This is a genomic window from Pseudomonas sp. C8002 (assembly GCF_013385765.1).
GTDB lineage: Bacteria > Pseudomonadota > Gammaproteobacteria > Pseudomonadales > Pseudomonadaceae > Aquipseudomonas.
Map to the genome: position 1 here is coordinate 57,672 of NZ_JACAPJ010000004.1, position 205,213 is coordinate 262,884.

Here is a 205,213-nt window from a genome sequence, read left to right on the forward strand (position 1 = left end):
AACCTTCCCCTGGGCGGGATCACGCCGCTCCATTCGCAGGACTCCTGTTTCCAGTTCCTTCAAGGTAATGGCTGAAATATACATCCGTGGCGCGATGACACTTTTGGCCCAGGCGACGACCTTGGCATCGGCCTGGGGTTTGCGCAGTTCAGAGATGACATTGGTGTCGAGTAGATACATCAAGTGAAGTCCACGGGTCGATGAGTGATCACGGCGCGTTCGGTTTCGAACTCGATATCTGCCGCTTCTGGCATCACCAACAGCTCAACGATGTCGGCATTGAGGCCTGTCAGTTTTTGGTAGTCCTCAATGCTTAGCAGTACATGGGCAGGCTTGCCCCGGTCAGTGATAAAAACCGGGCCTTGGCGGGCGGCTTTTTTGGCACCGCTTGTGTCTTGATTGAATTCACGGCTGGAAATGGTGGTGATAGTCATGGGGGCTAACCTCCGTATGGAGTACGAATGTAGTCACGTTACTACCTGCGGTTTTCTTGATCAATCTCAAATGTAGATGCGTTGCTGGCGGTGACGACTTTTTCGACTTGAAAACAAAACGGCCCCGCCAATCTCCACTGGCGGGGCCGTTTTTTTCATCGTTTTTCCTCACACGGCGTCTGGCGGCTTGTTCCCATGGGACAGTCCGAAACATACGCCGCCAGCAAGTGCACCTTGCCGTTTCCCTTGCGACTTCCTGGTGGTGAGTAAGTAAATCAGGAGAGGTCTACGGGCCGGTGTGGTGGCGTTTTTATAACTGCTTTTTGCGCTGTTAAATAACCTACAACGATTGGTTAGGAAGCTGACGCTTCTGCGATATCAGTTCTTAGGCCCAAACGAGCCTTTGTTTACACAGAATGAAACGTTTGTTGTAGGAACGCTGATCGCGTTATTGCCACGCAGGAAATGCCGACGTTGAGATCAAGTCTGGATCAGTGTTCGGCAATGTTTTGTAGCAGCGCGCAGCGTTACCACGATGAAACCTTTGATGAGCAATTGTTGAACGTTATGCCTAGGTCTCTTGCGCGCCGATAAATTTATTTTGTTTTGACGTTATTCAAATCGAGGAAACCAATGACCATTCAACGTGCTAATGACACGCATAATGTTGGAGCCGTTCCACCATCGGCTTCGACGCTGCCAGTATCCTCTGGCATCAGCGTAGAGCAATTCAGTAGTTGGAATGATTATCGGGTGGCCGACCGTCTACTCAGAAACTTTGATAAGTATGCCGACCCTGCGCAACCAGACTACATCACCCGCGACTCTCTACGACAGGTTGCGTATGCCTCTGCGCAGAGTGGCTACAGCAGTGACGACATGAATTTTGCCCGTTCGCTGCTGGAAAATCCTGTACTCATGGAGAAACTCGATGGGTACGGAAAGCATAAGCACGATGGCAAAATCGATCGTGAAAGTATCATAACCGTGGGTCAGAATATGGGGTTTCCCCTGGCCACGATGAGTGATAAAGAACTGGCGCAAAAGCTCCTGAATGAATATGACACCTATTACCCGGAGCGCGGTTGGGGTGGAATTGATCGCAGGGAGGGTGTGACTTACGCTTCACTGAAGAACATCGCGGATGGGACGCGTCATGATCGCGGCCCAGATGAAGCGATGGTCGCGCGGGAAATCTTGAGTCGTCCTGAGTTAGTGGCACAGTTAGGACTGACGGATTGGTCTAAATCGGCTGATCGGGGGGCGATCAACGCTGCTATTAAAAGAATGGACCAAGTGCATGAAGAACGGTAACGCCTCGTCCTCGGGGTAAGTTGAGTTCCACCAATGCCCCATTACCAAAGCCCCGCGCAGCATTGGCTGCGCGGGGCTTTTTGGTTTTAATGCTTACTGCTCCTCAGCTGCCTTGTCTCCATGGGACAGGCTGTAAACATAGGCCGCCAGCAAGTGCACCTTGTCATTGCCCTGCAACTGCTCCTGCGCAGGCATCTGGCCTTGACGGCCATAACGGATGGTCTGCTGCAGTTGCGCGAAGCTCGAACCGTAGATGAACGCGCCAGGGTGGGCCAGGTCAGGCGCGCCCATGGCGGGTGTACCTTTACCGGCGGGACCGTGGCACGCCACGCAGTTGGCGGCGAAGAGTTTCTCGCCGTTGGCCACGTCTGCCTTCGCGCCTTCCGGCAGTTTGCGGCCATCGAGGTTGGTCACCACGAAGCCGGCTACATCGGCCACGCCTTGCTCGCCAATGACTTCGGCCCACGCCGGCATCACCGCGTGGCGGCCCTTCATGATGGTTTCCTTGATGGTGGCCGGGTCGCCGCCCCAGCGCCAGTCGGCGTCGGTCAGGTTGGGGAAGCCGTAGGCACCCTTGGCGTCGGAACCGTGGCACACCGAGCAGTTGGAGGCGAACAGGCGGCCACCCATCTTCAAGGCTTGCGGGTCCTTGGCCACTTCTTCGATCGGCATGGCGGCGAACTTGGCGAAGATCGGCCCGAACCGGGCGTCCGACTTGGCCATTTCCTTTTCCCATTCGTGCACGCCGGTCCAGCCGGTCTGGCCATTGGCAAATGGGGTTTGCTTGTCGTTGTCGAGGTAGTTGTAGCCCGGCAGCAGGCCTTTCCAGTTGCCCAGGCCAGGGTACAGCGCCAGGTAACCGAGGGCGAAGATGATGGTGCCGACGAACAGCATGAACCACCATTTGGGCAGCGGGTTGTCGTACTCCTCGATGCCGTCGAACGAGTGGCCGACGGTTTCATCGGTTTGCTCGGCGCGCTGGCCCTTGCGGGTCGACAGCAGCAGCCAGGTCAGGGCGAAAATGGTACCCAGACTGAGGACTGTGACGTACAGACTCCAGAACGTAGTCATTCTTTGTTACTCCTAGACGCTTCCACGACGTGCTTGATGGCTTCGGGATCATCCGCGAAGGGCAGCAACGTCGCGTCTTCAAACTCCGACTTGCGCTTGGGGCTGAACACCCACAAGGCCAGGCCGATAAAGGCCACCATCACGACAACGGTGCCCAGGCCTCGAATCATCCCGATATCCATCCAGATCACCGTTTGCTTTTGATGATGGTGCCAAGGCCTTGCAAGTAGGCCACCAGTGCGTCCATTTCGGTCTTGCCCTTCACGGCCGCTGCCGCGCCGGCGATGTCTTCGTCGGTGTAGGGCACGCCCAGGGTGCGCAAGACTTCCATCTTCTTGGCGGTGTCCTTGCCGTCGAGTTTGTTTTCGACCAGGAACGGGTACGCCGGCATTTTCGATTCGGGCACCACGTTGCGCGGGTTGTACAAGTGCGCACGCTGCCAGTCATCGGAGTAACGACCGCCGACCCGGGCCAGGTCCGGGCCGGTACGCTTGGAACCCCACAGGAATGGGTGGTCCCACACGCTTTCACCGGCGACCGAGTAGTGGCCGTAGCGTTCGGTTTCGGCACGGAACGGGCGGATCATCTGCGAGTGGCAGCCGACACAACCGTTGGCGATGTAGACGTCGCGGCCTTCCAGTTCAAGGGCGGTGCGCGGCTTCATGCCTTCCACCGGCTTGTTGGTCACGTCCTGGAAAAACAGCGGAACGATCTGGGTCAGGCCGCCGATACTCACGGCGATGACCATGAAGAAGGCCAGCAGGCCGATATTCTTCTCGACTACTTCATGCTTCATCAGTGAGCTCCCACAACGGCGATCTTGGTAGCGGCTTCGGCTTCTACAGGGTCGGAGGCACGCACGGTGCGCCACACGTTGTAGGCCATGAACAGCATGCCGCTGGCAAAGATCGCACCGCCCAGGGCGCGCACGATGTAACCCGGATGGCTGGCTTGCAGCCCTTCGACGAAGGAGTAGGTGAGGGTGCCGTCATCGTTGATTGCACGCCACATCAGGCCCTGGGTGATGCCGTTGACCCACATCGAGGCGATGTAGAGCACGGTACCGATGGTGGCCAGCCAGAAGTGGGTGTTGATCAGGCTGACGCTGTGCATCTGCGCACGGCCGAACAGTTTCGGGATCATGTGGTACAGCGCGCCGATGGAAATCATCGCTACCCAACCGAGGGCGCCGGCGTGTACGTGGCCGATGGTCCAGTCGGTGTAGTGGGACAGCGAGTTGACCGTCTTGATGGCCATCATCGGGCCTTCGAAGGTCGACATGCCGTAGAACGCCAGGGAGACCACGAGGAACCGCAGGATCGGGTCGGTGCGCAATTTATGCCAGGCGCCCGACAGGGTCATCATGCCGTTGATCATGCCGCCCCAGCTTGGCGCGAGCAGGATGATCGACATCGCCATGCCCAGGGACTGGGCCCAGTCCGGCAATGCGGTGTAGTGCAGGTGGTGCGGACCGGCCCAGATGTACAGGGTGATCAGGGCCCAGAAGTGCACGATGGACAGGCGATAGGAGTAGATCGGACGCTCGGCCTGTTTCGGCACGAAGTAGTACATCATCCCCAGGAAGCCGGTGGTGAGGAAGAAACCTACGGCGTTGTGGCCGTACCACCACTGGATCATTGCGTCCGTCGCACCGGCGTAGGCCGAGTAGGACTTGAAGAAGCTCACCGGCAAGGACGCATGGTTGACGATATGCAGCATCGCCGTCACCAGGATAAATGCCCCGTAGAACCAGTTGCCGACATAGATGTGCTTGGTCTTGCGCTTGACGATGGTGCCGAAGAACACCACTGCGTAGGTCACCCAGACAATCGCCAGCAAAATGGCGATCGGCCATTCCAGCTCGGCGTATTCCTTGGTGGTGGTGTAGCCCAGCGGCAGGGTGACGATCGCGCCCACGATGACCGCTTGCCAACCCCAGAAGGTAAAGGCCGCCAGTGCATCGGAAATCAGTCGCGTTTGGCAGGTTCGCTGCACGACGTAGTAAGAAGTGGCAAACAGTGCACATCCACCGAAGGCGAAAATCACCAGGTTGGTGTGCAACGGGCGCAGGCGTCCAAATGTCGTCCATGGCAGGCCAAAATTCAACTCTGGCCAAACCAGTTGCGAGGCAATGAAAACGCCGAGCCCCATGCCAAGGATCCCCCAGACCACCGTCATGATGGCGAACTGGCGGACTACCTTATAGTTATAAGCAGTCGGACTGATTGCTGTGCTCATTCTAAGGTTCCACGGTTTAGTTTTTTTATAGGGTAAAAATCGGTCGCAAGTATGGAGAAAGCAAGATTCCATTGCAACGCAAGGTGACCTGCGTCAATGCGTTCCAAACCAGATTCTGCGCCCTTTCCATGTTTGGCGTAAGGACAAAATTCAGGGTTAAAAGCTGACGACTTGGACAGGATTTTAAACGGGTCGAAGGTACTTGTAACTGAGTGTGTGTAAACAAGCAGCTCGGGTGACGAATGGCCAGTGGCACGACAGCCGGTAGGTACCAGCCTTTGCGCCTGTCATCGAGCAGAAATGTTTCAACCCATCGAGTGCAAGTCGGCCGTCGACCGGCCAATGCCAGTCCACTGTGCAAACAAGCGTAGACCCGAATGGCAGGAGGGGAAAGTCAGCGATCGGAAGGGTGCGACAATGGGTCGCAAAAAAGCCGCGCCTGAATCAGGCGCGGCTTTTGGGTGGTGCAGGATTACTCGGGTTGGCTGTCAGGCGTTGCGCCATCAGCATTGTGGGACAGGCTGTAAACATAGGCGGCCAGCAGGTGCACCTTGTCATTGCCTTGCAGTACTTCCTGCGCAGGCATCTGGCCCTGGCGGCCGTGGCGAATGGTCTGCTGCAACTGCGCCAGGCTGGTGCCGTAGATAAAGCCGCCTGGCTGCGTCAGGTTCGGCGCGCCCATGGCTTCCACGCCATGGCCTTCCGGCCCGTGGCAGGCGACACAGGTGGTGCTGAATGCCACCTGGCCCGCGGCGACATCCGCACTGCTGTCCGCCGGCAGCGGCAGGCCTGCCAATTCATGGCGCACATAGGCTGCGACGTTCTTCACACCGTCCTCACCCAGCACTTCACCCCAGGCCGGCATCGCGGCATGACGGCCATTCATGATGGTCATCTTGATTGCATCCGCCGAACCGCCCCAGCGCCAGATGTTGTCTGCCAGGTTCGGGAAGCCGTAGGCGCCCTTGGCGTCCGAGCCATGGCACACCGCGCAGTTGGAGGCGAACAGGCGGCCGCCCATTTTCAGCGCCTGCGGGTCCTTGGCAACTTCTTCCACCGGCATGGCCGCGAATTTGGCGAAAATCGGTCCGAATTTGGCGTCGGCCTTGGCCATTTCCTTGTCCCATTCCTTGGTCTGGGTCCAGCCATCTTCATAGCCCGGCAACACGCCTTTCCAGTTGCCCAGGCCCGGGTAGAGGATCAGGTAGCCGACGGCAAACACCAGGGTGCCGGCGAACAGCATGAACCACCATTGTGGCAGCGGGTTGTCGTACTCCTCGATCCCGTCGAAGGCGTGGCCCATGGTCTGGTCCACGCTGCCCTTGGTCTCGCCCTTGCGGGTGCCGATCAACAGCCAGGTCAGGCCGATCAGGCTGCCGAGGGTCAGTACACAGATCCATGTACTCCAGAAGGTAGTCATGGCCGGTTGCTCCTTGTTGCAGGCTCTTCTTGAGCGTCGGGGGTTGGCGGTAGCGGTTCATCGGCAAACGGCAGCAGGCACGCCTCGGCGAACTCTGCGTTGCGCCGGGAGTTGAACACCCACAGCGACAGGCCGATGAAGGCGATGGCAACGACCAGCGTGCCAAGGCCGCGGATGGTTCCAGCATCGAATTCAAATCCCATGGCTCACCTCTTGCTCTTGATGGCAGTGCCGAGCACTTGCAGGTACGAAACCAGCGCGTCCATCTCGGTCTTGCCCTTGAGGGAGGCCACGGCACCGGCGATGTCGTCGTCGGTGTACGGCACGCCGAGGGTGCGCATCACCTTGAGCTTGGTCTCGGTGTGGCTGCTGTCGACCGGGGCGGTGACCAGCCATGGGTACGCCGGCATCTTCGATTCCGGTACCACGTTGCGCGGGTTGTACAAGTGCGCGCGGTGCCAGTCGTCCGAGTAGCGCGCGCCGACGCGGGCCAGGTCCGGCCCGGTACGCTTGGAGCCCCACAGGAACGGGTGATCCCACACGCTTTCACCGGCCACCGAGTAGTGGCCATAACGCTCGGTTTCGGCGCGGAACGGGCGGATCATCTGCGAATGGCACTGTACGCAGCCTTCGCGGATATAGATGTCGCGACCTTCCAGTTGCAGCGCGGTGTAGGGCTTCATGCCTTCCACCGGCTTGTTGGTCACATCCTGGAAGAACAGCGGCACAATCTGGGTCAGGCCGCCGATACTCACGGCGAGCACCATCAGCAGCATCAGCAGGCCGACGTTCTTTTCAATGGTTTCGTGTTTCATCATCGACTCCTCAGGCCATCTGCGCCGCAGCGGCGACTTCGGCGGGTTGTGCCGAACGCACGGTGCGCCAAGTGTTGTAAGCCATCAGGAACATGCCGCTGAGGAAGATCGCCCCGCCCACCAGTCGCACGATGAAGCCTGGGTGGCTGGCCACCAGGGTTTCGACGAAGGAGTAGGTCAAGGTGCCATCTTCGTTGACCGCACGCCACATCAGGCCCTGGGCGATGCCGTTGACCCACATCGAGGCGATGTAGAGCACGGTGCCGATGGTGGCCAGCCAGAAGTGCGCGTTGATCAGGCCGAGGCTGTACATCTGCTCGCGACCGAAGATTTTCGGGATCATGTGATACAGCGCGCCGATGGAGATCATCGCTACCCAACCCAGCGCCCCGGCGTGTACGTGGCCGATGGTCCAGTCGGTGTAGTGGGAGAGGGCGTTGACCGTCTTGATCGCCATCATCGGCCCTTCGAAGGTCGACATGCCGTAGAAGGCCAGGGAAACCACCAGGAATCGCAGGATCGGGTCGCTGCGCAACTTATGCCAGGCGCCCGACAGGGTCATCATCCCGTTGATCATCCCGCCCCAGCTCGGTGCCAGCAGTACCAGCGACATCACCATGCCCAGGGACTGTGCCCAGTCCGGCAGCGCGGTGTAGTGCAAGTGGTGCGGGCCGGCCCAGATGTACAGGGTGATCAGTGCCCAGAAGTGCACGATGGACAGGCGATAGGAATACACCGGACGTTCGGCCTGTTTCGGCACGAAGTAGTACATCATCCCGAGGAAGCCGGCGGTGAGGAAAAAGCCTACCGCGTTATGCCCGTACCACCACTGCACCATGGCATCCGTCGCACCGCCGTACAGCGAGTAGGACTTGGTCAGGCTGACCGGAATTTCCAGGTTGTTGACGATATGCAGGATGGCCACGGTGATGATGAACGCACCGAAGAACCAGTTACCGACGTAAATATGCTTGGTGTTGCGCTTCATCACCGTGCCGAAGAACACGATGGCATAGGCCACCCAGACGATGGTGATCAGGATGTCGATCGGCCATTCCAGCTCGGCGTATTCCTTGGAGCTGGTGTAGCCCAGCGGCAAGGTGATCGCGGCCAGCACAATGACCAGCTGCCAGCCCCAGAAGCAGAACTGCGCGATCTTTGGCGCGAACAATTGGGTCTGGCAGGTGCGTTGCACCGAGTAGAAGGAGCTGGCAAACAGCGCGCAACCGCCAAAGGCAAAGATCACCGCGTTGGTGTGCAGCGGGCGCAAGCGGCCGAAACTGGTCCAGGGCAAATTGAAGTTGAGTTCGGGCCATACCAACTGGGCAGCGAGAAAAACCCCGAGCCCCATGCCGACGATGCCCCACACCACCGTCATAATGGCGAATTGGCGGACCACCTTGTAGTTATAGGCGGTACTTAAAGTAGTGTTCATGGTTCCCCATCCACGGTTCAACCCAAGCAAATGCGGCACTTGGGCTGGAGTTATAGGCAGACTAAAAAGCGAGGCAAGCATGGGCAAAGAGCACAAGGCCAGTATTGACGGGGATCAATGGGCGCAGTGTGTGCGGGAACGTGGCTGGTTGTGGAAGGCCGCGACAGGGTCTATCGCGCGTACGCCCGCGACGCTGATCCTGGCCCACGGCGCGGGCGCGCCAATGGACTCGGGCTTTATGGAAGACATGGCTGCACGCCTTGCGGGGCATGGCGTGAACGTATTGCGCTTCGAGTTTCCGTACATGGCCCAGCGTCGTGTGGATGGCGGTAAACGTCCGCCGAACCCGGCGCCGAAACTGCTGGAATGCTGGCGTGAGGTGTATGCCGAGGTGCGACGTCATGTCGCTGGGAAACTGGCCGTTGGCGGCAAGTCCATGGGCGGGCGGATGGCCAGTTTGTTGGCGGATGAATTGGGTACGGACGCGCTGGTGTGCCTGGGTTATCCGTTCTATGCGGTGGGCAAGCCGGAGAAGCCACGGACCGAGCACCTGGCCGGGCTGAAGACGCCGACGTTGATCGTGCAGGGCGACCGGGATGCTCTGGGCAATCGGGCGGCGGTGGAAGGGTATGTGTTGTCGCCGAGCATCGAGGTGATGTGGCTGGTGGCGGGGGATCATGATCTGAAGCCGTTGAAGGCTTCGGGGTTCAGTCATGAGCAGCATCTGGAGGCTGCGGCGGTGAAGGTGGCCGGGTTTCTCGGCGCCTGATAGGGCCCTTTCGCGAGCAAGCCCGCTCCCACATTTGAAATGCATTCCAAATGTGGGAGCGGGCTTGCTCGCGAAAGCGGTTTACCGGTTAAAGCGTTCTACCAGCGAGTACTGGGTATTGGCGGTATGCGTCAGCTCTTCACTCAACTGCGCCGAATTCAACGCCTGTTCCGACGTCTGGTCCGCCAGCAGCGCAATGGTGCTGATATTACGGCTGATCTCTTCCGCCACCGAGCTCTGCTCTTCGGTCGCCGCCGCAATCTGCGCCGTCATATCAGTGATGTGCGCCACCGCCTCGCTGATCCCGATCAGCGCCTGATCCGCTTCCATCACCCGTGCCACACCTTCTTCCGCCTGGCGATGCCCGGCGTCCATGGTTTGTACGGCCGCGCTGGCGGTCTGTTGCAGCTTGGCGATCAGCGCATGAATCTGCCCGGTGGACTCGCTGGTGCGCTGGGCCAGTTGCCGCACTTCGTCGGCCACCACCGCAAAGCCGCGACCCATCTCCCCGGCACGGGCCGCTTCGATGGCCGCGTTCAGCGCCAGCAGGTTGGTCTGGTCGGCGATGCCTTTGATCACATCCACCACGCCACCGATTTCGTCACTGTCCTTGGCCAGCTGGGTCACGGTCACGCCGGTCTCGCCCACGGCCACCGACAGGCGCTGAATCGCTTCGCGGGTTTCGCCGGCGATATCACGGCCACGCCCGGTCAGGCGATTGGCTTCCTGGGTGGCATCGGCGGTGCGTTGCACATGGCTGGCGACTTCCTGAGTCGTCGCGGCCATCTGGTTGACCGCGGTGGCCACCTGTTCGGTTTCCACGCGCTGGCGTTCAAGACCGCTGGAGCTGTTATGTGCCAGGGTATTGGACTGCGCCGCCTGGGAGTTGAGGTGTTCAGCCGTGTCCTGCAAACGGGTAAGACACGTCTTCAGGCGCGCCTCCTGGCTGAGGATCGACATTTCCAGGCGCGCCTGGGCGCCGCGGCTGTCAGTGTACATCTGTGCAATCAGCGGGTCGGACGTGGTCTGCTCGGCCAGGCGCAGCAAACGCTTGAGCCCGCGCTGTTGCCAGCTCAGGCCCAACAGGCCCAGCGGCACTGACAGTGCGGCGGCCAGGGCAAAGCCCCAATGGGAGTCGAGCCACACACCAATCAGGAAGCTCAACTGGCTGACCAGGATAAACGGCAGCCAATCCTGCAACACCGGCAGCCACTTGTCGCGGCGCGGGATGGCCGGCTTGCCCTGGTTGATGCGCTGGTAAAGCGCTTCGGCACGGCGGATCTGCTCGGTGGTGGGCTTGACCCGCACCGACTCGTAGCCGATCACCTGGTTGCCGTCGAAGACCGGTGTCACATAGGCGTTGACCCAATAGTGATCACCGCTCTTGCAGCGGTTCTTGACGATGCCCATCCATGGCAAGCCTTGTTTGAGCGTGGACCACATGTGTGCGAACACTGCCGCCGGCACATCCGGATGACGAACCAGGTTGTGCGGGGCACGCAGCAGTTCGTCATGGGAAAACCCACTGATCTCGACGAAGGCGTCGTTGCAGTAGGTGATCACGCCTTTGGCATCCGTGGTGGAGATCAACCGTTGCTGAGCGGGGAAGGTACGTTCGCGCTGGGTAACGGGTTGGTTATTACGCATGATTGTTCAATCCGCAAGGCTTTGACAGGTTGTCGACCGTCGCGGGGTTTTATTTAACTTATTTTTTGCAACAATCGGCGCAGCCTCAGCCCGCCAGCATCGGATAGGTAAACAACCCGAAATGCAGCAGGTTCAGCCCGAAGTGCGTAACGATCGCCGCGCCCAATCCGCCAAAGCGATACGCCAGGCCGTAGCCCAGGCCTGCGATGGTCGCCAGCAGGGTCCACTGCCAGCCTGCGCCCAGGTGTACCAGGCCGAACAGCAGGGCGGCCAACAGCAGGGCGAGGTTTTCACCATAGGGCAATTGCTTGAACCGTCGGCTCAGGCCGCCCTGGATATAACCGCGGAACAGCGCTTCCTCCACCAGGGTCACCAGCAGCAGGTTATTCAACACCCACAGCCAGGCCTGCTCCGGCCACTTCGGGGCCCAACTGATGACGCCCAGCAACGCAGCGCCGCCCAGGGCGGCAATCGCCGTCAGTGTCAACGCCAGGGCGGTGGCGTAGATCGACAGGCGCAGGGACCGGCGCGCAACAATCCACGGGCAGGCCAGCAGCAGCCAGAAGCCAATCAGCGGCTTGTCCTGGTTCAGGTACATCGAGAAAGGCACGGCGTCGTCCGTAAAGCGCTGCGGCGCGATCCCGCGACCGTTGTAGAACCCGGGCAGCCAATGCATCGCCAGCCCCAGCGCCAGCACGATAAACAGCCCGTGGCCCAGATAGCGTACCCACGGGTTTCGCTGTTGCCGCACGGCAAACCCGGCCAACAGCAGCATGGCGACAGACAGTGCCGCCATTAACCCCAATTGCCCGTAGCTCAAGGCAAGTACATAGCCGATGGAAAGAAGCGCCAGGTACAGCCATGGCAATGCAAGCATGGGGAATCCTTGTGACAGTCAAAATCTGAGGGCGGCAGTATACCGAGCGTCACCGACGGTAAAAATGAAAACACCGCCAGGGAAGGCGGTGTTTTGGGTAGCGCGTGTCAGTTACGAGGCAATCAACTGCCGCAACACGTAGTGCAGGATCCCGCCGGCCTTGAAGTACTCGACCTCATTGAGGGTGTCGATGCGGCACAGCACTTCGACCTTCTCGCTGCTGCCATCCTCACGGGTGATCACCAGCGTCAGGTTCATGCGTGGCTCGATCTCGGCGTGGGTCAGCCCGAGGATGTCGATCTTCTCCTTGCCGGTCAGCTTGAGTGCCTTGCGGTTCTGGTCCAGCTTGAACTGCAGGGGCAGCACGCCCATGCCCACCAGGTTGGAACGGTGAATCCGCTCGAAACTCTCGGCGATCACCGCCTTGACCCCCAGCAGGTTGGTGCCCTTGGCCGCCCAGTCACGGCTTGAGCCGGTGCCGTATTCCTGGCCGGCGATCACCACCAGCGGGGTGCCCGAGGCCTGGTATTTCATGGCGGCGTCGTAGATCGGCATTTTCTCGCCGGTAGGGATGTAGATCGTGTTGCCGCCTTCCTCGCCGCCGAGCATTTCGTTGCGGATGCGGATGTTGGCGAAGGTGCCGCGCATCATCACTTCATGGTTGCCGCGACGCGAGCCGTAGGAGTTGAAGTCCCGCGGTTCGACGCCTTGCTCGCGCAGGTATTTGCCCGCCGGGCTGTCGGTCTTGATATTGCCGGCAGGGGAGATGTGGTCGGTGGTCACCGAGTCCCCCAGCAGTGCCAGCACATTGGCGCCCTTGACGTCTTCGATCACCGGCAGCGGGCCGCCGATGTCGTCGAAGAACGGTGGGTGCTGGATGTAGGTGGAGTCCTTCTGCCACACGTAGGTCGCAGCCTGCGGCACTTCAATGGCCTGCCACTGTTCATCACCGGCAAACACCTCGGCGTATTCCTTGTGGAACATCTGGGTGCTGACTTGCGCAACGGCGTCGGCGATTTCCTTGCTGCTGGGCCAGATGTCCCGCAGGTACACAGGTTTTCCGTCAGAGCCGGTGCCCAGTGGTTCGCTGCTGATGTCCATGCGCACGGTGCCGGCCAGGGCATAGGCCACCACGAGGGGCGGGGAGGCCAGCCAGTTGGTTTTCACCAGGGGATGCACCCGGCCTTCGAAGTTACGGTTGCCCGAGAGCACCGAGGCCACGGCCAGGTCGGCTTTCTGGATAGCTTTTTCGATCGGCTCGGGCAGCGGCCCGGAGTTGCCGATACAGGTGGTGCAGCCATAACCCACCAGGTCGAAGCCCAGCTTGTCGAGGTATTGGGTCAAGCCTGCCGCTTTGTAGTAATCAGTCACGACTTTGGAGCCCGGCGCCAGGGAGGTTTTCACCCAGGGCTTGCTCTTCAGTCCTTTCTCCACGGCCTTTTTCGCCACCAGGCCCGCCGCCATCATCACGCTCGGGTTGGAGGTGTTGGTGCAGGAGGTAATGGCCGCGATCACCACCGCGCCGTTTTTCAGGCGATAGGTCTGGCCTTCGAAGTCGTAGTCGGCTTCACCGATCAGGTCGGCGTTGCCCACCGCAACACCGCCGCCGCCTTCGCTTTCCAGGCGGCCTTCTTCCTTGTTGGTGGGTTTGAATTGCAGGTCGAGGAAATCGCTGAAGGCCTGGCCGACGTTAGGCAGTGAGACACGGTCTTGCGGACGTTTAGGCCCGGCCAGGCTGGCTTCGACGCTGGCCATGTCCAGCGCCAGGCTGTCGGTAAAGATCGGCTCCTGACCTGCATTGCGCCACAGGCCCTGGGCCTTGGTGTAGGCCTCCACCAGTTTGACGGTTTCTGCAGGACGGCCCGACAGGCGCAGGTAGTCCAGGGTTACTTCATCCACCGGGAAGAAGCCACAGGTGGCGCCGTACTCCGGGGCCATGTTGGCGATGGTGGCGCGGTCTGCCAGGGGCAGGTCAGCCAGGCCATCACCATAGAATTCGACGAATTTCCCGACCACGCCTTTTTTGCGCAACATCTGGGTGACGGTCAGCACCAGGTCAGTGGCGGTGATGCCTTCTTTCAGCTTGCCAGTGAGTTTGAAGCCGATCACTTCCGGGATCAGCATCGACACCGGCTGCCCGAGCATCGCGGCTTCCGCTTCGATCCCGCCCACACCCCAGCCCAATACGCCGAGGCCGTTGATCATGGTGGTGTGGGAGTCGGTGCCGACCAGAGTATCGGGGAAGGCATAGGTGCGGCCGTCTTCATCCTTGGTCCACACGGTGCGGCCGAGGTATTCCAGGTTGACCTGGTGACAGATGCCGGTGCCCGGTGGCACTACGCTGAAGTTGTCGAAGGCGCTCTGGCCCCAGCGCAGGAAGGCGTAGCGTTCGCCGTTGCGCTGCATTTCGATGTCGACGTTTTCCTGGAAGGCGCCGGTGGTGGCGAACTTGTCGACCATCACCGAGTGGTCGATCACCAGGTCCACCGGTGACAGCGGGTTGATGCGTTGCGGGTCACCGCCGGCCTTGGCCACGGCGGCGCGCATGGCGGCCAGGTCGACCACGGCGGGCACGCCGGTAAAGTCTTGCATCAGCACCCGGGCGGGGCGGTATTGGATCTCGCGGTCGGAGCGGCGCTCCTTGAGCCAGGCGGCAATGGCCTTGAGGTCGGCGCCGGTGACGGTCTTTTCGTCTTCCCAGCGCAGCAGGTTTTCCAGCAGCACCTTGAGGGACATCGGCAGCTTGTCCAGATCACCCAGGCTCTTGGCGGCTTCGGGCAGGCTGAAGTAGTGATAGGTCTTGTCGTCGATCTGTAAGGTTTTAAGGGTTCTCAGACTATCAAGGGATGACATTACATGACTCCTTATGGTCCGCACGGCTACGGACCTGACGGGACGAACAGAGCTTACAAATTAGCCCTGTTTTAAGTAGCTGGCTAATTACTGGACTCTATCAATAAGTCCAAGGTTCCGAACTCGGCTATCATGCGCGCGTTTTCATGACAGGCATTGCGCTATAGCAAGCCCGTGATCCAGGAGAGTTGATGAACACCCTTTTTATGCACTGCCGCCCGGGTTTTGAAGGCGAAGTCTGTTCCGAGATCGCGGAACACGCCGCACGCCTGAACGTTTCGGGCTATGCCAAGGCCAAGACCGGCAGCGCTTGCGCCGAATTTGTCTGCACCGAAGAAGACGGCGCCCAGCGCCTGATGCGCGGCCAACGCTTTGCCGAGCTGATCTTCCCGAGGCAGTGGGCGCGCGGGGTGTTCATCGACTTGCCGGAAACCGACCGTATCAGCGTGATCCTCGCGCACCTGCGGGATTTCCCGGCGTGTGGCAGCCTGTGGCTGGAAATGGTCGACACCAACGACGGCAAGGAGCTGTCGAACTTCTGCAAGAAATTCGAAGTTCACTTGCGCAAGGCGCTGATGGCCGCCGGCAAACTGGTGGAAGACGCCAGCAAGCCGCGCCTGCTGTTGACCTTCAAGAGCGGCCGCGAAGTGTTCATGGGCCTGGCCGAGTCGAACAACTCGGCCATGTGGCCGATGGGCATCCCGCGCCTCAAATTCCCGCGGGACGCGCCAAGCCGCTCGACCTTGAAGCTGGAAGAGGCCTGGCACCACTTTATCCCCCGTGATCAGTGGGACGAGCGCCTGCACAGCGACATGACCGGCGTCGACCTCGGCGCAGCGCCTGGCGGCTGGACCTGGCAACTGGTCAACCGCGGCATGCTGGTGACCGCCATCGACAACGGCCCGATGGCCGAAAGCCTGATGGATACCGGGCTGGTGCAGCACTTGATGGCCGACGGCTTTATCTACACCCCCAAGCAGCCGGTGGACTGGATGGTCTGCGACATCGTCGAGAAACCGGCGCGCAATGCGGCCCTGTTGGAAACCTGGATCGGCGAGGGACATTGCCGCGAAGCAGTGGTCAACCTGAAGTTGCCGATGAAGCAGCGTTATGCCGAAGTGAAGCGCCTGCTTGAACGCATCGCGGAAGGCTTCAAGGAACGTGGCATCCGGGTGGAGATCGGCTGCAAGCAGCTGTACCACGACCGTGAAGAAGTGACCTGCCATTTGCGCCGGTTGGATGTGAAGAAGCCAAAGGCCCGGTAAACGCTGCTCAATGTAGGAGCGAGCTTGCTCGCGAAAAAACCGAGGGCGCCGCTGGCTACCTGGCGCCCCGCGTTACCGTTAAAATGCCGGCCTGTTTAGGAGTAAACCATGAGCCTGACCCCTGATTTACCCGTCGATGCCGTCCTCGACGCCACCGGCCTCAACTGTCCGGAACCGGTGATGATGCTGCACCAGCACATCCGCGACCTGGCGCCCGGTGGCTTGCTCAAGGTGATCGCGACCGATCCGTCGACCCGTCGCGACATCCCCAAGTTCTGCGTGTTTCTCGACCATGAACTGGTGGACCAGCAGGAGCAGGCCGGTACCTACCTATACTGGATCCGCAAGAAATCGGCTTAAGCCCGGCGAATCCGCTTGCGTGCGCTGCGCACCAGGCGGATCACCAACATCGCCGCGGCACAGCTCAGGCCCACGATCAGCCCCTGCCACAAGCCGCTCGGGCCGCGGGCGTCGCCCAGCCACTCGGTCAGCCCCAGCGCGTAGCCCACCGGCAAGCCCACGCCCCAATACGCAAACAGCGTCAGCACCATGGTCACCCGAGTATCCTGGTAACCACGTAGTGCGCCGGCGGCCGTGACCTGGATCGCGTCCGAGAACTGAAACAGCGCCGCAAACACAATCAGCATCGCCGCCACCTGGATCACCAGCGGATCCTGGGTGTAGATGGTGGCGATCTGTTCGCGAAACAGCAGCATCAGGCTGCAGGACAGGCAGGCATACACCAACGCGGTGCCCATTCCGACACCTGCGGCAAAGCGCGCCTCACGGGGTTCGCCACGGCCCAGGGCCTGGCCCACGCGCACGGTGACCGCCATGCTCAGGGAGTAGGGGATCATGAACACCAGCGAGCTGAAGTTCAGCGCGATCTGGTGTCCGGCCACCACCGTGGCACCGAGGCTGCCGATCAGCAGCGCGATCACCGCAAAAATGCTCGACTCGGCAAACACCGCGATCCCGATGGGCAAGCCAATGCTCAACACACGCTTGATCACCGACCATTGCGGCCAGTCAAAGCGCTTGAACAGCTCGCTGCTCTGATACACCGGTGCCCAGCGGGTCCAGGCGGCCAGGCCAAGCATCATCACCCACATCACGATCGCCGTGGCCCAGCCGCAACCGATGCCGCCCATGGCCGGCACGCCGAAGTGGCCGTAGATGAACACATAGTTCAGCGGAATATTCAGCGCCAGCCCGCACAGGCCCATGACCATGCTCGGCCGCGTTCGGCCCAGCCCGTCGCTGAAGCAGCGCAGCACGTAATACAACGCAATGGCCGGCATGCCCGAGGCGATGCCGTGCAGGTAGCCCATGCACGGCTTGATCAGCTCGGGATCGACCTTCATCACATGCAGGATCGGTTCGGCACTGATCAGCAACAGCAGCGCGGTAATCCCCACCACCAGCGCCAGCCACATCGACTGGCGCACCAGCGGGCCGATTTCACCGTGGGTGCCGGCGCCGAAGCGCTGGGCGACTTTCGGCGTGGTGGCCAGCAGGGTGCCGGTCATCAGCAGGTACACCGGGATCCAGATGGAGTTGCCCAGGGCGACTGCCGCCAGGTCCCGGGAACTCACACGCCCGGCCATCACGGCATCGACAAAGCCCATGGCGGTGGTCGCCAGTTGCCCGATCATGATCGGCAGGGCCAGGGCCAGCAGATTGCGCACTTCAAGGCTGACGCGGGCGGGGCGGGAGAGGGCGGTGGTGGTTGTGGCAGTGTTCACGTACGGATGTCCGATAGGGGGAGCGCAGGACGGCGCATTCTACGCCTTGACGTGTTGGTCAGGAAAAAACCTGTGTTGTGGATTTGTAAACACATCCCCGCGCATATATAGCGTTTTGTGGTGAGGGCGCTTGCTGTGGTGAGGGAGCTTGCTGTGGCGAGGGAGCTTGCTCCCGCTGGGCTGCGCAGCAGCCCCATAACGGGCAACCGATGTGTACCTGAAAAAACACGGTGCTGCATTTGGGAGCGCTGCGCACTCCAGCGGGAGCAAGCTCCCTCGCCACAAGGAAAACCGCTGTACACTGCTGATCCGCGAAAGGAGCCTGCCATGCTGATTGTTGCCGACGAAAATATCCCGCTGCTCGATGCATTCTTTGAAGGATTCGGCGAGATTCGCCGGGTTCCGGGCCGGTCCATTGACCGCGCGACTATCGAGCAGGCCGATGTGCTGCTGGTGCGTTCAGTGACCAACGTCAACCGGGCCTTGCTCGAAGGCACGCCGGTGCGGTTTGTCGGCACCTGCACCATCGGCACTGATCACCTCGACCTCGATTACTTCCAGCGCGCCGGCATCCAATGGTCCAGCGCCCCCGGCTGCAATGCCCGTGGCGTGGTCGACTATGTACTGGGCAGCCTGCTGACCCTGGCCGAGATCGAAGGCGCCGACCTGGCCCAGCGCACCTACGGTGTGGTGGGTGCCGGTGAAGTCGGCGGGCGTCTGGTCAAGGTGCTCAAGGCGTTGGGCTGGAACGTGCTGGTGTGCGACCCGCCCCGGCAGATCGCCGAGGACGGTGATTACGTCAGCCTGGAGCAGATCGTCGAGCAGTGCGATGTGATCAGCCTGCACACGCCGCTGAACAAATCCGGCAACGGCTCCACCTGGCACTTGTTCGACCGCGAGCGCCTCAACCAGCTCAAGCCCGGTGCCTGGCTGATCAACGCCAGCCGCGGCCCGGTGGTGGACAACGCCGCCCTCAAGGAGGTGCTGCTGGCGCGCGAAGACCTGCAGGCCGTGCTGGATGTGTGGGAAGGCGAGCCCCAGGTGGACGTCGACCTGGCCGACCTGTGTGTGCTGGCCACCCCGCATATCGCCGGCTACAGCCTGGACGGCAAGCAGCGCGGCACGGCGCAGATCTATCAGGCGTTTTGCCGGCATCTTGGTCAGGACCCGACGATTCAATTGAGCGACTTGCTGCCGGAGCCGTGGCTGGCCGAAGTCAGCCTCAATGCCAATACCGATCCGGCCTGGGCCTTGGCGACCCTGTGCCGCAGCGTGTACGACCCGCGCCGTGATGACGCGGATTTCCGCCGCAGCCTGGTAGGCACAGTGGATGAGCAGCGCAAGGCCTTCGACCTATTGCGCAAGCACTACCCCGAGCGGCGTGAGATTGACGGCTTGAAAGTGCGGATCAACGGCGAGTCTGCCGCCTTGTCGAGCATCGTGGCAGCATTGGGCGCACAGGCAATCTGAAGGCATAAAAAACCCGGCCATCAAGGCCGGGTTTAAGAGAGCGTGGGCGAATCAGCCTCGCTTGGCAGGCTTGACCAATTTCTGTTCCAGTTCGGCGCACGCGCTCTGGATCATTTCTTCGGTGATTTGCACTTCGCGGCCCTGAGCGTCGATATACGAGCAAGGCAATTGCTGCGGTTGGCGGATCACTTGAATTTTGGCGTTGCTGCTGTTTTGCAAGGACATGGCCCGTCTCCTCATCAGGTTGTGTACCTACTTTAAAACCCCCGCGTGACCGCGTTGTTACAACTCCTTGCGCGGCCCGCAGATCGAATGCCCAGTCCAGCAGAAACCGATACAAATTTCCAGCCGGTCCTTAGACCGATAGCCTCTAGGGCCTAGGTTCGGTGAGCATAATTAACCTGACTCATTGTGATTCGCTCAAGTTCCCCCCATGTAGCTATGCAGGTTCCCGTCTCCAACCTTCAGGTGAAACCCTCCATGCTCTCAGCCCGTCAACGCCGCGCGATTCGCCTGGCCAGTCGCTTCGTCGCTCCCTACCGCTGGCAGGCCCTGGGCGCCTTGTTGGCGCTGATCGTCACCGCCGGCATTACCTTGTCCATGGGCCAGGGTATTCGCCTGCTGGTGGACCAGGGGTTCATGACCCAGTCGCCGCACCTGCTCAACCAGTCCATCGGTCTGTTCATGATCCTGGTGCTGGGCCTGGCGGTGGGCACCTTTGCGCGGTTTTACCTGGTGTCGTGGATCGGCGAGCGGGTGGTGGCGGACATCCGGCGGCAAGTGTTCAACCACTTGATCTACCTGCATCCGGGCTTCTACGAAAACAACCGCAGCTCGGAAATCCAATCCCGGCTGACCACCGACACCACCTTGCTGCAATCGGTGATCGGCTCCTCGCTGTCGCTGTTCCTGCGCAACGCCTTGATGGTGATCGGCGGGATCGTGCTGCTGTTTGTCACCAACCCCAAGCTCACCAGCATCGTCGTGATAGCGCTGCCACTGGTGCTGGCGCCGATCCTGATCTTCGGCCGCCGGGTGCGCAGCCTGTCGCGCCAGAGCCAGGATCGCATCGCCGATGTCGGCAGCTATGTGTCCGAAACCCTCGGCCAGATCAAGACCGTGCAGGCCTACAACCACCAGGTCCAGGACGAACAGCGCTTCGCGCTGACGGTGGAAGAGGCCTTCACCACCGCCCGCAAACGCATCGTGCAGCGCGCCTGGCTGATTACCCTGGTGATCATGCTGGTGCTGGGCGCCGTGGGCGTGATGCTCTGGGTCGGCGGCATGGACGTGATCGGCGGGCGCATTTCCGGTGGTGAGCTGGCGGCGTTCGTGTTCTACAGCCTGATCGTCGGCAGTGCCGTCGGTACCTTGAGTGAAGTGTTGGGCGAGTTGCAGCGCGCCGCCGGTGCGGCGGAGCGGATTGGCGAATTGCTGCAGTCGAGCAATGAGATCAAGGCGCCCGAAGCCAACGTGATCAAGTTGCCGGAGCGGGTCAGTGGCCGCCTGGAAATCCAGGATTTGCGCTTCTCCTATCCGTCGCGTCCGGATCGTTTTGCCATCGACGGCTTGAGCCTGAGCATCAATGCCGGCGAAACCCTGGCCCTGGTCGGTCCGTCCGGTGCGGGTAAATCGACGATGTTCGATCTGTTGCTGCGTTTCTACGATCCCCAGCAAGGCCGCATCCTGCTTGAAGGCCACCCGCTGACCGAGCTGGATCCGCTGGACCTGCGCCGCTGTTTCGCCCTGGTGTCCCAGAGCCCGGCGCTGTTTTTCGGCAGCGTTGAGGAGAACATCCGCTACGGCAATCCGACGGCCACCTTTGCCCAGGTCGAGGAGGCGGCGCGCATCGCCCACGCCCACGACTTCATTTTGCAAATGCCCGACGGCTACCAGACCCACCTGGGCGACGGCGGCATGGGCCTTTCGGGCGGCCAGCGCCAACGCCTGGCCATCGCCCGGGCCTTGTTGGTGGATGCACCGATCCTGCTGCTGGACGAAGCCACCAGCGCGCTGGACGCCCAGAGCGAACACCTGATCCAGCAGGCGCTGCCGCAGTTGATGGAAGGGCGCACCACCCTGGTCATAGCCCACCGGCTGGCCACCGTGAAGAATGCCGACCGGATTGCCGTGATGGACCAGGGCAAGCTGGTGGCGGTGGGGACGCATCAGCAACTGATCGCCAGCAATCCGCTGTATGCACGGCTGGCGGCGTTGCAGTTCAGTGATGGTGAGTCGACCACCCACTGATTCACCGCCCACAAAAAATGCCCGCATCTCTCAATGCGGGCATTTTTTATGGGACGCGTTACTTACTGATCATCAAAATACCGCTCATGCCAATCCACCAGCGGCTGCGGTGCATTGAGCTTCTGCCCGTAGATCACCGAATAAGACAGCACGTTCTGCACATACTGGCGGGTTTCGTCGAACGGGATGCTTTCCACCCACACATCGAAACTCAGGTGATCGGCGCCGCGCAGCCATTGGCGTACACGGCCCGGGCCGGCGTTGTAGGCGGCGGTGGCGAGCACGCGGTTGCCGTTGAACTGGGCGTGGACCTGGCTCAGGTAGGCGGCGCCGAGCTGGATGTTCTTGTCCGGGTCGAGCACCTGCTGTTGCGAAGCCAGCGGGATGCTGAACTTTCGCGCAGTCTCCTTGGCGGTGCCGGGCATCAGTTGCATCAGGCCGGTGGCGCCGACGCCGGAGCGCGCGTCGTCCATGAAGGCGCTTTCCTGGCGGGTGATCGCAAATACCCAGCTGGAATGCACGCCGCGGACCTTGGCTTCGCGCACCAGGGTGTCGCGGTGGGCCATCGGGAAGCGGATGTCCAGGTCGTCCCAGTACTGCGCCTGGCTGATGGTGCGGATCGCCGGGAAGTACCACTTCATGTCATAGGCCAGCTTGGCCTGGGCGACCATTTCGTCGCGGTTGAAATGCCGGCTGACGTGGTACCACTCGCGGCGGCCATCAACGATCTGGCCACGGGCGTAGAACTCCAGGGCGCGGCGCACGCCCGGTGTGTTGCGTACCTTGTTCATCAGCGCCTGGCTCATCACCAGTGGCTTGTTGTTCAGTTGGTACGGGGACTGGGAGCGATCCGCCGCCAGGAAACCGTAAAAGTCTCGTTCCTTGGCCAGGCCCTTGTACATCACCAGGGCTTGCGGGTTCTTCGGCTCTGCCAGTTCCAGGCTGCGGGCCTGCCAGTAGCGCCAGCGGTTGGTGGTGGCCAAATCCTGGGGCAGCTTGCGGGTCAACTGGTAGGCGTCTTCCCAGCGGGCCAGGCGCAACAGCAGGCGCAGGCGCCATTCGGAAACGGTGTTGTCCCGCAGTTCCGGATCGTACTTGGTCATCACGTCAAGGGCGCGCGGGTCGTAGCGGCGTGCCAGGGTCAAGCCGATTTCCCGGGCGATCGACACTTTTTCGTCACGCGAGAAGTGCATGCTGCTGGCATAACCGTCGAGCAGGGCCATGGCCTTGTCCGGGTCCTGGCGTGCCAGGCGGCGCAGGCCAAGGCCTACGGCGTCGGACATGGCTTCGTTGGCCGGCAGGAAGCGCGATGGGTCGCCGAGCATGTCGGGCTTCTGCGCCACGTCCACCATCAGGCGGCCCTGGGCGCCGAGGGTCGGCAGGGTCTTCACCAGGCTGTTGGCCAACGGATAGTTGCGGGCTTCGGCGGCCAGCTTGGCGCGGTCCCAGATTTTCTGTTCGGTCAGTTGGCCGTCGGCGGCCCACTGGCCAAAGGTGGCATCACAGGCAGCAGGCTGGGATTTACCGGTCAGCCACAGCTTCTCGGTGGTTTTATAGCCTTCGGCTTTTTGGTTGTGGGTCAGCTGGAATTGGCCATGGAGGCAGTCCAGTTCGACGAAATTGAGTTTGGCGTCGTAGTACTTTTCAAAGGTTTGCCAGTCGCCACGGTCGGCCAGCCAGCGCAACCAGCGCAGTTTCATCCAGTTGGCCTGGGGCAGGTCGCCGTTCTTGGCGAGGAATTGTTCGATCTCCTCGTTGCTGGCGGTTTTCAGCCGCGCGGTCAGCTCGTCGTAGGCGAGGTACGGCGTCAACGGGTAGTCGGCCAGGGCCTGGCTGTATTGGAAATACGGGCCGCTGTCGCCTTTGGCGAGGGCTCGTTTGGCTTCATCGTAATATTGACGTTGGGTGGTGAGGTCCACGGCCTGGGCGGATTGAACGGCGGTGGCAGAAAGAAGCAGACAAGATAAAAAGCTGAAAAGGCGACTGCGCATGAGACGTCCGTGCAGAGGAATCTGGACTAGTGCCGACGTCGCCGACACTGATTGCCCCTAGCTTAGCCTTTTGCCCGCAACCGGTGAAAGCTTTGCCGGTCGCTTCGTTCAAGTTCATCTGAAATGTCCAACAGAACGTGTCAGCGGCGAAAATGCCGGCCGCCTCGAGCCCTAAGTCAGGTAGAATGCGCGCCCAGTTTTTGGAGAAGCGTATGACCCTGCTCAAATTCAGCGATGTGTCCCTTGCTTTCGGCGCTATGCCGTTGTTGGACAAGGTGTCCTGGCAGATCGCCCGTGGTGAGCGGGTGTGCATCATCGGCCGCAACGGCACCGGCAAGTCCAGCATGATGAAGCTGGTAAAAGGCGACCAGAAGCCCGATGACGGCTCTGTCTGGCGCGCCCCGGGCCTCAAGATTGGCGAATTGCCGCAAGAATTGCCGGTGGCCGACGGACGGACAGTGTTCGACGTGGTTGCCGAAGGCCTCGACGGCGTGGGCGCACTGCTCGCCGAATACCATCACCTGGCGCAGAACTGCGTCACCGAAGCCGACCTGGACAAGCTGATGCACGTCCAGCAAGACCTCGAAGCCCGCGACGGCTGGCGCTTGCAGCAATTGGTCGACAGCACCCTGAGCCGCCTGCAACTGCCCGCCGACAAGACCCTCGCCGAATTGTCCGGCGGCTGGCGTCGCCGCGTCCTGCTGGCCCAGGCCCTGGTTTCCGAACCGGATCTGTTGCTGCTCGACGAACCGACCAACCACCTGGACATCGGCGCAATCGCCTGGCTTGAAGAAGCCCTCAAGGATTTCCAGGGCGCCGTGCTGTTCATCACGCACGACCGTTCCTTCCTGCAGAACCTGGCAACCCGCATCCTCGAACTGGACCGTGGCGGCCTGATCGACTGGAACGGCGACTACGCCAGTTTCCTGGTGCACAAGGAAGCCGCGCTGTCTGCGGAAGAAACCGCCAATGCCCTGTTCGATAAGAAGCTGGCCCAGGAAGAAGTCTGGATCCGCCAGGGCATCAAGGCCCGCCGCACCCGTAACGAAGGCCGCGTACGTGCCCTGAAAGCCTTGCGCGTTGAGCGCAGCGAGCGTCGCGAGCGCACCGGCAAGGCCAACATTCAACTGGATACCGCCGACAAGTCCGGCAAGCAAGTGATGGTCCTGGAAAACGTCAGCTTCCATCACCCGGACGGCCCGTTCCTGATCAAGGACTTCTCCATGGTCCTGCAGCGCGGCGACCGTATCGGCCTGCTCGGCGCCAACGGTACCGGCAAGACCACCTTGCTCAAGCTGATGCTCAACGGCCTGCAACCCACCAGCGGTACCGTGGAAGAGGGCACGCGCATCGACGTGGCCTACTTCGACCAGTTGCGCCACCAGTTGGACCTGGAAAAAACCGTGATCGACAACGTCGCCGAAGGTCGCGACTTTATCGACATCGACGGCCAGAGCCGCCACGTGCTGAGCTACCTGGGCGACTTCCTGTTCAGCCCGCAGCGTGCACGTACGCCGGTCAAGGCCTTGTCCGGTGGTGAGCGTGCGCGCCTGCTGCTGGCCAAGTTGTTCAGCAAGCCAGCCAACCTGCTGGTACTCGACGAACCGACCAACGACCTCGACGTGGAAACCCTGGAACTGCTGGAAGAGGTCCTGCTGACCTTCAACGGCACCGTGCTGATGGTCAGTCACGACCGGGCATTCCTCGATAACGTGGTCACCAGCACCCTGGTCTTCGAAGGCGAAGGCAAGGTGCGTGAATACGTCGGTGGTTATCAGGACTGGCTGCGCCAGGGCGGCTCGCCGCGCCTGCTGGGCGTGACCGAGAGCAAGTCCGGCAAGGCTGACTTGACCTCGGCCGTGGTTGCTCCAGTGGCTGCTGCTCCGGCACCAGCCCAGGAAGCACCTGCTGCGAAGAAGAAGCTCAGCTACAAGCTGCAACGTGAGCTGGAAGCACTACCGGGTGATATCGACGCCAAGGAACAGCAGATTGCTGCCGTTGAAGCTGAAATGGCTGACGCGGGTTTCTACCTGCGTCCGGCTGCAGAAACCGCCAAGGTGATTGCATCCCTCGAGCGGCTTAACAGCGAGCTTGAAGCCCTGGTTGAACGCTGGGCCGAGCTGGATGCCTGAGTGATTCAAGCGCAATAAAAAACCCGGCGCTCATTTGTATGAGCGCCGGGTTTTTTGTATGAAACGCGGTTCAGATGTGGGAGAGGGCTTGCTCGCGAATGCGGTGTGTCAGTCCATATATTTGTCGACTGATCCACCGCTTTCGCGAGCAAGCCCGCTCCCACACAAGCCCGCTCCCACATTGGATTGCCGTTGGTCTTACGAGCTCTTGACCAGTTTCACGGCCAGCACATCGCAAGGTGCGCCGTGCAGCACGTCATTGGCGGTGGAGCCCAGCAGCAAGGCCAGGCCGTGACGGCCGTGGCTGCCGACCACGATCAGGTCGCAACCTTGCTCCTTGGCCAGGTGGTGGATTTCCTGGCGCGGCTGGCCGTAGGTCAGGTGGCTCTGGTCTTTTTTCAGGGCAGGGTACTTGTTGATCAGCCGGTCAAGGCGTTCCTTGGCCTGGTCGAACTGCTGCTGTTGCAGTTGGGAAAGGTCCATCGGCACATCGCCGCCAAAGGCCATGGCCATCGGTTCGACGATATGCACCAGGGACAGCTTCACCGAGTCGCCTGCAAGGCCTACGGCCCGCTTGATCACGGGGTCGCATTCTTCGGTCAGGTCCACGGCGACCAGAATATGTTCGTAGGGCATGAGGAGTCCTCCAAGGGAAAGCGATAAGTTCAGTATGGCTGGTTTCAAGCGGATGGGGTTGCGTCAGGTCAAATCCGCTCATCAAGAAATTCGGGAGTACACATATGACGGTCTGGATAGTGGTGTCAATCCTTGCGCTGGTTTTAAGCCCCCTGGCGTGGCTGCGTCCTTCGCGCCATTCGAGCGGGCGCATGGCTTTGCGCATGGAGGCGCGGCGCATTGGCCTGGCCATGCAACTGACGCCCCAGGAATGGCCACACTGGCTCAAGCACGAGCCGCCAAGCCCGTGTGCCCAGTATCACCGGCCACGGCGTGGCACCACGCGGGTGACCTGGAGTTACTGGCAGTTGGAGCCAGGGGTTTGGGTCAATCAGTGGCAGGAAACCTGCGTCGATGAAAAGTTGTTGCCACATTTTGCGACGCTGCCGGCGAACGTCTACAAAGTCGAAGCCGACAAGCAAATGATCACCCTGTACTGGGGCGAGAAGGGCGAGTTGAGCGTGTTGCAGGACATTGACGCGGTGCTCAAGGCGCTGGCCTGAGATTCCTGCGGGCATTAAAAAGCCCGAAAGCATCATCGGGCTGGAGTTGGCCAGGCAGGCCGGTAATTCGTTTTACGTGCCGCTAGCCTAGCCGCATATTCGGTTCTGTACAGCCCTTTAAATCAAAATTCACATTATTGATTTCGCGAATGATTAAACATTGGCGGGGCGATGCCGGCTGCCCCGGGTTCTGAAATGACTGAAAAGTCGCGTTTTTGCGGCCCTTTCGAGCGATTGACAATTCTTCGGATTTGGCTGAAGGTGACGTACCCAAATCAAACGGGCGTATGAATTGAGCGTTTGTCTTTCAGACCGTTCGTACAGAATCCCGACTATCGCGTTGGCGGGTGTGCCTGGCAACTTGGCGTTAGCATCGACGGTAACGTCAGTGCCTACGCTGAATCCTGCGTCCGACGTGTACTGTTCAGCTTCCATATCGTGGAGATCAGTTGATGATTTACGAAGGTAAAGCCATCACGGTTAAGGCTCTTGAAAGTGGCATCGTCGAATTGAAATTCGACCTCAAGGGTGAGTCCGTCAACAAGTTCAACCGTCTAACCCTGAATGAATTGCGTCAGGCCGTAGACACCATCAAAGCAGATGCTTCGGTCAAGGGCGTGATCGTCTCCAGCGGCAAGGACGTGTTCATCGTCGGCGCTGACATCACCGAATTCGTCGACAACTTCAAGCTGCCCGATGCCGAGCTTGTGGCTGGCAACCTCGAAGCCAACAAGATTTTCAGCGATTTCGAAGACCTCAACGTGCCGACCGTTGCCGCGATCAATGGCATCGCCCTGGGCGGCGGTCTGGAAATGTGCCTGGCCGCCGACTTCCGCGTGATGTCTGCCACCGCGAAAATCGGCCTGCCGGAAGTCAAGCTGGGCATCTACCCAGGCTTCGGCGGTACCGTGCGCCTGCCGCGCATCATCGGTGCCGACAATGCCATCGAGTGGATTGCCGCCGGCAAGGAAAACCGTGCTGAAGACGCGCTGAAAGTCGGCGCCGTGGATGCTGTGGTGGCTCCCGACAAGCTTGCAGAAGCCGCGCTGAACCTGATCAAGGGCGCCATCAGCGGCGAATTTGACTACAAGGCCAAGCGTCAGCCAAAGCTGGAAAAACTCAAGCTCAACGCCATCGAACAGATGATGTCGTTCGAAACCGCCAAGGGTTTCGTGGCTGGCCAGGCCGGCCCGAACTACCCGGCGCCGGTTGAAGCGATCAAGACCATCCAGAAGGCCGCGAACTTCGGTCGCGACAAAGCCCTGGAAGTCGAAGCTGCCGGTTTCGTCAAACTGGCCAAGACCTCTGCCGCGCAGAGCTTGATCGGTCTGTTCCTGAACGATCAGGAACTGAAGAAAAAGGCCAAGGCCTACGACGAAATCGCTCGCGACGTGAAACAGGCTGCCGTACTCGGCGCCGGTATCATGGGCGGCGGTATCGCCTATCAGTCGGCGTCCAAAGGCACGCCGATCCTGATGAAAGACATCAACGAGCACGGCATCGAGCAGGGTCTGGCAGAAGCCGCGAAGCTGCTGGTAGGCCGCGTTGATAAAGGCCGCATGACTGCAGCGAAAATGGCTGAAGTGCTTAACGGCATTCGTCCGACCCTGTCCTACGGTGATTTCGGCCACGTCGACCTGGTGGTCGAAGCGGTTGTCGAGAACCCGAAGGTCAAGCAGGCGGTACTGGCTGAAGTTGAAGCCCAGGTGAAAGAAGACACGATCCTGGCGTCCAACACCTCGACCATTTCCATCACCTTGCTGGCCAAGGCCCTCAAGCGTCCGGAAAACTTCGTCGGCATGCACTTCTTCAACCCGGTGCACATGATGCCGCTGGTGGAAGTGATCCGTGGCGAGAAGTCCAGCGAGCTGGCCGTTGCCACCACCGTTGCCTACGCCAAGAAAATGGGCAAGAACCCGATCGTCGTCAATGACTGCCCGGGCTTCCTGGTCAACCGCGTACTGTTCCCGTACTTCGGCGGTTTCGCCAAGCTGGTCAGCGCCGGTGTGGACTTCGTGCGCATCGACAAGGTCATGGAAAAATTCGGCTGGCCAATGGGCCCGGCGTACCTGATGGACGTGGTCGGCATCGACACCGGCCACCACGGTCGCGACGTAATGGCTGAAGGCTTCCCGGACCGCATGAAAGACGACCGCCGCTCGGCGATCGACGCGCTCTACGAAGCCAAGCGCCTGGGCCAGAAGAATGGCAAGGGTTTCTACGCCTACGAGACCGACAAGAAGGGCAAGCAGAAGAAAGTGGCCGACCCATCGGTTCACGAAGTACTCGCGCCGGTCATCTACGAACAGCGTGAAGTGTCCGACGAGGACATCGTCAACTGGATGATGATCGCCCTGTGCCTGGAAACCGTGCGCTGCCTGGAAGACGGCATCGTTGAAACCGCAGCCGAGGCCGACATGGGCCTGGTCTACGGTATTGGTTTCCCTCCATTCCGTGGTGGTGCGCTACGTTACATCGATTCCATCGGTGTGGCCGAGTTCGTTGCCCTGGCTGATCAATACGCTGATCTGGGCCCGCTGTACCACCCGACTGCGAAGCTGCGCGAGATGGCCAAGAACGGCCAGAGCTTCTTCGGTTAAGTGCCCAGACGACTAGAGCGAGAATATTTATGAGCTTGAATCCAAGAGACGTCGTGATTGTCGACTTCGGTCGTACTCCGATGGGCCGCTCCAAGGGCGGCATGCACCGCAACACCCGTGCCGAAGACATGTCGGCGCACCTGATCAGCAAATTGCTGGAACGCAACGTCAAGGTCGATCCGAACGAAGTCGAAGACGTGATCTGGGGCTGCGTCAACCAGACCCTGGAGCAGGGCTGGAACATCGCCCGCATGGCTTCCCTGATGACGCAGATCCCGCACACCGCTGCCGGCCAGACCGTCAGCCGCCTGTGTGGCTCGTCCATGAGCGCGCTGCACACCGCTGCCCAAGCGATCATGACCGGTAACGGCGATGTGTTCGTGGTTGGCGGCGTGGAGCACATGGGCCACGTCAGCATGATGCACGGTGTGGATCCGAACCCGCACATGTCCCTGTACGCGGCGAAAGCCTCGGGCATGATGGGCCTCACCGCTGAAATGCTCGGCAAAATGCACGGCATTACCCGCGAAGCCCAGGATGCATTCGGCCTGCGTTCCCACCAGTTGGCCCACAAGGCAACCGTGGAAGGCAAGTTCAAGGATGAAATCATCCCGATGAACGGCTACGACGAGAACGGTTTCCTGAAACTGTTCGACTACGACGAAACCATTCGTCCGGACACCACCCTGGAAAGCCTGGCGGCCCTGAAGCCGGCCTTCAATCCAAAGGGCGGCACCGTGACAGCCGGTACTTCGTCGCAGATCACTGACGGTGCTTCGTGCATGATCGTGATGTCGGCCCAGCGTGCCCAGGACCTGGGCATCCAGCCGATGGCCGTGATTCGTTCGATGGCAGTCGCAGGTGTGGACCCGGCAATCATGGGCTATGGTCCAGTACCGGCCACACAAAAAGCATTGAAGCGCGCAGGCCTGACTATCTCCGACATCGACTTCTTCGAGCTCAACGAAGCTTTCGCCGCACAGGCCCTGCCAGTGCTGAAAGATTTGAAAGTGCTCGACAAGATGAACGAGAAGGTTAACCTGCACGGCGGCGCGATTGCCTTGGGTCACCCGTTTGGGTGTTCCGGCGCTCGTATCTCCGGCACGTTGCTTAACGTGATGAAGCAAAATGGCGGCAACCTTGGGGTTGCAACCATGTGCATTGGCCTCGGCCAAGGCATCTCCACCGTCTTCGAACGTATCTAAACGTTTCGTTGACGGAAGCCGGGGCCCAGTGCCCCGGTTTTTGTTTTTTGGAATTTTTTATATTTTTTTTTAACAAATTTTGTAAGAGGGCCAGAGCATGAAAGTCGAACCAGGGCTCTACCAGCATTATAAAGGTCCGCAGTACCGCGTTTTTAATGTGGCGCGGCATTCCGAGACCGAAGAGGAAGTGGTGTTTTACCAAGCACTGTATGGCGATTACGGCTTTTGGGTGCGTCCCTTGAGCATGTTCCTGGAGACCGTCGAAGTTGACGGCGAACAGGTCCCGCGCTTTGCTTTGATGCAGGCCGAACCCAGCCTTTTTTCCGTGCAATAAAGGCAGGCCGCGCAGAATGCTGCGCTTGACCTCACCTTGTTGCCACTATATATAGCGTTGCCGCGTCAGGCGCCAACCGCCTTTCACTTCTCGAATTCAGGAATTTTCCGATCCATGGGCAAATCGCTGGTCATTGTGGAATCCCCGGCTAAGGCCAAGACCATCAACAAGTACTTGGGTAACGAGTACGTGGTGAAGTCGAGTATCGGCCATATCCGAGACCTGCCCACCAGCGGTTCGGCTAGCGCCAGCAAGGAGCCTGCCGCCAAGCGTGGCAAGGCGGCTGCGGGCGAAGGTCCGGTGCTCACGCCTAAAGAGAAAGCGCGCAAGCAGCTGGTCTCGCGCATGGGTGTCGATCCCGATCATGGCTGGAAAGCCAAGTACGAGATCCTCCCGGGCAAGGAAAAGGTCATCGAAGAGCTGCGCCGGCTCGCCAAGGATGCTGACACCATCTATCTCGCAACCGACTTGGACCGCGAAGGGGAGGCTATTGCCTGGCACCTGCGGGAAGCCATCGGGGGGGACGACAGCCGCTACAAGCGCGTGGTGTTCAACGAAATTACCAAGAAGGCGATCCAGGAAGCCTTCTCCAAGCCGGGCGAACTGGACATTGACCGCGTCAATGCCCAACAGGCCCGTCGCTTCCTCGACCGTGTCGTGGGTTACATGGTCTCGCCGCTGCTGTGGGCGAAAATCGCCCGTGGCCTGTCCGCCGGCCGTGTGCAATCGGTTGCGGTAAAGCTGGTGGTGGAGCGTGAACGCGAGATTCGTGCGTTCAACCCCGAAGAATACTGGGAAGTGCACGCTGACCTGGGCACCGCCAAGGGCAACAACGTGCGCTTTGAAGTGGCCCGCGAGAAAGGCGAGGCCTTCAAGCCGCTCAACGAAGCCCAGGCCATGGCCGCGCTGGAGAAGCTCAAGGCTTCCAGCTACAGCATCATCAAGCGTGAAGACAAGCCCACCAGCAGCAAGCCGTCGGCGCCGTTCATCACCTCCACCCTGCAACAGGCCGCGAGCAACCGCCTGGGCTTCGGGGTGAAGAAGACCATGATGATGGCCCAGCGCCTGTATGAAGCGGGCTACATCACGTATATGCGTACCGACTCCACCAACCTGTCGCAAGACGCGGTGGCGATGGCGCGTACTTATATTGAAAGCGAATTCGGCAAGAAGTACCTGCCGGAGAAGCCGAACGTCTATAGCAGCAAGGAAGGCGCACAAGAGGCTCACGAAGCGATTCGCCCCTCCGACGCCAACACCGAGCCAAGCAAGCTGAGCGGCATGGAGCGCGACGCTGAGCGCCTCTACGAGCTGATCTGGCGCCAGTTCCTGGCTTGCCAGATGCTGCCGGCGCAATACCTGTCGACGACTGTCAGCGTGGGCGCTGGTGACTTCGAGCTGCGTGCCAAGGGCCGTATCCTCAAGTTCGACGGTTACACCCGCGTAATGCCGCAAATCGCCAAGCCGGGCGACGACGATGTGCTGCCTGACATGGCTCAGGGCGATGTGTTGAAGCTGATCAAGCTCGACCCGTCCCAGCACTTCACCAAGCCGCCGGCGCGTTATTCGGAAGCGAGCCTGGTCAAGGAGATGGAAAAACGCGGTATCGGTCGTCCTTCGACCTATGCGGCGATCATCTCCACCATCCAGGACCGCGGCTACGTGGCCTTGCACAACCGTCGTTTCTACTCGGAAAAGATGGGTGACATTGTCACCGAGCGCCTGTCCGAGAGCTTCTCCAACCTGATGGACTACGGCTTCACCGCCGGCATGGAAGAGAACCTCGATGACGTGGCCCAGGGCGAACGCGACTGGAAAAACGTGCTCGACGAGTTCTACGGCGACTTCAAGAAGAAACTCGAAGTGGCTGAAAGTGCCGAGAACGGCATGCGGGCCAACCAGCCGGTGATGACGGACATTCCGTGCCTCACCTGCGGTCGTCCGATGCAGATTCGTACGGCGTCCACTGGTGTGTTCCTCGGTTGCTCGGGTTACAGCCTGCCGCCGAAAGAGCGCTGCAAGGCCACCGTCAACCTGGTGCCGGGCGATGAAATCGCGGCCGATGACGAGGGTGAATCCGAGTCGCTGGTATTGCGTGGCAAGCACCGTTGCCCGATCTGCAGCACGGCAATGGATGCCTACCTGCTGGACGAGAAGCACAAGCTGCACATCTGCGGTAACAACCCGGATTGCAACGGCTACGAGATCGAAGAAGGCACTTACCGCATCAAGGGCTACGAAGGCCCGAGCCTGGAATGCGACAAGTGCGGCAGCGAGATGCAGCTCAAGACCGGCCGTTTCGGCAAGTTCTTCGGTTGCACCAACCCGACGTGCAAGAACACCCGCAAACTGCTGAAAAGCGGTGACGCGGCGCCGCCGAAGATGGACCCGGTGAAGATGCCTGAACTCAAGTGCGAGAAGGTCAACGACACCTACATCCTGCGTGATGGCGCTTCGGGGCTGTTCCTGGCTGCCAGCCAGTTCCCGAAAAACCGTGAGACCCGTGCACCGCTGGTGATGGAGATCGTGCCCCACAAGGACGAGATCGATCCGAAGTACCACTTCCTCTGCGAAGCGCCGAAGAAGGACCCGGACGGTCGCCCGTCCGTAATCCGCTACAGCCGCAAGACCAAGGAGCAGTACGTGCAGACCGAGGTTGAAGGCAAGCCTACCGGCTGGAAAGCGTTCTACGACGGTGGCAAGTGGAAGGTCGAGGACAAGCGCCAGGGCGCTTGATACGATCAGCTACATGCACAAAGGCCGCCTTGATAGGCGGCCTTTTTTTGCGCTTGCAGTGGCCTTGGCTGATCCGTGACACTGTTCAGCCAGCATCACGCTTTATTCGTTGTGGAGACTGCCTTCATGGCCAACGAACTCTATACCCGTACCAACCAGAAAATTTACTTCGCGGGTTTGTCCCTGGAAGCCCTTGGCCGTGCCGAGGAAGGAAAGGAGATGAACGCTATCGCGCTGGTACAGGCCGGGCGTGAAGCCGCGCTGTTCCACCTCTATGGCGCCTTGCTTGGCTTATGCCATGAGATCGCCGGGTTCTACCGTCTGCCGCAGGCCGGCTCGCCGCGTGCGGAAATGATCATCCACCGGGATGTGCTGGAGTCCATGGCCATCCCGGAGTTGGCCGAACTGGTGGAGATGGCGCAAAGCCCGGACAGTTGGCTGGCGCGCTTGCTGGTAGCCCACGCGGAGATGTTCCAACCGCCACGGGTGAAGCACACGCCCAAAGGCGATGTGACCCAGCCGCTGATCGTGGCCGTAAGCCTGGACGAAGAAGGACCCGAGCCGTTGAGCCGGGAAGAGCTGGAAAGCTGGCGGCAGGAGCTGAAGAAGTTGGCCATTCGGTTTCGGGATGGATTGAACGAGTGCTGAAGGCTTTTCGCTGACAACTACCGCTCTTGTGGCGAGGGAGCTTGCTCCCGTTGGGTTGCGAAGCAGCCCCAAGGCTTTTCAGGCCTGGCAGTGTCAGCTGTCGGAGGGCCGCGGCTCAGCCCAATGCGGGCAAGCCCGCTCGCCACAAGACTGATATAATGCCGGCCTTTCGTGGAGAACAGACTTTTATGCCAACGTCCTTTCTGGAAATTGTTGAGTTGCCCGACGGCCGAATCGAGCTGCGCCGGGCTGAGGACGAGGGTTCTCTGGTGATCTTGGATTTTTCCGAGGACGCAAAAGCGTTCCTACAGGGCCAGCACGTGGAAGTGGCAAAAGCCATGTTGAGCGTAGGTGTGCAGATGGCGGGGCGCCTGGCTGAAGGCGAACCGGAAAAGGAAGACGGCCCGCGGATTCTTCACTGAGTCCGTCTGTCGACTTTTTTACAGGCTTCAATTGTGCAGATCGGCTTCTCAATTCTGAAGAAGCCTCGCGTCATGGCGGATCCTGACAGCTGTCAGTTACCCGCGTATCGTTTTATCCCAACCGAATGTTCAAGCTTTGCGCATCACCTGTGCGGGCGGCGCTGATCAGTTGCTGCCTGGCCGCTGTGGTCAGCGGGTTCAGCCAGCTGACCACCGTATGGCTACGGCCCAGGCGCAAGGCTTCGCAGGTCAACTGCTGGGCGCTTTGAGCACCACGGGGTTGCAGCAACAGGATGCGTTCGCGGTTCAGGCCGGCATCCCGCAACCAGGCCTGGGTCAGGCTGGACGGCGGGGCGATCAGCGTCAGCCAGCGGGCGTCCTGTTCCTCGCTCAATTCGCGAAGGATCGGCGCCAACAGGCTCAGGCAGTTCCCGGCAGCACCGCGCAACGACAGTTCACTGAACGCCTCGGGTTCGGCGCTCCAGGGCGCTTCGACCACTTCCTTGAGGATGGGCGCAAGGGGCTGGGCCATAAAGGCCTCAAACAGCGACAGTTGAGTGTGTTGTGGGGTCTGTAGGAACTGCATGATGCCTCCGTTAGCGGCGAATAACGCCGACGCTCAAGCCTTCAATCACCAGGTCCTGATCCTTCAGGTTCACTTCAATCGGCGCGAATTCGGGGTTCTCGGCCAGGAGCCAGACCTTGCTGCCTTCGCGCTTGAAGCGTTTGACCGTCACTTCATCGCCGATACGGGCGACGACGATCTGGCCATTGCGAGCTTCACGTGTGGTGTGGACGGCCAGCAGGTCGCCGTCGAAAATGCCCACGTCCTTCATGCTCATGCCATGGACCCGCAACAGGTAGTCGGCACGGGGATGGAAGAAGGTCGGGTTGATGTTGCAGGATTCCTCGACGTGCTGTTGCGCCAGGATCGGCGCACCGGCTGCGACGCGGCCGATGATCGGCAGTGTCGACTCGTCGGCCTTGGCTTCGAAGCCAGGGATGCGAATACCGCGTGAAGCACCCGGGGTCATCTCGATCGCGCCTTTGCGGGCGAGGGCCTTGAGGTGTTCTTCAGCGGCGTTGGGTGACTTGAATCCCAGTTCCAGCGCAATTTCCGCCCGGGTCGGCGGGTAGCCGTTGTCATCGAGGCAGCGCTTGATAAAAGCCAGAATCTCAGCTTGGCGTGGCGTCAGTTTTAGCATGTTGATCGCTCTGTCTTTTTATACAGTGACTGGGATTATATACAGTGGACTGCGCTTGGCAATCACCGTTTTCAGTCACTCCGCTGGACGGTCATTTATCACCTGTCCTACACACTGGAGACAGCGCTGCCTACAGACCTTGGCGAATGTGATTAAATGGCCATGAAATAGCTGACCGGCCAGCCGCAAACCGACCTGCAGGCTTGACAAGACATAGCTTGAAACGTATGTTTCAAACAAGTGTTTGTCAGGCGGAGTAGCCATGGCCCAGTCGGAAACCGTTGAACGCATTCTCGATGCTGCCGAGCAGTTGTTCGCGGAAAAAGGATTTGCTGAAACTTCATTGCGGCTGATTACCAGCAAGGCCGGGGTCAACCTGGCGGCAGTGAACTACCATTTCGGCTCCAAGAAGGCGCTGATCCAGGCCGTGTTCTCACGTTTCCTGGGGCCTTTCTGCATCAGCCTCGACCGTGAGCTGGAGCGTCGCCAGGCCAAGCCTGAAAACAAGCCAAGCCTGGAAGACCTGCTGGAGATCCTCGTCGAACAAGCCCTGGTGGTTCAGCCACGCAGCGGCAACGACCTGTCGATCTTCATGCGCCTGTTGGGCCTGGCGTTCAGCCAGAGCCAGGGCCACCTGCGCCGCTACCTTGAAGACATGTACGGCAAGGTGTTCCGCCGCTATATGTTGCTGGTCAACGAAGCCGCCCCGCGTATCCCGCCAATCGAACTGTTCTGGCGCGTGCACTTCATGCTCGGTGCCGCGGCATTCAGCATGTCCGGGATCAAGGCACTGCGTGCGATTGCCGAGACCGACTTCGGCGTCAACACCTCCATCGAGCAGGTCATGCGCCTGATGGTGCCGTTTCTCGCCGCCGGCATGCGTGCCGAAACCGGCGTCACCGACCAGGCCATGGCCGCCGCCCAATTGCGCCCGCGCAGCAAGTCAGTACCGGTCCCGGCCAAGGTTTAACCCCTCCCGGGTGTGCGCGGCCGCTTGCATCCGCTAAGCTAGCCGCCCATGCCGATTTCAGCTATTTATCCACAGCCCGTTGCGCTCGCTGAGCGTCCGTCTCCAGATTCAATCCTGGCGATGCGATCTCGCGGGGGCTTCGGGCTGCGTGCGTTATTTAAGGAAGCTATATGACCCAAGCCCTGCAAGGCTCTTTGATGGTGGACGTTGCCGGCACCTGGCTGACGGCTGAGGATCGCCACTTGTTGCGTCAGCCCGAGGTGGGCGGCCTGATCATTTTTGCACGCAATATCGAGCATCCTCGGCAGGTGCGTGAATTGAGCGCGGCGATTCGCGCCGTGCGCCCGGACCTGTTGCTGGCGGTCGATCAGGAAGGCGGCCGAGTGCAACGCTTGCGTCAGGGGTTTGTGCGTCTGCCGGCGATGCGTGCCTTGGCCGACAACCCGAATGCGGAGCAACTGGCCGAGCAGTGCGGTTGGATCATGGCAACCGAAGTGCTGGCGGTTGGCCTGGACCTGAGCTTCGCCCCGGTGCTGGACCTCGATTACCAGCGCAGCGCCGTTGTGGGCACTCGCGCCTTCGAAGGCGACCCCGAGCGCGCCGCCGTGCTCGCGGGCGCCTTCATCCGTGGCATGAACAGCGCCGGTATGGCGGCCACCGGCAAGCACTTCCCCGGCCACGGCTGGGCCGAAGCCGATTCCCACGTCGCCATTCCCAACGACGAGCGCAGCCTGGAACAGATTCGCGCCAATGACCTGGTGCCGTTCGCACGCCTGAGCAAGCAGTTGGCGGCTGTCATGCCAGCCCACGTGATTTATCCACAGGTCGACGCGCAACCGGCCGGGTTCTCCCGGCGCTGGCTGCAGGACATCCTGCGTGGCGAGTTGCAGTTCGACGGGGTGATCTTCAGTGACGACCTGTCGATGGCGGGGGCTCATGTGGTCGGTGATGCTGCCAGTCGTATTGAGGCGGCGTTGACTGCCGGTTGCGACATGGGCCTGGTGTGCAACGACCGCGCCGCCGCCGAGTTGGCCCTGAGTGCTGCCCAGCGCATGAAGGTCACGCCGTCGGCGCGTATCGCGCGGATGCGTGGCCAGGCTGTGGCGTCGACCGAGTACAAGCAGGATCCGCGTTGGTTGGCGGCGTTGGGTGCGCTGCGGGATGCTCAGTTGATCGACTGACAACTGCGGTGCGCCCTTCGCGAGCAAGCCCGCTCCCACATCCGACCGCATTCCTCCAGGGTATATGCGGTCAAATGTGGGAGCGGGCTTGCTCGCGAAGGCGATCTAACAGTCAGCGCTTTTCCTGCTTATGAGGCAACGGCGCAAACAACGCCTCGATATCCTCATTCCCCAACTTCCAATCCCCCGTCGTCCGCCCATCCAGAACGCCCGCCGCCAGATCAGACTTTTCCTGCTGCAAATGCTGGATTTTCTCTTCCACGGTGCCCCGGGCAATCATCTTGTACACAAATACCGGCTTCTCCTGGCCGATGCGATACGCACGGTCGGTGGCCTGGTTCTCCGTGGCCGGGTTCCACCACGGGTCGTAGTGAATCACCGTGTCGGCTTCCGTCAGGTTAAGTCCGACGCCGCCTGCCTTCAGGCTGATCAGGAAGATCTGCAGCTTGCCGCTCTGGAAGTCTTTCACCGGCGTGCGCCGATCCCGCGTCTGACCGGTAAGCAGCGCATAAGCCACGCCACGCTTCTTCAACTCGGCCTCGATCAGGCTCAGCATCGAGGTGAACTGGGAAAACAGCAGAATCCTGCGGCCCTCGGCAAACAGCTCTTCGAGCATCTCCATCAAGCTGTCGAGTTTGCCCGAGCTACTGCCCTTTGCCGGCAGGGTTGCATCATTGACCAGGCGTAAATCACAGCACACCTGGCGCAACTTGAGCAGCGCCTCCAGGATGATGATCTGGCTGCGCGCCACACCCTTGCGGGTAATCTCGTCGCGGACTTTCTTGTCCATCGCCAGGCGCATGGTTTCGTACACGTCGCGTTGGGCTTCGTTGAGGTCGACCCAGTGGATGATCTCGGTCTTGGGCGGCAGCTCGGTCGCCACCTGTTCCTTGGTGCGACGCAGCAGGAACGGCTTGATCCGACCATTGAGGTGCTGCAATCGCACATCGCTGCCGCGCTTTTCGATCGGTACGCGGTAATCGCGGTTGAAGCTCTTCACGTCCCCCAGCCAACCCGGCAGCAGGAAGTGGAACAGCGACCACAGCTCGCCCAAGTGGTTTTCCAGCGGTGTACCGCTGAGGCACAGGCGCTGGCGGGCGTTCAGCTCGCGGGCCGCCTGGGCGGCCTTGCTGTTGGGGTTCTTGATGTACTGCGCTTCGTCAAGGATCAGCACGTGCAAGGGCAGGGCGGCCAGTTGCTCGATGTCCTTGGGCAGCAGGGCGTAGGTGGTCAGCAGCAGGTCGTAGTCCTGCAACTGAGGGAAATGTTTCTTGCGCCCCGCGCCGTACAACGCCATGACTTTGAGCTGCGGCGTGAAGTGCGCCGCTTCGTCGAGCCAGTTCGGGATCAGGCTGGTGGGCATCACCACCATGCACGGGCGGTCCAGGCGTCCGGCGATTTTCTCGCTGAGAATATGCGCCAGGGTTTGCAGGGTTTTGCCCAGGCCCATGTCATCCGCGAGAATCCCGCCGACGTCGAGTTGGCGCAGCGACTGCATCCAGCTCAGGCCTTCCAGTTGATAAGGGCGCAACGTTGCGTTCAAGCCTTCCGGCGCTTCGCAGCTGAAATCCTTGATGTCCCGCAGGCGCTGGGCGAAGTTGCGGATCTTTTCGCCGCCTTCCCATTGCAGCGGCAGGTCTTCCAGCGGGTTCAGGCGAATCGCGTCGGCCTTGGCCAGGCGCAGCGCGGTGGTGCCGGGCTCTTGCAGGTAGAACTCGCCCAGGGTTGCCAGCACCGGTTTCAGCCGGCCATAAGGCAGCGCCACTTGCAGCGGGCCGTGGCCGTTGGGCAGGCCGGGAATGTTCACCAGGATCAGTTCGTCATCACGGCGCCGGGCGAGTTTTTCCGGGTTGAGGATCTCGGTGTGAGAGCGCATCAGGTTCAACAGGATCGGCAGCAAACTCAGGCGTTCGCCGTTGACGATGATCCCCAGCTCCAAGTCGAACCAGTCACGCTCCGGCACTTCGTCGACGCTGGCGTACCAGTCGTCGACGGCGCTCAGGTCAAAACCGAAATCTTCGTCGATCTGTAGTTCCCAACCCTGGGCGCGCAGGTTCGGCGAGGCATTCAGGGTGAAGTTCAGCCACGCGCTGTCATTGACCATCTCGAACAGCTCGCCGGCGCTTTCCGGCAGGGCCTTGCTCTGGCGGGTGGCGATCTTGAAGCCCAGCAGGCGCAGCTGTTCGCGAAACTGCTGCTCCACCTCGGGGTGGCGCTTGATCCGCAGGCTCTGCTGTTCCTGGCGCACGATAATGTCGGCGTTCTTCTGGCCGCTGACGTAGTTGCCCAAATAGTTGAAGGACAACGCCGCGCGATGCTGGATATAACGCTGCATCTTGCCGTTGCGCGGTTCGAAGGCACTGAACTCGATACTCGCCAGCCACAGGCGCGGCACCGGTTGCACGTCTTCCATCACCACTTGCGGCAACACCACGCGGTTATCCAGCACCGCCTGGAGCTTCTCCAGCAACTCGGCATCCTGGGCCGCCGCCGGGTAGGCCAGGGTTTCCTGGACCTTGAGCAGCACGGCGGCGATGTGTTTGCAGTTGGTGTGCACGGGGCACGTGCAGCGGCTGTCCACCAGGATCAACGTGCCCTTGGCGGATTCGCGCAGCGAAATGGTCTGGCGGTAGACATTGCCACCCGAGCCTTCGCAGCTGGCAATGATGGTGCTGTCGCCGGACTCGACGATACGCACACGGTTTTCCAGGGCGTAGCGCCGGCCACGCTCGAGGCTTTGCTCTTTAAAGCGATTGGCCCACGAAGGGGCCAGGGGTTTGGTCAACGACGACGTCAGGGGCATGGTGCTGGATCAGTCCTGGACATCGGGCGGTGGAGCGCTGGGCGGCTTGGCGGTCAGCGAAGTGATCTTGATCAGCAGGGCGAGGTGGCCGCCGTCCAGGTAGTTGAGCTGGTTGTTCTTTGTGCGCACGTCTTGCTGGCTGAGGTGTTCGCTGGCGATGACGCTGCCGTTGGCGTCGAACTGGTTGACCCAGAAGTCTGCGTCGATATCGGTAAAGCGTCCAAGCTGCAGGTTCAGGGTACCTTCGATGGGGAACTGGCCGAACTGTTCCTGGCCATCGCTGATGGCCAGCTTCACCGGTTGCTCACCGAGATTCTGTTCCCAGGACTTGTGCAGCAATACGGTGTAGTCGCTGCTGGCTTGCAGCTTCTCGACAATATTGCCCAATCGTGGCGGGCTCATTTTGTCAGTCCCCAGGCGTGGTGCGCCGGCGTCCCAGTTTTCCGGCGCCGCACGGCTGTTGATCACCGGCTCGGCGTTCTGGCGCACCAGGATCATCTCCACCAGGTACGGGCTGTCGGCGAACGCCGAAGGGGCAACGACCACCAACAACAAGCTCAAAATGCGGAACAGGCGCATTGGGGCGTCCTTCAAGCAGATTTCGGGATGAGGCGCTCAAACAGCGCCTCCAGTGTATTAAAGCGTTCTTCGGCGCGTTCCATCGGCACCATGAATTTGAACAGCGTAGCCCCTTCGAACTTGTAGCGATTGGGCTGGCCCTGAATCAGCTTGATCAGCACCAGTGGGTCCACCGGCGTCTGCGCTTCGAATTCGATACGCCCACCTTGCGGCCCGGCGTCGACCTTCTTGATGCCCAGTTGCTCGGCCTGCAGTTTGAGCAGGGTCAGGCGCACCAGGTTCTTGGTCGGCTCCGGCAACAGGCCGAAGCGATCGATCATCTCCACTTGAAGGTCCTTGAGACCTTCTTCGTCGGTGGCCGAGGCGATGCGCTTGTACAGGATCAGTCGCGCGTGCACATCCGGCAGGTAGTCTTCGGGGATCAGCGCCGGCAGGCGCAGGTTGATCTCCGGGCCGCCACCCAGCGGTTGGTCGAGGTTCGGTTGTTCGCCCTTGCGGATGGACTTCACCGCGCGCTCGAGCATTTCCATATACAGGGTGAAGCCGACGGCCTGGATCTGCCCGCTCTGGCCGTCGCCCAGCAGTTCGCCGGCGCCGCGGATTTCCAGGTCGTTGGTGGCCAGCACAAAGCCGGCGCCGAGGTCCTGGGTGTTGGCGATCGCTTCCAGGCGCTTCTCGGCGTCGGAAGTGATCTGCTGGCGCGGCGGCGTCAGCAGATAGGCATACGCCTGGTGGTGGCTGCGCCCGACCCGGCCGCGCAACTGATGCAGCTGCGCCAGGCCGAACTTGTCGGCGCGCTCGATGATGATGGTGTTGGCGCTCGGCACGTCGATGCCGGTCTCGATGATGGTCGAGGCGATCAGCACGTTGAAGCGCTTGTGATAGAAGTCGCTCATTACCTGTTCGAGTTCGCGCTCGCGCATCTGCCCGTGGCCGATGGCGATCCGTGCTTCCGGCACCAGTTCGGCGAGGTCGGCGGCGCATTTCTCGATGGTTTTTACATCGTTGTGCAGGTAGTACACCTGGCCGCCGCGCAGCAACTCGCGCAGCAGGGCTTCCTTGACCGTGCTTTTGTTCTGCTCCATGACGAAGGTGCGCACCGACAACCGGCGCGCCGGCGGCGTGGCGATGATCGACAGGTCGCGCATGCCCGACACCGCCATGTTCAGCGTGCGCGGAATCGGCGTGGCGGTGAGAGTCAGGATGTCGACTTCACTGCGCAGGGCCTTGAGCTGTTCTTTCTGGCGAACCCCGAAGCGGTGCTCTTCGTCGATGATCACCAGCCCGAGGTTCTTGATCTTCACGTCATCCGACAGCAGCTTGTGAGTGCCGATGACGATGTCGATCTTGCCTTCCGCCAGGTCGGCGATGGCCGCATTCACTTCCTTGGCTGATTTGAAGCGGCTCATCACTTCCACGGTCACTGGCCAGTCGGCAAAGCGGTCGCGGAAGCTGTTGTAGTGCTGCTGGGCGAGCAGGGTGGTGGGGACGAGGATCGCCACTTGGCGGCCGCCGTGCACCGCAATAAACGCTGCGCGCATTGCCACCTCGGTCTTGCCGAAGCCCACGTCGCCGCACACCAGGCGGTCCATCGGCTTGGGCGCCAGCATGTCGGCGCGCACGGCGTCGATGGTGGTTTGCTGGTCCGGGGTTTCTTCGAAGGCGAAGCCGGCGCTGAAGGTGGCGTAGTCGGCTTTTGGGTCGGCAAACGCATAACCTTCGCGGGCGGCGCGGCGGGCATAGATGTCGAGTAACTCGGCGGCCACATCGCGTACCTGTTCGGCGGCCTTGCGCTTGGCTTTCTGCCAGGTCTCGGAGCCCAGGCGGTGCAACGGCGCGAGGGCGTCGTCGCTGCCGGTGTAGCGGGCGATCAGGTGCAGGTTGGCCACGGGCACATAAAGCTTGGCGCCCTCGGCGTATTCCATGGTGAGGAATTCGGCCACCTGGTTGTCGATCTCCAGGGTCTGCAGGCCCAGGTAACGGCCCACGCCGTGGTCGATATGCACCACCGGCGCGCCTTCGCGCAGCTCGGTGAGGTTCTTGATCACCGCATCGTTGTTGGCATCGGCGCGCTTTTCCCGGCGGCGGCGCTGCATCACCCGCTGACCGAACAGCGGGCTCTCGGCAATCAGTGCCAGGGCCGGGTCGTCCAGCAGCAGCCCTTCGTCCAGCGGTGCGATGGTGATCGCCAGGCGATCCTTGCTCGCGACAAAGTCCGGCCAGCTGTCGACGGTTTTCGGCCGCAGCTTCAGGCGTTCCAACAGCTCCAGCAGCACCTCGCGGCGCCCGGCGGACTCGGCGGTAAACAGCACGCGGCCGGGGAAGTCACCGAGGAAATTCGACAGTGCTTCCAGCGGCTGGTTGGCCTTGGCTTCAATCGCCAGGTTCGGCAGCGCTTGCGCCGGGAAGCGCTCGCGGCCGGCGCCTGCATCCACGTCCTGCTGGCTGGCGACTACCCGCGGCCAGTTTTTCAGGCGGGCGAAGCAGTCTTCCACCGGCAGGAACAGCTCGGCCGGTGGCAATAAAGGACGGGACGGATCGACGCGGCGTTCTTCATAACGGTTGCGCACGTCATTCCAGAAATTCTCCGCTGCCTGTTCGATGCCTGGCAGCGAGAACACCTGGGTGTCCTGAGGCAGGTAATCGAAGAGCGTGGAGGTTTCGTCGAAGAACAGCGGCAGGTAATACTCGATACCGGCGGGGGTAATCCCGCTGCTCAAGTCCTGGAAGATCGGGCAGCGACGGAAATCCACGTCGAAGCGCTCGCGGAAACGTGCCTTGAAGCGCGTGACCGCGTCTTTTTGCAGCGGGAACTCCCGGGCCGGCAGCAGCTTGATCGACTGCACCTTGTCGATGGAGCGCTGGTTTTCCGGATCGAAGGTGCGCAGGGTTTCGATTTCGTCGTCGAACAGGTCGATCCGGTAGGGCAGTTTGCTGCCCATCGGGAACAGGTCGATCAACGCGCCACGCACGGCGAACTCACCGTGCTCGTACACCGTGTCGACGCAGCGATAACCGCTGGCCTCAAGCCGGGTGCGCATTTGCTCCACATCGAGCTTCTGGCCGATATCCAGCACCAGGCTGCTGCCCAGCAGGAACTTGGTCGGTGCCAGGCGGTGCAGGGCCGTGGTGATCGGCACCACCAGCACGCCGTGGGCCAGTTCCGGCAAGCGGTACAGGCTGGCGATGCGCTGGGAAATGATGTCCTGGTGCGGCGAGAACAGATCGTAGGGCAGGGTTTCCCAGTCCGGGAAATGCAGTACCGGCAAATCGGGGGCGAAGAAACTCAGCTCCTGTTCCAGCCGCTCGGCACTTTGGCTGTCGGCGGTGAGCAGCAGGGTAAAGCGCTTGGCAGCGCTGGCAGCCTCGGCGATGGCCAGGCTCAGGGCGGCACCGGGCAGATTGCCCCAGTGCTGTTTACCTGCCGCGGCAGGGAGAAGCGGTAGACGCAGAACGGGCACGGAAGGTTGAGCTCCAAGCGTTGCGACAAAGTCGGTAATTGTAACGGCCCGGAGTGCCGCCTGTCAGTTGCTGACTGAGCCTATTACGGTTTGTAGGAAATGTAGTGGCTAAGACAAACAAAGGTGCCTTTTGACTCATTATGTAGTGCCGAAATCGGTGTATGTTTCGGAGGGTTACGGACACTTTGTCACATTGGTCCAACAGGGGGTGCGCTGGAAGCCGCGTATTTACTGGGCTGCAGAGGGGCGATATTTTTTTGCAAGGGGTTTTGTTGCGGGCCGCGCATTGCTCCGAGGGCGGTCGGGCGGCATAATGTAGCCCCTTTTTTCTGCCCCTACATGTGGAAGGTTCCCGTGACTCAGAAGCCCGACCAGTGTCTTGGTGAATGGATCGACCGTGAAGCACTCGCTGAAGCGATGATTCCGCTTATCGGTCAGCTATACCGCAATAACAACGTGGTGAGCTCGATCTATGGCCGCAGCCTGATCAACCAATCAGTCATCGCGATTCTCAAGGCTCATCGCTTTGCTCGCCATCGTTCTGCCGACGATAGCGAACTCTCCGTCCACGAAACATTCCCTCTGCTTAAAGCCATGAGCGAGCTCAAGCTCGGCGCGGCTTCGGTAGACCTGGGCAAGCTGGCCTATAAATTCCGCAAGGAAGGCGCTGGCCGCACCGCCGAGCAGTTCGTACGTGAAGAAATGGCCGACGTGGTTGGCCAGCAAAACGCCGCAGCCCGCAAAGGCACCGACGTTGTGCTGTACGGTTTCGGTCGTATCGGCCGCCTGCTGGCGCGCATCCTGATCGAAAAAACCGGTGGCGGCGACGGCCTGCGCCTGCGTGCCATCGTGGTGCGTAAAGGTGCTGAAAACGACCTGACCAAGCGCGCCAGCCTGCTGCGTCGTGACTCGGTCCACGGTCCGTTCAACGGCACCATCGTCATCGACGAAGAAAACAACACCATCACCGCCAACGGTAACCTGATCCAGGTCATCTACGCGAAGAACCCGTCTGAGGTGGATTACACCCAGTACGGCATCAAGGACGCACTGCTGGTGGACAACACCGGTGTGTGGCGTGACGCCGAGGGCCTCGGCCAGCACCTGGCGTGCCCGGGTATCGACCGCGTTGTCCTGACTGCGCCTGGCAAGGGCAAGCTGAAGAACATCGTGCACGGCATCAACCACGGTGAAATCACCGCTGACGACAAGATCGTGTCCGCCGCTTCCTGCACCACCAACGCCATCGTGCCGGTGCTGAAGGCTGTGAATGACAAGTTCGGCATCGTTAACGGTCACGTTGAAACGGTTCACTCGTACACCAACGACCAGAACCTGATCGACAACTTCCACAAGGGCGATCGCCGTGGCCGTAGCGCCGCGCTGAACATGGTGATCACCGAGACCGGTGCTGCCACCGCTGCTGCCAAGGCCCTGCCTGAGCTGGCCGGCAAGCTGACCGGTAACGCGATCCGTGTTCCGACGCCGAACGTGTCGATGGCCATTCTCAACCTGAACCTTGAGAAAGCCGCCACCCGTGAAGAGATGAACGAGTACCTGCGCTACATGGCGCTGCACTCCGATCTGCACAAGCAAATCGACTTCGTCAATTCGCAGGAAGTGGTTTCCACCGACTTCGTGGGCTCGCGCCACGCCGGTGTGGTGGACGCTGAAGCGACCATCACTCAAGACAACCGCGTTGTTCTGTACGTCTGGTACGACAACGAATTCGGTTACAGCTGCCAGGTGGTTCGCGTGATGGAAGACATGGCCGGGGTTAACCCGCCAGCATTCCCGCGCTAAGCATCAGCGGTAAATGAAAAAGCCCCGACTGGTTCGGGGCTTTTTTATGTCTGTTGTTTTTGCGTTGCTTGTACCGGCCTCATCGCAGGCAAGCCAGCTCCCACATTTTGATTTGTGAATACATTTCAAATGTGGGAGCGGGCTTGCTCGCGAAAGCGGCCTATCAAGCGCCGCCGACTATCGAAGCCTGCGCGGTACGCAGTTCATGCCGGTTGCCCTTGAACAGAATCAATGTGGCGATCAAGCCCAGCACCGCCGCGCCGCTGAGCCAGATGCCCGGTGCGGCCTTGTTGTCCAGCACGTGGATCAGGTAGGTACACGCCGCCGGAGTAAAGCCACCAAAGGTCGCCGTTGCCAGGCTATAGGCCAGGGAGAAGCCGGTGGTGCGCACTTCTACCGGCATGATCTCGGTCAGCGCTACAACCATTGCGCCGTTGTACGAGCCATACAGGAACGACAGCCAGAGCAGCACGATCAGCAGATGGCTGAAGCTCGGGTTGGCCACCAGCCAGGACAGCGCTGGATAAGCGGTGAGGATCGCCAGAATAGTCGCCCCCAGCAGCAGGGGTTTACGCCCGATCTTGTCGGACACCGCCCCCATCACCGGCAGCCAGATGAAGTTCGAGATGCCCACGCACACAGTGACCAGCAGCGCGTCGAAGTCCGACAGGTGCAGTTCGGCCTTGCCGAAGGTCGGGGTGTAGGCGGTGATCAGGTAGAACGACACGGTGGTCATCACCACCAGCGCCATGCCGGCGATGACGATGCCGAAGTTCTGGCCGATCGAACGGACGATTTCCTGCAGGGTAGGGCGGTGTTTGCGCGCCTGGAATTCCGGGGTTTCTTCCAGGGAGCGACGAATCACGAAGATCACCGGCACGATCAGGCAGCCGATCAGGAACGGCACGCGCCAGCCCCAGTCACCCATTTCTTCCGGGCTGAGCCAGTGGTTGAGGCCTACGCCCAGCAGGCCGGCGAATACCACGGCGGCTTGCTGGCTGGCGGACTGCCAACTGACGAAGAAGCCTTTACGGCCTGCAGTGGCGATTTCCGCCAGGTACACCGACACGCCGCCCAGTTCGACACCGGCGGAGAAGCCTTGCAGCAGGCGGCCGAACAGCACCAGCAACGGCGCCGCGACGCCCAGGGTGGCATACCCGGGAACGCAGGCAATCAGGATGGTACCGGCGGCCATCATCGCCAGGGTGATCACCAGGCCCTTTTTACGGCCGTGACGGTCGATGTAGGCACCGAGGAAAATCGCGCCCAGAGGACGCATCAGGAACCCGGCACCAAAGGTCGCCAGGGACAGCATCAGGGACGCGAACGCGCTGTCGGTGGGGAAAAATGTCTTGGCAATGGCCGTGGCGTAGAAGCCGTAGACCATGAAGTCGAACATCTCAAGGAAGTTACCGCTGACAACGCGAAAGATCGCCTTGCCCTTGCCCGTTGTAGTGGACATGTCATGCACTCATTTTGGCTATCTTATTAGTAATCCCTGGTCGCAACCGTCCTTGCTGTTAAAGCCTTGGCACGAGGCTGGCGCTGAACAGTTTTGTAACGATATGTGTATAAGCCACCACAGGCAACAAAAAACCGATAGCAAGCTGGCAAATTGCCGCAGGCCTCCGGGTGATGAAAATCCAATGTGGGGGCGGGCTTGCTCGCGAATGCGGTGTGTCAGTCAGCTTATGAGCCAATGACACACCGCATTCGCGAGCAAGCCCGCTCCCACAGGGTTTTTGCGATCAGTTGAGGAGGGTGCTACGCAGGCTGTCGGACAAGCCTTTTGGTGCCAGCCAGATTCCCAGGTAAGCCTTGGCCAGTTCGTCATTGCGACTGCTGAATACCACGCTGCCGTTGATTTCCAGGTTCAGGCCGCGCTGAGGCTGGAAGTCCAGCGCATAACGGTCGCCGCTGCGGATGTTGCGGAAGCTTTTGTGCAATTGATCCAGTTCAGGCTTCAGGCGGGCGAGGGTGGCGGGTGTTTGCTGACGTTCGAGAGTGGCGGTGGCGGCCTTGATCACATCGTTGCGGTCGATATCGCGAAAGTAATACAGCTCCAGGCGCAGGTCTTTTTGCTGATCCAGGGCTTGTTTGGCGCTCAGGTCAGCCGGGGCGAACAATGCCGCCGCATAGACGTCTGCCCACAGGTAGGTCAGGACGGCCTGGTTTTTCAGCACCAGTTGATGAGATTTCGGCGGAAAATCGGCTTGTTTGAGGCGATCAGCCTCATTCGCCAGAACCGGGACCGAAAACATCAGCAATAAACAAATGACGACATGCTTCATAATGGCCAGTCCTGAAAAGGTGCTTGCCTACAGGTTAATTCAATAACGAGCGCCGTGTAGTAAAGGCAAAACTGGCCTACGACGCGACCAAGGGTTAATGTGCGCGACGTTGAGCGTTCTATAGACTGTGCCCCGGCTCACACACTTGAGCCACATTGATCCTTCATGACCGCTGGCCGCGGCATGATTTAGCCAGGCGTCCAACCGTGCGCCCTGGCCTGTTCTGAGGAGTACGCATGGCTGTCTACAACTACGACGTGGTGGTACTGGGTTCCGGCCCAGCTGGAGAAGGTGCGGCGATGAACGCCGCCAAAGCAGGGCGCAAGGTGGCGATGGTCGATAGCCGTCGCCAGGTCGGCGGTAACTGCACCCACCTGGGTACCATCCCGTCCAAGGCCTTGCGTCACTCGGTGCGCCAGATCATGCAGTTCAACACCAACCCGATGTTCCGGGCCATTGGTGAGCCGCGCTGGTTCTCGTTCCCGGACGTGCTCAAGAGCGCTGAAAAAGTCATTTCCAAACAGGTTGCCTCGCGTACCGGCTTCTATGCCCGTAACCGCGTCGACCTGTTCTTCGGCACCGGCAGCTTCGCCGACGAGCAAACCGTCGAAGTGGTCTGCGCCAACGGCGTGGTCGAGAAGCTGGTAGCCAAGCACATCATCATCGCCACCGGCTCGCGTCCGTATCGCCCGGCGGATATCGATTTCCACCACCCGCGTATCTACGATAGCGACACCATTCTCAGCCTGGGCCACACCCCGCGCAAACTGATCATCTATGGCGCCGGCGTGATCGGCTGTGAATACGCCTCGATCTTCAGCGGCCTGGGTGTATTGGTCGAGCTGGTGGATAACCGCGACCAGTTGCTGAGCTTCCTCGACTCGGAAATTTCCCAGGCGTTGAGTTACCACTTCAGCAACAACAACATCACCGTGCGCCACAACGAAGAGTACGAGCGGGTCGAAGGCCTGGACAACGGTGTGATCCTGCACCTGAAATCCGGCAAGAAGATCAAGGCCGACGCCTTGCTGTGGTGCAACGGCCGAACCGGCAACACCGACAAGCTGGGCATGGAAAACATCGGTGTGAAGGTCAACAGCCGTGGCCAGATCGAAGTCGACGAGAACTACCGCACCTGCGTACCGAACATCTACGGTGCCGGTGACGTGATTGGCTGGCCGAGCCTGGCCAGTGCCGCCCATGACCAGGGCCGCTCGGCCGCTGGCAGCATTGTCGACAACGGCAGCTGGCGCTACGTCAACGACGTGCCGACCGGGATCTACACGATTCCCGAGATCAGCTCGATCGGCAAGAACGAGCACGAACTGACCAAGGCCAAGGTGCCTTATGAAGTCGGCAAGGCGTTCTTCAAGAGCATGGCGCGTGCGCAGATCGCCGGTGAGCCCCAGGGCATGCTGAAGATCCTGTTCCACCGCGAGACCCTGGAAGTGCTCGGCGTGCATTGCTTCGGCTATCAGGCGTCGGAGATCGTGCACATCGGCCAGGCGATCATGAACCAGCCGGGTGAGCTGAATACCCTCAAGTATTTCGTCAACACCACGTTCAACTACCCGACTATGGCTGAAGCCTATCGGGTAGCGGCCTACGACGGCCTCAACCGGCTTTTTTGAGCGGCTCCGGCCGGTGGCCTGAGCCGGCCGGGGAGACCGATTTCAGTAATTCCCGAGGGTGGCAGTGGCCAAACCGGGAAAGTCTGTAATCAGGCTATCTACGCCGAAGTCGGCGAGCCTGCGCATCAGCGCGGGTTCGTTGACGGTCCACACGGACACGTGCAAACCCTGGCGCTGGGCTTTTTCCAGACGCTCAGGGGTGCACAACGTCCAGTTCAACGCCAGAATCTCACAGCCATAGTTGGCCGCGACCTTCAACGGGTCGAGCCAGGCGTATTCGGCTACCAGCCCGCGGGACAGGTCCGGGGTGAGGTCCAGCGCCGCTTTCAACACTTCCCGCGAGCTTGAGGTCACGGTGACCTTGTCCATCAGCCCGAAACGCTGAGCCATTTCCCGGATCGCCAGCACGGTGGTTGCCGCGCGGGTGCGCGATGCGCTTTTGACTTCCAGTTGCCAGTGGTCGAAGTCGCACTGTTCGAACAGCTCTTCCAGGCGCGGGATCGGGCAAGGGTTGACCCAGCCCGGGCCGCCTTTGCGCGCGTCCATCTTCACCAGGTCGGCGGCTGAATACTCGACGACCTTGCCGCGCCGGTCGGTGGTGCGCTTGAGCGTCGGGTCGTGGATGACCATCAGCTCGCCGTCCATGGACAGGTGCAAATCCAATTCGCAGCGGCGCACGCCGTGCTTGAGGCATTCCTGGAAGCTGGTCAGGGTGTTTTCCGGTGCTTCGCCTTTGGCACCGCGGTGGCCATAAATCAGGGTCACAGTTGCTCCTTTACGCCAGGGTTCCTGGCTGGATGGATGACGCGACGCGCCATTCAATGATCGTATTCAGGTGTCGGATTCGTCGCTTTTTTCCCGCGCCAGGCGCCGTTCCTGGGCCTGTTTCTGCAGGATATAGCGTGCCAGCAACTGGCGTTGGGCATCGGTCATGGCTTCGAATTCCGTGCCGATTTCAAAGCCACCGGTCTTGGCATCGCAATGGGTCACCTTGGCTCGCAGCAACAGCCCGAGGGCTTGCGGCATCAGCACCAGCTTGACCGCCAGGTGGCTGTCGGGCTGGATCGCCGTGGGGTTCAGGAACTCGATGCCGCCTTCGGAGATGACCACGGGCTGCGGCGTACCGATCTCGCCCAGCAGGCTTTGCGCCATGATCTGGCTGAGCAAATCCATGCGTTTGTTCTGCACTTTGAGGAAGGCGGCCAGGGTGCGGTCCCGCTCGCCGATCTGGCGCAGCAAGTGCTGGGATTCAAATTCACTCAGGTGCAACTCGCTGAGCAGATTGAACAGCGGCGAATCATCCAGCAACACTTCCTTGCTCAGCGCTTCCGGGCCCGACAGTGGGGTAATTTCCAGTGCGATCATGTCCTCGATACGGTAGTATTCGCGGCGATCTTCTTCATCTAATGTCGACATGGCGAACCCAAGGCAGCGGTGATGGTCTGAGTGTAAAGCTGCTTACCTGACCCCGCCACAAGGACGTCTTCTTTTCCTCCGAACAAGCCCCGACATGTTCAGACCTCTCTTCGTATTTATTGGCACGCGTTATACCCGTGCAAAACGTCGCAATCATTTTGTGTCGTTCATTTCCCTGACCTCGATGATCGGGCTCGCCCTTGGCGTTGTCGTGATGATCGTGGTGCTGTCGGTGATGAACGGCTTCGATCATGAGATGCGTACCCGCGTGCTGGGCATGGTGCCCCACGCGACCATCGAGTCGGGTGAGCCCATCAGCGACTGGCAAAGCCTGGCCGCGAAGGTCAAGCAGAACCCCAAAGTGCTGGCGGTTGCGCCCTTCACCCAGATGCAGGGCCTGTTGACCAACGACGGCAAGGTGCAGAAAGTCCTGCTCAATGCCATCGACCCGGCGCAGGAACGCAATGTCTCGATCATCGATAACTTCATGCAGCAGGGCAAACTGGACGACTTGTCGCCCGGCAGCTTTGGCATCGCTATCGGCGACAAGGCGGCGGCCAAGCTCGGTGTGGGCATCGGCGACAAGCTGACCTTCGTCGCGCCGGAAGTCACCGTGACTCCGGCGGGCATGTTCCCGCGCATGAAGCGCTTTACCGTGGTCGGCATCTTCCATGTCGGCGCCGGTGAGATCGACGGCTACCTGGGCCTGACCAACCTGACCGACCTGGCCCGCCTGCATCGCTGGAAGCCGGACCAGGTCCAGGGCTTGCGCCTGAAATTCAACGACCTGTTCGACGCGCCGCGTACCTCGTGGGAAATCGCCCAGCACCTGGGTGAAAACCAGTACTACGCCCGCGACTGGACCCGCACCCACGGCAACCTGTACCAGGCCATCCGCATGGAAAAAGCCATGATCGGCCTGCTGTTGCTGCTGATCGTCGCCGTCGCCGCCTTCAACATCATCTCCACGCTGGTGATGGTGGTGAACGACAAGAAGGGCGACATCGCGATCCTGCGCACCCTTGGCGCCACGCCGGGGCAGATCATGGCGATCTTCATGGTCCAGGGCACGGTGATCGGCGTCGTCGGCACCTTGATCGGCACCGTGGTGGGGATTCTCGCCGCGCTGAACGTCAGCGCGGCTATCGCCGGGCTGGAAGTGTTGATCGGCCACAAATTCTTGAACTCCGATGTCTACTTCATCGACTACTTGCCGTCCCAGGTGCAGAGCCAGGACGTATTGATGGTCGGCGGCGCCGCGTTGGTCCTGAGTTTCCTTGCCACCCTGTATCCAGCCTGGCGCGCGGCACGTACCCAGCCGGCGCAGGCTTTACGTTATGAGTGAATCGGGCATGAGTGAAAAAGCAATCCTGAGCTGCCGCAACCTGGGCAAATCCTACGAGGAAGGCCCGGAGTCCGTGGTGGTGCTGTCCAACCTGCAGCTGGAACTGCACCCGGGCGAACGCGTGGCGATCGTCGGCAGTTCCGGTTCCGGTAAAAGTACCTTGCTCAACCTGTTGGGCGGCCTTGATACGCCGTCCCAGGGCAGCGTCTGGCTGGCCGGCGAAGAGTTGTCGGCCCTGGGCGAGAAGGCCCGTGGCCAGTTGCGCAACCGTTCGCTGGGTTTTGTGTACCAGTTCCACCACTTGCTGCCCGAGTTCACCGCCCTGGAAAACGTCTGCATGCCGCTGTTGATCGGCAAGACCGCGATCCCGGAAGCACGCCAGCGTGCCCAGGCGTTGCTGGAGCGCGTCGGCCTGGGCCATCGCCTGGAGCACAAGCCGGCTGAATTGTCCGGCGGCGAGCGCCAGCGTGTGGCGATTGCCCGTGCCCTGGTCAACAACCCGGGCCTGGTGATGCTCGACGAGCCGACCGGCAACCTCGACTCCCACACCGCCCAGGGCATCAAGGACTTGATGCTGGAGTTGAGCACCCAGATGCGCACTGCGTTCCTGGTGGTGACCCATGACATGAGCATGGCCCGCCAGATGGACCGTGTGTTGCACCTGCAGGAAGGTCATCTGGTCGCCATCTGACCTGTTTCAAGCCCGGCGCCCGGCGCCGGGTTTTCTATTTTTTCAACGGTGCCCGCGAATGTTCAGACCGTTATCGATTTTCATCGGCACGCGCTATACCCGCGCCAAGCGCCGCAACCGTTTTGTTTCGTTTATCTCGATGACCTCGATGATCGGCCTCGCCCTCGGCGTGCTGGCGATGATCGTGGTGTTGTCGGTAATGAACGGTTTCCAGCGGGAGATGAGCTCACGCATCCTCGGCATGGTGCCCCACGCGACCATCGTTGGCGTGAAGCCGATCAGCGACTGGCAGCCGGTGGCAGATGCCGCGATGAAGAATCCGGAAGTCACTGCTGCCGTACCGTTCACACAGATGGACGGCATGCTCTCCTACAAGGGCGCGATGCAGCCGATCGAGATCAGCGGCGTTGATCCGGCCCAGGAAGGCAAGGTGTCGATTGTGGCCCAGCATATCGTCCAGGGTCATCTTGAAGACCTTAAACCGGGCGAGTTCGGTGTGGTCATCGGCGAAATCACCGCCCGGCGTTTTCGCCTGAATGTCGGTGACAAGCTGACCCTGATCGTACCGGAAATCAGCAGTGCGCCCGGTGGCATCACCCCGCGTATGCAGCGTTTGAACGTGGTGGGTGTGTTCAAGGTGGGCGCGGAGCTGGATGGCTCCATGGCCCTGATCCACATGGCCGACGCCGCCGAGATACAGCATTGGGAGCCGAACCAGGTGCAAAGCGTGCGCCTGGCGGTGAAAGACTTGTATGCCGCACCCAAGGTCTCGGCGGATATCGCCGCCAGCCTCGGTGCCGACTACAAGGCCGACGACTGGACCCACACCCAGGGCAGCCTGTTCAGCGCGATGAAGATGGAAAAAACCATGATCGGCCTGCTGTTGCTGATGATCGTCGCGGTGGCGGCGTTCAACATCATCGCGACCTTGATCATGGTGGTGAACGACAAGGGCGCCGACATTGCGATCCTGCGCACCATTGGCGCCACGCCACGGCAGATCATGGCGATCTTCATGGTGCAGGGGACGGTGATCGGGATCGTCGGTACCTTGATCGGTGGCATCCTCGGCGTGATTGCGGCGCTGAACGTCAGTGAACTGGTCGGTTGGCTGGAGCGGGTCACCGGGCAGCATATCTTCAGTTCGGACGTGTATTTCGTCAGCAACCTGCCTTCGCAGTTGCAGGGTGGGGATGTGTTGTTGATTTGCTCGGCGGGGTTTGTGTTGAGCTTTTTGGCGACCATCTATCCGGCGTATCGGGCGGCGAAGATTGAGCCGGCGCATGCCCTCAGGTATTCGTAATTCTTAAGACCGCCTTCGCGAGCAAGCCCGCTCCCACATTTTGACCGCGTTCTTCCTGAATGCACTCGGTCAAAATGTGGGAGCGGGCTTGCTCGCGAAAGGGCCGCTACAGCTTGCATCAATACCCCTGCGGCAACTCCATCACAAACCTCGCCCATCCCGCCCCCGACTCACAGAAAATCCGCCCCCCATGGGCCCGCACAATCGACTGGGTAATCGCCAAACCCAGCCCCGCATGTTCGCTGCTCCCTTCATGACGCGCCGGATCTGCCCGGTAAAACCGGTCAAACAACCGTGGCAACAATGCCTCGGGAATGCCTTCCCCGGTGTTTTCCACACTCAGCGTCACGCCTTGCATCCCCTCGACAATCCGCACGCTGACTTCGCCACCCGGCGGGGTGAACCGCAACGCGTTATCCAGCAGGTTGGAAATCGCCCGGCGCAACATGCTGCGGTCACCTGAAGTGCTGGCGTTGCCTTCCCGAACCAGCCGCACCTGGACGTCCTCCGCCAGCGGTGCGAAAAACTCCAGCAATGCCTCCACCTCGTCCGCCAGCACCAGGGTTTCGCGCTTGGGCACCAGCAGCCCATGGTCCGCCTTGGCCAGGTACAGCATGTCGTTGACCAACTGCGCCATCCATTGCAGTTCTTCCAGGTTGCTGTGCAGGGCTTCGCGGTAGTCCTCCAGCGCCCGTGGATGCGTGAGGATGACTTGGGTCTGTGTCAGCAAATTCGACAGTGGCGTGCGCAGTTCATGGGCGATGTCGGCAGAAAACGCCGAAAGGCGCTGGAAGGCATCGTCCAGGCGGCCAAGCATCGCGTTGAAGGACTGGGCGAGTTCCGCCAGTTCGGCGGGCATTTGTTCCTGGGGCAGGCGCTGGGTCAGGGAGTGGGCAGACACGCCGCTGGCGACTTCGCTCATGCGCCGCAGTGGCCGCAACCCGCTGCGGGCGGCCCAGGCGCCGAGCAGGGCGGTGGCCAGGGCGGAAAGGCCGACGGTCAGCCAGATCAGATGCTGCATGCGTTGCAGGAAGTGTTGGTGATGGGTGATGTCGAGCATCAGCGTCAGTTGTGGCGATTCAAGATTGCCAGGTACCAGGGGCACGTTATACACGCGGTAATCGGTCCCGGCATTCTGCAAACTGTGCAGGCCAGGCTCCTGCGGCAGGGCGATGCCCGGGGCGCCGTCGAACCAGCGCTGGTCGCCTGCGGTGATGCGCAAGGCCAGGTCAGGCTGGCGATTGAGTTCGTCGCGCAGCTTCACTTCCCGCAAGGCGAATAGCTCGGGCGTGTCCGCACCCTGCAAGGTACTGCGCAGCGCTATCAGCTTGCCGTCGAGCAACTGCTGGTCCAGCTCGATAAAGTGCGCCTCGCTGGCATGGTTGAACAGCACGCCGGCCAGCAATGAAACCACGGCGGTACAGCCAGCAAACAGCAGTGCCAGGCGGCTGGTCAGGGAAATCCGTTTCATCAACTGAACCGCTCCTCAAGCACGTAGCCCATGCCGCGCACGGTGTGGATCAACTTGTTGGGGAAGTTATCGTCGACCTTCAGGCGCAGGCGGCGGATCGCGACTTCGATGATGTTGGTGTCGCTGTCGAAGTTCATGTCCCACACCTGAGAGGCAATCAGCGACTTGGGCAGTACTTCGCCCTGGCGGCGCAGCAGCAGTTCCAGCAGGGAAAACTCCTTGGCCGTCAGGTCGATGCGCTGGCCGTCGCGCTCTACCCGGCGGCGGATCAGGTCCATGCGCAGGTCGGCCAGTTGCAGGCTGGTTTCCTGGGGGGGGCTGCTGCCACGGCGCAACAGGCTGCGCACCCGGGCCAGCAGTTCGGAGAAGGCGAAGGGCTTGACCAGGTAATCGTCGGCGCCCAGTTCCAGGCCATGCACCCGGTCTTCCACGGCATCTCGCGCGGTAAGGAACAGTACCGGCATGTCGAGCCCAGCGTTGCGTACGGCCTGGAGGATCTGCCAGCCATCGCGACCCGGTAGCATCACATCGAGGATCAACAGGTCGTAGTCACCGGTCAGCGCCAGGTGCTGGCCGCTGGTGCCGTCGGCCACCAGCTCGGTGTTGAACCCGGCCTCGGCCAGCCCCTGGCGCAAGTAGTGGCCGGTTTTCGGTTGGTCTTCGACGATCAGCAGTTTCATGGGCGGCTCATGGTTTTACGGGAACACAGACGTTATACCGCGCACATCCGGCAGCCGGCTCAAGCTGACAAAGTTGTAATCTGGCAGTCAGCTGGCTGGCAGCGGCGCGTTCGTAAAGTGTCCCACAGACTGATTCCGAACCTTTGGAGTGTGAGCATGTTTTTACGTAAATCCTGGTTGTTGGCGGGCTGCCTGATGGCGATGAGTCTTCCGGTGCTGGCATCCCCGGCTGAAACCTTCGCCTTCGGTGAGGCTGCACCCGCCGCCAAGGCCACGCGCACCGTGGAAGTGGTACTGCAGGATATTTCCTTTTCGCCCAAGGCTATTGATGTAAAAGCCGGTGAGACCGTGCGCTTTGTGCTGGTCAACAAAGGCCAGTTGCTTCATGAATTCAACCTTGGCGATGCCGCCATGCACGCAGCGCATCAGAAAGAGATGCTGCAGATGCAGGCCAGCGGCATGCTGACGGCGACCGGCATGGGCAAAATGGACCACAGTGCGATGGGGCATGGTGATATGGCAGGCATGAAGCACGACGACCCCAACAGCGTGTTGGTAGAGCCAGGCAAGACCGCCGAGCTGACCTGGACCTTCACCAAGGCCACCGGCTTGGAGTTTGCCTGCAACATTCCGGGGCATTACCAGGCGGGCATGGTCGGCAAGCTGACCGTCAGCCAGTAAGCCATTGACGGGCAAAGGCGGGTAGAATGGCGGCGTTTATTTAGCCAGGTTTCCGCCATGCATCCCGCAGCCGAACATTCGCCGCTGGGCAAGTCCAGTGAATACATCTCCACCTACACCCCGTCGTTGCTGTTCCCGATTCCTCGCGCCGCCAAGTGGGCCGAGCTGGGCCTGAGTGCCGAGACCCTGCCGTATAAAGGCGTGGATTTCTGGAACTGCTTCGAACTGTCCTGGCTGCTGCCATCCGGCAAACCCGTGGTGGCCATCGGTGAATTCAGTATCCCGGCCGACTCGCCGAACATCATCGAGTCGAAGTCGTTCAAGTTGTACCTCAACTCGCTGAACCAAACCGCGTTTGCCGATGTGCAAAGCCTTGAAGCGACGTTGCGCGCCGACCTGAGTGCAGCGGCCGGCAAGCCCGTTGGCGTGCGCATCCGCAGCCTGGGCGAGGTTGAAGCCGAAGGCGTGGTCGCGTTGCCGGGTGTGTGCATTGATGACCTGGACATTACCGTCAGCAACTACGAGCACCCGCGCCCGGAACTGCTGCGTTGCGACGATTCGCGCGTGGTGGAGGAGAGCGTCCACAGTCATCTGCTCAAGTCCAACTGCCCGGTGACCAGCCAGCCTGACTGGGGCAGTGTGGCGGTGGAGTACCGCGGCGCGGCGCTGGATCATGCCAGCCTGCTGGAATACCTGGTGAGCTTCCGCCAGCACTCGGACTTCCATGAACAGTGCGTGGAGCGGATCTTTCTCGACCTGCAGCGCTTGCTCAAGCCGGAGAAACTGACGGTGTATGCGCGCTATGTGCGGCGTGGCGGGCTCGATATCAACCCGTACCGCAGTACTGAAGAGCAGCAGTTCCAGAACCTGCGCCTGGCTCGTCAGTAGCCTTCACACAAAACAAATGTGGGAGCGGGCTTGCTCGCGAAAGCGGTGTATCAGCCAGCTTATGTATCAGCTGACGGACCGCATTCGCGAGCAAGCCCGCTCCCACATTTGATAGGTGTCCGACTATTAGATCCCGATGTTACCCAGGGTCACCACAATATTGCGCAAGGTCCCGGCAATGCCCGGGTGCTCCAGTTCGAAGCGTTCTACGGCCAGGTTCACACCGTCGGCGATGCTTGGATCCTGAATGGCACCTTCCAGTGGCTCCTGAACTTCCAGTTCAGCAATCAAATCTCGCAGCTCTTCGCGCTGTTCGAGGGGCATTTCTGGATTCTGATCCAATTGCTCGCGCAAAATTTTGACCTGTTCTTGCAGTTGTTCGCGGGCAGGCATGGCGTTCTTCCTTTTATCGATAGGCACTGGCATAGACCGCGGCACGCCGGGAAAGGTCTATGGGCTGACCTGTAGATTAATCCACTGGCGCCGACTGTGCATGATCTCGATCAGGGCTTCTCGCCCTTAAGCTGGCGCAGACTGATGTCGGCCAGGCAGGTCTGCAGTTCGCCCAGGTGGTCAATCACCGAATGCACGCCCAGGCCATAGAGCGCGACAGTGGCTTTGGCGCGCTTATGCTCGCGTTCCTTCTCGGTGAGTGCTTGCCATTGCTGCGGCGAAAGCCCGCACAGTGAGCCACAGGACGCCAGGCCGATGGTCCACAGCCCGGCATTGAGCCCCGATTGCAGCAGGCGTGGCTCGCCGCTGACCAGGACGCAGCCTTCCAGGCGTTCGATATTCAGTTCCATCAGGGCCTGCCAGCAGGCGTGAGGCGCCGGCCAGCGGGTGGAGGAGGGCTTGGCAGCCTTGATCCAGCGGGGTAGCCCGGCGGCCAGCGGTGTGGAAACCGACGCCGGCAACTCGTCCAGCCATGCACAAGGGACGCGCTGTTCTTCGAGGCTGCGCAGGATCTTCAGAGCGCCGACAGTGGCATGGGTATCGCTGGAAGGCGCGGAATCGGCGCGGGCCTGGGAACCAAAGTCCACCAGGCAGCCACTAAGCCCGAACAGTACGGCCGTCAAGGACGGGGTGCTGGCACTAACAATCTCGGCGTGTGGCATTTCGACGTCCCTGAAATAGCAGTGACGCTACCGGACTTGGGTGACAAGCAAGTTACACCCGCAGCAATTGTAGGAATTTTGTGCATTTGCTGAATGACATTTCTGCAAGGCTGCCTAATCTGACACTTCCGTCATATACTGACGGCCTCATTCAGGGCATAGCGCCCATGACAGACCATTCAAGGAGTTCAAGCTATGCGCTGGAGCCAATGTCTAGCTCAGCTGTCCGTATGTGCGAGTATTTTGCTGGTTCCTTTCGTAGCCCAGGCGGCCTCGGAAGATGATCCATGGGAAAGCGTCAACCGCCCGATCTTCACCTTCAACGATACCGTTGATACCTATGCCCTCAAGCCATTGGCTCAAGGCTATCAGTTCGTGACCCCGCAGTTCGTGCAGGACGGGATCCACAACTTCTTCCGCAACATCGGCGACGTCGGCAACTTTGCCAACGACGTGCTGCAACTCAAGCCCCACGCTGCAGGCGTCGACACTGCCCGCTTGCTGATGAACACCACGTTCGGCGTGCTGGGTTTCGTTGATGTCGGCACCAAAATGGGGCTGCAACGCAACGACGAAGACTTCGGCCAGACTCTCGGCTACTGGGGCGTCGACAGCGGTCCTTACGTGATGCTGCCACTGCTGGGCCCAAGCACCCTGCGTGACGCGCCGTCCAAATACGTGGACAGCTACACCCAGCCGTACCGCTACATGAACGATATCGGCTGGCGCAACAGCACCTTCGGCCTGAATATCGTCGACACGCGTGCCAGCCTGCTGTCCTCCGAGAAGCTGATCAGCGGCGACAAATACACCTTCATCCGCAACGCCTACTTGCAGAACCGCGAGTTCAAGGTCAAGGATGGCAAGGTTGTAGACGACTTTTAAGCCCCAGGCTTGAAAGAAGAAGGCGGCCCTCGGGTCGCCTTTTTTGTGGGCGGCATTCGAGGTTTATCCGTGGGTTACGTGCTTACTTTAAGTCGCGGTTTTATGCGTTCTTATAACTACTGGTGATTTGCGGTGTAAAGACGTCCGGCGACCATCGCCGTGAGCTTGAAACCCCTGGCGGATGGGAGTACCGTCTGCGCCTTAGAAGGGCACCTCTGCTTTACCTTTGTGCGTCGGCAATAACTCGGCGTTTTGTAGGACAGAGAGGCTAGAAAGCGAATCCAGTAGTAAGCCCGGCCATTGTCGAGCTGCCTACGCCAACCTAATTCTGGCGCCGTTTGCCCACATGCAGAAAACCAGTGCCACGCTGCTGATAATCGATGACGACGAAGTAGTGCGCGCGAGTCTTGCGGCCTATTTGGAAGACAGTGGCTTCAGCGTCCTGCAGGCCAGCAACGGCCTCCAGGGTCTCCAGGTATTCGAGCGCGACAAGCCCGACCTTGTGATCTGCGACCTGCGCATGCCCCAGGTGGGCGGCCTTGAGCTGATCCGCCAGGTGACCGACATCGCCCCGCAGACGCCGGTGATTGTCGTGTCCGGTGCCGGCGTGATGAACGATGCCGTCGAGGCCTTGCGCCTCGGCGCTGCCGACTACCTGATCAAGCCCCTGGAAGACCTGGCTGTGCTGGAGCACTCGGTGCGTCGTGCCCTGGATCGTGCACGGCTGCTGCTGGAAAACCAGCGTTACCGTGAAAAGCTCGAAACCGCCAACCGCGAACTCGAAGCCAGCCTGAACCTGCTCCAGGAAGACCAGAACGCCGGTCGCCAGGTGCAGATGAACATGCTGCCGGTGAGCCCGTGGAGCATCGACGAGTTCAAGTTTGCCCACCAGATCATCCCGTCGCTGTACCTGTCGGGTGATTTCGTCGACTACTTCCGCGTTGATGAGCGGCGTGTCGCGTTCTACCTGGCCGACGTTTCCGGCCACGGCGCCTCCTCCGCATTCGTGACCGTGTTGTTGAAGTTCATGACTACACGGCTGTTGTTCGAATCCAAGCGCAATGGCACCTTGCCGGAGTTCACCCCTTCGCAAGTGCTGGGCCACATCAACCGGGGCCTGATCAGCTGCAAGCTGGGCAAGCACGTGACGATGGTCGGCGGCGTGATTGATGAAGAAACAGGTCTTTTGACCTACAGCATTGGCGGTCACCTGCCATTGCCGGTTTTATACACTCCAGACAGTGTGCGCTACCTGGAAGGGCGTGGTTTGCCGGTTGGCTTGTTCAATGAAGCCACCTACGAAGACCACATCCTGGAATTGCCGCCGACGTTCAGCCTGACGCTGATGTCCGACGGTATCCTGGACCTTTTGCCAGAGCCTACACTCAAAGAGAAAGAAGCCGCCTTGCCCCAACGGGTCAGGTCGGCGGGCGGCAGCCTGGATGGCCTGCGGCAGGTTTTTGGATTGGCCACGCTAGGGGAGATGCCGGATGATATCGCCCTATTGGTGTTGAGCAGGAATCTTTGATGAGTACCGGAAGAATCCAATTCGCCGAGCAAGACGGGACGTTTGTCCTGAAGTTTGTCGGTGAAGTGCGCCTGACCTTGTGTTCGGCGCTGGATGCGACGATTGAGCGGATCTTCACAGCCTTGAATTTCTCGGCGATCGTGATCGATCTGACCGAAACCCGCAGCATCGATAGCACCACCCTTGGGCTGTTGGCCAAGTTGTCCATTCTGTCTCGGCAGAAGGTCGGACTGCTGCCGACCGTCGTCACCACCCACGAAGACATCACCCGTCTGTTGCAGTCCATGGGCTTCGATCAAGTGTTCAACATCGTTGACCGCCCGATCCCGTGCCCGGAATGCCTGACCGACCTGCCGTCCCAGGACCAGTCCGAGGAAGTGGTACGGGTCAAGGTACTGGAAGCCCACAAGATCCTGATGGGCTTGAACGACTCCAACCGCGAGGCGTTCCACGACCTGGTGAATGCGCTGGAGCGGCACTAATTTCCAGCTGAAACACTGTCAAAGTGTGGGAGGGGGCTTGCTCCCGAAAGCGGCGGGTCAGTAGTGAATGTAGCGACTGACGCCTGTATTCGGGAGCAAGCCCCCTCCCACATTTTTAACTGAGTTCGGCTCGAAATCGGCTAATACAAAAAAAGGGCGGCACCCTCACAGGTGCCGCCCTTTTTGTCGCCGCCGTTTTTAGAGCTTGGCGGTCAACAGCGCTTCGAGTTTTTCCTGGTCGCGGGCGAACTGACGAATGCCCTCGGCCAGTTTCTCGGTGGCCATCGCATCTTCGTTGGATTCCCAACGGAACTGCGCTTCGGTCAAGTGCACACGAGCTTCGCCCGCATGGCCTGGCGACAATTTGCGTTCCAGCTTACCGTTGTCGGCTGCGAGTTTTTCCAGCAGGTCCGGGCTGATGGTCAGGCGGTCACAACCAGCCAGCTCTTCGATCTGGCTCAGGTTACGGAAGCTTGCACCCATTACCACGGTCTTGTAGCCATTGGCCTTGTAGTAGTTGTAGATGCGCGTCACCGACTGCACGCCCGGATCCTCGGAGCCGGTGTAATCGTTACCGTTGGCCTTCTTGTACCAGTCGTAGATACGGCCCACGAACGGCGAAATCAGGAACACGCCGGCTTCGGCGCAAGCCACGGCCTGGGCGAAGGAGAACAGCAGCGTCAGGTTGGTCTGGATGCCTTCCTTTTCCAGCTGCTCGGCGGCGCGGATGCCTTCCCAGGTGGAAGCGATCTTGATCAGCACGCGGTCACGGCCAATGCCGGCCTTGTCGTACAGGTCGATCAGGCGATGGGCGCGCTTGAGTACCGCGTCGGTATCGAACGACAAGCGGGCATCCACCTCGGTGGAAATGCGGCCGGGCACCACTTTCAGGATTTCCTGGCCGACGGCTACCGCAAAACGGTCGCTGGCCAGGCCTACATCGCCGTTGCAGTCGGCAACAGCCTCATCCAGCAGCTTGGCATAGCCTGGGATCGACGCGGCCTTGAGCAGCAGGGAAGGGTTGGTAGTGGCGTCTTGCGGCTTGAGCTTGGCGAGGGTAGAAAAATCGCCGGTATCGGCTACTACAGTGGTGAATTGCTTGAGTTGTTCCAGCTTGGAAGTCATGGGCGTGCTCTGTCCTGTGGGTCTGATGACATTACCCGAGCGCTGACAGCCGCTCAAGGGCGCAAATGCATTCGATCGTTTGCGAGGGCAACAACCTGAAAACAGCCGTTTGAATCACCGGCCAATGCTCAATAGGAGGCCAAAACAGCCAGCAGGTTCAACCCAACTGCCCGATGACCACCCCATCTTCCTGACATCCCCCCATCCAAATGTGGGAGCGGGCTTGCTCGCGAAGGCGTCGTGTCAGCCACCCAATAAACCCACTGACACCCAAATCACCGCCCCTCCAACAACTCCCCGGCCTTATCCAGCAACGCCAGCGGATCACTGGCCTTATGAATATCCACCGACAATAACTGCCGAAACTTCCGCGCCCCCGGGAAACCCGTCCCCAGCCCCAGTGCGTGGCGCGTGATGTGATGCATCGCGCCACCTGTCGCCAGGTGTTCGGCTATATAGGGACGCAACTGCGCCAACGCCTCGGCGCGGGTGATCACAGGTGCAGTGCTGCCAAACAGCTGCTGATCCACCTCGGCCAACAGATACGGATTGTGATAAGCCTCGCGGCCCAGCATCACGCCATCGAAGGTCTGCAGATGCTCCTGGCACTGTTCGAGGGTCTTGATGCCGCCGTTGAGGATGATCTCCAGTTCAGGGAAATCCTGCTTCAACTGGGCGGCAACGTCGTAGCGCAATGGCGGGATGTCCCGATTTTCCTTCGGTGACAGCCCTTCCAGAATGGCGATTCGCGCATGCACGGTAAAACTGGTGCAGCCCGCGTCCTTCACCTGGCCAACGAAATCGCACAGCTCGGCGTAACTGTCCCGGCCGTTGATGCCGATGCGGTGCTTAACCGTTACCGGGATCGAGACGGCGTCCTGCATTGCCTTAACGCAATCCGCCACCAAGGCCGGGTGGGCCATCAGGATCGCGCCGATCATGTTGTTTTGCACCCGGTCGCTGGGGCAGCCGACGTTGAGGTTCACCTCGTCGTAACCGGCGTCCTGGGCCATGCGGGCGCAAGCGGCCAGGTCCGCGGGGACGCTACCGCCCAACTGCAAGGCGAGTGGATGCTCGGCCTCGTTGTGGCGCAGGAAGCGTTCATGGTCGCCGTGGAGGATTGCGCCGGTGGTGACCATCTCGGTGTAGAGGAGGGCGTTTTTGGACAGCAGGCGCAGGAAGAAGCGGCAGTGTCTGTCCGTCCAATCCATCATCGGAGCAACGGAGAAGCGACGGGACAGGGCTTGCGGTGGCGCTATGTCTGAGGGCATTGGGATCTGGGATGGAGATTGCGAAGGGTAAGCAGTTTATCAGGAATGGGTTGGAGGGGCTGGGGTTGATCGTGCGAGACTAGATCAATATTAAATAAATCTGTCCCCTTTCCCTCCTTTCCCATGGGTCAACATGAAAATGCTCAGGTGCGTAGGTCTGGCAGACCATTTCAGTTGTATGCAACCGTTATTCCGTCGCTTCCACATGCACGCACGCTCATGCATGCAACCTCAGATTTGGCATTTGTTGATAATGTCGGGTTGGCGCGACAGGTGTAAGAGCACGGCGATCGCCTGGTGATCGGGCATGTGAAATTCTTATATTAGGAAAAGCGAGTGCTATGTGAGATTGGTGTGAAGAAAGTGCCGGTCCGTAGCTACGATGCATTTTCGACCGGCAAGATCTGATGGCGGCGGAGTTTACTGAGCACAAATCTGTGGAGGTTGGGTTTGTCCCTTGAGGTATTGCTTTATGCGCTATCACTCTTTGGTTGTTCGCTTTCTATGTTTTCCTCATTTGGCACAGCGGGAAATTTAACTTGTCCAACAGAAGTTAATATGGCTTTTCGGCACTTTGTTGCATATCGTGAGTCGCGCTTGTCTTTCAAATACTTAGCAATAAGGAACAGGTCAGGCGTGAATACTAGGGCTGTTGAGCTTGTAGTTGCAGCAGAAATGCATTTTGTTGTGAATGGTTCTGGCCTCGTATTAATGGGTTGCAATCTATATGGGTTGCCAAATAATACGGGTTTAGCTGGGTCGTTGACTTCATCTCGCTCAAGATCTTCATGTATATTCATCGCGAGCTGCCGTAGCTTGTCAATATTTACTGGTTTGTTGTCTTTGCCTTCGGCCTCGCCAATTAGTCTACCTTCCTTTGATTCAAAAACGGCATCGAATTCAGATTCGCCGTTATCAAATTGTGATACTTCGAAGCCGATTATTTTTAGGGCGTCTAAAATTGCAAATTCTAATGGCTTGCCTTTCTCGAATAAAAGATTTCTAAGTCTTCCTAGATCTTTTACTTCGTCGATTATTGCTTCTTTTTGAGCTTGAACAATTTCAAGGTTTTTTTCGATTTTTAGGAGCTTTTGAGATGCTGATTTTTCTTGGTTTAATTTGTATTTGAGATCTCTTGCCCAGTCAGGCTCAGGAGTTAATTCGGAGGAAGATCGTAGGGATTTTTCTATTGAAATAATTGATTTTATCATCCTGGATGCAAACTGCTTTGCTTCTGCTGTCCACTCACCTTCATTTTCCTCGTCCTCGTCACCCACTATAAAAGACTCAGCATAGAAATCAATGTCAGGGAGGCAGAGCAACGCACCGTTAGAGTTTTTTGACCTATTAATAGTTCCTACCACTTTGTCCCCATGTCGGGTTAGCAGGCACGGCGTCAGTTCCCCTTCAATAATGGTTTTGTATGAAGATACTTTTGAGAATTCTTGCCAATATGAAGATATGCATTCAAAGTTTTTTTCAGAAGGTTTTATTTCTTTTCCCTTGGAAGTTCTTGGCTTTAGGGTTAATGGTATTGACTGATAGTTGTCGTAGCCTGTCACGATCCTTGTGGTTTTTTGATTTCTACCGGTCCCGGAATACCTCTTTTCCCCTGTTGCAATACTTACTGGAGTCAAATCACTTAAGAATACTAATACTAATTTTCCGTGCTCAATGGCTGCTTTTATTTCTTTTCGCCAGTGCTCAGACTGGGATTTTAATTTAAATGATTGATCATCCGATAAGCACGGTTTTCCTTCGAAAGTGCTCTCGCGCTTATAGATGTAATCCCTGATGTCTGGTTTAAAAAGGATTATGTCCCAGTCCAAAAGAGAAATGTCAGAGTCGAAATCACAAAATTCAGTTTCGTCATCCGCCAGTGAAAGTCCAATGGTCAATATTTTTTTGTTAGCCATGAATTATCCATTTTTAAACAGATACAGAATTTATGGTTAGGCCAATAAGGCCTTCTTTGTCGCTTTTGTATGTCAATCTCAGCGATTCTTTTATTTATTGGGCTTCTCACGACCTCGCGTTGCACATTGATCCGTGTGGAATTTTTCGGTATTTGAGGCAGGCCAGTACGTCAGATATCCTGGTCTGACCCCCGATATTCATACAGAAGTGGTACGGGGGGGTGATCTGGTTAAAATGAATGGAACGATGGCAATAAACATAGATTAAGGGCCCGCGAAATATATCGTAAACCGTAAGGCAGTTCCTTTAGTCGTTAGTTTATCCAAATAGAAAGGCTTGCAAATTCACCGGTTAATCGTTTTATGTTCGCGTGACCGATGGCCATTCCGACGCTTGATAGAGAGAATGAATTAATTTCGCAGTTGGCCCATAGTTCAAATACAGATGCCATATATGGTCTGATCGATACACATTTCTCTCGTATTTCATCATGACTCATTTTTTCTGTTAAAAACAGCTCGCGTATTTTTACTTGGTCATCTTCGCTAATGCTGTGCGTTTTAAAATTCTTATCGAGCATATCAAGATTGTTTGCGCGCACTTGTAGTTTTTTTTGGTCATTTAGACAATTCATGAAGAATCGAGCATCATGTCCAATTGAGATTTTCTTTTTTTCAACTTCGCTACTACCAAAACCTTTTAAAAATAATCCTGGGTAGGTTTGGTCAAGTATGGCTTCAATCGTGATGGTGCCCATAATAGGGGTGCCGCAGCCTGTAAATTGTAAGTGTTGATAACAGGCAGAATTATTGATTAGTTTTGTCGAGAAAGGTAATACATGCTGGTCGAAGTTCTTACCAAGCATTTCATGATTGCCAATCCCCTGGTTTTGTGTGTATCTAAAGAAAAATATCGTTGCCAGCACCGCTAATTGCGAATCGGTAAGTTTTGGTGCCGTTGACAAAGACTCATTTAGAACAATTTGAAGAATGTCTCTCTGTTCTTGCTTGCTTCTATCGACCAGCAGGTCTACTAAAAGGTCTCCGAGATCTTTATCACCGTTTCTCGCGTATTCGCGTTGCACCGTAAAAAGTGCATGCTGAAAGTCCGGGTCCTGACCCTTACCAAAACCGTCAGGATTTTCCTTCTGGAGTTTTTTTAGAAAATCTTCCGTGATTTCTTCAGCGCGAGCTTTTGCAGTTTCCATGGCAGGCCCAGCCAATTGGAAGAAATTTGCTCGAAAAACATCGAGCGCCACATCGCGTACCTCAGAGTAGGAAAGGCCGTTTTGAGTAATATTGACGTCATTCCCCGCCTGAACGGCGACTGAGCCGGTTCCTACGGCCTGCTTTTGGTTGTCTCCAAACATGCCGGACCTCATTTGCTGATATTCACGTCACGGCCAGCTTGGATGCCTTTCGAATTCGCACCAACCCTTTGCGATTGGGTAGCCTCTGGTTTCTTTTCCGTAATGAACGCAGCTAGCAAACTACCAAGCGACACAATGACAGCGGTCACGGAGTCAAAACCAGGCTTCATAAGCGCCCAGATTACACAGGCGACGAAAGCTGCGAATAACACGAGCCTGACAGCGATGCGCATAGAGACGTCCAGTTTTTATCGATTGAGTTCTGGATTCTAGAGGGGGTTAGGATAATGGCAAGGAAGATCTGTGGATGATGGTACAGAATTGGTACGCAGAAACCGATGGATCCCCACAAGCCTTCATTTACAAAGGCTGGGCTTAAGGTAGGTGCAATCCATCATGGGTGCAACGCTGAACCGATGGGACAGGGCTTGCGGTGGCGCTATGTCTGAGGGCATTGGGATCTGGGATGGAGATTGCGAAGGGTAAGCAGTTTATCAAGAATGGGTTGGAGGGGCTGGGGTTGATCGTGCGAGGCTAGATCAATATTAAATAAATCTGTCCCCCTTTTCTTCTTGGCTAAAGTCTACTGACTTAAAAAGTTTCGGGTTGTCTGTAATGCTATTGGAGGAGTTGAAGAAAGTTGTAGATGCTTTTTAATATCGCTTCGCTGGATTTATATTGTTTGGTGTTGTTCTTGTAACTACGTATTTTGATTTGATCGACATTGTTCTTTGAGAAAACTCCTACGCTTTTATCGGCTTGCCCTTCAGACCCCCCATAGCTAACCTCCTCAAGCCGCTACCAATCTAGCGGCCGGATGTGGAAGTCCGACCAAGCTGAAGGCGCTCAATCGCTCATAAACACCTACCGGCGTTTTTTTACGTCTGTATGATTGCTTATGGCGGCTGTGCGCGGGGCACTTCGGTGCGCTGGGTCCTTTAGCCCTGGTCTTCCACACCTGCGTACAGCTGCCACCCTCATGTGGAAGTGAGATCGGCAGTTCCTTAAACGCTAAAGGAGCTTCGCCATGTACAAAATCACACCGAACCCGCCTCATGCCCCAAATGCCGCACCCACTGACGCCAAGCTTCAAGCGGCGGCCCAGCGTGCCATCCATCATTACTTGCCGTCATCCGATAACGACGTACCCGCCGAGCAACCAAGCAGCAATCTATTCCTCGTAAGCCCCAACATAGACACCGAAACCCTTCTAGCCAACGCCGCCGAAAACCTGGAATCCGCCAACCAAATGGCTGCAACCCTGGCTTTCGACCTCGATGAACCCCATCGCGCTATCGTCCTGGGCATCCAGCAGCTAATCGACCTGAGTGGTCTACTCGTTGACCGAGCCTTGGAGCAAGTCGCGCCTTTAGGCAGCACGGCCACCGCCTGACGCCGAACCCTGCCGCCTTACCTCAAGGCGGCAACCTGAACCCATCCTGTCATCCTGCGAAGTTTCATAATTCCCTGCGCTTTTGAGGTCTACGATCCTCCTTAAGAGTGGACCTATACGCCTCCAGCCCAAAGGGAACTGAAAAATGATCTCCAATCTCGTCAAAGTCGTGATGATCGCTGGCACGTTGCTGCTGGCCGCTTGTTCGACGGGGTCGTCGGACGTGAGTAGCGACCCGTGTTTTTCAGGGGGATGCCAGGCGTTTGGCGACCACAGCCCCAGCAAGGCCGCCAAGATGAATTTTGGCGGCAACGCGCTGGGGAGCAGTTACGGGGAGTATGGTTCGGGGTTGATGCATGATGACTGAGTGAGCGGGTGGGGCAGTCATTTACTCAGTGACTGACCCACCGCTTTCGCGAGCAAGCCCGCTCCCACATTGGATCGTGGGAGGGCTTTAGTGACCGCCTTTCATACGTCGGGCGATCAGGTAGATACCCAAGCCTACCAGCGCCGTAGCCGCGCCAATGTAGCCCGTGCTGGTCCACCCATACCCCGCCGTAATCGCCATCCCACCGAACCACGGCCCCAGCGCATTCGCCAGGTTGAACGCCGCGTGGTTGGACGCCGCCACCAGGCTCGGTGCCTCATGCGCAATGTCCATCAAGCGGATTTGCAGCGGCGCGGCCATGGCGATCATGGTGCCGACCAGGCCAATACCCAGCAGTACGCCCCACAGCGAACTCGCGGCGAAGGTGAAGAAAATCAGCACGGCCATCGACCACACCATAATCCAGCCCACTGCGCGAAATTGCAGGCGATCAAACAGCTTGCCGCCGGCGATGTTGCCGATGATGCCGCCTACGCCAAACGCGGCCAGACCGAAGGGAATCCACTGCGGCGAGACTTTCGTCACTTCGAGCATGGTCGGCGCCAGGTAGCTGAACACGCAAAACATCCCGGCAAAACCAATAGCACCAATGGACAGCGCCATCCACACCTGCGGTTTGGTGAAGGCGCGCAGTTCTTTGCGCGGGTCGCTGCGGGGTTCGTCGTGGCGGTCCGGTACGAATTGCCAGACCAGCGCGATGGTGCACAGGGCGATAGCACTGACCAGCGCGAACGCCGAGCGCCAGCCCAAGTGTTGACCGAGGAAGGTCGCGATGGGGTTGCCGAGCAGCATGGCCAGGGTCAAGCCCATCATCACGCGGGCGACGGCGCCAGCACGTTTGTCGTTGGGCACCATGCTGGAGGCGACCACGGCGGCGATGCCGAAGTAGGCGCCGTGGGGCAGGCCGCTGATAAAGCGGAAGGCCACCAGCGAACCGAAGGTCGGGGTAAACGCCGTGGCGAGGTTGCCCAGGGCATAAAGGCCCATCAGCAATAGCAGCATGTGTTTACGCAGCAACTTGGCGCCGAGGATCGCCAGCAGCGGGGCGCCGACCATCACGCCCAGCGCATAGGCGCTGATGGCGTGGCCCACTTGCGGTTCGCTGAGATTGAGGTTGCGGGCGATGTCGGGCATCAGGCCCATGATGGCGAATTCGCCGGTGCCGATAGCGAACGCGCCCACGGCCATGGCCGCTTCCATTTTGGCGGCGCTGCGCGCGGGCAGCACGTGCCCGGGTGTTTGCTGGATAGTCATGGGTAACTCTGTTTGATGAAGTGCACGAAGGACAGCCGCCGATGCTACGCAAGCAGCGACGAAGGTGTCTAGAACAGCGTGTTGCGCGAGAGTTCCATCGGCGCAAGCAGTGCGGGGCTTTGAGATCCGTCTTATTCAACTACCCTCTCGCCACGCTTACTCTTTTGGCGATGAAGCTCAAACATTTCCTGCAACCACTCGACTCTTCTTTTTCGACGCCCAAGGCCGCGCGCAAGTTGTTGCGGCTGTTTGCCCTGGCATTGGTGCTCGGCGTGTATGTGGGTGCCTACAGCTACTTGCGTGCGGCGTTGAATGAGGAAATTTCGCTACGGCGCAGTTATATGAATGAGGCGATTTCCGATGCGCAGAGTTTTTTTGTCAGCCGCCAGACGCTGCTCAAAAGCCTCGGCCTGTCGACGGTTCGTCATGTCACGCCACCCGTGGGCAACCTCAATAATGTGCCGGCCGAAGAGTTGCACATCACCTTGGGCGAGGCGGGCAATATCTGGAGCCTTTGGCTGACTAGGCGCCTGCTTGATTACCTGCAGGTCAACCAGGTCAACCTGATCTACGTCGCGCAGCGCGCCGAGCCGGTGGTGGAGCGCCTGTTTACCGTTGGGGCGGCCCCGGAGAATGTGCCGCAGCCGGTATTGCAGCGGTTGATGGCGGTGGACACCGGCAAGGTCTCGGTCAGCGATGAGTTGTGGCTGACTGAGCAGAGCCGCCTGGATTCACCGCTATACATCTTCACCCGCCTCGATGACCGTAGCCCCACGTCGGGTTGGCTCGGGCTGGAGGTGGACGGCCCGGACCTGATCAACGCCCTGCAGCATGAAAAAGCCGGGGACTTTATGTTGCTTGACGGCGCCGGGCAGCTGATTTTCAGCAGCACGCCTCATCAACCGTCGGCTGCGCAGGTGCTGCGCCAGTATCACGCCACGGCCAGCTTTGGTTGGGAAGGCAGCCGCTGGCTGCCGGATCGCTTGGCCATTCGCAAGCACCTGGGTTACTCCCAGTGGCAGATCGTCTACAGCCTGGAGCTGAGTTCACTGTTGCCCAGCCTGGCCATGCCGTTGCTGCTGTGCCTGCTGTTGTGCGCAGCGGCCAGCTTGTTGATGGTGCGGTTGGTGCGGCGCATCGATCAGCGTTTGATTATCCCGGCAGCCAATCGCATCGAAGCGCTGGTGGAGAGTGAGGCATTCAGCAGTGCGGTGATTCGCATCGCGCCAGTGGCCTTGTGCGTGCTGCGCCGCAGCGACGGCGAGGTAGTGCTGGAAAACCCCCTGTCCCGGCAATGGCTGGGCAACGGCCACGAGCGCCAGCAACTGTGTCACGGCTGGATTCGCCGCGCGTTCGATGAGTCGGAACAAAGCAGCACCGACGAGCTGCAAATGGCCGACGGTCGTCACCTGTACCTGAGTTTCGCGCCAACCCGTTACCAGCGTGAGGAGGTGCTGATCTGCGCCTTCAGCGACATCACCGAACGCAAGCAGGTGGAGTTGGCCCTGCAGCAGGCGCGCACGCTGGCGGACGCGGCGAATGAGGCCAAGACCCTGTTCCTGGCAACCATGAGCCATGAAATCCGCACGCCATTGTATGGCGTGCTGGGCACCCTGGAATTGCTTGCGCGCACCGACCTTAACAGCCAGCAGCGTGGCTACCTGAATGCCATCGAGGGCTCGTCGGCGAACTTGCTGCAAATGATCTGCGATGTGCTGGACGTGTCGAAAATCGAAGCGGGACAACTGTCCCTAGAGTTCAGCACGTTCTCACCGATCGAGTTGGTGCAGGAAGTGATCCAGGGCTACGCAGGCGCCGCCCAAAGCAAGGGCCTGCAGTTGTTCGCCTGCCTCGACCCGCAGTTGCCCGACCACGTGAGCGGGGATGTCACACGCATCCGCCAGATCCTGAATAACCTGCTGAACAACGCGCTGAAATTCACCGAAAGCGGCCGGATTGTCTTGCGTCTGCGCCTGGAAAGCCGTGAAGGCGAGCGCACGATGTTGCAGTGGCAGGTAGTCGACACCGGCAAGGGCATCGCCGAGGAAGACCAGCGGTACCTGTTCGAGCCGTTCTTCCAGGCCAGCGGCAATGCGAATGTAGTCGCCGGCAGCGGCCTGGGTTTGTCGATCTGCAAGCGCCTGATGCACTTGATGAACGGCACCTTGCGGGTGGTCAGCGAGCCAGGCCTGGGCAGCAGCTTTTCCTTCACCTTGCCGCTGGAGCAAGTCAACGACGACCGGGCTCCTTGGGCGCAACCGCTGCTCGGCGAGCGGGTGTATGTGGTGTCGCCGGTGCGTGAGCTGGCAGAAAGTGTCGGCGGCTGGTTGCGCCGCTGGGGCGCGCGGGCGCAGCTCGGTGCGCCGGAGTCTGCCGAGGCCGATCCCGGCGCGGTGCTGGTCGAGCTGTATCCGGGCCCGACCGAGCCCGACCAGTTGCTGCATTGGTCCGGGCCGCGGGTGATGGCCGCGGTCGACGAGCATGGCGCTTATCCCTGGCAGATCGGCCTGAACAACCTGCAGGCGCTCAACCGCGCGGTCAGCCGCGCCCAGGGCAGCGAAGAGTTGTTGTCGCCGAGGATCAGCGAGAAGCCCACCGAGTTCAGCCTCAACCTGCGCCTGCTGGTGGCCGAAGACAACCTGATCAACCAGTTGATCCTGCGCGACCAGTTGGAAGAGCTCGGCTGCAGCGTGGTGCTGGCCGGCGACGGCATTGAAGCGCTGTCATTGTGGGGTGATACCGCGTTCGACATGATTCTCACCGACGTCAACATGCCACGCATGAACGGCTATGAACTCACCGAACAACTGCGTCGCCTGGGTTGCTCACTGCCGATCATCGGGGCCACCGCCAACGCGATGCTCGACGAAGCCGAGCGCTGCCTGAACGCTGGCATGGATCATTGCCTGGTCAAGCCGTTCACCCTGCGCGCCCTCTACCAGTGCCTGCATCGCTATCAGAGGAGGGTGCTTTGAGCGCCTATCGCGTACTCATCGTGGAAGACCATCCTTTCCAGCATGAGTACTTGATCAACGTCTTCCAGGCCATCGGCGGGTTTGACGTCGATGTGGTCTGGGATGGCGCCACCGCGCTGCAACGCCTGGCCCGACAGCGCTACGATCTGCTGCTCAGCGACTTGATGATGCCGGGGATGGACGGTGTGCAACTGATCCAGCACTTGGCCCGCATGCACGCGCCGCCTGCGCTGGCGCTGATGAGCGTGGCGTCGCGGCGCATGTTGGTGGGCGCCGGGCAGGTGGCCGGGAACCTCGGCCTGACCGTCGCCGGGCTAATCTCCAAGCCGGTGCGCGAACGCGAGGTGCGCACCCTGCGCGATTGCCTCGACAAACTCGCCGAGCAGGCGCGCACGCCGTGTTGCCACCGGGGTGTCAGCCATGCCCGGGAGAACCTTGAGCGCGCCTTGGCCAATGGTGAAATCCAGGCGTGGTTCCAGCCGAAAAAATCCCTGCATGACGGGCGCATCGTGGGCGCCGAAGCCCTGGCACGCTGGGTGCACCCGGTGGAAGGGTTATTGATGCCCGGCGCGTTTCTTGACGACATCGAGCGCCTTGACCTGGAAACCCGCTTGCTCACCTGCATTCTCGGCCAAACCCTCATCGCCCAGGCCCAGTGGGCGCAACTCGGTTACCGGCTGCCGGTGTCGATCAACCTGCCCACGCATTTGCTCGACCAGAGCGACCTGGTCGACCGCCTGCTTGCCCAGGTGCAAAGCCGCGACGCCGAACCCCGGCAAATTACCTTCGAATTGATGGAAAGCTCCACCACACGGCTGCCCAGTAACTACTACGCTGGAGCATGTCGCTTGCGCATGATGGGCTTTGGGTTGGCGCAGGATGACTTCGGCAAGGGGTTCAGTTCCTACTTCAACCTGGTGTCGACGCCGTTCAACGAGGTCAAGATCGACCGGTCACTGGTGCATGGCTGTGCCGAGAACGAAAGCCTGGCGTCGGCCTTGCAAAGCATTGTCGAGCTGGGCCGCAAACTCGGGCTGACCACCATCGCCGAGGGCGCCGAGACCCAGGCGGAGCTGGCGATGTTGCGGCGTATCCGCTGCGATCAGGTGCAGGGTTTCCTGATCTCCCATGCCGTGGCGGCGGAAAAATTCAGCGCCCTGTTAATCGAGGATGGCCCTGCGCCAGCACTTATGTGAGTGGCCAGGGTCACACAGTCAAGAAGCCCGAAGGAAGGGTCGCCCGGTCAGCCGGGCGTTATTGGCCAATGCCGGGATCAAGCATAGGCCCCATATCCTGATTCAGGCTTCTGCGGTACTGACGATGAAACATGCAAGTCTGCGCCTGGACAAGCTGGCGCAAAGCTCTCAACGCTTGAACAAAGCCCTGTTATTGCTCACGGGGCTCGCCTTGTTGCTGTCCAGCAGTTGCTATTGGGCGGTGTCGCGGTTGCTCGACGCTGAACAGGAAAAGGTCGAGTTCCACTTCGCCCGCGTGGTGGAGATCATCCATGAGCACGAGGCGTTCCTGCGCAACGTGGCCAGTGGCTACAGCCTCAGCAACGCGCCGCCGCTGCCGGCCGTGCAGTCGACCTCGGTGGTGGAGTTGCAGCACGAAGGCGGGCAGGTGGTGTTGCAGGCCAAGGGGTTTGCGATGTCGCTACCCTTCACCTTGTCCCACGCCGAGACGTTCTCGGCGGATGACACGCGCCGGGCACTGGCGTTTGGCGTGCAACTGACTGACTACTACGGCGGCTACTGGGCCAGCTCGTTTTACGCCTCGCCGCAGCTGTTCGTGTTCACCCCCAATGCCGTCGCCAGCCTGGCCGTGCCCGGCGTGGGCGGCTTGCGCCAGCACCAGCCATTGTTGCGCGAGCAGTACCGCGACGTGGTGAGCCGCTTGCAGCAACTGCAACAGAGCCAAAGCCTCCTGCTGACCGACAGCCGCGTGCGCTGGATGCGTGCGCCGCCGCAGTTGTACCAGAACAGCCGCAGCGTGGTCGCGATGATCGGCCTCGACGCGCCTGCCGCCGTATTGCCGGCCAATCAGCCTCAGGGCCTGCTCACGCTGGCGGCGGTGGTGGACACCTCGCAGGTCGACGAAATCGAGCGAGTACTGCAACTGTCGGTCTACAACCAGTTCACCCTGATCTCGCCCCAGGGCGACGTGTTGCTCGGCAGCCTCGGCGATGAACACATGGCGCCCCTGGGCCTGAGCTTCAACAGCCAGGGTTTGCGCTTCAAGATGCTCAGCGAGGGTGGAGAGCACTGGACCGGCCTGTACGCCATCAGCTATCAGGATTTCCTGCGCTACGCCAAATGGCCGCTGCTGGGCCTTGGCCTGACGTTTCTGGCGGCCGTGCTGCTGGGCTGGTGGATCAACCATTGGTACAAGACCCGCATCGTCAGCCCGGCGCAACGCGCGCAGGAGCGTCTGTTCGAGAGCGAGGCATTCAACCGCATCATGCTGCACAACGCCCCGGTGGGATTGTGCGTAGTGCGCCGCAGCGATCACCAGTTACTCCTGGAAAACCAGCGCGCGCTGCAATTGCAGGGCACCGCACCGCTGCTCGACGTGCTCAAGGCCAACGATGGCCCGGATACCCCCGGCGAGATGTGCCTGGCGGTGGAGGGGCGGTACTTGCAGGTCGTGGTGGTGGCGGCGCGGTACGAAGGTGAGGACGTGTTCCTCTGCGGCTGCAACGACATCACCCGACACGTGGACGAGGCCCAGTTGCTGACCCAGGCGCGCCAGGAAGCCACCGAAGCCAACGAGGCCAAAACCGTGTTCCTGGCAACCATGAGCCATGAAATCCGCACCCCGCTGTACGGCGTGCTCGGCAATCTGGAACTGATGGCCCTGACCGACATGAGCGAGCGCCAGCGCCACTACCTGGAAATTATCCAGGGTTCGTCCACTGTGCTGTTCCAGTTGATCAGCAACGTACTGGATGTATCGAAAATCGAATCCGGGCAAATGGCCGTGGAAGCGGCGCCGTTCAGCCCGGGCCAGTTGGTGGCGGAATCGGTGTTGGCGTTCAGCGCGACCGCGCGCAATAAAGGCTTGCAGATCGATGCCGAGATCGACCCGCTGCTACCGCCGCAACTGCTTGGCGATGCTGGCCGCATCCGGCAGGTCCTGCATAACCTGCTGGGCAACGCGATCAAGTTCACCGACTCCGGGCGCGTGCGTTTGCGCCTGATGGTGCAGCAACTACTTGACGATAAAGTGACCCTGCAATGGCAGGTCACTGACACCGGCGTGGGCATTCCGGAAAAGGCGCTGGACCAGTTGTTCAAGCCGTTTTATCAGGTAGCGGGCGACCAGGACGGCAATGGCGCCGGCCTGGGCCTGTCTATCTGCTCGCGCTTGAGTGAGTTGATGGGCGGCAGCATGCGCGTGGTCAGCGAGCCAGGGTTGGGCAGCAGTTTTTCGCTGTTCATCACCTTGCCGGTGCTTCAGGAAACCCTGCCCTCTGCGGAACAACCGCCGATGCCGCCGTGCCTGGACGCACCGTGCCTGAACGTGCGCGTGCTGGTCGCCGAAGACAACCCGGTCAGCCAGGCCGTGCTGCAAGAACAGCTCGAGGCCCTTGGCGCCCACCCCACCGTAGCGCGTGACGGCGAGCATGCGCTGCAAATCTGGGGTTCGCAGCCGTTCGACCTGGTGATCACCGACATCAATATGCCGCGCCTCAACGGCTACGACCTGGCCCGCGCGTTGCGTGAACAAGGCGTCCAGGTGCCGATCATCGGCGTCACCGCCAATGCCCTGCGCGAGGAGGGCGAGCGTTGCCTGGCGGTGGGCATGAACGCGTGGGTGGTCAAACCGCTGAGCCTGAGCATGCTGCGCCAGGCGTTAATGGCGCACTGCCGGCGAGCCACGGCCTTGCCGGTGGTGCAGGTGGACCGGGACCGCGAAGGCTGGATCGAGCTTTCCCCGGCCATGCGCCAACTGATGGCCGACACGTTGCTGGTGGATGTGCAGCAGATCGAACAAGGCCTGACGGCCGGCGATGCCACCCTCGTACGTGAGCGTTTGCACAGCCTCAACGGCGCGCTGGCCAGTGTGCGTGCCGGGGAACTGTCCAGCGCTTGTCAGGCATGGGAGAACACCCTGTACGACGCACCGCTGGATACATACGCCACCACGCAGATTCGAGGCGTGTGCGCACGGCTTACAGCGGTTGCGCAGTGCTTGCTGGCAGAGTCGCAAACTTGATGAAAGCCCATTACAAGGAAGATAAAGAATGCGAGAAATGAACGTTGTGATCGCCGATGACCACCCGATCGTACTGGTGGGCGTGCGCGAAATTGTGCAGCGTGATTCACGCTACAGCCTGGTGGGCGAGGCGGTCAGTTCCAGTCAACTGATCGAGCAGTTGCGCAAGCACCGGCCGCAAGTCCTGATCACCGATTTCAACATGCCGGGTGACGACACCTATGGCGATGGGTTGAAGCTGATCGAGTACATCCTGCGTCACTTTCCCGCGACCCAGGTGCTGGTGCTGACCATGATTTCCAACAGCCTGATTCTCACCCGCTTGCAGGAATTGGGTGTGGCCGGGGTGATCCAGAAGAACCACCTGCACGGCGAGATCGAAAAGGCCCTCGGCGCGATCAGTGCCCAGCGCAGTTACCGCGCACCGGAGCCCGCCGCGACTTCGGTCTTGGCCAATGTGACCCAGGTGCAGGCGCGCTTCCAGAGCCTGTCGCCACGGGAGATGGAAGTGCTGCGTTTATTCGTGACGGGCATGAGCGTGAGCGATATCGCGCGGCAGTTGAGCCGCAGCAACAAGACCGTCAGCGCGCAGAAGATTTCGGCCATGCGCAAGCTGGAGGTGGACAGTGACCAGGCGCTGCTGACCTATTGCATCGAAGCCCGGCAGTTTCAGTAATCAGCGGTACGTCATCTGCATCAACAGGGTGGCTTTGTAGCTACCCGCCTCGGGCAGCTCGCCCAGGGACACGGGCTTGACGCGCAGGGTCAGCGCCAACGGTTCGTCTTCTACCGGCCAGGTGCCGGTTTGGCCCAGGCCGATCCCCGGCTTGTCGGTCTTGTCACGCAATTGCACCTGCAACCCCAGGGATGGGAGATTGGTGAGCAGCACCGGGCTGACGGTGAGGGCCCGGGCCATGCCCGCCGACAAACTCAGCTCGACCTGAGCGCCCGCCTGACAGTCGAAGACCAGCGGCACATCGATGGCGACGGTGCTGCCGTCGGCCAACTGGTTGAGGTTGACCTTGCCCAGGTCCACCTGTTGCGTACTCGGAAACCTTGCGGTGCACGGCGGTGCGGTCAGCTTGCCGCTGACGTCGATCTGCGCTTCTTCCGCCGCTTGCGCAAGGGCGGTGCTGGCTACGGCCAGCAGCATCCAGGCGAGCGCTTTCATAGGTAATTGAGGGTCATGACCATCGACGAGGTGAACGCGCCCGGCGCCAGCGTGCCGCGTTCGACCAGTTGCGCCTTGAGGCTGATATCCACGTCGCCGCTGAGGTTGGTGTATTTCTTGACGGTGCCATTGAGGTTTGCCGCCGTGTTGTCCGCCCACAGCAACGACACACCGAGGTTGTCCGCCGTGGTCTTGGCCACGGTGGAGGTGTAGGTGCCGTTATTGGACGTGAAGCTGACATTTAGCGAAGAACCCGACGAGCACTTCAAGCGCACCGGCACTTCCACAGTGCCGGTGGTCGCCACCTGGTCAGTACGCACGTCGCCAAATGCGGCGGTCAGGGTTGTGCCGGTACTCAATACGCACGGTGGGCGGGTGAGGGTGCCGCTGACGGTGATATTCACCACGTCGGCAGCGTGAGCGGTGCTGCTGAGCAGCATCAGGGCGAGCAGTGGAGTTTTCATGGCAAGGCCCTCATTGATAGTCGATGTTCAGCGTGTATTGGCTCTGAAACGCACCCGTCGGTGATTGCCCGGCCGCCAGTTGTGGCTTGAAGCTCAGGTTTACGTCATTGCTGCCCACGCGTAACTGCATAAAGCGCGGGGTAGTGAAGTTCACCGGGTTCAGGGTGTCGGTCCACAGCGCCTGCATGTTCAAACCTGCCAGCGAGGTGCGCGTCACACCGGTAGTAGGGCTGACTACCGTCTGGTTTGGAAGCAGGTAGACGTTGGCTCGCATCTGCGCCGAGCATTTAATTGACACTGTGGTCGACTGCATCTGGTTATTGAGGTCGCTGTTGCTGATAGAGCCGAAGCGCAGGTTGACGCTGCCGGGTGAACTCAGGCTGCAGGCAGGCGGGACTACGGTGTATGAAAACCCTGTGTTAAGAAACCACTCGCCATAACCCAGCCAGTTTTCCGAGGTAACGCCCAGCAACACCCCTATCCAACGTGTGCCTGCAGTTTGGGGTGCTGTGCCCACCAGAATGTAGCGGTAAGGCACCACAGTATTAAGGGGTAGAGGCCGGCAGTAGCCGCCCAGGCAATTGCGGCTGTATTGGCCGATATTCAGATCGTATAAATAGATGTTGTTATACGGGTCGGACCATCTCAACGGGGCTTGATTCGGGCCGCTCATGTAGTTGATTCGCGTATTTAAACCGGCTGAATAGGGGAATGCGCGGCGAACGGTGCACGTGCCCTCGAAGACGATCCTGATCGCCTGGCCCGGTGTAAACGTGTAGCCGCCGCTCGGAACGCCTGGCACTGTGCAGTTGAGATTCCCTTCGACCAACGCTTGCGCCTGTTGTGAAAGGCAGCTCAATACTGCGCACAACAGCGCAAGCATCAGCCGTCCACGCACCTTATGTGTTGCTTTAACGATCATGTCAGGAATCCTTGGCACCCGACCCACCGGCCGCGCGCTCACATTGAATATTCATTTGGGTGATGCCGCCGTCGGCAGGCGCTGTTTCGTCCAGCTTCAATTCACGGCTGCACCACGGCTGGCCGTCGACGCTGACCAACAACCGCGCCTCGGGCGGCACGCCGGTCAGGAACGCGCGGCCTTTGTCGGCCACCAGGGTGTTGCCGAGGGCGCGGCCATCCGGGGCAAACAATTCGGCGCGGGCGGCAAACGGCGCTGCTTCGCCAAGGGGGTCGCTGATGCGAAACAGGATGCGTTGGCCGCGCCGGGTGTCGAAGTCGGCCAGTACAAACGCGCCGCGGTTTGGCGTGACTTCCTGCACCGGCTCGGCGATGTCGACGTCAGACGGCATCGACTGGGTGTCCAGCGACACGCGGTTTTTGCGATAGGGCAGGGCCTGCGGCACCACGGTGTAGCCATTGCTGTTGGTGCGCACACCGCGCTTGTTGCTGATGCCCACGTCGGCGGCGCCCGGTGTGGCGACGATCACATTGGTTTCGCCCAATGGCTGGCTGAACATCAGGTTGCTGCCATACGCCACCACCGAACCTTCGACGCCCATGTCCAGTTGGCGGCTGCCGGTGGTCTCGTTATAGGCACCGCGCACAATCGCGTTGGGCGCGTCGTATTGCGCGGCGAAGGTGCCGCCGGTCTGGCGTTGCGCGCCGCTGACTTGCTGCGACACACCCGCGCTGTAGGCCAGCGTATCGTCCTCGAACGCGTTGCCGCTCAGGGTCGCGGTGCGTGATGCCGAGCCCCGCGCGCTCTGGTTCATGTTGGCCGTAACGCTCTGGCTGCGCGTGCCGCCCAGGGGCATGCTGATGCTCAGGGACAGGCTGCGGTCGTCGCTGTTGGCGCCTTTGTTCAGGCCCAGCCCAAGGGAGTAGGAAATGTCCCCGACGCTCGCGCTGTATCCCAATTGGATCGAGGTGTCGGCCTTGCTCTTGTCCCAGTAGGCGGTTTTCGACACGTTGGCATAGACCCCGCCGTAGCCGCCCAATTGCTGCGACACGTTGGCGGTGAAGTTGCTTTTCATGTGGCCGCTGCGGTACGTGTCCAGGGTTTGCTCGGTGCTGCGGCTGTTCAGCGCTTCGTTGAACGAGTAGTAGCCGCCGGTGGAGTAGCGGTAGCCGATCAGGCTGAAGTTGGTGTCGGTGGCCGCCAGGGACTTGGAATAGCGAAAGCGAAACGACTGGCCGCTGGACGTGGTTTTCTCCCGGCCCACGGCGTCGCTGCGGGCGTGGGTCACGTCCACCGAGATCGCGCCAAAGCCGGCAAAGTCGTGGGCAAAACCCAGCAGGCCGGCGTTGTATTGATTACTCAGCAGGCTGCCGCCAAACAGCGTGGTGCTGCCGCTCAAACCGCGTCGTAGGGAGGCCTGGATAAATGTTGGGGTTTGCTGCACAAAGGACGATTGCGCCGGGCGGTATTGGCCGGCGAATACCGAATAGCTTTGCTGGCCTTCGCGCAGCATGTAGGGCACCGACGAGAACGACTGGGTGTAGACCTGGCGCTGGCCGTCCGGGCCTTCCACGGTGACTTCGATGTCGCCATTGCTGGCGGTGGGGTACAGGTCGGTCAAGGCGAACGGCCCCGACGGCACCCATTGCTCATGGATCACATAGCCGCGCTGGCGGATGATCACCCGCGAGCGGCCATTGGCAATGCCGCGAATCACCGGGGCGAATTCGCGGGCCTGGTCGGGCAGCATGTCCAGATCAGAGGCGATGCCCAGCCCGCGATAGGGGATCGCGTCAAACAGGTCGCCTTCGGTGGTGGAATCGCCCAGGGTGGCGATCGCCATCATATTGCCCATGTCGCGCTGGGCGTAGGTTTCCAGCGACTCCCAGCGCCCGGGCGTGGTGCTGCCTTTTTGCCAGGTCGAAAAATTGCGCAGGCGCCAGGCCCCGGCATTCACGCCGCTCCTCAGGCTGCCGAACTGGTCCTGGCGGCGGCCGGTATCGGACTCCACGGTGCTGCCGGTGAAGCTGTAGTTGGTGAAGGCCACCTGTTCGCCGTTACTCCATTGCCGACGGCGCACTTCAAAAGGGATGCTGCCCAGGTAGGCCTGTGGGATTTCAATCGACAGGATCTGGCGGTTGAAGTCGTAGTCGTAGCTCACGCCGGCCAGGCCCTGATCGAACGCAATGCAGGTGGGGTCGGCGTCGGTGCGGTTTTGCAGGGCCGTGTCGGCCACGCCCTGGGCGCGGAAGAACTCGACATCCAGGCAGGGGAACAGGCCGGTGCTCGAGCGTTCCTGGGTGCCGGTGGCGCGGATGAAACGCACATCACGCTGTTCGATCGAGCGCTGGTTGAGCTGGATATCCACCCGGTAAATCCCCGGCAACTGGCCGTCGCTCATGGCGCTGACCTGTTGTTTCACAGCGGCCGAACTCTGCCCGCCGCCGATTTCGAGAAACGACGCATCGAACTCGTAGCCGGCGTGTGCGGGGGCCAGGTGCAAGGCGGCGGCCACGAGCGGGCAGCCGAAAGCCTTCACGGCGCAACGGCGCATGACTGGGAATGAACGGAGCATGGTCGTTCCTGAAAAGGCGTTCCGGGTTGTCGCGGGGGTATCAGTGAATGCGGATGACGGGGGCGGTCACGATGCTGCCGTAGTCATCGATGTAGCTCAGTTGCACTTCATCGCCGGCCTTTGCCTGGATCGGCAGCTCACGCGCTTCGCCTGGGCGCAGCACATCCGGCGCCTGGGTGATCGGCAGGCCGTTGAGCTTCAGTTCGCTGACCACCACGTGCAGCTTGGAGGCGTTATTGACGGCCAATGCACCCGCTTGGGCCTTCCAGTTCACTTGCGCCACCGCGTCCTTGAGCGAACCTTTGAGGCCGGCCGGGCGGTAGAACAGTTTGATCGTGGTCTTGAGCGCGATCTGCAGCACGTTCTTGCCTTTTTGATCGTCGCTCATGGCCGGGATTGCCTTGACGTTCATCAGGAACAGGCTTTCGCGGTCCTGGGGCACTTCTGGGCCACCGGTAAAAATGATGCGCAGGATATTTTCCTTGTCGGCATCCAGCCGGAACAGCGGCGGCGTGACGATAAAGTTATCGACGCTTTCCTCGTTGCCACTGCCGAAGTGGCTGACCCAGGACTGCACGAGGTAAGGCGAGGTGTCGTCGCGGTTGCTGACGCTCAGGTTGGCTTCGTTGGAAGCGCCGTCGTAGATCAGTCGCGTGGCGCCGACGGTGACGGCGGCGTTGGCGGCGCTGTGCCAGAGCGGCAGCAGGGCGAGCAGAAGATAGACTTTCAAACGCATGACAGGGGGACCTCCGGAAGCCCGCGGGCCGGCGCGCGAACGCCTGGCCCACGGTGTTGACGAGCAATTACTTGTAGGTAACGTCGAAGCTGGCCAGCGCGTGCACCTGACCGGTGCTGATGCCGGAGGTGGTCACCGCGTCGTCGCCTTCACCGGTGGTGGTGTCGGCGACGGTGCGCACGTAGGCAGCGGTAAAGTCGAAGGTATTGGACTGTGCACGCAGGTCGTAATCGGCGGTCGGCGTGTTCAGTGGCAGTTTGTTGCCGTTACGGGAGTCGGTGATCTGGATCGCGATGCCGCGCACCTGGTTTTCACCGGTCAGGCCCAGTAATGTCGGGTCGCTGGCGTCTTGCTGGCCGCTGAAGGTGATCGCGACGTTTTTACGGGTCGCGGTGCTGCAGTTGTCCAGGCTGATGGAAAACGGCTTGGCTTTATCGGTGAGCACCGAACCCACGGTGGGCGCGAAGTCAGCGATGCGCACCGGGTCCAGAGTCACCGACTTGTTCACGTCGCCGGTGGTGATGGTGCAGGCGTTATCGGTGACGGAACCGGTGAATTCGATCTGCCCGTCCGCCGCCTGAGCGGTGCCGGCCAGCAACCAGCAAGCGCCGCAGGCGAGGGTGAGTTGGCTCAGTTTGTTCAGCATTGCAGTGCCTCTTTTAAGAGAAGGAAGGTTGTCTGCCTACCCGTCAGGTAAGCCAATCCATAGTGCAATGCTGTGTTTTAGAGGCACATGAGACGGATCTTAAAAACTGGCGAACTGATGGCCGCCCGACCGCTGAGTCCATATAAGGCGCCGAGCGTGATATTCTGCGCGCCATCTTGGTCTAGCCTCTATCGAGTACGTACACCCGTATACGTCCCGGTGGTTAGCTGGCGCCCAGGTAGCTGAAGCCAATAATGATAAGAAGTCAGCGCAGAAGGGACATAAAAGTGAGGTCGATACGTCGGCCTTGTGTGCCCACCCTGCGGTCCCCGAATGAATGTGCACACCCCGCGGTGCGTTGCCTGGCGCAGCGTGATTGAGGGTTGCCCATGATCAGGGGCAGTGGGGCGGATGGCGTTTTATCATAGGTGCTACTGATGTTTAAAAAAGTAAACACTGCCCTGCTGGGGCTGGCTTTGTCGATGGGGATCACTTCCGTTCACGCGGAAGAGGCAAAGAAAGTCGATGTGCTGCTGATCGGCGGCGGCATCATGAGTGCAACCCTGGGTGTGTGGCTCAATGAGCTGCAACCGGATTGGTCGATGGAGATGGTCGAGCGCCTCGATGGCGTGGCCGAAGAAAGCTCCAACGGCTGGAACAACGCCGGTACCGGTCACTCGGCTTTGGCTGAGCTGAACTACACCCCGGAAGACAAGAACGGCAACGTTGAGATCCCGAAAGCGGTCGAGATCAACGAAGCGTTCCAGATCTCCCGTCAGTTCTGGTCCTGGCAGGTTCAGCAGGGCGTCCTGAAGAACCCGCGTTCGTTCATCAACTCCACTCCGCACATGAGCTTCGTGTGGGGCGATGACAACATCAAGTTCCTGAAGAAGCGTTACGAAGCGCTGCAGGCGAGCCCGCTGTTCGCCGGCATGCAGTACTCCGAGGACCCGGCGCAAATCGCCAAATGGGTTCCGCTGATGATGGAAGGGCGTGACCCGAACCAGAAAATCGCGGCCACCTGGACCCCGATCGGTACGGACGTGAACTTCGGCGAGATCACACGCCAGTTCGTCGCTCACCTGCAAACTACGCCGAAGTTCGACCTGAAACTGTCGAGCGAAGTGCAGGACATCACCAAGAACGCCGATGGCACCTGGCGTGTCAGCTACAAGAACCTGAAAGACGGCACCAAGACGGAAACCGACGCCAAGTTCGTGTTCATCGGCGCGGGCGGCGGTGCACTGCACCTGCTGCAGAAGTCGGGCATTCCTGAAGCCAAGGAATACGCGGGCTTCCCTGTTGGTGGTTCGTTCCTGGTCACCGATAACCCAACGATTGCCGAGCAGCACCTGGCCAAGGCCTACGGTAAAGCTTCCGTTGGCGCACCGCCGATGTCGGTTCCGCACCTGGACACCCGCGTGCTGGATGGCAAGCGCGTGATTCTGTTTGGCCCATTCGCTACCTTCTCGACCAAGTTCCTGAAAGAAGGCTCGTACCTGGACCTGCTGACCAGCACCACCACCCACAACATCTGGCCAATGACCAAAGTCGGTATCCGCGAATACCCACTGGTCGAGTACCTCGCCGGCCAACTGATGCTGTCGGATGACGACCGCTTCAAGGCGCTGCAAGAGTACTTCCCGAACGCCAAGAAAGAAGACTGGCGCCTGTGGCAGGCCGGTCAGCGTGTGCAGATCATCAAGCGTGACGAAGAGCAGGGCGGCGTCCTGAAACTCGGTACCGAAGTGGTCAGCTCCGCCGACAACACCATCGCCGGCCTGTTGGGTGCATCGCCAGGCGCGTCCACCGCGGCTCCGATCATGCTGACCGTGCTGCAGAAAGTGTTCAAGGAACAGGTTGCTTCCCCGGCCTGGCAGGAAAAGCTGCACCAGATCGTGCCTAGCTACGGCACCAAGCTGAACGACAGCCCTGAAGCTGTGGCTAAAGAATGGGCCTACACCGCCAACATTCTGCAGCTGACGCCTCCACCTGCGATTCCGCAGCTGACTGCTCCGAAAGCCACCGAGGCTGCAAAGCCTGCGGCTGAGCCGAGCAAGCCAGCTTCTGACCTCGCGCTGTAAGACGTTGGTGAGGTCCTGATTCAGGGCCTGCGCAACGTAAAAAGCCCGCTGAACCGGTGACGGTCAGCGGGCTTTTTTGCAGGTGTCACCAATGAGCGGGTACTTCGACCTGCCGCTCTGCAGCTGCCAACGCTGCCTTCAGTCCCTCTTTATCCAGAGGTATGCAGTAGGCCGGCTTGGCGCGTTCAAACCGCCAGCTCTCATCCAGCCCACCGGCATCTACTGCGTCGAAGCCGATCTCGTCCAGCAGGGCGATGACTTGCGCCTTGGCTGCCGGGTCATCCGCCGCGACCGGGAGCGCGCGCCGGTCGGGTGCGCCGCGGCTGCGAGCATCCTGGGTCAGGTCCGGCGCCAGGATAGCGTTGAACACTTTCACCACATTTGATTGCGACAGGTGCTCGGCCACCAACCGACTGGTGGTGGTTTCAAAGCGGTCGAGCACGGGAATATGGCCGTCGCGGTTCGGGTAGTAGTTGTTGGCATCCATCACGGTTTTGCCTTCCAGCCACTGCGCCGGCACGCTGCGGTAATGTTCGAACGGAATCGCCAGCAGGACCAGTTCGCCAAATTGCGCGGCGTCTTGCGCAGTACCCACTTGAACCCCACGAATGCCACTCAGCACGCTGCTCATCGACTGCGGGCCGCGGGAGTTGCTCAACATCACTTCATGGCCGGCCGCCAACGCCAACTGCGCAACGGCGCGTCCGATAAAGCCTGCTCCGATAATGCCAATTTTCATGTCGGTGCTCCTGAGTTGAGAGAGACGTTATGATGATTGGCTACTGGATGAGGATAAATGGCCGTTCTGGTCTTGGTGTTGTTACTGGGAGTTGTGAATGATGGACCGCCTTTCAAGCATGAGTGCCTTTGTGATGGCTGCCGAACTGGGGTCCTACGCCCGTGCTGCCGAACGCCTGGGAATGTCGCCGCAGATGGTAGCCAAGCATGTGGCGGCGCTGGAGCGGCGGCTGGGCGCACGCCTGCTCAACCGCACCACACGCCGGCAAAGCCTGACGGAGTTGGGAAGCGCGTACTACGAGCGCTGCAAACATATCCTGACAGAGGCAGAGGCCGCAGACTCCCTCGCCCAGATCATGAATGACACACCACGGGGCAAGCTCAAGATCAGCGCCCCAGTGACTTTTGGCTCCTACAGCCTGATGCCACTGGTGACCGAATTTTTACGCGACAACCCCGAGGTGGAAATCGACCTGCACCTGACCGACCGGTTTGTCGACCTGGTGGAGGAGGGCTACGAAGTGGCGTTCCGTATCGGCCCGCTGGCGAACAGCAGCCTCACCGCCCGGCCGCTGCAGCCCTACCGTCTGGTGGTCTGTGCGGCACCCAAATACCTGGCCGAGCGCGGCACGCCGCTGACGCCCGCTGACCTTGAACACCACGAGTGCCTGGGATACGCCTACTGGTCACGCCCGGCTGATCGCGAATGGTCGTTCTACCAAGGCGCCGTCCTGCACAAGGCCCAGGTTGCCAGCCGCCTGCACGTGAATGAAAGCCGAGCCTTGATGTCGGCCGCGCGGGATGGTTTCGGGATTGTGCTGGGGCCTGAGGATTTCTTGCGCTCGGCCCTCAAGAGCGGTGAGTTGGTGCGAGTGCTGCCGGACTATGAGGCGCCAAGTCGGCAGATGCATTTGCTCTACACCGCGAATCGCCAGCGCACCGCCAAGCTGCGGCGATTTGTCGATGCGGTGCTGTTGCGTTTCGGACCACCCTAGACGCTGAAGCCGGCCTTGACCTGCTCATACAGATGCAGTGCCAACAGGTTGCTGCTGTCGCCAAGCAGGTACAGGTGATGCAGCGGCAGCGGCGGCAGTTCAGCTCCAGCAATCTGGCGCGTCAATCCCTTACCCATGCGGCTTTCTTCCACCAACCCCACCGCCATGCCACTGCGGATACACGCTTCAACAGCGGGCGAACTCGCGCTTTCCAGCAGCACCCGATAGTAAGTGCCGTGCTCCTTCAGCGCTCGAATCGCTGCAGCGCGATAAGGGCAACCTGTCAGTTGCACGGCAATCGGCAGTGGCGCCTGCGGTGGGCAGCTGAAGTGTTCGGCGGCCACCCACAGCGGCTGGATTTCTCCCAGGCGCTCGCCTTGTTCCAACGGCTGGGCGCTGACAATCAGGGCCAGGTCCAGCTGCCTGCTGGCGAACAGCGTGAGCAGTTCGCCACTGGAGCGCGCTTCTACCTCCAGTTCCAGCAGTGGATTGTCGGCGACCAGGCGGGGCAGGAACTCCTGCATGAAGTCTGGCGCGTAAGAATCAGGCAAACCCAGGCGAATCTTGCCCTGCATGCGTTGCGGCGTGAGGGAGGCCAGCAAGCGGTCGTGGCTCTTGAGGAATTCGGTGGTTTCGCCCAGGAGTTTCTTGCCGTACATCGTCAGTTCAACCCCCTGGTTGCTGCGGCTGAACAGGCGTTGGCCGACCTGGTCTTCGAGCTTCTGGATCTGCGTGGTCACCGTCGAGGCACTGCGATGCACATGATTGGCCGCTTCGTTGAATCGCTGGAAGCGGGCCACCGCGTGGAAAGTGCGCAACAGATCAATATTCAGTTGTTTGCTCATGATTCCACTTTTAAGGATTAGTGGTACAGATTATTCAAATATACAGAATCATGCTCGGCACTTAGCCTTTTGGTCAATCAAGCGAACCGGAGGCTCAATGAAGCGATCAACCGTGGGGCTGTTGCTGTTACAGGCGGTGTTCGTGCTGTCGTGGAGTTCGGGGTTTATCGGCGCGAAACTGGCGACCCGGAGTGATGGCGTGTTCAACGTGCTGTTCTGGCGTTTCTTGCTGGTGTCGTTGTGCCTGGCGCTGTTTTTGAACGTGCGGCTGCTGAAGGTTTCCTGGGCACAGATCCGCCATCACGCGGTGGTGGGTTTCCTCTCGCAGTTTCTCTATTTGACCTGTGTCTACGTGGCGATCCAGAACGGTTTGCCGCCGGGGATTGCGGCGATCATCGCGGCCCTGCAGCCATTGATGACGGCGGCGCTGTCATCGGGTAGCCACGCCGAACGCAGCGGCGGCTGGCAGTGGCTGGGGTTGATGATCGGTTTTGCCGGCGTGTCGATCGTCATCTTCGGGCAATACCGCAACAGCGGGGCCGAAGTCGGGTGGGTCATGTATGCATTGCCCCTGGTGTCGGCACTCGGTCTGACCGTGGCCACGCTGTACGAACGGCGGGCGGCCCGCACAGACTCCGGCGACCTGAGCCTGGCGTTGTTTATCCAGTCGTTGCTGACCTTGATCGGCTTTGCTGCAGCGGTGCTGTACACCGATACGCTGAGCATTCCGCGGACCCCCGACGTATTGATCTCCATCGTTTGGCTGACGGTGTTCTCTACCTTCGTGGCTTACCTGAGCCTGTGGATGTTGTTGCGCGTGATGACGGCCACCCATGTGGCGACATTGGTGTACCTGGAGCCTCCCGTGACACTGGTGTGGGCGGCGCTGATGTTTGGCGATGAGATTCATGCGTCGACGTATGCAGGGATCGCCGTGGTGGTGGCCGGGCTGATTCTGGTGCGACTGAAACAGCCGGTCGCAGTCTGTGCCTCTTGAAAAGGTCAGTTTTTCTTTACCTGCTGTCTGCCCGTGGGTTCAGCAAGCTGACAGTTGGCACCTGTTAAAAAGTCTTATAGCCAAGCAGGAGCGCGGCTGGAACAAGGGGGCACTTTTTTTACCGGTATAAACGCTGGGCGGTCACGCCCGAGGATTCTGTATGTTGTTACGTTATGCGGCATTGGCGGCTTTGGTCGTCGCGGCTTCCGGGTGTGTAGAGGAGCGGGTCGTGCATGATCGACGACCGGTGCAGCGTGAATATGTAGAAGTCGTCGCGCCGCAACCGCCGCCGGTGCAGGTCATCGAGGTCGAGCCCGAAGGGCGGCCAGGTTACCTGTGGTCGCGTGGCTACTGGCGTTGGGAAGGCGGGCGCTATGTGGCGGTTCACGGCCACTGGGAGCCGGTACGGCCAGGTTATCGTTATGTCCACCCGCATTGGGAGCAGCGTAACGACGGCTATCACTGGCAGGGCGGCGGTTGGGTTCGCTGACCGTTTTCCGATGGCTTAAATCGGCTTCTTCGTACCCAGAAGCCGAACTTCCCTGAGCAGCGCCGCGCCCAACTGGCCGGTGCCAAGCTCCTTGTAACCTACCGCTTTAACATCGCCATTCTCTTCCGCCTGGATGAGGATCACCGGTGTTTCCTTGCCGGTGCCTTCGTCGACATGCATGGCGTACTGCGGGATATCCAGCTTGATCGGCGTGCCTGCCGCCTTGCCCTTCACATTGATCAGAAACGCCGCACAACCGGTGTCCACATCCTGACTGGTAGCGGAGCGACCGCTGACAAAGCAGGTGTCGGGCAGGTCGGGCCAGGCGATGGCTTCGGCGAGGGTCAATGGGGACGTTAATGCCAGGCCGGCGAGAAAAAGCGTGCGCACGTTGGTCTTGTCTCTGGATAAAGTCAGTAAGGGCATTTTCTACCAAAGCCTTGACGCTTCTGCAACGCGACGCCTCAGGTCAGCCGCCGCATGCCGGTAGCCTCGGCCGCGCTGACATCAAATGTCGCCGTATATTCACAGCCTGCTGCGTGGGCGCAGCGTTCAATCAGGCAGTCGGCGAAATCGGCCCTGGTGCTTGTAAATCGCCGGAGTGCCTGCCAGATAACGTCGGCGTGCTCTACGGTCAGTTCGCGGGTACGCAGCAGCGTCTCCAGGACCGCAACCACTTCACTCTTGGCTGACTGGTAACTGGACTGCAGGACCCACACCAGTTCCACCACTGAAACCAGGCTGACAAAACCCGGCGAGGCAGTGGTGAGCGACTCGATCAGTCTGGATGCCTTTGGCGATTGGACGGGATCATCCTGGGTGACGTAACGCACCAGCACATTGGTATCCAGTCCAATCATCGTGCTTTGGCTCCCTGTGCAGCGATGGCCAGGTTCATTTCTTCGATGCTGACGGGCTTGGCGGGTTTGCGGATCAGCCCTTTGAGGTCCAACACAGTCTTGCTGGCCGCGATGATCGCAAACTTGCCCTCTTCCATTTCGACGAATTCGACCCGGTCGCCAGTGTTCAGCCCAAGTGCGGCCCTGACTTGAACGGGAATGGTTATTTGGCCTTTTGAAGTGAGTGTGGCGGTAGCCATGTTGAAAGCCTCTCTCGTGATACTCCTTACCTTAGGGTAAGGAATAGTGGAGGGCAAGATCCATTGGTCCATAGGTTACTCATCTGGCGTGGGTGGGTCGGAACAGGTAAAACGATAGTCCGAACGTTTCCCGTCGACACGCCTGAAACCAGCCTTAAGAGATACAACATATGACCGACCGCCACCTCATCATCCCCACTTCCATGCACCCCATCGTCGAGCGCGCCGGCTACGTCCCGGCCGTAAAAGTCGGCAAGACCCTGTACTGCGCAGGGCAGGTCGGCCGCACCGAACACCTGGAAGTCATCACCGATCCCGAGGCACAGTTCGTCGCCGCCTGGGAGAGCCTGCGCCTGGTATTGGAGGAGGGGGGCTGTACGTTTGAAGACGTGGTCGACATGACCACCTACCACGTGAACATGAGCGAGCACATGGCGGTTTTCCGTGAAGTGAAAAACCGCCTGTTCCCTCGCGGGTTGTGCGCCTGGACGGTCATTGGCGTATCAGAACTGGCCAACCCGGGCTTGCTGCTGGAGATCAAGTGCGTAGCGGTTCAGCGCTGACTCACTGCACCACGCGGTAGCACGGCACGTAGGCGGCGCCGCCTGGCAGTTTCATCCGGTGCTGCTCTACGAACGCCTTCAGCAACTCATCCAGCGGTTTCATGATCGCCGGGTCGCCATGAATCTCATACGGCCCGTTCTGCTCGATCAGGCGGATGCCCTTGTCCTTGACGTTGCCCGCCACAATCCCCGAGAACGCCCGGCGCAGGTTGGCCGCCAGTTCATGGGGCGGCAGCGCGTGGCTCAGTTGCAGGCTGGCCATGTTGGCGTGGGTCGGGTCGAACGGGCGCTGGAAGCCCTCGTCGATCTTCAGCAGCCAGTTGAAGTGGAACGCGTCGTTGCGCTCGCGGCGGAACTGTTTGACCGCTTTCAAGCCGACGGTCATCTGCCGGGCCACTTCAGCCGGGTCATCAATGATGATCTGGTAATGAGCCTGCGCCGCTTCGCCCAGGGTCGCGCCGACGAACGCGTGCAACTGTTGCAGGTACGGCGCGGCGTGTTTCGGCCCGGTGAGGATCACCGGGAACGGCACGTCGCGGTTGTCCGGGTGCATCAGGATGCCCAGCAGGTACAGGAACTCTTCGGCGGTGCCGGCGCCGCCCGGGAAGATGATGATGCCGTGGCCGACGCGCACGAAGGCTTCCAGGCGCTTTTCGATGTCCGGCAAAATCACCAGCTCATTGACGATCGGGTTCGGCGCCTCGGCGGCGATGATCCCCGGTTCGGTCAGGCCCAGGTAGCGCCCGCCGGTAATGCGTTGCTTGGCGTGGGAAATGGTCGCGCCCTTCATCGGGCCTTTCATCACGCCGGGGCCGCAGCCGGTGCACACGTCGAGGCTGCGCAGGCCGAGTTCGTGGCCGACTTTCTTGGTGTATTTGTATTCTTCGGTATTGATCGAGTGCCCGCCCCAGCACACCACGATCTTCGGCTCGACGCCCGGGCGCAGGGTGCGGGCGTTGCGCAGCAGGTGGAACACGTAGTCGGTGATGCCCTGGGAGCTGCTCAGGTCGATGCGCTGGCTGTCCAGTTCGTTTTCGGTGTAGACGATGTCACGCAGGGCGCTGAACAGCATCTCCCGGGTACTGGCAATCATTTCACCATCGACGAACGCGTCAGCCGGGGCATTCAACAGTTCCAGGCGCACGCCACGGTCCTGCTGGTGGATGCGCACTTCGAAATCTTTATAGGCGTCGAGGATGGTCTTGGCGTTGTCGATGTGCGCGCCGGTGTTGAGGATGGCCAGGGCGCATTGACGGAAGAGGGTGTAGATGCTGCCGGTACCGGCTTCGCTCAGTTGCTGGACTTCACGTTGCGACAGCGTTTCAAGGCTGCCTTTAGGGCTTACGGAGGCATTGATGACTTGTCTTTGGGGCATTCTGATTCCCTGAAAGCACAGCCACCGGACCATGCATGGCCAGTGGCTTGAGGATAGTGCGCGCCGTTTTCGGTCGCATTGGACTGGCATTTTCCCCGGCACTGGAGCCGAGCGCAAACACCGTCGCGCACCATCATGCCGCAGAAGTTACTGAATCAGCTTCCAGTTTTTGTAGAAAAACCGACGCAGGGTAAAGACTGCTCCGGCAAAGGCCGCGATCAGGCCGTTGAGCACCGACGGCACCAGGGTTGGCCGCACGATGTCGATGAACAGGCAGTAGCGCTTGGCGTCGTTCTTGTTGAAGGAGGCGTGCATCAGCGTGTCATCGAAGATAAACAGCGGATCATCGTGCCAGTAGTGTTTGTGCTTGCCGACCTGGATGTAGACGCCATCGTGATGGGGCGCCGGTGCCATGTTGTAGAGCACGCGGAACATCATGCGCAGCGGGCCGAAGTGAAACGAGGTGGAACGGTTTTCGTTGAATACCGACACGCCGATGGTTTTCACGTAGGGCAGTTTTTCCCGCAGTTGCGGGATATCCAGGGTGGTCTCGATCGGGCGGCCGTACCATTGGAAAAACAGCATGCCGCGTTTTTTCTCGGCCATGCGCTCGTCCAGGTACTGGATGATCTCGTCTTTGTTGGCCATGGCGTCGTCGATCACCTTTTGCAGGTCTTCGCGCCAGGCCGGCGGCAGGTCGTTCATTTTATAAACGTGACGATTACGCTGGCTCAACAAATCGAACAGCGTGTTGAACGGTGCCAGCAGCCAGGTATTGCGGCCGTTGCCGATGAAATACTTCTTGATGGTCGCGCCGTCGTACAGGCCATTGCGCAGGAAATCGTACAGGCCGCAGAACACCACCAGCAGCAGAAACACCAGGGTGGTCTTGGGGAAGCAATAAATGAACAGCAAGACGCCAAGGACCCAGGCGGCGGACGCCAGGCGTTTGCGGATGACACTCTTACTCATGAAACTGGGCTCCATCGGGCGGTTTTCGATTGCTTCAAAACCGTCTGCGATTGACTGGCCGGCCAGGCAAAGGAGTCAGTCAACCCGTGGGGCATCATGCCTGAGCTGAAACATATCGAAATAATATGGTCATGATAGGGTGTTATCGCCCTCACGTGGCGTTTTAAATGCTGGAAATTTGTGAAGTCACTGCACAGATTTTTACCGCTGTCCCCCTAAAACGCCTCGGTGGATGGCCAGGCTGGCGGTGTTGCGGATAGCATTTTGTGAACAGAAGATTTGCGACTATCGTGACGCTTCGGTTTTCCGGGCGTCATAGACCCGTACGATTGACGCTGTAATGGCCACCATTGGCCTTCGGCACCTTGGAAGAGGCAGAAATTTTATGATCATCAAACCGCGGGTTCGTGGCTTTATCTGTGTGACCGCTCACCCGGTTGGCTGTGAAGCGAATGTCAAAGAGCAGATCGACTACGTGACCGAACACGGTGCCATTGAAGGCGGCCCGAAAAAGGTGCTGGTCCTCGGGGCTTCCACCGGCTACGGCCTGGCCGCGCGCATCAGCGCTGCCTTTGGCTGCGGCGCCGACACCCTGGGCGTGTTTTTTGAGAAAGAAGGCGAAGAAGGCAAGCTCAGCTCTGCCGGCTGGTACAACAGCGCCGCCTTCGAGAAGTTTGCGCTGGAAAAAGGCCTGTACGCCAAGAGCATCAACGGCGATGCGTTCTCTGACGAGATCAAGCGCCTGACCATCGAAACCATCAAGAAAGACCTCGGCAAGATCGACCTGGTGGTCTACAGCCTGGCCGCGCCACGCCGTACCGACCCGCAAGGCGTGGTGCACAACTCCACCCTGAAGCCGATCGGCAAGGCTGTGACCCTGCGCGGCATCAACACCGACAAGGGCGTCGTGGTCGACACCACCCTCGAACCGGCCACCCAGGAAGAAATCGACGGCACCGTGAAAGTCATGGGCGGCGAAGACTGGCAGCTGTGGATCGACGCCCTGCGTGACGCCGACGTGTTGGCCGAAGGCGCCAAGACCACTGCGTTCACCTACCTCGGCGAGAAGCTGACCCAGGATATCTACTGGAACGGCTCCATCGGCGAAGCCAAGAAGGACCTGGACAAGAAAGTCCTGACCCTGCGCGAAAACCTCGCGGCGCTGAAAGGCGACGCCCGTGTGTCGGTACTCAAGGCAGTAGTGACCCAGGCCAGCTCGGCGATCCCGATCATGCCGCTGTACCTGTCGTTGCTGTTTAAAGTGATGAAAGAGCAGGGCACCCACGAAGGTTGCATCGAGCAGGTCTACGGCCTGTTCAAGGACAGCCTGTATGGCAAAGAGCCCAAGCTCGACGCCGACGGCCGCCTGCGCGCCGACCTCGCGGAACTTGAGCCTAAGGTTCAGGACGCGGTAGCGGCCCTGTGGAATCAGGTCTCCGATGACAACGTCAACGAGATCAGCGATTTTGCCGGCTACAAGGCGGAATTCCTGCGCCTGTTCGGTTTCGAGATCGACGGCGTGGACTACGACGCTGACGTGAATCCGACCGTGAAGATCAAGGGCCTGATTCAGGCTTAAGCGCTTGCGGTAACGAAGAAGCGGCCTCCAGGGGCCGCTTTTTTGTGCGCGTCATGCCAGACTGCGGCCGTTATCACACCCACGCTAACGGAGGATCTACATGACGATTCGTGCAGTCGTTTTTGATTTCGGCGGTGTCCTGTTCGACTGGAACCCGCACCATCTCTACCGCCAGCTGATTACCGACGACCGGGAGCGCCAACGGTTCCTGGACACCGTCTGCACCCAGGCCTGGAACACCGAGCAGGACGCCGGGCGCAGTCTGGCTGAGGGCACCCGCGCGCTGATCGCCGAACATCCTCAGCATGCACCACTGATCCAGGCGTACTACGACCGCTGGCACGAGATGCTGCGTGGTTCATTGCCGGAGGGCGTGGCGATACTCGAAGCGTTGCATGAGGCGAAGATGCCGCTGTTCGGCCTGACCAACTGGTCCGCCGAGACCTTTCCCTATGCCCGTGCCCACTATCCCTTCCTGCAGTATTTTCGCGACATCGTGGTGTCCGGCGAAATCAAGCTGATCAAGCCCGATCCTGCGATTTACCACGCCAGCCTGGCGCAGGTGCGCGCCCATTTGCCGGATATCCAGCCGGGTGAAGTGGTGTTTATTGACGATGTAGCCGGCAATATCGAGGCGGCCACTGCGCTGGGTTGGCAGGGGATTCACCACGTGTCTGCCGCGCAGACCCGTGAGCGCTTGATCGAGCAGGGGGTGAGCCTCTAGCGCGCCCATTTCTCCATGACGAAGTCCACGAACGCCCGCAGCTTGGGCAGGCGATAGCGGTCCTGGGCGTACAGCAAATGCATGGGCCGGCTGGGCAGTTGGTAGTCCGTCAGTAATGCCACCAGTTTACCGGCCCGCAGGTCTGGCTCGACCAGGGCGTCAGGCAGCATCACGATGCCCATGCCTTCCAGGGCAGCCTGGCGCAAGGCCTGCGAACTGTTGATGGTCAATGAGCCGGAAACCGGAATTTCCACGTCGCCCTCTGCGCCGCGCATTCGCCACAACTTGTCGGCGTTGCGCCAATCGTCGGTCGCCGGGTAAGCGAACGCCAGGCAGTCATGTTGCTGCAGATCATCGGGGCGTTGAGGTGTGCCACGGCGCGCCAGGTACTCCGCAGAGGCGCAGAGGGTGATGGTGTAATCCTGCATGGGGCGGGCAATCAGGCTTGGCGCGTCCAGGTCGCCCAAGCGGATGGCCACGTCGAACCCGCTGTCGACCATGTCCATCCGCTGGTTGCTCAGCACCACGTACAGCTTGATCTGTGGGTAGCGCTGGGAAAATTCGCTGAGCGCCGGTGCCAGGCGTTCGGTGCCAAAGGCCGGTGGTGCGGTGATCCGCAGCAGGCCCTTGGGTACGTCACTGTTGGCTTGTTCGGCCATCTGCTCGGAGTCGGCCACCAGGCCCAGCACCTCCAGGCAACGCTGGTAATAAATCCCGCCAAACTCGGTCAGGCTTTGCTTGCGCGTGGTGCGCTTGAGCAGGCTGACCCCCAGCCTTTGTTCCAGCGCGCGCAGGTGATTGCCGACCATGGTGGTGGACATGCCGCACGCCTGCGCTGCCGCCGTCATGCTGCCGGATTCCACCACTTTTACGTACACCGTCATCGCCTGGAACAGATCCATTATCAAGCCCTGATTTAAAGTGATCGCAGTGTTGTGCAGTTTATCCAGCTCGGGTGGCTAACGATACTGGTGCCATCACTACGATGCACTGGAGCCTGATGCCATGACCGCCGCCTGCCTGATGACCACTTATCAACCGTCGCCCCTGAGCTTTACCCGAGGCCTTGGCACGCGCCTGTGGGACCAGCAGGGCCGTGAATACCTGGATGCGGTGGCAGGTGTGGCGGTGACCAACGTCGGTCATTCCCATCCGCGGCTGGTAGCGGCCATCAGTGAGCAGGCCGGTTTGCTGCTGCACACCTCCAACCTCTACAGCATCGACTGGCAGCAGCGCCTGGCCCAGCGCCTCACCCGGCTCTCCGGGCTGGACCAGGCGTTCTTCAACAACTCCGGTGCCGAAGCCAACGAAACGGCGCTGAAGCTGGCCCGGCTGCATGGCTGGAAAAAGGGTATCGAACAGCCGCTGGTGGTGGTGATGGAGAATGCCTTTCACGGGCGCACCCTGGGCACCCTGTCCGCCAGCGACGGGCCTTCCGTGCGGTTGGGATTTCAAAAACTGCCGGGGGACTTTATCAAGGTCGGCTTCGGTGACTTGAAGGCACTGGAGGCCGTGACCCGGGAGTTTGGCCCGCGCATTGTTGCGGTGCTGCTTGAGCCGATCCAGGGCGAAAGCGGCGTGCAAGTCGCGCCGCCGGGCTATCTGAAAGCCTTGCGCGAGCACTGCACCCGGCAAGGCTGGTTGTTGATGCTCGATGAGATCCAGACCGGGATCGGCCGTACAGGTCGCTGGTTTGCCTTCCAGCATGAAGGCATCGTGCCGGACGTGATGACTTTGGCCAAAGGCCTCGGCAACGGTGTGCCGATTGGCGCGTGCCTGGCCCGGGCCGCTGTTGCGCAACTGTTTACCCCCGGCAGCCACGGCAGCACCTTCGGCGGCAACCCGCTGGCCTGCCGTGTCGGTTGTACGGTGCTGGAGATCATCGAAGAACAAGGCCTGCTGGACAACGCGGCGCAACAGGGTGAGCGGCTGCTGGCGCGCCTGCGGGTGGAATTGAACGAGCATCCCCAGGTGCTGGCGATTCGCGGGCAAGGGCTGATGATCGGCATCGAACTGGCAACGCCTCAGCGCGACCTGGCCCACCGTGCGGCGCAAGAGCATGGCCTGCTGATCAACGTCACGCGGGGCAAGATCATCCGCCTGCTGCCGCCGCTGACCATCGATGCCAAGGAAGTGGAGATGATCGTGCGCGCACTTTCCCGGCTTCTGGACTAAACACGGATGAGGCTGACGCGGAGCGTCACTGGCTGCATTCCCACGCAGAGCGTGGGAACGATCAGTCAAACGGGGTAGCCGGAGCCCACCTGCACCCCGTTCAGCCATTCCTGATTCAGGGTCTCGGTATCCCCCAGGTAATCCAGCAACCAGGCCATGGCCGGCGACAGTTTGTTCTGTGCCCAGGCCACGCACGACGGGCTGGCAGGGAAGGGCCGGGACAGTTGCAGGGCGCTCAGCTCGCCGCGCTCGATCCACGGCTGCACCAGGTGCGCCGGTGCCATGCCGACGCACAGGCCATCCCGCAGGCAATCAATCGCCGAAGCCCAGTGCGGCACCACCAAACGACGCTGGTTATCCAGGGTCCAGGTGTCGCGCTTGGGCAGGTTGCGCGAGGTGTCGGTCATGCACAGGGAGGCGAAGGGCCGCAGTTGGTCATCGCTGAGCAGGCCTTCGACCGCTGCCAGCGGATGCCGGCTGCTGACCACGCACAGCCAGTTCAGCAGGCCCATGTCACGAAATGTGAATTGACTGGCCACCGGCACCGCGCTGGTGGCGCCGATCACGATATCGGTGCGGTCATCGGCCAGGGCATCCCACACCCCGTTGTACACCTCGTAATCCAACAGCAATTCCACCTCCGGGAACTGCCGATAGAAATCCAGTACCAACTGCCGGCAGCGCTGCTGTTTAACGATGGAATCCACCGCGACTTTCAACTGGCCACTCCAGCCATTTGCCACTTGCTGGCACAGCCGGCGGGTGCCGAGCATTTTTTTCATGACGCCGCGGGCTTCGTCGATGAACAATTTACCCGCAGGTGTCAGCTCCACATCCCGATGCCGTCGGACGAACAGCGGCACCGCCAGCCATTCTTCGAGTTGCCGCACGGTGTAGCTGATGGCTGACGGCACGCGGTGCAGTTCCTGGGCGGCGGCGCTGAAGCTGCCGTGGCGGGCCACTGCATCCACCACATCCAGGGAATATTCAGACCACATGGGATTTGCCTTCAAAATTATTGATAAGAATGTCCAATTATTATCGCTTCACAGGGATTTGCTCAGCTTCATAATAGGCGCCAGTCAGCAAATAGTTTGATGGCAGGTTATACAAGGCTTCAATGAAAAATTCTTTTGGATTCACCTGGTACCTGGCGGGGCTGAGCATGCTCGGCTATCTGGCCATGGATATGTACTTGCCGGCGTTTGGCGCCATGGGCGAGCAACTGCAGATTTCCCCCGGCGCGGTGGGCGCGAGCCTGAGCATTTTCCTCGCCGGCTTTGCCGTCGGGCAGTTGCTGTGGGGGCCGCTGTCCGACCGGTTGGGACGCAAGCCGGTGCTGCTTACAGGCCTTTCACTGTTTGTGCTCGGCTGCCTGGGGATGTTCTGGGTCGAGACCGCACCGCAGCTGTTGGCCTTGCGTTTTGTCCAGGCGATTGGCGTGTGTTCCGCCGCCGTCAGCTGGCAGGCGCTGGTGATCGACCGCTACCCGGCGGACAAGGCCCATCGGGTGTTCGCCGGCATTATGCCGCTGATGTCACTGTCTCCGGCCCTGGCGCCATTGCTGGGAGCGCTGATGCTGAATCATTGGGGCTGGCAGGCGATCTTCGGTGTGTTGTTGGTGGTTTCGCTGCTCCTGCTGCTGCCTACGTTGTTTCTCAGGCCGCTGCCGAAACGCCTGACAACCGACGGCGAACCGTCCCGACTCGGCTATGGGCAATTGCTCAAGTCGCGGGTGTTCACCGGCAACGTGATGATCTTTGCCGCATGCTCGGCCAGTTTCTTCGCCTGGCTTACCGCCTCGCCGTTCATCCTTGGCGGGATGGGCTACAGCCCGAATGACATCGGCTTGAGCTACGTATTGCCAACGCTGTCGTTCCTGATCGGTGGCTACAGTTGCCGCAGTGCGTTGCAGCGGTTCCAGGGCAAGACTTTGTTGCCGTGGCTGCTGCTGGCGTACTGCATCAGCATGGTCGCGCTGTACCTCGTCGCGACCTTGACCGTGCCGACGCTCGCCACCTTGCTGATTCCGTTCTGCCTGATGGCCCTGGTCAATGGCGCCAGCTACCCGATCGTGGTGGCGAATGCACTGATGCCGTTTGCGGAAAATTCCGGCAAGGCGGCGGCATTGCAGAACACCTTGCAGTTGGGGTTGTGCTTCCTGGCGAGCCTGATCGTGTCGTCGATGATCGACCAGCCGCTGTTGATCACTGCGATCGTGATGCTGGCGACCGCGCCATTGGCCGTGTTGGGCTACTGGCTGGCGCGACCGAAGGTCGACGATGGCGATGCCGACCTGGTGCGCGCCCGCTAGAACGTCACTTCCATGTTCACCGTCGGCGTTGACGTGCGGCTACCCCGGCCGCCGTCCACGCCGAACTTGTTATGCCAATACTCATACCCGACGCCCAGGTAGAGATTGGGCTTGACGCTTTTGCCCGGGCGCACCGCCACCATCAGCGCGGTGCGCATCAGGGTTTCCGGCGCGGTGTCGCGGCCATGGAAGTCTTCGCCCTTTTCCCCGACGTGATTGATAAACCCCTGAAACTTCGCCCCGTGGTTGCCGATCTCGAAAGGCCGCATCCAGGTCAGGTTGAGCATATAGGTATCGTCGAAGGTGTGATCGGGTTCTTTCGCGCCAGGGATGCCGGAATGGTTTCTTTCCTTGTAGTACATCAGGCTCAGGTCCAGCACGCCGACGGTGTTGAACTTCAAGGTCGGGCCAATCACCAGTGCGCGTTTTTTCGCCGAGGCCAGGTTGTTGTTGCGGTTGGCGTCAAAGCCGAAGGTGAGGGCGTAATCCTTGATCACCCCGGTGCCGAGCGGTACATCGAATACCCGTGAGGCATACAGCTGATGCCGGTACACGGCATACACTTCGCTGCCGCCGTGGTCGGTGCCCTTGCGTGGGTCGCGGCTGTCGGACAGGAACACATCGAGGTTCAGGTAGTTGCTGCCGTACTGGTAGCCGCTGGCGTGGGTGAAGCTGTAGATGCGCTTGCTGAATTCATCCGGGTTGTTCGGGTTGGTGAATTGCTGGCCATAGCGAAATCCCAGGCTGTTGTTCATCCATTCCAGCGCGACAGCCTCCCCGCCGCCGAACAATGTGAGTAATACGGTTGCGCCGTGCAGTGCCTTTTTCATTGTTTTAATTCCTTTGGCGTTTTGGCTCATGGCGACCGCGCAAGGGTCGCCGGGCGCAGTATCGGCACATCCGTTGTAGGTTCCAAAGAACAGAATCTCGCCTGGGCCGATGCCAAAACGGCAGCACTGAAACTGGCCTGAGAGTCAGGAAATACGCGGCGCCCAGGGTGTTTCCTGATGTTCGCGCAAGTTGATTTCTTCACTGAGCAGATGGGCCATGGCTTGCACCGCCATCGGCAAGTCCCGGTCTTTGCGGGCGTATAAGCCGAGGTCGCTGAAGATCCCGCCCTGGTCGCTGAGCGGAATGTGCAGCAGTTCGCCGCGGGCTAAATCTACCTCCACGCCAATGCGCGTCTGGAACGCGATGCCCAGTTGCTGGCGCGCCAGTTGCCGGGCCAGCTCCATCGAGTTGCTGTGCAGCAGTGGCTTGTTCGTCGCCGCCGAACGCTTGTGCAGCGGTGCGATCAGGTGGTGAACCGAGAGCTCGCTCTTGGCCTGGATCACCCCGTGTTCACAGCAGCGCGCGTAACTCACGCTACTTTCACCGGCCAACGGATGCCCCGGTGCCATCAACGCCCCCAGGCGGAAATGGCCGACACACACCTGGATGGTTTCGCTGCTGCGCGGTAAAGCAAAGGCCAGCCCCAGGTCAGCCTGGCCGTTGACCACCGCACCGGGAATCGATTGCGAACCTTGTACCGTGACGCCAATGGTCACTTTCGGATAACGCTCACGCATGCGCTTGAGGGCGGCGGGCAGCAGCTCCACAGTGGCGCCTTCCACCGTGGCGATTTCCACGTGGCCGGTCTGCACACCGTTCAAGCCATCCAGTTCACCGCGCACGCGCTCCACGTCCTGCAACAGGAAACTCACGTGGCGGGTCAGGATTTCCCCGGCCGCCGTCAGGCGCAGGCCGCCGGGCAGGCGCTCGAACAGCGCCGCGCCCACCTCGTCTTCCAGCTTGAGGATCTGCCGGTTCACCGCCGAAGACGCCACGTTCAGGCGGCGCGCGGCTTCGCGGATCGAGTGGCAGCGGCGAACCATGTCGAAGTAGTAAATCGCCGAGGCGTGGATGCGCAGCTTGCGGTTGAGCATTTTTTTCAAGTCCTTGTGCGCAGCGCTTCGAGCCACGGGGCAGGGCGGCTGAATGGATTTTTGTAACGGCGTTCAGGGTGTTCTTGTGAAAATGATTGTATACAACTCTATGGACATCCAATCTTTCTATTGCATACAGTGAGTGCACAACAAAAACAGAGAACCCCTCACCATGACTATCCCGAAGACGTCACCGCAGCGGCCAGAAGATGAGAATCTCGGCGTCGCGGCCAACATGGCTTACGGCCTGCAGCATGTGCTCACCATGTACGGCGGCATCGTGGCTGTACCGTTGATCGTCGGCCAGGCGGCCGGGTTGTCGCCGGCCGATATTGGCCTGCTGATCGCTGCCTCGCTGTTTGCCGGAGGCTTGGCCACGCTCCTGCAAACCCTGGGCCTGCCGTTTTTCGGCTGCCAGTTGCCGCTGGTGCAAGGGGTGTCCTTTGCCGGGGTGGCGACCATGGTGGCGATTGTTGGCAGCGACGGTGCGGGTGGCATCCCGGCGATTCTCGGGGCGGTGATGGCCGCCTCCCTGATAGGCCTGCTGATCACCCCGGTGTTCTCGCGAATCACCAAATTCTTCCCGCCGCTGGTCACCGGGATTGTGATCACTACCATCGGCCTGACCTTGATGCCCGTCGCCGCCCGCTGGGCCATGGGCGGCAACAGCCGCGCCGCAGATTTCGGCAGCATGCCGAACATCGGCCTGGCGGCGCTGACCCTGGTGCTGGTATTGCTGCTGAGCAAGATCGGTAGCGCGACCATCTCGCGACTGTCGATCCTGCTGGCGATGGTGATCGGCACGGTTATCGCGGTGTTCCTCGGCATGGCTGACTTCTCCAGCGTGACCCAGGGCCCGATGTTCGGCTTTCCCACACCCTTCCATTTCGGCATGCCAACCTTCCATCTCGCGGCGATCATTTCCATGTGCATCGTGGTGATGGTGACGCTGGTGGAAACCTCGGCGGACATTCTGGCAGTGGGTGAAATCATCGACACCAAGGTCGACTCCAAGCGCCTCGGCAATGGCCTGCGTGCGGATATGCTGTCGAGCATGTTTGCGCCGATCTTCGGCTCGTTCACCCAGAGCGCGTTTGCACAAAACGTCGGACTGGTGGCGGTTACCGGGGTCAAGAGCCGTTATGTGGTCGCCACCGGTGGGATATTCCTGGTGATCCTCGGCCTGCTGCCGTTCATGGGGCGGGTGATTGCGGCAGTGCCGACTTCTGTGCTGGGCGGGGCCGGGATCGTGCTGTTCGGCACCGTGGCTGCCAGTGGTATCCGGACCTTGTCCAAGGTCGATTACCGCAACAACATGAACCTGATCATTGTCGCCACTTCCATCGGTTTTGGCATGATCCCGATTGCGGCCCCGAGTTTCTACGATCACTTCCCGAGCTGGTTCGCGACCATTTTCCACTCGGGGATCAGTTCGTCGGCGATCATGGCGATCCTGTTGAACCTGGCGTTCAACCACTTCACCGCGGGCAACTCGGACCAGCAGTCGGTATTCGTTGCCGGGACGGAACGCAGCCTGTGCTTCCAGGACGTGGCGGCGTTGCGGGACGGGGATTACTTCAGCGGCGGCAAGCTGTTTGATGCCGAGGGCAAGGAAATTCCGTTGCTGGAGGAAGTGCCGAAGAAAGCGGCGGTGCACGGCAGGGCGCAGACCAGCGAGGTGTAACAGCCACAAAGAGTCCAATGTGGGAGCGGGCTTGCTCGCGAAGGCGGTGTGTCAGTCGCTAAATATGCTGACTGATCCACCGCCTTCGCGAGCAAGCCCGCTCCCACATTTTGATCTCAGCCAGTCTTGAGCGTTCTGTGGGGCACCGAACAAGCCTCATCCAAAAACTGCACCACCGTCCCCATGCACGCCTGTCGCTCTTCAACATGCGGCATGTGGCTGGAGTCTTCGAACAGCGCCCAGCGCACATCGGCAATCTCATCCAGGAACGGCTTGACCACCAGCGGCGTGGCCTCGTCATGGCGACCGGAAATCACCAGGGTCGGCACATTGACCTTCGACAGCCGGCCGATCACGTTCCAGTCTTTCAAGCTGCCAATCACATGGAATTCCGTCGGGCCGCTCATGGCGTGATACACCGTCGGGTCCGAATCCACCTGGGCGAATGTGCGGGCGACTTCTTCCGGCCACGGATTGACCCGGCACACGTGCTGGTCATAGAAAATCCGCGAGGCGGCCAGGTATTCAGGGTCCTGGTAGGTGCCGGCCTGTTCATGCTTGAGCAAGGTCTCGTGCACGCCTTCAGGCAGTAGCTTGCGCAGGCGGTTGGCCTCGGCAACCCAGGTACGCATGCAGGTCGGCGAGTTGGCCGGAATAAATGCACGCAGGCCCTTGGGTTGCAGGATGGCGTGTTCGCTGCCGAGCATGCCGCCCCAGGATTGACCCAGGATCGCGTAGTTGTTGCTGATCTGCAGGTGGTCCAGCAGGTTGTCCAGTTCTTCGAGGAACAAGCCGACGGTCCAGAATGAAGGGGCTTTGTCAGGCAGGTGGGTGGAGCGGCCGTTGCCCAGTTGGTCGTAGTGAATGACCGCGTGGCCACTGGCGGCTACGTCCTTGTAGGCATCGACATAATCATGGGTACAACCCGGGCCACCATGGAGGATGACCAGCGGCGTGAGGCCGCTGTCCAGGTCGCCGGTTACCCGATACCAGGTCTGGTAGTCGCGAAAGGCCGCATAGCCTTCGCGGATTGTTTCGATGAATTCCATTTCGTGCCCTGCCCTGAGAAAAAGTGATCAGGTACACGATAGTCGGCACAGAAAGTTTAAGTAACTAGCAAAACAGCTAGGTTTTTCCTTCGGATCAGTCTTCCAGCAGCCGGTAATGAGTGGCCCGTACCACCGCTTGCACCCGGTTCTTGGCCCCCAGTTTGTGCATGGCCGACGCCAGGTGCAGGGTAACCACTGCCAGGGAGCGGCTCAATTGCGTGGCGATTTCGGCGGCGGTCAGGCCGTCGGCGGCCCATTTCAGGCATTCGCGCTCACGCTTGGTCAGGCGGATATGCGGGTAGGAGCGCAGTTCCTTGCTGAAAAGCGGGTAGGCCGCTTCCTGCAAGGCGTGGGTAATCAGGCTGAATTCCGACAGCGTCTGGCGGGCGTCCTGCAACACGGCGCTGGCCTTGCCGGTGCGCAGGCCGGTCAGCGAGGCGAAGCCGCCACGGGGCAAATGGATCGGCACGCTGACGCCGCAGGTCATCTGGCGGTCGTGCAGGTAGCTGGAAACCGGGGCGTGGCAGGGGTCGATGATTTTTTGCAGCGCGGTATCGGCCTTGGCCTCGTAGGACCACACAAACGGTGAAACCGTCGACAGTGCGAGGTGTTGCACCGGATCGATCTGATAAAAGCCGGAACTGCACCACAGGTTGTACCAGTCGGGCGGGGTATTGCGCAGTTGCAGCACAGAAGGGGTGATCAGTGCACCATTATGGTCAATGGGCACGGGGGTGTAGTCGTAGACCAACGCATCAAAACCCAGGTCCTGGGCCAATACGAGGGTGTTGTCCATCTGTTCATCCAGGCTCCTGCCGGGGATGAGACGGTCATTAAACGCAGTTAGCCTGGCCAGCATCCGTTCTGCTCCCGATTTCATTTGAATCTCGTCTTGCTGCAAGTAGAATGCCACGCCCCGGCGAAGGACTGCCAGACCAAACCTATAAGAATTACCAGGTTATGGACACGCGGCATCCTCGGTAGTGTTGGCCTCTAAACGGCCACTCTCCACAGGGCCGACACACAACAAGGAATGTATGCATGTGGCGTGAAATTGCCCCCGACCAGCGGTACAACGTGCAGGTCGATGGCCACAACCTCGTGGCCTATAGCTTTGGCGAAGGCGATGAAGTGTTGCTGTGCCTCAATGGCGGCCCCGGGCTGCCTTGCGACTACTTGCGCGACGCCCATGGCTGGCTCAAGGACAACGGCCTGCGAGTGGTTGCATTCGACCAGCTTGGCACGGGCGCTTCAGCCAGACCGACCGATGTTTCGCTGTGGGAAATCAGCCGTTATGTCGAAGAAGTCGAAACCGTGCGCCAGGCCCTTGGCCTTGGCCGCGTGCACTTGCTGGGGCATTCCTGGGGCGGATGGTTGGGCATCGAGTACGCCATTCACTACCCCGATGCGCTGAAAAGCCTGATTCTGGAAAACACCGTCGGCGACATTCCGCACCTGTCCCTCGAGCTGGAACGCCTGCGCGGCGCACTCGGTAGCGAAACCGTGGCGATGATGCAACGCCATGAAGCCATGGGCACCCTCGATCACCCGCAGTACCAGGCCGCCATCACCTTGCTCAACTACCGCCACGTCTGCCGCCTGGACGAATGGCCGGCGCCGGTCCAGCGTTCCCTCGGCGACTGGAACATGGGCCCCTACGAAACCATGCAGGGTCCCAACGAATTTCTCTACATCGGCAACCTCAAGGACTGGAACCGCATCCCCGAGATGGCCGATTTCAAGATGCCGATACTGATCACCACCGGCCAGCACGACGAACTGACCCCGGCCTGCGCCATGCGCATGAAAAGCGCGGCCCGGCACGCCGAGCTGCACGTGTTCCCCAACAGCAGCCATATGCCGTTTTACGAAGAGCCCCAGGCATACTTCCCGGTGCTGCTGGACTTCCTCGCTCGTCATCGAGGCTGACGGATGAACCTGGCGCGTTACCGTTTTGTGCTGTCCCGGCCGCTGCAATTGCTGCCGGTGCTGTTTGGCATCAGCCTGATCACCTTTGTGCTGGTGCGCTCGATTCCCGGCGACCCGGCGCGGGCCCTGCTGGGTTCGCGCAGCACCCCGGACGCCTTGCTGAAGATCCGCGCCCAGTACGGCCTCGACCAGCCGCTGTGGCTGCAATATTTCTACTTCCTGAAAAACCTGCTCAAGGGCGACCTCGGCCAGTCACTGCTGTACAAGGTCGACGCGCTGAAACTGATCGTCACCCGCATCGAGCCGACCCTGTTCCTGGTGCTCGGCAGTGTGCTGCTGGCGCTGTTGATCGCCGTGCCGCTGGCCACCGTGGCCGCGCGTAATAAAGGTGGCTGGGCGGATAACCTGATCCGGCTGTTCACTACGGTGGGCCTGGGCATGCCGGCGTTCTGGCTGGGGTTGATGCTGATCCTGTTGCTCAGCGTGCAATGGGGCCTGTTCCCGGTCTCCGGGTATGGGCGCACCTGGCTGGACAAGGCGCACCACATGGTTCTGCCGTGCCTGACGATCGCCCTGGCGCTGTCGGCGGTGCTGGTGCGCAACCTGCGGGCGAGCATGTTGATGGAGTTGCAGGCTGACCACGTTACCGCCGCCCGGGCGCGCGGGTTGTCGGAGGCGGCGGTGTTTCGTCGTCATGTGCTGCCCAATTCCCTGGTGCCGGCGGTGAACCTGCTGGCGGTGAACATTGGCTGGCTGATCAGTGGCACGGTGGTGATCGAAAGCCTGTTTGCGATTCCCGGCATCGGCCAATTGCTGGTGCGCGGCATCTTCACCCGCGACTACATGGTGGTGCAGGGCGTGGCGATGGTGCTGGCTTGTGCCACCGTGCTGGTCAACTTTGTTGCCGATGTGGTGACGGTCACGCTGGACCCGCGAGTGAAGATGCAATGAGCAGCCGCCCATTGATCGCCCCATGGCGCCTGCGCCTGCGCTTTGGTTTTCGCAATGGCCGGCTGACGGCGGCCTGGGGCCTGTTGATTCTGCTGACATGGCTGGCGCTGGCCGTGTTCGCCCCCTGGATCGCACCCTTTGACCCGATTGCGCAAAACACCGACATCAGTTTGCTGGGTCCCAGCCAGGCCCATCCATTTGGCACGGACAACTACGGGCGAGACATCCTTTCGAGGGTGATCTGGGGCGCACGCATCGACCTGCAACTGGCGGTGGTCGGGGTGATCTTTCCGTTCCTGATCGGCACCTTCGTCGGTGCGGTGTCTGGCTACATCGGCGGGCGTTTCGACAGCTTCTGCATGCGGGTGATCGATGTGATCCTCGCGTTCCCGTTCCTGGTGCTGATGCTGGCGATCATGGCCATTCTCGGCCCGGGTTTGAAAAGCTTTTACATCGCCATGGCGCTGGTGGGCTGGGTGTCCTACGCGCGGCTGATCCGCTCGCAGATCCTGGTGCTCAAGGAAAGCGACTTCGCCCTGGCCGCCAAAAGCCTGGGCTTTGGCCATGGGCGCATTCTGTTCCGGCATTTGTTGCCCAACGCGATGTTCGGTTCGATTGTGTTCTCGATGTCTGACGCAGTGCTGGTGCTGCTCAACGGCGCAGCGGTCAGCTACCTCGGCCTGGGCGTACAACCGCCGACCGCCGAGTGGGGCACCATGGTTGCCGAAGGCCAGGCGTTCATCACCACCGCCTGGTGGATTTGCACTTTCCCGGGCCTGGCCATCGTGACCCTGGCCATGGGCTTCAGCCTGCTGGCCGATGGTGTGGCGCAAGTGCTGGGGGATTGCTCATGAGCCTGTTGCAGGTGCAGGACCTGAGCGTCATCGCCAATAACACCGGGCGCGACGTAACGTTGGTGGACCGGGTGTCGTTCGACCTGGCCGAAGGTGAAATCCTCGGCCTGGTGGGCGAAAGCGGTTCGGGCAAGACCATGGCCTGTCGCGGGCTGATGCGCTTGCTGCCGTCCCCGAGCCTGCGGGTGCAGGGCGGTTCGGTGCGCCTGGCGGGCCAGGACCTTCTGCAGCTGGATGACGCCGGCATGCGCGCGGTACGCGGTGGGCAACTTGGGATGATTTTCCAGAACCCCAGCAGCCACCTCGACCCGTTGATGCGCATCGGCGAGCAGATCGCCGAAGGCATCCGACTGCACCAGGGCGCGTCGAAAAAGGAGGCGCGCTTGCAGGCTATCGAAGTGCTGCGCCAGGTCGGCATTCCCGATCCCCAGGCGCGGATCGACAATTACCCCCACGAGTTTTCCGGCGGCATGCGCCAGCGGGCAATGATCGCGGTGGCCCTTGGCTGCAATCCCAAGGTGCTGATTGCCGACGAACCGACCACCGCCCTCGACGTGACCGTGCAAGCCCAGATTCTGCGGCTGTTGCTGGACCTGCGGGACCAGCGTGGCCTGTCGATCATCATGATCACTCACGATCTGGGCGTGGTGGCGCAAACCTGCGACTCCATCGCCGTGATGTACGCCGGGCGCCTGTGCGAACACGGCAGCAAATACGAGCTGCTGGCACACCCGCAACACCCTTACACCGCCGGCCTGATCGAGTGCCAGCCCGCCACCAGCAGCGGCCACGCCCTGTTGCGCACCATCGCCGGCCAACCGCCATTGCTCGACGCATTGCCCAAGGGCTGCCGGTTCAACCCGCGCTGCCCGCAAGTCGGCAGCTTGTGCACCGAGCTGCTGCCGGAAGGCGCGCGGGTGGCCTGTCACTATCCCCTGGGAGTTCGCCCATGACGTTGTTGCAGGTGAATGACCTTGAGGTGCGTTTTGCCGCCGCCGGCAGCGGCCTGTTCGGCCTGAATAAACAGTGGGTGAGGGCGGTCAACGGGGTGTCGTTGACCCTGGCCGCCGGTGAAACACTGGGTTTGGTGGGCGAGTCCGGCAGCGGCAAAAGCACATTGGGGAGGGCGATCCTGCACCTCAACCCCATCAGCGCCGGGCAGGTGGTGTTTGACGGCATCGACATGGCCCACGCCGGGCCGGTCGATATCGCCCGTTTGCGGCACGAGACGGCGATGATCTTCCAGGATCCCTACGCGGCCCTGAACCCGCGGCTGACCATCGGCGAAACCATTGCCGAAGTCCTGCGGGTGCAGCGCAAGGTGGCGCCAGAAAACATCCCACGCCGGGTCGACGAATTACTCGATCTGGTAGGCCTGCGCCCCGAGCTTGCCAGCCGCAAGCCTGGCTCCCTGAGCGGCGGCCAGTGCCAGCGCGTCGGCATTGCCCGGGCGCTGGCGGTGGAGCCGCGGCTGATCATCGCCGACGAATGCGTGGCTGCCCTGGATGTGTCGATCCAGGGCCAGATCATCAACCTGCTGCTGGAACTGCAACAGCGCATGAACCTGGCGATCCTGTTTATCGCCCACGACCTGGCCATCGTCCGCCGCCTGTGTGATCGGGTGGCGGTGATGTACCTGGGGAAAATCGTCGAGGAAGGCCCGGTGGAGGCAGTGTTCACCACGCCCCGTCACCCCTACACGGCGGCGTTGATCCAGGCGATCCCGGAGATTGATCCGTACCGCCCGCTGCCCAGCGAGCCTTTGCCGGGCGAGCCACCCAGCCCGTTGAGACTGCCCAGCGGTTGCGCCTTTCACCCGCGTTGCCGACATGCACGCGCCGTGTGTGCCGAGGTATTGCCGCCGACTCACGTTGTGCAAACGCATCGGTACAGTTGCGTGCTTGAAGAACCTTTGCTTTGAACCCTTCCTGCCGATCATGAACAACCGCCGTTATAGACAAGGAGTTATGACATGCAATCCCGTCACTTGAAGTTGCTCGCCGCCGCCACACTCACCGCCTGGTCGCTGACCGCCGGTATTGCCCACGCCGCAGGTGTGCTGACCATCGGCTGCCGCGAAGACAGCACCACGTTTGACCCGATCAAAAGCGCGCAGAACCGCGATACCTGGGTGTTCGCCAACGTCTACGACACCCTGGTGCGCGTGGACAACCTGGGCACCAAGATGGAACCGGGGCTGGCAGAAAGCTGGGACATTTCCAAGGACGGCCTGACGTACACCTTCAAGCTGCGTGCCGCGAAGTTCTCGGATGGCTCGCCGATCACCGCCGACGACGCTGCCTTCAGCCTGTTGCGCATCCGCGACAACAAGGCCTCGCTGTGGAGCGACCCGTTCAGCCTGATCAACACCGCCAAGGCCAGCGACCCGCAAACCCTGGTAGTGACCTTGAAAACCCCGGCAGTGGCCTTCCTCTCGCAACTGGCTTCGCCGACGGTGTCGATCCTGTCGGAAAAAGCCATGACCAAGATGGGCGAAGACGCCTACTCGGAAAACCCGGTGACCTCCGGCGCGTTTACCGTGGACGAGTGGCGCAAGGGCGATCGGGTGATCCTGAAGAAGAACCCGAACTTCTGGCAGGCCAGCAACGTCAGCCTGGATGGTGTGGAATGGGTCTCCGTCACCGACGACAACACCCGCATGCGCATGGTGCAGAACAACGAGCTGGACACGGCGATCTTCGTCCCGTTTTCCCGGGTTGAAGAGCTGAAAAAAGACAAGAACGTGGTGGTGCACTCCGATCCGTCCACTCGTGAAGATCACCTGTTGATCAACCACGCCCACGGCCTGCTGGCCAAGCCGGAAGTGCGCCAGGCGCTGGACATGGCCATCGATAAACAATCGCTGGTGAAAACCGCCACCTTCGGCCAGGGCACCGTGGCCTATTCCTACATTCCAAAAGGCTCGCTGTACCACTACGCCAACAACCTGCAACGCCCGTATGACCCGACCGAAGCCAAGAAACTGCTGGCGGCTGCCGGCGCCCAGGATTTGAAGCTCAACTACGTGGTCAACGCCGGCAACGAAGCCGACGAGCAGATTGCGGTGATGATCAAGGATCAACTGGCCAAGGTCGGTGTGACGGCCAACCTGCAAAAGGTCGACCCGACCCAAAGCTGGCAGATGCTGGTGGACGGTGATTACGATATTTCGGTGATGTACTGGACCAACGACATCCTCGACCCGGACCAGAAGACCACCTTCGTGCTGGGCCACGACACCAACCAGAACTACATGACCCGCTACAAGAACGACAAGGTCAAGGACCTGGTGGCCGCGGCGCGGATCGAGGCGGATCCGGTCAAGCGTGAGCAGATGTACGTCGACCTGCAGAAAATGGCGAAACAGGATGTGAACTGGATCGACTTGTACTACAGCCCGTACATCAACATCTCACGCAAGAACGTGAGCAACTTCCTGCAAAACCCGTTGGGGCGCTTCACGCTTGAGGAAGTGGTGAAGAACTAAGTTCTAGAGATCACCGCAATACAAATGTGGGAGCGGGCTTGCTCGCGAAGGCGGTGGATCAGTCGATATCTCTGTTGACTGACACTCCGCCTTCGCGAGCAAGCCCGCTCCCACATTAGGTTGTACTGTGTTCCAGATAGTTATTGCGCGTCAAACGCCTGCCCATTGATGCCGGTACTGTCCGGCCCCATCAGGTACAGGTACACCGGCATGATTTCCTCCGGTGTCGGGTTATCGGTTGGGTTCTCCCCTGGATACGCCTGGGCCCGCATGCTGGTGCGGGTGGCGCCTGGGTTGATGCTGTTGGCGCGCACCGGTGCGACATTATCCAGCTCGTCCGCCAGGGTTTGCATCAGGCCTTCGGTGGCAAACTTCGACACCCCGTAAGCCCCCCAATAAGCCCGGCCCTTGCGGCCCACGCTGCTGGAAGTGAACACCACCGACGCATCCTGGGACAGCTTGAGCAGCGGCAACAGCGTGCTGGTCAGCATGAACATCGCGTTGACGTTAACATGCATCACCCGCATGAAGTTCTCGCCGGACAACTGCTCGATCGGTGTGCGCGGGCCGATGATCGAGGCGTTGTGCAGCAGGCCGTCAAGGTGGCCGAACTCCTTTTCGATCATCGCTGCCAGCTCATCGTATTGATGGGGCAGGGCGGTCTCCAGGTTGAACGGGATCACCACTGGCTGCGGTTGGCCGGCGGCTTCGATTTCGTCGTAGACCTGGGCCAGGTTGGCTTCGGTCTTGCCCAGCAGCAGCACGGTTGCGCCGTGGGCCGCATAGGTTTTGGCCGCCGCTGCGCCAATCCCGCGACCGGCGCCGGTGACTAGGATAACCCGGCCCTTGAGCAGTTCTGGACGTGCGGAGTAATCAAACATAAACAACCTCGACAAAGTTCACAGAAAATCCATGTGATTGATTGCGGCTAAGGCTGGCCAAGGCTTCTGTGGCGAGGGAGCTTGCTCCCGTTGGGTTGCGAAGCAGCCCCAGCTTTTCGCGACTGCTGCGCAGTCGAACGGGAGCAAGCTCCCTCGCCACAAAGTTGCAGCAACCTCAGGCAGTCCCGATCAGCAGCTGCACAGCGCGCTGTCCAGCACTTTGCGCAATTCCAGCGGGTGATCCACCACCACATCGGCACCCCAGTTGCGCGGGTTGTCGTCCGGGTGGATATAGCCGTAGGTGACCGCCGCGGTACGAGTGCCGGCGTCGCGGCCCGACTCGATGTCCCGCAGGTCATCCCCCACGAACAGCACGCTGGCCGGGTCCAGGTCGAGCATCTTGCACGCCAGGATCAACGGTTCCGGGTCTGGCTTGCTGTTCTTCACGTGGTCCGGGCAGATCAGCAGCGCGGAGCGCTCGGCCAGGCCCAGCTGCTGCATGATCGGTTCGGCAAAGCGCAGTGGCTTGTTGGTGACCACGCCCCAGATCAGCCTGGATTTCTCGATATCCACCAGCAGCTCTTCCATGCCCTCGAACAGCTTGCTGTGGATCGCGCAGCCCTTGAGGTAACGCTCGAGGAATTCCTGGCGCAGCTCTTCAAAGCCCGGGGACTCGGGGTCCATGGAAAAGGTCACGGCGACCATCGCCCGGGCGCCGCCGGAGATTTCATCGCGGATGTGCTGGTCGTTGATCGGTGCCAGGCCGCGGTCAGCGCGCATGGCCTGGCAGATGGCGATAAAGTCTGGCGCGGTGTCCAGCAGGGTACCGTCCATGTCGAAAAGAACCGCTCGCAACTTCACAGGCTTACTCCTCGCGCAGGGTCTGGATCATGTAGTTGACGTCAACGTCGCTGGCCAGCTTGTAGTGCTTGGTCAGCGGGTTGTAGGTCAGGCCGATGATGTCCTTGACGGTCAGCCCGGCCTGACGGCTCCAGGCGCCCAGCTCGGAAGGGCGGATGAATTTCTTGAAGTCATGGGTGCCGCGGGGCAGCAGCTTCATGATGTATTCGGCACCGATGATCGCGAACAGGTACGCCTTCGGATTGCGGTTGATGGTGGAGAAGAACACCTGGCCACCGGGCTTGACCATGCGGAAGCAGGCGCGGATCACCGAGGACGGGTCCGGCACGTGCTCGAGCATTTCCAGGCAAGTGACCACGTCGAACTGCCCGGGCATCTCTTCGGCCAGCTCTTCGGCGGTGATCTGCCGGTATTCGACGTTCACGCCGGACTCCAGTTGGTGCAACTGGGCCACGGCCAATGGCGCTTCGCCCATGTCGATACCCATCACGGTGGCGCCGCGCTGGGCCATGGATTCACTGAGGATCCCGCCGCCGCAACCCACATCCAGTACCTTCTTGCCGGCCAGGTTGACACGCTCGTCAATCCAGTTGACCCGCAGCGGGTTGATGTCGTGCAGGGGTTTGAACTCGCTTTCGCGGTCCCACCAGCGATGGGCGAGGGCTTCGAATTTGGCGATTTCAGCGTGGTCGACGTTGCTCATGGGGAATCCTCTAAATCTGATAAAACGTTTTGCCGGCCCTGGCATGCGTTGCCAGGGCGGGTGTTATTCGCTGTGTCCGCTGATGCGCTGGCCCCAGGCGATGGCCGTGGCGCACAACTGTTGTTCATCCAGGCGGGTCAGTTGCCGGTCGTCGAGCAATTGCTTGCCGCCGACCCAAAGGTGTTTCACACAATCGCGTCCGGTGGCATATATAAGCTGTGAGACCGGATCGTAGATCGGTTGTTGCGCCAGGCCCGACAGGTCGAAGGCCACGATGTCAGCGGCCTTGCCGACTTCCAGCGAGCCGATTTGACTTTCCAGGCCCATGGCCCGGGCGCCGTTGAGGGTGGCCATGCGCAGGGCGCGGTGGGCATCCAGGGCGGTGGCCGAGCCGGCGACGGCCTTGGCCAGCAGCGCGGCGGTGCGGGTCTCGCCCAGCAGGTCGAGGTCATTGTTGCTGGCCGCGCCGTCGGTGCCTACTGCCACATTGACGCCGGCTTGCCACAGGCGTTCCACCGGGCAGAAGCCGCTGGCCAGTTTCAGGTTGGATTCCGGGCAATGGATCACGCTGGTGTTACTTTCTACCAGCAAAGTCAGGTCGTCATCGCTGATTTGGGTCATGTGAACGGCCTGGAAGCGCGGCCCCAGCAAACCCAGGCGGCCAAGCCGTGCCAGCGGGCGTTCACCACGCTGTTCAACGGACTGCTGCACTTCGAAGGCGGTTTCATGCACGTGCATGTGGATCGAGGCGTCCAGTTCCTCGGCGATCACCCGGATTTTTTCCAGGTTTTCATCGCAGACGGTGTACGGCGCGTGCGGGCCGAAGGTGATTTTGATCCGTGGGTGATGCTTGAGGTCGCCGAACAGCTCGACGCCCTGGCGAATCGCCTCGTCGGCGTCAGCAGCGCCGGGAATCGGGAAATCCAGGATCGGGATGGCGATTTGCGCACGCATGCCGCTGTTGTGCACGCGTTCGCTGGCGACTTTCGGGAAGAAGTACATGTCCGAGAAACACGTGATGCCGCCCTTGATCTGCTCGGCGATGGCCAGGTCAGTGCCGTCGCGGACGAAGGCTTCGTCGACCCACTTGGCCTCGGCGGGCCAGATGTGGTTTTCCAGCCAGGTCATCAGCGGCAGGTCGTCGGCCAGGCCGCGAAACAGCGTCATGGCCGCGTGGCCGTGGGCGTTGATCAGGCCGGGGCTGAGCAGCATGCCCGGCAGTTCACGCACTTCGCTCGCTGCGAGCTTCAAGGCCGCGGCGCGTGGGCCGATAAACGCAATGCACCCGTCACGAATGCCCAGGGCGTGCTCCTTGAGCACTACGCCGGCAGGCTCGACAGGTACCAGCCAGGTGGGCAGCAGCAATAAGTCGAGCGGGGCGGCAGTCGGTGTCATCGAGGGCAGTTTCCCAGGCATCTATAAAGAACGGCGAAGTATACCCGAGCGTCCTGGCTGGCGGATCGCTATAATCGGCGGCTTTTGTTCATGAGTGCGGGGTGAGGGATGCGCGATCGACTGTTGGCTGCGGAGAAAGTGAAGGCCATCGACTGGCGTGATGGCGCACTGTACCTGCTCGATCAGCGTATTTTGCCGTCTGCAGAAACCTGGGTCGCCTGCACCAGTGCTGCCGAGGTGGCCGAGGCCATTCGCACAATGGTGGTGCGCGGTGCGCCGGCCATTGGCATCAGTGCGGCGTATGGCCTGGTGCTGGCCGCTCGTGCCCACATCGCCGAGGGCGATGACTGGCAGGCCGCCTGGGAAGAGGACTACGCGCTGCTGGCGGATACCCGCCCGACCGCGTCGAATCTTTTCTGGGCCATGAAGCGCATGCGCGATTGCCTCGACCGCCTCAAGAAACACGCCGACCCGTTGAAGGTGCTGGAGGCCGAGGCGGTGGCGATTCACCAAAGTGATCGTGAAGCCAACCTGACCATGGCGCAGCTGGGTGTAGAGCTGATCCGCAAGCACCAGGGCAATGTCCAGGCGATCCTGACCCATGGCAATGCGGGTGCGTTGGCTACCGGCGGCGTCGGTACCGCGCTCGGGGTGATTCGCGGGGCGTTCCTGGAAGGCATGGTGGAGCGCGTCTACGCCAACGAAACCCGGCCCTGGCTGCAAGGTTCGCGGCTGACGGCCTGGGAATTGGCCAATGAAGGCATTCCGGTCACCGTGAATGCCGATTCGGCGGGTGCGCATATCCTCAAGACCAAAGGCGTGACCTGGGTGATCGTCGGTGCCGACTGCATTGCGGCCAATGGCGATGTGGTCAGCAAGATCGGCACCTATCAGCTGGCGGTGTGCGCCATGCATCACGGCGTGCGTTTCATGGTGGTGGCGCCCAGCTCAACCATCGACCTGATGGCCGCCAGCGGTGATGACGTGCCGCTTGAAGAGCGCGACGCCCGTGAACTGCTGGAAGTCGGCGGCACCCGCGTAGCCGCTGATGTAGACGCCTTCAACCCGGTGTTTGACGTGACGCCGGCGGACCTGATTGATGTGATCGTCACTGAAAAAGGCATCGTCGAACGCCCCGACACGGCGAAGTTGGCGCAACTGATGTGTCGTAAACGCCTGCATTGAGGCAATTTGCCCGCAAAAATCCCCTTGGATCCAGCTCTAAGGCCCTCTCGTCGCCGTCAAGCCTGTCATCCGTCAACTTACTATGCTCCATGCGCATCAGGGGGATAGGTGCGTGGCGGCGATTGTGATAACATCCGGCGGTTTCCAGGGTCACCCCAAGGGGTAACCTTTAATGCGCAGATCCGTGTCATAACTCGTTGATTTGTCGTAAGTCGTTGCCAGGCATCATGCCGGCAGCGGCGAGCTTCGTTCGTCCCATAGGATGTGACGAGGTTTCACCCGAAAAAGGAATCAGGCTTCTCATGGGCGAACTGGCCAAAGAAATCCTCCCGGTCAATATCGAAGACGAGCTGAAACAGTCCTACCTCGACTACGCGATGAGCGTAATTGTCGGTCGGGCACTGCCTGATGCGCGCGATGGCTTGAAGCCCGTGCACAGGCGTGTGCTGTTCGCGATGAGCGAGCTGGGTAACGACTGGAACAAGCCGTACAAGAAATCTGCCCGTGTTGTCGGTGACGTGATCGGTAAGTATCACCCTCACGGCGACACTGCGGTGTACGACACCATCGTTCGGATGGCCCAGCCGTTTTCCCTGCGCTACCTGCTGGTAGACGGCCAGGGCAACTTCGGTTCGGTCGACGGCGACAACGCTGCGGCCATGCGATACACCGAAGTGCGCATGACCAAGCTGGCGCACGAGCTGCTGGCTGACCTGCACAAGGAAACCGTGGACTGGGTGCCGAACTACGACGGCACCGAAATGATCCCGGCGGTCATGCCGACCCGTATTCCCAACCTGTTGGTCAACGGCTCCAGCGGTATCGCCGTGGGCATGGCCACCAACATCCCGCCACACAACCTCGGTGAAGTCATCGACGGTTGCCTGGCCCTCATCGACAACCCCGAGCTGACCGTCGATGAGCTGATGCAGTACATCCCGGGTCCGGACTTCCCGACCGCCGCGATCATCAACGGTCGCGCCGGCATCATCGAAGCCTACCGTACCGGTCGCGGCCGCATTTACATGCGTGCCCGCTCGATCATCGAAGACATCGACAAGGTCGGTGGCCGCCAGCAGATCGTCATCACCGAACTCCCTTACCAGTTGAACAAGGCGCGTCTGATCGAGAAGATCGCCGAGCTGGTTAAAGAGAAGAAGCTGGAAGGCATCACCGAGCTGCGCGACGAGTCTGACAAGGACGGTATGCGCGTGGTGATCGAGCTGCGTCGTGGCGAAGTGCCTGAGGTGATCCTCAACAACCTCTACGCCCAGACCCAGCTGCAAAGCGTATTCGGTATCAACGTGGTAGCGCTGATCGACGGCCGCCCGCGCATCCTGAACCTCAAGGATCTGCTGGAAGCCTTCGTGCGTCACCGCCGCGAAGTGGTAACCCGCCGTACCGTATTCGAACTGCGCAAGGCCCGTGAACGCGGCCACATCCTGGAAGGCCAGGCTGTTGCGCTGTCGAACATCGACCCGGTCATCGCCCTGATCAAGGCTTCGCCGACGCCGTCGGAAGCCAAGGAAGCGCTGATCAAGATGCCGTGGGAATCCAGTGCCGTAGTAGCGATGGTGGAACGTGCCGGTGCCGATTCGTGCCGTCCGGAGACCCTGGACCCACAATACGGCCTGCGCGACGGCAAGTATTTCCTGTCCCCGGAACAGGCCCAGGCCATTCTGGAACTGCGTCTGCACCGTCTGACCGGCCTGGAACACGAGAAACTGCTGGCCGAGTACCAGGAGATCCTCAACCAGATCGGCGAGCTGATCCGCATCCTCAACAGCGCGGTGCGCCTGATGGAAGTGATCCGCGAAGAACTGGAAGTGATCCGCACCGAATACGGCGATGTGCGCCGCACCGAGATTCTCGACGCCCGTCTCGACCTGACCCTGGGTGACATGATCCCGGAAGAGGATCGCGTCGTGACCATTTCCCACGGTGGCTATGCCAAGACCCAGCCTCTGGCTGCGTACCAGGCCCAGCGTCGTGGCGGTAAAGGCAAATCGGCTACCGGCGTCAAGGATGAGGACTACATCGCTCACCTGCTGGTTGCCAACAGCCACACCACGCTGCTGCTGTTCTCCAGCAAGGGCAAGGTGTACTGGCTGAAAACCTACGAAATCCCGGAAGCGTCCCGCGCCGCCCGTGGTCGTCCGCTGGTCAACCTGCTGCCGCTGGACAGTGATGAATACATCACCACCATGCTGCCGGTAGACGAGTACACCGAAGGTCACTTCATCTTCATGGCCACTGCGAAAGGCACCGTGAAGAAGACCCCGCTGGAATCCTTCAGCCGTCAACGCAGCGTGGGCCTGATCGCCCTCGAACTGGACGAAGGCGACGTATTGATCAGCGCGGCCATCACCGACGGCGAGCGTGAAGTCATGCTGTTCTCCGACGGCGGCAAGGTCACGCGCTTCAAGGAATCCGACGTTCGTGCCATGGGCCGTACCGCCCGCGGTGTGCGCGGCATGCGTCTGCCGGAAGGGCAGAAGCTGATTTCGATGCTGATCCCGGAAGAAGGCAGCGAGATCCTCACTGCATCGGCCCGCGGCTACGGCAAGCGTACGGCCATCAGCGAGTTCCCCGAGTACAAGCGTGGCGGCCAGGGCGTTATCGCCATGGTCAGCAACGATCGCAACGGCCGCCTGGTCGGCGCGGTCCAGGTGCTGGATGGTGAGGAAATCATGCTGATTTCCGACCAGGGCACCCTGGTACGTACCCGGGTTGATGAAGTGTCGAGCCTGGGGCGTAACACCCAGGGCGTGACCTTGATCAAGCTGGCCAGCGACGAAACGTTGGTAGGCCTGGAGCGTGTCCAGGAGCCATCGGAAGTCGAAGGCGAGGAGCTGGAAGGTGAAGAGGGGATTGCACTCGAGGGGCAAGTGATCGGCGATGCCGATGACGGCGTCGACGAGCCAACACTCGACGCTGCCGCAGACGAAGAAGAACCGCAGGAATAAGCGGACACACAGGGGGCGGATGAAGATTCGCCCCCTTGTTGTTTGTCTCGTTTGAAATACGACGCCGCGCCGCTCTTGTAGGAGCCGGCTTGCCGGCGATGGCATCAACTCGATTCAAGTGAAGCGCCGAGTCGTTTGCATCGCTGGCAAGCCAGCTCCTACAGGGTTCCGCGTTGCGGGATGTTGATTGCAGTCCCACCAGATCAGAGAGATTGGATGTGAGCAAGAGAGCCTATAACTTCTGTGCCGGTCCCGCGGCGCTTCCTGAAGCAGTCCTGCAGCGCGCGCAGGGTGAACTCCTCGACTGGCATGGAAAAGGCCTCTCCGTGATGGAAATGAGCCATCGCAGCGATGAGTTCGTGTCCATTGCCACCAAGGCCGAGCAGGATATGCGCGACTTGCTGGACATCCCGTCCGATTACAAAGTGCTGTTCCTGCAGGGTGGTGCGAGCCAGCAGTTCGCCCAGATCCCGCTGAACCTGCTGCCGGAAGATGGCACTGCGGACTATATCGACACCGGTATCTGGGGGCAGAAGGCCATTGAAGAGGCCTCCCGTTACGGTCACGTCAATGTGGCAGGCACGGCCAAGCCCTACGACTACTTCGCGATCCCCGGTCAGAACGAGTGGAAGCTGTCGAAAGACGCGGCCTATGTTCACTACGTGGCAAACGAAACCATCGGCGGCCTGGAGTTCGACTGGGTGCCGGAAGTGGGTGATGTCCCGCTGGTCTGCGACATGTCCTCGGACATCCTCTCGCGCCCGATCGATGTGTCCAAGTACGGCATGATCTACGCCGGTGCACAGAAGAACATCGGCCCGAGCGGCATTCTGGTCAACATTGTCCGTGAAGACCTGTTGGGTCGTGCGCGTTCGCTATGCCCGACCATGCTCAACTACAAGGTCGCGGCCGATAATGGCTCGATGTACAACACCCCGCCGGCCTTTGCCTGGTACCTGTCGGGCCTGGTGTTCGAATGGCTGAAAGAGCAGGGCGGCGTGGCTGCCATGGGCAAGCTCAACGAAGAGAAGAAACGTACCCTGTACGACTTCATCGACGCCAGCGGCCTGTACAGCAACCCGATCAACCTGACCGACCGTTCGTGGATGAACGTGCCGTTCCGCCTGGCGGATGACCGCCTGGACAAGCCATTCCTCGCCGGCGCCGACGAGCGCGGCCTGTTGAACCTCAAGGGCCACCGTTCGGTAGGTGGCATGCGCGCCTCCATCTATAACGCTGTCGATATCCACGCCGTCAAGGCGCTGGTGGCTTACATGGCAGAGTTCGAAAAGGAACACGGCTAATGTCTGAGCAAGAACTCAAGGCCCTGCGCGTACGCATTGACAGCCTGGACGAGAAAGTCCTGGAGCTGATCAGTGAGCGCGCGCGGTGCGCCCAGGAAGTAGCACGGGTGAAGATGGCTTCCCTGGCTGAAGGCGAAGTGCCGGTATTCTACCGTCCGGAGCGTGAAGCCCAGGTGCTCAAGCGCGTGATGGAACGCAACAAGGGCCCGTTGGGCAACGAAGAGATGGCGCGGTTGTTCCGTGAAATCATGTCTTCGTGCCTGGCACTGGAGCAGCCGCTGAAAGTGGCTTACCTGGGCCCGGAAGGCACCTTCACTCAAGCCGCGGCCATGAAGCACTTCGGTCACGCGGTGATCAGCAAGCCGATGGCTGCGATCGACGAAGTGTTCCGTGAAGTGGCCGCCGGGGCGGTGAATTTTGGCGTGGTGCCGGTGGAAAACTCCACCGAAGGTGCCGTCAACCACACCCTCGACAGCTTCCTTGAGCACGACATGGTGATCTGCGGCGAAGTCGAGTTGCGTATTCACCACCACTTGCTGGTGGGCGAAAACACCAAGACCGACAGCATCAGCCGCATCTACTCCCACGCCCAGTCCCTGGCCCAGTGCCGCAAGTGGCTGGACGCGCACTACCCGAATGTGGAACGCGTGGCGGTGTCCAGCAACGCCGAAGCGGCGAAGCGGGTCAAGGGTGAGTGGAACTCGGCGGCGATTGCCGGCGACATGGCTGCCGGCCTGTATGGGCTGACGCGCCTGGCCGAGAAAATCGAGGATCGCCCGGATAACTCGACGCGCTTCCTGATGATCGGCAGCCAGGAAGTGCCGCCGACCGGCGACGACAAGACGTCGATCATCGTCTCCATGAGCAACAAGCCCGGCGCGCTGCATGAGCTGCTGGTGCCGTTCCACGATAACGGGATTGACCTGACGCGAATCGAGACTCGTCCTTCGCGCAGCGGTAAATGGACTTATGTGTTCTTTATCGACTTCGTCGGCCATCACCGCGACCCTCTGGTCAAGGGTGTGCTCGAGAAAATCAGTCAGGAAGCCGTGGCACTCAAGGTGCTGGGCTCTTACCCGAAAGCGGTTTTGTGAGGCTTTAACATGAGTGGCAACTTCCTCGCCCTGGCACAGCCGGGCGTGCAACAACTGTCGCCTTACGTTCCGGGCAAGCCTGTGGACGAGTTGGCGCGCGAGTTGAATCTGGATCCGTCGAAGATCGTAAAGCTGGCCAGTAACGAAAACCCGATGGGCCCAAGCCCCAAGGTGCTGGCCGCGATTCGTGAGGCGCTGGCCGAGCTGACCCGTTATCCCGATGGTAACGGCTTTGAGCTCAAGTCCCTGCTGGCGAAAAACTGCCGCGTTGATATCAACCAGGTGACCCTGGGTAACGGCTCCAACGATATTCTGGAGCTGGTCGGCCGCGCCTATCTGGCGCCGGGCTTGAACGCGGTGTTCAGCGAGCATGCATTTGCGGTCTATCCGATCGTCACTCAGGCCGTTGGCGCCGAGGCGCGTGTGATTCCTGCGAGAGACTGGGGTCATGACCTGCCAGCCATGCTGGCGGCCATCGATGACAATACTCGTGTCGTGTTTATCGCCAACCCGAACAACCCGACCGGCACCTGGTTCAGCGCCGAGGTGCTGGATAACTTCCTGCAGGACGTGCCGGAGCATGTACTGGTGGTGCTGGACGAGGCATACATCGAGTACGCCGAAGGCAGCGACTTGCCGGACGGCCTGGACTTCCTCGCGGCTTATCCGAACCTGCTGGTCTCGCGCACCTTCTCCAAGGCTTATGGCCTGGCGTCGCTGCGGGTCGGTTACGGCTTGTCCACTGCGGTGGTGGCCGATGTGTTGAACCGTGTGCGCCAGCCATTCAACGTCAACAGCCTCGCGCTGGCGGCGGCTTGCGCTGCGGTGCAGGACACCGAGTACCTGGAAGAAGGCCGTCGCCTCAACGAAAGCGGCATGCTGCAATTGCAGGAAGGCTTCCGTGAGCTGGGCCTGGGCTGGATTCCGTCCAAGGGCAACTTCATCTGCGTCGACCTCGGTCAAGTGGCGGCTCCTGTGTTCCAGGGCTTGCTGCGCGAGGGTGTGATCGTGCGTCCGGTGGCCAATTACGGCATGCCGAACCACCTGCGCATCACCATCGGTCTGCCTGCTGAAAACAGCCGCTTCCTCGAAGCGCTGGCCAAGGTTCTGGCTCGTGGTTGATGTCACTGCATTGCAACCTGCTGTACCTATGATCGGTCGCCTGGTGGTGGTCGGTTTGGGATTGATCGGCGGCTCCTTTGCGAAGGGCCTGCGGGAAAGCGGCCTGTGTGGCGAAGTGGTCGGTGTGGACCTGGACCCGCAATCGCGCAAGTTGGCGGTGGAGTTGGGTGTGGTGGACCGTTGCGAGGCTGATCTCGCTGTAGCCTGCCAGGGCGCGGATGTCATTCAGCTGGCGGTGCCGATCCTGGCCATGGAGAAGTTGCTGGCGCTGTTGGCCGGCATGGATCTGGGCCAGGCAATCCTGACCGATGTCGGCAGTGCCAAGGGCAATGTGGTGCGTGCGGCGCGGCTGGCCTTTGGTGGCATGCCTGCGCGGTTTGTGCCTGGGCATCCGATTGCCGGGTCCGAGCAGAGCGGGGTGGAGGCGTCCAATGCGCAGCTGTTCCGTCGCCATAAAGTGATTCTGACACCGCTGGATGAAACCGATCCTGCGGCACTGGCCGTGGTGGATCGGCTCTGGCGCGAGCTGGGGGCGGATGTCGAGCATATGCAGGTCGAGCGCCACGATGAAGTGCTGGCAGCGACCAGCCATCTGCCGCATTTGCTCGCATTTGGCCTGGTGGATTCGCTGGCCAAGCGCAACGAGAACCTCGAGATTTTCCGCTACGCCGCCGGTGGTTTCCGCGACTTTACCCGGATCGCCGGTAGTGATCCGGTGATGTGGCACGACATCTTCCTTGCCAACCGCGATGCGGTGTTGCGCACCCTGGACACGTTCCGCAGCGACCTCGACGCCTTGCGCGACGCGGTCGATGCTGGCGACGGGCACCAGTTGTTGGGCGTGTTCACCCGTGCGCGGGTGGCACGGGAGCATTTCAGCAAGATTCTGGCGCGTCGGGCCTATATGGATGCTGCAGTAAACGCGGATGACCTGGTGTTTCTCGCCAGTCCCGGTGGCCGCTTGAGCGGGCAGATCCGCGTGCCTGGGGATAAGTCGATCTCCCATCGCTCGATCATGCTCGGTTCTCTGGCGGACGGTGTCACTGAAGTCGAAGGTTTTCTGGAGGGTGAGGACGCCCTGGCGACCTTGCAGGCGTTCCGCGACATGGGCGTGGTGATTGAAGGCCCGCACCATGGGCGCGTCACCATCCACGGGGTTGGCCTGCATGGCTTGAAGCCGGCGCCAGGTCCGATCTATCTGGGTAACTCCGGCACCTCCATGCGGTTGTTGTCCGGTTTGCTGGCGGCCCAGCGCTTCGACAGTGTGTTGACGGGGGACGCCTCGCTGTCCAAGCGCCCGATGAATCGCGTGGCCAAGCCATTGCGCGCAATGGGCGCGGTGATCGAGACCGGGCCGGAAGGGCGCCCGCCGCTGACCATTCGTGGCGGCCAGGCACTCAAGGGGCTGACCTACGCATTGCCGATGGCCAGCGCTCAGGTCAAGTCCTGCCTGTTGTTGGCCGGGTTGTATGCCGAGGGTAAAACCTCGATTACCGAACCGGCGCCGACCCGCGACCATACCGAGCGGATGTTGCGCGGTTTTGGGTATCCGGTGGACGTGGCGGGCGCTACGGCTGCGGTCGAGTCGGGCCATGCGTTGACCGCGACCCATATTGAGGTGCCTGGGGATATTTCCTCCTCGGCGTTCTTTCTGGTGGCGGCTTCAATCGCCGAAGGCTCCGAGCTGTTGCTTGAACATGTGGGTATCAATCCGACCCGTACCGGCGTGATCGATATCCTGCGACTGATGGGCGCGGACATCACCCTGGAAAACCAACGGGAAGTGGGTGGTGAGCCGGTCGCTGATTTGCGTGTTCGTGCGGCGCCGTTGAAGGGGATCGAGATTCCTGAAGCCCTGGTCCCGCTGGCTATCGATGAGTTCCCGGTGTTGTTCGTGGCTGCGGCGTGCGCCGAAGGCCGGACGGTATTGCGTGGGGCAGAGGAGCTGCGGGTCAAGGAGTCCGACCGGATCCAGGTCATGGCCGACGGTCTGCTTGCGCTGGGCGTGAAGTGTGAACCGACACCTGATGGGATTATTATCGATGGTGGCGTGATCGGCGGTGGTGAAGTCCACGCCCATGGCGATCACCGGATTGCCATGGCCTTCAGCGTGGCTTCCCTGCGAGCGGCTGCGCCGATTCGTATCCATGACTGTGCCAACGTGGCTACGTCTTTTCCGAATTTTCTTACACTGTGTGCCCAAGTCGGCATCCGTGTTGCCCAAGAGGCTCAATTGTGAATATCAAAGCACCGGTGATTACCATCGACGGGCCAAGTGGCTCGGGCAAGGGCACGATCGCCGGCATCCTGGCCAAGCGCCTGGGCTGGTGCCTGCTGGATTCCGGGGCGCTATACCGCTTGCTGGCCTTTGCCGCCCGCAACCATGGTGTCGACCTGACCAACGAAGAATCGCTGAAGCTGCTGGCTGCGCATCTTGACGTGCAGTTCGTCGGGGCGACCGAAGGTCATCCCCAGCGCATCATCCTGGAAGGGGACGATGTGACCGACGACCTGCGCAACGAGCAGGTCGGCTCCTGGGCTTCCCAGGTCGCCGCATTGCCGGCGGTGCGCGATGCTTTGCTGCAGCGCCAGCGGGCTTTCCAGGAACCGCCGGGTCTGGTGGCCGATGGCCGCGACATGGGCACGGTGGTCTTCCCCGAGGCGCCGCTGAAGATTTTCCTCACGGCCAGCGCCGAGGAGCGGGCCCGTCGCCGTTACTTGCAGTTGAAGGGCAAAGTCGATGGTGTTAGTCTGTCGAGTCTGCTAGATGAGATCCGTGCACGCGATGAGCGTGATACCCAGCGTGCGGTAGCCCCGCTCAAGCCGGCGGCTGACGCCATACAGCTGGATTCCACGGAGTTGTCCATCGAGCAGGTGCTGGAACGCATCTTGAGTGAGATCGCCATTCGCGATATCGCCGGGTGACCAAGAAGGCCGCAGGGGACCAGTCATAGTCCTGTGGTGCTTCTTTTAATTGAAACTGACCCACACCGTCTGGGGTGTGGAGATGGGCGTATTCTTCGCCCTTATCAACAGGAATTAAAATGAGCGAAAGCTTTGCGGAACTCTTTGAAGAAAGCCTAAAAACCCTGAACCTTCAGGCAGGCTCCATCATCACCGGTGTTATCGTTGATATCGATTACCAAGCTCGCTGGGTAACCGTTCACGCTGGTCTGAAGTCTGAAGCTCTGATCCCGCTGGAACAGTTCTACAACGATGCTGGTGACCTGACTATCAATGTCGGTGACGAAGTTCACGTTGCTCTGGACTCGGTTGAAGACGGTTTCGGTGAAACCAAGCTGTCCCGTGAAAAAGCCAAGCGCGCTGAATGCTGGATTGTTCTCGAAGCAGCCTTCGCAGCTGAAGAAGTGGTCAAGGGCGTTATCAACGGTAAGGTTAAAGGCGGCTTCACTGTCGACGTTAACGGCATCCGTGCGTTCCTGCCAGGTTCTTTGGTCGACGTTCGTCCTGTGCGCGACACTACGCACCTGGAAGGCAAGGAACTCGAATTCAAGGTCATCAAGCTCGACCAGAAGCGCAACAACGTTGTCGTTTCCCGTCGCAGCGTCCTGGAAGCAGAGAACTCCGCCGAGCGTGAAGCTCTGCTGGAATCCCTGCAGGAAGGCCAACAAGTCAAAGGTATCGTCAAGAACCTCACCGATTACGGCGCATTCGTCGATCTGGGTGGCGTCGATGGCCTGCTGCACATTACCGACATGGCTTGGAAGCGTATCAAGCATCCATCGGAAATCGTCAACGTTGGCGACGAGATCGATGTCAAGGTTCTGAAGTACGATCGTGAGCGCAACCGTGTCTCCCTGGGCTTGAAGCAGCTGGGCGAAGATCCATGGGTCGCTATCAAGGCTCGTTACCCAGAAAGCACTCGCGTCACCGCGCGTGTTACCAACCTGACCGACTACGGCTGCTTCGCAGAGCTGGAAGAAGGCGTGGAAGGCCTGGTACACGTTTCCGAAATGGACTGGACCAACAAGAACATCCACCCTTCGAAAGTCGTACAAGTCGGCGACGAAGTGGAAGTTATGGTTCTGGACATCGACGAAGAGCGTCGTCGTATCTCCCTCGGCATCAAGCAGTGCAAATCTAACCCATGGGAAGATTTCTCTGGCCAGTTCAACAAGGGCGATAAAATCTCCGGCACCATCAAGTCGATCACCGATTTCGGTATCTTCATTGGTCTGGACGGCGGCATCGACGGTCTGGTTCACCTGTCCGACATCTCCTGGAACGAAGTTGGCGAAGAAGCTGTTCGTCGTTTCAAGAAGGGCGACGAGCTGGACACCGTTATCCTGTCGGTTGACCCAGAGCGCGAGCGCATCTCCCTGGGTATCAAGCAACTGGAAAGCGATCCGTTCTCCGAGTACGTTCAAGAGAACGACAAAGGCGCAATCGTTAAAGGCATCGTGAAGGAAGTTGACGCTAAAGGCGCCATCATCACTCTGGCCGACGATATCGAAGCGACTCTGAAAGCCTCCGAAATCAGCCGTGACCGCGTTGAAGACGCGCGCAACGTTCTGAAAGAAGGCGAAGAAGTAGAAGCCAAGATCATCAGCGTTGACCGCAAGAGCCGCGTAATCCAGCTCTCCATCAAGTCGAAAGACGATGCTGAAGAGAAAGAAGCCATCCAGAGCCTGCGCGACAAGCCAGCTACCTCTGAGCCTTCTGCTGGTCCTACCACTCTGGGCGACCTGCTGCGTGCACAAATGGAAAAGCAGAACTAAGTTCTGTCAGGCCATAGAAAAAGGGCGACTTCGGTCGCCCTTTTTTGTGCCTGGGATTTAGTGTTGTGCGCAACGTCGCCTTGGTGTTCTGCGGCTGGAGCGCCGTCGTCGCGCTGGCAGCGCGTTCGCGCTTATAGGCTCTATCTGGCAGCGATCGCGCTGGAGTGCCTCCAGTGAGACTGAGCGAGAGCTGGCTGTCGTGGTGCGCAATGCCAACTCTCTTCGAGTTGCACCCCAAGTCTTTGAATATAAGTCAATACATGGGCTGTTCAAATTCCTCCGGTCATGCTAAAACCTTCGAAGCGCTTTTCCTAGCTGCTTGAAAAAGAAGGGAAAAATATGACGAAGTCGGAGTTGATCGAACGAATTGTCACCCATCAAGGGCTGCTCTCATCCAAGGATGTGGAGCTGGCCATCAAGACCATGCTTGAGCAGATGTCCCAATGTCTGGCTACCGGCGATCGGATTGAAATTCGTGGGTTTGGTAGCTTCTCGCTGCACTATCGTGCGCCTCGTGTGGGTCGCAACCCAAAAACCGGGCAGTCCGTCAGCCTTGACGGCAAGTTCGTGCCTCATTTCAAGCCGGGCAAGGAATTGCGCGATCGGGTGAACGAAGACGAAGAAGAAAGCGTCTGAGTGTTTTTGGGGTAGGAGAAGGTTATGCGTGGGGTTAAGCGCGTTGTTCTGGTGCTGGCTATGCTAATTGTCGTGCTGGCAGTGTTGGGGTTCGTGCTGGAAAACCAGCAGGGCGCGTCTCTTTCATTCCTGGGCTGGGTGACCGGGCAGATGCCGGTGTCGGTGTTTGTGGTCGTGGCCTTGATAATTGGAATGCTGCTGGGGCCGCTGTTTAGTGTCATCGTTGGGTGGGGCCGACGTCAAAAGTCCATGCCCGCAAGGCGTGGGTAGAGGCTCAATGGTTATTGTGTCACTCGCGAGCCGTTCGTCGGATTTTTCTGGTGCGGTGCGCATCGGTTACGTCGAGTGAACGGCATGTGGTAAGTCCGGCGATACCACTGACTATTGTCTCGCGGCTACGAAATTTGCTTTTCTGTCCTTCTCGGACGGCCTATATAAGGGTTGCCCCTATCTGTGTAGGAAGACTCCTACAGATATGTCAAGACTTGTAATATGTCAGTGAGATGGCAAAATGGAATCTGTTCTCGATAACAGGCATTTTGTGCGCTAAAGTCCGGCAGCGACGCTGGGTTTTTTCGGCCATATAACTAAAATAAAAATACACAATCTTGTCTGCATAACGAGCCCGCAGTTTCTCTTTGAAGGCAGGTTTTTGTTGTGAGTAGTAGCTTCCGTGCTCCCCCGGTTCGATCGTCCGACGAAATTGATTTTGTGCGACTTTTCGCGTCTGTCTGGCAACAAAAAAAACTTCTGCTTTTCGTCACTCTCGGGGCGGGATTGATTGCGGCGTCCTACGCATTTTTAGCTTCCCCTGTATATAAGGTCAGCACGGTTTTGCGGCCTGCGGCGATTAATGATTTGGATGCGCTAAATCGATCAGAGATATATCAGCTTCCTCCGGCTGACGCGCTCCTCAAAGTGGGCGCAGCGCTCGACTCTTATGATACGCGCCTGAGCTATTTCAAGAAAAACCAGAAGCTTTTCGAGAAATTTGTTCGTCCTGGGCAGACTCTGGAGCAGAGTTTTCAGGAGTTCAATCATGACTCTATTCGTTTGATTCTTCCTGATGCAGATAAGAAAAATTCGCTGAGTTCCTACATCAAGCTCGAGATGATGTATCCGAAAGGCGTCGACGGCGTCTCTATTCTTAATGGCTTTGTCGACTACGCTATCGAAAGTGAGCGCGAACGCGTCACGGCTGATTTGAATGTGATCGTTAAAAACCGTTTGAGGGAGCTTAAAGGCAAGCTCGATTCGGCTCGTTCAAACTACGATATTGAAAAAGAAGCCAAAATAGCGTCATTGCGAGAAGCTGACTCGTTGAAACGCGCGCAATTGCAGGATGAGTTGAAGGCGCTGCGTTCGCAGTTGAAAACCTTGCGTAGCGACCGTATTGCTCAGCTGAATGAGGCTATAGGGATTGCCCGTTCCCTGGGCATTCAAAAGCCGGCTACGCCTTCTTCACTTGGTGAATCGGCCGTGACGAACGCTGGTAGCGTGATGCGTACTGAGGTGAACAACCAGCAGATCCCACTTTATTTTATGGGGGTAGATGCGCTTAAGGCTGAGCTTGCTGCATTGCAGTCACGCAAGTCGGATGATTTTACCGAGTCGCGCATCGCTCAAATCGCCAGGGAGCTTCAGTTGCTCGCATCCAACCGAGAGATTGAGGTCCTCGATGCTCGAAAAAATGAAGATATCTTTCTTGCCGGCGTTCAACCGTTGAGAACAGAGATTTTCCGTTTGAGTAGCCTGAATATCGACCTGGCGAAGCTGCGGCTGGTGAGTATTGACCAGCAGGCCCTTGAGCCGTTGGTTCCGTCGAGCCCGAATCGTCCATTGATCATTTTTCTTGGCCTGCTCCTGGGGGCGATTGTCGCGATTGGTATTGCGTTGGTCAGGCAGGCGTTACGTGCTGCTCGCGACAATGCAGAGCGCGATGGGCACGAGCCGGCAGGCTCACTTCTCCATTCGGTCGCTCAGTTGGATCGGCAACAAGAGCCTGGCAATAAGTTAAACCGAAAATAACTCCAAGGCCGTGAAGCTTTTGGCTTCACGCGTTTTCCCCTCGGGGCCGTATTTCTTGCTTTCATACGGAACCTGCATTACGTGCTTGCGCAACTGTGAACCGCCGAGGGCATTCCTGGGTGGTTTCTCGGCTATCAAAAGTTACTAAGACTTTGCGTCGAGTCTTCATGGCGTTTCGGCATTTGATCTTTGTTTACTTGTGCGGGCGTCAAGCGTCCTGCACAGGTTTGTATTGTTGGTTTAATAGTTGATGGTGCACCGCCTAATACGGTTTGATGTGGATTTTTTATGTGCGGTCTCCAGGTTAATGGCTTATGGCTAGTATTGGTTCGGAATTTGATAAGGGCGTCCCGTTCGGCCAGGTCGGTCGTGCAGAGTGCGCCGGCGATTAGCAACGAGCTGCATGGCACAGTCGGGCGTGGGCCCAATTGCGATCTCGGATAGGTCGGGTTCCTGTGGGGCAATAACCAAAAGCCCAATTTCAATGAGAGGTTGCGACGCACCATTGCGGTGAAGCGGCTCACCGCAAATGTTGCGGTAAAACCTTGTCCTGTCCTGAACTGAGGGGGGGATGATGGGGTCTCATGGGGCGTGTGGTTGAGCCAGCCAGGCGTTATGTTGGCACGCTTGTTGATGATATGCTGCGCTGCAAAGCAGAGGCGGTTGCAGTTGGAGCGGCGAAAACTCGCTTGCGCGTAATCGGTAGGTCAGGCAGGGGCATGGCAGCGTTGCTGGTTTCCAGACTGATTCTCTGACTAAATAATGATATGGAATCGTTGGTAATCTAATGACTTTAAAGATCTTGAGTGTTTTCGGTACGCGACCGGAAGCTATAAAAATGGCTCCATTAGCTTTAGCGTTGAATGCAGATGAGCGTTTTGAGGCCAAAATCTGCGTCACGGGTCAACACCGTGAAATGCTGGATCAAGTGTTAGAGTTATTTAAACTTGAACCTGACTTTGATCTTAATATCATGAAGTCGGGTCAAGACCTTACCGACGTGACAACTGGTATTCTTCAGGGAATGAAAGAGGTCTTCCGGACTTATCGGCCGGATATTGTCTTGGTGCATGGTGATACCGCTACGACCTTTGCAACTACATTGGCGGCGTACTATCAGCAAATTCCTGTGGCTCATATCGAAGCTGGGCTTCGCACCGGAAATTTATATTCTCCCTGGCCGGAAGAGGCCAATCGAAAGTTGACGGGAGCACTCGCGCTTCTTCACTTCGCTCCTACTGAACGATCGCAACAGAATTTACTGCGTGAAGGGGTGTCACCTGACGCGATTCATGTGACTGGGAATACTGTAATCGACGCTCTGCTTGAGGTCGTACAGAAGCTCGAGACCAATGACCAGTTAAAACAGAAGTTCTCCGAGCAGTTCGCATTTTTACCTGCTCAACGCCGCGTCATCCTTGTGACAGGGCATCGGCGTGAAAGCTTCGGCGATGGATTCGAAAGGATCTGCAGTTCGTTGGCTTCGATTGCCCATGAGTTTGATGATGTGGAGATCGTGTACCCCGTTCATTTGAATCCAAATGTCCGTGAACCGGTCAACCGTTTGTTGGCTGGTATAAAAAATATTCACCTCATCGAACCATTGGATTATCTACCTTTTGTCTATTTGATGAATCGGTCGTACTTGATTCTGACGGACTCCGGTGGTGTGCAGGAAGAGGCACCTTCTTTGGGCAAGCCCGTGCTGGTCATGCGGGACACTACCGAGCGGCCTGAGGCGATTGAGGCGGGTACCGTCAGATTGGTCGGTACAGAGAAGGACAAGATAGTTCACCACTTGCGTGAGCTTTTACTTGATCAGAAGGCTTACGAGGAGATGAGCGTTGCTCATAATCCTTATGGTGACGGTCACGCCTGCATGCGTATTGTTAATGCTCTAGCCACTTTCAAAAATTAAGGTTTGGTCATGGATTTTTCCACTATTTCTGTAATTGGTTTGGGCTATATAGGTTTGCCAACCGCAGCCGTTTTTGCTGCGCGAAAGTTAAAGGTCATTGGTGTCGACGTTAATCAAAAGGCCGTTGATACGATCAACGGCGGACAGATTCATATCGTTGAGCCTGATTTGGACATAGTCGTGCACGCGGCCGTGACCGAGGGGTATCTGCGCGCCAGTACACGACCTGAGCCGGCGGACGCCTTCTTGATTGCGGTGCCCACTCCTTTCAAGGATGGTCATGCTCCGGACCTTTCTTACATTGAGTCCGCAAGCAAATCCATTGCGCCAGTATTGAAAAAGGGGGATCTGGTCATCCTCGAGTCCACTTCTCCCGTGGGTGCGACTGAAAAGATGTCGGCATGGCTGGCTGAAGCACGCCCTGACCTGACGTTCCCGCAGACCCATGGCGAGGCGTCGGACATTCGCGTGGCTCACTGCCCTGAGCGCGTGCTTCCCGGTCACGTGTTGCGCGAGTTGGTACAGAATGATCGCGTCATCGGCGGGATGACACCCAAGTGCTCAGAAGCCGCCACACGTCTGTACAAATTGTTTGTGGAGGGCGAGTGCATTATCACCAACGCCCGAACAGCAGAAATGTGCAAGTTGACCGAGAACAGCTTTCGCGATGTGAATATTGCCTTCGCGAACGAATTGTCGATGATATGCGATAAGTTCGATGTCGATGTGTGGGAGCTTATCAAGCTCGCCAACCGGCACCCTCGCGTCAATATCCTCCAACCAGGACCTGGCGTGGGTGGGCATTGCATCGCCGTCGACCCTTGGTTCATCGTGAGTCAGGCTGAAGGCCAGGCGAAACTGATCCAAACTGCACGCGAAGTCAATGACTCAAAACCGTCGTGGGTTATGGAGAAAGTTGATGCTGCTGTGGCCGATCATCTGTCGAGTCACCCCGGGAAGTCGGAAAAAGACATTGTTATCGCGTGCTTCGGCCTGGCATTCAAACCTGATATTGATGACCTGCGGGAAAGTCCATCTCTGGAAATTACGAAAAATATCTCAAGCCGGCACGCCGGGAAGGTTATTGTCGTAGAACCTAATATTGATTCTCTGCCTGCGACGTTGCCGAACGCTGAGTTGTGCACAATAGAAGAAGCGTTTGAGCGCGCGGATGTCTTGTTGTTACTGGTGGATCACAAGCCATTCAAAAGTGTTTCTTCTTCACTTCTCGAGGGTCGCCGGATTGTTGATACCCGGGGAATCTGGCTTGTATGAAAATTCTTCCGGTTATTATGTCTGGAGGCTCGGGAACGAGACTCTGGCCGCTTAGCAGAACTCTTTACCCGAAGCAGTTTCTGGCAATTTCGGGGCGGGAGACGTTGTTTCAGCAGGCGATTGCCCGACTGTTGAAGATTGACGGTCAAGGCTCGGATTTATTGGCTCCATGCATCGTTGCCAACGATGAGCATCGTTTCCTGTGTCTCGACCAGATCCGGGAAATGAACGTTTCTAAAGCTGTTGTCATTCTTGAACCGGTAGGACGCAATACGGCCCCTGCGCTTACGTTGGCGGCGCTTTATGCGCGCGATGAGGTGGGAGAGGAGATTGACCCGGTTCTGGTCGTTGTCCCGGCCGACCAGATGATTCTCGATATTCAAGCTTTTACTGACACGGTCAGTAAAGCGATCGATGTTGCGAAAGACGGCAGCATTGTGATCTTGGGGATTACGCCTGATCGCCCTGAGACGGGTTATGGTTATATCCACTCGGCAGATCCCTCTACCGTCAAGAGGGTGGATGCGTTTGTTGAAAAGCCTGAGCGGACAACCGCAGAAAAATACCTGGAAGATGGAAGCTATTTCTGGAATAGCGGTATTTTTGTGCTGCGCGCGTCAGTCTGGTTGAAAGCACTGGGCGCGTTCAGAAGTGACATCTTCGATGCCACTGAGGCCGCGTGGAAGGGCCGAGTTGAAGATAATGGGTTTATTCGACCACAACTTGACGCGTTTTCCCTGATACCGCCTGAGTCGATTGACTATGCCGTGATCGAGCATTGCGCGAAAACGCCTTCAGCTGGCCTGACGTTGAAAATGCTCACGATGGATGCCGGTTGGTCTGACCTTGGAGCATGGGATGCTGTTTGGCGTTCGAGTGAAAAGGACGAAAAACAAAACGCTACCCATGGCGACGTAATAATAGACTCCAGCTCCAATACATTGGTTTACGCCTCTCACCGTTTGGTAACGGCCGTGGGGCTTGAAAATATTGTTATCGTCGAGACGCCTGATGCCGTATTGGTTGCGGATAAAGATCGTAGCCAGGGTGTGAAGGCTATTGTCGAAGCGTTGAATATCAAGGCCAGGCCAGAATCAAAGCTTCATCGTCGTGTTCATCGCCCATGGGGCTGGTACGACAGCATAGATTCGGGCTCGCGCTTTCAGGTGAAGCGGATATTGGTGAAGCCGAAAGCAACCTTGAGTTTGCAGAAGCATTACCATCGGGCGGAGCATTGGATTGTTGTGTCTGGCACCGCTGAAGTCACCTGTGAAGATCGTGTTTTTCAGCTGAACGAAAACCAGAGTACTTATATCCCTATTGGCCATGTTCATCGCCTTTCCAATCCTGGCACCATTCCTCTTGAGATCATAGAGGTGCAGTCGGGAACGTACTTGGGTGAGGATGATATTGTTCGATTTGACGATACCTATGGACGTGTTTAAGGCTTAAATTTTTAGGAGTTGTACAGATGCAGAAGCATGCGCTGGTTACTGGTGTTACAGGTCAGGATGGGGCTTACCTTGTCGAACTGCTGCTGTCCAAGGGTTATAAGGTCTATGGCGCCTATCGCCGCACAAGTTCTGTAAGTTTCTGGCGATTAGAGGAACTTGGTGTTTTTGGGCATGATGATCTTCATCTTGTCGAATTTGATTTGACTGATCTCTCCGGAACTATTCGTTTAATTCAGAATTGCGCCCCGGACGAGGTTTATAACCTGGCGGCTCAAAGCTTTGTAGGCGTTTCCTTCGATCAGCCAATTACAACCGCGCAGATTACCGGAGTCGGTGCGCTTAATTTGCTCGAAGCGATCCGAATAGTAAATCCGAAGATTCGTTTCTATCAAGCTTCGACATCTGAAATGTTCGGGCTGGTACAGGCTGTTCCTCAATCTGAAAGCACGCCTTTCTACCCACGCAGCCCTTACGGTGTTGCGAAGTTGTTTGCGCATTGGACAACCATCAACTATCGCGAATCATATGATATTTTTGCCACCAGCGGCATTCTGTTCAATCATGAGTCTCCGCTGCGAGGAAAAGAGTTCGTTACTCGTAAAATTACCGATGCTGTAGCCAGTATCGAAATGGGCGAGCAGCAAGTGCTCGAACTCGGAAACATGGATGCCAAGCGAGACTGGGGTTTCGCTAAAGAGTATGTAGATGGCATGCACCGGATGTTGCAGATCGACACACCGGAAACATTTGTGCTTGCTACCAACCGTACTGAAACCGTTCGTGATTTTGTTGCCATGAGCTTCAAGGCCGTAGGGGTTGATATCGATTGGTCTGGAAGTGGCGAGAACGAATTCGGCGTTGACCGTCGTACCGGCATCACCCGGGTGAAAGTTAACCCACGCTTCTATCGACCCGCGGAAGTCGAGTTGTTGATTGGCGACGCTTCGTTTGCAAAAGAGCGGTTAGGCTGGAAACCAGAAACGACGCTGGAGCAACTGTGCCAGCTGATGGTTGAAGCTGACTTGAGAAGGGTTCGCAATGGCACTTCAAAGTAAAGATCGGACAGTACTGATTACAGGGCTCTCGGGTTTTACTGGAAAGCATTTGGCGCAAAGCCTCACCAAGGCCGGCTGGCGGGTTGCCGGCCTTGGTGGGGAGCGCCTGGCCTGTGAGTTTGACCACTTGGATGCGGACCTGAATGACACGGCGCGACTCAGTGGTTGGATAAAGCAGGTTCAGCCCACCCATGTTATTCACTTGGCCGCGCTGGCGCATGTCACCAGCAGCGATGCCTTGTCATATTACCGAGTCAATGTATTGGGTACAGAAAGCCTTCTTAATGCGATTAAGGAGGCTGAGGTGGTCGTTGAAAAAATCATCATTGCGAGCAGTGCAAACATTTACGGGAACGCTATTTCATCGCCCATTTCAGAAAGCAGTGAACCGCAGCCCGTTAATCATTACGCACTGAGCAAGCTGACGATGGAGGCCCTTGTCCGCAAGTGGTTTTCTCGTATGCCTATATTGGTGGTACGGCCATTCAATTACACTGGACCCGGCCAGTCGGAGTCATTCGTTTTCTCCAAGATCGTGGGCGCATTTGCCCGTGGAGAAAAGGAGCTCAGATTGGGCAATCTGGATGTATCCCGCGACTTGTCTGATGTCGGTTTTGTGGTGGAGGCCTATTCAAGGCTGTTGACGTCCAATCAACGTGGTGAGTTTATAAATATCTGCTCGGGGCGCAGCATTTCCTTACTGAGCGTGATTGATGAAATGGAACAGATTGCAGGTTATCGGCCAACGATAACAGTTGATCCTGCCTTTGTCAGGGAAGATGAAGTTAAAGAGCTTTATGGTAGTCCGGCCAAGCTCTTTGATGTGGTAGGTGAAATTAATGTGCCTAGTTTGCACGATACATTGCTGTCAATGTATCAGCAGAAGGCACGTGTTTAATACGGTTGGCAAGTAACGGGTTGGTGCACTGTGCGTATATGTTTTTTTGCTAATATGTCCGCTCACGCTAATTGGCGCGAGATGTTTGATAAAGTTGAGTTTTATCGGGTTGATATTCGAATTCTCAAGGAGCTCGGACACGAAGTCGTTCTGTCCGGGACGCCGGGCACATTAGATTGGAAAGCGGATCTCTATTTTTGTTGGTGGTGGGGGCATTCGCCGCTTCCGTTGCTCGCCGGAAAACTCCGTCGTCGGCCGGTAATTGTAACTGGGGCCTTTGACTACTCCACCTGCCGGAAAGAAATCCCGGGTCTGTGTTATCTGGACCGTCCGCTATGGCAGAAGGCAGTGCTGCGTACCTCGCTGTTATTAGCCGATCGAAACCTGTTCATCTCAAGATCGGAGTGTGAGGAAGTCACAACCAACCTGCCGGTGAGAAACCCCGTGTACGCAACGCTGGCGATTGATACAGATTACTATTCTCCTGGCGAGCTTCCGGCGGTTGGATCGAATTACTTTTTTACGGTGACCTGGACCAGTCGTACGAACGCCATTCGTAAAGGGCTGATTCCGACGATTGAGGCGTTTGCAAAGGTTTCGGCTAACGCAAGTCATCTTCGCCTGGTTGTTGCTGGCAAACATGGTGACTACCTGCAGGAACTAAAAGACCTGGCGCAGCGCCTGGGTGTGGCAGACAAGGTGGAGTTTGTCGGGATGATTTCCGATGAAGAAAAGCTGCACCACTACCGCAATTGCCTGGCCTATGTTCAACCAACGCTCTATGAAGGTTTCGGGCATGCGATCGGCGAAGCGCTGGCGTGTGGCGCGCGAGTGATCACGTCGCCTCGGGGCGCGGTGCCTGAGGTCGCGGGTAACTTCGCTTACTGGGTTCAACCAGATAGCCAGGAAGAAATTGCTGCGGCCATGGAGACGGTTGTCGCCACGCCGACTTGCGCTGAAGATGCCAAAGCCAGGCATCAGTGGATTTCTTCCAATTATTCCATCGCAGCTCGTCGTGTGGCGCTTAAAAATGTCCTGGATTCCTTGTCGCTGGTGAAATAAAGGAGAGCTTCGTTGATAGTGTTTATAAAGATTCATGGTGGTAGCGTGTGTTGAATCGTCTGATCAGCATGTTTGAAAGTTCGAAGCTGTTACAGCTGATCGTTATTACTGCCTGTATTCAAGGTGGGGTAATAATAAGTCAGTTTTTGATCACGCCTTGGGTTGATCCGTCGGTCGTCGGTGTGGTGCGCTCGCTGGAAACAATTATTGCTCTTGTCGTGCTGGCAGGAAGTTTGGGCATGCAAAGCATCGCGATTCGCGATACGGCGGCGAGTCATGGTACTTCTCGTCAAAGTGAAGTGCTTCGGCAAGTGTTTTTGTTGGTCGGGATCGCTTCAGGTGTCGTGATTGCTGGTATATACGTCGCCCATGAGTTTGTGCTGACCTCTGCGATTAGTTCTTATGTTTTTACAACCTGTGGCTTGGTGCTGTTGACTAATTTGCTTCGTGTAACGACTGGCTTTGCTCAGGGGGCGAAGGCGATACGCGAGATCTACTTCGTTCTGATGCTGGTTACCGGGGCGGGCGTTATTCTGCATGTTGTGTTGACGAAGTTGTATGGTATCCAGGGCTGGATGGCCGCTCGTTATCTTGGTGAGTTCTTTTGTCTCGCTGCCGTTTGGTGGAAACTGCGAGCGCATATCTTTCTGGCGCTTGATTTTCGCCAGGTGAACGGGCGCGAATTAATGACAACGGCCAAGTCCGGTGTCATTGTCAATGCCAGCCTGTTTGTTCGTCTGTTGGTGGATAGTCTGCCTGTCCTGATGTTGACTGCTTATCATGTGAAAACCGACGAGATCGGTTTTTTTGGTATTGCTATATTGAGCCTTATTCTTGGCTTGCTGCCATTGGCAATCATTGCACAAAGGGCCCTTCCTGAGTTGGTCGAGGTCATCCATGATAAAAGCGAGTTGCGCGAAAGGTATCATGCATTCTCAAAAAGCATGTTAAAGATCTCATCCACGGTTGCTTTGCTGTTGATCCTTTGCTCTTGTATATGGTTGGTGTGTGTGGGCGGTGTTTATAAGCAGACGGCCATGTATATCATTGTGTTGGCGTTGACTTTGCCCCTGAAGGCTATGGCTCTTGCTTGCGGTACAATACTGGTCGCATTGCGTGTTTTTAGTTTAAGCCTTAAAACCAATATTATAGAGGGCTTGCTTGTTCTTTTAATTCTATACGTCGGTATCCCTGTTTTGGATGCTTGGGCTGGCGTTTTGGGGTATGTGGTTGGTGCTGTTTTGTCCGCCGTGCTGCTTCTGATTGCGGTGAGAGTCCGCCTCGCTGATTTATGACCCAAGAGGTTGATACCTTGGAAGAAAAATATTTAGGGCCTGAGCACTTGCGAGTCCCGCTTGAAAAAAAAGCGTTTGATTGTTTTGGCGTTGGCTTTTTCTTTTTGGTGATCTGGTTTGCAGGCGTTATTGTCCCATTATATCCCTTTATCATGGGGTTTGATGGGTTTAGTCAGTTTTGGGAGTTTGCCTTTTTCGATAAGCAGAGTTCTATTGACTATGCCATTTTGCTGTATGCCGGGGCTTTGATTTTTGTTTTGATGGGGTGTTGGTTAGGACGGAAAACGCATTTTAATTTTCCCGTCGGGATACGCTACATAGTAGGTCCAAGGATTTTTTCGCAACGGGCCTTAGGTTTTTCGTTAGTGGCGCTGCTGGCGTTTACAACTATTCTTGTAATCCTAGGCGGGGTCTCGGGGTTGCTTCAAGGTGCCAGTGACAGGATAAGGGCGTTTGCAGGTTTGAACGGCTTGTTCCTCTTGGAGAACTTGCTGCTCTCTGTCTCGCTGGCCTGGTATATACGGTTGACCCGTGCCGGGAAGAAGTCACTTTCCGAGCGGTTTTGTTTCTGGTTATATTTTTTGGGCGGTTTGTTTATTTGCGCTCTCCAGGGTCAGAAATCGACAATTTTTATTATCGTATTGTCGTTGATTATAGTTCGGCATTACCGCGTTAAGCGTGTCAGCCTTGTAAAAGGAGCGGTGCTTGGGGTGGTGATGTTTGTTTCGCTGATGACCTATCACCTGTTTAAGCAGGAGTTTCTCGCGACAGGTAGATTCTTTTTCATTAACGAAGATCAAGGTGTTTTCCTGTCGTTCATTCATTTTTTGGCGACTCAGTTTACGGGTAATCTAATGCAGTTGCAGACCATGACTGTGCTCATAGATGCTATGCCCGAGAGGCTGGAATGGCAGAATGGCACGACGCTGCTGATGGTTGTATTGATTTTAATACCTTCGGGTCTTTTCCCGAATAAGCCACTTACCGCAGCCGGGGTGTTTACAGGTGCCTTTTGGCCAGATAAATGGCTCATGGAAGGTACGACATTGCCGCCAGGTATTTTTGGTGAGCTTTATATGAACTTTGGCACGCTGGGCGTACTATTCGGCGGTTTTCTTCTTGGCGTTATAGGTGGGCGGCTTTATGGCGCAGTTGTCTATAACCCTCAAAGCGACCGAGCGTTAGGTCTTTATGCATTGGCGATCGCCTCCCTGCTTCACCTTTTTCGAGGGGAATTGGCGTCGGTCGCTCTTCTCATAGCGTCTATATGGCTTCCTTTTTTATTCTTGAGCTCAAAGCGCGAAGAGCCAGTCAATAACCCAATCTAGAGAAACTGATATGTGCGGAATTTTGGGCTACATTCACAACGGAACGCGGGAATCTATTGACTTCTCTTCAGCGCTTTCGTTTATTCGACGTCGTGGGCCTGATGATCAAGGCGTCTGGGCCGATACCGACGTTGGTGTATGGTTGGGCCAGGTGCGCCTTTCCATTCTCGATACCACTTCCGCCGGTCACCAACCCATGGTCTCTGCCGATGGGCGAGTGGTCATGGTGTTTAACGGTGAAATCTATAACTTTCGGGAGTTAAGGGCTCATCTCGAAGCGGCGGGGGATCATTTTTCCAGCCAGTCCGACTCCGAAGTATTGCTCGCACTGTTCTGTCGTTATGGGATTGAGTGTTTAAACCGTTTGAACGGGATTTTCGCGGTCGTATTCTGGGAACGCGACACCGAAACGCTTTGGGTGGCTCGAGATCAGATGGGCGTCAAACCCCTCTATATCCATTCCAGTGATGGTTGTTTTGCATTTTCAAGTGAAATGAAGGGCTTGATCCGAGGCGGCTTCAGTAAAACTGAAATCGACCCGCAAGCCGTACTCGCGCACCTTGGTTTTCTCTGGTCGCCGGGTGATCGGACGATCGTGCGGGATATCAAAAAGGTTTTACCTGGCCAAGCGTTATGCGTCCGTAATGGGCATATCGAGAAGAGTTGGTTTTACTACGAACTGCCGATTTCCGAGAAACCCCTGACAAAAACGGTTGCTGATGTCGCTGTTGATGTCGCCGATGCCGTCAGGACTGCCGTCCAGCGTCAGTTGGTGTCCGACGTACCCTTGGGTTCATTCTTGTCAGGCGGCTTGGACTCCAGTGCCATCGTCGCGTTTGCAGCGCAGGAAATGCGCGATAAGGGGCGGTTGCAGTGCTTCAGTATCCGTGTAGACAACGGCTCCACTGCGAACGAGGGGTTCGCCGATGACCTTCCGTACGCACAGCGCGTTGCCAAGCATCTGGATGTCGACCTGCATGTCGTAGGCGTCGGCGATGAGATGATGGATCGTCTGCCTGAAATGGTTTATCTGCTCGATGAACCTACGCCGGATCCGGCGGCGCTGAATGCGTTGTTCATCTCGGAACTGGCAAGCCAGAACGGCATCAAGGTTCTGCTGTCGGGTGCCGGGGGAGATGATATTTTCACGGGCTATCGTCGTCATTTCGCGTTGGCGCAAGAGCGTTGGTGGGGCGGAATGCCTCGACCGCTGCGTTCGGTTTTGGCCAGCAGTTCAAACCTGCTTCCTGCATCCTCTCCGCTGTCTCGTCGTCTCGGGAAGGCTTTTCGCTATGCGGACTTGCCTGCTGATGATCGCTTGATCAGTTATTTCCTCTGGCTTGAACCTGAACAGGCGTATGGCCTGTTGGCGCCAGACTTGCGACGCCAACTGGCGGCCGATGATCTGTTTGCGCCGATGCGAGAAACACTTTCGCGGCTGCCTTCGGATGCCACGCCCCTTGATAAAATGCTCACCCTGGAGTGCAAGCATTTTCTCACCGATCACAATCTCAACTACACCGACAAGATGGGTATGGCGACGGGCGTTGAAGTGCGTGTGCCGCTGCTGGATCTTGACCTGGTCCGCCTGGCTGGCTCACTGCCATCGGATATCAAGCAAAAAGGCCGGGAAGGGAAATGGATTTTCAAGAAGGCCATGGAACCCTATCTGCCTCACGACGTCATCTACCGGCCCAAGACGGGCTTCGGCGTACCGCTTCGCAACTGGTTGCAAGGACGCCTGAAGCCTTTGGTCGATGAGGTGCTTTCTCCTGCATCCCTGCTGAAAAGGGGGATATTCGATCCCAAGGCGGTGGCGCATCTGATCGAAGCAGACCGTTCAGGCCGGATAGACGCTGCTTATACGTTGTTCGGCATCGTTTGCATGGAACTCTGGTGCAAACAGTATCTGGACGGCGATTTCGCCCTCGACGGTTGAGTGGGCGGCGACGCCACGGCCTTATCCGATGGTAGGATACATAGCTCTATACAAGTTTCTCAGTGATGAGTGAATTTTTAACTTTATTGGTGTGAATGCATGAAGCAGGTTGTTCAGAACATGGCTAGCGGTGAGACGTCATTGGTTAATGCACCCGCTCCCGCCGTTCGTAGTGGCACGCTAAAGATCCATACAACCAATACGCTGATTTCTGCCGGCACGGAACGCATGCTGGTAGGGTTTGGCCGTGCCAACTGGTTGGAAAAAGCTCGCCAGCAACCTGACAAGGTCCGCATGGTTCTGCAAAAGGTCCAGACCGATGGCTTGGCGACAACGGTGGAAGCCGTTCGCTCGAAGCTTGCGCAGCCGTTGCCGCTTGGATACTGCAACGTGGGTGTTGTGGGTGCCGTGGGCAATGATGTGTCCGGGTTCAAGCCGGGCGACCGTGTGGTTTCCAATGGTCCTCATGCCGATATCGTTGTTGTTCCCAAGAATCTGTGTGCCTTGATTCCGGACTCGGTCAGCGACGAAGCCGCTTCGTTTACCGTGCTTGCCAGCATCGGCTTGCAGGGCATTCGTCTGGCTCAGCCGACATTGGGTGAAACCTTTGTAGTCACCGGCGTAGGCCTGATCGGACTGATGACGGTCCAGCTCCTGCGGGCTCAAGGCTGCCGGGTACTTGCCGTTGACTTCGATGAGCAAAAGCTGGCATTGGCTCGCAGTTATGGCGCCGAAACCTGCAACCCCGGCAAGGGCGAAGATGTTGTTTCGGCGGGAATGACATTCAGCCGCGGAAGAGGGGTGGATGGCGTCATCATTACGGCGTCGACCAAGTCGTCCGACCCGGTCACCCAGGCGGCACACATGTGCCGTAAGCGTGGGCGCATTGTTCTGGTAGGGGTAACCGGGCTTGAGTTGAGTCGAGCCGACTTCTATGAGAAGGAACTGACATTCCAGGTTTCATGTTCTTACGGGCCCGGGCGCTACGATCCGAGTTACGAAGATCAAGGCAACGACTTCCCGATAGGTTTCGTTCGCTGGACTGAGCAGCGCAACTTCGAAGCCGTCCTGGACATGCTCGCCAGCGGCCAATTGGAGGTCAACTCGTTGATCTCCCATCGGGTTGCATTCGAAGACGCCGCGGATGCCTATCAGACGCTTACGACGGATAATTCGGCGCTGGGCATCATTCTTCAGTACACCTCGGAAGAGACCGAGCGAAACATCAAGGAAGTGGTGCTGGCACCTGGTGCGGTAGCCAGTTTCGACCCGGCCAAACCCGTGGTGGGCTTCATCGGTGCAGGAAACTATGCATCAAGAATGCTGATACCGGCATTCAAGGCCGCAGGGGCTCAGTTCCATACGATTGTGACTGCCGGTGGCATCAACGGTGTAATACACGGCAGCAAGGCCGGATTTGCACAAGCCTCGACTGATATCAGTGCGATGCTTGGCGAGAGCACGATCAACACTGTTGCAATTGTCACCCGGCACGACAGCCATGCCCGTTTTGTCGCGCAAGCGCTGGAGGCGGGTAAACATGTGTTCGTCGAAAAGCCATTGGCAATTGAAGCCCAGGATCTGGCAACGGTTGAAGAGGCCTATCGAAAGGCTGTCGAACAAGGGCTCAAGCCACATTTGATGGTGGGGTTCAATCGACGCTTTTCGCCGCAGGTGCAAAAGATGAAGGCGTTGCTCTCGGCTGTAAAAGAGCCCAAGTCTTTCATCATGACGATGAATGCCGGAGCGATTCCCGCAAATCACTGGACCCAGGACCCGTCAGTCGGCGGTGGGCGCATTATTGGCGAAGCGTGTCATTTCATCGACCTGATGCGTTTTCTCGCGGGCAGCAAAATTGTTTCGATCCAGGCCCGCAGAATGGGCGATACGCCTGCTGTTGCCATTACGGAAGATAAAGCGGCGATCACCCTGGGGTTTGAGGATGGCTCTTTCGGCACCATCCTCTATCTGGCCAATGGCGCTTCAAGCTTTCCAAAAGAGCGAGTTGAAGTTTTCGCTGCCGGACGCGTCCTGCAACTGGATAACTTCCGCAAGTTGAAGGGGTTCGGCTGGCCGGGCTTCAGCAAGCTGAATCTCTGGAAACAGAACAAGGGGCAAAGCGAGTGCGCTGCAGCTTTTCTGGCAGCGGTGCAAAACGGGGCGGTCACGCCGATCACTTCCGATGAGATTTTCGAAGTGGCGCGCGTGAGCATTGAAGTTGCCCGGATTCTGCGCGAGCAATGAGCCTTCTTCTTGTTAAAGCCAAAACTGCGATAGCTCTCGGTTTTGGCAATCTGGCGCGTGCATTGACGTATCGGCTCGGGGTCAAGACTGGCTTGAACCCGGTCCGACGCCTTCGGGCTGAAATTCCTCAAGGCCCGTTTTTTGCGGAAAGTGCGAGGCAGGCCGGCTCGTTGCCATGTGCGTCCCAATGGGATTCCCAGGTCCGGTATTTCGGGTTCTGGGAGTGCCCGGTATCGGACGCACCCCCTGACTGGCATTTGAATCCGCTGAATGGAGTTCGAGTGCCTGATCCCGGCCGGGAATGGTGGCGGATTCCTGATTTTGATGCCGCTGTCGGTGATATCAAGAATATCTGGGAAGCTTCGCGATTTGACTGGACGTTGGTCTTTGCCCAGAAGTCCTGTGTTGGCGGGTCTTCAGGGACGGCGCAGTTAAACGGTTGGTTGACGGATTGGTGTGTCAACAATCCTCCCTATTGCGGTCCGAACTGGAAGTGCGGTCAGGAGGCGTCCATTCGTGTCCTGCACCTGGCGATGAGTTCGGTCATTGTCGAACAGTTTGCCAGCCCGTTGCCGGGGCTTGTGGATCTGGTCCGACTGCACCTCAAGCGTATCGAGCCGACGCTGAGCTATGCGATGGCTCAGGACAATAACCACGGGACTTCCGAGGCGGCTGCACTTTTTGTCGGCGGCAGTTGGTTGACCTCAAGCGGTTGCCCCGAGGGCGAACGCTGGCAGCGATTGGGGCGCAAATGGCTCGAAAACCGGGCCGCTCGGCTGATCGAGCAAGATGGCAGTTTCAGCCAGTACTCCGTCAATTATCATCGGGTGATGCTCGACACATTTTCCATGGTTGAAATCTGGAGAAACAAGCTGGGGCTCCCGGCGTTCTCCGCCACGTTCCAACTCAGGGCTCGCACAGCCGCGCATTGGTTATTTTCGTTGGTCGACGAGCACACTGGAGATGCTCCGAACATTGGCGCAAATGATGGTGCCCGGCTGCTGCCACTGACGGATACGGACTATCGCGACTTCAGGCCTTCGGTCCAGTTGTCCATGGCGTTGTTTGCCGGAAAGAGAGCCTATGAGGCGGCAGGTGAATGGGATTTGCCACTGCAATGGCTGCTGCTGCCCGGCCCATCGGCGGTAGCGGAGCGTCCAGGTAGCCAGCTGTTTGATCAGGGTGGTTATGCATTGTTGCGGCGTGAACAAACCTTCGCTGTATTGCGCTACCCGCGCTTCCGGTTTCGCCCCAGCCAGGCCGATGCCCTGCATGTGGATCTATGGCGTGCAGGCATTAACCTGCTCCGGGATGCAGGTACCTTCAGCTACAACACCTCTGCCCAGTGGCTGAGTTATTTTCCGGGTACCGCCAGCCACAACACCCTTCAATTTGATGGGCGAGACCAGATGCCGAGGCTCAGCCGGTTTCTGTTCGGGGAGTGGTTGCGTACGCACCAGGTCGAAAGCCTGGTTGAGCAGGCTGGAACAAGCGCCTGCGGCGCCACGTATATCGACGGTAACGGCGTCCGTCATAAGCGGCATGTGAGCCTGAGCGACACCGGCATGCTGGTCAGGGATGAATTTAGCGGATTCAAGGATCGTGCAGTTCTACGCTGGCGTTTGCAGCCGGGGGACTGGCGGCTTGAGGGCGACGTCCTGACCAACGGCTCCCATCGATTGTCGGTTGCAGGCAGCATGCCTATCGTGCGACGAGCGCTCGTCCAGGGTTGGGAGTCTCGTTACTACTTACAAAAAACTGAAGTGCCGGTGCTTGAGGTTGAGGTGACTTCGGCGGGCGTTTTGACTACGGAGTATCACTGGTAGACATGAAAGTCCTTTATTTTCATCAGCATTTTTCTACTCCGAAAGGAGCGACCGGTATCCGGTCCTATGAGATGGCCCGCCGCCTGGTTGCCAGGGGGCATCAGGTGACGATGGTCTGCGGCAGCTACGGTGGTGGCCAAACGGGGCTGGAAAGCCCTTTCGTTGGTGGAAAACGCAAAGGTACCGTCGACGGTATCGAGATCATCGAATTTGACCTGGCGTACTCCAACAGCGATGGCCTGTTCGTTCGAGCGCTCAGCTTTTTAAAGTTTGCAGTGCGCAGTATCGGTATTGCGCTAACCGAGCGTTACGACCTGGTCTTTGCGACCACGACGCCATTGACAGCCGGTATCCCCGGGATATTCGCCCGGTGGTTTCGCAATAAGCCGTTTGTATTTGAGGTCCGGGATCTCTGGCCCGAGCTGCCGAAAGCGATGGGCGTCATTCGTAATCCGGTAATCCTTGCCGCCATGTCTTTTCTTGAGTGGGCAAGTTATCGCTCGGCTCACCGGGTCATTGGATTGTCTCCAGGTATTGTGGATGGAATTGCGCACCGCGGTGTGGCGCGTGATCGAATCGAAATGATCCCAAACGGTTGTGACCTTGATATTTTCAACACGCCTGCTGAGCCATGGTTGCCGGCTGGAGTGGATAAAAGCCATCTGGTAGCGGTCTTCGCGGGTACTCATGGAGTGGCCAACAAGCTGGACGCGGTGCTCGATGCGGCTCGAGAGCTTAAACTGCGTAAGCGCGATGATATCCGGCTGGTTTTGATCGGGCAGGGCAAGCTCAAGCCCGCGCTTCAGAAGCGTGCAGCGGAAGAGCAGCTGGACAATGTGATATTTCATGACCCGGTGAACAAGGCCCGGTTGTCCGGTTTGATGGCCAGCGCGGACCTGGGGCTGCAGATATTGGCAAACGTACCGGCCTTTTACTACGGAACGTCGCCTAACAAGTTTTTCGACTATATCGCGTCAGGGTTGCCTGTTTTAAATAACTACCCGGGCTGGCTCGCCGAGATGATTTCCACCGAGAACTGCGGTTTTGTCGTACCTCCCGATGATGCTGCGCTTTTCGCAGATGCGTTGATACAGGCGGCAGATGATCGTGACGAGCTGCGGGCGAAGGGCGCACGAGGCAGAGAATTGGCGGTCAGAGAGTTTGACCGACGTAAATTGGCTGACCGGTTTGTGGATTGGCTGGAGGGTGTTGCCAGATGATCAAGCGTGGTTTTGATTTATTTGCGTCGTTGCTTGGACTAATTCTGCTTTCTCCGGTCATAGCAGTAATTGCCTGGAACATTCGCAAGAAATTGGGATCTCCCGTTCTCTTTCGTCAGGTTCGACCAGGTCGGAATGGCAAACCGTTCGAAATGATCAAGTTCCGTACGATGCGTGACGCTCATGACGCAAACGGTGAGCCTTTGCCAGACTCCCAGCGCATGACAGCCTTTGGCAGTTTTCTGCGATCCAGCAGCCTGGATGAATTGCCCGAGTTGTGGAATGTGGTCAAGGGCGATATGAGCCTGGTGGGCCCGCGACCGTTGCTGATGGAATACCTGCCTCTCTACAGCGCCGAACAATATCGTCGCCATGAGGTTCGCCCTGGCGTCAGCGGCTGGGCACAGGTCAACGGGCGCAACGCAATAGGCTGGGAAGAAAAGTTCAAGCTGGACACCTGGTATGTCGATAATCAGTCTTTTTGGCTGGATATGAAGGTGATTTTCCTGACGATCAAGAAAGTTCTGGTGCGTGACGGTATCAGTGCCGAAGGCGAAGCTACAGCATCGAAGTTCACGGGCTCCAAGCCATGAGCCGCCTTGCGGTGCTGGGTGCAAGCGGCCATGGCAAAGTCGTCGCGGATACGGCCGAATGCTGCGGTTGGGACACGATTGAATTCTTTGATGACGCCTGGCCCGGTTTGCTTCGAAATGGTGCCTGGAGCGTCGTAGGCAACACCGAGAGACTGTTGGCGGCTGTGCATGAATATGACGGTGTGTTGGTGGCGATCGGCAATAATCGGGTTCGCCAGGCAAAACTGGACCAGCTGAAGGCGGCAGGCGCTACGCTGGTAACGCTGCGCCATCCGGATTCAACCGTCAGCCGGTATGCCACGCTTGGTGAGGGGTCGGTGGTGTTTGCTGGCGCGGTGGTAAACGCCGATGCCAAAGTTGGCAGGGGCGCTATTCTCAATACGGGCAGCAGTGTCGACCACGATTGTCTATTGGGATCGTGTGTGCACATCAGCCCCGGCGCCCGGCTTGCAGGGGGCGTCTGCGTACAGGATCTGAGCTGGATTGGCATAGGTGCCTGCATACGACAACTTGTGAGCATCGGTTCACAGGTCATGGTTGGTGCGGGTGCCGTAGTTGTCAGAGACGTGCCAGACAAGGTTACGGTCGCCGGAGTGCCGGCCAGGTTATTGGACGGCTCTTGAAAAGTCGTCGCCGCGCGAACAGCGGATTGAGCGAATTGCAACGGGGCTCGTATTGACGAGTCTTTCATATTTTCGAATGAAAACTGACGGGTACTGGTTGTGTTGAATTCACCATTTTCTCCTTGGCCTTCTTTTACTGAAGAGGAAGCTGACGCCGTACGTGATGTGATTCTGTCCAATAAGGTCAACTACTGGACTGGTACACAGGGGCGTGAGTTTGAGAAGGAGTTCGCTGCATGGGCGGGCACCGAATACGCCATCGGCCTGGCTAACGGAACGGTTGCCCTGGACCTTGCCTTGAAGGCGTTGGGTATCGGTGCTGGCGATGAAGTGATTGTCACCTCACGCACGTTTCTTGCTTCCGTCTCGAGCATTGTGAATGCCGGGGCTGTTCCGGTTTTCGCCGATGTGGATCGCGATTCGCAAAACTTCAGCGCGCAGACTATCCGCGCTGTACTGACTCCTCGCACCCGGGCCGTAATCTGTGTGCATTTGGCTGGCTGGCCTTGCGATATGGATCCGATCATGGCCCTGGCCGAGGAATTCGACCTTAAAGTGATCGAAGATTGTGCCCAGGCCCATGGCGCCCGTTACAAGGGGCGCCCGGTGGGGTCAATTGGCCATATCTCTGCCTGGTCCTTTTGTCAGGACAAGATCATGACCACAGGTGGCGAGGGCGGAATGGTCACAACCAACGATCGTAAGTTGTGGTCGGACATGTGGTCGTTCAAGGATCATGGCAAAAGCTGGGAAGCTGTCTACGAACGTAACCATCCTCCTGGTTTTCGCTGGTTGCATGAAAGCTTCGGTACGAACTGGAGAATGCTCGAGGTTCAGGCCGTCATCGGTCGGATTCAGCTCAAGCGCATGACCGATTGGCAGGCCAGCCGGCTGGCGAATGCCGGGCAGATATGGGAGTGCGCCAGCCAACTCAAAGGCTTGCGTGTGCCAATCATGCCTGAGGGCAGTGTTCACGCGGCGTATAAGTGCTACGTGTTTGTCGAGCCTCAGGCTCTCAAGGCCGGATGGGATCGTGATCGTATTCTGGCGGAGATTTCGGCACGAGACGTTCCGGTATTTTCCGGTTCCTGCTCCGAGGTCTATCTGGAGAAGGCGTTTGACAATACTGGCTGGCGTCCGGCGAGCCGGTTGCCGGTAGCACGGGAGCTCGGCGAAACAAGTGTAATGTTTCTCGTGCACCCGACGTTGACGCAGCATGAGATCGACAAGACATGCTCGGTGCTCAAGACCGTTATGCAGTTGGCTACCGAAGAGTAATCAGTTAGACAGCCAGGAATGCCCGTCTTTGTTTGCAACGCAGAAGGATTTGAGCTGCGGGCCAGTCAAATGGAATTTTCCATCATCATGGTATGAGGTCCCTTGGAATCATCCATGGTGGTGGCGGATGTACTTTAGGAGTAACAGAGGTGTTTCAAGGCGTTATGGATAAGTTGAGAACCTTATTACTGGGTTTAACGCGGCGGCAGAAACGTGCCTTCCAGGTAGTGACCGACGTTTTTCTTGTCTGGTTTGCCCTTTGGATGGCCTTTGTCGTTCGTTTGGGGATTGATGAGCTGATCAATCCTTTCACTGAGTACCTATGGCTATTCCTGAGCGCCACGGTCATCGCTATTCCGCTGTTTGTACGGTTTGGTATGTACCGTGCAGTCATGCGCTATTTTGGAAACGATGCGCTGATCGCAATTATCAAGGCCGTCAGCCTGTCATCGTTGATTCTCGCGCTGGTTGTTTACTGGAGCGGCAACCATCAGTTGTTTGTTCCACGCTCGGTCATCTTCAATTACTGGTGGTTGAGCATGGTCATGATCGGGGGGCTACGCCTCGCGATGCGCCAGTATTTCCTGGGAGACTGGTTCGCGGCTGCGCAACATGTTCCTTTTACCAATCGAGATGATGGACTGCCGAAGGTGGCCATCTATGGTGCGGGGGCAGCCGGTAATCAATTGGTTGCTGCATTGCGCATGGGGAGGCTGTTGCGTCCTGTCGCCTTTATTGATGATGACAGCAGCATTGCCGATCGTGTGATTTCAGGCTTGCATGTCTATAAGCCAAAGCATATCCAGCAGATGGTTGACGTCACCGGTGCCCAGCAGATTCTTCTCGCCATTCCGTCTGCCAATCGTGGGCGCCGCCGGGAGATATTGACCTTCCTGGAGGGGTTCGCACTCCATGTGCAAAGCGTGCCCGGTTTTATGGATTTGGCCAGCGGGCGAGTGAAAGTCGATGATATCCAGGAAGTTGATATTGCTGACTTGTTGGGCCGTGACTCTGTCCCTCCTCAGGACGAGCTGCTTGAACATTGCATCAAGGAGCAGTCGGTTCTTATAACCGGGGCGGGCGGTTCAATCGGGTCTGAGCTTTGCCGGCAGATTCTCACGCTGCAACCCACGACACTGCTGTTGTATGAGCATAGCGAGTTCAATCTCTACAGCATCCTGCAAGAGCTTGAGCAGCGAATCGTGCGTGAGTCGCTTTCAGTTAAGTTATTGCCAATCCTGGGTTCTGTGCGCAATCAGGAAAAGCTCTTTGACGTCATGAAAACCTGGCGCGTGAACACGGTCTACCATGCGGCGGCTTACAAGCATGTACCGATGGTCGAGCATAATATTGCTGAAGGCGTGCTGAATAATGTGATGGGCACGCTGAGCGCCGCGCAAGCCTCTTTACGCGCCAATGTGGCGAACTTCGTGCTTATTTCTACTGATAAGGCGGTGCGTCCCACCAATGTAATGGGAAGCACCAAGCGTCTCGCAGAAATGACACTGCAGGCGCTCAGCAGTGAAATTGCTCCGGTGCTATTCGGTGAGACTTCGAATGTTTCCCGTGTGAACAAGACCCGCTTTACCATGGTGCGGTTCGGCAATGTGCTGGGCTCATCAGGATCAGTGATCCCGTTGTTCCACAAGCAAATCAAATCCGGTGGCCCGCTGACGGTTACGCACCCCAAGATTACCCGGTATTTCATGAGCATCCCTGAAGCCGCTCAATTGGTTATCCAGGCGGGCTCCATGGGGCTGGGCGGTGACGTATTTGTTCTGGATATGGGCGAGCCGGTGAAAATCGTCGAGCTGGCCGAGAAGATGGTGCACCTTTCCGGCTTGAGTATTCGCTCTGATAAAAATCTTCAAGGTGACATCTCCATTGAGTTTACGGGGCTGCGTCCCGGCGAAAAACTTTATGAGGAACTGTTGATCGGCGACAACGTAGTCACGACGCCGCACCCGATGATTATGAGTGCCAATGAAGACTACTTGCCCTGGGAGGTGTTGAAGGGCCGATTAACGGAGCTGCTCAGCGCCGTTGAACAGGATGACTACACGCGTGTGCGTCAGTTGCTGCGCGAAACGGTCAGCGGCTATTCCCCGGACGGTGAAATCGTCGACTGGATCTACCAGCAGCGTCGTCTTGAGCCCTGAGCTCACACCCTGTAACTCACCCATTTTTGACTCTCCCCAAACATCGCCTAAGTTTGAAAAGCAGCTTCGGAAAAGCTGCTTTTCCCTTATCGATGTCATGGAGTGTCACCTATGCGTAAAGCTTATTTCTCATCCTTTGTCTTTGCCTTTCTTGCCAGCCTCTCCCTAGCCACTACTGCCGCACCTTCCACCAAACCCGAAACGCCAACCTCCATTTCCACACAAATGACCAACGTCGACCACACCACCAAGGTCAGCCTCAACTCCGCAGACGCCGAAACCCTGCGCCGGGACCTCTTCGGCATTGGCGCAGCCAAAGCCAAGGCCATCGTCGCTTACCGCGAAACCAACGGGCCCTTCACTGCGATAGATGAGTTGCTGGAAGTAAAAGGTATCGGCAAGGCATTGCTGGAGAAGAACCGCGACAGGCTTGAGGTCAATTGAACATCTGAAAAGCAGGCGAGGAGGCCGGTCATTGACCGGCTTTCTTCTGGCCGCAGAACCCCGCTTTCAAGCTCCCCCGCACCACATCAAGAATCCGCGTGGCCAATTCGGCGCTCTCCACACTTCTTGCCAACACCAACGCTCCCACCAGCGTCGACATCAGCACAAGGCCCTGTTCGCGGGCATTCGGGCTATCAAGGGCCGCTTCGACCTGCTTGAGCCGGGCGTTAAGCACCTCATCCGTCGTCCTGCTGTTCTGCCCGCGCAACCCCAGCTCGGAAGACATCGTGGGCAGCGGGCACCCCTCATGAGGTGATGTCTGATGCCATTGCGACAGGTAGCTATCAATGAACGCGTCCAACGGTCGCTGTTGGCTGAACAGCTTTTTGCAATGTTCATCCAGTTGAGCTGCGGCCTCTTGCAACGCCTTTTCCACCAACTCGTCCTTTGACCTGAAGTGCGCGTAAAACCCGCCATGCGTCAGGTTCAGCGACTTCATCAGCGGCTGCAGGCCGGTCGCACCAATGCCGTCGCGGCGAAAGCGTACCGAGGCCTCCTTGATGATGCGCTGGTGGGTTTGAGCTTTGTGGTCTTGTGAATAGCGCATGGGAAGGCCTCCGAAACATCAGGCCATATTAACCAAGCTTCGCTGGGCATACGCGGGTGTTTACAAAATTGTGCGGCTCAACGGGGAGCCGCTTCAGTCTCAGCGATCCTGCGCATCCTTGGCGTCCGCCTGGGCATTGCGTTCTGCCACGCGCTTACGTTGTTCATCAGTCAATTCAACCTTGTTGGCGCTGTCTCGCAGCATCAACAAACCACCGACGATCGAACCGATCGCGACCACTAAAATCAACCAGGCATACCACGGCATAGGGCTCTCCTTGAGGCAGCAAACCGTGGGGAAATTTCCCACGGTAATGACTGCTTTGAGTAACGGGCTTTCTTAGTAGTTCATTGTAGGCCCGTTCTGCCCCGGTAGCCTTACAGCCCGGTCAACATAGCGTCCGCCGGTGCATCGGCGCGGTCTTGCGCGGTCAGTTGGAAGTACACAAAACCCACCACCATGAAGCCCAGGAAGATCAGCCCGATCAGCGCGTTGAACCACGCCATCGCCACCAGGCAGACCACGGCCAGTACCAGCGCAATCCCCGGCACGATTGGATAGCCCGGGGCGCGGAAGGTCCGCTCCAGCAGCGGTTCGGTCTTGCGCAGTTTGAACAGGCTGAGCATGCTCATGATGTACATGACGATGGCACCGAACACCGCCATGGTGATCATCGCGGCGGTCAGGGTCATGCCGCCCAGGTTGATCAGCCCGTCGCTGTAGATGGCGGCGATGCCGACGATGCCGCCGGCGATGATTGCCCGGTGCGGCGTCTGGAAGCGCGACAGTTTGGCGAGGAAGGAGGGCAGGTAGCCCGCGCGCGCCAGGGCGAAGAATTGGCGGGAGTAACCCAGGATGATCCCGTGGAAGCTGGCCACCAGGCCGAACAGGCCGATCCACACCAGCATGTGCAGCCAGCCCGAGCTGTCGCCGACCACGGTTTTCATCGCCTGGGGCAGCGGGTCGTTGATGTTCGACAGGGTGCGCCAGTCACCCACGCCACCGGCAAAGAACATCACGCCCATGGCCAGAATCACCAGGGTGAGGATGCCGCTGATGTAGGCCTTTGGAATAGTGCGCTTGGGATCTTTCGCCTCTTCGGCCGCCATGGCGGCGCCTTCGATGGCGAGGAAGAACCAGATGGCAAAGGGTATGGCCGCAAACATTCCGGCGATCGCCGGTGCGCCGAAGGTGTCGGAGCCGGCCCAGCCGTTGAGGGCGAAGTTGCTGAAGCTGAAGGCGGGAGCGACCACGCCCATGAACACCAGCAACTCGGCCACGGCAAGCACGCAGACCACCAATTCAAAGGTGGCGGCGAGCTTCACCCCGAGGATGTTCAGGCCCATGAACACAATGTAGGCGCCGACGGCCGCATGTTTCGGATCGAGGGCCGGAAACTGCACGTTCAGGTACGCGCCGATGGCCAGGGCGATCGCGGGCGGGGCGAAGACGAACTCGATCAGCGTCGCCAGCCCGGCAATCAAGCCACCTTTCTCGCCAAACGCCCGGCGGCTGTAGGCAAACGGGCCGCCAGCGTGAGGAATCGCGGTGGTCAGCTCGGTGAAACTGAATATAAAGCAGGTGTACATGGTGGCGACCATTAACGAGGTCACCAGGAAGCCCAATGTTCCCGCCACGCCCCAGCCATAACTCCAGCCGAAATACTCTCCGGAAATCACCAGCCCGACTGCGATGCCCCACAAATGCAGAGTGCCCAAGGTGGGTTTGAGTTGTGTGTTCATCGTGTAGCTCTCCCTGAACGGTTTGGAATGTTTCAGGGCATTGCAGCGGACATGCCATTAACCAAAGCCGTGTCGTAAAGGCGCCGAACTGTCGCCGAGGGAACGGTTTGGCGTTTGAATCATTTCAAGCGCTGCACCAGATAAGGGCGTTGGTGTCTGGTCTGACGCTATCGCGGGCAAGCCCGGCTCCCACATTTGAAGTGCATACCCCCCGTAAACCCCGCATAAACCCACTCTTTACGCCGTCTTTACGCCCCACCCATACCGTCGCTCTCGTTCCTTTACGCCACTCCTGCGGACAATCCTCCTACACGCGGCAGTCGCCGCACGACGGAGAAACTTCCATGAGCGTTCTGGACGGGGTGTCACTGCTGTTGGCTGTGGCGCTGTTCATTTATCTGCTGGTTGCGCTGTTACGCGCGGATCGGAACTAGGAGCAGGCTATGCACAGTTATGACTATTGGCTGATCATCGCCTTCTTTGCCTTGGTGCTGATTCCGGCACCGGCCCTGGGGCGGTTCTACTACAAGGTAATGGAAGGGCAGCGAACCTGGCTCACGCCGGTGTTCGGCCCGGTCGAGCGCGTGTGCTATCGCCTTTCGGGTGTCGATGCAGACCAGGAACAGAGCTGGCAGAAATACGCGCTGGCGTTGCTGGCGTTCAACCTTGCCGGTTTCGTGCTGCTGTTCGCGATCCTGCTGTTCCAGGAATACCTGCCGCTGAACCCGCAGAAATTGCCGGGTCAGGAATGGACCCTGGCGTTCAACACCGCCATCAGTTTCATGACCAACACCAACTGGCAGAACTACAGCGGTGAAGCGTCCCTGAGCTACCTCAGTCAGATGGTCGGCCTCACCGTGCAGAACTTCGTCAGTGCCGCCACCGGCCTCGCCGTACTGGTCGCGTTGTGCCGTGGGATCGGTCGCAAGTCCACCAAGACCCTGGGCAATTTCTGGGTCGACATGACCCGCGCCACGCTCTACGGCCTGTTGCCGTTGTGCCTGGTGTTCGCGTTGTTCCTGGTCTGGCAGGGCGTGCCACAAACCTTCGCTCACTATGTGAACGCGGTCACCATGCAGGGCGTTGACCAGGTCATCCCACTGGGCCCGGCTGCCAGCCAGATTGCGATCAAGCAACTGGGCACCAACGGTGGTGGCTTCTTCGGCGTCAACTCGGCGCATCCGTTCGAAGACCCGACTGCCTGGGCCAACCTGTTTGAGCTGGGCGCGATCATCCTGATTCCGGTGGCGCTGGTGTTCACCTTTGGCCACTACGTGAAAGACCTGCGTCAGAGCCGGGCGATCCTCGGTTGCATGCTGGCCCTGTTCATCATCGGCGGTGCTACCGCGATGTGGGCCGAGTACCAACCCAACCCGGCGCTGAACAACCCGGCGGTTGAACAGGCCGCGCCGCAGGAAGGTAAAGAAGCGCGCTTCGGCACCACTGGCACCGTGTTGTGGTCGGTGGCGACCACCGCCGCGTCCAACGGTTCGGTCAACGGTATGCAAGACAGCCTCAACCCCCTGAGCGGGATGGTGTCGCTGGTCAACATGATGGTCGGCGAAGTGATCTTCGGCGGCGTCGGCGCCGGCATGTACGGCATGTTGCTCAACGTGTTGATTGCGGTGTTCCTCGCCGGCTTGATGATTGGCCGTACACCGGAATACCTCGGCAAGAAACTCCAGGCCAAGGAAGTGCAGTTGCTGGTTGTGACCTTGCTGGTCATGCCGGTGGGCACCCTGGTACTGGGCGCCATCGCTGCGACCCTGCCGGGCCCGGCCGGCGCCATCAGTAACCCTGGCCCCCACGGTTTCAGCCAGTTGCTGTACGCCTACACCTCGGCCAGTGCGAACAACGGTTCGGCGTTTGGCGGCTTCAGCGCCAACACCACGTTTCACAACCTGATGATGAGCCTGTCGATGTTGCTTGGTCGCTTCGGTTACATCCTCCCTGTACTGGCCCTGGCCGGCAGCCTGGCGATGAAGAAGACCGCACCGATTGGCCAGAACAGCTTCCCGACCCACGGCCCGCTGTTCGTGACCCTGTTGACCGTGACCATTTTGCTGGTGGGCGGCCTGACCTTCCTGCCGACGCTGGCACTTGGGCCTATCGCTGAACATTTGAGCATGGCTGCTTTTTAAATGAAGAGCCTAGGGGATATGAAAATGAACTTGCCTGCAAAAAACGCGGCTCCCGTGAAAACCCAGGAGCCGGCCAAAACCGCAATGTCGGCCCTGTGGCGCCCGGCGCTGGTCCAGGCGTTCGTCAAGCTGGACCCGCGCCAGCTGCAACGCTCGCCGGTGATGCTGGTGGTCGAGCTGACCGCGATCCTCACCACCATCCTGTGCTTCGTGCCGGAGGTGGCCGTACCGACCTACGTCGCCGTGCAAATCGCCGTTTGGCTGTGGTTCACCGTGCTGTTTGCCAACTTCGCCGAAGCCTTGGCTGAAGGCCGCGGCAAGGCCCGCGCCGACAGCCTCAAGGCCGGCAGCGAGGGCCTCAGCGCCCGCCGCAAGGAAGCCGACGGCAGCTTCAAGGTCGTGCCGGCCACCAGCCTGCGCAAAGGTGATGTGGTACGCGTGGTCGCCGGGGAAATGATCCCGGGTGACGGCGAAGTCATCGAAGGGATTGCCGCGGTCAACGAAGCGGCCATCACCGGTGAATCGGCCCCGGTTATCCGTGAATCCGGCGGCGACCGCTCGGCCGTCACCGGCAATACCCGCCTGGTCTCGGACTGGTTGATGATTCGCATCACCGCCAACCCGGGCGAGTCGACCCTGGACCGCATGATCGCCCTGGTGGAAGGCGCCAAGCGCCAGAAAACCCCCAACGAAATCGCGCTGGACATCCTGCTGATCGGCCTGACGCTGATCTTCCTGCTGGTGGTGGTGACCCTGCAGCCGTTCGCCCACTTCGCCAATGGCAACCTGCCGCTGGTGTTTCTGGTGGCGCTGCTGGTGACGCTGATTCCGACCACCATCGGCGGCCTGTTGTCGGCCATCGGTATTGCCGGCATGGACCGCCTGGTGCGCCTCAACGTGATCGCCAAATCCGGTCGCGCGGTGGAAGCGGCGGGGGACGTGCACGTGCTGTTGCTGGACAAGACCGGCACCATCACTTTCGGTAACCGTCGTTGCACCAACGTGATCGCCGCGCCGGGTGTCAGCGGCAAGGAACTCGCCGAGGGCGCGCTGCTGGCATCCCTGGCGGACGACACGGCCGAAGGTAAGTCCATCGTCGAATACCTGCGCGGCCAGCACCCACAAGCCGAGCCGTCGACGGATGAGCTGACCTCGGTACCGTTCAGCGCGGAAACCCGCCTGTCCGGCGTCGACTACCAGGGCCGTGTGTTCCGTAAGGGCGCCGTGGATTCGCTGCTGGCGTTCATTGGCCTGCAACGCCGCGACCTGCAACCGGCGCTGTCGCGGGAAATCGACAAGATCGCCCAGAGCGGCGGCACGCCGTTGCTGGTGTGTGCCGACGGCAAGTTGCTCGGCGCGATTCACCTCAAGGACGTGGTCAAGCCCGGCATCCGCGAACGGTTTGCCGAGCTGCGCAAGCTGGGGATTCGCACGGTGATGGTGACCGGCGATAACCCGCTGACCGCCGCCGCGATTGCCGCTGAAGCCGGCGTGGATGACGTGCTGGCCGAGGCTACTCCGGAGAAAAAACTCGCGCGTATTCGTCACGAACAGAACGACGGCCGCCTGGTTGCGATGTGCGGCGACGGCGCCAACGACGCCCCGGCGCTGGCCCAGGCTGACGTCGGCATGGCAATGAACGACGGCACGCAAGCCGCCCGTGAAGCGGCCAACATGGTCGACCTCGACAGCGACCCGACCAAGCTGCTGGACGTGGTGCAGATCGGCAAGGAATTGCTGGTGACCCGTGGTGCGCTGACCACCTTTTCCATTGCCAACGACGTGGCCAAGTACTTCGCGATCCTGCCGGCGCTGTTCGCCTCGATCTACCCGCAACTGGGTGTGCTCAACGTGATGCACCTGCAAAGCCCGCAGAGCGCGATCCTCTCGGCGATCGTGTTCAACGCGCTGATCATCGTGGTGCTGATCCCGCTGGCGCTGCGCGGTGTGCGCGTACAGGCGGCGAGTGCGGCGGCATTGCTGCGTCGCAACCTGCTGATCTACGGCTTGGGCGGGATCGTGGTGCCGTTCGTGGGCATCAAGGCGATAGACATGCTGTTGACCGCGCTGCACCTGGTTTGACTCGATGCCCGCAGGTACCGGCAAACCGGTGCCTGCAGGTTGCAATGACCGAATTGAGGAATTTGAAATGTCCAACATTATCCGCCCGGCCCTGAGCCTGCTGGTGTTGATGAGCCTGATCACCGGCGTGGCCTATCCCCTGGTTGTTACCGGCGTGGCGCAAGTCGCGTTCCCTGACCAGGCCAACGGCAGCCTGGTGCACGATGCCAGCGGCAAGGTTCGCGGTTCGAGCCTGATTGCCCAGGATTTCACCGGTGACGGCTGGTTCCACCCACGGCCATCTGCTGGTGCGTTTGCTACGGTTTCCAGCAGCGCCAGCAACCTCGGCCCAAGCAACCCAGCACTGGCCACTCGTGTATTTGACGATGCCAAGAAAATGCTGGTGCCAGACCAGGGACCGGTGCCGATGGCATTGCTGACTACCTCCGGCAGCGGTCTTGATCCACACTTGCCACCGCAGGCAATTGCCTATCAACTGGCCCGGGTAGCCGCCGCACGTAATCTGCCGGTGGCGACCCTGCAGCGCTTGATGGATGAGCACATCGAAAGCCCGCTGGTGGGGCCGCCGGTGGTGAACGTGCTGGCGTTGAACATGGCCTTGGAAAAACTGTAAGCCGTGGCGCCGCTTTTGCGAGCAAGCCCGCTCCCACATTCGACTGAGTTTCACCTTTGGAATGCGGTCAAATGTGGGAGCGGGCTTGCTCGCGAAGGCGGACTCAAGAAACCCACATCAACACCTGAAGGAAGACCGCCCGCATGAGCGACTCCGGCCGCGCCGATGCCCTGTTAGCCGATCTACCCCGGGACGGCCGTGGCCGGCTCAAAGTCTTCCTCGGCGCCGCGCCCGGCGTGGGCAAGACCTACGCCATGCTCCAGGCTGCCCACACCCAACTGCGCCAGGGTGTGCGGCTGATCGCCGGCGTAGTGGAAACCCACGGTCGCGCCGAGACCGAGGCCTTGCTCAGCGGCTTGCCACAACAGCCGTTGCTGCGCTCCGAATACCGCGGCGTGATGCTGGAGGAAATGGACCTCGACGGCCTGCTCGCCGCCAAGCCCAAACTGGTGCTGGTGGACGAACTGGCCCACAGCAACGCCCCCGGCAGCCGCCACGAAAAACGCTGGCAAGACATTCAGGAATTGCTCTCGGCGGGCATCAACGTCTTCACCACGGTCAACGTCCAGCACCTGGAAAGCCTCAACGATCAGGTGCGCGGCATCACCGGCGTGCAAGTGCGCGAAACCTTGCCCGACTGGGTCTTGCAGGAAGCCGATGAACTGCTGCTGATCGACCTGCCATCCCGGGAACTGCTGGAGCGCCTGCGGGACGGCAAGGTCTACGTGCCGGAACAGGCCCGTGCTGCCATCGATGCCTTCTTCACCCAGACCAACCTCATGGCCCTGCGCGAGCTGGCGATGCAAACCGCCGCGGCCCATGTCGACGATGACCTGGCCCAGGGTTATCGCCAATTGGGCCAGGCCGCACCGGCTGTGCGTGGCCGCTTGCTGGTGGGCGTGGACGGCGATGCCCAGGCCGAACGCCTGGTGCGTCATGCCAGCCGCGTAGCCCAGCGTCGGCATTTGCCGTGGAGCCTGGTGCATGTGGATAACGGCCGGGTGCGCGATGAACAATCGCGCCTGCGCCTGCAAAACGCCCAGCAACTGGCCGAGCGTCTTGGCGGTGAAGTGGTGTTGCTGCGAGCGGGGGAGGTGGCCAAGACCCTGATCCAGCACGCCGCCGAGCGTCGCGCCAGCTTGATTCTGGTGGGGCAGTCCCGGCCGCGCTGGCGGCGCAATCTGTTTGGTGGCGGCTTGGCGGCACGCCTGCTGCGCAATGCACGGGGCCTGGAAATCAACGTCCTCGACAGTGACGAAGTGCCGGCTCCGCCACGCTTGCCGGATGTACGCGGGCTGGTGTGGTTTGACTATGCCCTGGCGGTGGTGGCAACCGTGATTGCGGCGGCGGTCGCTTGGGGCGTCGCCAGTGCCTTGCCGTTGCCGAATATCTCGCTGGTGTTCCTCGCCGCCGTATTGCTAGTGGCGGTGCGCAGTAGCCTGGGGCCGGCGCTGGCGTGTGCGGCGCTGTCATTCCTGAGCTACGACTTCCTGTTCATCCCGCCGAATTTCTCCTTCGCGATCCAGCGTGAAGAAGACGTGCTGACGCTGTTGTTCTTCCTGCTGATGGCGGCGCTCACCGGTAATCTCGCTGCACGCCAGCGCCGGCAGTTGCAGGCGCTGCGCGATACCCAGGAAGAAACCACCGAGCTGCTCGACCTGTCCCGCAAACTCACCGCCGCCACCGATCGCCAGGCAGTGATCAGTGCCGCCGCGCATCATCTGGAAGGCTGGAGCGACCTGCAATTGTGCCTGCTCAACCGCGACGGGCAGGGAGACTGGAAGGTCGAGACCGGAGGCCCGATCACCTTTACCGAAGCCGAACGCGCCGCCGCCGACTGGGCCTGGCAGCACGATCAGCCGGCCGGCATGGGCACCGGCACCTTACCGTTCGGGCGCTGGTGGTGGTGGCCGTTGTCCGGCGAAGAAGGCCCGTTGGGTCTGCTGGGGGTCAGCCCGAAGGCCGGGCTTGAACTGAGCGGCCAGCGCCGTCGCCTGCTCACGGCCTTGAGCCAGCCCTTGGCCCAGGCCCTGGCCCGTGCACAACTCGGCCAGGAGCTGGAAGCCGCGCGCCTGCACGGCGAAACCGAGCAATTGCGCAGCGCCTTGCTGGCTTCGGTGTCTCACGATTTGCGCACACCGCTGACCTCCATGCGTGGCAGCATCGACAGCCTGCTGGCCCTCGGCGAGGCGATTCCCCTGGAAGATCGCCGGGAGCTGCTGGAAGGCACTCGCGATGAGGCTGAGCGCCTGGATCGCTACATCCAGAACCTGCTGGACATGACTCGTCTGGGCCACGGCGCGCTGAAGCTGGCGCGGGACTGGGTGTCACCCGGCGATATCGTCGGCAGCTCCCTGGGCCGCTTGCGTGCGGTATTGGCGCCGCTGCAGGTGATCACCGACGTGCCGCCCGAGCTGCCGCTGCTCTACGTGCATGCCGCGTTGATCGAGCAGGCACTGGTCAACGTACTGGAAAATGCCGCACGCTTCTCGCCGCCACAAGGCCGGCTGAAACTCAGCGCGGGCGTGCAGGATAACCAGTTGTTTTTTGCTGTTGCCGATGAGGGACCGGGGATTCCCGAGGAGGAGCGGGCGAAAATTTTCGATATGTTCTACACCGCCGCCAGGGGGGATCGCGGCGGGCAGGGCACCGGGCTCGGCCTGGCGATCTGCCAGGGCATGGTCGGCGCCCACGGCGGGCATATCAGCGTGGCCGACGGCATTGACGGCCGTGGCACCTGCATCACGTTATTCTTGCCATTGCAGGCCCAGCCTGGCCTGGAAAGCGAACCTTGAGCTACCCTCTTTTCTTCACGGATTTTGATTGGACACCATGAGCCAGACTGCGACGATTTTGGTCATTGACGACGAACCGCAGATCCGCAAGTTCTTGCGTATCAGCCTGGCCTCCCAGGGCTACAAAGTGATCGAGGCCGGCACCGGCAACGAAGGCCTGGCGCAGGCCGCCTTGAGTAAACCGGACCTGCTGGTGCTTGACCTCGGCCTGCCGGACATGGACGGCCAGCAGGTGCTGCGCGAGTTTCGTGAGTGGTCCACGGTACCGGTACTGGTGTTGTCGGTGCGAGCCAGTGAAGTGCAAAAAGTCGAGGCGCTGGACAACGGCGCCAATGACTATGTGACCAAGCCATTTGGCATCCAGGAGTTTCTTGCACGGGTGCGGGCGTTGTTGCGCCAGGCGCCGGCGGGGGAGGCCCAGGAAGCGGCGTTGCGCTTTGGCCCGCTGACGGTAGACCTGGCTTATCGGCGGGTGCTGCTGGACGGTGTCGAAGTGGCGCTGACCCGCAAGGAATACGCGGTGCTGGCGCAACTGGCGCGGCATCCCGGGCGGGTGATCACCCAGCAGCAACTGCTCAAGGATATCTGGGGCCCGACCCATACCGAAGACAGCCATTACCTGCGGATTGTGGTGGGGCATCTGCGCCAGAAACTGGCGGATGATCCGACCCAACCACGGTTTATCGTGACTGAGGCCGGTGTTGGGTATCGGCTATTGAACACCGAAGCCTGAAGCGTTAGCTCACCTGTGGCGAGGGAGCTTGCTCCCGCTGGGCTGCGCAGCAGCCCCAGAATCCTGGGAGCGCTTCGCACTCCAGCGGGAGCAAGCTCCCTCGCCACACAAGCCCTGCTTATCAAACCTCAGTGTTGCTCGCTCTCGTAACGATCCAGCGTATCGCTGGCAATTTCCCGCCCCAGCGCGATCAACTCCGGCGCTTTGTAAAACTCGAAAAACCGGCACACGCGCTTCGGCACGTTGATCAGAATATCCGGCGGGTAACCGGCGATCTTGTACTGCGCCAATGACGTCTGCATTACCTCGAAGCTCTGGTTGATCAAATCCAGCAGCGATGCAGGCCCCACGTTATCGATGATGAACGAGCCGGTCGCCGACTTTGGCGCCCCGGCCTTTTCCGGTGCCGCCGCCGGTTGTTGCGCCTCGGGTTCGGCAGAGTCCAGCCACGGGTTGATATCGGCAGCCTGGGCCAGCAGCGCTTCCTGTTCCAGCATCAATAACTGCTCGGCCTGCTTGCGCCGAAACGGCAAGTGCGAACCCAGTGAACGCACCAGGTTGTCGAAGCGGCTCCTGAACGCCGGCGGACGCTGGATCACCGGAAGCTTGTAGTGCTTCTGGTTGGTGGAGTTGAGGTTGACCGCAATGATCAGGTCGCAGTGGCTCGACACCACCGGCACGATCGGCAGAGGGTTCAGCAAGCCGCCGTCCACCAGCATGCGATTGCCCTGCATCACCGGGGTGAACAGGCTGGGAATCGCCGCCGAGGCCCGCATGGCCTGGTGCAGGCAGCCTTCCTGGAACCAGATTTCCTGCTGGTTGGTCAGGTCCGTGGCCACGGCGGTGTAGGGAATGCGCAGGTCTTCGATATTGATCTCGCCGACGATCTTGCGGATCTGCCCGAACACCTTCTCGCCACGGATCGCCCCCAGGCGAAAGCTCACGTCTACCAGGCGCAGTACGTCCAGGTAGTCGAGGCTTTCGATCCAGTTTCGGTACTCTTCCAGCTTGCCCGCGGCATAGATCCCACCCACCACGGCGCCCATGGAGCAACCGGCAATGCAGGCGATGTCGTAGCCGCGTTTTTCGATTTCCTCGATCACGCCGATATGGGCGTAGCCCCGGGCGCCGCCGGAGCCCAGCACCAATGCAACACGTTTCTTCATGACCTGATCCTTCGCAAAACAGGTGACCACAATGCACCCATCGAGGGGCGCGCTTCAATCATCACTGTCACAACCGATTATTTTCGCGAGCGGGCCACCACGCTCGGGTATGCTCTGGCAATCGGGACTGCGGATTCAGGCAGTCGGATAAGGCACTTTTCGGTGTAGGCAACGTCTACACCTGTGACTGTTTTTTCTTTTCTTGAGGTGTCATTTGATGAAAGCCTGGATGTGTGTGCCTGTGATCGTGTTGGCCCTGGCCGGTTGTGCCGGGAAAACCGCTTATCGCGACAGCTGCGGCACGCAACTGGACGCTGCGTGGCACGAGCTGGACCTGGCCAAGGCCGAAGGTTTCGCCGGCACCGTGAGTTACTCCAAGGCTCTGTCGTTGTTGACTGGCGCCAAGACCCAGCAGCAGTTCGAAGCCTTCGAAGGCTGCTCGAGCAAGGCCGAGAAAGCCCGCTTCTATATTCGTGAGTCGCGCGCAGGGCGCTAACCCCGCGTAGCAGCTGTCGAGTGCAACGAGGCTGCGTCGGCGGCCTCAAGCCCGAAGGTTTAATCATTGAGGAGGAAAGGATGTCAGCCTTGGTCGATCAGCTAGTCGCTCAGGTCATCGGCCTGGAAGTTGGGTTACTGAGCTGCCAGGCGCGCCTCGCCGCCGTCACGGACGACGAGGCCCTGCATGATCTGCGTACCACGGTGCGGCGCTTGCGCAGCCTGTTGCGGCCATTGCGCGGGTTGCCCGGTGTCGAGCAGCTCGAGGCGGCCGCCAGTGCCGTCGGCCAACTGACCACGCCGTTTCGCGACCGCGAAGTGCTGGCGGCGTACCTCCACCAACACGGCCATCATGAGGCGGCCGAGCGGCGTATCCGGCAGCAGCCGGCCACCTACCGCTCGGTTGCACAAGGGCCTGATCTGGCGCAACTGCTGTTGATCCTCGAAGCATTCCCCCGCTTTATCCGCGCCTCCCAACGGCAGAAATTGCTCAAGGGCCTGCGCACGCGCATTGAAAAACGCCTGGCCAAGCAATGGAAGAAGCTCGGCGAAGCGCTGCACGACCCCAACCACGACCGTCATCGCCTGCGCCTGTTGATCAAGCGCGTGCGTTATGCGGCCGAGGCTTATCCCGAGCTGAACAAGCTACCGCCCAAAGCCATATCGCGTCTCAAGGCGGCCCAGGGCGCCCTGGGTGATTGGCACGATTGCTGGCAATGGCTGGCGCAAGCCGGGCACGAGCCCGATTTGCAGGCGTGCGTGCCTGGTTGGCACCGCACCATGGCCGAGGCGGAAGGGCAGGCGGATCGGGTTTTGGATAAGTTGAACGCCGACTGCTTCGCTTGACCCTGCGACCTATCTGTCCGGGATTTTGGCCGGAATAGGCGCTGCATGGTGTAGGCCGGCTGGTTAAGATCCCTCAACTCCTTTTCAAGTTGAGACCGCCATGCGCTTTAGTGATTTGCTCGACGCTGCCCGCAGCCACCCGTTGGACGTTTCGATCCCGGCCGAATGGGCCCAGGGCCGCGCCAGCTTTGGCGGGCTGGTTGCGGCGTTGGAGTACGAGGCCTTGCGGGCGAAAGTCCCGGCGGATCGCCCGTTGCGCTCACTGGCGATCACCTTTGTGGGGCCGGTGGCGCCGGATGTGCCGGCCCGCTACGAGGTCGAAGTGTTGCGCGAAGGCAAGGCCGTCAGCCAAGTGCTGGGACGTGTGGTGCAGAACGGTGAAACGATGACCCTGGTGCAGGCCAGTTTTGGCGCATCACGGCCTTCGCAGATTGACGTCGCCGCCGAACCGGCGCCCACCTTCAAGCATTGGGATGAATGCCAGGAGTTGCCCTACATCAAAGGCGTGACGCCGGAGTTCATGCGCCACCTGGCGATGCGCTGGAGCGTCGGTGGCCTGCCGTTCACCGGCAATACATCCCGGGAGATGGGCGGCTGGGTGCGCTTGCGTGGCGATGTAAAGGAAGAGCCGCTGACCGAAGCGCACATCCTCGCGCTGGTGGATGCGTGGCCACCGTCGGTGTTGCCGCACCTGAAACAACCGGCGGCCGGCAGCACCCTGACCTGGACCATCGAGTTTGTCCAACCGCTGCAAAACCTGAGCACCCTGGACTGGTGCCAATACCTGGTCCACATCGAGCACGCCCGCGATGGCTATGGCCATGCGGCTGCGCAGTTGTGGAGCCCCGACGGCCAGTTGATCGCTATCAGCCGCCAGTCGGTGGTGGTGTTCGCCTGAGTCCTCAGACCAGCAAGTGTTGATCGCCGGAGGCGTCGCTGCCGCGTGCCTCCAGGCGGCGACCGTGATGCTGCAATCCAAGGGCTGCCAGAATGCCGACGATACCGATGGCGGCACTCGCCAGGTTCTCGCTGAACACGCCCGATGCCATCAACAGAAAACCGATGACCAGGAGTGGCAGCGCAATCAGCTGCAACACTTGATTGGTCCCGTGCTGGTGATTTTGCGGGTGGGTGCGCCATTGCCAGGCGGGGATATTCGGATGACGTTTGCCCATGATCGTGATTCCTCTGTCCGTTGAAACATCTTGAGCAGAGTTTAGGTCGGGCAGGGTGGGGCCGCGAATCAAGGATGGCTATGGGGGCCATAGCCATCCCTTCAGGGGTTAAAGCCGCAACTGGCCGATGGCCTTGCTCAGTTCCCCGGCCAGGGTTGCCAGCTCATTGCTGGTGGTCGCCGAGTCTACTGTCTGCTGCACGGTGTTTTCGGTGACGTCCCGAATGCTCACCACCGCTCGGTTCATTTCCTCGGCCACATGGCTTTGCTGCTCGGCAGCCACGGCAATCTGCGTGTTGCTCTCGCGCATCTGCGCCACCGCGCCGGTGATCTCGGCGAGGGCAATCCCGGCTTCTTGAGCCTGTTGCACACAGTCGTCGGCCTTGAACGAGCTTTCCTGCATGAAGTCCACCGCGTCCCGGGTGCCGGCTTGCAGGGCGGACACCATGCGGGTGATTTCATCGGTGGAGCTTTGCACCCGCTTGGCCAGGTTGCGCACTTCGTCGGCGACCACGGCAAAACCCCGGCCCATTTCGCCGGCGCGGGCGGCTTCGATGGCGGCGTTGAGGGCCAGCAGGTTGGTCTGTTCGGCGATGCTGTGAATCACCCCGACCACGCCATTGATTTTCTGGCTGTCCTCGGCCAGCTTCTGGATCATTTCGGCGGTCTGCTGCACGCCGGTGGACAGCCCGGCAATCGAGCGCTGTACCCGGCTGACCACTTCCTGACCGCTGCCGGCGAGAGTGTCGGCCGTCTGGGACAGGTCGCGGGTGGCGCCGGCGTGCTGGGCGATGTGGTAGACGGTGGCGGTCATCTCGTTGATCGCCGTGGCGGCCTGGTCGGTTTCGCTTTGCTGGCCGAGCATGCCGTGCTGCACCTCGTTCATGCTGCTGGCCAGGCGTGCGGCGCCGTCGTCCAGTTGCCTGGCGGTGCGCGCAACCGTGTTGACCACCCGTTGATAACCCGCCTGCATCGCGTTGAACGCGCTGGCCATCTGCCCGACTTCATCCTTGCAGGCCAGGGGGACGCGGGCCGAGAGGTCGCCGGTTTTCTCGACGTGCAGCATCACGTCTTTCAAGGTGTTGAGCTGGCTGAGGAGAAAGCGGATCAGCAGCTGTGAGGCGCCGAGCATGGCCAGCATCAGAATCATCACCGCTACGGCGTAGTTGGCGAAGCGTTCTTCGAACACTTGGCTCAAGCTGGGCCCGTAGGCCAGCACGGCGACCTGTTGACCGTCGGCACGGCTGATTACTTCGGCGCCCATCAGCGGGTTTTCGCCGAGCAGTGGCATGTGATTGAAATCCACCCAGCCACTGGCGTTGGCCAGGGCTGACAGATCTTCGTCGCCCAGTTGTGGGACTTTGCCCCTGGCAAACGTCAGCCAGTGCTCGCCCTTGGGCAGTGGCTGGCCGGCGGGCCAGGCACCGAGCAAGCGCCCCTGGGCTTGCGCCGACGCCTGTGAGGCCTGGCTGCGGGCCTGTTGTTCGAGCTGCACGGCGTACAACACCAGCAGCAGGGTGGTGATGAAGGCGACCGCGTTCACGGCCCAGAATTTGTACTTCAGCGAGATGTTGCTAAGCCAGGCACCCATGGAAGGTTTTCTCTGATAGCGGAAACAGCATTGGCAAGGTGCCATTATTTTGCCGCTATCGGGATGCCGGGTTTTGATATGGGTCAATGCGCCGCGTCAATCCGGCACAGGCAATCCAAAAAAGGCGCGGGCACAGGCGGTGCTGTGTTGCGCCAGGTCTTCCACGGTTTCTTCGCGGTGCAACGCGACCTCCCGTAGGACTTCCGGTAAATAGGCGGGTTCGTTGCGACCGTTTTTCGGCTTGGGCCGCAGGGTGCGAGGCAGCAGGTAGGGCGCGTCGCTTTCCAGCATCAGGCGGCCCCGGGGGATTTCCCTGACCAGCGGATGCAGGTGCGTCCCACGGCGCTCGTCACAGATCCAGCCGGTGATACCGATATGCAGGTCCAGGTCGAGGTAGCTGAACAGCGCCCGCTGCTCGCCGGTGAAGCAGTGCACCACGGCGGCCGACAGGTGATCGCGGTAGTCCCGCAGGATTTCCAGCAGGCGCTGGTTGGCGTCACGTTCGTGGAGGAATACCGGGAGCTTCAACTCCACGGCCAGGGCCAGGTGTTCTTCGAGGACTTTTTCCTGCTGGGGGCGCGGTGAGAAATCCCGGTTGAAATCCAGCCCGCATTCACCCACCGCACGCACGCGACTTTCCTTGAGCAGGCCGCGCAGGCGCCTGGCGCTTTCGGCGTTCCAGTCACTGGCAGAGTGGGGGTGAATGCCGGCGGTGGCGAACAGGCGTTGGCCACTTTCGTCCAGTTGCTGGCACAGCTCCAGGGCCTGTTCGCTGCCGTCGACACTGGTACCGGTGAGCACCAATTGGCTCACCCCGGCGGCGTAGGCACGGTCGAGAACGGCCTGGTGCTTTTCGTCGAAACTTGGGTTGGTCAGGTTGACGCCGATATCAATGAGTTGCATGGTGCTACCTCCGCCTGCGGTCGGAAAGCATATCAGAGCTGTAGATTTATAAGAAAAGCCAAGAACTACAACGAGTTAAAGCTGTCTTTGAAAGTCGCAAGTAACACCGTGTTTGGTTTGTCGCCATCTGCCGTGCCACCCTTGCGCCCAAAGCCTGCGCTCATGGCGCTCTGTTTCTGTCCCCCAACGCCTCGTTTTTCGCGAAGCAATGGGCAGTATTCTTTCTTCCGGAGAGCGGATGATCCGACCCTCGGCGTTGCTTGTGTTGTGCCTGACGTTACTGCTGCCCACGGCGGCGGTTGCGCGTCTGGACGGGCCGCTGGAAGTGACCCGGCCCGGCAAGGTCCGCGACCTTGCGGAAATCCGCAGCAGCCGCACCTTGCGGGTATTGGTCAACCAGAGCCGCAACAGTTCCGGCGAAGTCCAGGGCCAGGCCATCGGTGTTGAATACCATCGCCTGCGCGCTTTCGAGCAATACCTCAACGGTCACGCCCGTGACGGCGAGGAAATCAACCTCAAGATTATTCCCAAGGCCAAGGATCAGTTGATTGGCGCATTGGCCCGTGGCGAGGGCGACCTGGTGGCACCCGGCGAATTGCTGGATGTGAAGGCCGCCCACAAGATTGCCACCAGCGACCCGATCGCCAGCGACGTGCCGTTATGGCTGGTGGGGCTGAAGGGCGAGCGGCGGTTCACCCGGCTGGAGCAACTGTCCGGGCGCACGCTGGCCTTGACCACGGGCAGTGCCGCGTCGGATGCGATCAGCCAGGTCAACCAGAAGCTGGCGCTGCACAAATTGCCGCCGGTGAAGGTGGAATGGGTGGATCCGAGCCTCGCGGTAGAGGACGTGCTGGAGATGGTACAGGCCGGGATTTTCCACCTGACCATTGTCGAGCGGCCGATTGCCGAACGCTGGGCGAAGATCCTGCCCAAGCTGCGTTTCGACCGGCAAGTGACCATCAGCGAGCCGGGCGAAGAGTATTGGTTTGTGCGCCAGGATGCCTCGATGCTGCGGGCCAGTATTGATCGCTTCCTCAAGACCTACCGCACGCCGTCCGATCAGGATGTGGCGTTCCAGCGCATCTACCGCCGCCTCTACCAGGTACGTTATCCACTGGCTCGCGTCGACCGCCAGCGCCTGGAAAAACTGCGCCCGGTGCTGCAAAAGCATGCCCGCGAGCAGGGCATGGACTGGCTGAACCTGGCCGCGCTGGCGTTCAAGGAGTCTGCCCTGGACCCTGGCGCTCGCAGCAGCGGCGGCCCCACCGGGCTGATGCAGATCACGCCATCGGCGGCGCAGCGGGTCGGGGTGAACAACATCGAAAGCCTGGACAGCAATGTGCAGGCGGGCGCGCGGTACCTGGCGATGATCCGGCGCAAGTTCTTCTCAAGCCCCAAGCTCAACGAGCGCGAGCGCATGGCGTTTGTGCTGGCGGCCTACAACATGGGGCCCGAGCGGGTCCAGGGAATGCGTGCCGAGGCGCGGCGGCGGGGGCTTAACCCAAACCAATGGTTTTTCCAGGTCGAGCGCATTGCCATGGAGCAGGTGGGAATGAGCGGCGTCAGCTATGTTAATAGCGTGAACAAGTATTACCTGGCGTTTGATCGTGAGCGGGAGTCGTTGGAGCCGGCAGCGCCACGGGTTGCCTCACGTAAATAATCTATTAATTCGATAATTATGAGCCGCTTTATCGGCTTTTATCATTGTTTAAACTGATTAATATAGCGGCCAACCCAACCCCTACCTTGAAAAGGATTATCAGCATGAGCCCATTGATCACCCGCGTCCTCTCCACCCGCGCCGGCTACGGCCTGACTGTCCTGCGGATTTTTGTCGGGATCATCTTCGCCGCCCACGGTTCGCAAAAGCTCTTTGGCTGGTTTGGCGGCGGCGGCCTGGCGGGCACTGCCCAGTGGATGGAAAGTATCGGCCTGGCCCCAGGTACCCTGATGGCGGTGTTGTCCGGTGGTACCGAGTTCTTCGCCGGGCTGGCGCTGATCATTGGCTTGCTGGCGCGGCCAGCGGCACTCGGCCTGTCGATCATTTCCCTGGTGGCGATTTTCTCGGTGCATATCCATAACGGTTTGTTCATGGCCAACAACGGCTACGAGTTCGCCCTGGCGCTGCTGGGCGGTACGCTGGCCGTGTTGTTGGAAGGTGCGGGCAAATTGTCCGCAGACCGCGCCATCACTCACTGATACCGCGACCCCCCCCTTAAAAGGCCCGCCCAGTGCGGGCCTTTTCGTTGCTCGGGATTCTTGACACCGCCCTACAGGCTTCTCTAGGATGTTGCCCATGCGCCGATTTAAACAGCTAATTGCGGGGCGCCACGGGTGACTGATCACAGTCCCGACAGAAGCCAGAGCCATGGGCCAGCTTCGAAATTCCGCTAAAGCGCTGGTTCGGTGTTGCCTCTCACCTGCCCGCAGACTTTTGAGGCAGAGACACGACACAATGAATGCACTACGCCCCCTCATACGCCTGGCCCCGATCACCGCGGACCTGACCCAACGCAATCCTAAAATCCTCTTGGGCGGCAAGCATCAGCCGACGTTGCTGCGCTATCTGGATGGCTGGCCGCGCCGCACGGGGCGGCCTTCGGCCTTTCTGATCCAGTTTGTCGAAGACGGCGACTCCCTTGCGCGCTTTGCGTCCAACAGCTTCGACCTGGCCGTCATTCAGGCGCCCAGCGCCAGCGACGCGGGCGAAGTGATACGCCAACTGACCCGCATTGCCCGGCAAGGGCTGATCGCCCGGCGTTGAGCCCTCAGTAGAACGCTGCTGAAGGCAGGTGCCGGCGACGGCGACGCAACAGGAAAATGCCTCCCGCAATCAGGCACAGTATCAGCGGTACAGGCACGATATTGAGCAGCTTCACTTTGCGTTCCAGGGCGTGAACCTCGGCGTATGACTGGACCTTCAGCGCGTGAATTTCCATGGGGATTCGCAACCGCTCCTTGTTGAGCGCTTGCAGCAGTGTGTTGGAGGTTGCAGCCTGAGGGCCCGGGGAAATTGTCGGGGGGTTGAGCAGTTGCCATTCCTTTTCCGTTTGTTCCAGGCGTTGCGCCAGTTCGGCGGACTTCTCACCGTAGGCCAGTGCCGCGTCTTCGCGCATTGCCTGCAGCACCTGCAGTGATCGAGCACCGCCTGCGCGGGGGCGAATGTTCATCAGTGCATCGGGCGCCGCCAGGTTGTCCAGGGTGTTCAATACAAACATCGCGTTATCTGACAACGGGCTACCCGCCGCGCGATGCTTCTGGAGCATTCCAGACACACGATCGCTGAGCAGGTCAGTGTCGGCGACCACGACCACATGGATGTTCGCAGCCTTTTGCAAGCCGGTGTTACGCCCACTGATGCCGTCAGGAAAGGCGGAATAGGCGGGCCCTTCGACGCGGGCGGCGATCACCTGTTGTTGAGCGCGAGTGGCTGTTTCATTGATCAGTGAATTGAGCTGCGCTGGCAGGGCGAAGCGCTCTGCCTCAAACAGCGCGGCGTGCGCGGAGCTTTGCAGCAACGGGGTGAAGGTCATGCGGCTTCTCTTGGCAGGGGCCAGGGCGCCGCTGCTCAAGACGTTGACGTTGTGAAGTTTCCAGGCGCTGATGTCATCCTGTGCCATCGCCTGGCGGGGCAAGGTCAGTGCCGCGGGATGGCGCACAGGCGGCTGGCCCGTGGTCAGGATCACCGAAGTGGCATAGTCGCGATCGGCAATCACCTTGTTCGCGGGCATCTGGATGCCCCAGGCGGACAGCAATGCCTCCAGCCTGGGGTTTTCCGGGGCCGTGACGCTGGTGTCCAGCCCGACAAGCGGGTCGATAAACATCATCAACTTGCCTGCGCCCAATACAAACTGGTCTATTGCGTAAAGGGTTTGGTCAGGCAGGTTGCCGGGATGAACCACCATCAGGGTTTTGACGTGTTCAGGAATTTGCGCGATACCCGGCTCCAGGCTCACCACGTTGAACTGGCGACGGATCTCCTGCAACACCTGCCAGGGAGGCGTATTAACGCCGTTGCGTTCATCTCGCTCACCGTTTATTGGCAGCCGGGAGATCACGCCCACAATGGGTTGCTCGGGGTGGATCACCTTATGAATCAAATGGCTGATTTCATACTCCAGCAGTGACTCCCGGTCCGGGCTGAATGACGGGATGCTATGGGGCGCATGGCCCGCGCTGGTACCCACCAGGCCGAAGAATCCGTGTTGTTCGTCAAGTCCCAGTAACCTGGCTTTGTATTCATCTTCAGAAAAAGGGGTGGGGTCGATGAGGTGCAGGTTGATTTTGCCCTTTGCCGCTTTTTCATATTCCTTGAGCAACAGCTCTACCCGTTTAGCGTAGCTTTCAACGGCGTTGGCTTTGTGTGCACGGTTGCTTGAATTGAAGAAGTACAGATCCACCGGTCTTTCCAGTGAACCGAGCATAGTCTGTACAGGATCGGAAAGTGTATGGATGTTCTGTTCCGAAAAATCCAGCCGTGGATTTGGAAGTTTCAGTGCCCAGACCAGGTTAAAAGCGAGAAACAGTAACAGCAGCGTGATAATTGTGAGGCTGGCACTTAGTCGCGTTTTCATCGTGATGTGTCCTTCTCAACCGTTTCTTACATTCAGGACAATGACCGTCGCGCCAAGAAAGGCGATGATCATACTGATGAAGTACAAACTGTCTTGAAGAGCCAGTACCCCTTGGTCAATGGCGGCAAAACGCGCAGACGGGCTCAGGGAAAGAAGGCGGTCAATCAGCCATACCGGAACTTGATGTTCAATTGCATCAAGAATGGATGACAGGCCACTGGCGGTCAGCAGCAAGCACAGGGTTACGGTGAATATAATCGCGCGATGGTGTGTCAGTGCGCAGATAAAACAGCCCACGGATAGATAACATCCGGCCAATACCCAACTTCCCAGGTATTGTGACGCAATGACTGTATTGTCCGGATTGCCAAAATAGTTGACGGTGATAACTATCGGGAAGGTCAACAGCAGGGCCACGCCAGAAACAATCCAGGCCGCCAGAAACTTTCCGACCACTATCTCGAAACGTGTGACGGGCAGGGTTTTCAGCAACTCCATGGAACCGGTGGTGGGCTCGTCGGCCCAAAGCCGAGTGCATAGAACAGGTGTCAACAGTAAGTAGAGCCAGGGGTGCAACTGGAAGAAGCCCTGCAAGTCGGCACTGCCGACTTCCAGTAACCGGGTTGCATGGAAGCCAAATACAGCAGCGGCGGTCAGGAAAACCGCAGTGCTCAGGTAAGTGAGGGGTGCCGAAAGATAACTGACCAGTTGACGCTTGAATATGACCGGGAGAAGTTTCAAATCGATGCCTCCTGGCTCATATGGTGCACAACGTCATCCAGGCGCCCGGCTTCCAGGTTCAGGGCATTGAGCTTCCAGCGGCGCTGGGTGACCAGTGCATTGATGTGGGGGTAGATGATTTGCCCCGGCAGGGCGAGTACGGTCACTGTGCCGGGAGTCTCGCGGTCTTCCTCGATGCCGGCGACCCCGGGCAATACCGCCAGGGCCAACAGGTCCAGCGGTGTGTCGGCTGCAAGGGTGACCGCCTGGTGATGACGGGAGCTGCGCTGCAGTTCGGGCACCGAAGCGTCTGCCACCAATCGGCCGTCGGCTATCACCAGTGCGCGGGTACAAATCCCGGTCAGTTCTTCCGGCGCACGGGACGCGACAATGATCGTCATCTCGTCGCTGAGCGACTTGATGAGCATTCTGACTTTGTGTTTCTGGTCGGCACTCAGACCTTCTGTTGGCTCGTCGAGCAACAGCAGGCCGGGGTCATGCAGGATTGCCTGGGCGATGGCTACCTTGCGTTTCAACCCGTCCGTGAGGGTTTCCACCGGGCTTTTGAGTATCCGCCACAACTCAAGCCGTGCAACTGCCCGGTCAATCATCTTGCGTTTTTCCGCGCCGCGGAATCCGCGTATTTCGGCAATGAAACCGAGAAAGGCCTTTACACTCATTGCACCATGGCTCAAGAGTCGCTCTGGCTGGTAGCCGGTGACTTTCTTTGCCTGGAATGCGTTCAGGGCGATATCGTTACCGAATATTTTTATATGACCTGAAGAGGGTGTAGTCGAGCCTGAGATCATTTTGATAATAGTTGTTTTTCCCGCACCATCATTTCCAAACAGCCCGAGGCATTCCTGGGGTTGGGCGTTGAATGAGAAGTCATGAATAATGTTTTTTCCGCCCATGGTTTTTGTCAGGCTCGTTATCTCGATCATTATGCTTTTCTACTGAATGGATATGGCAAGGCTGGATTAACCTGGGTGAACAGCAGGTTGTGAATGTTCGAAATTCAATGCTTGAAATCTTTTTATGTTGAAGCTTTTCCGACGTCGCACTGTTAAAAAATGGTACGTTCAATAAACGCTCTTGGAAATGCTGAGGGGGCTGAATAAGATAAGTCCTACATGCCAGACTATGACTCGCTGAAACAATTGTTTTGCTTTTGATGATTTAATTACAGTCGTTGTTTATTTGGTGTTTATTTAAAGTTTATGCCAATTTGAAATGGAGCCTGATGTCATGCTGCTTCTACGTACCCTTGTTCTTGAACAGTCCGGGCATGATGCACCGGTCAATGGTGCACTGCTTTGTGGTTTTGCGGTGGCGCAGATCTCTTCAAACTTTCTTGCCTACAGTCTGGATGAAGAAACAGAGCCCGGTAGTTCACGGGTGTACATCGCAGCGTTGCGCAAAAAGTCCGAACGTTACTTTCTGGGGGCGATAGACTCCAAGGAAGACCTGCAAATAGCGACCCATGTCTTCAAGCAAATCTTGACGCTCGCGGCTGCTCCCGGGGCAAAATCTGCAAGCAGCGGCGAAACTCAGATTCCCTTTCATTTTGTTGATTTGAAAGGCTGCAAATTGCCCCCGGCCAGGCCTGAAGATCATCACTCGTTGACGATCAAGAAATCCCTGGTGATGAAGGTGATTACCCTGGGAACGTCGGCGCCCGGTTTGCCCGCCATTGAAAGCAATACGTTGATCGTGCCGTCGATTCGTTTCTCCTCAAGAATGGTGTCTGCTCCCAGGTCCCCCGATCCTTCAGAGCCTGCGCGGTCATTGCCCGAGCCGGTGGCGCAGGCGCCCGAGGCTGAGCTCGAGATATCCGAGCCGCTCGTTGAGGCGCCACTACAGGCACCGATCGAGGCGCCTGCTGTCGCTGCGCCAGTGCCGGCGCCCATAGTCCAACAACCTGAACCGGTCCCCCAGGCGCCGCCGCCCATGCCTGCCCGGAATGAGTCATCCTCGTTGTTTGAAGTGGACGATACGCTGGCCAATCTTTCCCGATTGTCACAGGAGCTGACGCAGCAAAAGCTCAGCGTGCTCAAGCAGGAAGAAGCGCTTGATCAGTTGCGTCTCGAACTGCGCCAGGAAAAGGCTGACCTTGAGCAGGAGAGTCAGCGGAGTGCCGACAGGATTGCCGAAAAGGAAACGTCCCTGGAACAGTTGGCCCGCACGCTGGCCCTCCGGGAAGAGCATCTGGCTGGCAGCTCGGCGCTGAACCAGACAGAGCAGCGTCGAATGGACGAGCGTGCGCGCTACCTGGAGAGCCAGGAAGCCCAGTTGCATGACCGTGACCTTGCGGTGCGCCTCAAGGAGCAACAGCTGACGGCTGCGCTGTTCCAGTTGCCTGTCCTGCGGGACAACCTGAGGGTTACGCTTCAATCCCTGGATGAGTCACTTGCATGGCTTGGCGAGAACGGGCGCGGCCAGCCTGAATGCGGCCCGACCCAGACGGAGGCTGACTGATACGCGTCGTTGCCGGAATCCGCCGGTGGGTCTGGCTACTTTCCCGAGTTCATTTATCATCGACCCCCACAGCCGACATCGGGCGTTAAATGCGTTGTGCCTGATGCGGCAGCGGGTCTGAAAAATGCAAACTTCCAGGGGATGTAGAGCTTTTGAGCACCAAGCTGATTACCAAAGAAGGTCATGAGGCCCTGAAAAAGGAGCTTGATTACCTGTGGCGAGAAAAGCGCCCTGATACCACCCGCAAAGTGACGTGGGCGGCCTCCCTGGGGGACAGGAGCGAAAACGCCGACTACCAGTACAACAAGAAGCTGCTGCGGGAAATTGATCGTCGGGTGCGTTATTTACGCAAGCGCCTGGAAGACATGCGCGTGGTCGAGTACATGCCCGAGCAGGAAGGGAAGGTGTTTTTCGGCGCCTGGGTGGAGATTGAAAACGAACAGGGCGAGACCAAGCGGTTTCGCATCGTGGGGTACGACGAGATCTATGAGCGTATGGACTACATCTCCATCGACTCACCCATGGCCCGGGCACTGTTGCGCAAGGAAGTGGATGACGAGGCGCTCGTGCAGACCCCCAGTGGCGAAGTGTGCTGGTGGATCACCGCTATCGAATATGTGAAGTGACAACGGATGGCCCGTACGCATGAACGCGTGCGGGCCATTTGCGTTTTCAGCCCTCGCGCAGCACCGTCAACGGGCTGGCATTCAGTGCGCGGCGGGTGCCGAACACGCCGGCACCGCCGATCAGCACGGCGCCGATCGCCGGCAGCAGCAATAGCCACGGATGCGGGTGCCAGGTCAGGTCGAACGCGTAGCGGTACAGCACCAGTGTCACCAGTTCAGTGCCCAGCGCTGCCAACAGCCCGCTGACTGCGCCCAACAACCCGAACTCGATACGCCGGGCCTTGACCAGCAACTTGCGCTCAGCCCCCAGCGCCCGCAGCAGGGCGCCCTGGCGAATCCGCTCATCGAGGGTTGCCTGGAGCCCGGAGAACAACACGGCCATCCCCGCCGCCAGGACAAACAACAGCACGTACTCCACCGCCAGGGTGACCTGGGCCAGGATGCTGCGCAGTTGTTCCAGCAATGCCTCCACCTGCAGGATGGTCACCGCCGGGAAGGCCCGGGACAGGTCGACGATCTGTTGGTCATGGCCGGGTGCGAGGTAGAAGCTGGTCAGGTAGGTGGCCGGCAGGTCCTTCAGGGTGCCGGGCTGGAAGATCATGAAGAAGTTGGGCTGGAAGTTGTCCCAGTTGATTTCCCGCAGGCTGGTGACCCGCGCTTCACGGTTTTCCCCGCCGACGGTAAACACCAGGTGATCGTTGAGCTTGAGTTTCAGGCTGTCGGCGACCTTGGCCTCCACCGAGACGCCTGGAATCTCGTCGGTCGGTTGCGCCGTCCACCAGGAGCCCGCCGTCAGCTTGTTGCCCGGTGGCAGGTCGGCGGCCCAGGTCAGGCTCAAGTCTCGCTGTACTGCACGATCGCCGCTGGAGTCCTTGCTGACAATCTCCTGCACTGGCGCGCCATTGATGCTGATCAGTCGTCCCGGTACCACCGGATACAACGGAGCCGATTGCGCCTGTAATTCCAGCAGGCGTGCGCCGAAGGTGTCTTTGTCGGCGGGCAGGATGTTCAAGGCAAAATAGTTGGGGGCGTCCTTGGGCAACTGGTTCTGCCAGGTGTCCAGCAATTCGCCGCGCAACAACGCGATCAAGCCCATGGATAACAGGATCAGCCCGAACGCCAGTGACTGCCCCGCGGCCGCCAGGGGATGACGCAGCAACTGGCCCAGCCCCAGGCGCCAGGGCAAGGAGGCCCGGGCCAGCAGGCGTCGCAGGCTTTGCAGCAACAGGAGCAGCAGGCCGCCGAGAACCAGCGCGGCAATCACGCCGCCGCCCAGCAGGGCGAAGGTCAGCACCAGGTCGAGGCTCAAGCGCCACATGATCAGGCCCAGGGCGAAGAGTGCGGCGCCGTAGACCATCCAGGTGCTGGAAGGGATTGGCAGCAAGTCGCGGCGCAATACCCGCAGTGGCGGCACCCGCCCCAGGGCGGCCAGCGGCGGCAGGGCGAAACCGGCGAGGGCTACCAGCCCGGTGCCAATCCCGGCAACGGCCGGCAGCAGCCCGCCGGGTGGAACGTCCGCCGGCAGCAGGTCATGCAACAGCGCAAACAGGCCCAATTGCGCCAGCCAGCCGAGCAGGGCGCCGGTCAGGCTGGCCAGCAACCCCAGCACGGCCAATTGCAGGCTGAACAGCAACATGGTTTCGCGTCGCGACAACCCGAGGCAGCGCAGCAAGGCGCTGGCATCAAAGCGTCGGCTGGCGAAGCGATTGGCCGAGAGCGCCACGGCCACGCCGGAGAGCAGCACCGCCACCAGGCTGGCCATGTTCAAGTAACGTTCGGCCTTGCCCAGCGCGCCGCCGATCTGCTGGTTGCCGTCGCGCGCATCCTGCAGCCGCTGGTTGGCAGCCAGGCCGGGCTTGACCAGGTCGCGATAGGTTTGCAGCACGGTGCCGCCCTGTGGCGCTCGCCACAGGTCGCGATAACTCACGCGACTGCCGGGCTGCACCACGCCGGTGGCGTCAAGGTCGGCCAGGTTGATCATCACCCTGGGCGTCAGGCTATAGAAGTTGCCGGCGCGATCCGGCTCATAGGTCAGCACGCGGGAAAGGCGCAGGGTCTTCATGCCGACGTCGATGCTGTCGCCGATTTTCAGGTTCAGTGCCGTCAACAGCCGTGCTTCCACCCAGGCTTCACCGGGTTTGGGGCCACCTCCGGCAGTTTCTTCGGCGAAGGGTTCGGCGGCGCTCTTCAGCTCGCCGCGCAACGGATACGCCTCGTTGACCGCCTTGATGCTGGACAGCTGGATGCCGGCGTCAGTGGCAATCACGCTGGAGAATTCCACGACCCTGGCGTGCTGCAGGCCCAGCTCGGTGCCACTCTGGATTTGCTCGGTGCGGGCGGGTGAACTGCCTTCCAGCACCAGGTCGGCCGCCAGGAACTCGGTGGCGCGCAACATCATCGCGCCGTTCAGGCGGGCACCGAAGTAACCGATGGCGGTGCTGGCGGCCACGGCCACCAGCAGGGCGAAGAACAGCACACGCAGTTCGCCGGCGCGGGCATCGCGCAGCAACTGGCGTAGGGCAAGGCTGAACAGGCGCAACAAGGGCAAGCGTGCCATCAAGGCTCCAGGGGCGCGACCATCAGGCCGGCTTCAAGACGGATCAGGCGACGGCAACGGTGGGCCAGGCGCTCGTCATGGGTCACCAGCACCAGGGTCGTGCCGCTCTCTTTGTTGAGTTCGAACAGCAGGTCGCTGATGCGCTCGCCGGTATGGCTGTCGAGGTTGCCGGTGGGTTCATCGGCAAACAGCACGTCCGGTTCGGCAGCAAACGCCCGGGCAATCGCTACCCGTTGCTGCTCACCCCCCGAGAGTTGGCGCGGCGAGTGGGTGAGACGCTGGCCCAGGCCGACACGCTCCAGCAGGTGTTTGGCGCGCTCGCGGGCGTCCTTGCGACCGTCCAGCTCCAGGGGCAGCATCACGTTTTCCAGCGCGTTGAGGCTGTCGAGCAACTGGAAGGACTGGAACACAAATCCCACGTGCTCGGCGCGGATGCGTGCACGCTGGTCTTCGTCGAGGGTACTCAGGGCCTGGCCGGCGAGGGTGACTTCGCCACTGCTGGGCAGGTCGAGGCCGGCCAGCAGGCCGAGGAGGGTGGATTTGCCGGAACCGGAGGCGCCGACGATAGCCAGGCTATCGCCCTTGTTCAGTTCCAGGCTCAGTTCGTGCAGGATAGTCAGTTCACCTTCCGCGCTGGGAACCACTTTGCTAAGGTTTCGCGCGGTGAGAATGCTTGCGCCCATGGAGAATCCAATGCGAATGTGGTTTTTGAGTGCTGGCCTGGCCTTGATGTGCATGGCCCAGAACGCAGCGGCGGGTACAGTCCTGATCGTTGGCGATAGTATCAGTGCCGGTTTCGGGCTGGATACCAGCAAAGGGTGGGTAGCGTTGTTGGGACAACGGCTCAAGAGCGAAGGTTTCGACGATAAAGTGGTCAACGCCTCTATCAGCGGCGACACCAGTGCCGGAGGCCGGGCGCGGCTGCCGGCGGCGCTTGCAGAGCATAAGCCGGACCTGGTGATCATTGAGCTGGGCGGCAATGACGGCCTGCGTGGGCAGCCACCCGAGCAATTGAAACAAAATCTTGCATCGATGATTGAACAGTCCAAGGCCAGCGGTGCCAAGGTGCTGCTGCTGGGCATGCAGTTGCCGCCTAATTACGGGCCGAAATACACCACCGCGTTTGCTAATGTCTACCCGGCCCTGGCCAAGGAAAAAAGCGTCCCGCTGGTGCCGTTTTTCCTTGAAGGCGTCGGTGGTCATCCGGACCTGATGCAGGCTGACCAATTGCACCCGGCGGTTGGCGCGCAGGGCAAGTTGCTGGAAAATGTCTGGCCAACGCTAAAACCACTGCTATGACGCTTTTCTAGCAGCGGTCTTTCGGCTAAGGTGGCGCCCCCCCGATTTGGAGCCCCCGATGTCGCGTCCTGCCTGGTCACTGTTTGCCTACCAACTGATCGAACCTGACGAACAGCTGGATCTGTTCGCCTGCCAGGAAGTCCGGGTGCATCTGGTGACGCGTCAATTGGAGTTGGGCGGGTCCATCGACCGCACCCTCTGCGGCACGTTGTTGCCTGCCCAGCCGCGCTGGTCATCGGTGGATCGCTCGATCTTCCAGGACCAGCGTTTGTGCCCCCTGTGCCGGGCGATCCTCGAGTCGCAAAAACGCGGCACACCGCCGATCTGGCCAGAGCTGCGCTTCGAGCTTTGAATATGGGTGCCCGCCGGGCAGCCGTGTACAATCCATTTTCTACTACCCGTCGATCTGCGAAGGAATTCCCGGATGTTGTCGCGCCTTTCCGCCGTCACCTGCTGCCTATCTCTCGCTGCGCTCTGCGCGGCCGGTCCTGCTGCAGCCTTGCAGTTGCCTTTGCCGCCACCGGGTGAAGATATCGTTGGCCAGGTCCAGGTGATCAAGGCCAAGTACGAAGATACCTTCGCGGACCTCGGCACCACCTACGACCTGGGTTATTCGGAGATGGTCGCGGCCAACCCGGGCGTGGATGCCTGGCTGCCGGGAGCGGGTACCGAGATCGTGTTGCCGACGCGCTTCATCCTGCCGCCCGGCCCGCGTGAAGGCATCGTGATCAACCTGGCGGAGTACCGGCTCTACTACTACCCCAAGGGCCAGAACGTGGTGTACACGTTCCCGTTGGGGATTGGCCGTGAAGGCTGGGGCTCGCCAGTGGCCCACACCACCATCACGGGCAAGATCCCGAACCCGACCTGGACCCCGCCAGCCTCGATCAAGGCAGAACACGCCGCCAATGGCGACCCGTTGCCCAACGTCGTGCCGGCCGGCCCGGACAACCCGCTGGGGCCGTTCAAGTTCACCCTCGGCACGCCGGGCTACCTGATCCACGGTTCCAACATGAAGTTCGGCATCGGTACCCGTACCAGCCACGGTTGCTTCCGCATGTTCAACAACAACGTGCTGGAAATGGCCGACATGGTGCCGGTGGGCACGTCGGTGCGGATTATCAACGACGCCTACAAGTTCGGCGCGGCCGGGGGCAAGGTCTACCTGGAAGCCCATACGCCGCTGAACGACGATGGCACCCCATCGGTCGTCGACAAGCACACCGCCGTCATCAACGCCTTGCTCAAGCGTGAAGACCTGTCCAGCAACCTGCGGGTCAACTGGGACCAGGTGCGTGACGTGGTTGCGGCTGAAGACGGTTTGCCGACGGAAATCGGTGTACCCGGCGGGGCGCCGATGGTATCGAGTACGCCGGTCGATCTGCAGCAGTAAGCCTGCACGATCCATAACCCGTTATCGCCTCGCGCGGTGACGGGTTTTTTATTGTCTGGAATCCAGCCAAATCACAGGCAAAAAAAAGCCGATCCAAGAATGGATCGGCTTGATAACAACCCCGGAGGATTATTACTTGCGGCTTGCTTTTTCAAGCATGCGCAGAGCGCGCTCGTTAGCTTCGTCAGCAGTCTGTTGTGCTTTTTGAGCAGCAGCCAGAGCTTCATCAGCTTTACGGTAGGCTTCGTCTGCACGAGCCTGGGAGCGTGCTGCTGCGTCTTCAGTTGCAGTCAGACGAGCTTCGGTTTCTTTGGAGACGCTGCTGCAACCGGTAGCCAGAACTGCGGCCAGAGCCAGAGCAGAGAATTTCAGAACGTTGTTCATCGTGTTCCCCTTCAAGGACTTTCTATTAAATGGCTACTTTCTCAGAGTGAGCTAATAGCCGGCGTACATACTACCCATTACTTGTAGTAAGTAAACTGACGTAGCGCAAGAAGCAAAAAAAATTCTCGCGTCCAATCTATTTTGGCTAATCTTTCGAGAGTCTGTATAAAAAATATGCAGATTTTTGCACTCGGCCGAGGATTGGATCCAGCCTGAAAGGGCCGGCTGGCATGTGTTAAGCCATGTAAACATAAGTCATTTTATATATCGTCCCTGACACTATTGTTCAGATTGTCTTTTCGCCATTCGGTATCTTTTGTGCATGTTGAGGTGACTTTAAGAGCGCGTGTTCGTCTCAAGCTTCAACTGCCGGCAATGTTCAGGCCATCGACGTAAGGAATCTCGATTGGCCCTTTCTATGTCCGCCAGCGCAACGGAAGACGAGCGCGTCTTGAGCAATTGTGCGATTGGCGCCTACTATTTCCCTGTGCTGGTTGTGAGCGCTAGTGCAAGGCACTGGCCGCTTTTCTCGTTGTCGAAACCGGCACCGGGTGGCGTAGATGTTCCTTCGCCGGAAAAACATCGGTAAGGTAGGGGTCAGAAACCAAGACCCGCGAGGAGTAGTGATGAGCGAGGCGTTGTCCATCCACCATGACCAGGCTGGTCATCAGTTCGAGACCAATGTGGACGGTCATCGTGCCTATCTGACCTATATGGATCTCGGGAAGCAGACCCTGGATATCTATCGCACCTTCGTGCCCAACGCATTGCGCGGCCGTGGCATTGCTGCCGCGCTGACCGAGGAAGCGTTGAAGTTCGCCGAAGAGGCAGGTTATACGGTGATCCCGTCCTGCTCCTACGTTGAGCGCTACATGGAGCGCCACCAGCGCCATGCCGCGAAGCTTTGAGCATTGAGTAGGGCGGTACGCAGAGCATCCCAGGATGCATTCCCACGCAGGGCGGGGGAACGATCAAAAAAAACGCCGGGTTTAGCCCGGCGTTTTTGTGTCCGCAGTCTGTGCTCAGCCGCGCTGGCGCTTGGGCAACACGTCCTTGAGCTTGGCGTGCATGCTGCGCAAGGTGGTCTCGGTGGCAGACCAGTCGATGCACGCATCGGTGATCGACACGCCGTATTGCAGGTCGGCCAGGTCCTTTGGAATCGCCTGGCAGCCCCAGTTCAGGTGGCTTTCGACCATCAGGCCGATGATCGACTGGTTGCCTTCCAGAATCTGGTTGGCCACGTTCTCCATCACCAGCGGTTGCAGGGCCGGGTCCTTGTTGGAGTTGGCGTGGCTGCAATCGACCATGATGTTCGGCTTGATCTTCGCCTTGTTCAGCGCCTGTTCGCACAAGGCCACGCTGACCGAATCATAGTTGGGCTTGCCATTGCCGCCACGCAGTACCACGTGACCGTAGGCGTTGCCCTTTGTGGTGACGATGGACACGCCACCTTCCTGGTTGATGCCCAGGAAGCGGTGCGGGCTGGAGACCGACTGCAGGGCGTTGATCGCCACGGTCAGGCCGCCATCGGTACCGTTCTTGAAACCCACGGCCGAGGACAGGCCGGAAGCCATTTCGCGGTGAGTCTGGGATTCGGTGGTGCGTGCACCAATTGCCGACCAGCTGATCAGGTCTTGCAGGTACTGCGGGGAAATCGGGTCCAGGGCTTCGGTTGCCGTCGGCAGGCCCATTTCCGCCAGATCCAGCAGCAATTGACGACCGATGTGCAGGCCATCCTGGATCTTGAACGAGTCGTCCAGGTACGGGTCGTTGATCAAGCCTTTCCAGCCGACGGTGGTACGCGGCTTCTCGAAATAGACACGCATCACCAGGTACAAGGTGTCGGACACTTCCGCCGCCAGCACCTTCAGGCGCTCGGCGTATTCGTGGGCAGCCTTGAGGTCATGGATCGAGCACGGCCCGATGACCACGAACAGGCGGTGGTCGGTGCCGTCGAGAATCTCACGGATGACTTCGCGGCCCTTGGTGACGGTCTGCAGGGCAGCGTCGCTCAGGGGGATTTCGCGCTTGAGCTGATCGGGCGTGATCAGGGTCTCGTTGGATTCGACGTTAAGGTCGTTGATCGGTAAATCAGCCATCGTGTTACTCGTCAGGGTCACGGGTGCCGGCCGCCAGCGATCCCCGTGCGGCGGAGCACAGCATGATTTAAGTGCAGCGGGGAGCGGAACCTTAGCGCGTTACAAGGCTGCGAGACAATGGGCAACGTCCGCTTTAATCCAGCGCTGGCAGCACAAAAGCCTCATGGGAGAACTCGCCGGCATGGCGCGTGACCCATTCCCGGGCCAGCGCTTCGCTCTGCCCGGGTGTGGGCTCGACGCCTTCGTGGAGGCGGCAGTACCGTTCGATCTGGCACACTTGCTCACCCATCCGCGCACCGAACAAGGCCTGCTCATCGGTAAAGGCAATGTCGACGCGGTAGCCGTTTTCGGCCTTGCGGCACCATGCCACATAGCCCGGATAGCGGGCCGTCTGGCCCAGTGAGGGGATGTGCAACTCGATGGCCGCGCCCTGGCGCCAGGCGCGCGGGCAATTGCATGCGACGCCGCCCAGGCCGATAGTGTGCAGCCGTTGGCGGGAAATGCCGGAAATGGGGCGTTGGGTTATTTCGACAGCGACATCATCAGGGTGAGGAAAGAAACGACCCATGCACACGGACTCCGAGCACCGTCCAGTTGACGGCGGTGGCAGCAGTATAGTGAAAGAACTGCAACTTACCGACCTGGATATCGACCAGCAATTACTGGGGCTTCCCGGCACGTCCCTGGTGGTGTTTACCGGTGACGGCTGCTCGCGTTGCCGCTTCCTGCACCAGCAACTGCCGGGTTGGGACTTGCCGGTGGACCGGGTGTGCTGGGTGGATGCGGGTCACAATGGCGGGGCAGTGGAGCGCTACGAGATCTTTCACCTGCCGGCGTTGTTTGTGGTGTGTAACGGGAAATTCCATGGAATATTAGCGTCACTGACGCGTCTGACCGCCAGCGACCTGACTCAAGGTGTGCAGCAGGCGCTCAAACGAATACCAGAGGAGTTGCCATGACCGAAGTAACAAAACAGTCGCCACGGATCGGGATCATCGGCACCGGGGCCATTGGTGGCTACTACGGTGTGATGCTCGCGCGCGCCGGCTTCGATGTGCATTTCCTGCTGCGCAGCGAGTACGCGGCGGTCAGCGAGCGCGGCCTGCAACTCAACAGCACGATCCACGGAACCGTGCACCTTCACCCGGTACAGGCTTATGCCCGCGCCGCCGACATGCCGCCGTGCGACTGGCTGCTGGTGGGCACCAAATCGACCGGGAATGTCGAACTGGCCCCGACCATCGCTCAGGTTGCCGCCCCGGACGCCAGGATAATCCTGTTGCAAAATGGCCTCGACGTAGAGGACAGCCTGCGTGAACACCTGCCGCCGTCGCTGCACCTGCTGGGTGGCCTGTGCTACATCGGCGTGCACCGTTCCGGTCCCGGGATCGTCGAGCATCAGGCGCTGGGCCGGGTCAACCTGGGTTACCACAGTGGCCCCGCGGCCAACGATGACAGCGGTCGGCAAGCCATCGTCGAAGAAGGCGCCGCGCTGTTTCACCAGGCCGGTATCGATTCCCAGGCCATGGCCAATGTGCACCAGGCGCGCTGGCATAAACTGGTGTGGAACGTGCCTTACAACGGCCTCTCGGTAGTGTTCGGCACGGGCACCACGGCGATGATGGCGGATGAGTCCAGCCGCGAACTGATCCAGGCGCTGATGGCCGAAGTGGTGCAGGGCGCCCACGCCTGCGGGCATGAGATTCCCGCCAGTTACGCCGGGCAGATGTTCACCATGACCGAGAGCATGGATGACTACTTGCCCAGCATGTATCACGATTACGTGCACAAGCGCCCGCTGGAACTGGCGGCGATCTACGCGCGCCCCTTGGCCGCGGCCAACGCGGCGGGTTGTGAATTGCCACGCATGCAGGCGCTGTATCAGGCCTTGAGTTTTATGGATCGGCATAACCGCTGATTGGGGGGAACACCATGGCAAAGGGATTGGGCGACAAACTGGTGCTGGCGATTTCCTCGCGAGCGCTGTTCGACCTGAGCGAGAGCCACAAGGTCTACCTGGCCCAAGGCGTCGAGGCGTACCGCAAGTACCAGATCGACCACGAGGAAGAAACCCTCGAGCCCGGTGATGCCTTCCCGCTGGTGAAGAAACTCCTGAGCCTCAACGCCAGCCTCGGCCGCGCCCGGGTCGAGGTGGTGCTGGTGTCGCGCAACAGTGCCGACACCGGCTTGCGTGTATTCAATTCGATCCAGCATTACGGGCTCGACATCTCCCGCGCGGCGTTTGTCGGCGGGCGCAGCCCTTATCCTTATCTGGCGGCGTTTGGCTGCCACCTGTTTCTGTCCACCCATGCCGAGGATGTGCGCAGCGCCCTGGATGCCGGGTTTGCCGCAGCGACGATTCTGTCGGGCGGCGCAGGTCGGGCCTCCAGTGCTGAATTGCGGATCGCCTTCGATGGCGACGCGGTGCTGTTTTCCGACGAGTCCGAGCGCGTTTATCAGTCGGGCGGCCTTGAAGCCTTCCAGGCCAGCGAGCGCGAATCCGCCCGCGAGCCGTTGCGCGGCGGCCCATTCAAGGGCTTCCTGGCGGCACTCAACCTGTTGCAGCGCGAGTTCCCCGACGAGTCCTGCCCCATCCGCACTGCGCTGGTGACCGCCCGTTCGGCGCCTTCCCACGAGCGGGTGATTCGCACGCTGCGCGAGTGGGATATCCGTCTCGACGAGTCGCTGTTTCTTGGTGGCCTGGAGAAGTCGGCGTTCCTCGAAGCCTTCGCCGCCGATGTGTTTTTCGATGACCAGGAAGGGCATTGCGAGAAGGCCCGGGAGTTCGTGGCCACCGGTCACGTCCCCCATGGCATCAGTAACGAGTTGAAAATTCAGACCGAGGGCTGAGCACTGCCAAAGGCGCTGCTAAGCTGAATCAATCCCCGCCATCCTGGCTGCCCAGGAGGTTCTATGATTCGTTCGATGCTGTACGCCACTGACCTCGGTCTGTATGCCCCCTATGTGATGCAACATGCCCTGGCGCTGGCGCGAACGTTCAAGGCTGATCTGTATGTGATTCACGTGGTCGAGCCCATCGGGCTGTTCGCCGAATCGGTGTTGCAGAGCTACCTTGATGAGAAGGCCTTGAGTGAATGGCAAAGCCAGGGCCTGACGACGGTGATGGCGACCATCGAGCAACGGGTGCTCGACAGTTTTCGCGAGGAGCTGGGGGACGGGGAGCAGGACCTCAAGTTGATCCGTTCGGTGCGGGTGATCCAGGGTGATCCTTGTGAAGTGATTCTCGACCAGTCGCAGAAACTCTCTGTGGATTTGTTGATCGTAGGTAGTCACAGCCAGGCGGTCGGGGTGGCAACACCTCTGGGGAGAACCGCCGCACGGGTGCTGCAGCTGTCCCAGGTGCCGGTGTACCTGGTGCCGCTGTTGCAGCGTCGACGCAGTGACGACGTGTGATTGGTAGAAAACGATAAAAAGTTCTAGATTTATCCGTCTAACCTTTAATATAGTTATATACCGTCGCTGATACCCGTGGCGTCTATCCGCTTTGAGGGACACATATGAAGCTTCAACAACTGCGCTACATCTGGGAAGTGGCGCACCACGACCTCAACGTTTCCGCTACTGCTCAAAGCCTTTACACCTCGCAACCCGGTATCAGCAAGCAGATCCGCCTGCTCGAAGATGAGTTGGGCGTTGAAGTGTTCGCACGCAGCGGCAAGCACCTGACCCGTGTCACCCCGGCCGGTGAGCGCATCATCACCACCGCCGGCGAGATCCTGCGCAAGGTCGAAAGCATCAAGCAGATCGCCCAGGAATTCTCCAACGAGAAAAAGGGCACCCTGTCGATCGCCACCACCCACACCCAGGCGCGTTATGCGCTGCCGCCGGTGATCAGCAGCTTTATCAAGCAGTACCCGGACGTGGCCTTGCACATGCACCAGGGCTCGCCGATGCAGATCGCCGAGATGGCCGCCGACGGCACCGTCGATTTCGCGATTGCCACCGAAGCGCTGGAATTGTTCGGCGACCTGGTGATGATGCCGTGCTACCGCTGGAACCGCTGTGTGGTAGTGCCTCAAGGTCACCCATTGGCCAAGCTGCCGAAGCTGACCCTGGAAGCCCTGGCTGAATACCCGATCGTGACTTACGTGTTCGGTTTCACCGGCCGTTCGAAACTCGACGAAGCCTTCAGCCATCGCGGCCTGACGCCGAAAGTGGTGTTCACCGCGGCTGACGCCGACGTCATCAAGACTTATGTGCGCCTGGGCCTGGGTGTCGGTATCGTCGCCAAGATGGCGGTCGACACCAAGCTCGACAACGACCTGGTGGTGCTCGATGCCAGCGAGCTGTTCGAGTCCAGCGTGACCAAGATCGGTTTCCGTCGTGGCACCTTCCTGCGTGGTTTCATGTGCGACTTCATCGAAAAGTTCGCGCCGCACCTGACGCGCGAAGTGATGGCCAAGGCCATCCAGTGCCACAACAAGCAGGAACTGGAAGAGCTGTTCGACGGCGTTGAACTACCGGTTCACTGATCGGCTTACTTCACCTCGGTAACAGCAAACTGTTGCCGAGCGCCCCCCACCAGAATCTCCACCTCATCCCCTTCGAACTTGCCCAGCAGGCTTTTGCCCAGGGGCGAGCGTGGGGTGATGACGGTCACCGGTTGCCCCACCACATCGACCTTCAAGCCTGCGCCGTCCGGCGCCAGGAATAGCCACTGCTGGCGATCGTTTTCATCTGCCAACCCCAGTAACGCGCCGACTTCGATGCCGCGCTGGTCATTGTAGGCCCGCAGTTGCATGTTCTGGCAGAGCGTCAGCGCCTGCCGGATCTCCTCGACGCGTCGGGCCTGGCCGGCTGCCAGGTAAGAAGCCTCCAGGCCCAGGGTGTCGTACTTGTTCTCGGCGATGTTTTCTTCGTGGGTCGCGGTTTCGTACGCGGTTTGCGCGGCGCGCTGGGCGATATCGAGATCGACCGCGAGTTTGTCCAAAACCAACTGGTGAACGGCGTGTTTATTCATGGGCGGCTTTCGTGATCAATCGCAAAATTGCAGGACGTTGGCCCGGCTCTTGTCGTTGGGGGCGTTCTGGTCCTGTTGCAGCCAGAACTGGCATTTGGGGTTGGACAGGTTACGCGGGTTGTTGCGGGCCTGGTCCAGGGTTTGCTGTTGCTCCTGCTTGCGCAGGTTCTCCTGGTACTGCTCGAACATCCGGTTCGGTGGCTCCGGTGCAACCACCTCCGGCTTGCCCAGTTGCTGCACCACTCGGGCCACCGGCGCCACGGTTTGCTCGGGCAGGTAGCGGGAGGCCAGCCACACGCTCAGCACAATGGCGATAAAGCCCAGCCACAGGCCGAAGGCCACGGCGATACTGAGTTTGAACAGCGAGAACGAACGATCAGACATGGTGGCCTCCTGGCAGGCACGTGCGGCATGGCGCCGATTGTCCCACAGCCGCGCGCAGAATAATCGCGATCAACCCTTCTGTATCGAGGCATTTATACGGACAATCGAGCCTTTGAGCGTTGGAGCCCGGAATGAAAGCCCGCTGGGATATTTTTTGCAGCGTCGTCGATAACTACGGCGACATCGGCGTGACCTGGCGCCTGGCCCGGCAATTGGTGGCGGAACAAGGGTGTGCGGTGCGCTTGTGGGTCGATGACCTGCGGGCGTTCGAACGCATGTGCCCCGAGATTGATGTGCAGGTGCACCAGCAATGGCAAGAGGGCGTCGACGTGCGCTACTGGCCCTCCGACTGGCCGGCGGCCGACGCGGCAGACGTGGTGATCGCTGCGTTCGCCTGTCAATTGCCGCCTGACTACATGGAGGCGATGGCCGCACGCGACCGCACGCCGCTGTGGATGAACCTGGATTACCTGAGCGCCGAAGACTGGGTGGTCGGCTGCCACGGTTTGCCCTCGGTGAAATTCAAGGGCGTGCAAAAGTACTTCTTCTTTCCCGGATTCCGTCCCGGCACCGGCGGTTTATTGCGTGAGGCGGGGCTGCTGGAACAGCGCGATGCCTTCCAGCAAGACGCCGCCGCCCGGCAGCAGTTTCTGCAGGCGCTTGGGGTTTTCCCGGTGGACGGTGCGCGGATGATGTCGTTGTTCGCCTATGAAAACGCCGGGCTGGCCAGTTGGCTCGACGTGCTGGCGGCCGATGGGCGCGCCACTCATCTGCTGGTGCCGGAAGGGCGGATCCTCGGAGATGTGCAGGGCTGGTTGGGGGTCGAGTCATTGGAAGTAGGTGATGTGCACCGGCGCGACGGGTTGACCGTGCAAGTGCTGCCGTTTGTGCGCCAGGAGCAATACGACCGGCTGTTGTGGTGCTGCGACTTCAACGCCGTGCGCGGCGAAGACTCGTTCGTGCGGGCGCAATGGGCCGGGCGGCCACTGTTGTGGCATATCTATCGCCAGGACGAAGACATTCACCTGGACAAGCTCGATGCGTTCCTTGAGCTGTATACCGAAGGTCTGTCTCCGGCTGCGAAAGTCGCGTTGGTCGGCCTTTGGCAGGCCTGGAACGCTGATGGCGATATGGCACTTTGCTGGAAAATGCTGCTGGAACACTGGCCGGAAGTGACCGCGAACGCCGAGAAATGGGCTCTGGAACAAGGCTCGCGGACCGATCTTGCGACGGCGCTGGTACAGTTTTATGTAAATTGGATATGATACGCGACCTTGATTTTTGTAAATCCCATCCAAATTTCGGATATTCGCAATGAAAACTGGTAAAGAACTGAAACCCGGTACAGTGATCCGTCTCGAAAACGACCCTTGGCTGGTTCAGAAAGCTGAGTTCACCAAGTCTGGTCGTAACAGCGCAATCATGAAGACCAAGCTGAAGAACCTGCTGACCGGTTACAAGACCGAGATCGTCTACAGCGCCGATGACAAACTGGACGACGTGATCCTCGACCGCAAAGAAGCGACCCTGTCCTTCATCAGCGGCGACACCTACACGTTCATGGACACCACCGACTACACCATGTACGAGCTGAACGCTGAAGACATCGAAGCCGTTCTGCCGTTCGTGGAAGAAGGCATGGAAGACGTCTGCGAAGCTATCTTCTTCGAAGACCGTCTGGTTTCCGTAGAGCTGCCGACCACTATCGTGCGTAAGGTTGCCTACACCGAAGGTTCCGCTCGCGGCGACACTTCGGGCAAGGTGATGAAGCCTGCCAAGCTGGCTAACGGTACCGAACTGCAAGTAGCCGATTTCATCGAAATCGACGACCTGATCGAGATCGACACCCGTGAAGGTGGTTCGTACAAAGGTCGCGCCAAGAAGTAATTCTTGCGCCACCGGTACGATAAAAAAAGCCCGACCATGCGTCGGGCTTTTTTGTGGGTGCCGGTTTTTACTTCAGGTGTTGCTTCAGCTCCTCGGACGCCTGCAGCAGCGCCGAACGAACCTCCGGTACCTCGCTGACGACATTCAACAAACCGTAGTCATGGATCATGCCGTTGTAGCGCACGGCGGTCACCGGTACACCGGCTTCATCCAGCTTGCGGGCATAGGCTTCGCCTTCGTCACGCAGCACGTCCGAGCCTGCGGTCTGAATCAACGCAGGTGGCAAACCCTTGAGCTGCGCGGTGCTTGCCCGCAGGGGCGACGCATAGATCTCGGCGCGCTGGTTGGTGTCGGTGGTGTAGTTGTCCCAGAACCACTTCATCATGTTGCGGGTCAGGAAGTGGCCTTCGGCAAACTGGTTGTAGGACCCGGTGTCGAAGTTGGCGTCGGTCACCGGCCACAACAGCAGTTGGAACTTGATTGACGGTGTGCCCTTGTCCTTGGCCATCAGGCTGACCACCGCTGCCATGTTGCCGCCGACGCTGTTGCCGGCGACGGCCAGGCGTTTGCCATCAACGTTGATCTCGCTGCCGTGTTCGGCCACCCACTTGGTTGCCCCGTACGCCTGGTTGATCGCCACCGGGTAGTGCGCTTCAGGTGATGGCGTGTAGTTGACGAACACCGCCGCCGCTCCCGACCCCACCACCAGGTCACGTACCAGACGCTCGTGGGTCGGGAAATCCCCGAGTACCCAGCCACCGCCGTGGAAGAACATGAACACCGGCAATGTGCCCTTGACCCCGGCCGGACGCACGATGGTCAGGCTCAGCGGCTGGCCATCGACCTGAATGGTCTTCTGGCTCACGTCGGCCTTGGGCAGCGTCAGTTTCACGCCTGACTGTGCACCTGTCAGCACCGCACGGGCTTCCCTGGGCGTCAGTTGCTCCATCGGTTTGCCGGTGCCGGCGTTCAGTACATCGAGAAACGCCTGGGTGTTGTGCTCCACGTCACCGCCGGCCGCAAAGGCATTGGTGATCGAGAAGGCGAGCAGAGTGCCGGTGAGTACTTTGCCAAATGTGTTCATGTTCTTCTCCAAAAAACCGCGTGGGTCAGACGGTTACGTGCAGGCGTACATCGACGTTGCCACGGGTGGCGTTGGAGTAAGGGCAGACCTGGTGCGCAGCGTCGACCAGGCTTTGCGCGTCGTCCTGGGCCAGGCCGGGCAAGCTGACGTGCAGGTCGATGTCCAGGCCGAAACCGCCGGGGATTTGACCGATGCCGACGTGGGCAGTGATCGAAGCGTCATCCGGGATTTTGCGTTTGGTCTGGCTGGCGACGAATTTCAGGGCACCGATGAAGCAGGCGGAGTAACCGGCGGCGAACAGTTGTTCCGGGTTGGTGGCCTGGCCACCCGCGCCGCCCAGTTCTTTTGGCGTGGAGAGTTTTACATCGAGGATGTTGTCGCTGGAAACAGCACGACCATCACGGCCGCCGGTGGCGGTGGCTACTGCGGTGTAGAGAGCTTGCATGGTGATTTCCTCGTCAGTGTTTGCGCTAAATGTTTGCGCGCTAAGTAAGTGGCGAGGTGAATGTATCGCGCTAATAGTTAGTGCGCAAGATATATTTGGAAAATATTTTGCGCGCTTTGATAGCCAGGCATTGCACAAACAAATGTGGGAGCGGGCTTGCTCGCGAATGCGGTGTGACAGTCACTAGATGCATTGACTGATCCACCGCATTCGCGAGCAAGCCCGCTCCCACATTTTTTGATGCGTGGTGCCTTTAGAGGGAGACTTGCAGGTTTTTTCGCAGTGCCAGTAAATCGCCCTGCAGCTTGCGCAACTGCTCGATGTCCAGCCCGCTGGCGCCCAGGATGCACTGTGGAATATCCATGGCTTTGTCCCGCAGGGCGCGCCCGGCCTCGGTCAATTCAACCACCACCACGCGCTCGTCTTCGCGGCTGCGGGTGCGGCTGAGCAGGCCTTCGGCTTCCAGGCGCTTGAGCAGCGGCGTCAGGGAGCCGGGATCCGTCAGCAGGCGATTGCTGATTTCGCCTACGGTCAAGCCATCCTCTTCCCACAGCACCATCATGGCCAGGTACTGCGGATAGGTCAGGCCAAGGGCTTGCAGCAGCGGTTTGTAGACCTTGGTCATCAACAACGAGGTGGAATGCAGGGCAAAACACAGCTGGTTGTCGAGCAACAAGGATTCGCAGGTATCGAGGGGCTTGGTCATGGCAGTGCCTTAAAACGTGTCTGGTTTCGAATCTAGCGGGCAAATCTTTAACGCGCCAGACAATTCTGTCCGGGCGGTCAACCCAGGCCGCTTTGCAGTGCCAGGTCCCAGGGCGGCACAGGGCTGAAGCGCGCCTTGAGGTATTCCAGCAACAAGCGGCTGCGGGCGTTGGCGTGTTGCTCCAGGCGGAGCGCATAGATGCCCGCGGTTTCAGGCGTCGGCAGGCCGTTCTCGCAGAACAGCGGGACCAGTTCACCGCGCACCAGGTATTCACTGGCGAGCCAGGTGGGCAGATGCGCAACACCCAGCCCGGCCAGCGCGCCTGAAAGCAGGGCTTCGGCGTTATTGGCGCTCATGCGAATGCGCTGCGGGCGGTAGGTGGATTTGCGCCCATCGAGCTCAAAACGCCAGGCGAACATCGGTGCCAGGCCTTCCCAGTCCAGGCCGTCATGCTCGCTTAACTGGCTGGGATGGGTCGGCGTGCCACGGTTTTTCAGGTAGGCCGGGCTTGCGCAAGCGATACGCACGATGCTGGCCAGTGGCGTGGCAATCAGCCGGGTGTCGACGATATGCCCGGCCCGCAGCACCAGGTCGACCTTGCCCAGATGCTCGCCCTGCATGTCGACAAAGCTGTCGATCAAGTGCAGGTGCACGTCCAGTCCCGGATAGACGTTGAGAAAGTCAGCGATGGCAGGCGCCAAATGCCGCCTGCCGAAAGCCGCCGGTGCGTCCACGCGGATCAACCCTTCAGGCGCATGACTCAGCGACACCGCTTCGGCCCGCGCCAGTTGCAGCTCGCTGACAATCCGCCGGGCGCGCTCGGCAAACGCCAGGCCGGCGGGCGTCGGCACCACCGCATGGGTGCTGCGTTGAAACAGCCGGCTACCCACCGAGCTTTCCAGGCTGTCGATGCGCCGCGCCACGGCCGAGGGCGTGAGCGGGTGACGGCGCGCGGCTGCGGAAAAGCTGCCGGCTTCCAGTACGTCGAGAAACAGGCTCAGTTGATCGGTCAATGTATTGGGGTTCATCAGCGTCTGCTTGTGCGAGATTGGCACAGCCATTGTGCGTTGCTGTGCGTTTCCGCACCAGAGCGGACTGCGTAGCATGCAAGGCCTGGGAACAGCAGGAGCGAGCGGGTGGCAGATTTAGCGTTGTATTTAATGCTGGGCGTAGCGTTGGGCACGGTCGGTGGCTTGTTCGGCATCGGCGGCGGGCTGATTGCCATTCCCGTGCTGGGAGTATTTTTCGGCCTCGACCAGCAGATCGCCCAAGGCACGGCCCTGGTGATGGTGGTGCCGAATGTGATGCTGGCGTTGTGGCGTTATCACCAGCGCAACCGGATTGAATTGCGTCATGCACTGCCGTTGGGCGTGATGGGTTTTTCCTTCGCCTGGCTGGGCTCGATCTGGGCGGTGGGGATCGATGCTGACGTGATGCGGGTGGGTTTTATCGCGTTTCTGCTGGTATTGGCGTCCTACAACCTGCTGCGAATGTTTACCCACAATGCACCGCCGTCAGCGCAGATGCGTTATTCCTGGCCGTGGCTTGGGGTGTTGGGCGCGGCGTCGGGCTCCATGGGTGGCTTGTTCGGGGTGGGCGGTGCAGTGGTTGCCACGCCGGTGCTGACCAGCATCTTCGGCACCAGCCAGGTGGTGGCCCAAGGGCTGTCGCTGGCCCTGGCTCTGCCGAGCACCAGCGTGACCCTGGTGACCTACGCCTGGCACCACGAAGTGGACTGGATGATCGGCGTGCCTTTGGCCGTCGGCGGTTTGCTCAGTATCAGTTGGGGCGTGAAAGTCGCCCACGCCATGCCGGAGCGCATGTTGCGCGGGCTGTTCTGCGGGTTCCTGGCGGTGTGTGCGGTGATGCTGACGTTTAAAGTTTGAAGCCTTCGAGGATGTATTCGGCGAGGCATTCGGTAATCGGCGAGGTGGTGCGCGGGTTGCGCAACAGCCGCAGGTTGACCGACGGCAGCGGCGGAAAACCGTCCGCTGTGCCCAATATGCGCAGGTCTTCGGTCACCAGGCTTTCCATATTGATCGTGACGGCCAGGCCGGCACCCACCACTGCGAGGATCGCGGCCCCGTTGGAGCTGTGATACGCCAGTCGGTACTCCTGCCCCTGGGCGTCCAGCGCGGCGCGTGCCCACTGCGTGCAAAAACTGTCGAGGCCGGAAATGGCCAGGGGCAGGGCGCTGTGCTCATCCATGCAGAAGCACGGCGCCGCCACCCACACCATGCGTTCATGGCGCAGCAGTTCGCCGATTTCATTTCCCGGTTCGCGGCTGATAACGGTCAGGTCGAGGTCCCGGCGCTGCATCAGCACCGGCGACGACTCACAGTGCATTTCAATCTGGATCAGCGGGTAAGCCTTGGAGAAGCGCTTGAGAATCCCCGGCAAGTAGCGCATCACGTAATCGTCGGGTGTGCCGATGCGCACCAACCCGACCATGTGCGGCTCGCGCAGGGTGTTGAACACCTCGCTGTGCAACTTCAGGATCCTGCGGGCATAGCCCAATAGCACCTGGCCTTCCGGAGTCAGCCGCACCTGGCGACCATCGCGCTCGAACAACTTGCGCTGCAATACATCTTCTTCCAGGCGTTTCATCTGCATGCTCACCGCCGACTGGGTGCGGTTGACCTGCTCGCCGGCGCGGGTAAAGCCCCCTTGATCAGCGATGGCGACGAAGGTGCGCAGCACCTCGGTGTCGATACTCGGGTAGCTGGACAATTGATCAATCTCCGAGATGTATTGCATAAGAAACATTCGTTGGATTGATCATAGCGCCAGGCACAGACTTCAGTCATCCCCACTGGAGGGCGAGATGATGAAAGGTCAAAGAGGCTTTGTACTGATGGCGAAGCGGCCGTTTTCCGGGCTGCTTCAACTGGGTTCCCGGTGGATGGCCGTGCACCGTGAGCGTCAGCTGTTGATGAGCATGAGCGATGAGGCGCTCAAGGACATCGGGCTCAACCGTGGCGATGTCGAGCAGGAAAGCCGCCGGCATTTTTGGGAAGACCCGCTGCGAAAATGACTCGGGATGCAGTAGGGTGGTTCGCGAGCACACAAGGAGATGCCCATGCCCGCAGAACTGTCCTTTTCCCTCAAGCAGGCGCGACGCCTGGCGCTGGCCGCCCAGGGTTTTTCCGGGCGCCAGCCGCCGGCGTTGATCAAGGCGGCGCAGGTCAATCGCCTGGTTGAGCGTTTGGGCGTGTTGCAGATTGATTCGGTAAATGCGGTGGTGCGTTCGCACTACCTGCCGCTGTTTTCCCGTCTGGGGCATTACTCTCCGTTGATTCTAGAACAGGCCGCCTGGAGTTCGGGGCGGCGCCGCTCGCTGTTCGAATATTGGGGGCATGAGGCGTCGTTGTTGCCAATGGCGCTGTACCCATTGATGCGCTGGCGCATGGAACGGGCGGCCCGGGGGCAGGGGATCTATCAGCAAATGGCGCGTTTTGGTCGCGAGCAGCAGGCCACCATCGCCCGGGTGCTGGGCATCGTCGAACAACAAGGCGCCCTGGGTGCGGGCAGTTTGTCGACCCGCGAGGAGCGCGCCGGCCCGTGGTGGGACTGGAGCGATGAAAAGCATGCGCTGGAATGGTTGTTCGCCGCCGGCCAGGTGACCGTCGCCGGGAGGCGGGGTTTTGAGCGTTTGTATGACCTGCCGGAGCGTGTGATCCCGGCCGACATTCTCCAGCAACCCCCCTTGGACGAGGCTGAGGCGCAACGCGGTTTGCTGCTGCACAGCGCCACGGCGCTGGGGGTGGGCACTGAAAAAGACCTGCGCGACTACTTCCGTCTGGACCCGGCCGACAGCCGTGGGCGCCTGGCGGAGCTGGTCGAGGATGGGCAATTGATCACCTGCGAAGTCCAGGGCTGGAAGCAACCGGCCTATTGCCTGCCCGAGCCGAAAGTCCCGCGCAAGGTGCCTGCCAGCGCACTGTTATCGCCTTTTGATTCGCTGATCTGGGAGCGCAGCCGTACCGAGCGGTTGTTCGATTTCCGCTATCGCCTGGAGATCTACACGCCCCAGGACAAGCGGGTATATGGCTACTACGTGCTGCCGTTCCTGCACAACGAGCGGATCGCCGCGCGCGTGGATCTGCGGGCGGAACGGGCGGCCGGACGCCTGGCGGTGCACGCCGTTCACGAGGAAGAGCCGGGGTTGGACGAGGAGGGCATGCGCGCGCTGGCCCTGAATCTGCGGCAGATGGCCGACTGGCTCGGGCTTGAGCAGATACAGCTCAATTGCCAGCGGGCCAGTGCGGCACGGTTGCGGGTAGAGCTTTTAACGCTTGACCTGTTTTAGCGTCTCGGCGATCAGGAATGCCAATTCCAGCGACTGATCGGCATTCATCCGTGGGTCGCAGTGGGTGTGGTAGCGGTCCGACAACCCGTCTTCGGTAATCGGCCGTGCGCCACCGATGCACTCGGTGACGTTCTGCCCGGTCATCTCGATATGAATCCCGCCGGCGTAAGTGCCTTCGGCTTCATGCACCTGGAAGAACTCCTTCACCTCACTGAGAATCTGCGCGAAGTCCCGGGTCTTGTAGCCGCTGCTGGCCTTGATGGTGTTGCCGTGCATCGGGTCGGAACTCCACAGCACCTGCTTGCCCTCGCGCTGTACCGCGCGGATCAGGTTGGGCAGATGGTCGCCGACCTTGTTGGCACCCATGCGCGCAATCAGGTTCAGGCGGCCCGGGTCGTTGTCCGGGTTGAGGATGTCGATCAGGCGGATCAGGTCGTCGGGGTTCATGCTCGGGCCGACCTTGACCCCGATCGGGTTGTTCACCCCGCGCAGGAATTCGACGTGGGCACCGTCAAGTTGGCGGGTGCGATCACCGATCCAGAGCATGTGTGCCGAGCAGTCGTAATAGTCGTTGGTCAGGCTGTCGCGGCGCACGAAGGCTTGTTCGTAGTTGAGCAGCAGCGCTTCGTGGGCGGTGAAGAAACTGGTCTCGCGCAGTTGCGGCGAGCTGTCCATGCCACAGGCACGCATGAAGGCCAGGGTTTCGTCGATGCGGTCGGCCAGTTGGCTGTACTTCTCGGCCAGGGCGGAGTTGGCGATGAAGTCCAGGTTCCACTTGTGCACCTGGTGCAGGTCGGCAAAACCGCCCTGGGCAAACGCCCGCAGCAGGTTCAGGGTGGCGGTGGACTGGTGGTAGGACTGCAGCAGGCGGTCCGGATCGGGCACGCGGCTTTTTTCGTCGAAGCCGATACCGTTGACGATATCGCCGCGGTAGGCGGGCAGGGTGATGCCGTCGATGGTTTCATCGTTGGAAGAGCGCGGCTTGGCGAACTGGCCCGCCATACGCCCGACCTTGACCACCGGGCAGCCGGCAGCGAAGGTCATCACAATCGCCATCTGCAGCAGCACCTTGAAGGTGTCTCGGATTTTTGCCGCCGAGAACTCGGCAAAACTCTCGGCGCAATCGCCGCCTTGCAACAGGAAGGCGCGACCCTGGGTCACCTCGGCAAACTGACGGCGCAACTCACGGGCTTCACCGGCAAACACCAGCGGCGGATAGCTCGCCAGGTTTTGCTCGACCTGCGACAAATGCGCGGCGTCAGGGTACTGGGGTTGTTGCTGGATCGGCAGGGCGCGCCAGCTGTCGGGGCTCCAGGGTTGGCTCATCATGAACTCGAGTGATTTGCGGTCGGGCCGTCATGTTATCAGCAATTAGTACGTGACCTGCTGCCGCCGGTTCGCCCACAATCCCGGCTTTCCCGTTGGCACGCCGTTAGGAGTTGCAATGTCTGAGGAGCGCGTCGAGCGCCTGCTGGCCGAGGTCCATGATGACTTCGGCATGATCCGCGTGCTGGAAGTGGCCGATTACCGCTTTCTCGAGTTTGGCGATGCCATCGAGCAGAGTTGTGTGTTTACTGCTGACCCGAGCTGGTTGGAGTATGACTACACCCGCGCGATGCTGATTGGGGCGTTGTGCCATGAGCAGCCGGAGAGTGCGTTGTTCCTGGGCTTGGGCGCTGGGACGTTGACCCAGGCTTGCCTGAAGTTTCTGCCTTTGGATGATGTGGAAGCCATCGAACTGCGGCCTGATGTGCCGCGTCTGGCCATTGAGTACTTGGGGCTGGATGATGATCCTCGGCTGTATATCCGCGTTGGGGATGCGTTGGAATTGCTGCCTTCGGCTGAGTCGGCGGACCTGATTTTTGTCGACCTGTATACGGATGTTGGCCCTGGGGTTGGGCACCTGGCCTGGACGTTTCTGGAGAATTGCCAGAAGAAGCTGAACCCGGGGGGGTGGTTGGTGATTAATCAGTGGGCTACGGATGATGGGAAGCCGTTGGGAGCGGCGTTGTTGCGTGGGTTGTATCACCGGCATTATTGGGAGTTGCCGGTGAAGGAGGGGAATGTGATTTTGCTGGTGCCGGCGGATCTGGATCAGTTGCTTGATGTGGCGGCGTTGTCGGCGCGGGCTGAGGCGTTGGCGCCGCGGTTGGGGTATTCGTTGCAGTCGCTGATCAAGGCGATTCGGCCGGCTACGTAGGGGTTTGATTGTGTACATATCCGTTGCTGCGGTAACGGCCGCTTATGGTTCCGCTCTTACAGCGGGTCACTTTTGGCAAACGCCCCAAAAGTAACCAAAAGGTCTTTGCCCCACCACTCGGTGCCTCGCTTAGGCTCGGCATGCCCGCACTCCGGCCCGGTTC

General features: G+C 59.6%; 186 protein-coding genes and 1 pseudogene (1 of these 187 running past the window's edge). 105 read left to right on the top strand and 82 right to left on the bottom strand.

Translation table 11 applies throughout. From position 1 onward, the window contains the following. Both HX814_RS05655 and HX814_RS05660 read right to left on the bottom strand, forming a co-directional pair. A protein-coding gene (locus HX814_RS05655; RefSeq protein WP_102368383.1) for a type II toxin-antitoxin system VapC family toxin crosses the window boundary here: on the bottom strand, positions 1–180 show its 5' end (the start). Its footprint begins 231 nt before the window's first position; the window shows 180 of its 411 coding nt (coding positions 1–180); the start codon lies at positions 178–180; its stop codon lies off the left edge, out of view. Beyond that, positions 180–434: a type II toxin-antitoxin system Phd/YefM family antitoxin gene (locus HX814_RS05660; protein ID WP_177008127.1), complete on the bottom strand. Its 255-nt coding sequence runs from the start codon at positions 432–434 to the stop codon at positions 180–182. Before HX814_RS05660 ends, HX814_RS05655 begins: the two co-directional genes overlap by 1 nt. 633 nt (positions 435–1,067) lie before the next feature. On the opposite strand from HX814_RS05660, the gene HX814_RS05665 reads away from it, so the two are divergent. Further along, positions 1,068–1,748: a hypothetical protein gene (locus tag HX814_RS05665; protein ID WP_023659084.1), complete on the top strand. Its 681-nt coding sequence runs from the start codon at positions 1,068–1,070 to the stop codon at positions 1,746–1,748. Positions 1,749–1,841: 93 nt separating this feature from the next. On the opposite strand, the gene ccoP (HX814_RS05670) is transcribed toward HX814_RS05665, so the two are convergent. The 8 genes from ccoP (HX814_RS05670) to ccoN (HX814_RS05705) form a co-directional block, all read right to left on the bottom strand. After that, complete coding sequence (ccoP, locus tag HX814_RS05670) at positions 1,842–2,819, bottom strand: cytochrome-c oxidase, cbb3-type subunit III (RefSeq protein WP_177008126.1); 978 nt, start codon at positions 2,817–2,819, stop codon at positions 1,842–1,844. Then, positions 2,816–3,001: a CcoQ/FixQ family Cbb3-type cytochrome c oxidase assembly chaperone gene (locus tag HX814_RS05675; protein WP_008437575.1), complete on the bottom strand. Its 186-nt coding sequence runs from the start codon at positions 2,999–3,001 to the stop codon at positions 2,816–2,818. The genes ccoP (HX814_RS05670) and HX814_RS05675 overlap by 4 nt, the downstream gene beginning before the upstream one ends. Before the next feature lie 5 nt (positions 3,002–3,006). After that, complete coding sequence (ccoO, locus tag HX814_RS05680; protein ID WP_003193167.1) at positions 3,007–3,615, bottom strand: cytochrome-c oxidase, cbb3-type subunit II; 609 nt, start codon at positions 3,613–3,615, stop codon at positions 3,007–3,009. Beyond that, the gene (ccoN, locus tag HX814_RS05685; RefSeq protein WP_003219015.1) at positions 3,615–5,057 is read right to left on the bottom strand and encodes a cytochrome-c oxidase, cbb3-type subunit I; all 1,443 of its coding nucleotides are present in this window, start codon (positions 5,055–5,057) and stop codon (positions 3,615–3,617) included. Before ccoN (HX814_RS05685) ends, ccoO (HX814_RS05680) begins: the two co-directional genes overlap by 1 nt. 472 nt (positions 5,058–5,529) lie before the next feature. Continuing rightward, positions 5,530–6,477, bottom strand: a complete 948-nt coding sequence (gene ccoP / locus HX814_RS05690; RefSeq protein ID WP_177008125.1) for a cytochrome-c oxidase, cbb3-type subunit III — start codon at positions 6,475–6,477, stop codon at positions 5,530–5,532. Beyond that, positions 6,474–6,680 (bottom strand): cbb3-type cytochrome c oxidase subunit 3, encoded by a 207-nt coding sequence (locus HX814_RS05695; protein WP_003219012.1) that lies wholly within the window; start codon positions 6,678–6,680, stop codon positions 6,474–6,476. Before HX814_RS05695 ends, ccoP (HX814_RS05690) begins: the two co-directional genes overlap by 4 nt. A gap of 3 nt (positions 6,681–6,683) precedes the next feature. Continuing rightward, the gene (ccoO, locus tag HX814_RS05700) at positions 6,684–7,292 is read right to left on the bottom strand and encodes a cytochrome-c oxidase, cbb3-type subunit II (protein WP_003219010.1); all 609 of its coding nucleotides are present in this window, start codon (positions 7,290–7,292) and stop codon (positions 6,684–6,686) included. Positions 7,293–7,302: 10 nt separating this feature from the next. Beyond that, positions 7,303–8,727 carry a cytochrome-c oxidase, cbb3-type subunit I gene (gene ccoN, locus HX814_RS05705; RefSeq protein WP_003219009.1) on the bottom strand — a complete coding sequence of 475 codons (1,425 nt, stop codon included), beginning with the start codon at positions 8,725–8,727 and terminating at the stop codon, positions 7,303–7,305. Positions 8,728–8,806: 79 nt separating this feature from the next. Between ccoN (HX814_RS05705) and HX814_RS05710 the strand changes: the two genes are divergently transcribed. Beyond that, positions 8,807–9,496, top strand: a complete 690-nt coding sequence (locus HX814_RS05710; protein WP_177008124.1) for an alpha/beta family hydrolase — start codon at positions 8,807–8,809, stop codon at positions 9,494–9,496. 81 nt (positions 9,497–9,577) lie between these two features. On the opposite strand, the gene HX814_RS05715 is transcribed toward HX814_RS05710, so the two are convergent. From HX814_RS05715 to acnA, 3 genes are all read right to left on the bottom strand, one after another. Next, positions 9,578–11,143 carry a PAS domain-containing methyl-accepting chemotaxis protein gene (locus HX814_RS05715; protein ID WP_177008123.1) on the bottom strand — a complete coding sequence of 522 codons (1,566 nt, stop codon included), beginning with the start codon at positions 11,141–11,143 and terminating at the stop codon, positions 9,578–9,580. Between the two features lie 85 nt (positions 11,144–11,228). Continuing rightward, positions 11,229–12,020 carry a CPBP family intramembrane glutamic endopeptidase gene (locus HX814_RS05720; protein ID WP_003219003.1) on the bottom strand — a complete coding sequence of 264 codons (792 nt, stop codon included), beginning with the start codon at positions 12,018–12,020 and terminating at the stop codon, positions 11,229–11,231. Positions 12,021–12,131: 111 nt separating this feature from the next. Continuing rightward, on the bottom strand, positions 12,132–14,873 hold the full coding sequence (gene acnA, locus HX814_RS05725) for an aconitate hydratase AcnA (RefSeq protein WP_177008122.1): 2,742 nt from the start codon (positions 14,871–14,873) through the stop codon (positions 12,132–12,134). 191 nt (positions 14,874–15,064) lie between these two features. Here acnA and rlmM point away from each other — a divergent pair, with 191 nt between their 5' ends. Together rlmM and tusA are read left to right on the top strand one after the other, a co-directional pair. Continuing rightward, on the top strand, positions 15,065–16,138 hold the full coding sequence (gene rlmM / locus HX814_RS05730) for a 23S rRNA (cytidine(2498)-2'-O)-methyltransferase RlmM (RefSeq protein WP_177008121.1): 1,074 nt from the start codon (positions 15,065–15,067) through the stop codon (positions 16,136–16,138). Positions 16,139–16,246: 108 nt separating this feature from the next. After that, positions 16,247–16,498, top strand: a complete 252-nt coding sequence (gene tusA, locus HX814_RS05735; RefSeq protein ID WP_003218998.1) for a sulfurtransferase TusA — start codon at positions 16,247–16,249, stop codon at positions 16,496–16,498. Here the strand turns inward: tusA and HX814_RS05740 are convergent. Next, positions 16,495–17,883, bottom strand: a complete 1,389-nt coding sequence (locus tag HX814_RS05740; RefSeq protein WP_102368386.1) for an MATE family efflux transporter — start codon at positions 17,881–17,883, stop codon at positions 16,495–16,497. The genes tusA and HX814_RS05740 overlap by 4 nt on opposite strands. Positions 17,884–18,210: 327 nt before the next feature. Between HX814_RS05740 and pdxB the strand changes: the two genes are divergently transcribed. After that, positions 18,211–19,353 carry a 4-phosphoerythronate dehydrogenase PdxB gene (gene pdxB, locus HX814_RS05745; protein ID WP_087694847.1) on the top strand — a complete coding sequence of 381 codons (1,143 nt, stop codon included), beginning with the start codon at positions 18,211–18,213 and terminating at the stop codon, positions 19,351–19,353. A 51-nt stretch (positions 19,354–19,404) separates the two neighbouring features. On the opposite strand, the gene HX814_RS05750 is transcribed toward pdxB, so the two are convergent. Next, a complete protein-coding gene (locus HX814_RS05750) occupies positions 19,405–19,578 on the bottom strand; it encodes a PA1571 family protein (RefSeq protein WP_003218992.1) in 174 nt (57 codons plus the stop codon). A 216-nt stretch (positions 19,579–19,794) separates the two neighbouring features. On the opposite strand from HX814_RS05750, the gene HX814_RS05755 reads away from it, so the two are divergent. Beyond that, a complete protein-coding gene (locus HX814_RS05755; RefSeq protein WP_177008120.1) occupies positions 19,795–21,603 on the top strand; it encodes an ABC transporter transmembrane domain-containing protein in 1,809 nt (602 codons plus the stop codon). A gap of 62 nt (positions 21,604–21,665) precedes the next feature. Here the strand turns inward: HX814_RS05755 and HX814_RS05760 are convergent, their stop codons facing one another. Further along, positions 21,666–23,594, bottom strand: a complete 1,929-nt coding sequence (locus HX814_RS05760) for a transglycosylase SLT domain-containing protein (protein WP_008437594.1) — start codon at positions 23,592–23,594, stop codon at positions 21,666–21,668. Positions 23,595–23,806: 212 nt separating this feature from the next. Between HX814_RS05760 and HX814_RS05765 the strand changes: the two genes are divergently transcribed. Beyond that, complete coding sequence (locus HX814_RS05765) at positions 23,807–25,726, top strand: ATP-binding cassette domain-containing protein (protein ID WP_177008119.1); 1,920 nt, start codon at positions 23,807–23,809, stop codon at positions 25,724–25,726. A 198-nt stretch (positions 25,727–25,924) separates the two neighbouring features. On the opposite strand, the gene HX814_RS05770 is transcribed toward HX814_RS05765, so the two are convergent. Then, the gene (locus tag HX814_RS05770) at positions 25,925–26,362 is read right to left on the bottom strand and encodes a universal stress protein (RefSeq protein WP_003218985.1); all 438 of its coding nucleotides are present in this window, start codon (positions 26,360–26,362) and stop codon (positions 25,925–25,927) included. Between the two features lie 104 nt (positions 26,363–26,466). On the opposite strand from HX814_RS05770, the gene HX814_RS05775 reads away from it, so the two are divergent. From HX814_RS05775 to HX814_RS05805, 7 genes are all read left to right on the top strand, one after another. Beyond that, positions 26,467–26,904 carry a hypothetical protein gene (locus tag HX814_RS05775; protein ID WP_003218981.1) on the top strand — a complete coding sequence of 146 codons (438 nt, stop codon included), beginning with the start codon at positions 26,467–26,469 and terminating at the stop codon, positions 26,902–26,904. Positions 26,905–27,356: 452 nt separating this feature from the next. After that, positions 27,357–29,504, top strand: coding sequence for a fatty acid oxidation complex subunit alpha FadB (gene fadB, locus HX814_RS05780; RefSeq protein ID WP_003218979.1), 2,148 nt, complete (start codon positions 27,357–27,359; stop codon positions 29,502–29,504). A gap of 29 nt (positions 29,505–29,533) precedes the next feature. Then, complete coding sequence (gene fadA / locus HX814_RS05785; protein ID WP_003218978.1) at positions 29,534–30,709, top strand: acetyl-CoA C-acyltransferase FadA; 1,176 nt, start codon at positions 29,534–29,536, stop codon at positions 30,707–30,709. Positions 30,710–30,806: 97 nt separating this feature from the next. Continuing rightward, on the top strand, positions 30,807–31,043 hold the full coding sequence (locus HX814_RS05790; RefSeq protein ID WP_008437597.1) for a DUF1653 domain-containing protein: 237 nt from the start codon (positions 30,807–30,809) through the stop codon (positions 31,041–31,043). A 114-nt stretch (positions 31,044–31,157) separates the two neighbouring features. Continuing rightward, positions 31,158–33,779 carry a type I DNA topoisomerase gene (gene topA / locus HX814_RS05795; RefSeq protein ID WP_177008118.1) on the top strand — a complete coding sequence of 874 codons (2,622 nt, stop codon included), beginning with the start codon at positions 31,158–31,160 and terminating at the stop codon, positions 33,777–33,779. A 126-nt stretch (positions 33,780–33,905) separates the two neighbouring features. Continuing rightward, positions 33,906–34,427, top strand: coding sequence for a DUF6586 family protein (locus HX814_RS05800; RefSeq protein ID WP_003218971.1), 522 nt, complete (start codon positions 33,906–33,908; stop codon positions 34,425–34,427). 188 nt (positions 34,428–34,615) lie between these two features. Continuing rightward, on the top strand, positions 34,616–34,849 hold the full coding sequence (locus HX814_RS05805) for a hypothetical protein (protein WP_003218969.1): 234 nt from the start codon (positions 34,616–34,618) through the stop codon (positions 34,847–34,849). 112 nt (positions 34,850–34,961) lie between these two features. On the opposite strand, the gene sulA is transcribed toward HX814_RS05805, so the two are convergent. Continuing rightward, positions 34,962–35,435 (bottom strand): SOS-induced cell division inhibitor SulA, encoded by a 474-nt coding sequence (gene sulA, locus HX814_RS05810; RefSeq protein WP_003218967.1) that lies wholly within the window; start codon positions 35,433–35,435, stop codon positions 34,962–34,964. A gap of 10 nt (positions 35,436–35,445) precedes the next feature. Continuing rightward, positions 35,446–36,054, bottom strand: a complete 609-nt coding sequence (gene lexA, locus HX814_RS05815; RefSeq protein ID WP_003172575.1) for a transcriptional repressor LexA — start codon at positions 36,052–36,054, stop codon at positions 35,446–35,448. A gap of 262 nt (positions 36,055–36,316) precedes the next feature. On the opposite strand from lexA, the gene psrA reads away from it, so the two are divergent. Together psrA and nagZ are read left to right on the top strand one after the other, a co-directional pair. Next, positions 36,317–37,024: a transcriptional regulator PsrA gene (psrA, locus tag HX814_RS05820; protein ID WP_003218964.1), complete on the top strand. Its 708-nt coding sequence runs from the start codon at positions 36,317–36,319 to the stop codon at positions 37,022–37,024. A 170-nt stretch (positions 37,025–37,194) separates the two neighbouring features. Then, positions 37,195–38,205, top strand: coding sequence for a beta-N-acetylhexosaminidase (nagZ, locus tag HX814_RS05825; protein WP_003218962.1), 1,011 nt, complete (start codon positions 37,195–37,197; stop codon positions 38,203–38,205). A gap of 112 nt (positions 38,206–38,317) precedes the next feature. Here the strand turns inward: nagZ and HX814_RS05830 are convergent, their stop codons facing one another. Genes HX814_RS05830 through mfd form a run of 3 tightly spaced genes read right to left on the bottom strand, consistent with a single transcriptional unit; the run spans position 38,318 to position 45,048 of the window. Then, positions 38,318–41,008: a DEAD/DEAH box helicase gene (locus HX814_RS05830; RefSeq protein WP_008437598.1), complete on the bottom strand. Its 2,691-nt coding sequence runs from the start codon at positions 41,006–41,008 to the stop codon at positions 38,318–38,320. Positions 41,009–41,017: 9 nt separating this feature from the next. After that, positions 41,018–41,587, bottom strand: coding sequence for a CsiV family protein (locus tag HX814_RS05835; protein ID WP_003218957.1), 570 nt, complete (start codon positions 41,585–41,587; stop codon positions 41,018–41,020). Positions 41,588–41,598: 11 nt separating this feature from the next. Further along, entirely contained in the window at positions 41,599–45,048 is a 3,450-nt protein-coding gene (mfd, locus tag HX814_RS05840) for a transcription-repair coupling factor (RefSeq protein WP_003218956.1), read from the bottom strand. 339 nt (positions 45,049–45,387) lie between these two features. Between mfd and HX814_RS05845 the strand changes: the two genes are divergently transcribed. Continuing rightward, a complete protein-coding gene (locus HX814_RS05845) occupies positions 45,388–46,851 on the top strand; it encodes a glyceraldehyde-3-phosphate dehydrogenase (protein WP_023659083.1) in 1,464 nt (487 codons plus the stop codon). A 163-nt stretch (positions 46,852–47,014) separates the two neighbouring features. Here HX814_RS05845 and HX814_RS05850 read toward each other — a convergent pair whose 3' ends face one another. Then, entirely contained in the window at positions 47,015–48,313 is a 1,299-nt protein-coding gene (locus HX814_RS05850; RefSeq protein ID WP_177008117.1) for an MFS transporter, read from the bottom strand. 286 nt (positions 48,314–48,599) lie between these two features. Continuing rightward, complete coding sequence (locus HX814_RS05855) at positions 48,600–49,142, bottom strand: chalcone isomerase family protein (protein WP_177008116.1); 543 nt, start codon at positions 49,140–49,142, stop codon at positions 48,600–48,602. A 236-nt stretch (positions 49,143–49,378) separates the two neighbouring features. On the opposite strand from HX814_RS05855, the gene sthA reads away from it, so the two are divergent. After that, positions 49,379–50,773, top strand: coding sequence for a Si-specific NAD(P)(+) transhydrogenase (gene sthA / locus HX814_RS05860; protein WP_003218947.1), 1,395 nt, complete (start codon positions 49,379–49,381; stop codon positions 50,771–50,773). A 42-nt stretch (positions 50,774–50,815) separates the two neighbouring features. Here the strand turns inward: sthA and HX814_RS05865 are convergent, their stop codons facing one another. Both HX814_RS05865 and HX814_RS05870 read right to left on the bottom strand, forming a co-directional pair. Further along, positions 50,816–51,538 (bottom strand): glycerophosphodiester phosphodiesterase family protein, encoded by a 723-nt coding sequence (locus tag HX814_RS05865; RefSeq protein ID WP_003218946.1) that lies wholly within the window; start codon positions 51,536–51,538, stop codon positions 50,816–50,818. A gap of 66 nt (positions 51,539–51,604) precedes the next feature. Then, on the bottom strand, positions 51,605–52,189 hold the full coding sequence (locus HX814_RS05870; protein ID WP_003218944.1) for a PilZ domain-containing protein: 585 nt from the start codon (positions 52,187–52,189) through the stop codon (positions 51,605–51,607). Positions 52,190–52,283: 94 nt separating this feature from the next. Between HX814_RS05870 and HX814_RS05875 the strand changes: the two genes are divergently transcribed. From HX814_RS05875 to HX814_RS05885, 3 genes are read left to right on the top strand one after another with little or no spacing between them, the layout of a single operon-like run. Continuing rightward, on the top strand, positions 52,284–53,534 hold the full coding sequence (locus HX814_RS05875) for a lipoprotein-releasing ABC transporter permease subunit (RefSeq protein ID WP_003218943.1): 1,251 nt from the start codon (positions 52,284–52,286) through the stop codon (positions 53,532–53,534). A gap of 7 nt (positions 53,535–53,541) precedes the next feature. Continuing rightward, positions 53,542–54,225 carry a lipoprotein-releasing ABC transporter ATP-binding protein LolD gene (gene lolD / locus HX814_RS05880; protein WP_003218941.1) on the top strand — a complete coding sequence of 228 codons (684 nt, stop codon included), beginning with the start codon at positions 53,542–53,544 and terminating at the stop codon, positions 54,223–54,225. 58 nt (positions 54,226–54,283) lie between these two features. Then, positions 54,284–55,528: a lipoprotein-releasing ABC transporter permease subunit gene (locus HX814_RS05885; protein WP_003218940.1), complete on the top strand. Its 1,245-nt coding sequence runs from the start codon at positions 54,284–54,286 to the stop codon at positions 55,526–55,528. Between the two features lie 118 nt (positions 55,529–55,646). Here the strand turns inward: HX814_RS05885 and HX814_RS05890 are convergent, their stop codons facing one another. Further along, a complete protein-coding gene (locus tag HX814_RS05890) occupies positions 55,647–56,999 on the bottom strand; it encodes a heavy metal sensor histidine kinase (RefSeq protein ID WP_177008115.1) in 1,353 nt (450 codons plus the stop codon). Further along, positions 56,999–57,679: a heavy metal response regulator transcription factor gene (locus HX814_RS05895; protein WP_003218936.1), complete on the bottom strand. Its 681-nt coding sequence runs from the start codon at positions 57,677–57,679 to the stop codon at positions 56,999–57,001. The genes HX814_RS05890 and HX814_RS05895 overlap by 1 nt, the downstream gene beginning before the upstream one ends. 156 nt (positions 57,680–57,835) lie before the next feature. Between HX814_RS05895 and HX814_RS05900 the strand changes: the two genes are divergently transcribed. Both HX814_RS05900 and queF read left to right on the top strand, forming a co-directional pair. Further along, positions 57,836–58,360 carry a plastocyanin/azurin family copper-binding protein gene (locus HX814_RS05900; protein WP_003218934.1) on the top strand — a complete coding sequence of 175 codons (525 nt, stop codon included), beginning with the start codon at positions 57,836–57,838 and terminating at the stop codon, positions 58,358–58,360. Between the two features lie 57 nt (positions 58,361–58,417). Continuing rightward, positions 58,418–59,248 (top strand): NADPH-dependent 7-cyano-7-deazaguanine reductase QueF, encoded by an 831-nt coding sequence (gene queF / locus HX814_RS05905; protein ID WP_008437611.1) that lies wholly within the window; start codon positions 58,418–58,420, stop codon positions 59,246–59,248. A 126-nt stretch (positions 59,249–59,374) separates the two neighbouring features. Here queF and HX814_RS05910 read toward each other — a convergent pair whose 3' ends face one another. Then, the gene (locus HX814_RS05910) at positions 59,375–59,641 is read right to left on the bottom strand and encodes a DUF4404 family protein (protein WP_008437612.1); all 267 of its coding nucleotides are present in this window, start codon (positions 59,639–59,641) and stop codon (positions 59,375–59,377) included. A 110-nt stretch (positions 59,642–59,751) separates the two neighbouring features. Beyond that, the gene (locus HX814_RS05915) at positions 59,752–60,363 is read right to left on the bottom strand and encodes a hypothetical protein (protein ID WP_008437613.1); all 612 of its coding nucleotides are present in this window, start codon (positions 60,361–60,363) and stop codon (positions 59,752–59,754) included. A 195-nt stretch (positions 60,364–60,558) separates the two neighbouring features. On the opposite strand from HX814_RS05915, the gene HX814_RS05920 reads away from it, so the two are divergent. From HX814_RS05920 to rssC, 3 genes are all read left to right on the top strand, one after another. Beyond that, positions 60,559–61,248 (top strand): VacJ family lipoprotein, encoded by a 690-nt coding sequence (locus tag HX814_RS05920; RefSeq protein WP_008437615.1) that lies wholly within the window; start codon positions 60,559–60,561, stop codon positions 61,246–61,248. Positions 61,249–61,594: 346 nt separating this feature from the next. After that, positions 61,595–62,776: a two-component system response regulator RssB gene (gene rssB / locus HX814_RS05925; protein ID WP_003218921.1), complete on the top strand. Its 1,182-nt coding sequence runs from the start codon at positions 61,595–61,597 to the stop codon at positions 62,774–62,776. Further along, entirely contained in the window at positions 62,776–63,258 is a 483-nt protein-coding gene (rssC, locus tag HX814_RS05930) for an anti-sigma factor antagonist RssC (RefSeq protein WP_003218919.1), read from the top strand. The genes rssB and rssC overlap by 1 nt, the downstream gene beginning before the upstream one ends. A 198-nt stretch (positions 63,259–63,456) precedes the next feature. On the opposite strand, the gene tal is transcribed toward rssC, so the two are convergent. The 5 genes from tal to HX814_RS05955 form a co-directional block, all read right to left on the bottom strand. Then, complete coding sequence (gene tal / locus HX814_RS05935; RefSeq protein ID WP_008437618.1) at positions 63,457–64,383, bottom strand: transaldolase; 927 nt, start codon at positions 64,381–64,383, stop codon at positions 63,457–63,459. Positions 64,384–64,658: 275 nt separating this feature from the next. Then, the gene (dusA, locus tag HX814_RS05940; protein WP_177008114.1) at positions 64,659–65,654 is read right to left on the bottom strand and encodes a tRNA dihydrouridine(20/20a) synthase DusA; all 996 of its coding nucleotides are present in this window, start codon (positions 65,652–65,654) and stop codon (positions 64,659–64,661) included. 470 nt (positions 65,655–66,124) lie between these two features. Continuing rightward, positions 66,125–67,570 (bottom strand): hypothetical protein, encoded by a 1,446-nt coding sequence (locus HX814_RS05945; RefSeq protein WP_177015384.1) that lies wholly within the window; start codon positions 67,568–67,570, stop codon positions 66,125–66,127. A 314-nt stretch (positions 67,571–67,884) separates the two neighbouring features. Beyond that, positions 67,885–68,940 (bottom strand): LPO_1073/Vpar_1526 family protein, encoded by a 1,056-nt coding sequence (locus tag HX814_RS05950; protein ID WP_177008112.1) that lies wholly within the window; start codon positions 68,938–68,940, stop codon positions 67,885–67,887. Positions 68,941–68,948: 8 nt separating this feature from the next. Further along, complete coding sequence (locus HX814_RS05955) at positions 68,949–69,173, bottom strand: hypothetical protein (RefSeq protein WP_177008111.1); 225 nt, start codon at positions 69,171–69,173, stop codon at positions 68,949–68,951. A 794-nt stretch (positions 69,174–69,967) separates the two neighbouring features. Between HX814_RS05955 and HX814_RS05960 the strand changes: the two genes are divergently transcribed. Continuing rightward, entirely contained in the window at positions 69,968–70,333 is a 366-nt protein-coding gene (locus tag HX814_RS05960) for a DUF6124 family protein (RefSeq protein WP_177008110.1), read from the top strand. Positions 70,334–70,478: 145 nt separating this feature from the next. After that, positions 70,479–70,700, top strand: coding sequence for a hypothetical protein (locus HX814_RS05965; RefSeq protein WP_008437632.1), 222 nt, complete (start codon positions 70,479–70,481; stop codon positions 70,698–70,700). An 87-nt stretch (positions 70,701–70,787) separates the two neighbouring features. On the opposite strand, the gene HX814_RS05970 is transcribed toward HX814_RS05965, so the two are convergent. Beyond that, positions 70,788–71,975, bottom strand: a complete 1,188-nt coding sequence (locus HX814_RS05970) for an MFS transporter (protein ID WP_177008109.1) — start codon at positions 71,973–71,975, stop codon at positions 70,788–70,790. A gap of 170 nt (positions 71,976–72,145) precedes the next feature. On the opposite strand from HX814_RS05970, the gene HX814_RS05975 reads away from it, so the two are divergent. From HX814_RS05975 to HX814_RS05990, 4 genes are all read left to right on the top strand, one after another. Beyond that, a complete protein-coding gene (locus HX814_RS05975) occupies positions 72,146–74,950 on the top strand; it encodes an ATP-binding protein (RefSeq protein ID WP_177008108.1) in 2,805 nt (934 codons plus the stop codon). After that, positions 74,947–76,146 carry an EAL domain-containing protein gene (locus HX814_RS05980; RefSeq protein WP_102368407.1) on the top strand — a complete coding sequence of 400 codons (1,200 nt, stop codon included), beginning with the start codon at positions 74,947–74,949 and terminating at the stop codon, positions 76,144–76,146. The genes HX814_RS05975 and HX814_RS05980 overlap by 4 nt, the downstream gene beginning before the upstream one ends. Before the next feature lie 124 nt (positions 76,147–76,270). Beyond that, a complete protein-coding gene (locus HX814_RS05985; RefSeq protein WP_177008107.1) occupies positions 76,271–79,168 on the top strand; it encodes an ATP-binding protein in 2,898 nt (965 codons plus the stop codon). A 28-nt stretch (positions 79,169–79,196) separates the two neighbouring features. Further along, positions 79,197–79,844: a response regulator gene (locus HX814_RS05990; RefSeq protein WP_017477281.1), complete on the top strand. Its 648-nt coding sequence runs from the start codon at positions 79,197–79,199 to the stop codon at positions 79,842–79,844. Here the strand turns inward: HX814_RS05990 and HX814_RS05995 are convergent, their stop codons facing one another. The 6 genes from HX814_RS05995 to HX814_RS06020 form a co-directional block, all read right to left on the bottom strand. Further along, entirely contained in the window at positions 79,845–80,339 is a 495-nt protein-coding gene (locus HX814_RS05995) for a fimbrial protein (protein ID WP_177008106.1), read from the bottom strand. Next, positions 80,336–80,803, bottom strand: a complete 468-nt coding sequence (locus tag HX814_RS06000) for a fimbrial protein (protein WP_003218898.1) — start codon at positions 80,801–80,803, stop codon at positions 80,336–80,338. The genes HX814_RS05995 and HX814_RS06000 overlap by 4 nt, the downstream gene beginning before the upstream one ends. 10 nt (positions 80,804–80,813) lie before the next feature. Next, positions 80,814–81,725 (bottom strand): fimbrial protein, encoded by a 912-nt coding sequence (locus HX814_RS06005; protein WP_236260813.1) that lies wholly within the window; start codon positions 81,723–81,725, stop codon positions 80,814–80,816. 1 nt (position 81,726) lies between these two features. Then, entirely contained in the window at positions 81,727–84,300 is a 2,574-nt protein-coding gene (locus HX814_RS06010) for a fimbria/pilus outer membrane usher protein (RefSeq protein WP_177008105.1), read from the bottom strand. 40 nt (positions 84,301–84,340) lie between these two features. Further along, positions 84,341–85,036 (bottom strand): molecular chaperone, encoded by a 696-nt coding sequence (locus HX814_RS06015; protein WP_003218892.1) that lies wholly within the window; start codon positions 85,034–85,036, stop codon positions 84,341–84,343. 67 nt (positions 85,037–85,103) lie between these two features. Continuing rightward, positions 85,104–85,682: a fimbrial protein gene (locus HX814_RS06020; RefSeq protein ID WP_003218890.1), complete on the bottom strand. Its 579-nt coding sequence runs from the start codon at positions 85,680–85,682 to the stop codon at positions 85,104–85,106. A 437-nt stretch (positions 85,683–86,119) separates the two neighbouring features. Between HX814_RS06020 and mqo the strand changes: the two genes are divergently transcribed. Next, positions 86,120–87,766 (top strand): malate dehydrogenase (quinone), encoded by a 1,647-nt coding sequence (gene mqo, locus HX814_RS06025; RefSeq protein WP_003218888.1) that lies wholly within the window; start codon positions 86,120–86,122, stop codon positions 87,764–87,766. An 85-nt stretch (positions 87,767–87,851) separates the two neighbouring features. Here the strand turns inward: mqo and HX814_RS06030 are convergent, their stop codons facing one another. After that, complete coding sequence (locus tag HX814_RS06030; protein ID WP_008437644.1) at positions 87,852–88,505, bottom strand: NADPH-dependent F420 reductase; 654 nt, start codon at positions 88,503–88,505, stop codon at positions 87,852–87,854. Positions 88,506–88,602: 97 nt separating this feature from the next. Here HX814_RS06030 and HX814_RS06035 point away from each other — a divergent pair, with 97 nt between their 5' ends. Continuing rightward, a complete protein-coding gene (locus HX814_RS06035) occupies positions 88,603–89,499 on the top strand; it encodes a LysR family transcriptional regulator (RefSeq protein WP_173883044.1) in 897 nt (298 codons plus the stop codon). Here the strand turns inward: HX814_RS06035 and HX814_RS06040 are convergent. After that, positions 89,496–90,344: a LysR substrate-binding domain-containing protein gene (locus HX814_RS06040; protein ID WP_134325972.1), complete on the bottom strand. Its 849-nt coding sequence runs from the start codon at positions 90,342–90,344 to the stop codon at positions 89,496–89,498. The genes HX814_RS06035 and HX814_RS06040 overlap by 4 nt on opposite strands. 97 nt (positions 90,345–90,441) lie before the next feature. On the opposite strand from HX814_RS06040, the gene HX814_RS06045 reads away from it, so the two are divergent. Further along, positions 90,442–91,341 carry a DMT family transporter gene (locus HX814_RS06045; protein WP_177008104.1) on the top strand — a complete coding sequence of 300 codons (900 nt, stop codon included), beginning with the start codon at positions 90,442–90,444 and terminating at the stop codon, positions 91,339–91,341. 160 nt (positions 91,342–91,501) lie between these two features. Then, the gene (locus HX814_RS06050; RefSeq protein WP_023659079.1) at positions 91,502–91,831 is read left to right on the top strand and encodes a YXWGXW repeat-containing protein; all 330 of its coding nucleotides are present in this window, start codon (positions 91,502–91,504) and stop codon (positions 91,829–91,831) included. Positions 91,832–91,846: 15 nt separating this feature from the next. Here the strand turns inward: HX814_RS06050 and HX814_RS06055 are convergent, their stop codons facing one another. From HX814_RS06055 to HX814_RS06065, 3 genes are all read right to left on the bottom strand, one after another. Beyond that, the gene (locus HX814_RS06055) at positions 91,847–92,221 is read right to left on the bottom strand and encodes a hypothetical protein (RefSeq protein WP_032899669.1); all 375 of its coding nucleotides are present in this window, start codon (positions 92,219–92,221) and stop codon (positions 91,847–91,849) included. Positions 92,222–92,295: 74 nt separating this feature from the next. Next, positions 92,296–92,691 carry a PIN domain-containing protein gene (locus HX814_RS06060; protein ID WP_177008103.1) on the bottom strand — a complete coding sequence of 132 codons (396 nt, stop codon included), beginning with the start codon at positions 92,689–92,691 and terminating at the stop codon, positions 92,296–92,298. Continuing rightward, complete coding sequence (locus tag HX814_RS06065) at positions 92,688–93,002, bottom strand: AbrB/MazE/SpoVT family DNA-binding domain-containing protein (protein ID WP_003218872.1); 315 nt, start codon at positions 93,000–93,002, stop codon at positions 92,688–92,690. Before HX814_RS06065 ends, HX814_RS06060 begins: the two co-directional genes overlap by 4 nt. A 98-nt stretch (positions 93,003–93,100) precedes the next feature. Between HX814_RS06065 and HX814_RS06070 the strand changes: the two genes are divergently transcribed. Continuing rightward, on the top strand, positions 93,101–93,493 hold the full coding sequence (locus HX814_RS06070) for a RidA family protein (protein WP_003218870.1): 393 nt from the start codon (positions 93,101–93,103) through the stop codon (positions 93,491–93,493). A gap of 1 nt (position 93,494) precedes the next feature. On the opposite strand, the gene ppnN is transcribed toward HX814_RS06070, so the two are convergent. Beyond that, the gene (ppnN, locus tag HX814_RS06075; RefSeq protein ID WP_003218868.1) at positions 93,495–94,868 is read right to left on the bottom strand and encodes a nucleotide 5'-monophosphate nucleosidase PpnN; all 1,374 of its coding nucleotides are present in this window, start codon (positions 94,866–94,868) and stop codon (positions 93,495–93,497) included. A 147-nt stretch (positions 94,869–95,015) separates the two neighbouring features. Further along, entirely contained in the window at positions 95,016–95,840 is an 825-nt protein-coding gene (locus tag HX814_RS06080) for an aspartyl/asparaginyl beta-hydroxylase domain-containing protein (protein ID WP_177008102.1), read from the bottom strand. 385 nt (positions 95,841–96,225) lie between these two features. Between HX814_RS06080 and fabV the strand changes: the two genes are divergently transcribed. Both fabV and HX814_RS06090 read left to right on the top strand, forming a co-directional pair. Further along, positions 96,226–97,419 (top strand): enoyl-ACP reductase FabV, encoded by a 1,194-nt coding sequence (gene fabV, locus HX814_RS06085; RefSeq protein WP_003218863.1) that lies wholly within the window; start codon positions 96,226–96,228, stop codon positions 97,417–97,419. Positions 97,420–97,519: 100 nt separating this feature from the next. Then, positions 97,520–98,143: an HAD family phosphatase gene (locus HX814_RS06090; protein ID WP_003218862.1), complete on the top strand. Its 624-nt coding sequence runs from the start codon at positions 97,520–97,522 to the stop codon at positions 98,141–98,143. Here the strand turns inward: HX814_RS06090 and HX814_RS06095 are convergent. Continuing rightward, the gene (locus tag HX814_RS06095) at positions 98,140–99,045 is read right to left on the bottom strand and encodes a LysR family transcriptional regulator (protein ID WP_177008101.1); all 906 of its coding nucleotides are present in this window, start codon (positions 99,043–99,045) and stop codon (positions 98,140–98,142) included. The genes HX814_RS06090 and HX814_RS06095 overlap by 4 nt on opposite strands. A gap of 103 nt (positions 99,046–99,148) precedes the next feature. On the opposite strand from HX814_RS06095, the gene HX814_RS06100 reads away from it, so the two are divergent. Next, complete coding sequence (locus tag HX814_RS06100) at positions 99,149–100,318, top strand: aspartate aminotransferase family protein (RefSeq protein WP_102368414.1); 1,170 nt, start codon at positions 99,149–99,151, stop codon at positions 100,316–100,318. A 65-nt stretch (positions 100,319–100,383) separates the two neighbouring features. Here HX814_RS06100 and punR read toward each other — a convergent pair whose 3' ends face one another. Further along, positions 100,384–101,316 carry a DNA-binding transcriptional activator PunR gene (gene punR, locus HX814_RS06105; RefSeq protein ID WP_003218855.1) on the bottom strand — a complete coding sequence of 311 codons (933 nt, stop codon included), beginning with the start codon at positions 101,314–101,316 and terminating at the stop codon, positions 100,384–100,386. 122 nt (positions 101,317–101,438) lie between these two features. On the opposite strand from punR, the gene punC reads away from it, so the two are divergent. Further along, a complete protein-coding gene (gene punC, locus HX814_RS06110; protein ID WP_008437667.1) occupies positions 101,439–102,632 on the top strand; it encodes a purine nucleoside transporter PunC in 1,194 nt (397 codons plus the stop codon). Here the strand turns inward: punC and HX814_RS06115 are convergent. Both HX814_RS06115 and HX814_RS06120 read right to left on the bottom strand, forming a co-directional pair. Beyond that, entirely contained in the window at positions 102,629–103,462 is an 834-nt protein-coding gene (locus HX814_RS06115; RefSeq protein ID WP_102368416.1) for a nucleoside-binding protein, read from the bottom strand. The genes punC and HX814_RS06115 overlap by 4 nt on opposite strands. Before the next feature lie 144 nt (positions 103,463–103,606). Next, the gene (locus tag HX814_RS06120; protein WP_177008100.1) at positions 103,607–104,557 is read right to left on the bottom strand and encodes a LysR family transcriptional regulator; all 951 of its coding nucleotides are present in this window, start codon (positions 104,555–104,557) and stop codon (positions 103,607–103,609) included. Between the two features lie 172 nt (positions 104,558–104,729). Here HX814_RS06120 and HX814_RS06125 point away from each other — a divergent pair, with 172 nt between their 5' ends. Further along, positions 104,730–106,241, top strand: a complete 1,512-nt coding sequence (locus HX814_RS06125; RefSeq protein ID WP_177008099.1) for a nucleobase:cation symporter-2 family protein — start codon at positions 104,730–104,732, stop codon at positions 106,239–106,241. A 116-nt stretch (positions 106,242–106,357) separates the two neighbouring features. Here HX814_RS06125 and HX814_RS06130 read toward each other — a convergent pair whose 3' ends face one another. Together HX814_RS06130 and HX814_RS06135 are read right to left on the bottom strand one after the other, a co-directional pair. Next, positions 106,358–107,290 (bottom strand): proline iminopeptidase-family hydrolase, encoded by a 933-nt coding sequence (locus HX814_RS06130; protein ID WP_177008098.1) that lies wholly within the window; start codon positions 107,288–107,290, stop codon positions 106,358–106,360. A 94-nt stretch (positions 107,291–107,384) separates the two neighbouring features. Continuing rightward, the gene (locus tag HX814_RS06135; RefSeq protein ID WP_008437673.1) at positions 107,385–108,149 is read right to left on the bottom strand and encodes a LuxR family transcriptional regulator; all 765 of its coding nucleotides are present in this window, start codon (positions 108,147–108,149) and stop codon (positions 107,385–107,387) included. A gap of 182 nt (positions 108,150–108,331) precedes the next feature. Between HX814_RS06135 and HX814_RS06140 the strand changes: the two genes are divergently transcribed. From HX814_RS06140 to HX814_RS06165, 6 genes are read left to right on the top strand one after another with little or no spacing between them, the layout of a single operon-like run. Next, positions 108,332–109,219 (top strand): proline iminopeptidase-family hydrolase, encoded by an 888-nt coding sequence (locus tag HX814_RS06140; RefSeq protein ID WP_003218840.1) that lies wholly within the window; start codon positions 108,332–108,334, stop codon positions 109,217–109,219. 3 nt (positions 109,220–109,222) lie between these two features. Further along, the gene (locus HX814_RS06145; RefSeq protein ID WP_003218838.1) at positions 109,223–110,170 is read left to right on the top strand and encodes an ABC transporter permease; all 948 of its coding nucleotides are present in this window, start codon (positions 109,223–109,225) and stop codon (positions 110,168–110,170) included. Continuing rightward, entirely contained in the window at positions 110,167–111,024 is an 858-nt protein-coding gene (locus HX814_RS06150) for an ABC transporter permease (RefSeq protein ID WP_177008097.1), read from the top strand. Before HX814_RS06145 ends, HX814_RS06150 begins: the two co-directional genes overlap by 4 nt. Beyond that, positions 111,021–111,977 carry an ABC transporter ATP-binding protein gene (locus tag HX814_RS06155; RefSeq protein WP_102368420.1) on the top strand — a complete coding sequence of 319 codons (957 nt, stop codon included), beginning with the start codon at positions 111,021–111,023 and terminating at the stop codon, positions 111,975–111,977. The genes HX814_RS06150 and HX814_RS06155 overlap by 4 nt, the downstream gene beginning before the upstream one ends. Next, positions 111,974–112,945, top strand: a complete 972-nt coding sequence (locus HX814_RS06160) for an ABC transporter ATP-binding protein (protein ID WP_087693677.1) — start codon at positions 111,974–111,976, stop codon at positions 112,943–112,945. The genes HX814_RS06155 and HX814_RS06160 overlap by 4 nt, the downstream gene beginning before the upstream one ends. Positions 112,946–112,996: 51 nt before the next feature. Beyond that, positions 112,997–114,511, top strand: coding sequence for an ABC transporter substrate-binding protein (locus tag HX814_RS06165; RefSeq protein ID WP_102368422.1), 1,515 nt, complete (start codon positions 112,997–112,999; stop codon positions 114,509–114,511). A gap of 140 nt (positions 114,512–114,651) precedes the next feature. Here the strand turns inward: HX814_RS06165 and HX814_RS06170 are convergent, their stop codons facing one another. The 4 genes from HX814_RS06170 to HX814_RS06185 all read right to left on the bottom strand — a co-directional run bounded on the left by HX814_RS06170 (position 114,652) and on the right by HX814_RS06185 (position 118,351). Further along, complete coding sequence (locus HX814_RS06170; protein WP_003218829.1) at positions 114,652–115,392, bottom strand: YciK family oxidoreductase; 741 nt, start codon at positions 115,390–115,392, stop codon at positions 114,652–114,654. A gap of 189 nt (positions 115,393–115,581) precedes the next feature. Next, a complete protein-coding gene (gene mupP / locus HX814_RS06175; protein ID WP_003218827.1) occupies positions 115,582–116,253 on the bottom strand; it encodes an N-acetylmuramic acid 6-phosphate phosphatase MupP in 672 nt (223 codons plus the stop codon). A gap of 4 nt (positions 116,254–116,257) precedes the next feature. Next, positions 116,258–116,956, bottom strand: a complete 699-nt coding sequence (gene ubiG / locus HX814_RS06180; RefSeq protein ID WP_003218825.1) for a bifunctional 2-polyprenyl-6-hydroxyphenol methylase/3-demethylubiquinol 3-O-methyltransferase UbiG — start codon at positions 116,954–116,956, stop codon at positions 116,258–116,260. Positions 116,957–117,019: 63 nt separating this feature from the next. Next, positions 117,020–118,351: a TRZ/ATZ family hydrolase gene (locus tag HX814_RS06185; protein ID WP_003218823.1), complete on the bottom strand. Its 1,332-nt coding sequence runs from the start codon at positions 118,349–118,351 to the stop codon at positions 117,020–117,022. 108 nt (positions 118,352–118,459) lie between these two features. On the opposite strand from HX814_RS06185, the gene mtnA reads away from it, so the two are divergent. The 28 genes from mtnA to HX814_RS06325 all read left to right on the top strand — a co-directional run bounded on the left by mtnA (position 118,460) and on the right by HX814_RS06325 (position 156,036). Next, entirely contained in the window at positions 118,460–119,536 is a 1,077-nt protein-coding gene (mtnA, locus tag HX814_RS06190; protein ID WP_003218821.1) for an S-methyl-5-thioribose-1-phosphate isomerase, read from the top strand. A 302-nt stretch (positions 119,537–119,838) separates the two neighbouring features. Continuing rightward, positions 119,839–122,502: a DNA gyrase subunit A gene (gene gyrA, locus HX814_RS06195; protein ID WP_177008096.1), complete on the top strand. Its 2,664-nt coding sequence runs from the start codon at positions 119,839–119,841 to the stop codon at positions 122,500–122,502. A 218-nt stretch (positions 122,503–122,720) separates the two neighbouring features. Then, on the top strand, positions 122,721–123,806 hold the full coding sequence (gene serC, locus HX814_RS06200) for a 3-phosphoserine/phosphohydroxythreonine transaminase (RefSeq protein WP_003218814.1): 1,086 nt from the start codon (positions 122,721–122,723) through the stop codon (positions 123,804–123,806). After that, positions 123,806–124,900: a prephenate dehydratase gene (gene pheA / locus HX814_RS06205; protein ID WP_003218812.1), complete on the top strand. Its 1,095-nt coding sequence runs from the start codon at positions 123,806–123,808 to the stop codon at positions 124,898–124,900. The genes serC and pheA overlap by 1 nt, the downstream gene beginning before the upstream one ends. A 9-nt stretch (positions 124,901–124,909) precedes the next feature. After that, the gene (gene hisC / locus HX814_RS06210; RefSeq protein ID WP_008437685.1) at positions 124,910–126,022 is read left to right on the top strand and encodes a histidinol-phosphate transaminase; all 1,113 of its coding nucleotides are present in this window, start codon (positions 124,910–124,912) and stop codon (positions 126,020–126,022) included. Positions 126,023–126,050: 28 nt separating this feature from the next. Continuing rightward, positions 126,051–128,261 carry a bifunctional prephenate dehydrogenase/3-phosphoshikimate 1-carboxyvinyltransferase gene (locus tag HX814_RS06215; protein WP_008437686.1) on the top strand — a complete coding sequence of 737 codons (2,211 nt, stop codon included), beginning with the start codon at positions 126,051–126,053 and terminating at the stop codon, positions 128,259–128,261. Further along, positions 128,258–128,947: a (d)CMP kinase gene (gene cmk, locus HX814_RS06220; RefSeq protein ID WP_003172653.1), complete on the top strand. Its 690-nt coding sequence runs from the start codon at positions 128,258–128,260 to the stop codon at positions 128,945–128,947. The genes HX814_RS06215 and cmk overlap by 4 nt, the downstream gene beginning before the upstream one ends. Positions 128,948–129,066: 119 nt before the next feature. Continuing rightward, the gene (gene rpsA / locus HX814_RS06225; RefSeq protein WP_003218806.1) at positions 129,067–130,761 is read left to right on the top strand and encodes a 30S ribosomal protein S1; all 1,695 of its coding nucleotides are present in this window, start codon (positions 129,067–129,069) and stop codon (positions 130,759–130,761) included. Between the two features lie 339 nt (positions 130,762–131,100). After that, positions 131,101–131,397 (top strand): integration host factor subunit beta, encoded by a 297-nt coding sequence (gene ihfB, locus HX814_RS06230; protein WP_008437689.1) that lies wholly within the window; start codon positions 131,101–131,103, stop codon positions 131,395–131,397. A gap of 24 nt (positions 131,398–131,421) precedes the next feature. Then, positions 131,422–131,667, top strand: a complete 246-nt coding sequence (locus HX814_RS06235; RefSeq protein WP_008437692.1) for a lipopolysaccharide assembly protein LapA domain-containing protein — start codon at positions 131,422–131,424, stop codon at positions 131,665–131,667. A gap of 387 nt (positions 131,668–132,054) precedes the next feature. Next, positions 132,055–133,425, top strand: a complete 1,371-nt coding sequence (locus HX814_RS06240; protein WP_177008095.1) for a Wzz/FepE/Etk N-terminal domain-containing protein — start codon at positions 132,055–132,057, stop codon at positions 133,423–133,425. Between the two features lie 787 nt (positions 133,426–134,212). Further along, positions 134,213–135,343: a non-hydrolyzing UDP-N-acetylglucosamine 2-epimerase gene (gene wecB / locus HX814_RS06245; protein WP_008437695.1), complete on the top strand. Its 1,131-nt coding sequence runs from the start codon at positions 134,213–134,215 to the stop codon at positions 135,341–135,343. A gap of 9 nt (positions 135,344–135,352) precedes the next feature. Then, positions 135,353–136,618 carry a UDP-N-acetyl-D-mannosamine dehydrogenase gene (gene wecC / locus HX814_RS06250; RefSeq protein WP_008437696.1) on the top strand — a complete coding sequence of 422 codons (1,266 nt, stop codon included), beginning with the start codon at positions 135,353–135,355 and terminating at the stop codon, positions 136,616–136,618. Then, positions 136,615–138,063, top strand: a complete 1,449-nt coding sequence (locus tag HX814_RS06255; protein WP_177008094.1) for a mannose-1-phosphate guanylyltransferase/mannose-6-phosphate isomerase — start codon at positions 136,615–136,617, stop codon at positions 138,061–138,063. Before wecC ends, HX814_RS06255 begins: the two co-directional genes overlap by 4 nt. A 26-nt stretch (positions 138,064–138,089) precedes the next feature. Beyond that, the gene (gene gmd, locus HX814_RS06260) at positions 138,090–139,127 is read left to right on the top strand and encodes a GDP-mannose 4,6-dehydratase (protein WP_008437698.1); all 1,038 of its coding nucleotides are present in this window, start codon (positions 138,090–138,092) and stop codon (positions 139,125–139,127) included. Beyond that, positions 139,111–140,025, top strand: a complete 915-nt coding sequence (locus HX814_RS06265) for a GDP-mannose 4,6-dehydratase (RefSeq protein WP_008437699.1) — start codon at positions 139,111–139,113, stop codon at positions 140,023–140,025. The genes gmd and HX814_RS06265 overlap by 17 nt, the downstream gene beginning before the upstream one ends. An 81-nt stretch (positions 140,026–140,106) precedes the next feature. Continuing rightward, positions 140,107–141,087: a glycosyltransferase gene (locus HX814_RS31450; RefSeq protein WP_250884715.1), complete on the top strand. Its 981-nt coding sequence runs from the start codon at positions 140,107–140,109 to the stop codon at positions 141,085–141,087. Positions 141,088–141,134: 47 nt separating this feature from the next. Then, entirely contained in the window at positions 141,135–142,382 is a 1,248-nt protein-coding gene (locus HX814_RS06275; protein ID WP_177008093.1) for a hypothetical protein, read from the top strand. Positions 142,383–142,399: 17 nt separating this feature from the next. Then, positions 142,400–143,710: an O-antigen polymerase gene (locus HX814_RS06280; RefSeq protein ID WP_256343931.1), complete on the top strand. Its 1,311-nt coding sequence runs from the start codon at positions 142,400–142,402 to the stop codon at positions 143,708–143,710. 10 nt (positions 143,711–143,720) lie between these two features. Further along, on the top strand, positions 143,721–145,649 hold the full coding sequence (asnB, locus tag HX814_RS06285; protein WP_177008091.1) for an asparagine synthase (glutamine-hydrolyzing): 1,929 nt from the start codon (positions 143,721–143,723) through the stop codon (positions 145,647–145,649). Positions 145,650–145,748: 99 nt separating this feature from the next. After that, positions 145,749–147,893 carry a bi-domain-containing oxidoreductase gene (locus tag HX814_RS06290; RefSeq protein WP_177008090.1) on the top strand — a complete coding sequence of 715 codons (2,145 nt, stop codon included), beginning with the start codon at positions 145,749–145,751 and terminating at the stop codon, positions 147,891–147,893. 281 nt (positions 147,894–148,174) lie between these two features. Beyond that, positions 148,175–149,719 carry a heparinase II/III-family protein gene (locus tag HX814_RS06295; RefSeq protein WP_371318515.1) on the top strand — a complete coding sequence of 515 codons (1,545 nt, stop codon included), beginning with the start codon at positions 148,175–148,177 and terminating at the stop codon, positions 149,717–149,719. Positions 149,720–149,721: 2 nt separating this feature from the next. Then, positions 149,722–150,939 (top strand): glycosyltransferase family 4 protein, encoded by a 1,218-nt coding sequence (locus HX814_RS06300; protein ID WP_177008088.1) that lies wholly within the window; start codon positions 149,722–149,724, stop codon positions 150,937–150,939. Beyond that, the gene (locus HX814_RS06305) at positions 150,936–151,532 is read left to right on the top strand and encodes a sugar transferase (protein ID WP_177008087.1); all 597 of its coding nucleotides are present in this window, start codon (positions 150,936–150,938) and stop codon (positions 151,530–151,532) included. The genes HX814_RS06300 and HX814_RS06305 overlap by 4 nt, the downstream gene beginning before the upstream one ends. Continuing rightward, positions 151,529–152,155, top strand: a complete 627-nt coding sequence (locus tag HX814_RS06310) for an acetyltransferase (RefSeq protein ID WP_177008086.1) — start codon at positions 151,529–151,531, stop codon at positions 152,153–152,155. The genes HX814_RS06305 and HX814_RS06310 overlap by 4 nt, the downstream gene beginning before the upstream one ends. A 99-nt stretch (positions 152,156–152,254) precedes the next feature. Then, positions 152,255–153,433 carry a DegT/DnrJ/EryC1/StrS aminotransferase family protein gene (locus HX814_RS06315; RefSeq protein WP_177008085.1) on the top strand — a complete coding sequence of 393 codons (1,179 nt, stop codon included), beginning with the start codon at positions 152,255–152,257 and terminating at the stop codon, positions 153,431–153,433. A 164-nt stretch (positions 153,434–153,597) separates the two neighbouring features. Beyond that, positions 153,598–155,592, top strand: coding sequence for a nucleoside-diphosphate sugar epimerase/dehydratase (locus tag HX814_RS06320; RefSeq protein ID WP_008437723.1), 1,995 nt, complete (start codon positions 153,598–153,600; stop codon positions 155,590–155,592). 111 nt (positions 155,593–155,703) lie between these two features. Next, entirely contained in the window at positions 155,704–156,036 is a 333-nt protein-coding gene (locus HX814_RS06325; protein ID WP_177008084.1) for a ComEA family DNA-binding protein, read from the top strand. A gap of 28 nt (positions 156,037–156,064) precedes the next feature. Here the strand turns inward: HX814_RS06325 and HX814_RS06330 are convergent, their stop codons facing one another. From HX814_RS06330 to eat, 3 genes are all read right to left on the bottom strand, one after another. Further along, the gene (locus HX814_RS06330) at positions 156,065–156,643 is read right to left on the bottom strand and encodes a TetR/AcrR family transcriptional regulator (RefSeq protein WP_008437726.1); all 579 of its coding nucleotides are present in this window, start codon (positions 156,641–156,643) and stop codon (positions 156,065–156,067) included. 99 nt (positions 156,644–156,742) lie between these two features. Continuing rightward, positions 156,743–156,910 (bottom strand): DUF2897 family protein, encoded by a 168-nt coding sequence (locus HX814_RS06335; RefSeq protein WP_008437727.1) that lies wholly within the window; start codon positions 156,908–156,910, stop codon positions 156,743–156,745. 110 nt (positions 156,911–157,020) lie between these two features. Further along, positions 157,021–158,385 carry an ethanolamine permease gene (eat, locus tag HX814_RS06340; protein WP_177008083.1) on the bottom strand — a complete coding sequence of 455 codons (1,365 nt, stop codon included), beginning with the start codon at positions 158,383–158,385 and terminating at the stop codon, positions 157,021–157,023. Positions 158,386–158,729: 344 nt separating this feature from the next. Here eat and kdpF point away from each other — a divergent pair, with 344 nt between their 5' ends. The 6 genes from kdpF to HX814_RS06370 all read left to right on the top strand — a co-directional run bounded on the left by kdpF (position 158,730) and on the right by HX814_RS06370 (position 166,749). Then, the gene (gene kdpF, locus HX814_RS06345) at positions 158,730–158,819 is read left to right on the top strand and encodes a K(+)-transporting ATPase subunit F (RefSeq protein ID WP_003218754.1); all 90 of its coding nucleotides are present in this window, start codon (positions 158,730–158,732) and stop codon (positions 158,817–158,819) included. 9 nt (positions 158,820–158,828) lie between these two features. After that, entirely contained in the window at positions 158,829–160,526 is a 1,698-nt protein-coding gene (gene kdpA / locus HX814_RS06350) for a potassium-transporting ATPase subunit KdpA (protein WP_177008082.1), read from the top strand. 24 nt (positions 160,527–160,550) lie between these two features. Further along, entirely contained in the window at positions 160,551–162,608 is a 2,058-nt protein-coding gene (kdpB, locus tag HX814_RS06355) for a potassium-transporting ATPase subunit KdpB (protein ID WP_177008081.1), read from the top strand. Between the two features lie 67 nt (positions 162,609–162,675). Further along, positions 162,676–163,221: a potassium-transporting ATPase subunit KdpC gene (gene kdpC / locus HX814_RS06360; RefSeq protein ID WP_003218751.1), complete on the top strand. Its 546-nt coding sequence runs from the start codon at positions 162,676–162,678 to the stop codon at positions 163,219–163,221. Between the two features lie 143 nt (positions 163,222–163,364). Continuing rightward, positions 163,365–166,016 carry a sensor histidine kinase KdpD gene (locus HX814_RS06365; protein ID WP_177008080.1) on the top strand — a complete coding sequence of 884 codons (2,652 nt, stop codon included), beginning with the start codon at positions 163,365–163,367 and terminating at the stop codon, positions 166,014–166,016. A 37-nt stretch (positions 166,017–166,053) separates the two neighbouring features. Next, the gene (locus HX814_RS06370; RefSeq protein ID WP_003218747.1) at positions 166,054–166,749 is read left to right on the top strand and encodes a response regulator; all 696 of its coding nucleotides are present in this window, start codon (positions 166,054–166,056) and stop codon (positions 166,747–166,749) included. A gap of 128 nt (positions 166,750–166,877) precedes the next feature. Here the strand turns inward: HX814_RS06370 and HX814_RS06375 are convergent, their stop codons facing one another. After that, positions 166,878–167,915 (bottom strand): patatin-like phospholipase family protein, encoded by a 1,038-nt coding sequence (locus tag HX814_RS06375; protein ID WP_087693690.1) that lies wholly within the window; start codon positions 167,913–167,915, stop codon positions 166,878–166,880. Positions 167,916–168,132: 217 nt separating this feature from the next. On the opposite strand from HX814_RS06375, the gene HX814_RS06380 reads away from it, so the two are divergent. The 3 genes from HX814_RS06380 (at position 168,133) to HX814_RS06390 (ending at position 170,154) form a co-directional block, all read left to right on the top strand. Further along, on the top strand, positions 168,133–168,411 hold the full coding sequence (locus HX814_RS06380; protein ID WP_177008079.1) for a hypothetical protein: 279 nt from the start codon (positions 168,133–168,135) through the stop codon (positions 168,409–168,411). An 80-nt stretch (positions 168,412–168,491) separates the two neighbouring features. After that, entirely contained in the window at positions 168,492–169,256 is a 765-nt protein-coding gene (locus HX814_RS06385) for a CHAD domain-containing protein (RefSeq protein WP_087693691.1), read from the top strand. 100 nt (positions 169,257–169,356) lie between these two features. Further along, a complete protein-coding gene (locus HX814_RS06390) occupies positions 169,357–170,154 on the top strand; it encodes an acyl-CoA thioesterase II (protein ID WP_008437738.1) in 798 nt (265 codons plus the stop codon). A gap of 19 nt (positions 170,155–170,173) precedes the next feature. On the opposite strand, the pseudogene HX814_RS06395 reads toward HX814_RS06390, so the two are convergent. The 3 genes and pseudogenes from HX814_RS06395 to HX814_RS06405 all read right to left on the bottom strand — a co-directional run. Then, positions 170,174–170,431, bottom strand: a pseudogene (locus HX814_RS06395) (terminase); the annotation flags it as partial. A gap of 108 nt (positions 170,432–170,539) precedes the next feature. Then, the gene (locus HX814_RS06400) at positions 170,540–172,021 is read right to left on the bottom strand and encodes a methyl-accepting chemotaxis protein (RefSeq protein WP_102605081.1); all 1,482 of its coding nucleotides are present in this window, start codon (positions 172,019–172,021) and stop codon (positions 170,540–170,542) included. 96 nt (positions 172,022–172,117) lie between these two features. Next, positions 172,118–172,924: a TatD family hydrolase gene (locus HX814_RS06405; protein WP_003218739.1), complete on the bottom strand. Its 807-nt coding sequence runs from the start codon at positions 172,922–172,924 to the stop codon at positions 172,118–172,120. Positions 172,925–173,162: 238 nt separating this feature from the next. Here HX814_RS06405 and HX814_RS06410 point away from each other — a divergent pair, with 238 nt between their 5' ends. The 3 genes from HX814_RS06410 to HX814_RS06420 all read left to right on the top strand — a co-directional run bounded on the left by HX814_RS06410 (position 173,163) and on the right by HX814_RS06420 (position 175,688). Then, positions 173,163–174,584, top strand: coding sequence for a transglycosylase SLT domain-containing protein (locus HX814_RS06410; protein ID WP_087693694.1), 1,422 nt, complete (start codon positions 173,163–173,165; stop codon positions 174,582–174,584). A 104-nt stretch (positions 174,585–174,688) separates the two neighbouring features. Further along, positions 174,689–175,123, top strand: coding sequence for a DoxX family protein (locus HX814_RS06415; RefSeq protein WP_134325988.1), 435 nt, complete (start codon positions 174,689–174,691; stop codon positions 175,121–175,123). A gap of 256 nt (positions 175,124–175,379) precedes the next feature. Further along, positions 175,380–175,688 carry a hypothetical protein gene (locus HX814_RS06420; protein WP_003218736.1) on the top strand — a complete coding sequence of 103 codons (309 nt, stop codon included), beginning with the start codon at positions 175,380–175,382 and terminating at the stop codon, positions 175,686–175,688. A gap of 4 nt (positions 175,689–175,692) precedes the next feature. On the opposite strand, the gene HX814_RS06425 is transcribed toward HX814_RS06420, so the two are convergent. Genes HX814_RS06425 through HX814_RS06435 form a run of 3 tightly spaced genes read right to left on the bottom strand, consistent with a single transcriptional unit; the run spans position 175,693 to position 179,162 of the window. After that, positions 175,693–177,498 carry a Gldg family protein gene (locus tag HX814_RS06425; protein ID WP_177008078.1) on the bottom strand — a complete coding sequence of 602 codons (1,806 nt, stop codon included), beginning with the start codon at positions 177,496–177,498 and terminating at the stop codon, positions 175,693–175,695. A 15-nt stretch (positions 177,499–177,513) separates the two neighbouring features. Next, entirely contained in the window at positions 177,514–178,239 is a 726-nt protein-coding gene (locus tag HX814_RS06430; RefSeq protein WP_008437749.1) for an ABC transporter permease, read from the bottom strand. Further along, positions 178,236–179,162, bottom strand: a complete 927-nt coding sequence (locus HX814_RS06435) for an ABC transporter ATP-binding protein (RefSeq protein ID WP_177008077.1) — start codon at positions 179,160–179,162, stop codon at positions 178,236–178,238. The genes HX814_RS06430 and HX814_RS06435 overlap by 4 nt, the downstream gene beginning before the upstream one ends. A 304-nt stretch (positions 179,163–179,466) precedes the next feature. Between HX814_RS06435 and HX814_RS06440 the strand changes: the two genes are divergently transcribed. Beyond that, positions 179,467–180,696, top strand: a complete 1,230-nt coding sequence (locus HX814_RS06440) for a hypothetical protein (protein ID WP_177008076.1) — start codon at positions 179,467–179,469, stop codon at positions 180,694–180,696. Between the two features lie 152 nt (positions 180,697–180,848). Beyond that, positions 180,849–181,322: a transcription elongation factor GreB gene (gene greB, locus HX814_RS06445; protein WP_008437752.1), complete on the top strand. Its 474-nt coding sequence runs from the start codon at positions 180,849–180,851 to the stop codon at positions 181,320–181,322. A gap of 46 nt (positions 181,323–181,368) precedes the next feature. Here greB and HX814_RS06450 read toward each other — a convergent pair whose 3' ends face one another. Then, a complete protein-coding gene (locus HX814_RS06450) occupies positions 181,369–183,879 on the bottom strand; it encodes an ABC transporter permease (protein ID WP_177008075.1) in 2,511 nt (836 codons plus the stop codon). After that, positions 183,879–184,562, bottom strand: a complete 684-nt coding sequence (locus HX814_RS06455; protein WP_003218726.1) for an ABC transporter ATP-binding protein — start codon at positions 184,560–184,562, stop codon at positions 183,879–183,881. Before HX814_RS06455 ends, HX814_RS06450 begins: the two co-directional genes overlap by 1 nt. Before the next feature lie 10 nt (positions 184,563–184,572). Between HX814_RS06455 and HX814_RS06460 the strand changes: the two genes are divergently transcribed. The 3 genes from HX814_RS06460 (at position 184,573) to HX814_RS06470 (ending at position 186,571) form a co-directional block, all read left to right on the top strand. Then, complete coding sequence (locus HX814_RS06460) at positions 184,573–185,178, top strand: arylesterase (RefSeq protein ID WP_003218725.1); 606 nt, start codon at positions 184,573–184,575, stop codon at positions 185,176–185,178. Positions 185,179–185,236: 58 nt separating this feature from the next. Next, positions 185,237–185,530, top strand: a complete 294-nt coding sequence (locus HX814_RS06465) for a hypothetical protein (RefSeq protein WP_003218723.1) — start codon at positions 185,237–185,239, stop codon at positions 185,528–185,530. A 72-nt stretch (positions 185,531–185,602) separates the two neighbouring features. Continuing rightward, positions 185,603–186,571 (top strand): L,D-transpeptidase family protein, encoded by a 969-nt coding sequence (locus HX814_RS06470; RefSeq protein WP_008437756.1) that lies wholly within the window; start codon positions 185,603–185,605, stop codon positions 186,569–186,571. A 132-nt stretch (positions 186,572–186,703) separates the two neighbouring features. On the opposite strand, the gene oprI is transcribed toward HX814_RS06470, so the two are convergent. Continuing rightward, the gene (gene oprI / locus HX814_RS06475) at positions 186,704–186,955 is read right to left on the bottom strand and encodes an outer membrane lipoprotei OprI (RefSeq protein ID WP_003172710.1); all 252 of its coding nucleotides are present in this window, start codon (positions 186,953–186,955) and stop codon (positions 186,704–186,706) included. A 626-nt stretch (positions 186,956–187,581) separates the two neighbouring features. Between oprI and HX814_RS06480 the strand changes: the two genes are divergently transcribed. Beyond that, on the top strand, positions 187,582–187,863 hold the full coding sequence (locus HX814_RS06480; RefSeq protein WP_003189869.1) for a GNAT family N-acetyltransferase: 282 nt from the start codon (positions 187,582–187,584) through the stop codon (positions 187,861–187,863). Positions 187,864–187,977: 114 nt separating this feature from the next. On the opposite strand, the gene HX814_RS06485 is transcribed toward HX814_RS06480, so the two are convergent. Together HX814_RS06485 and HX814_RS06490 are read right to left on the bottom strand one after the other, a co-directional pair. Further along, positions 187,978–189,054 (bottom strand): 3-deoxy-7-phosphoheptulonate synthase, encoded by a 1,077-nt coding sequence (locus tag HX814_RS06485; RefSeq protein ID WP_003218719.1) that lies wholly within the window; start codon positions 189,052–189,054, stop codon positions 187,978–187,980. Positions 189,055–189,187: 133 nt separating this feature from the next. Beyond that, a complete protein-coding gene (locus HX814_RS06490) occupies positions 189,188–189,622 on the bottom strand; it encodes a PilZ domain-containing protein (protein ID WP_003218717.1) in 435 nt (144 codons plus the stop codon). On the opposite strand from HX814_RS06490, the gene HX814_RS06495 reads away from it, so the two are divergent. The 5 genes from HX814_RS06495 to cysB all read left to right on the top strand — a co-directional run bounded on the left by HX814_RS06495 (position 189,621) and on the right by cysB (position 193,547). Continuing rightward, a complete protein-coding gene (locus HX814_RS06495) occupies positions 189,621–190,013 on the top strand; it encodes a thioredoxin (RefSeq protein WP_102605075.1) in 393 nt (130 codons plus the stop codon). The two genes, HX814_RS06490 and HX814_RS06495, sit on opposite strands and share 2 nt — an antisense overlap. After that, positions 190,010–190,972 carry a putative 2-dehydropantoate 2-reductase gene (locus tag HX814_RS06500; RefSeq protein ID WP_003218713.1) on the top strand — a complete coding sequence of 321 codons (963 nt, stop codon included), beginning with the start codon at positions 190,010–190,012 and terminating at the stop codon, positions 190,970–190,972. The genes HX814_RS06495 and HX814_RS06500 overlap by 4 nt, the downstream gene beginning before the upstream one ends. A 14-nt stretch (positions 190,973–190,986) precedes the next feature. Next, on the top strand, positions 190,987–191,904 hold the full coding sequence (locus HX814_RS06505) for a 5'-nucleotidase (RefSeq protein ID WP_003218711.1): 918 nt from the start codon (positions 190,987–190,989) through the stop codon (positions 191,902–191,904). Between the two features lie 63 nt (positions 191,905–191,967). After that, positions 191,968–192,468: a universal stress protein gene (locus HX814_RS06510; RefSeq protein ID WP_003218709.1), complete on the top strand. Its 501-nt coding sequence runs from the start codon at positions 191,968–191,970 to the stop codon at positions 192,466–192,468. Positions 192,469–192,572: 104 nt separating this feature from the next. Further along, positions 192,573–193,547 (top strand): HTH-type transcriptional regulator CysB, encoded by a 975-nt coding sequence (gene cysB / locus HX814_RS06515; protein ID WP_003218707.1) that lies wholly within the window; start codon positions 192,573–192,575, stop codon positions 193,545–193,547. Between the two features lie 5 nt (positions 193,548–193,552). Here cysB and HX814_RS06520 read toward each other — a convergent pair whose 3' ends face one another. Next, positions 193,553–194,035: a GreA/GreB family elongation factor gene (locus HX814_RS06520; RefSeq protein WP_177008074.1), complete on the bottom strand. Its 483-nt coding sequence runs from the start codon at positions 194,033–194,035 to the stop codon at positions 193,553–193,555. Positions 194,036–194,050: 15 nt separating this feature from the next. After that, positions 194,051–194,419 (bottom strand): hypothetical protein, encoded by a 369-nt coding sequence (locus tag HX814_RS06525; RefSeq protein WP_003218702.1) that lies wholly within the window; start codon positions 194,417–194,419, stop codon positions 194,051–194,053. Positions 194,420–194,550: 131 nt separating this feature from the next. Between HX814_RS06525 and earP the strand changes: the two genes are divergently transcribed. Next, positions 194,551–195,684 carry an elongation factor P maturation arginine rhamnosyltransferase EarP gene (earP, locus tag HX814_RS06530; RefSeq protein ID WP_177008073.1) on the top strand — a complete coding sequence of 378 codons (1,134 nt, stop codon included), beginning with the start codon at positions 194,551–194,553 and terminating at the stop codon, positions 195,682–195,684. A gap of 49 nt (positions 195,685–195,733) precedes the next feature. Then, positions 195,734–196,306 (top strand): elongation factor P, encoded by a 573-nt coding sequence (locus HX814_RS06535; RefSeq protein ID WP_003218698.1) that lies wholly within the window; start codon positions 195,734–195,736, stop codon positions 196,304–196,306. Between the two features lie 67 nt (positions 196,307–196,373). Here HX814_RS06535 and HX814_RS06540 read toward each other — a convergent pair whose 3' ends face one another. From HX814_RS06540 to HX814_RS06555, 4 genes are all read right to left on the bottom strand, one after another. Then, complete coding sequence (locus HX814_RS06540; RefSeq protein ID WP_177008072.1) at positions 196,374–197,390, bottom strand: alpha/beta hydrolase; 1,017 nt, start codon at positions 197,388–197,390, stop codon at positions 196,374–196,376. A gap of 25 nt (positions 197,391–197,415) precedes the next feature. Then, a complete protein-coding gene (locus HX814_RS06545) occupies positions 197,416–197,835 on the bottom strand; it encodes an organic hydroperoxide resistance protein (protein WP_003218695.1) in 420 nt (139 codons plus the stop codon). A 253-nt stretch (positions 197,836–198,088) separates the two neighbouring features. Continuing rightward, complete coding sequence (locus HX814_RS06550; RefSeq protein ID WP_003218693.1) at positions 198,089–198,541, bottom strand: MarR family winged helix-turn-helix transcriptional regulator; 453 nt, start codon at positions 198,539–198,541, stop codon at positions 198,089–198,091. Positions 198,542–198,618: 77 nt separating this feature from the next. Beyond that, positions 198,619–199,569 carry a LysR family transcriptional regulator gene (locus HX814_RS06555; RefSeq protein WP_177008071.1) on the bottom strand — a complete coding sequence of 317 codons (951 nt, stop codon included), beginning with the start codon at positions 199,567–199,569 and terminating at the stop codon, positions 198,619–198,621. A gap of 108 nt (positions 199,570–199,677) precedes the next feature. Between HX814_RS06555 and HX814_RS06560 the strand changes: the two genes are divergently transcribed. Then, a complete protein-coding gene (locus HX814_RS06560; RefSeq protein WP_177008070.1) occupies positions 199,678–200,427 on the top strand; it encodes a sulfite exporter TauE/SafE family protein in 750 nt (249 codons plus the stop codon). Here the strand turns inward: HX814_RS06560 and HX814_RS06565 are convergent. Continuing rightward, complete coding sequence (locus HX814_RS06565; RefSeq protein WP_023659060.1) at positions 200,417–201,298, bottom strand: LysR family transcriptional regulator; 882 nt, start codon at positions 201,296–201,298, stop codon at positions 200,417–200,419. The genes HX814_RS06560 and HX814_RS06565 overlap by 11 nt on opposite strands. A gap of 70 nt (positions 201,299–201,368) precedes the next feature. Here HX814_RS06565 and HX814_RS06570 point away from each other — a divergent pair, with 70 nt between their 5' ends. Next, complete coding sequence (locus HX814_RS06570; RefSeq protein WP_003218685.1) at positions 201,369–201,575, top strand: DUF1127 domain-containing protein; 207 nt, start codon at positions 201,369–201,371, stop codon at positions 201,573–201,575. A gap of 45 nt (positions 201,576–201,620) precedes the next feature. After that, positions 201,621–202,850: a winged helix-turn-helix domain-containing protein gene (locus HX814_RS06575; RefSeq protein ID WP_008437776.1), complete on the top strand. Its 1,230-nt coding sequence runs from the start codon at positions 201,621–201,623 to the stop codon at positions 202,848–202,850. On the opposite strand, the gene HX814_RS06580 is transcribed toward HX814_RS06575, so the two are convergent. Next, positions 202,830–204,176: a class II 3-deoxy-7-phosphoheptulonate synthase gene (locus HX814_RS06580; RefSeq protein ID WP_003218681.1), complete on the bottom strand. Its 1,347-nt coding sequence runs from the start codon at positions 204,174–204,176 to the stop codon at positions 202,830–202,832. The genes HX814_RS06575 and HX814_RS06580 overlap by 21 nt on opposite strands. Positions 204,177–204,294: 118 nt before the next feature. Here HX814_RS06580 and HX814_RS06585 point away from each other — a divergent pair, with 118 nt between their 5' ends. Beyond that, positions 204,295–205,050: a spermidine synthase gene (locus HX814_RS06585; protein WP_177008069.1), complete on the top strand. Its 756-nt coding sequence runs from the start codon at positions 204,295–204,297 to the stop codon at positions 205,048–205,050. Positions 205,051–205,213: the final 163 nt, after the last annotated feature.

Bases quoted from the DNA above. Each gene is read 5' to 3' on its own strand.
- HX814_RS05660 (WP_177008127.1), bottom strand. From the start codon at position 434: ATGACTATCACCACCATTTCCAGCCGTGAATTCAATCAAGACACAAGC.
- HX814_RS05665 (WP_023659084.1), top strand. From the start codon at position 1,068: ATGACCATTCAACGTGCTAATGACACGCATAATGTTGGAGCCGTTCCA.
- ccoP (WP_177008126.1), bottom strand. From the start codon at position 2,819: ATGACTACGTTCTGGAGTCTGTACGTCACAGTCCTCAGTCTGGGTACC.
- HX814_RS05675 (WP_008437575.1), bottom strand. From the start codon at position 3,001: ATGGATATCGGGATGATTCGAGGCCTGGGCACCGTTGTCGTGATGGTG.
- ccoO (WP_003193167.1), bottom strand. From the start codon at position 3,615: ATGAAGCATGAAGTAGTCGAGAAGAATATCGGCCTGCTGGCCTTCTTC.
- ccoN (WP_003219015.1), bottom strand. From the start codon at position 5,057: ATGAGCACAGCAATCAGTCCGACTGCTTATAACTATAAGGTAGTCCGC.
- ccoP (WP_177008125.1), bottom strand. From the start codon at position 6,477: ATGACTACCTTCTGGAGTACATGGATCTGTGTACTGACCCTCGGCAGC.
- HX814_RS05695 (WP_003219012.1), bottom strand. From the start codon at position 6,680: ATGGGATTTGAATTCGATGCTGGAACCATCCGCGGCCTTGGCACGCTG.
- ccoO (WP_003219010.1), bottom strand. From the start codon at position 7,292: ATGAAACACGAAACCATTGAAAAGAACGTCGGCCTGCTGATGCTGCTG.
- ccoN (WP_003219009.1), bottom strand. From the start codon at position 8,727: ATGAACACTACTTTAAGTACCGCCTATAACTACAAGGTGGTCCGCCAA.
- HX814_RS05710 (WP_177008124.1), top strand. From the start codon at position 8,807: ATGGGCAAAGAGCACAAGGCCAGTATTGACGGGGATCAATGGGCGCAG.
- HX814_RS05715 (WP_177008123.1), bottom strand. From the start codon at position 11,143: ATGCGTAATAACCAACCCGTTACCCAGCGCGAACGTACCTTCCCCGCT.
- HX814_RS05720 (WP_003219003.1), bottom strand. From the start codon at position 12,020: ATGCTTGCATTGCCATGGCTGTACCTGGCGCTTCTTTCCATCGGCTAT.
- acnA (WP_177008122.1), bottom strand. From the start codon at position 14,873: ATGTCATCCCTTGATAGTCTGAGAACCCTTAAAACCTTACAGATCGAC.
- rlmM (WP_177008121.1), top strand. From the start codon at position 15,065: ATGAACACCCTTTTTATGCACTGCCGCCCGGGTTTTGAAGGCGAAGTC.
- tusA (WP_003218998.1), top strand. From the start codon at position 16,247: ATGAGCCTGACCCCTGATTTACCCGTCGATGCCGTCCTCGACGCCACC.
- pdxB (WP_087694847.1), top strand. From the start codon at position 18,211: ATGCTGATTGTTGCCGACGAAAATATCCCGCTGCTCGATGCATTCTTT.
- HX814_RS05750 (WP_003218992.1), bottom strand. From the start codon at position 19,578: ATGTCCTTGCAAAACAGCAGCAACGCCAAAATTCAAGTGATCCGCCAA.
- HX814_RS05755 (WP_177008120.1), top strand. From the start codon at position 19,795: ATGCAGGTTCCCGTCTCCAACCTTCAGGTGAAACCCTCCATGCTCTCA.
- HX814_RS05760 (WP_008437594.1), bottom strand. From the start codon at position 23,594: ATGCGCAGTCGCCTTTTCAGCTTTTTATCTTGTCTGCTTCTTTCTGCC.
- HX814_RS05765 (WP_177008119.1), top strand. From the start codon at position 23,807: ATGACCCTGCTCAAATTCAGCGATGTGTCCCTTGCTTTCGGCGCTATG.
- HX814_RS05770 (WP_003218985.1), bottom strand. From the start codon at position 26,362: ATGCCCTACGAACATATTCTGGTCGCCGTGGACCTGACCGAAGAATGC.
- HX814_RS05775 (WP_003218981.1), top strand. From the start codon at position 26,467: ATGACGGTCTGGATAGTGGTGTCAATCCTTGCGCTGGTTTTAAGCCCC.
- fadB (WP_003218979.1), top strand. From the start codon at position 27,357: ATGATTTACGAAGGTAAAGCCATCACGGTTAAGGCTCTTGAAAGTGGC.
- fadA (WP_003218978.1), top strand. From the start codon at position 29,534: ATGAGCTTGAATCCAAGAGACGTCGTGATTGTCGACTTCGGTCGTACT.
- HX814_RS05790 (WP_008437597.1), top strand. From the start codon at position 30,807: ATGAAAGTCGAACCAGGGCTCTACCAGCATTATAAAGGTCCGCAGTAC.
- topA (WP_177008118.1), top strand. From the start codon at position 31,158: ATGGGCAAATCGCTGGTCATTGTGGAATCCCCGGCTAAGGCCAAGACC.
- HX814_RS05800 (WP_003218971.1), top strand. From the start codon at position 33,906: ATGGCCAACGAACTCTATACCCGTACCAACCAGAAAATTTACTTCGCG.
- HX814_RS05805 (WP_003218969.1), top strand. From the start codon at position 34,616: ATGCCAACGTCCTTTCTGGAAATTGTTGAGTTGCCCGACGGCCGAATC.
- sulA (WP_003218967.1), bottom strand. From the start codon at position 35,435: ATGCAGTTCCTACAGACCCCACAACACACTCAACTGTCGCTGTTTGAG.
- lexA (WP_003172575.1), bottom strand. From the start codon at position 36,054: ATGCTAAAACTGACGCCACGCCAAGCTGAGATTCTGGCTTTTATCAAG.
- psrA (WP_003218964.1), top strand. From the start codon at position 36,317: ATGGCCCAGTCGGAAACCGTTGAACGCATTCTCGATGCTGCCGAGCAG.
- nagZ (WP_003218962.1), top strand. From the start codon at position 37,195: ATGACCCAAGCCCTGCAAGGCTCTTTGATGGTGGACGTTGCCGGCACC.
- HX814_RS05830 (WP_008437598.1), bottom strand. From the start codon at position 41,008: ATGCCCCTGACGTCGTCGTTGACCAAACCCCTGGCCCCTTCGTGGGCC.
- HX814_RS05835 (WP_003218957.1), bottom strand. From the start codon at position 41,587: ATGCGCCTGTTCCGCATTTTGAGCTTGTTGTTGGTGGTCGTTGCCCCT.
- HX814_RS05845 (WP_023659083.1), top strand. From the start codon at position 45,388: ATGTGGAAGGTTCCCGTGACTCAGAAGCCCGACCAGTGTCTTGGTGAA.
- HX814_RS05850 (WP_177008117.1), bottom strand. From the start codon at position 48,313: ATGTCCACTACAACGGGCAAGGGCAAGGCGATCTTTCGCGTTGTCAGC.
- HX814_RS05855 (WP_177008116.1), bottom strand. From the start codon at position 49,142: ATGAAGCATGTCGTCATTTGTTTATTGCTGATGTTTTCGGTCCCGGTT.
- sthA (WP_003218947.1), top strand. From the start codon at position 49,379: ATGGCTGTCTACAACTACGACGTGGTGGTACTGGGTTCCGGCCCAGCT.
- HX814_RS05870 (WP_003218944.1), bottom strand. From the start codon at position 52,189: ATGTCGACATTAGATGAAGAAGATCGCCGCGAATACTACCGTATCGAG.
- HX814_RS05875 (WP_003218943.1), top strand. From the start codon at position 52,284: ATGTTCAGACCTCTCTTCGTATTTATTGGCACGCGTTATACCCGTGCA.
- lolD (WP_003218941.1), top strand. From the start codon at position 53,542: ATGAGTGAAAAAGCAATCCTGAGCTGCCGCAACCTGGGCAAATCCTAC.
- HX814_RS05885 (WP_003218940.1), top strand. From the start codon at position 54,284: ATGTTCAGACCGTTATCGATTTTCATCGGCACGCGCTATACCCGCGCC.
- HX814_RS05890 (WP_177008115.1), bottom strand. From the start codon at position 56,999: ATGAAACGGATTTCCCTGACCAGCCGCCTGGCACTGCTGTTTGCTGGC.
- HX814_RS05895 (WP_003218936.1), bottom strand. From the start codon at position 57,679: ATGAAACTGCTGATCGTCGAAGACCAACCGAAAACCGGCCACTACTTG.
- HX814_RS05900 (WP_003218934.1), top strand. From the start codon at position 57,836: ATGTTTTTACGTAAATCCTGGTTGTTGGCGGGCTGCCTGATGGCGATG.
- queF (WP_008437611.1), top strand. From the start codon at position 58,418: ATGCATCCCGCAGCCGAACATTCGCCGCTGGGCAAGTCCAGTGAATAC.
- HX814_RS05910 (WP_008437612.1), bottom strand. From the start codon at position 59,641: ATGCCTGCCCGCGAACAACTGCAAGAACAGGTCAAAATTTTGCGCGAG.
- HX814_RS05915 (WP_008437613.1), bottom strand. From the start codon at position 60,363: ATGCCACACGCCGAGATTGTTAGTGCCAGCACCCCGTCCTTGACGGCC.
- HX814_RS05920 (WP_008437615.1), top strand. From the start codon at position 60,559: ATGCGCTGGAGCCAATGTCTAGCTCAGCTGTCCGTATGTGCGAGTATT.
- rssB (WP_003218921.1), top strand. From the start codon at position 61,595: ATGCAGAAAACCAGTGCCACGCTGCTGATAATCGATGACGACGAAGTA.
- rssC (WP_003218919.1), top strand. From the start codon at position 62,776: ATGAGTACCGGAAGAATCCAATTCGCCGAGCAAGACGGGACGTTTGTC.
- tal (WP_008437618.1), bottom strand. From the start codon at position 64,383: ATGACTTCCAAGCTGGAACAACTCAAGCAATTCACCACTGTAGTAGCC.
- dusA (WP_177008114.1), bottom strand. From the start codon at position 65,654: ATGCCCTCAGACATAGCGCCACCGCAAGCCCTGTCCCGTCGCTTCTCC.
- HX814_RS05945 (WP_177015384.1), bottom strand. From the start codon at position 67,570: ATGGCTAACAAAAAAATATTGACCATTGGACTTTCACTGGCGGATGAC.
- HX814_RS05950 (WP_177008112.1), bottom strand. From the start codon at position 68,940: ATGTTTGGAGACAACCAAAAGCAGGCCGTAGGAACCGGCTCAGTCGCC.
- HX814_RS05955 (WP_177008111.1), bottom strand. From the start codon at position 69,173: ATGCGCATCGCTGTCAGGCTCGTGTTATTCGCAGCTTTCGTCGCCTGT.
- HX814_RS05960 (WP_177008110.1), top strand. From the start codon at position 69,968: ATGTACAAAATCACACCGAACCCGCCTCATGCCCCAAATGCCGCACCC.
- HX814_RS05965 (WP_008437632.1), top strand. From the start codon at position 70,479: ATGATCTCCAATCTCGTCAAAGTCGTGATGATCGCTGGCACGTTGCTG.
- HX814_RS05970 (WP_177008109.1), bottom strand. From the start codon at position 71,975: ATGACTATCCAGCAAACACCCGGGCACGTGCTGCCCGCGCGCAGCGCC.
- HX814_RS05975 (WP_177008108.1), top strand. From the start codon at position 72,146: ATGAAGCTCAAACATTTCCTGCAACCACTCGACTCTTCTTTTTCGACG.
- HX814_RS05985 (WP_177008107.1), top strand. From the start codon at position 76,271: ATGAAACATGCAAGTCTGCGCCTGGACAAGCTGGCGCAAAGCTCTCAA.
- HX814_RS05990 (WP_017477281.1), top strand. From the start codon at position 79,197: ATGCGAGAAATGAACGTTGTGATCGCCGATGACCACCCGATCGTACTG.
- HX814_RS05995 (WP_177008106.1), bottom strand. From the start codon at position 80,339: ATGAAAGCGCTCGCCTGGATGCTGCTGGCCGTAGCCAGCACCGCCCTT.
- HX814_RS06000 (WP_003218898.1), bottom strand. From the start codon at position 80,803: ATGAAAACTCCACTGCTCGCCCTGATGCTGCTCAGCAGCACCGCTCAC.
- HX814_RS06005 (WP_236260813.1), bottom strand. From the start codon at position 81,725: ATGATCGTTAAAGCAACACATAAGGTGCGTGGACGGCTGATGCTTGCG.
- HX814_RS06010 (WP_177008105.1), bottom strand. From the start codon at position 84,300: ATGCTCCGTTCATTCCCAGTCATGCGCCGTTGCGCCGTGAAGGCTTTC.
- HX814_RS06015 (WP_003218892.1), bottom strand. From the start codon at position 85,036: ATGCGTTTGAAAGTCTATCTTCTGCTCGCCCTGCTGCCGCTCTGGCAC.
- HX814_RS06020 (WP_003218890.1), bottom strand. From the start codon at position 85,682: ATGCTGAACAAACTGAGCCAACTCACCCTCGCCTGCGGCGCTTGCTGG.
- mqo (WP_003218888.1), top strand. From the start codon at position 86,120: ATGTTTAAAAAAGTAAACACTGCCCTGCTGGGGCTGGCTTTGTCGATG.
- HX814_RS06030 (WP_008437644.1), bottom strand. From the start codon at position 88,505: ATGAAAATTGGCATTATCGGAGCAGGCTTTATCGGACGCGCCGTTGCG.
- HX814_RS06035 (WP_173883044.1), top strand. From the start codon at position 88,603: ATGATGGACCGCCTTTCAAGCATGAGTGCCTTTGTGATGGCTGCCGAA.
- HX814_RS06040 (WP_134325972.1), bottom strand. From the start codon at position 90,344: ATGAGCAAACAACTGAATATTGATCTGTTGCGCACTTTCCACGCGGTG.
- HX814_RS06045 (WP_177008104.1), top strand. From the start codon at position 90,442: ATGAAGCGATCAACCGTGGGGCTGTTGCTGTTACAGGCGGTGTTCGTG.
- HX814_RS06050 (WP_023659079.1), top strand. From the start codon at position 91,502: ATGTTGTTACGTTATGCGGCATTGGCGGCTTTGGTCGTCGCGGCTTCC.
- HX814_RS06060 (WP_177008103.1), bottom strand. From the start codon at position 92,691: ATGATTGGACTGGATACCAATGTGCTGGTGCGTTACGTCACCCAGGAT.
- HX814_RS06065 (WP_003218872.1), bottom strand. From the start codon at position 93,002: ATGGACCAATGGATCTTGCCCTCCACTATTCCTTACCCTAAGGTAAGG.
- HX814_RS06070 (WP_003218870.1), top strand. From the start codon at position 93,101: ATGACCGACCGCCACCTCATCATCCCCACTTCCATGCACCCCATCGTC.
- ppnN (WP_003218868.1), bottom strand. From the start codon at position 94,868: ATGCCCCAAAGACAAGTCATCAATGCCTCCGTAAGCCCTAAAGGCAGC.
- HX814_RS06080 (WP_177008102.1), bottom strand. From the start codon at position 95,840: ATGAGTAAGAGTGTCATCCGCAAACGCCTGGCGTCCGCCGCCTGGGTC.
- fabV (WP_003218863.1), top strand. From the start codon at position 96,226: ATGATCATCAAACCGCGGGTTCGTGGCTTTATCTGTGTGACCGCTCAC.
- HX814_RS06090 (WP_003218862.1), top strand. From the start codon at position 97,520: ATGACGATTCGTGCAGTCGTTTTTGATTTCGGCGGTGTCCTGTTCGAC.
- HX814_RS06095 (WP_177008101.1), bottom strand. From the start codon at position 99,045: ATGGATCTGTTCCAGGCGATGACGGTGTACGTAAAAGTGGTGGAATCC.
- HX814_RS06100 (WP_102368414.1), top strand. From the start codon at position 99,149: ATGACCGCCGCCTGCCTGATGACCACTTATCAACCGTCGCCCCTGAGC.
- punR (WP_003218855.1), bottom strand. From the start codon at position 101,316: ATGTGGTCTGAATATTCCCTGGATGTGGTGGATGCAGTGGCCCGCCAC.
- punC (WP_008437667.1), top strand. From the start codon at position 101,439: ATGAAAAATTCTTTTGGATTCACCTGGTACCTGGCGGGGCTGAGCATG.
- HX814_RS06115 (WP_102368416.1), bottom strand. From the start codon at position 103,462: ATGAAAAAGGCACTGCACGGCGCAACCGTATTACTCACATTGTTCGGC.
- HX814_RS06120 (WP_177008100.1), bottom strand. From the start codon at position 104,557: ATGCTCAACCGCAAGCTGCGCATCCACGCCTCGGCGATTTACTACTTC.
- HX814_RS06125 (WP_177008099.1), top strand. From the start codon at position 104,730: ATGACTATCCCGAAGACGTCACCGCAGCGGCCAGAAGATGAGAATCTC.
- HX814_RS06130 (WP_177008098.1), bottom strand. From the start codon at position 107,290: ATGGAATTCATCGAAACAATCCGCGAAGGCTATGCGGCCTTTCGCGAC.
- HX814_RS06135 (WP_008437673.1), bottom strand. From the start codon at position 108,149: ATGCTGGCCAGGCTAACTGCGTTTAATGACCGTCTCATCCCCGGCAGG.
- HX814_RS06140 (WP_003218840.1), top strand. From the start codon at position 108,332: ATGTGGCGTGAAATTGCCCCCGACCAGCGGTACAACGTGCAGGTCGAT.
- HX814_RS06145 (WP_003218838.1), top strand. From the start codon at position 109,223: ATGAACCTGGCGCGTTACCGTTTTGTGCTGTCCCGGCCGCTGCAATTG.
- HX814_RS06150 (WP_177008097.1), top strand. From the start codon at position 110,167: ATGAGCAGCCGCCCATTGATCGCCCCATGGCGCCTGCGCCTGCGCTTT.
- HX814_RS06155 (WP_102368420.1), top strand. From the start codon at position 111,021: ATGAGCCTGTTGCAGGTGCAGGACCTGAGCGTCATCGCCAATAACACC.
- HX814_RS06160 (WP_087693677.1), top strand. From the start codon at position 111,974: ATGACGTTGTTGCAGGTGAATGACCTTGAGGTGCGTTTTGCCGCCGCC.
- HX814_RS06165 (WP_102368422.1), top strand. From the start codon at position 112,997: ATGCAATCCCGTCACTTGAAGTTGCTCGCCGCCGCCACACTCACCGCC.
- HX814_RS06170 (WP_003218829.1), bottom strand. From the start codon at position 115,392: ATGTTTGATTACTCCGCACGTCCAGAACTGCTCAAGGGCCGGGTTATC.
- ubiG (WP_003218825.1), bottom strand. From the start codon at position 116,956: ATGAGCAACGTCGACCACGCTGAAATCGCCAAATTCGAAGCCCTCGCC.
- HX814_RS06185 (WP_003218823.1), bottom strand. From the start codon at position 118,351: ATGACACCGACTGCCGCCCCGCTCGACTTATTGCTGCTGCCCACCTGG.
- mtnA (WP_003218821.1), top strand. From the start codon at position 118,460: ATGCGCGATCGACTGTTGGCTGCGGAGAAAGTGAAGGCCATCGACTGG.
- gyrA (WP_177008096.1), top strand. From the start codon at position 119,839: ATGGGCGAACTGGCCAAAGAAATCCTCCCGGTCAATATCGAAGACGAG.
- pheA (WP_003218812.1), top strand. From the start codon at position 123,806: ATGTCTGAGCAAGAACTCAAGGCCCTGCGCGTACGCATTGACAGCCTG.
- hisC (WP_008437685.1), top strand. From the start codon at position 124,910: ATGAGTGGCAACTTCCTCGCCCTGGCACAGCCGGGCGTGCAACAACTG.
- HX814_RS06215 (WP_008437686.1), top strand. From the start codon at position 126,051: ATGATCGGTCGCCTGGTGGTGGTCGGTTTGGGATTGATCGGCGGCTCC.
- rpsA (WP_003218806.1), top strand. From the start codon at position 129,067: ATGAGCGAAAGCTTTGCGGAACTCTTTGAAGAAAGCCTAAAAACCCTG.
- ihfB (WP_008437689.1), top strand. From the start codon at position 131,101: ATGACGAAGTCGGAGTTGATCGAACGAATTGTCACCCATCAAGGGCTG.
- HX814_RS06235 (WP_008437692.1), top strand. From the start codon at position 131,422: ATGCGTGGGGTTAAGCGCGTTGTTCTGGTGCTGGCTATGCTAATTGTC.
- wecB (WP_008437695.1), top strand. From the start codon at position 134,213: ATGACTTTAAAGATCTTGAGTGTTTTCGGTACGCGACCGGAAGCTATA.
- wecC (WP_008437696.1), top strand. From the start codon at position 135,353: ATGGATTTTTCCACTATTTCTGTAATTGGTTTGGGCTATATAGGTTTG.
- HX814_RS06255 (WP_177008094.1), top strand. From the start codon at position 136,615: ATGAAAATTCTTCCGGTTATTATGTCTGGAGGCTCGGGAACGAGACTC.
- gmd (WP_008437698.1), top strand. From the start codon at position 138,090: ATGCAGAAGCATGCGCTGGTTACTGGTGTTACAGGTCAGGATGGGGCT.
- HX814_RS06265 (WP_008437699.1), top strand. From the start codon at position 139,111: ATGGCACTTCAAAGTAAAGATCGGACAGTACTGATTACAGGGCTCTCG.
- HX814_RS31450 (WP_250884715.1), top strand. From the start codon at position 140,107: ATGTTTGATAAAGTTGAGTTTTATCGGGTTGATATTCGAATTCTCAAG.
- asnB (WP_177008091.1), top strand. From the start codon at position 143,721: ATGTGCGGAATTTTGGGCTACATTCACAACGGAACGCGGGAATCTATT.
- HX814_RS06290 (WP_177008090.1), top strand. From the start codon at position 145,749: ATGAAGCAGGTTGTTCAGAACATGGCTAGCGGTGAGACGTCATTGGTT.
- HX814_RS06300 (WP_177008088.1), top strand. From the start codon at position 149,722: ATGAAAGTCCTTTATTTTCATCAGCATTTTTCTACTCCGAAAGGAGCG.
- HX814_RS06305 (WP_177008087.1), top strand. From the start codon at position 150,936: ATGATCAAGCGTGGTTTTGATTTATTTGCGTCGTTGCTTGGACTAATT.
- HX814_RS06310 (WP_177008086.1), top strand. From the start codon at position 151,529: ATGAGCCGCCTTGCGGTGCTGGGTGCAAGCGGCCATGGCAAAGTCGTC.
- HX814_RS06320 (WP_008437723.1), top strand. From the start codon at position 153,598: ATGGATAAGTTGAGAACCTTATTACTGGGTTTAACGCGGCGGCAGAAA.
- HX814_RS06325 (WP_177008084.1), top strand. From the start codon at position 155,704: ATGCGTAAAGCTTATTTCTCATCCTTTGTCTTTGCCTTTCTTGCCAGC.
- HX814_RS06330 (WP_008437726.1), bottom strand. From the start codon at position 156,643: ATGCGCTATTCACAAGACCACAAAGCTCAAACCCACCAGCGCATCATC.
- HX814_RS06335 (WP_008437727.1), bottom strand. From the start codon at position 156,910: ATGCCGTGGTATGCCTGGTTGATTTTAGTGGTCGCGATCGGTTCGATC.
- eat (WP_177008083.1), bottom strand. From the start codon at position 158,385: ATGAACACACAACTCAAACCCACCTTGGGCACTCTGCATTTGTGGGGC.
- kdpF (WP_003218754.1), top strand. From the start codon at position 158,730: ATGAGCGTTCTGGACGGGGTGTCACTGCTGTTGGCTGTGGCGCTGTTC.
- kdpA (WP_177008082.1), top strand. From the start codon at position 158,829: ATGCACAGTTATGACTATTGGCTGATCATCGCCTTCTTTGCCTTGGTG.
- kdpB (WP_177008081.1), top strand. From the start codon at position 160,551: ATGAACTTGCCTGCAAAAAACGCGGCTCCCGTGAAAACCCAGGAGCCG.
- kdpC (WP_003218751.1), top strand. From the start codon at position 162,676: ATGTCCAACATTATCCGCCCGGCCCTGAGCCTGCTGGTGTTGATGAGC.
- HX814_RS06365 (WP_177008080.1), top strand. From the start codon at position 163,365: ATGAGCGACTCCGGCCGCGCCGATGCCCTGTTAGCCGATCTACCCCGG.
- HX814_RS06370 (WP_003218747.1), top strand. From the start codon at position 166,054: ATGAGCCAGACTGCGACGATTTTGGTCATTGACGACGAACCGCAGATC.
- HX814_RS06375 (WP_087693690.1), bottom strand. From the start codon at position 167,915: ATGAAGAAACGTGTTGCATTGGTGCTGGGCTCCGGCGGCGCCCGGGGC.
- HX814_RS06380 (WP_177008079.1), top strand. From the start codon at position 168,133: ATGAAAGCCTGGATGTGTGTGCCTGTGATCGTGTTGGCCCTGGCCGGT.
- HX814_RS06385 (WP_087693691.1), top strand. From the start codon at position 168,492: ATGTCAGCCTTGGTCGATCAGCTAGTCGCTCAGGTCATCGGCCTGGAA.
- HX814_RS06390 (WP_008437738.1), top strand. From the start codon at position 169,357: ATGCGCTTTAGTGATTTGCTCGACGCTGCCCGCAGCCACCCGTTGGAC.
- HX814_RS06400 (WP_102605081.1), bottom strand. From the start codon at position 172,021: ATGGGTGCCTGGCTTAGCAACATCTCGCTGAAGTACAAATTCTGGGCC.
- HX814_RS06405 (WP_003218739.1), bottom strand. From the start codon at position 172,924: ATGCAACTCATTGATATCGGCGTCAACCTGACCAACCCAAGTTTCGAC.
- HX814_RS06410 (WP_087693694.1), top strand. From the start codon at position 173,163: ATGATCCGACCCTCGGCGTTGCTTGTGTTGTGCCTGACGTTACTGCTG.
- HX814_RS06415 (WP_134325988.1), top strand. From the start codon at position 174,689: ATGAGCCCATTGATCACCCGCGTCCTCTCCACCCGCGCCGGCTACGGC.
- HX814_RS06420 (WP_003218736.1), top strand. From the start codon at position 175,380: ATGAATGCACTACGCCCCCTCATACGCCTGGCCCCGATCACCGCGGAC.
- HX814_RS06425 (WP_177008078.1), bottom strand. From the start codon at position 177,498: ATGAAAACGCGACTAAGTGCCAGCCTCACAATTATCACGCTGCTGTTA.
- HX814_RS06435 (WP_177008077.1), bottom strand. From the start codon at position 179,162: ATGATCGAGATAACGAGCCTGACAAAAACCATGGGCGGAAAAAACATT.
- HX814_RS06440 (WP_177008076.1), top strand. From the start codon at position 179,467: ATGCTGCTTCTACGTACCCTTGTTCTTGAACAGTCCGGGCATGATGCA.
- HX814_RS06450 (WP_177008075.1), bottom strand. From the start codon at position 183,879: ATGGCACGCTTGCCCTTGTTGCGCCTGTTCAGCCTTGCCCTACGCCAG.
- HX814_RS06455 (WP_003218726.1), bottom strand. From the start codon at position 184,562: ATGGGCGCAAGCATTCTCACCGCGCGAAACCTTAGCAAAGTGGTTCCC.
- HX814_RS06460 (WP_003218725.1), top strand. From the start codon at position 184,573: ATGCGAATGTGGTTTTTGAGTGCTGGCCTGGCCTTGATGTGCATGGCC.
- HX814_RS06465 (WP_003218723.1), top strand. From the start codon at position 185,237: ATGTCGCGTCCTGCCTGGTCACTGTTTGCCTACCAACTGATCGAACCT.
- HX814_RS06470 (WP_008437756.1), top strand. From the start codon at position 185,603: ATGTTGTCGCGCCTTTCCGCCGTCACCTGCTGCCTATCTCTCGCTGCG.
- oprI (WP_003172710.1), bottom strand. From the start codon at position 186,955: ATGAACAACGTTCTGAAATTCTCTGCTCTGGCTCTGGCCGCAGTTCTG.
- HX814_RS06480 (WP_003189869.1), top strand. From the start codon at position 187,582: ATGAGCGAGGCGTTGTCCATCCACCATGACCAGGCTGGTCATCAGTTC.
- HX814_RS06485 (WP_003218719.1), bottom strand. From the start codon at position 189,054: ATGGCTGATTTACCGATCAACGACCTTAACGTCGAATCCAACGAGACC.
- HX814_RS06495 (WP_102605075.1), top strand. From the start codon at position 189,621: ATGCACACGGACTCCGAGCACCGTCCAGTTGACGGCGGTGGCAGCAGT.
- HX814_RS06490 (WP_003218717.1), bottom strand. From the start codon at position 189,622: ATGGGTCGTTTCTTTCCTCACCCTGATGATGTCGCTGTCGAAATAACC.
- HX814_RS06500 (WP_003218713.1), top strand. From the start codon at position 190,010: ATGACCGAAGTAACAAAACAGTCGCCACGGATCGGGATCATCGGCACC.
- HX814_RS06505 (WP_003218711.1), top strand. From the start codon at position 190,987: ATGGCAAAGGGATTGGGCGACAAACTGGTGCTGGCGATTTCCTCGCGA.
- HX814_RS06510 (WP_003218709.1), top strand. From the start codon at position 191,968: ATGATTCGTTCGATGCTGTACGCCACTGACCTCGGTCTGTATGCCCCC.
- cysB (WP_003218707.1), top strand. From the start codon at position 192,573: ATGAAGCTTCAACAACTGCGCTACATCTGGGAAGTGGCGCACCACGAC.
- HX814_RS06520 (WP_177008074.1), bottom strand. From the start codon at position 194,035: ATGAATAAACACGCCGTTCACCAGTTGGTTTTGGACAAACTCGCGGTC.
- HX814_RS06525 (WP_003218702.1), bottom strand. From the start codon at position 194,419: ATGTCTGATCGTTCGTTCTCGCTGTTCAAACTCAGTATCGCCGTGGCC.
- earP (WP_177008073.1), top strand. From the start codon at position 194,551: ATGAAAGCCCGCTGGGATATTTTTTGCAGCGTCGTCGATAACTACGGC.
- HX814_RS06535 (WP_003218698.1), top strand. From the start codon at position 195,734: ATGAAAACTGGTAAAGAACTGAAACCCGGTACAGTGATCCGTCTCGAA.
- HX814_RS06540 (WP_177008072.1), bottom strand. From the start codon at position 197,390: ATGAACACATTTGGCAAAGTACTCACCGGCACTCTGCTCGCCTTCTCG.
- HX814_RS06545 (WP_003218695.1), bottom strand. From the start codon at position 197,835: ATGCAAGCTCTCTACACCGCAGTAGCCACCGCCACCGGCGGCCGTGAT.
- HX814_RS06550 (WP_003218693.1), bottom strand. From the start codon at position 198,541: ATGACCAAGCCCCTCGATACCTGCGAATCCTTGTTGCTCGACAACCAG.
- HX814_RS06555 (WP_177008071.1), bottom strand. From the start codon at position 199,569: ATGAACCCCAATACATTGACCGATCAACTGAGCCTGTTTCTCGACGTA.
- HX814_RS06565 (WP_023659060.1), bottom strand. From the start codon at position 201,298: ATGCAATACATCTCGGAGATTGATCAATTGTCCAGCTACCCGAGTATC.
- HX814_RS06570 (WP_003218685.1), top strand. From the start codon at position 201,369: ATGAAAGGTCAAAGAGGCTTTGTACTGATGGCGAAGCGGCCGTTTTCC.
- HX814_RS06575 (WP_008437776.1), top strand. From the start codon at position 201,621: ATGCCCGCAGAACTGTCCTTTTCCCTCAAGCAGGCGCGACGCCTGGCG.
- HX814_RS06580 (WP_003218681.1), bottom strand. From the start codon at position 204,176: ATGAGCCAACCCTGGAGCCCCGACAGCTGGCGCGCCCTGCCGATCCAG.
- HX814_RS06585 (WP_177008069.1), top strand. From the start codon at position 204,295: ATGTCTGAGGAGCGCGTCGAGCGCCTGCTGGCCGAGGTCCATGATGAC.